Annotated in this window: 154 protein-coding genes and 2 pseudogenes; 57 read left to right on the forward strand and 99 right to left on the reverse strand. The window is 42.6% G+C overall.

Annotation, left to right across the window (positions count from 1 at the left end):
* Positions 1 to 117: 117 nt before the first annotated feature.
* Positions 118 to 2,535, reverse strand: a complete 2,418-nt coding sequence (locus J2X69_RS15165) for an ABC transporter permease (protein ID WP_310104965.1) — start codon at positions 2,533 to 2,535, stop codon at positions 118 to 120.
* Between the two features lie 137 nt (positions 2,536 to 2,672).
* A complete protein-coding gene (locus J2X69_RS15170) occupies positions 2,673 to 5,117 on the reverse strand; it encodes an ABC transporter permease (protein WP_310104968.1) in 2,445 nt (814 codons plus the stop codon).
* Positions 5,118 to 5,453: 336 nt separating this feature from the next.
* On the opposite strand from J2X69_RS15170, the gene J2X69_RS15175 reads away from it, so the two are divergent.
* From J2X69_RS15175 to J2X69_RS15215, 9 genes are all read left to right on the forward strand, one after another.
* On the forward strand, positions 5,454 to 6,116 hold the full coding sequence (locus J2X69_RS15175) for a DNA alkylation repair protein (RefSeq protein ID WP_310104970.1): 663 nt from the start codon (positions 5,454 to 5,456) through the stop codon (positions 6,114 to 6,116).
* 49 nt (positions 6,117 to 6,165) lie between these two features.
* Positions 6,166 to 7,431, forward strand: coding sequence for a sulfite oxidase (locus tag J2X69_RS15180; RefSeq protein ID WP_310104974.1), 1,266 nt, complete (start codon positions 6,166 to 6,168; stop codon positions 7,429 to 7,431).
* A 4-nt stretch (positions 7,432 to 7,435) separates the two neighbouring features.
* Positions 7,436 to 7,951, forward strand: a complete 516-nt coding sequence (locus tag J2X69_RS15185; RefSeq protein ID WP_310104976.1) for a cytochrome C — start codon at positions 7,436 to 7,438, stop codon at positions 7,949 to 7,951.
* Between the two features lie 161 nt (positions 7,952 to 8,112).
* Positions 8,113 to 8,799 carry a response regulator transcription factor gene (locus J2X69_RS15190; RefSeq protein WP_310104979.1) on the forward strand — a complete coding sequence of 229 codons (687 nt, stop codon included), beginning with the start codon at positions 8,113 to 8,115 and terminating at the stop codon, positions 8,797 to 8,799.
* Between the two features lie 16 nt (positions 8,800 to 8,815).
* Positions 8,816 to 10,213: a HAMP domain-containing sensor histidine kinase gene (locus J2X69_RS15195; protein ID WP_310104982.1), complete on the forward strand. Its 1,398-nt coding sequence runs from the start codon at positions 8,816 to 8,818 to the stop codon at positions 10,211 to 10,213.
* A 216-nt stretch (positions 10,214 to 10,429) separates the two neighbouring features.
* Positions 10,430 to 11,734, forward strand: coding sequence for a TolC family protein (locus J2X69_RS15200; protein ID WP_310104983.1), 1,305 nt, complete (start codon positions 10,430 to 10,432; stop codon positions 11,732 to 11,734).
* A gap of 16 nt (positions 11,735 to 11,750) precedes the next feature.
* Positions 11,751 to 12,863, forward strand: coding sequence for an efflux RND transporter periplasmic adaptor subunit (locus tag J2X69_RS15205; protein WP_310104986.1), 1,113 nt, complete (start codon positions 11,751 to 11,753; stop codon positions 12,861 to 12,863).
* Positions 12,864 to 12,868: 5 nt separating this feature from the next.
* Positions 12,869 to 15,967 carry a CusA/CzcA family heavy metal efflux RND transporter gene (locus J2X69_RS15210; protein ID WP_310104989.1) on the forward strand — a complete coding sequence of 1,033 codons (3,099 nt, stop codon included), beginning with the start codon at positions 12,869 to 12,871 and terminating at the stop codon, positions 15,965 to 15,967.
* Positions 15,964 to 16,194 (forward strand): bile acid:sodium symporter, encoded by a 231-nt coding sequence (locus tag J2X69_RS15215; protein WP_310104992.1) that lies wholly within the window; start codon positions 15,964 to 15,966, stop codon positions 16,192 to 16,194. The genes J2X69_RS15210 and J2X69_RS15215 overlap by 4 nt, the downstream gene beginning before the upstream one ends.
* Before the next feature lie 204 nt (positions 16,195 to 16,398).
* Here J2X69_RS15215 and J2X69_RS15220 read toward each other — a convergent pair whose 3' ends face one another.
* The 5 genes from J2X69_RS15220 to J2X69_RS15240 all read right to left on the reverse strand — a co-directional run bounded on the left by J2X69_RS15220 (position 16,399) and on the right by J2X69_RS15240 (position 18,828).
* Positions 16,399 to 16,851: a DUF1569 domain-containing protein gene (locus J2X69_RS15220; RefSeq protein ID WP_310104994.1), complete on the reverse strand. Its 453-nt coding sequence runs from the start codon at positions 16,849 to 16,851 to the stop codon at positions 16,399 to 16,401.
* Positions 16,835 to 17,269: a VOC family protein gene (locus tag J2X69_RS15225; RefSeq protein WP_310104996.1), complete on the reverse strand. Its 435-nt coding sequence runs from the start codon at positions 17,267 to 17,269 to the stop codon at positions 16,835 to 16,837. The genes J2X69_RS15220 and J2X69_RS15225 overlap by 17 nt, the downstream gene beginning before the upstream one ends.
* A gap of 52 nt (positions 17,270 to 17,321) precedes the next feature.
* Positions 17,322 to 17,774 (reverse strand): AraC family transcriptional regulator, encoded by a 453-nt coding sequence (locus J2X69_RS15230; protein ID WP_310104999.1) that lies wholly within the window; start codon positions 17,772 to 17,774, stop codon positions 17,322 to 17,324.
* Between the two features lie 416 nt (positions 17,775 to 18,190).
* Positions 18,191 to 18,589 carry a type II toxin-antitoxin system VapC family toxin gene (locus J2X69_RS15235; protein ID WP_310105000.1) on the reverse strand — a complete coding sequence of 133 codons (399 nt, stop codon included), beginning with the start codon at positions 18,587 to 18,589 and terminating at the stop codon, positions 18,191 to 18,193.
* The gene (locus tag J2X69_RS15240) at positions 18,586 to 18,828 is read right to left on the reverse strand and encodes a hypothetical protein (RefSeq protein WP_310105003.1); all 243 of its coding nucleotides are present in this window, start codon (positions 18,826 to 18,828) and stop codon (positions 18,586 to 18,588) included. The genes J2X69_RS15235 and J2X69_RS15240 overlap by 4 nt, the downstream gene beginning before the upstream one ends.
* A 401-nt stretch (positions 18,829 to 19,229) precedes the next feature.
* Here J2X69_RS15240 and J2X69_RS15245 point away from each other — a divergent pair, with 401 nt between their 5' ends.
* Positions 19,230 to 19,601, forward strand: coding sequence for a single-stranded DNA-binding protein (locus tag J2X69_RS15245; protein WP_310105005.1), 372 nt, complete (start codon positions 19,230 to 19,232; stop codon positions 19,599 to 19,601).
* A 235-nt stretch (positions 19,602 to 19,836) separates the two neighbouring features.
* On the opposite strand, the gene J2X69_RS15250 is transcribed toward J2X69_RS15245, so the two are convergent.
* Positions 19,837 to 20,628, reverse strand: coding sequence for a nucleotidyl transferase AbiEii/AbiGii toxin family protein (locus J2X69_RS15250; protein WP_310105009.1), 792 nt, complete (start codon positions 20,626 to 20,628; stop codon positions 19,837 to 19,839).
* Positions 20,625 to 21,413, reverse strand: coding sequence for a type IV toxin-antitoxin system AbiEi family antitoxin (locus J2X69_RS15255; RefSeq protein WP_310105012.1), 789 nt, complete (start codon positions 21,411 to 21,413; stop codon positions 20,625 to 20,627). The genes J2X69_RS15250 and J2X69_RS15255 overlap by 4 nt, the downstream gene beginning before the upstream one ends.
* 318 nt (positions 21,414 to 21,731) lie before the next feature.
* On the opposite strand from J2X69_RS15255, the pseudogene J2X69_RS15260 reads away from it, so the two are divergent.
* A pseudogene (locus J2X69_RS15260) lies at positions 21,732 to 22,076 on the forward strand (single-stranded DNA-binding protein); the annotation flags it as partial.
* Between the two features lie 465 nt (positions 22,077 to 22,541).
* On the opposite strand, the gene J2X69_RS15265 reads toward J2X69_RS15260, so the two are convergent.
* Positions 22,542 to 22,892: a transcriptional regulator gene (locus J2X69_RS15265; protein ID WP_310105014.1), complete on the reverse strand. Its 351-nt coding sequence runs from the start codon at positions 22,890 to 22,892 to the stop codon at positions 22,542 to 22,544.
* Positions 22,893 to 22,894: 2 nt separating this feature from the next.
* On the reverse strand, positions 22,895 to 23,194 hold the full coding sequence (locus J2X69_RS15270) for a type II toxin-antitoxin system HigB family toxin (RefSeq protein ID WP_310105016.1): 300 nt from the start codon (positions 23,192 to 23,194) through the stop codon (positions 22,895 to 22,897).
* Positions 23,195 to 23,511: 317 nt separating this feature from the next.
* Between J2X69_RS15270 and J2X69_RS15275 the strand changes: the two genes are divergently transcribed.
* Positions 23,512 to 23,883 carry a single-stranded DNA-binding protein gene (locus tag J2X69_RS15275; RefSeq protein ID WP_310105019.1) on the forward strand — a complete coding sequence of 124 codons (372 nt, stop codon included), beginning with the start codon at positions 23,512 to 23,514 and terminating at the stop codon, positions 23,881 to 23,883.
* Between the two features lie 363 nt (positions 23,884 to 24,246).
* Here the strand turns inward: J2X69_RS15275 and J2X69_RS15280 are convergent, their stop codons facing one another.
* The 4 genes from J2X69_RS15280 to J2X69_RS15295 all read right to left on the reverse strand — a co-directional run bounded on the left by J2X69_RS15280 (position 24,247) and on the right by J2X69_RS15295 (position 30,008).
* Complete coding sequence (locus tag J2X69_RS15280; RefSeq protein ID WP_310105022.1) at positions 24,247 to 26,232, reverse strand: M1 family metallopeptidase; 1,986 nt, start codon at positions 26,230 to 26,232, stop codon at positions 24,247 to 24,249.
* A 362-nt stretch (positions 26,233 to 26,594) separates the two neighbouring features.
* Complete coding sequence (locus J2X69_RS15285; RefSeq protein ID WP_310105027.1) at positions 26,595 to 28,781, reverse strand: acylase; 2,187 nt, start codon at positions 28,779 to 28,781, stop codon at positions 26,595 to 26,597.
* 109 nt (positions 28,782 to 28,890) lie between these two features.
* Complete coding sequence (locus tag J2X69_RS15290; RefSeq protein WP_310105029.1) at positions 28,891 to 29,040, reverse strand: hypothetical protein; 150 nt, start codon at positions 29,038 to 29,040, stop codon at positions 28,891 to 28,893.
* A gap of 77 nt (positions 29,041 to 29,117) precedes the next feature.
* Entirely contained in the window at positions 29,118 to 30,008 is an 891-nt protein-coding gene (locus J2X69_RS15295) for an aldo/keto reductase (protein WP_310105032.1), read from the reverse strand.
* Between the two features lie 252 nt (positions 30,009 to 30,260).
* Here J2X69_RS15295 and pfkA point away from each other — a divergent pair, with 252 nt between their 5' ends.
* Complete coding sequence (gene pfkA, locus J2X69_RS15300; RefSeq protein ID WP_310105035.1) at positions 30,261 to 31,235, forward strand: 6-phosphofructokinase; 975 nt, start codon at positions 30,261 to 30,263, stop codon at positions 31,233 to 31,235.
* Between the two features lies 1 nt (position 31,236).
* Positions 31,237 to 31,572, forward strand: a complete 336-nt coding sequence (locus J2X69_RS15305; protein WP_310105038.1) for a hypothetical protein — start codon at positions 31,237 to 31,239, stop codon at positions 31,570 to 31,572.
* Here J2X69_RS15305 and miaA read toward each other — a convergent pair.
* Positions 31,560 to 32,468, reverse strand: coding sequence for a tRNA (adenosine(37)-N6)-dimethylallyltransferase MiaA (gene miaA, locus J2X69_RS15310; RefSeq protein ID WP_310105039.1), 909 nt, complete (start codon positions 32,466 to 32,468; stop codon positions 31,560 to 31,562). The two genes, J2X69_RS15305 and miaA, sit on opposite strands and share 13 nt — an antisense overlap.
* Before the next feature lie 43 nt (positions 32,469 to 32,511).
* Between miaA and J2X69_RS15315 the strand changes: the two genes are divergently transcribed.
* From J2X69_RS15315 to J2X69_RS15340, 6 genes are all read left to right on the forward strand, one after another.
* Positions 32,512 to 33,261, forward strand: coding sequence for a response regulator (locus J2X69_RS15315; protein ID WP_310105041.1), 750 nt, complete (start codon positions 32,512 to 32,514; stop codon positions 33,259 to 33,261).
* Entirely contained in the window at positions 33,258 to 33,635 is a 378-nt protein-coding gene (locus J2X69_RS15320; RefSeq protein ID WP_310105043.1) for a response regulator, read from the forward strand. Before J2X69_RS15315 ends, J2X69_RS15320 begins: the two co-directional genes overlap by 4 nt.
* A 1-nt stretch (position 33,636) precedes the next feature.
* Positions 33,637 to 33,915, forward strand: a complete 279-nt coding sequence (locus tag J2X69_RS15325; RefSeq protein ID WP_310105045.1) for a hypothetical protein — start codon at positions 33,637 to 33,639, stop codon at positions 33,913 to 33,915.
* Positions 33,912 to 34,676: an MBL fold metallo-hydrolase gene (locus J2X69_RS15330; protein ID WP_310105048.1), complete on the forward strand. Its 765-nt coding sequence runs from the start codon at positions 33,912 to 33,914 to the stop codon at positions 34,674 to 34,676. Before J2X69_RS15325 ends, J2X69_RS15330 begins: the two co-directional genes overlap by 4 nt.
* Positions 34,676 to 36,256 carry an NFACT RNA binding domain-containing protein gene (locus J2X69_RS15335; protein WP_310105051.1) on the forward strand — a complete coding sequence of 527 codons (1,581 nt, stop codon included), beginning with the start codon at positions 34,676 to 34,678 and terminating at the stop codon, positions 36,254 to 36,256. Before J2X69_RS15330 ends, J2X69_RS15335 begins: the two co-directional genes overlap by 1 nt.
* A 144-nt stretch (positions 36,257 to 36,400) precedes the next feature.
* Positions 36,401 to 38,548 carry a family 10 glycosylhydrolase gene (locus J2X69_RS15340; protein WP_310105053.1) on the forward strand — a complete coding sequence of 716 codons (2,148 nt, stop codon included), beginning with the start codon at positions 36,401 to 36,403 and terminating at the stop codon, positions 38,546 to 38,548.
* Between the two features lie 378 nt (positions 38,549 to 38,926).
* On the opposite strand, the gene J2X69_RS15345 is transcribed toward J2X69_RS15340, so the two are convergent.
* From J2X69_RS15345 to J2X69_RS15355, 3 genes are read right to left on the reverse strand one after another with little or no spacing between them, the layout of a single operon-like run.
* On the reverse strand, positions 38,927 to 39,361 hold the full coding sequence (locus tag J2X69_RS15345; protein WP_310105056.1) for a DUF3299 domain-containing protein: 435 nt from the start codon (positions 39,359 to 39,361) through the stop codon (positions 38,927 to 38,929).
* Positions 39,354 to 40,679: an ABC transporter permease gene (locus J2X69_RS15350; RefSeq protein WP_310105059.1), complete on the reverse strand. Its 1,326-nt coding sequence runs from the start codon at positions 40,677 to 40,679 to the stop codon at positions 39,354 to 39,356. Before J2X69_RS15350 ends, J2X69_RS15345 begins: the two co-directional genes overlap by 8 nt.
* On the reverse strand, positions 40,676 to 41,341 hold the full coding sequence (locus J2X69_RS15355) for an ATP-binding cassette domain-containing protein (protein ID WP_310105062.1): 666 nt from the start codon (positions 41,339 to 41,341) through the stop codon (positions 40,676 to 40,678). The genes J2X69_RS15350 and J2X69_RS15355 overlap by 4 nt, the downstream gene beginning before the upstream one ends.
* A 110-nt stretch (positions 41,342 to 41,451) precedes the next feature.
* On the opposite strand from J2X69_RS15355, the gene J2X69_RS15360 reads away from it, so the two are divergent.
* The 3 genes from J2X69_RS15360 to J2X69_RS15370 all read left to right on the forward strand — a co-directional run bounded on the left by J2X69_RS15360 (position 41,452) and on the right by J2X69_RS15370 (position 44,100).
* Positions 41,452 to 41,865, forward strand: a complete 414-nt coding sequence (locus tag J2X69_RS15360) for a MerC domain-containing protein (protein ID WP_310105066.1) — start codon at positions 41,452 to 41,454, stop codon at positions 41,863 to 41,865.
* Between the two features lie 3 nt (positions 41,866 to 41,868).
* Positions 41,869 to 43,062 (forward strand): GTP-binding protein, encoded by a 1,194-nt coding sequence (locus tag J2X69_RS15365; RefSeq protein WP_310105069.1) that lies wholly within the window; start codon positions 41,869 to 41,871, stop codon positions 43,060 to 43,062.
* A 63-nt stretch (positions 43,063 to 43,125) separates the two neighbouring features.
* Entirely contained in the window at positions 43,126 to 44,100 is a 975-nt protein-coding gene (locus J2X69_RS15370) for a GTP-binding protein (RefSeq protein WP_310105072.1), read from the forward strand.
* Between the two features lie 143 nt (positions 44,101 to 44,243).
* On the opposite strand, the gene J2X69_RS15375 is transcribed toward J2X69_RS15370, so the two are convergent.
* The gene (locus J2X69_RS15375) at positions 44,244 to 45,656 is read right to left on the reverse strand and encodes an alkaline phosphatase (RefSeq protein ID WP_310105075.1); all 1,413 of its coding nucleotides are present in this window, start codon (positions 45,654 to 45,656) and stop codon (positions 44,244 to 44,246) included.
* Between the two features lie 2,053 nt (positions 45,657 to 47,709).
* On the reverse strand, positions 47,710 to 48,405 hold the full coding sequence (locus J2X69_RS15380) for a hypothetical protein (RefSeq protein WP_310105077.1): 696 nt from the start codon (positions 48,403 to 48,405) through the stop codon (positions 47,710 to 47,712).
* A gap of 752 nt (positions 48,406 to 49,157) precedes the next feature.
* Between J2X69_RS15380 and J2X69_RS15385 the strand changes: the two genes are divergently transcribed.
* Entirely contained in the window at positions 49,158 to 51,461 is a 2,304-nt protein-coding gene (locus J2X69_RS15385; RefSeq protein WP_310105079.1) for a DNA topoisomerase 3, read from the forward strand.
* A 158-nt stretch (positions 51,462 to 51,619) separates the two neighbouring features.
* On the opposite strand, the gene J2X69_RS15390 is transcribed toward J2X69_RS15385, so the two are convergent.
* From J2X69_RS15390 to J2X69_RS15410, 5 genes are all read right to left on the reverse strand, one after another.
* Complete coding sequence (locus tag J2X69_RS15390; protein ID WP_310105081.1) at positions 51,620 to 52,516, reverse strand: helix-turn-helix domain-containing protein; 897 nt, start codon at positions 52,514 to 52,516, stop codon at positions 51,620 to 51,622.
* 36 nt (positions 52,517 to 52,552) lie between these two features.
* Positions 52,553 to 53,686, reverse strand: coding sequence for an NADH-dependent flavin oxidoreductase (locus tag J2X69_RS15395; RefSeq protein ID WP_310105083.1), 1,134 nt, complete (start codon positions 53,684 to 53,686; stop codon positions 52,553 to 52,555).
* Between the two features lie 593 nt (positions 53,687 to 54,279).
* Positions 54,280 to 54,861 (reverse strand): hypothetical protein, encoded by a 582-nt coding sequence (locus tag J2X69_RS15400; protein ID WP_310105086.1) that lies wholly within the window; start codon positions 54,859 to 54,861, stop codon positions 54,280 to 54,282.
* A gap of 2 nt (positions 54,862 to 54,863) precedes the next feature.
* Positions 54,864 to 55,706 carry an SDR family oxidoreductase gene (locus J2X69_RS15405; RefSeq protein WP_310105088.1) on the reverse strand — a complete coding sequence of 281 codons (843 nt, stop codon included), beginning with the start codon at positions 55,704 to 55,706 and terminating at the stop codon, positions 54,864 to 54,866.
* A 194-nt stretch (positions 55,707 to 55,900) separates the two neighbouring features.
* Positions 55,901 to 56,314: a hypothetical protein gene (locus tag J2X69_RS15410; protein WP_310105090.1), complete on the reverse strand. Its 414-nt coding sequence runs from the start codon at positions 56,312 to 56,314 to the stop codon at positions 55,901 to 55,903.
* A gap of 583 nt (positions 56,315 to 56,897) precedes the next feature.
* Between J2X69_RS15410 and J2X69_RS15415 the strand changes: the two genes are divergently transcribed.
* The 3 genes from J2X69_RS15415 to J2X69_RS15425 are packed head-to-tail and all read left to right on the forward strand — an operon-like array spanning position 56,898 to position 58,541.
* Entirely contained in the window at positions 56,898 to 57,494 is a 597-nt protein-coding gene (locus J2X69_RS15415; RefSeq protein ID WP_310105091.1) for a sigma-70 family RNA polymerase sigma factor, read from the forward strand.
* A complete protein-coding gene (locus J2X69_RS15420; RefSeq protein WP_310105093.1) occupies positions 57,491 to 57,724 on the forward strand; it encodes a hypothetical protein in 234 nt (77 codons plus the stop codon). The genes J2X69_RS15415 and J2X69_RS15420 overlap by 4 nt, the downstream gene beginning before the upstream one ends.
* A complete protein-coding gene (locus J2X69_RS15425; protein WP_310105094.1) occupies positions 57,717 to 58,541 on the forward strand; it encodes a mechanosensitive ion channel family protein in 825 nt (274 codons plus the stop codon). Before J2X69_RS15420 ends, J2X69_RS15425 begins: the two co-directional genes overlap by 8 nt.
* Position 58,542: 1 nt before the next feature.
* On the opposite strand, the gene J2X69_RS15430 is transcribed toward J2X69_RS15425, so the two are convergent.
* Entirely contained in the window at positions 58,543 to 59,652 is a 1,110-nt protein-coding gene (locus J2X69_RS15430) for a response regulator (protein ID WP_310105096.1), read from the reverse strand.
* Positions 59,653 to 60,824: 1,172 nt separating this feature from the next.
* Between J2X69_RS15430 and J2X69_RS15435 the strand changes: the two genes are divergently transcribed.
* On the forward strand, positions 60,825 to 61,544 hold the full coding sequence (locus J2X69_RS15435) for a CPBP family intramembrane glutamic endopeptidase (RefSeq protein ID WP_310105097.1): 720 nt from the start codon (positions 60,825 to 60,827) through the stop codon (positions 61,542 to 61,544).
* Between the two features lie 110 nt (positions 61,545 to 61,654).
* Here the strand turns inward: J2X69_RS15435 and J2X69_RS15440 are convergent, their stop codons facing one another.
* A complete protein-coding gene (locus J2X69_RS15440; RefSeq protein ID WP_310105099.1) occupies positions 61,655 to 61,996 on the reverse strand; it encodes a helix-turn-helix domain-containing protein in 342 nt (113 codons plus the stop codon).
* Positions 61,997 to 62,025: 29 nt separating this feature from the next.
* On the reverse strand, positions 62,026 to 62,343 hold the full coding sequence (locus J2X69_RS15445) for a type II toxin-antitoxin system HigB family toxin (protein ID WP_310105101.1): 318 nt from the start codon (positions 62,341 to 62,343) through the stop codon (positions 62,026 to 62,028).
* 111 nt (positions 62,344 to 62,454) lie between these two features.
* Here J2X69_RS15445 and J2X69_RS24865 point away from each other — a divergent pair, with 111 nt between their 5' ends.
* Positions 62,455 to 62,598 carry a type II CAAX prenyl endopeptidase Rce1 family protein gene (locus J2X69_RS24865; RefSeq protein WP_409014428.1) on the forward strand — a complete coding sequence of 48 codons (144 nt, stop codon included), beginning with the start codon at positions 62,455 to 62,457 and terminating at the stop codon, positions 62,596 to 62,598.
* Positions 62,599 to 63,166: 568 nt separating this feature from the next.
* On the opposite strand, the gene folE is transcribed toward J2X69_RS24865, so the two are convergent.
* Both folE and J2X69_RS15455 read right to left on the reverse strand, forming a co-directional pair.
* The gene (gene folE, locus J2X69_RS15450; RefSeq protein WP_310105103.1) at positions 63,167 to 63,871 is read right to left on the reverse strand and encodes a GTP cyclohydrolase I FolE; all 705 of its coding nucleotides are present in this window, start codon (positions 63,869 to 63,871) and stop codon (positions 63,167 to 63,169) included.
* Positions 63,831 to 64,241 carry a 6-carboxytetrahydropterin synthase gene (locus tag J2X69_RS15455; protein ID WP_310105105.1) on the reverse strand — a complete coding sequence of 137 codons (411 nt, stop codon included), beginning with the start codon at positions 64,239 to 64,241 and terminating at the stop codon, positions 63,831 to 63,833. The genes folE and J2X69_RS15455 overlap by 41 nt, the downstream gene beginning before the upstream one ends.
* A gap of 296 nt (positions 64,242 to 64,537) precedes the next feature.
* Between J2X69_RS15455 and J2X69_RS15460 the strand changes: the two genes are divergently transcribed.
* Complete coding sequence (locus tag J2X69_RS15460) at positions 64,538 to 65,227, forward strand: murein L,D-transpeptidase catalytic domain family protein (RefSeq protein ID WP_310105107.1); 690 nt, start codon at positions 64,538 to 64,540, stop codon at positions 65,225 to 65,227.
* On the opposite strand, the gene J2X69_RS15465 is transcribed toward J2X69_RS15460, so the two are convergent.
* The 5 genes from J2X69_RS15465 to J2X69_RS15485 all read right to left on the reverse strand — a co-directional run bounded on the left by J2X69_RS15465 (position 65,207) and on the right by J2X69_RS15485 (position 71,660).
* Positions 65,207 to 66,871 (reverse strand): L,D-transpeptidase family protein, encoded by a 1,665-nt coding sequence (locus J2X69_RS15465; RefSeq protein ID WP_310105109.1) that lies wholly within the window; start codon positions 66,869 to 66,871, stop codon positions 65,207 to 65,209. The genes J2X69_RS15460 and J2X69_RS15465 overlap by 21 nt on opposite strands.
* A gap of 195 nt (positions 66,872 to 67,066) precedes the next feature.
* Complete coding sequence (locus tag J2X69_RS15470) at positions 67,067 to 68,707, reverse strand: L,D-transpeptidase family protein (RefSeq protein ID WP_310105111.1); 1,641 nt, start codon at positions 68,705 to 68,707, stop codon at positions 67,067 to 67,069.
* A gap of 10 nt (positions 68,708 to 68,717) precedes the next feature.
* Positions 68,718 to 69,566 (reverse strand): 3-deoxy-8-phosphooctulonate synthase, encoded by an 849-nt coding sequence (gene kdsA, locus J2X69_RS15475; RefSeq protein WP_310105114.1) that lies wholly within the window; start codon positions 69,564 to 69,566, stop codon positions 68,718 to 68,720.
* Positions 69,550 to 70,137, reverse strand: coding sequence for an HAD-IIIA family hydrolase (locus tag J2X69_RS15480; RefSeq protein WP_310105115.1), 588 nt, complete (start codon positions 70,135 to 70,137; stop codon positions 69,550 to 69,552). Before J2X69_RS15480 ends, kdsA begins: the two co-directional genes overlap by 17 nt.
* The gene (locus J2X69_RS15485) at positions 70,119 to 71,660 is read right to left on the reverse strand and encodes a bifunctional GNAT family N-acetyltransferase/carbon-nitrogen hydrolase family protein (RefSeq protein ID WP_310105117.1); all 1,542 of its coding nucleotides are present in this window, start codon (positions 71,658 to 71,660) and stop codon (positions 70,119 to 70,121) included. Before J2X69_RS15485 ends, J2X69_RS15480 begins: the two co-directional genes overlap by 19 nt.
* A 166-nt stretch (positions 71,661 to 71,826) precedes the next feature.
* On the opposite strand from J2X69_RS15485, the gene J2X69_RS15490 reads away from it, so the two are divergent.
* The 5 genes from J2X69_RS15490 to J2X69_RS15510 all read left to right on the forward strand — a co-directional run bounded on the left by J2X69_RS15490 (position 71,827) and on the right by J2X69_RS15510 (position 76,105).
* On the forward strand, positions 71,827 to 72,729 hold the full coding sequence (locus tag J2X69_RS15490) for a mechanosensitive ion channel domain-containing protein (RefSeq protein ID WP_310105119.1): 903 nt from the start codon (positions 71,827 to 71,829) through the stop codon (positions 72,727 to 72,729).
* 51 nt (positions 72,730 to 72,780) lie between these two features.
* Complete coding sequence (locus tag J2X69_RS15495) at positions 72,781 to 73,704, forward strand: DUF6089 family protein (RefSeq protein WP_310105120.1); 924 nt, start codon at positions 72,781 to 72,783, stop codon at positions 73,702 to 73,704.
* Between the two features lie 170 nt (positions 73,705 to 73,874).
* On the forward strand, positions 73,875 to 74,381 hold the full coding sequence (locus J2X69_RS15500) for a RidA family protein (protein WP_310105121.1): 507 nt from the start codon (positions 73,875 to 73,877) through the stop codon (positions 74,379 to 74,381).
* 421 nt (positions 74,382 to 74,802) lie between these two features.
* A complete protein-coding gene (locus J2X69_RS15505) occupies positions 74,803 to 75,417 on the forward strand; it encodes an HPP family protein (RefSeq protein WP_310105123.1) in 615 nt (204 codons plus the stop codon).
* A 154-nt stretch (positions 75,418 to 75,571) separates the two neighbouring features.
* A complete protein-coding gene (locus J2X69_RS15510) occupies positions 75,572 to 76,105 on the forward strand; it encodes a GNAT family N-acetyltransferase (RefSeq protein WP_310105125.1) in 534 nt (177 codons plus the stop codon).
* Positions 76,106 to 76,441: 336 nt separating this feature from the next.
* Here the strand turns inward: J2X69_RS15510 and J2X69_RS15515 are convergent, their stop codons facing one another.
* On the reverse strand, positions 76,442 to 77,260 hold the full coding sequence (locus J2X69_RS15515; protein ID WP_310105128.1) for a ferritin-like domain-containing protein: 819 nt from the start codon (positions 77,258 to 77,260) through the stop codon (positions 76,442 to 76,444).
* Positions 77,261 to 77,285: 25 nt separating this feature from the next.
* A complete protein-coding gene (locus tag J2X69_RS15520; RefSeq protein WP_310105131.1) occupies positions 77,286 to 77,990 on the reverse strand; it encodes a ferritin-like domain-containing protein in 705 nt (234 codons plus the stop codon).
* Positions 77,991 to 78,250: 260 nt separating this feature from the next.
* Between J2X69_RS15520 and J2X69_RS15525 the strand changes: the two genes are divergently transcribed.
* From J2X69_RS15525 to J2X69_RS15570, 10 genes are all read left to right on the forward strand, one after another.
* Positions 78,251 to 78,385, forward strand: a complete 135-nt coding sequence (locus J2X69_RS15525; protein WP_310105354.1) for a hypothetical protein — start codon at positions 78,251 to 78,253, stop codon at positions 78,383 to 78,385.
* 50 nt (positions 78,386 to 78,435) lie between these two features.
* Positions 78,436 to 81,291, forward strand: coding sequence for a PVC-type heme-binding CxxCH protein (locus J2X69_RS15530; RefSeq protein ID WP_310105134.1), 2,856 nt, complete (start codon positions 78,436 to 78,438; stop codon positions 81,289 to 81,291).
* Between the two features lie 75 nt (positions 81,292 to 81,366).
* Positions 81,367 to 82,500, forward strand: coding sequence for a VCBS repeat-containing protein (locus tag J2X69_RS15535; protein WP_310105351.1), 1,134 nt, complete (start codon positions 81,367 to 81,369; stop codon positions 82,498 to 82,500).
* A 400-nt stretch (positions 82,501 to 82,900) separates the two neighbouring features.
* Complete coding sequence (locus J2X69_RS15540; protein ID WP_310105137.1) at positions 82,901 to 85,558, forward strand: c-type cytochrome; 2,658 nt, start codon at positions 82,901 to 82,903, stop codon at positions 85,556 to 85,558.
* A gap of 1,228 nt (positions 85,559 to 86,786) precedes the next feature.
* Positions 86,787 to 87,569, forward strand: coding sequence for a glycerophosphodiester phosphodiesterase family protein (locus J2X69_RS15545; protein ID WP_310105139.1), 783 nt, complete (start codon positions 86,787 to 86,789; stop codon positions 87,567 to 87,569).
* A gap of 151 nt (positions 87,570 to 87,720) precedes the next feature.
* Positions 87,721 to 88,113 carry a DUF1801 domain-containing protein gene (locus tag J2X69_RS15550; protein ID WP_310105141.1) on the forward strand — a complete coding sequence of 131 codons (393 nt, stop codon included), beginning with the start codon at positions 87,721 to 87,723 and terminating at the stop codon, positions 88,111 to 88,113.
* A gap of 385 nt (positions 88,114 to 88,498) precedes the next feature.
* Positions 88,499 to 90,379, forward strand: a complete 1,881-nt coding sequence (locus J2X69_RS15555; protein ID WP_310105143.1) for a 7TM diverse intracellular signaling domain-containing protein — start codon at positions 88,499 to 88,501, stop codon at positions 90,377 to 90,379.
* Between the two features lie 258 nt (positions 90,380 to 90,637).
* The gene (locus tag J2X69_RS15560; protein WP_310105145.1) at positions 90,638 to 93,652 is read left to right on the forward strand and encodes a TonB-dependent receptor; all 3,015 of its coding nucleotides are present in this window, start codon (positions 90,638 to 90,640) and stop codon (positions 93,650 to 93,652) included.
* A gap of 14 nt (positions 93,653 to 93,666) precedes the next feature.
* The gene (locus J2X69_RS15565; protein ID WP_310105148.1) at positions 93,667 to 95,151 is read left to right on the forward strand and encodes a RagB/SusD family nutrient uptake outer membrane protein; all 1,485 of its coding nucleotides are present in this window, start codon (positions 93,667 to 93,669) and stop codon (positions 95,149 to 95,151) included.
* Positions 95,152 to 95,438: 287 nt separating this feature from the next.
* Complete coding sequence (locus J2X69_RS15570) at positions 95,439 to 97,022, forward strand: glucoamylase family protein (protein ID WP_310105150.1); 1,584 nt, start codon at positions 95,439 to 95,441, stop codon at positions 97,020 to 97,022.
* 225 nt (positions 97,023 to 97,247) lie between these two features.
* Here J2X69_RS15570 and J2X69_RS15575 read toward each other — a convergent pair whose 3' ends face one another.
* The 11 genes from J2X69_RS15575 to J2X69_RS15625 form a co-directional block, all read right to left on the reverse strand.
* Entirely contained in the window at positions 97,248 to 98,258 is a 1,011-nt protein-coding gene (locus tag J2X69_RS15575; protein ID WP_310105153.1) for a cytochrome d ubiquinol oxidase subunit II, read from the reverse strand.
* Between the two features lie 9 nt (positions 98,259 to 98,267).
* On the reverse strand, positions 98,268 to 99,599 hold the full coding sequence (locus J2X69_RS15580) for a cytochrome ubiquinol oxidase subunit I (protein ID WP_310105155.1): 1,332 nt from the start codon (positions 99,597 to 99,599) through the stop codon (positions 98,268 to 98,270).
* 269 nt (positions 99,600 to 99,868) lie between these two features.
* Positions 99,869 to 101,533, reverse strand: coding sequence for a ribulokinase (locus J2X69_RS15585; RefSeq protein WP_310105158.1), 1,665 nt, complete (start codon positions 101,531 to 101,533; stop codon positions 99,869 to 99,871).
* Positions 101,530 to 103,032, reverse strand: coding sequence for a sodium:solute symporter (locus J2X69_RS15590; RefSeq protein ID WP_310105160.1), 1,503 nt, complete (start codon positions 103,030 to 103,032; stop codon positions 101,530 to 101,532). The genes J2X69_RS15585 and J2X69_RS15590 overlap by 4 nt, the downstream gene beginning before the upstream one ends.
* A gap of 232 nt (positions 103,033 to 103,264) precedes the next feature.
* Positions 103,265 to 104,206, reverse strand: a complete 942-nt coding sequence (locus J2X69_RS15595; protein ID WP_310105163.1) for a dihydrodipicolinate synthase family protein — start codon at positions 104,204 to 104,206, stop codon at positions 103,265 to 103,267.
* Entirely contained in the window at positions 104,203 to 105,567 is a 1,365-nt protein-coding gene (locus tag J2X69_RS15600) for a DUF3748 domain-containing protein (RefSeq protein WP_310105165.1), read from the reverse strand. The genes J2X69_RS15595 and J2X69_RS15600 overlap by 4 nt, the downstream gene beginning before the upstream one ends.
* Before the next feature lie 345 nt (positions 105,568 to 105,912).
* Positions 105,913 to 107,076 (reverse strand): sialidase family protein, encoded by a 1,164-nt coding sequence (locus J2X69_RS15605; RefSeq protein ID WP_310105167.1) that lies wholly within the window; start codon positions 107,074 to 107,076, stop codon positions 105,913 to 105,915.
* Positions 107,077 to 107,098: 22 nt separating this feature from the next.
* Positions 107,099 to 108,238: a sialidase family protein gene (locus J2X69_RS15610; RefSeq protein WP_310105170.1), complete on the reverse strand. Its 1,140-nt coding sequence runs from the start codon at positions 108,236 to 108,238 to the stop codon at positions 107,099 to 107,101.
* Positions 108,239 to 108,269: 31 nt separating this feature from the next.
* Positions 108,270 to 109,898: a RagB/SusD family nutrient uptake outer membrane protein gene (locus tag J2X69_RS15615; RefSeq protein ID WP_310105173.1), complete on the reverse strand. Its 1,629-nt coding sequence runs from the start codon at positions 109,896 to 109,898 to the stop codon at positions 108,270 to 108,272.
* 32 nt (positions 109,899 to 109,930) lie between these two features.
* Positions 109,931 to 112,936 carry a TonB-dependent receptor gene (locus tag J2X69_RS15620; protein WP_310105176.1) on the reverse strand — a complete coding sequence of 1,002 codons (3,006 nt, stop codon included), beginning with the start codon at positions 112,934 to 112,936 and terminating at the stop codon, positions 109,931 to 109,933.
* Positions 112,937 to 112,964: 28 nt separating this feature from the next.
* Positions 112,965 to 114,578 carry a fucose isomerase gene (locus tag J2X69_RS15625; protein ID WP_310105179.1) on the reverse strand — a complete coding sequence of 538 codons (1,614 nt, stop codon included), beginning with the start codon at positions 114,576 to 114,578 and terminating at the stop codon, positions 112,965 to 112,967.
* Between the two features lie 217 nt (positions 114,579 to 114,795).
* On the opposite strand from J2X69_RS15625, the gene J2X69_RS15630 reads away from it, so the two are divergent.
* On the forward strand, positions 114,796 to 115,665 hold the full coding sequence (locus J2X69_RS15630) for an AraC family transcriptional regulator (RefSeq protein WP_310105182.1): 870 nt from the start codon (positions 114,796 to 114,798) through the stop codon (positions 115,663 to 115,665).
* On the opposite strand, the gene J2X69_RS15635 is transcribed toward J2X69_RS15630, so the two are convergent.
* From J2X69_RS15635 to J2X69_RS15650, 4 genes are all read right to left on the reverse strand, one after another.
* Complete coding sequence (locus J2X69_RS15635) at positions 115,662 to 116,750, reverse strand: DinB family protein (protein ID WP_310105184.1); 1,089 nt, start codon at positions 116,748 to 116,750, stop codon at positions 115,662 to 115,664. The two genes, J2X69_RS15630 and J2X69_RS15635, sit on opposite strands and share 4 nt — an antisense overlap.
* Positions 116,751 to 117,034: 284 nt before the next feature.
* Positions 117,035 to 117,478 carry a DinB family protein gene (locus tag J2X69_RS15640; protein ID WP_310105187.1) on the reverse strand — a complete coding sequence of 148 codons (444 nt, stop codon included), beginning with the start codon at positions 117,476 to 117,478 and terminating at the stop codon, positions 117,035 to 117,037.
* Positions 117,479 to 117,856: 378 nt separating this feature from the next.
* A complete protein-coding gene (locus tag J2X69_RS15645; protein WP_310105190.1) occupies positions 117,857 to 118,600 on the reverse strand; it encodes an SDR family oxidoreductase in 744 nt (247 codons plus the stop codon).
* An 8-nt stretch (positions 118,601 to 118,608) separates the two neighbouring features.
* Positions 118,609 to 119,670: a branched-chain amino acid aminotransferase gene (locus J2X69_RS15650; RefSeq protein WP_310105193.1), complete on the reverse strand. Its 1,062-nt coding sequence runs from the start codon at positions 119,668 to 119,670 to the stop codon at positions 118,609 to 118,611.
* Positions 119,671 to 119,772: 102 nt separating this feature from the next.
* On the opposite strand from J2X69_RS15650, the gene J2X69_RS15655 reads away from it, so the two are divergent.
* Positions 119,773 to 121,221 carry a PLP-dependent aminotransferase family protein gene (locus J2X69_RS15655; RefSeq protein WP_310105197.1) on the forward strand — a complete coding sequence of 483 codons (1,449 nt, stop codon included), beginning with the start codon at positions 119,773 to 119,775 and terminating at the stop codon, positions 121,219 to 121,221.
* 341 nt (positions 121,222 to 121,562) lie between these two features.
* Here J2X69_RS15655 and J2X69_RS15660 read toward each other — a convergent pair whose 3' ends face one another.
* From J2X69_RS15660 to J2X69_RS15725, 14 genes are all read right to left on the reverse strand, one after another.
* Complete coding sequence (locus tag J2X69_RS15660) at positions 121,563 to 122,063, reverse strand: N-acetyltransferase family protein (RefSeq protein WP_310105199.1); 501 nt, start codon at positions 122,061 to 122,063, stop codon at positions 121,563 to 121,565.
* Positions 122,064 to 122,323: 260 nt separating this feature from the next.
* Positions 122,324 to 123,298 (reverse strand): permease, encoded by a 975-nt coding sequence (locus J2X69_RS15665; RefSeq protein ID WP_310105202.1) that lies wholly within the window; start codon positions 123,296 to 123,298, stop codon positions 122,324 to 122,326.
* 9 nt (positions 123,299 to 123,307) lie between these two features.
* A complete protein-coding gene (locus J2X69_RS15670) occupies positions 123,308 to 123,556 on the reverse strand; it encodes a thioredoxin family protein (protein ID WP_310105204.1) in 249 nt (82 codons plus the stop codon).
* A 91-nt stretch (positions 123,557 to 123,647) separates the two neighbouring features.
* On the reverse strand, positions 123,648 to 124,235 hold the full coding sequence (locus J2X69_RS15675; RefSeq protein ID WP_310105207.1) for a sigma-70 family RNA polymerase sigma factor: 588 nt from the start codon (positions 124,233 to 124,235) through the stop codon (positions 123,648 to 123,650).
* Positions 124,236 to 124,258: 23 nt separating this feature from the next.
* Positions 124,259 to 124,981, reverse strand: coding sequence for a metallophosphoesterase family protein (locus tag J2X69_RS15680; protein WP_310105209.1), 723 nt, complete (start codon positions 124,979 to 124,981; stop codon positions 124,259 to 124,261).
* Complete coding sequence (locus J2X69_RS15685) at positions 124,978 to 126,042, reverse strand: ArsO family NAD(P)H-dependent flavin-containing monooxygenase (RefSeq protein ID WP_310105212.1); 1,065 nt, start codon at positions 126,040 to 126,042, stop codon at positions 124,978 to 124,980. Before J2X69_RS15685 ends, J2X69_RS15680 begins: the two co-directional genes overlap by 4 nt.
* The gene (arsB, locus tag J2X69_RS15690; protein ID WP_310105215.1) at positions 126,039 to 127,100 is read right to left on the reverse strand and encodes an ACR3 family arsenite efflux transporter; all 1,062 of its coding nucleotides are present in this window, start codon (positions 127,098 to 127,100) and stop codon (positions 126,039 to 126,041) included. Before arsB ends, J2X69_RS15685 begins: the two co-directional genes overlap by 4 nt.
* Positions 127,101 to 127,102: 2 nt before the next feature.
* The gene (locus tag J2X69_RS15695; RefSeq protein WP_310105218.1) at positions 127,103 to 127,732 is read right to left on the reverse strand and encodes a protein-tyrosine-phosphatase; all 630 of its coding nucleotides are present in this window, start codon (positions 127,730 to 127,732) and stop codon (positions 127,103 to 127,105) included.
* Positions 127,733 to 127,751: 19 nt separating this feature from the next.
* Positions 127,752 to 128,222 (reverse strand): DUF6428 family protein, encoded by a 471-nt coding sequence (locus J2X69_RS15700; RefSeq protein ID WP_310105221.1) that lies wholly within the window; start codon positions 128,220 to 128,222, stop codon positions 127,752 to 127,754.
* A gap of 277 nt (positions 128,223 to 128,499) precedes the next feature.
* A complete protein-coding gene (locus J2X69_RS15705) occupies positions 128,500 to 128,832 on the reverse strand; it encodes a metalloregulator ArsR/SmtB family transcription factor (protein WP_310105224.1) in 333 nt (110 codons plus the stop codon).
* A gap of 452 nt (positions 128,833 to 129,284) precedes the next feature.
* Positions 129,285 to 130,412, reverse strand: a complete 1,128-nt coding sequence (locus tag J2X69_RS15710; RefSeq protein WP_310105227.1) for a PepSY-associated TM helix domain-containing protein — start codon at positions 130,410 to 130,412, stop codon at positions 129,285 to 129,287.
* A 68-nt stretch (positions 130,413 to 130,480) separates the two neighbouring features.
* Entirely contained in the window at positions 130,481 to 131,686 is a 1,206-nt protein-coding gene (locus J2X69_RS15715) for a DUF4374 domain-containing protein (RefSeq protein WP_310105229.1), read from the reverse strand.
* Positions 131,687 to 131,697: 11 nt separating this feature from the next.
* Positions 131,698 to 134,094 (reverse strand): TonB-dependent receptor, encoded by a 2,397-nt coding sequence (locus J2X69_RS15720; RefSeq protein WP_310105233.1) that lies wholly within the window; start codon positions 134,092 to 134,094, stop codon positions 131,698 to 131,700.
* An 11-nt stretch (positions 134,095 to 134,105) separates the two neighbouring features.
* Entirely contained in the window at positions 134,106 to 134,774 is a 669-nt protein-coding gene (locus tag J2X69_RS15725; RefSeq protein ID WP_310105236.1) for a hypothetical protein, read from the reverse strand.
* A gap of 217 nt (positions 134,775 to 134,991) precedes the next feature.
* On the opposite strand from J2X69_RS15725, the gene J2X69_RS15730 reads away from it, so the two are divergent.
* The gene (locus tag J2X69_RS15730; RefSeq protein ID WP_310105240.1) at positions 134,992 to 135,153 is read left to right on the forward strand and encodes a hypothetical protein; all 162 of its coding nucleotides are present in this window, start codon (positions 134,992 to 134,994) and stop codon (positions 135,151 to 135,153) included.
* Between the two features lie 123 nt (positions 135,154 to 135,276).
* Here J2X69_RS15730 and J2X69_RS15735 read toward each other — a convergent pair whose 3' ends face one another.
* From J2X69_RS15735 to J2X69_RS15780, 10 genes are all read right to left on the reverse strand, one after another.
* Complete coding sequence (locus tag J2X69_RS15735) at positions 135,277 to 135,804, reverse strand: RNA polymerase sigma-70 factor (protein WP_310105244.1); 528 nt, start codon at positions 135,802 to 135,804, stop codon at positions 135,277 to 135,279.
* A gap of 254 nt (positions 135,805 to 136,058) precedes the next feature.
* Positions 136,059 to 137,591 carry a SulP family inorganic anion transporter gene (locus J2X69_RS15740; RefSeq protein ID WP_310105247.1) on the reverse strand — a complete coding sequence of 511 codons (1,533 nt, stop codon included), beginning with the start codon at positions 137,589 to 137,591 and terminating at the stop codon, positions 136,059 to 136,061.
* A 336-nt stretch (positions 137,592 to 137,927) separates the two neighbouring features.
* Positions 137,928 to 138,674, reverse strand: coding sequence for a GntR family transcriptional regulator (locus J2X69_RS15745; protein WP_310105250.1), 747 nt, complete (start codon positions 138,672 to 138,674; stop codon positions 137,928 to 137,930).
* A 346-nt stretch (positions 138,675 to 139,020) separates the two neighbouring features.
* Positions 139,021 to 140,196 (reverse strand): MFS transporter, encoded by a 1,176-nt coding sequence (locus J2X69_RS15750; RefSeq protein ID WP_310105253.1) that lies wholly within the window; start codon positions 140,194 to 140,196, stop codon positions 139,021 to 139,023.
* The gene (locus J2X69_RS15755; protein WP_310105255.1) at positions 140,196 to 141,167 is read right to left on the reverse strand and encodes an ROK family protein; all 972 of its coding nucleotides are present in this window, start codon (positions 141,165 to 141,167) and stop codon (positions 140,196 to 140,198) included. Before J2X69_RS15755 ends, J2X69_RS15750 begins: the two co-directional genes overlap by 1 nt.
* On the reverse strand, positions 141,154 to 142,449 hold the full coding sequence (locus J2X69_RS15760; protein WP_310105256.1) for a GH36-type glycosyl hydrolase domain-containing protein: 1,296 nt from the start codon (positions 142,447 to 142,449) through the stop codon (positions 141,154 to 141,156). Before J2X69_RS15760 ends, J2X69_RS15755 begins: the two co-directional genes overlap by 14 nt.
* Positions 142,450 to 142,638: 189 nt before the next feature.
* A complete protein-coding gene (locus tag J2X69_RS15765) occupies positions 142,639 to 145,815 on the reverse strand; it encodes a GH92 family glycosyl hydrolase (RefSeq protein ID WP_310105258.1) in 3,177 nt (1,058 codons plus the stop codon).
* 28 nt (positions 145,816 to 145,843) lie between these two features.
* Entirely contained in the window at positions 145,844 to 147,610 is a 1,767-nt protein-coding gene (locus J2X69_RS15770; RefSeq protein WP_310105261.1) for a class I mannose-6-phosphate isomerase, read from the reverse strand.
* Positions 147,611 to 147,716: 106 nt separating this feature from the next.
* Positions 147,717 to 149,306, reverse strand: a complete 1,590-nt coding sequence (locus tag J2X69_RS15775; protein ID WP_310105264.1) for a RagB/SusD family nutrient uptake outer membrane protein — start codon at positions 149,304 to 149,306, stop codon at positions 147,717 to 147,719.
* Between the two features lie 12 nt (positions 149,307 to 149,318).
* Positions 149,319 to 152,411, reverse strand: coding sequence for a TonB-dependent receptor (locus J2X69_RS15780; protein ID WP_310105265.1), 3,093 nt, complete (start codon positions 152,409 to 152,411; stop codon positions 149,319 to 149,321).
* A gap of 256 nt (positions 152,412 to 152,667) precedes the next feature.
* Here J2X69_RS15780 and J2X69_RS15785 point away from each other — a divergent pair, with 256 nt between their 5' ends.
* The gene (locus J2X69_RS15785; RefSeq protein WP_310105267.1) at positions 152,668 to 152,814 is read left to right on the forward strand and encodes a hypothetical protein; all 147 of its coding nucleotides are present in this window, start codon (positions 152,668 to 152,670) and stop codon (positions 152,812 to 152,814) included.
* Positions 152,815 to 153,024: 210 nt separating this feature from the next.
* Here J2X69_RS15785 and J2X69_RS15790 read toward each other — a convergent pair whose 3' ends face one another.
* The 6 genes from J2X69_RS15790 to J2X69_RS15815 all read right to left on the reverse strand — a co-directional run bounded on the left by J2X69_RS15790 (position 153,025) and on the right by J2X69_RS15815 (position 157,974).
* Positions 153,025 to 153,453, reverse strand: a complete 429-nt coding sequence (locus J2X69_RS15790; RefSeq protein ID WP_310105269.1) for a DUF1801 domain-containing protein — start codon at positions 153,451 to 153,453, stop codon at positions 153,025 to 153,027.
* A gap of 3 nt (positions 153,454 to 153,456) precedes the next feature.
* On the reverse strand, positions 153,457 to 153,918 hold the full coding sequence (locus tag J2X69_RS15795) for an effector binding domain-containing protein (protein WP_310105272.1): 462 nt from the start codon (positions 153,916 to 153,918) through the stop codon (positions 153,457 to 153,459).
* Positions 153,919 to 153,930: 12 nt separating this feature from the next.
* Entirely contained in the window at positions 153,931 to 154,680 is a 750-nt protein-coding gene (locus tag J2X69_RS15800; RefSeq protein WP_310105274.1) for a WYL domain-containing protein, read from the reverse strand.
* Positions 154,681 to 154,778: 98 nt separating this feature from the next.
* Positions 154,779 to 155,642 carry a TIM barrel protein gene (locus tag J2X69_RS15805; protein ID WP_310105278.1) on the reverse strand — a complete coding sequence of 288 codons (864 nt, stop codon included), beginning with the start codon at positions 155,640 to 155,642 and terminating at the stop codon, positions 154,779 to 154,781.
* Between the two features lie 74 nt (positions 155,643 to 155,716).
* Complete coding sequence (locus J2X69_RS15810) at positions 155,717 to 157,411, reverse strand: GMC family oxidoreductase (RefSeq protein WP_310105280.1); 1,695 nt, start codon at positions 157,409 to 157,411, stop codon at positions 155,717 to 155,719.
* A gap of 5 nt (positions 157,412 to 157,416) precedes the next feature.
* A complete protein-coding gene (locus J2X69_RS15815) occupies positions 157,417 to 157,974 on the reverse strand; it encodes a gluconate 2-dehydrogenase subunit 3 family protein (RefSeq protein WP_310105283.1) in 558 nt (185 codons plus the stop codon).
* Positions 157,975 to 158,173: 199 nt separating this feature from the next.
* Between J2X69_RS15815 and J2X69_RS15820 the strand changes: the two genes are divergently transcribed.
* Positions 158,174 to 159,274, forward strand: a complete 1,101-nt coding sequence (locus tag J2X69_RS15820) for a glycoside hydrolase family 43 protein (RefSeq protein ID WP_310105286.1) — start codon at positions 158,174 to 158,176, stop codon at positions 159,272 to 159,274.
* Between the two features lie 102 nt (positions 159,275 to 159,376).
* Here J2X69_RS15820 and J2X69_RS15825 read toward each other — a convergent pair whose 3' ends face one another.
* Positions 159,377 to 160,285 carry a class I SAM-dependent methyltransferase gene (locus tag J2X69_RS15825; protein ID WP_310105288.1) on the reverse strand — a complete coding sequence of 303 codons (909 nt, stop codon included), beginning with the start codon at positions 160,283 to 160,285 and terminating at the stop codon, positions 159,377 to 159,379.
* Between the two features lie 30 nt (positions 160,286 to 160,315).
* Between J2X69_RS15825 and J2X69_RS15830 the strand changes: the two genes are divergently transcribed.
* Complete coding sequence (locus tag J2X69_RS15830; protein ID WP_310105290.1) at positions 160,316 to 160,438, forward strand: hypothetical protein; 123 nt, start codon at positions 160,316 to 160,318, stop codon at positions 160,436 to 160,438.
* A 131-nt stretch (positions 160,439 to 160,569) separates the two neighbouring features.
* On the opposite strand, the gene J2X69_RS15835 is transcribed toward J2X69_RS15830, so the two are convergent.
* From J2X69_RS15835 to J2X69_RS15890, 12 genes and pseudogenes are all read right to left on the reverse strand, one after another.
* A complete protein-coding gene (locus tag J2X69_RS15835; protein WP_310105292.1) occupies positions 160,570 to 161,205 on the reverse strand; it encodes a hypothetical protein in 636 nt (211 codons plus the stop codon).
* 476 nt (positions 161,206 to 161,681) lie between these two features.
* Entirely contained in the window at positions 161,682 to 162,488 is an 807-nt protein-coding gene (locus J2X69_RS15840; RefSeq protein WP_310105294.1) for a hypothetical protein, read from the reverse strand.
* A gap of 795 nt (positions 162,489 to 163,283) precedes the next feature.
* A complete protein-coding gene (locus J2X69_RS15845; RefSeq protein WP_310105296.1) occupies positions 163,284 to 163,712 on the reverse strand; it encodes a hypothetical protein in 429 nt (142 codons plus the stop codon).
* A 657-nt stretch (positions 163,713 to 164,369) separates the two neighbouring features.
* On the reverse strand, positions 164,370 to 164,774 hold the full coding sequence (locus tag J2X69_RS15850; RefSeq protein WP_310105299.1) for a hypothetical protein: 405 nt from the start codon (positions 164,772 to 164,774) through the stop codon (positions 164,370 to 164,372).
* A 754-nt stretch (positions 164,775 to 165,528) separates the two neighbouring features.
* Positions 165,529 to 166,095, reverse strand: a complete 567-nt coding sequence (locus J2X69_RS15855) for a hypothetical protein (protein ID WP_310105304.1) — start codon at positions 166,093 to 166,095, stop codon at positions 165,529 to 165,531.
* A complete protein-coding gene (locus J2X69_RS15860; protein ID WP_310105307.1) occupies positions 166,083 to 166,598 on the reverse strand; it encodes a polymorphic toxin type 44 domain-containing protein in 516 nt (171 codons plus the stop codon). The genes J2X69_RS15855 and J2X69_RS15860 overlap by 13 nt, the downstream gene beginning before the upstream one ends.
* Positions 166,599 to 166,600: 2 nt before the next feature.
* A pseudogene (locus tag J2X69_RS15865) lies at positions 166,601 to 166,894 on the reverse strand (RHS repeat-associated core domain-containing protein); the annotation flags it as partial.
* Between the two features lie 56 nt (positions 166,895 to 166,950).
* On the reverse strand, positions 166,951 to 167,634 hold the full coding sequence (locus tag J2X69_RS15870) for a hypothetical protein (RefSeq protein ID WP_310105311.1): 684 nt from the start codon (positions 167,632 to 167,634) through the stop codon (positions 166,951 to 166,953).
* A gap of 157 nt (positions 167,635 to 167,791) precedes the next feature.
* Positions 167,792 to 168,295 carry a hypothetical protein gene (locus J2X69_RS15875; protein ID WP_310105312.1) on the reverse strand — a complete coding sequence of 168 codons (504 nt, stop codon included), beginning with the start codon at positions 168,293 to 168,295 and terminating at the stop codon, positions 167,792 to 167,794.
* Complete coding sequence (locus J2X69_RS15880; RefSeq protein ID WP_310105317.1) at positions 168,271 to 172,797, reverse strand: DUF6443 domain-containing protein; 4,527 nt, start codon at positions 172,795 to 172,797, stop codon at positions 168,271 to 168,273. Before J2X69_RS15880 ends, J2X69_RS15875 begins: the two co-directional genes overlap by 25 nt.
* Positions 172,794 to 173,276 carry a hypothetical protein gene (locus J2X69_RS15885; RefSeq protein WP_310105319.1) on the reverse strand — a complete coding sequence of 161 codons (483 nt, stop codon included), beginning with the start codon at positions 173,274 to 173,276 and terminating at the stop codon, positions 172,794 to 172,796. The genes J2X69_RS15880 and J2X69_RS15885 overlap by 4 nt, the downstream gene beginning before the upstream one ends.
* Positions 173,254 to 176,481, reverse strand: a complete 3,228-nt coding sequence (locus J2X69_RS15890; protein WP_310105322.1) for a hypothetical protein — start codon at positions 176,479 to 176,481, stop codon at positions 173,254 to 173,256. Before J2X69_RS15890 ends, J2X69_RS15885 begins: the two co-directional genes overlap by 23 nt.
* A 1,161-nt stretch (positions 176,482 to 177,642) precedes the next feature.
* Between J2X69_RS15890 and J2X69_RS15895 the strand changes: the two genes are divergently transcribed.
* The 3 genes from J2X69_RS15895 (at position 177,643) to J2X69_RS15905 (ending at position 179,005) form a co-directional block, all read left to right on the forward strand.
* A complete protein-coding gene (locus J2X69_RS15895) occupies positions 177,643 to 177,957 on the forward strand; it encodes a thermonuclease family protein (protein ID WP_310105326.1) in 315 nt (104 codons plus the stop codon).
* A gap of 171 nt (positions 177,958 to 178,128) precedes the next feature.
* On the forward strand, positions 178,129 to 178,341 hold the full coding sequence (locus J2X69_RS15900) for a hypothetical protein (RefSeq protein WP_310105328.1): 213 nt from the start codon (positions 178,129 to 178,131) through the stop codon (positions 178,339 to 178,341).
* A 13-nt stretch (positions 178,342 to 178,354) separates the two neighbouring features.
* Positions 178,355 to 179,005 (forward strand): hypothetical protein, encoded by a 651-nt coding sequence (locus tag J2X69_RS15905; RefSeq protein WP_310105331.1) that lies wholly within the window; start codon positions 178,355 to 178,357, stop codon positions 179,003 to 179,005.
* 917 nt (positions 179,006 to 179,922) lie between these two features.
* Here the strand turns inward: J2X69_RS15905 and J2X69_RS15910 are convergent.
* The 3 genes from J2X69_RS15910 to J2X69_RS15920 all read right to left on the reverse strand — a co-directional run bounded on the left by J2X69_RS15910 (position 179,923) and on the right by J2X69_RS15920 (position 184,313).
* Complete coding sequence (locus tag J2X69_RS15910) at positions 179,923 to 180,351, reverse strand: hypothetical protein (RefSeq protein ID WP_310105333.1); 429 nt, start codon at positions 180,349 to 180,351, stop codon at positions 179,923 to 179,925.
* Between the two features lie 83 nt (positions 180,352 to 180,434).
* Positions 180,435 to 182,777, reverse strand: coding sequence for a patatin-like phospholipase family protein (locus tag J2X69_RS15915; RefSeq protein WP_310105336.1), 2,343 nt, complete (start codon positions 182,775 to 182,777; stop codon positions 180,435 to 180,437).
* A 114-nt stretch (positions 182,778 to 182,891) separates the two neighbouring features.
* On the reverse strand, positions 182,892 to 184,313 hold the full coding sequence (locus J2X69_RS15920; RefSeq protein WP_310105339.1) for an amidohydrolase: 1,422 nt from the start codon (positions 184,311 to 184,313) through the stop codon (positions 182,892 to 182,894).
* 341 nt (positions 184,314 to 184,654) lie between these two features.
* On the opposite strand from J2X69_RS15920, the gene J2X69_RS15925 reads away from it, so the two are divergent.
* From J2X69_RS15925 to J2X69_RS15935, 3 genes are all read left to right on the forward strand, one after another.
* Positions 184,655 to 185,038: an HYC_CC_PP family protein gene (locus J2X69_RS15925; RefSeq protein ID WP_409014427.1), complete on the forward strand. Its 384-nt coding sequence runs from the start codon at positions 184,655 to 184,657 to the stop codon at positions 185,036 to 185,038.
* A 190-nt stretch (positions 185,039 to 185,228) separates the two neighbouring features.
* Positions 185,229 to 187,442: a TonB-dependent receptor domain-containing protein gene (locus J2X69_RS15930; RefSeq protein WP_310105345.1), complete on the forward strand. Its 2,214-nt coding sequence runs from the start codon at positions 185,229 to 185,231 to the stop codon at positions 187,440 to 187,442.
* A 1-nt stretch (position 187,443) separates the two neighbouring features.
* On the forward strand, positions 187,444 to 187,608 hold the full coding sequence (locus J2X69_RS15935) for a hypothetical protein (protein ID WP_310105348.1): 165 nt from the start codon (positions 187,444 to 187,446) through the stop codon (positions 187,606 to 187,608).
* The last annotated feature ends 153 nt before the right edge of the window (positions 187,609 to 187,761 follow it).

A 187,761-nucleotide genomic window follows, 5' to 3' on the forward strand; every position in this document is an offset into this window, starting at 1 on the left:
CGTACACTTGTAAACCAATAAAAGGACTAGCAGAAACAGTCAATCAGTACCTGGATTTAAACGATAACCTGTAAACTATTTTTAGGACGAGTCAATTTCACAAATATCAAATCTACTCTACTCACTCTTCAGCACCTTGGCTGGATTTGTCTGCGAAGCCACATAAGAATGAATCCCGACTATAAGCAGACATATTGCCATCACTCCCAGACCCGCTGCTGCAAATATCAAATACGGCATATCCACCCGGGTATTGAAGCCATTTAGCCAGTCGTTGAGGAAATAATATGCAGGAACTATTGCAATCAGAAAAGAAACTCCCACCAGCACCATGTATTCTTTGGATATTAGAAAAAGAATCTGTTGCAGCGTGGCTCCCAAGACTTTTCTGATGCTGATCTCTTTGGTTCGCTGGGCAATAGTAAAGCTGGAAAGGCCAAACAAACCCAGGCAGGAAATCAAAATTGCCAGGCCACAGGCAAATCCCAACACATTTTTGATTTTCACATCTTCCTGATAAAATTTCTCAATCTGAGTATCCAAAAAATCAAAAGAAGCCGATTCATGCGGATAGACGCTTAGGTAAATCTTCTCCAATTTCTCCTTTGCAGCAGCCAGATTTTGATCTGAGCTCAGCTTTACATTCACTGTCTGAAAATATTGGGGATTATAGGTGAAGAGAAGTGGACGAATACCCTCTCTGAGTGTACGGGAATGAAAATCCGCAACCACCCCGATAATTTTTCTTTGCTCACCACTAAATCCTATCTCTATTCCTATCGCATCTTCTGCACTTGCGAAACCCGCTTCCTTGACAAATTGGGCATTGACTAATATCTCTTGCTCTCTATCTATCCCAGCCGAACCTGCCAACAGCGGAATCCCGTTTACCTGCACAAAGGCAGAATCCACATTCATCACCTGAATATAAATCTGCTTCTCCGTAGTGTCCACAGGTACGCTGGCATCCGATGTCCAAAGACTGGTAGACGACACCAAACTACCGCTCAAACTGGCACTTTGCACCATAGTCTCTTGGTTAAAGCGATCCTGAAGCTGAAGCATTTTTTCAGGATTCGACATGAATGGCAGATACGCGTACATTACTGCTTCCTTTTCAAACCCCAGCGGCTGGCTGGTCACATACTTCAGTTGATAGTTCAGTACCAACACCAAAATAATAAAAGCAATGGAGGATGACAATTGAATGACAGTGAGGTTTTTTCTCAGAAATACTCCTACAGAAAATCTGCCGTTCTTGATCAATTCTCCCTTCAAAGCCCGCTGAGGGTCATAGTTGGAAAGAATCAGTGCCGGATAGATCCCTGTAATCATGGAGACCAAAACAGGAAAACCTGCATAGAAAAGGATGTTGTAAACAGAGAAGTATTCAATGCTGAAATTCTTCGGAAGATATCCTGCAAAAAGCACTTTGATCCCTTCTACAAATGCCATTGCCAAGATAGTACTGAACAAGACGATCAAAAATGTCTCTGCAAGAAACTGGGTGATCAACTGAATTCGCGTTCCCCCGATTGTTTTTCTGATCCCTACTTCCTTGGCTCGACCTATGGCTTGGGCAGTTTCAAGGTTTACAAAGTTCAGCACTGCAAGTACCAGAATAATCAAACCCATAAAAATCAACCCGCTTAGGAAAACCTTTGAAACGCTGTCATTGGCATAATTCTCTCCAAAATGCATTTCGGATAGTGGTTCTGTAAAAAAACTTGTGCCATAGCCGCTAGCCTCTTTGGCTTCCATATTTTTTGCGATGAGCAGTTCAAATGCCTCGTCCACCGACTCCCTGACTACTCCCGCTGCCAGCTTGACGAAAAGCTGACTGCTGGAATTCACGGATGTCCAGTCGTGTAGGCCATACCATTTAATCTGCTCCTCTGTCCGAATTGTGCTGTAGGAGATAAAATCAGTAAAAATAAAGTCCGTATTATCCTTATAGTCAGCAACTACGCCCGTCACTTTAGTATAGATGGAATCAGAATCCGTAAACATCAACTCCTGCCCAAGTACATCAGACGCTTCAGAACCGGGAAAATACTTATGCAAGCTTTCTTCTGTAATCACCAGAGATTCTGGCTGCTGCAAGGCGGTTTCAGGATTCCCTGCCAGCCATTCTCTAGGAAAAATCTTAAAAAAACCATCATCCGCAAAAGTCACCTTATCAGATCTTCCAAACACTTTACCGGAGGAAGGCAAGGCAACCAAGGTCTGACCCATCGTATAAAGCCTGCCTTTTTCTTCTATCCCCGACACATCTTCCTGAATCACCTCTCCAAGGGGACCAGGTGTACCGGAATTAGGAAAACTTCCCTCATTACCCCAATCCGTCAGGGTATTGATTCGGTATATTCTCTCCTTATCCGGATGGAATTGGTCAAAGCTATAAGAATGTGTCACCACATTGAAGATCAGAAAGCAAATCGCTATGCCTATAGACAAACCCAAAACATGGATACCCGTCCTTAGCTTATTTCTTCTTAAGTTCCTGTAGGCTATTTTAAAGTAGTTTTTCAGCATTTTATTCGAATTGGAAGATTGAAAGATTCGTTTTATCCGCCATTGCGATCCGCCACAGGCGGAAAAGCAATCTGTTCTGTGAAAAAGATTGCTTTGTCGTCGTTCCTCCTCCGCGCAATGACGAAACCCCAGTTACTCTACTCAACTTTAAGTGTCTTCACAGGATTCATCCGGGTAGCTCTGAAAGACTGGGCAGAAACCACCGCAATAGTAAATGCAATCCCACCGATTCCCAATAGTATGAAATTGAGCCAGGAAGGCCATCCTTTCACCGCAAACTGCTCAATCCAGCCCTGCATAAAATACAGGCTCAAGGGTAGAGCCACCAACACTCCGACAAAAGTAATGACTAGAAATTCCTTGTTGAACATCCAGGAAATACTCCAACTCGAAGCTCCCAACACCTTTCGGATACCTATTTCTTTGGTACGCCCGGCTATGCTAAGAGCTGCCATGGCGAATAGTCCCATCGCTGCAATCAGTATGGCAATACACGCAGCCAAGAAGACCATTTTCCCCAATCGCTCATCAGCTGCATATTGCTTTTGAACTGTCTCATCCAAGAAACCAAAGCTAAAAGCCTCCATGGGAAATACCTGCTCCCACTCATTCTCCAACAATGTCCGGAAAGCTTCGAAATCAGTTCCACTGCCTTTTACCATCACTTTTGGATTGGTGGCAGAATGAATCATCAGCATGTTAATGCCACTAAATATGGTTTCCGGACTTTTTGCCAGAATTACCGGCTCAATTTCCTTATACAATGAATTATGATTGAAATCCTTCACTACACCCACAATTTCATGATTGCCGATTCTCTTGCTCGGCAACAATTCCCCAAGGGGATCAACCCAGTTCATCGCTTTGGCAAAAGTCTCATTGATCAACACCGCACTGCTGTCAGATCCTGGCTGGGCATTGAGATCACGCCCTTTCACCAGCTCCAGTCCAAGGGTTTTCACATAATCCCCTCCCACAAAATTCAACCGGAAATTGAATTGCTTGCCATTCTCCATAGGAAATCCCCCATCCCAAAATGAGTCGTCCCCATAGGTCGCAATGGTAATCCCTGCGGATTGAACTTCTGATCTACCTTCCAAAGCTTGACGGTATTTTTCTGCTTGCGCAAAGCTCTCGTTTATCGATTTCACAAAACTGGTGCTCGGAACATCCGGAATATCCACCAGCACGATCATATTTTGGTCAAAACCCAAGTCATAATCCCGAATTACCTCCATCTGATTTACCATAATCAAGGTCGATGCAATCAACACAAAGGAGATAAAAAACTGAAATGCCACCAAACCCTTTCGCAGTGCCTGCTTTCCAAAGCGTATCGAGAGACTTCCTTTCAACACTTTAATAGGCTGTAGACTGGACATAAAAAAGGCCGGATATGCGCCTGCCATTGCGGTAATTAAGACCACCAAACCAACTAATATCAGGAGTTGGGTAGGTCCATAAACCAGATCAAGCTGTTTGTCAAACAACTTATTAAAGGTAGGAAGCAGAGTTTCTGCCAAGATCAACCCAAAAACCAATGCTGCGATGGTGGTCAGAAATGCTTCTGTCAGAAACTGAAAAACCAATTGGCCGAAATCCGCTCCCATAGTCTTGCGAACCCCCACCTCTTTAGCACGGGTGGTAGATCTGCCTATTGCCATGGTGGTAAAATTGATGCAGGCGATCAACAGAATCAAGAATGCAATCCCTGCCAATATCCAAAGCAGTGATGGTCGGGTGGCCTCTATCATGCCCCAATCCGGACCCTCCGTAAGATGCATTTCTGCTATTGGCTGTAGGGTGAATAGATACTTTCCTTTTTTATATTCCTCACCAAGCACTTTTTGCATCATTGCTTCCACACCTGCCTCTACCGATGATTTGGACTGTGCGTCATTGAGCTTCACATAGGTATCACCATAGACATTAAACCAAGAATTCCGGTTTTCCTCTGCGACGTTAAAATCCAAGTTCTTGTCATTTATCAGCATCTCAAACTTAATACTGGAATTTGAGGGAAGATCTTTCAGGAGACCCGTCACCTGATATTCCTCATAGTTATCCCCCATCCGCATCCGCATGGATTTCCCTACGGGGTCGGCCTCGCCAAAGTATTTTTTGGCGGTTTCCTCAGTGATCACTACGCTGAATTTATCCTTCAAAACCTGGTTTTTATTTCCTTGCAGTAACTCAAAACTGAAAATCTCCAAGAAATCAGGACTTACCATTAGGTATTGTTGATTTTGGGTAGTCTCTTCATCCAGATATGCTTGAGCAGCACCGCCGATCACACATGTAGTATGTGTCACTTGAGAAAACTCATTTGCAAAAGTAGGAGCAGTAATAATCGGCGTGGAAAATGAAGAATTACGCTCTCCTTCCTCAACCTGATGACGTTCGACCCTGAAAATCTGGCCGCTGTCTGCGTGAAACTCATCAAAACCACTCTCGAACTGCACAAAAAAGAAAATCAGCGTGCTCACCCCCAGACCGAGCGTAAGACCGATTAAATTTATCCCTGTGTGTAATTTGTTTTTGAACAGATTACGAATTGCGATTTTCAGATAGTTTTTCCACATTGGAATAGTGTCAGAGCTAAGTACATATAAATTATAAACCAAAATTAGGCATTGGAGCCCGTGCACACTACTATCAAATTTCTATGCCATTAATAACAGTGGAAAAACATCCCTATTCAGCATATTACGCATAATGCCTTCCAAATCAAACGGACATTTTTGTCCGCTGGTGGGCAAAGTTCTTTAAGGACTTGAGTTCATAATCCATCGCTAGCCCCGATTTCAGGATTATAAAATTTCAAATTTTGCTTAACTTTTCAGAAACAGAAGGTATTTAACATAAAGCATGCCTCAAGACTTAATCCTCTAAGGATATAATTACAATTTTCAGCAAGAATGACAGTCCAGGAAGTACTCTCTCAACTCGAATCACTTGGCAATGAAAAGATGATTGCCCTACATAGAAAAAACGGAGCTACTCAAGCTCTATTCGGTGTCAAAATGGGTGATCTCAGAACAGTGGCAAAAAAGATCAAAACAAACCACGAATTGGGATTGGCTCTTTGGAAAACCCGGAATATTGATGCGCAATTGTTAGCTATATTAATTATCAAACCCACTTCTCTCTCCAATGAAGAGCTGGACAAAATGGTCACTTCACTGGATTTCCCCCAGTTGGCAGATTGGTTCAATGCTTATATTCTCAAAGATCATCCTGAAAAAGAAACACTTAGGAAAAAATGGCTTGAATCAGGCAATAAATGGGCTCTCCGTGCTGTCTGGAGCTTGACTGCGGGCAGGGTTACCAGAAGCCCGGAAGGTCTAAATCTTGGAGAAATTTTGGACTATCTTGAATCGCATATGCCAATTGCCGCCCCTGAAGTACAATGGACAATGAATACAGCCTTGGCACAGATCGGAATCAACCATCCAAACTTCAGAGCCAGAGCCATTGAAATCGGTGAAAAGCTGGGGGTCTACAGGGATTATCCTGTTTCCAAAGGATGCACCTCACCCTTTGCTCCCCTATGGATTAAAGAAATGGTCAGCCGTCAATAGGTCAATAATCCCCAAGATCTTTAATTTCACTTCCCAATCCTCTCCAGAAATGCCTAAAACTGACCTGAACAGCTTAAAAATAAAAACCGGTAACATCCAAGACAGAAGAACTTTCCTGCAGAAAAGCACACTGGCAGCCATGTCTACTCTACTTGGTGCTGATATAGTGCATGCGGTCACCATGCCCAAAGACTATATCCCTATTATGTTGCAGGCAGATTTTGACCCGATGAAAGGTAAAAGCGAAGGAATGATCATCCGCAATGATAAGCCTTGGAACGTAGAACCCGCACCACATTTATTAAATGATCCGATTACCCCTTTCGCCAGCATTTTTATCCGAAACAATGGGCTAATTCCTGAGGATGTGGACGCTGCCAGCTGGACGCTGACTATCGCCGGGGAATCTGTGGTAAAGGAGAAAACTTACACCCTGGACGAGCTAAAGAAGAAATTCAAATCCTACACCTATCAACTGCAGCTGGAATGTGGTGGGAATGGCCGTGCCGGCTTCTATCCGCCTACCTCCGGAAATCAATGGGAAGAGGGAGCTATTTACTGTTCAGAATGGACTGGAGTGAGATTAAAAGATGTTTTGGAAGATGTGGGGATCAAATCTAATGCAGTGTATGTTGGCTATTACGGAAAAGACAAGCACCTCAATGGAGACCCGAATAAAGTGGTGATCTCCCGGGGAGTCCCTATTGCAAAAGCCATGCAGGATGAGACTCTGCTGGCCTGGGCACTGAATGGAAAAGATATTCCGCTAGCTCATGGCTTCCCACTACGCTTGGTTTGTGGGGGATGGCCCGCTTCAGTTTCCGGTAAGTGGCTACACAAACTAGTCGTAAGAAACAAGGTGCATGATGGGGAGAAAATGATGGGCGATTCTTACAGAGTACCCAAATATCCCATAGCCCCTGGAGACAACGTGCCGGACGAGCATATGGAAATCATAGAATCCATGCCTGTCAGATCTATCATTACTTATCCTAAAACGGGAGCAATGCTTGGCAACTCCAAGAAGCTTACCGTACAGGGACATGCTTGGGCGGGAGAGCATGAAGTGACGGAGATGCAGGTAACTACAGATTTTGGAGCCACTTGGCAAAAATGCATGCTGAAAAAACCTGTAAATCGGCTGGCTTGGCAGCAATGGTCTGTGGAACTGAATTTTCCTCTGCCGGGCTATTATGAGATCTGGGCAAAAGCCACTGATGCCCAGGGGATCTCCCAGCCTATGGTGATGCCGGCATGGAATCCCAAAGGATATCTGAACAATGCCTGTCATAGAATCGCGGTGAAAGTAAGCTGAGTCTATGAGAAATATCCCAAATCCTAAAGAGCAATCCGCCCAGACAGAAAAGAAAAGGCTTTTTGACGGTCTTGTTAAATCTGTGCTCGGAATAGTAGTAATCCTGTTTCTATTGCTCGGGTTGATTGTTTTTTTGATTTTCCAACCCGATCTCTCAGCTCTTCGAAGCTCGGATTCGGCGGAACTTTCTGCCAGTCTCTCAGCAAACCAACCTGATCCCACCGAAGAGATAATAGACGGAAAAGATGTGGAAACAGGACTGGTCGCCGGGGAAGGATTGGAAATGGTCAAGGCAAATTGCACCAATTGTCACTCCAGTGCGCTGATTCTGCAAAATAGATTTACCCGTGAAGGATGGCATGAAAAAATAGAGTGGATGCAGGAAACTCAAGGATTGTGGGACTTGGGCAGTGCAGAATCAATCATTTTGGACTATCTCGCAGCACATTACGCTCCTGAAGCTCCTCAGGGAAGAAGAATTCCACTTAGTGGAATAGAGTGGTATGAATTGAAGGATTAAAAATGTGGTTATCGGTAATGATACCAGTCACTTATTCTTCGCTTATCAGGCTTGAATACCCCGCCATGACAGGAAGGAGATAAGGTATAAAAGGATTTACCCAGCCCAGCGGGTCATGTATGTGTAGAAGTTAAAATTATATAATCAGTAGTTTTGCATTCATGAGAGTTCTGTTAATAGAAGACGATCCTACATTAAGTAAAAATATAAATGAGGCACTGCTTGCCGAAAGTTATACTACCGAATACGTTTATGATGGATTGCTGGCAGAGCGGATGCTGAAAAAAAAGAAATTCGACTGCATAGTAATGGACATCAATCTGCCCGGAAAAAACGGATTTGATCTATGCAAGGACTTCAGACTACACAACACTTCCACTCCAGTAATAATGCTCACGGCCTTTGGGGAGTTGGAAGATAAAGTTCAGGGTTTTGATTGCGGTGCAGACGACTACCTGACGAAGCCATTTTATATGAGAGAACTCATTTTAAGAGTTAACTCACTTATTAAGCGCCACAAACAGAATAATTCCACAACTACCGAGGACCATATTATGGTTGCGGAGGACATCACGCTGAATGATGCTCAAAAGAAAGTCTGCCGGCAGAATATAGAAATCAACCTGACCCCAAGGGAGTACCAAATTCTACGGAGACTAATGGAAAAAAATGGGGAAATCGTCTCCAAGGCTGATTTGATCAAAGAAATATGGGGAACTTCATTCGGTGCCAACACCAACACCATCGAAGTTTATGTTAATTTTTTGCGGAATAAGTTGGATAAGCCCTTTCATAAAACCACTATAAAAACCAAAGTGGGTTATGGATATTATCTTGACATAAAATGAAATTGAGCCTGCCTGCATGAAAATAAGGGATAAAATACTTATTCATTTCTCCTCCACCGTGATTGCCCTCACCGCAATTTCATTGACTATTATTTATATTTTATTTTCAGAATATAGGGAAGAAGAGTTTCAGCAGCAGCAAAATGGAAAAATCCACACCACTATCAAGCTGATAGAGAAATTCAAACAAGAAAGCGCAACCATTTCTTATCTGATTGACCAGCAGGATATCAATGATTTTTATGATGAAAAACTGCTTGTCTACGATTCCAACAAGGATCTGATTTTCGCCAGTTTGGACAGCTTGGACATTCTCAAGGCAGAAAGCATACTCAACAAGCTTTCTCCCTCTCAACGATGGATAGAAACCAAAGAAGAAAATTATGATCTGATAGGGATTTATGCAGAAACCAACGGGCATAATTACTATGCCGTCAGCAAGGCTTATGATGCTTTTGGGTACACCAAGTTGTACTTCTTAAGGAATGTGCTGGTCATCATATTTCTGTTCATCACCATAGTGGTCATTCTCATTTCCAGATTTCTCTCCAACAAAATTTCCCGACCGATCACCGCTCTTGCAGAAAACCTAAACAACTACGACCCCAGTACAGAGAAAGTAGAGGAACTGGAAATAGAAACCTCTTCTTATGAATTAAGCCAGTTAACTCAGGGATTTAACGAACTATTGAGAAGAACAAACGAAGCATTTGTATTTCAAAAGCATACCATTCATCATATTTCGCACCAGTTAAAAACCCCAATTTCGGTACTGGTCTCAGAACTGGAAAGGATTAAGAATTTTTCCAGTATTGTGGACATCAAGCCTGAAATAGAAAATCAGATTATCAAAGCAAAATCACTGGGAGGTATTATCAATGTATTGCTGGAAATTTCCAAAATCGAATCCGGTCAGCAAACCCAAAAACAACCGCTTCGTATCGATGAGCTATTTTTTGATGTGATCGATGAGCTGAATGCCATTTATCCCGATTTTCACTTTGAAGTAAATTATGTTCCTGATGAAATTGATGAAAATAGTCTTATAATCAACCTCAATCCACTTCTTATCCGTCAGGCTGTACACAATTTACTCTCCAACTGTGTATCATACAGCAGCGATCACAAAGCCGAAATATCAATTGACTGTACAGAAAGCGATTACCTTAAAATCCAAATCATCAATGCCGGAAAACCCATTTCCACAGAAGAAGAAAGTTTCCTTTTCAACCATTTCTTCAGAGGAAAAAACAGTCAGGGCATAATAGGTTTTGGACTTGGATTGGTATTGACAAAAAAGATTGTGGAGCTTAATTCGGCCAGCATCACCTATTCTAATCCCAGCGACAACAGCAATGTATTTGAAGTGCGTTTTTCTCTCACAGCTAGGACAGAAATCACCGGAAGCAATTAATCCATCGCTTAAAATCATTCATTAAGTGGTAGAATGTGCCATAGTAGATGTCAAGTAAGCTTTGACCGGGATAATCCACTGAACTTTTTACACAGTACGGCATAACCATTCCTCGTATTGCGGATGGGTTCCTTAAGCTTAATTTTATTTGCTTTAAGGTCTTTTTAAGGTCACAGTACTGATTTTTGCGCCTCATCATCCAGAAGGTGCAGCATAATGAATAGTATCAAAGTAGGAAAACTAATTCTCGTTTTTCTTTTATTTTCTCTTACCATAAAGGCACAGGACACACTGAAGTTTAGCCGTGAAGATGCTGAAGCAGTTTTCTTGCAAAAGAACCTATTGCTGATTGCGGAAAAGTTAAATATTTCCCAGGCTGAGGCTATGGTATTGCAAGCCAAGCTTTGGCCTAACCCAACTCTAGAAGTCGAAGAAGTAAACCTGTGGGCGACTCCAAAGCAACTTGGAGTTTTTGGAGAAGAACTTCAGGGATTTGGAGGAGGAAATTTTGGCAAGAACCAACAATTCGGCCTTTCCATCGAGCAACTGATCATTACGGCAGGTAAACGCAAAAAACTGATCGAAATAGAAAAGGTCTCAGTGGATAAATCCGCACAGTATTTTGAGGATTTACTCAGAAATCTGAAAATAGAGTTCCGAAGCCAACTCACCAACCTGCAGTACCTGCAGTTCAGTAGGAACATCTATAGGAATCAACTCATTTCCATTCAGAAACTCACTTCCGCATACCAAAAGCAAGTGGAACAAGGAAATGCCACCCAGGGTGAATACATCCGGCTAAAAGCGCTTGAATTGGAAATATCCAAAATCATCAACGAGAAGAATGAGGAATTAAATGAAGCCCAAAAAGAATTGACACTGCTGATGCAACTCCCTTCGACTACAGAGGTGGAATTAACAGAAGACGGCTTCTTAAAAAGCAGCGAACAAATAAGACAACTTGCCTTGATTGAGGTGATCGAAACGGCAAAAATAAACAGGCCGGATTATAAAATCACGCAATTGGAGGAAACGTATTTCACTAAGCTACATGCCTACGAAAAGTCCCAAAGGACACCTGATCTGACTCTGAAAGCAGGATATGACCGGGGAGGTAACTTTATGTATAATTTCATCGGATTCGGCTTTTCAATGGACCTCCCTTTCTTTAACAGAAATCAGGGCAATATCAAACATGCCCAAATTGGTTTGGAACAATCGAGGATATTGAATCAACAAATGGAGTTCAACATCGGAAGCGAGGCAGTCCTTTCTTATAAGAATTTAATCAATGCACTTGATTTTTTTGAAAGCATTGAGCCGGACTATGAAAGTAAGCTAGACACGCTGCTGGCAAGCTACACAAAGAGCTTTACTGAAAGGCAGATCAGTATGCTTGAATACCTTGATTTTTTGGATGCTTATCTGGAAAACAAGCAAATCATTCTTGAAACAGGCAAAGAGGTAAATGAGAAAGCAGAAGAACTTAATTATTCTGTAGGAACGGATTTGATTAACTAAAAACTCTGAAGTTAAAATGAACAGAATTACAACAAAAACGATACTGACAAGCTGCCTGATAGGGGTACTATTTTTCAGTAGCTGCAGCAACGCTGATGAAAAACAACACATCGCCGAAAATAGAAATTACTGCCTTGACGATAACTTCAAATCAAAAATTGAATTGGAGCTACCTACAAAGCAACTAGTCACACAGGGAATACCGCTTACCGGGATAGTGGAATCCAATCCCGACAACGTCATTCATTTTGTAAGCTTGGTAGGCGGGATAATCTCCAACACCTATTTTTCATTAGGTGACAAAGTCGCCAAGGGACAGGTATTGGCAGAGTTGAGGAGCACGGAGTTATCCGAACTACAATCCCAATCCAGAACCATAGTATCTCAGATACAGGTAGCGGAAAATAATCTACGCTCAATCCAATCCATGTATGATGATGGGATAGCTTCTCAAAAAGATCTGATGGAATCACAAAGCGATCTGGAAGTGATGAAAGCAGAAAAGGAAAGAATAGACGCTAACCTAAGCCTCTTCAGTGCAAGTACCGAGAAGGGAGTGTTTCAGATCAAATCACCTTCATCAGGGATAGTGACTTCCAAATCTATTTCGGGAGGAACGCAAATTTCCGCTGAGGGAGAGCCGCTGTTTACTATTTCGGATCTGAGCGAAGTTTGGGTGCTGGTCAATGTGTATGCTACCAATGTGACCAATATTGACACCGGAATGGATGTAAGCATCAAAACACTATCCTACCCTGATCAAATGTTTGAAGGCAAGATTACAGCTATCTCACAGGTATTGGATGCAGAAGCTAAGGTACTGAAAGCAAGGGTTGTTCTACCAAATAAGGATCTAAAACTGAAACCAGGGATGATAGTAGATGTAACGGCTTTGAAGGAACTCCAGACAGAAGCGCTTAGCATTCCTACTTCCGCAATGGTCTTTGACAGCGATCAAAATTATGTGGTGGTACATAATGGAGCTTGTGAGATTGAGATAAGACAGGTAGAAATTCTCACCAAAAGCAATGGCGTTACTTCCATTTCCGGCGGGATAAATGAAAATGAACATATCATCTCCAAAAATCACCTGCTTATCTACGAACAACTCAAAAACTTTCAAAACTAATTGAGATGCAAAAATTTGTTCAGGGTCTAGTAGCTTTTTCTTTAAAAAATTCAATCGTTGTTTTCTTCCTCACAGCCTTACTGGTGGTGGCGGGGATCATCAGTTATATCAATACACCCATTGAGGCTTTTCCTGATGTGACCAATACCCGTGTAAGGGTAATTACACAATTGCCCGGCAGAAGTGCCGAAGAAGTGGAGAAATTCATCACACTTCCGATCATGAAGGAAATGAACACCATTCCAAAAAAATCGGAGGTACGTTCTATTTCCCTGTTTGGCTTATCGGTGGTCACCGTGATTTTCGATGATGATGTGGACGATTTTTACGCACAGCAATATGCGTCCAACCGGCTACAGGGAGTAGACCTCCCACATGGAGCGGAAGCAGAAATAGAACCGCCTTCAGGAGCAACGGGAGAAATCTTCCGATATGTATTGAAAAGTGACCGGCCTATCAAAGAACTTACCGCTATTCAGGATTGGGTAGTTGTCAGGGAATTGGTCTCAGTTCCCGGCGTGGCAGATGTGGTTACTTTTGGGGGTGAAGAGAAAATCTACGAAATCAAAATCAATCCTACCGAATTGGCTAATTATGATTTGTCACCCTTGGAAGTATTTGAAGCGGTATCGAAGACGAACATCAATGTAGGCGGTGATGTCATAGAAAGAGGTTCACAGGCTTATGTAGTCCGTGGAGTGGGATTGTTGGAAAGTGCCGAGGACATCGAGAACATATTGATAGAGGTAAAGGGCACCACGCCCATCTTGGTAAAACATGTAGCTGAGGTAATGGTGTCTGCCAAGCCAAGATTGGGACAGGTAGGCTTGCAAGATGATGATGACTTGGTACAGGGAATTGTCCTGATGCTGAGAGGAGAAAATCCCAGTGATGTCAGCGAAAGGCTAAAAGAAAGAATAGCAGACCTCAATGACAGGATACTCCCCAAAGATGTAAAAATTGAAGCCTTTGTAGATAGGACGGAGTTGGTGGATGTCACGGTGAGCACTGTTACAAAAAACCTGATTGAAGGGATTGTACTCGTCTCCCTGATTGTATTCATCTTCCTGTATAACTGGCGCGTGACGGTAATCGTGGCATCTGTGATTCCTTTGGCTTTTCTGTTTGCCATTGTAATGTTGCGTATCATGGGAATGCCTGCCAACCTGATTTCTATGGGTTCCCTGGATTTTGGTTTGTTGCTGGAAGGGGCGTTGGTCGTGACCGAGAGGATTTTCGTGGGCTTGGAACATAAGGCAAAGGAACTGGGTATGGTACGTTTCAATAAAATGTCCAAATCAGGGATCATCAAACAAAGTGTGCGGAATGTAGCAACCTATATCTTCTTTGCATTGTTTATTCTGATTATCGCCCTGTTGCCGATTTTTGCATTCCAGAAAGTAGAGGGCAAAATGTTTTCCCCACTGGGTTACACGTTGGGCTTCGCCTTATTGGGTTCTCTCCTACTGAGCCTTACCTACGTACCGGCTATGTGTAAGGTACTATTGAGGAAAAATATTGTAGAAAAGGACAATCTGATAACAAGAAGCTTCAGAAACGGCCTTTATAAAATGTATCAATGGACCACCCGAAACAGAAAGGCCACTATAGCTTCCTTTGTAGTACTGTTTCTAACCTGTCTGGTAGGTTTTTACAATCATGGAACTGAATTTCTCCCTAAGCTTAATGAAGGAGCGGTATATGTCAGAGCTACCTTGCCAAACAGTGTAAATCTGGACGAATCCGTAAGGCTTGCAAAGGAAATGAAGGAGAAAATCAGGGAATTTGAAGAGGTAGAGTTTGTGCTGACACAGACAGGAAGACCGAATGACGGGACAGATCCCACCGGGTTTTTCAACATTGAATTCCATATACAGCTCCATCCCGAAAAAGAATGGAAACGTAGCATAAAGAAGGATGAGTTTGTTGATGAATTGCGTCAAACACTTCAAACCTACCCCGGAATAGTCTTCGGATTCAGCCAACCTATTCAGGACAATGTGGAAGAATATGTCGCGGGTGTAAAAAGTGCCTTAGTGATCAAAATATTCGGTGATGATCTCTTCGAGTTGGAAAAGTATGCGGACAGTGTGGCTGACAACATTAGAGATGTGGAAGGAATCACGGATTTGAATGTATACAGAAACATCGGATTGCCCGAACTCAGAATCAAACTGAACGAAACACGGATGGGTAAGTATGGGGTGGCAATGGCCGATGCCCAAGCGGTAATCGAAATGGCCATTGGGGGTAGCGCTGCTACTACGTTCTATGAAAATGAACGGATGTTTGATGTGAGGATTCGATTCCAAAAGGAATATCGTGACGACCAAAACAAAATCAGCGAGATTCTTATCCCAACCATGAATGGCAAAAAAATTCCTTTGCGTGAAATTGCTGACATAGGATTTATTACGGGGCCTACCTTTATTTACCGTGAAGGCAGCAGCCGCTACATAGCTGTAGGGTTCAGCATCGAAGGCAGAGACTTGGGCAGTACTATCGCAGAGGCGAGGGAAAAAGTCGAAAACAACGTCAAATTGCCAAAAGCGAATAAAATGGTATGGGCCGGAGAATTCGAATCAAAAGAAAGAGCGAGCAAGCGTTTACTGATGATCGTGCCCGTATCTCTACTGCTGATTATGTTTTTGCTCTGGATGAATTTTGAAGGTAATATTAAAGACACACTAATTTCGTTTATTGTTATTCCGTTTGCATTTATAGGAGGTTATCTTTCGCTCTGGGCTACAGGAACAATTTTCGGTATCTCAGCCGGCATAGGATTTATCATTCTATTTGGAGTCGCTACCATAGATGGTATCGTCCTAATCGGAACCATTAGGCAGAATCTTAACATGAGGCAACCCCTGCAAGACGCAATCAACAATGGAGTTTATAATAGGATCAGACCAATCTTGATGATTGCTCTAATGGGCTCCATGGGTTTACTCCCGGCTGCATTGTCGACCGGAATGGGATCTGAAATCCAAAAACCATTGGCCATAATGATTGTAGGCGGATTGCTGATCTGTATGATTCTATCCCTGACCGTATTGCCTCAGCTATACTACTGGGTGTACCGTAAAACGGAACAAGAAAAATGAAATCAAAAATAGAACTTCAGTCCGGAAGACCGTATTACAGCACAATTTTGTGGCACAAAAAATCATTGATTCATGGGACGGTATTCTCCAAAGTCTTGTTTCCTGTAGGATACCCCATCGGTATAATCCTGTTGCCATTGATGTTATTCCATGCATTTCAACTATTTGTTGCCAGCATAATGGCCTCCAATTTTGCAAAAAGGGAAAATCAGCCGGCTCAATCCTGACTAGGGCTTGCTGAAAAACCGTTCGCATGAAAAATGGGTTAATCATTCAATATGATAGCTTTTGATCTATTACCGGCGTTTTTCAGCAGACCCTAACTATACATCAGAAAATCTACTGCATCATACACAGTTGATAGAGTAGCAAAAAATAGCGGTTTAATGATTAATGCTTAAACCGCTTTTTTTTACGTTGTGACCAATTCTTCATACTCCGAATTGCCTTAAATGGTGATCAGCATGTTTATAGGCAAAAATCCCGATTTGCTCTTTTGTCATTTTCCCAAAAAAATCGTGAATAAACCCATCGTTTGAAAACTGCCCATACTCGGCAATCAACTTGGCCCAAAGTCCTTTTTGTGAAGTTAGATCTCCTTCTTTCTCCTTCACTGAAAAAGCACTTCCGCCAGGCATATTCTTGGGCAAAGGCCTATCGTCTTTGGTGTTGCTCTTCAAGGCCATTTTCCCGAATATTTTCCCCAAAAATTCCTGCTTGTAAACGGGACTGTTTTTACCCAAAACCCATTCATCCCAAATGGTACAATGCTTCGTCATTTGGTAGACATTCATTTTCCCCCAGTGTGCGGTATTGTCATTTTTGAGCGAATGAATCCTCTGTATCAATTCATCCCGTGTTACTTTTTCAAACACCGTCTTCATTGCCAAAATTGCTTATGGGTTGCAATGAAAAATAGTTTCCCGAATCATCTTTGAAGAGTGCTTCTGTTCCATAGAACTCCTTTTTCGGAGGTTTTATAAATTCCACTCCTTTGGCTTTCAGCTCCTCATAGGTAGCATAGATGTCGGTACAGGTGAGAACACCACAGCCGAATATGCCTTTTTTGATAAGATCTATTAAGGTTTCTGCGGTCTCTTTCGGAAACATTTTACTCACTTTCACAGGGAAAAGCACTAGTTGCAAATCGGGTTGATCCGGCGGAGACACCGTCAACCACCTTGTATCAGGGCCCATAGGGATGTCATCTACTACTTTGAAGCCTAATTTATTCACATAGAAGTCGTAGGCACTGTCTTGGTCAATCACGTGAATATTCGTGACGGTCATTTTTGTAATCATGATAGCATATATTTTAAACTGTTAAACTAACAAGACAAATATCTGCAATGGTTTAGCTGTCAGCTTCTTCAAAATTGCTATTCTCAAGCCAGCCATGCTGGTAAGCATAGCAGCTTGGCACAAAGGCAAGCGGTTCTTTCTTGATTTTTTCTTTGGTTCTCTTCTGCTCAGCAGAAAATACGGATGGTGATACACCCACTGTCTTGGAAAAAAGGCCACTAAATGAGGAAACACTGTCAAACCCAACGGAATAGCATACTTCTGTAACGGGCACCCCGGCTTTCAAAAGCTCCTTTGCCTTTTCCAGTCTTACATATTTCAAGTACTGGTGGGGCGTCTTGCCGTAAGTGGACTTGAACAGGCGTATAAAGTGGAATTTGGAAAAGTAAGCCTCATCAGAAATGTTTCCCAAGTCAATTTTGTCCGCGTAGTTTTTGTCGATGAAAAGTTTCGCATGAACTATCCGTCTGTACAAATAAACTTTGGGGTATTGATCTGTTGCCATTTTGTCGTTGATTTTAGGACGGAGAAGTCTGACTAGCTTCTGTCTACACAGGCTACCGGCGCATTCATATTTTATTGCTTTGAGTCACTTAATCCAAAATCAATTCTCTAATTATTAGCTACAATGTGAACACTGATTCCAGAAGGCCAAACTAACAACTCTCAATTTGACACCTACCTGATGTATTTTGCCTTTACCTAAATCAACCATGCGGCAAATACACAACTTATTCACCGCAAGAAATGAGTTTTGACGGATAGTCCTACCATTGGCTATAACGTGATTCAGCTTGGAGACACGGAGCTCTTCGAAGCGATTACCTTTTCGCCAGAGACGAAGGAAGCCTTTATGAATAAACCTTGGATATGCGAATCCCCTCCCCATATTTTCACAGGTGCTGTTAGTGAAGGTCTCTATTATCTTTTTACCCAGTTTTCAATTACAATACCGGAAATTCTTTCAAATTCCTTCAGGTTTTCTGTTACCATGATCAGGTCTTTTTCAACTGATGTACAGCCAATCAAAAGGTCAAAGTCGCTTATCATCAAACCCTTTGATCTTAATCTAGCTTTCTCTTTTGCATAAAGATAAATAGCATTGAATATCGGAAGGATCACAACTTGATTGGTGAAAACCTCAATTAATTCAAGGTTCTTTTTGGGGTTAGTACTGTTTTCTGCACCAAAAACTAATTCTGCTAATGTGATTTCGGAAATAGAACAGTTTTCAGTTCCGATCTCCTGAAGCATTTTTATAAGTCCAAACTTTCCTCTTAAAAAATGGATACAGATATTGGTGTCTAAAAGATACTTCATTCGAAATCAGGATTTTCTGTTTTCTCAACTCTTGCTTCTCTGATTTCTTTAATGATTTCATCCGAATCCCTGTTGTCTTCCCATGCTCCAAAAAGAGTATTAAGATCCACCTTCTCTTCTTTCACTTCAAGAGATTCTGTCAATTTAATAATTAACTTTTTCTTAGAAAGATTATCAAGACCTTTCAATAGACCAAAATACTTTTCCAAAGCCTTATTGTTTAAAGTAAGATTTGCCATACTTTTTTTACTCAATTTACGGATTTACTCATTTTGTGGTTAAGAGATTTGGATAATTAAATCCCTAACTCTCTTTCCTCTTTCTGAATTGGATCCCCATATCGCTCAAGTCTTTAATCAATCCTGCTATTTTAGTGAATTTGCTTTCCATGGCCTTTCTTAAATTTTCGATGACAAATCAACACCCCCAGCTCACTCTCCCTCTAAACCTACTAAACATTTTTAAAACTTCAATCATTCCAAAAAGCGAATAAACCCACCTTATCCGACAACAAACGAATACTATCGAATACAAACGATTAGCTACCGACTAAGTGCAGACCGATCCTGCAACTTTGGATCATAAGTTTTTCCTCTGGCGAAAACGACATACAAATTTTCAAACCAAAACAACAAACATCATGAATGCGCTACGAAACAAAGTACAGCTAATCGGTCACCTGGGAGCCAAAGTAGAATTGAAAACCCTGGAAAGCGGCAAAGTCTTAGGACACGCAAGTATCGCGACTAACGAATCCTACAGAAATCAAAAAGGCGAGCGTGTCACAGAGACTACCTGGCACAGACTGGTGATCTGGGGCAAGAATGCAGAGCTGCTCGAAAAGTACACCGACAAGGGATCTGAAATCGCCGTAGAAGGAAAAATCTCCACCCGTGACTACAGTGATAAGGATGGCGTCAAGCGATACATCACCGAGGTGGTGGTAAGTGACTTCCTATTCTTGGGCGAAAAAACCGCTAAAATGAAGGAAGAAGCTGATCTTCCTTTTTAATACAACTGACTTCCTTTTGAAAAGGCCGGAATCCACAAAGTTCCGGCTTTTTCTATATTCTAAACTTTTGAAACGTACTTCAATCCTTTATCTTCTGGATAGATTAAGCTGTTGCTTTTTGAAATCAATTTTTAAAAGGACATCAATCTCCCTGAATTCCTTCATGGAAGTATCATCAGAATCTACAAAACCAAGCTTTGTCAAAACCGATTTGAAATTATCTTTTAGTTATTATCTAAATTCTTGTTATTATCTCATCTTTCAGCCATTCAAAGGCTTCTTGTTGATTATATTCTATTTCCGACCGTAATAAAGCTTCCATATCTCCTGTAAAGTTCGGATCATTTTCTTTTGCTTCTATGTTTTGTAAAAACTCCTTTTGACTCGGCGTTTTTTTCTCCGTGGCAAATGCAATGTACTGCCGAAAACACTCAAGAATTTCATCAATGTTAATGTCTCTATTGCGTCTGGCATAATCCAAATCAAACAAGTCTCGCCCTTTACTTCTTTGGTACAAGGCCCGAAGTTTCGTCCCGAGCAACTCATTGATGCTGTAAGTGCGTATTTTACAGTTCCCTTCAAACCATTCGCTTTGCATAGTATAAGGGAAGTCTACCCAATCCAATACATTGAAATGTTCCCGACAATTGATCTCAAGTTTTAATCGCATCCGAATTTCTTCATACTCAGAAGTAAACCAGTATAATGCTTTGATGCCATGACCTCTATTTTGCGTTGTTCTGTCTTCCTCAAAGAAAGTGATTGTCTCACTCAGACGTTCCATGATTGGTTTAATTGGCCCAGTTTTAATTTGAACAAGATCTATATCTTCTGAATACCTGGGAGCAGGATTCAAATAAAGTTTATGTAAAGCTGTTCCTCCCCGGAACGCCAGATTTTCGCGAAGGAAATCATCTGAGAAAATCTCAACTAAAGCCCGGCTAATTACTAAATCCTGCTCTACTTGATAGAACTGTTTCCATGGTGCAGATTCCTGCCATTGTGCTATGTATGGTTTTGGAATCACAAATCACTTTCCAGTTTAATATTCACATCTACTTTCCATCTATTGTCGACTGATCCCGGCTTTTGTTTCCCTTTTGGAGAAAGTAGTACAGGAAAAAAATTACCTGAAATTAAATAGTCAAATAGAGGGTCTAATTCTATCCCCAATTGCAATTCTTCCATAATAAATCCAAACCTCTGTAAAGTACTTCTATGTGGGTACCAAGACAATAGATCCTTAAGGTCATTATCGGTTATCTCTTCAGACAATTCTTCCAATATGGACAGCATTCTGTTAAGCCCTCCTAATTTAGTTTGGTGATGTATTAAATCTACTGCTGTCAGTGCAGGGCTGGATATTTTAAAAATTCCAGCATCTGACTTTCTTTCTACAATATTCTTAGTAGGCCATTTTGAAGAGGTCATGAATTTGATATCAAGCTTACCTTTCTTAATATAGTTTAGTTTGGGACGCTCTGTTATAACGTATTCCCTTTGACTCTGCTGATGGCTAGCTCCGTGAAATTTGGCTGCGGAGTAAAAAGCCAGATAATAGTTACGATTCAAACTTTTAAACAGTTTATCAATGTAAAGCTGGATAGGCAAATTCCCTTGTTTCGAATACCTGGGAGGTATTATCAGATAAAATCCTTTTCTAAGGCTTACTATTTCTTTCTTTTCAACTTGTCGGGCAAGTTCAAACTTCAGTGAAGCCCGTACAGAATTTGTGTTACCAATGATTTCTTCTAGTGAGAATGAATAATTCTCTATCGATAGTAGATGCTTGATATAGTCCTTTACTCTCATTTTAGTAACTTTTCTCTAAAAGTAGCAAAAAAAACTACTTATATAGAATTAATACTATAAATACTACTCCTTATCCGACAACAAACGAATACAAACGATTAGCTACCGACTAAGTGCAGACCGATCCTGCAATTTTGGATCATAAGTTTTTCCTCTGGCGAAAACGACATACAAATTTTCAAACCAAAACAACAAACATCATGAATGCGCTAAGAAATCGAGCATGATACAAATGCTACACACTGGGATGATTCTAAGTCAAGCGAGATTCCATATGACCGCTGAAAAACAGTTATAAACAGATGAAACAAAGTACAGCTAATCGGTCACCTGGGAGCCAAAGTAGAATTGAAAACCCTGGAAAGCGGCAAAGTCTTGGGACACGCAAGTATCGCTACTAACGAATCCTACAGAAATCAAAAAGGCGAGCGTGTCACAGAGACTACCTGGCACAGACTAGTGATCTGGGGCAAGAATGCAGAGCTACTCGAAAAGTATACCGACAAGGGATCTGAAATCGCCGTAGAAGGAAAAATCTCCACCCGTGACTACAGCGATAAGGATGGCGTCAAACGTTACATCACCGAGGTGGTGGTAAGTGACTTCCTATTCTTGGGCGAAAAAACCACTAAAATGAAGGAAGAAGCTGATCTTCCTTTCTAAGGAGTCAATGTATATATTAATCAGGCATAAGGGCTGGAGATTACAACCTCCGGCCCTTTGGTGTTTATTTAAAACTGTCGCGACCAAGGAAGCATACACATGAGCTGAACTTAGAAATGAGTAGATCCCCAAAGTTTTATTTTTCACCACAAAAGCCATAAAGTCTGCAAAGAAGTAGCAAGTACCTCAGTATCATTTTCAGATACCGGCGCTTGTGTAGACCTTTGCAATAGGCAAGCACTAATATGGAGCTTCAGGAAGCTTTCATCCGTGAGCGAGGCACTCACAGCGGCTTAAATTCGCCTGTTCTATTGGGTTCGATGAGATAACAGGAAAGTTCAATTTTCTTATTCGCTTTACTACTCCGTCTGGATCGAACCTTGGTATTTCAGCAGTAAAAGAGCGTTTTTACCCCTCTATTACTAAGATTTTGGATTTCCACTGTTTTGTCTTTCCCTCCGTAAATCAAGCCAACAAAATCTCGGCTGGGATCTTCAATCCCTTATAAAGAGATTTTATCATGCCAAGGGAAAGTCCTCTCTTTCTGTTTAGAACTTCACTTACCCGACTTTGACTACCAAGGTATTTTACCATGTCCGCACTAGTCATTCCCATCTGCTCCATACGGAATTTAATTGCGTCGATCGGATCAGGAGGGGCTATAGGATAATGGCTCATCTCGTATGACTCAACCAAGGTTACCAATAAGTCTAATTCATCCCCTTCCTGTGTATCCCTTTGCGCTCCCCATAGCTCTTCAATCCTTTCTATGGTAGTACTATAATCCTGTTCTGTTTTAATTGGCCGTATCTCCATAATCAAATCGTCTTAGCATCAATTTTATCATACTGTTTATGTGTTCCGATAAATCGTATGAATATCACCTGAAAATCATAATCAATAGCAACTACTAACCTGTAATCATTGCCTTTGATGTTGAACACCACTCTTCCTTCTCCGACAATACTTGCGTTTTTATATTGTATTTTTAGTTCATTGGAGTTTTTCCAATCAGCTGCTTTCGCCTCATGGTACCATGCTCTCAGAGAAATTTCGGAATCCAAGTATTCTCTTCTTTCAAAGAACTCTCTCAACGTTCTAAAAGCAATAACTCTCATAACACAAGTTTGATTAAAAATATTCAATATATCCCAATTTGGGATATAAAAATTTATCCGGAGATTAGATTGCTCTTACTAAATTATAACTATTCATGAGCTATTTCTATCGCGCTACCCTTACGGAAGGAATAATTTTTTGATTAAAAATCACCCTTCATATCAAGAAAACCCACTTTATCCGACAACAAACGAATACTATCGAATACAAACGACTAGCTACCGACTAAGCGCAGACCGATCCTGCAACTTTGGATCATAAGTTTTTCCTCTGGCGAAAACGACAAACAAATTTTCAAACCAAAACCACAAACATCATGAATGCGCTAAGAAACAAAGTACAGCTAATCGGTTACCTGGGAGCCAAAGTAGAATTGAAAACCCTGGAAAGCGGTAAAGTCTTAGGACACGCAAGCATCGCGACTAACGAATCTTACAGAAATCAAAAAGGTGAGCGTGTCACAGAAACTACCTGGCACAGACTGGTGATCTGGGGCAAGAATGCAGAGCTGCTCGAAAAGTATACCGACAAGGGATCCGAAATCGCAGTAGAAGGAAAAATCTCCACCCGTGACTACAGCGATAAGGATGGTATCAAACGCTACATCACCGAGGTGGTGGTAAATGACTTCCTATTCTTGGGCGAAAAAACAGCCAAAATGAAGGAAGAAGCTGATCTTCCTTTCTAAGGGAAAAAGGGTAAAAGAAAATGGCTGGGTGTTCAGATGGACTTCCGGCCTTTCTCTTACCTCTTTACCAAAAGGAAAATATTCCGCCAATTAGACCTTCTCTATGATTTAATAAATCAGATCCCCCTTCTGGAGAAGCAGGATACCCAAATATCACTTAATTAAGCGCATGATAACCTATATTGTGCCCTCTGCGCCAAACTCTGTGGTCTCAGTGGTTAGAATCAGATCCAGCTTCGGGAGAAGCAGGATAACACAAAGCATATAAGCGCAGAACAAACTAACCTGCGTCCTCTGTGGAAATCTCCGCGACCTAAGTAGTTAAAAAAATGAGGCTCCTTCAAGCCCCATTTCATGATCAATTTACCTTGGCCATACATTGTCAGCCGCATCCTTGTCGGGAAAACGTCGATGTGGATCCAAAGTAATCTTGGTGATTTTTATATCCCCGAAATCCAAAACTGCATCAAACGTACGGCTCCCGTCAAACCAAACCGTCACCGGCCAGGTCACCTCAGCAGTAGTAGCATTTAGTATTTTGGCATTCGGCATGTTTCCGATCTTAGCACCCTCTGTTTCAAATTCCACTTGCAACACAACCGGCGAAGGCATTTGTCCTGCCTGATGTACAGTGACTGTTGTTTTGTCATTTGACGTACTTACATTCTGAATAGACCCCTCCACAGATTCTGTGGTAAACAACCAGTAATACCAGAACCACTCCAAGTTTTGTCCCAATTCATTATTCATAAAGAACATATAATCCCAAGGCGAAGGATGTTTGAACGTCCATGCATCCGCATATTTTTTCATGGCATTGATCACTGCTTCATCCCCTACTATTCCTCCTAGCATGGAAAGCATCAGCGGTGTTTTGGCATACGTCTGAAATCCATACATCATACCCGCATCGTTGGCACTCCACATCATCGGTGCTTCATCTTCCAATCCACTGATTCGCCCATAGCTTTGCCCAAGTCCGTCCAGATCATAAGCTACTCCTCTGCTATCTGCGGCAGAAAGAATATTCATGTATTGGTTAAATCCTTCATCCATCCAGCCATAGCGGGTTTCATTGGTTCCTACCATCATGGGCCACCACTGGTGCGCTGTCTCATGATCGGCCGCGCCTTGGTTGGAATTGATTACCATAGGGTATTCCATACCGGCACTTGGGCCATCCTGAAGGGTGAGCTGGGGAAAAGGATAGGGTGCCCAGAGTTTGGAATAAAATTCCAACGCATGTCTGGTATTTTCCACCGCTTTCTCAAAATACTTGGCCCGCTCAGGAATAAAAACCATGTAAATTGGCACAGGTCCTTTGCCCGGAATAGTGGCTCTGCTTGCTTTCCAGATAAATCTATCCGAAGTAGCCCATGCAAAATCGTTTACTTTATCCGCCACAAAACGCCAAGTAAGCTTATCTCCTGCCTTAGTCGCTTTGCCCGGGCCATTTTCATCTTCACTCACCAGTGTCACTTCTGCATCAGAGTCAAGCACGGTAGAAAGTCTTTGGATGACTGTAGGAGTCAAAACCTCAGTTGGGTTCTGCAATACACCCGTACCGCTTACAATCCAACCGGCCGGCACAGTAAGGGAAACATCAAAGCGGCCAAAGTTATTGAAGAATTCCGCCGGGCCTAAGTAAAGGCTTGTCTCCCATCCCCTCAGATCATCATACTTCGCCAATCTGGGGAACCACTGTGTAGGCTGAAATAAAGTGCTGTCAAAACGCTGTGTCATTCTATGCCCTCTGCCGTTCTCACCACCCGGCAATTTGGTATGCCAGTCGATCTCTACTTCCGCAGTTGTACCCGCTTTGATCGAGTTCACAAGCGTGATGGTCGCCACAGTACTCTGCAACCCCCGTACCCGTAGTGCAGGCGGATTATTTTGGCTAGATGGTGCCGCATTCAGATCCACCGATTCTCCGCCTACTTTGATGGCGGTCACGACCATTCCTTCAGTATTTTCTGCAGGCACGGAAGTACCGCGAGGCACATCTCCACGGAAAATGTTGTGGTCCAGTCGAAGGACAATAGCATCCAGATCGTCCTTGCTATTGTTATGCACGAGGATTTTCTCTGATCCTGTGATCGTCTGCGTACTTGGATCCAGGCTGGCTTTGATGGTAAAGTCAGTTTCCAGCTGCCAGTAATTTTCACCCGGCTTGCCTGAGAAGTTTCTTGATCCTTCTTCAAACGCTTTGCGGATAGAATTCGTCATCGGTACATCCTGACGAATCACGCGGGTATCTGTTTCTACCGAAGTTCGCAGGGACTTTGTGTTTTCTTGCTGCGCAAAAGCAGCTGATGTGCTAAGGAGCACTAAAAAGAGTATTTTTCTCATCAGTTTTGTTGGGTTGTATTCAAGTGAAAGTTTAGCAAAAAAACCCATTTATCCTGTCAAATAATGAGCGAATAGGGCTAATGGAATTGATGCGTAGGTCATTTTAATCTACAGTTTACTTTTTGCCTAATTTACTTCTAGCTAATAGCGCTATCATTTGGCTCAAGCCTCTAGCCTTCATGTACACCTCTCTTCGTTCCATCATAGACGGCAAAAAGCACTTGCCGATTTCGGTTTGTTAGCCACAAGCCGAGGCTTTTTTTCAAGAAGGTTTCGACTTTCATGCCTTCGGCAGACTGACTGCCCAACCTGACAAAGGTCTCTGTCAACTGAAAACTGAGACTGATGACTGCCTACTAAAATCACTCCCTCTTCCCCGGCACATAATGCTCTTCTGCCCTAGCCTCCACATCCTCCCGGTAGAACGCTACATCCTTAAACTTACCATCCACATAATCCTGCACTTGGTCATAGAAATGTGGAGAATCCGGATCTGAGCTTTGCCCTCCCGCAAGTATTGACTTGGCTTTTACTTTCTCTCCAAATTCTACCACTGCCACAAAACTATTTCCCCTGTAGCCGTACAATCGTTTGGTACCGGGATAGGTTTTGGCTCCGAAAGCGGCCAAAGCTCCCCAAGTACCGGAAGCCATACCCACAGGAGTATATTCCTTAGAATCGTCGAAGGGCGGATCGATCTCTCCGGTCAAGCGCTGGAATCTATTGATCTCTGACCAAGGCGTTTTCCAGGTACCAAAGTCTGCATTCATCTGATCCAGGGTCTTGCTGAAAGTTGAAAGCAATTCTGTAGGAGAAGGATTTGGGGCTATACTACCCCTCTCATTATTAAAACTGATCAGGTTATTGATATTCCCATGATCTTTCATAAAATTCATCCCAAAAAAATGCGCAAGCGACATAGCCACAGACTCTTTGGAAGTTCGATAATCCCATGATTCCAGCACTTTTATCGGCTCGGTAAATTGAGGATCAGCCACACCCCGCTTCTCATAGGCTTTCAGCAGCATAGGGATCAATTTCCCAAAAGCAGGTAAATAGGAATCGTGGGCCAGTTTCACCAAACTATCCAACGTCAATCCGGAAGTCTCATTTAGCACCTTCACCGCATGAATCCCCCGATAATTCTCCTGATCGGGAGCCATGTAAAACGGATAATCTTCCCGCTTCGGGCTAAACTCACCCGCAGCAGTAAATGGCGTGGAATTACAGTTCTGAATCCAACCTGTGCCGGGATTTAAAATCATTATACTTTCCTCCACCGTATGCAGTCCTTGCCAATCGGATTTGGGATCCGAGCCATCTACCGGATTGGAGAAGTCAAATCCTTCGTTTCTCTTTGGAATAAAATTGCCGTGGAAATAGGCAATGTTTCCTTCCGCATCAGCAAAAACCGTATTGTTGGATGAATTTGTACGGATATCCATCATTTTCTTAAACTCAGCATGATTGCTCAGTTTTGTCCGCGTAAAACTCTGAATAAGGGCGTTTACCGGATCCCAATTGATTTTGGTTGCCACCCATTTATCTCCGGTTTTATGTGTGACCGGGCCATGATGGGTTCTGTAAAAAGTAAATGGCTTCTCCTTCAATTCATTCCCGGACTTATATTTCAATGAAACCTGAAACTCTTCCACCGCCCGGCTTTCGTCACCGTATTGATATTTATATTTTCCGTCTTTCTCAGACACATCTTCCACAAACTCATCTATGAAATCCACCTGGGTAGAGGTATGCATCCAGCCCGTTTTTTCATTAAATCCCTGATAGACAAAAAACTGCCCCCAGGTCACTGCACCGTAAGCATTCAAACCCTCTTCGCTCACCACATGAACTTCTGGTCTGAAATAGAATGAAGTATGCGGATTGATAAGCAGCATGGCATTGCCGGAGTCTGTCATCTTACCATTCAAAGCGATTCCGTTAGAACCCTTTGGCTCATCCAAAAGAGACTGACGGTCAAACCCATCTTCATAAAAAGCCATAACATCAGATTCCTTTTCTGCATAGAAGGCCTGGATCTTTCGAATTGGAATCTGCTCTATATCCCCTCCGATAGACCCTTCACTGAAAAACATCGGCATCCAAGGCTCATAACGTGTAATCACCTGAGGCTTTACTTCCGGATGCTTCGCCAGATAGTAATTCACCCCATCGGCAAAGGCCATACAAAGTTCCTTCAGCCAATCAGGAGCTGACTCGTAAGCAGCTTTTGCTTCAGTTTCGGTCATGTAAAGATTAGCACGGAGGTCACTGTAAATCGCCTCATGTCCTTCCAGCTCGGCCAGTCTTCCCGTGGCCCAGATATAATTACGCTCCACTCTTCTGAAATCATCCTCACACTGGGCATACAGCAGTCCGAATACGGCATCCGCATCGCTTTTTCCATAGATATGGGGGATTCCAAAATCATCCCTTATAATCTCCACCCGACTGGCAGTATCTTCCCAGCGCTCAGTCTCGGTAAGTTCCTTGGGCTCGCAGGACCAGATCAGAACCGGTATAACAAAAAGTAACAGTCTAAATTTCATCTGTTTATATTTTGATTTTTAATGGTCAGATGGAATCTCGCACGGTGAATAATCATCTCTCTGTGTGTCGTCTTCGACATGCTCGATTTCATGTGTTTATAATTGTTTTTCAATGGTCATAACCTGTCCCGTGACGAAGGAAACGGGATAGCCTGTCCCGATTCTCGGGAGAATCTCGCCAGATGGATAATAATCCCTCCGTGTGTTCCCGTAGGTAAGGGATCATGCCTGTCTGTGCCTCAGGTAGGCTCGATTTCATATTTGGGTGTTTTATAAGGCAAAATAAAATAAACTCTTCCAAAATAGACTATTTGTGGAGTTTAGGCAATGGGAATTTTATCTGTGCTGTGTGTAGCGGTTCAGTGGTATTTTCGCTGATATTTCCTTGACTGACTCATCCGATATACTCGCTTGCTGCTCATAAGCAAAAACCAATCTTTCTACCTGCTCCACCGAGCTTGCCCCTACCACCAGAGAGCCAACAGCCGGCTGCATCAATCCAAAGCGGATCAAGAACGCTTCAGGCAAAAGTCCCGAATCCCCAATCAAGTCACGTATCTCTTTAACTTCCGGTGCAGTATATTCCAAAAATGCTTCTTCAGGCTTATTGATCAAAAGCCCTCTTGCAAAAGTACCACGAACCAAAACTCTTGTCTCAGATTCAGCGATCATAGGAAACGCTATTTCCTCAGGCCTTCGATCCAGAGGACTGTATTGCATCATAATAGTGGCAGGAGAACTCATTTCCAGTACCTTTCGAATCACATTTGGACGGATAGAAGAAATGCCAAAAGCCCGGATTTTCCCATGGCTTTTCAGAAGTTCAAATGCTTCCAGTGTTTCCTCCCAAGGATCTTCCACGGTCCCACCGTGCAATTGGTAAATATCTATATAATCGGTCTGCAGCCGCTGCAGGCTTTCTTCCACAGCTTTTAGAATGTAAGACTTCCTAGGATTCCAATCCCATCCACTGCCATCTTCTCTCCACTGATTTCCGACCTTGGTAGCCAGTACGATATCTTTTCGCCTATCCTTGATGGCAGCACCTACAATTTTCTCATTCAAGCCCTTTTGGTACAAATCTGCCGTATCCAAAAAGCTGATTCCTCCCGAAATCGCAGCATCTATAGTCTCCTGATCTTCTTTCAAGTTGCCCTTCAGTGACATGCAGCCCAATCCAATTGGGCTTATCGCGAAGTCCAGTGCAGGTAAGTTTCTTTTATCCATCCACCCAAATTCAGATTTTTAGCACTGGAATTCAAGCTCTTTTCCATAGCTGCATTTATTAAAAGTTTAATAATTTAAGAAACTAAGAGCATTCCTTCTTAAATCCTTATTTTTGAGCATTAAACCTATGAACATGAAATCACGCATGACTCCAATCTCACTCTGTGAAATGGTTATTTGTCATGCGAGATTCCATCCCGTTTCCTTCGTCACGGGACAGGTTATGACCATTGAAAGACAAATTATAATCAGATGAAAAAAATTGCAGTTTTTACTTCCGGAGGAGATAGTCCCGGCATGAACGCCTGTGTGAGAGCGGTCGTTCGTACAGCTATTTTCAAAGGATTGGAAGTATATGGAATCTATCGCGGATATGAGGGCATGATCGACGGTGATATCAAGCGCATGCAGTCTCATTCAGTAAGTAATATAGTACAGCGGGGCGGAACAATCCTGAAATCTGCCAGATCCATGGAATTTAAAACCCCTGGAGGAAGAAAAAAAGCCTACGATAATCTCATCGCTCATGGCATCGAAGGGTTGGTAGCGATAGGGGGAGACGGGACATTTACGGGAGCCAAATTATTTTTTGAGGAATATGGAATCCCTACCATCGGCTGCCCGGGAACTATCGATAATGACCTATATGGCACGGATTACACCATTGGATTTGACACTGCAGTGAATACTGCCTTGGAGGCCATCGACAAAATCCGGGACACTGCCGCTGCCCACGACAGAATTTTCTTTATCGAAGTGATGGGAAGGGATGCAGGATTTATTGCTGTAGAATCAGGAATAGGCGGGGGAGCTGAATTTGTAATGGTTCCTGAGACCAAAACAAACTTGGACGATGTCGTAAAATCCCTGAAAAACCTGCGTAAAAGCAAATCCTCAAGCATCATTGTGGTAGCTGAAGGAGATGAGGCGGGCAATGCCCAGACCATCATGGAAAAAGTGAAAACGAAACTGAATGATCCCGCAAAGGACTTTAAAGTCACTACACTTGGTCATATTCAGCGGGGAGGAAACCCAACTGCACGTGACCGTGTATTAGCGAGCCGATGTGGAATGTCTGCCGTGGAAGGTCTACTTGCCGGTCATCAATATCATATGGCAGGAATCATCAACCAAGAAGTGGTATTCACCCCATTCGCTGACTGTATAGGTAAGACAAAGCATCTGATCGAAGATCATCTTAAACTAATGAAAATTTGTAGCATATAAGATGGGCTTTATACCACTATTTATCATGTTGGGAGGCGGATGCCTCCTATTTTTTCTCACTGTGAAAAATGCCTTGCAGCGCAAAATCAACTATCAGAAAGAGTTGCTGTTTAAGTTGAATTCCTTAAATCCTGCTCTGGGAATTTTGGTGGAAGACTCTTCTGATCCGGACTTGCTGATAGCTGCCCTCAAAGAAAACCAGACAGACAAGAATATCACCGAAAAAGCACTTAAAATCATACGGGAACTTAAAGTCAACCGTATCCAATACAATGCACTGCTGAAAAAAGCCCCTTACAACTGGGTAGGAAAAATTGCAAGTTTTCAGAAAATCTGAGCTTGTATATATGCTAGAATTTCATTCTGCTTCTCCGGAGAAAACCAGCTTATACCCTCATCTTTCTTAAACCAGGTCATCTGTCGCTTGGCATAGCGGCGGGAATTCCTTTTCAGCAACCGGACAGCTTCCTCCTTTTCATATTTTCCCTCAAGATATCCGAAGATCTCTGAGTAGCCGACCGTCTGAAGCGCATTTAGATGTCTTTTGCCAAAGAGCGCATCTGCCTCGTCAAACAATCCCGCCGCTATCATCTGATCCATTCTTAGATCTATCCGGGCATACAATTCTTCCCTGTCCCTCTCCAAGCCGATTTTGATGACTTCAAACGGACGTGGCTTTTTTGATTTCACGCGAAAAGAGCTGAATTTCTTCCCTGTCCCTCTGAATATTTCCAAGGCCCGCATCAATCGTTGAGGGTTCTTTTGATCCACCACTTCGAAGTATTCGGGATCATTCCGGGCTATTTCATCTTGTAGAAAAACAAGTCCTTTTTCCCCGTATTCCTTAATTATTCCGGCACGGATTTCCGGTGCTACCTGTGGCATTTCATCCATTCCATTTACTATGGCATCGGCAAACAATCCGGAGCCTCCCGTCATAATCACCGTTTGATGCTTTTCAAACAATCCCTGAAGTAAAGCCAACGCATCCTGCTCAAACTTGCGGACATCATATTCCTGCTCTATTGACAGACTGTTTATAAAATGGTGCGGAACCTGACTTAATTCCCCTGCATCGGGTTTTGCCGTTCCCAGATTCATTTCACGGTAAAACTGTCTGCTATCGCAGGACACAATTTCAGTTTTGAATTTTTTGGCTAGATTTAAGCATAATTCGGTCTTGCCGACTGCGGTGGGTCCCACCACTAAGATCAAGTAGGATTGATTTGACAAAATTAAATGTGATTAGCTGCAAGCAAAAATCCGAAGTTAAGTCATGAAAAACAAAAAGGTGTTGATTGTAGACAACAATGACTTGAACCGAAAGCTACTTGAAAGTCTTATCGGACAAATATATACCTTCGAGGCGGTTAATACAGGAGTGAAAGCAGTGGAAAAAGCTTATAAAGAAAAGTTTGATCTGATCCTGATGGATATACAAATGCCGGATATGGACGGCGTCACTGCATCAAAAATAATCCGACGCAAGTCTGAATATCAGTGCCCCATAATCGCAATTACTGCTTATTCGGCCGAATCTGCCAAAAAGAATTTTTTGGAATTGGGATTTAGTGATTTGATTACAAAACCCATCCGTCCAAAGGAATTTATGGAGGTGATCTCATCCCATATCACTTCAACCAATGATGACTATCTGCAAGGAAAGGAAGGGGAAGAAAAATTGGTTTTGGATAAAAAAGTAATTCTTCAACTGCAGAAATTCAACTCAATAACCGGCATTAAGGCATTATACACTGAATTCTTGGAAGAATTTGATCAATTAATCGGACATATAGACCTCGCTTTTCAAGAAAAAAACAAGAATACCCTGATTGAATGCCTGCATACAGTAAAAGGCAACTCAGGCACGCTTGGAGCGAATACTATCTATGTGTTATCCAGCGATGCCGATGTGAAAGCGCAGTCTCAAGACTGGACAGCTTTGGAAACAGTACTAAGAAATCTAAAAAATGAGCGTATTATTTTTGAGAAATATCTCGAAGAAGAAACTACTTTTAGCACATGAACAACCCAAAAAAAATTCTTGTAGGGGAAGATAGTTCCGTTATCATCAACTTGACTAAAAGCATTCTCTCATTTGAAAACTATCAAATGAAAGCCGCCAAAAACGGAAAACAAGTTTTAGAGATGTTGGAGAAAGAGGAGTTCGATCTTATTCTTATGGATCTCAACATGCCTGTGTTGGATGGGACCAGCTGCACCAAAATGATTCGTGAGATGAATGATCCCTCCAAATCAAAACTTCCGATCATTGCTATTTCCGGAAATATGCACAACTACACCATGGATGAATTCAGAAGATTGGGTTTTGATGACTTCATCCAGAAACCCCTGGATTACGATAAATTACTCGCTACTGTAAAAAAATTCCTGAGCTGACATGGCTATAAAACACACCAAGCATTTTTTGGACAAACTCGAAAATCTATTCGCTTCATCAGAATACATGCTGCGCTACGAAAAGGGTAACTTCAAATCCGGCTACTGTGTGTTGAATGATGCGAAAATTGTCATCGTGAATAAATATTTCCCCTTGGAAGGCAAAATCAATGCACTTGTAGACATTCTGATCGAATTGAATCTCGATCCTGCAGACTTCAAGGATAAAGCAAACCATGACTTCCTCACCGAGCTGAGACAAACCCAGTTGAAATTTTGAAAATAACTTTTTTAGGAACCGGTACTTCCCAAGGCGTTCCCGTGATCGGTTGCGACTGTCCGGTATGCAACTCATTGGATTTCCGGGACAAGAGATTCAGAGCCTCAGTTTATATCCAAATCGGCAAATTGAGTGTCGTAATTGATACAGGCCCTGACTTCAGAAGTCAAATCCTCAGAGCAGGAATCACCGAGCTCGATGCGGTAATTTACACCCATGAGCACAAGGATCACACTGCCGGTCTGGATGATATCAGACCGTTTAACTTTAAGCAACAAAAGGACATGCCCATCTTTGGAAGGCTTCAGGTACTGGAACAAATCAAACGTGAGTTCGCTTATATTTTCTCAGGAAAAAGGTATCCCGGCGTACCTCAAGTAGAGACTGTTGAAATCGATGAAAACCCTTTTACAATTGAAGGGGTCACCATCACCCCTATTCCTGTTTTGCATTACAAACTTCCCGTTTTAGGCTTTAGAATCGGAGATTTCACCTACATCACTGATGCCAATTATATACCGGAAGACTCATTCAAACTTATAGAAGGCACTGAAATATTGGTCATCAACGCCCTGCAGAAAGAATCCCATATTTCACATTTCACCTTGGGAGAAGCTGTAGAAGTTGCACGGAAAATCGGCGCAAAACAGACCTATTTCACGCACATTTCCCACAAACTCGGCCTCCATGATTCCGTGGATCAGGAATTACCTGAAGGATTAGCCTTGGCCTATGACGGGCTTCAGCTAACTTTGGACTAATGCATCTCAATTATCATTTCCTGAAATACCTGTGCCCTGAACTGGAAAAAGCATTCTCGGGCAAAAAAATCAGTGCCTGTTTTTCCCAAAATAAGGATGAGCTGATCATAGAAACTGAAGACGAAAATGAATCCCGGTACATTCGGGCGCATTTTCTTCCACCTCAAATCTATCTTTCTTTCCCCGAAAATTTCCAGCGGGCAAAACGAAACAGCATAGACCTGTTTAAGGAATTAGTGGGAGAAACTATCGTGGGATGTCAGGTATTAAACTTTGAGCGGGCTTTTTATTTGAAACTAAGTTCAGGCAAGATTCTCCTGTTCAAATTGCATGCAAACAGAAGTAATGTGCTGCTGTACGAAGAAGGAGGAACAGCTCCGGTCAAGATGTTCCGAAATGGCATTGCTGAAGACAGGGACTTGGACTGGAATTCATTGAATAAAAGCTATGATCTGAGTTATGAAAGCTTTGAATCCCAGGAGGGGAATGCTTCCAAATTTCTTCCTACTCTGGGTGCAATTCCGAGAAATTGGCTAAAAGAAAGGGGCTATCCTGATGCTGAAATATCAGCTAAATGGGAGCTTATGCAGGAGCTGCTGGATATGCTCGACACACCGCTTTTTTCGTTGGTAGAAAAGAACGGGGAAATCCATCTGAGCCTTTTACCTGAAGAAAATCCGGTAAAACGTTTCTCCAATCCTATCCAAGCGATCAATGAACTGTTCTATTTAGCTCTGGTTCGGGGCAATTTCGAAAAGGATAAAAACACGTTGCTCAAAAAATACCAAGAGCAACTGAAGCGAACCAATTCATATATCCTAAAATCCACCCAAAAACTGGAAGAGCTGCGCAATAGCCCATCCCCTTCCCAACTTGCGGATGTGATCATGGCAAATCTACATGAATTCCAAGGAGGGAAATTGGAGGCAGAGCTGATGGATTTTTATACAGGGGAACCTGTATCTGTCAAACTCAAGCCAAATCAAAAGCCGCAGGATCACGCAGCTTCCTTGTACAGAAAAAGTAAAAACAGGAAACTGGAATGGGAGCAACTGGAAAAGACAATTGAAGCAAAAATCAAGCAAGCAGCCGAACTCGAATCCAATCTGGAAGAGCTGAATGTCCTTGATGACTTCAGGGCGCTGAAAAACTACAAGAAATCTCATGGAGAGGATAAAGTTCTCCAAAAAGATGCAGTGGTTTTACCTTTCAAGACATTTGAATTTGAGGGCTTCCCTATCTGGGTAGGCAAGTCTGCCCAAGCAAATGATGACATGCTTCGCGGCTATACAAAGAAAGACGATATCTGGCTACACGCAAGGATGGTTCCGGGCTCCCATGTACTCATCAAAACATCAGGGCTTAAAAGCATCCCTATGACCGTACTGGAGACTGCCGCATCCCTGGCAGCCTTTTACTCCAAAAATAAGAATGAGTCACTGGCTCCTGTGATCCATACAGAAGCCAAGTATGTGAGGAAAGTAAAAGGCTCCCCGGCGGGTTCTGTAATGGTAGAAAAAGAAAAAGTTATGATGGTCACTCCCAAGGGGCCGGAGGAGATTTTCGGGAAGGGTGATTAATTGTACCGCTAAGCCATTCCCGCAACTTTTTATATTTCGAACCCTTGAAGGGGTTTTTAGAGTAAAAGCGATTTCTCTATACCAAACGGTAGATTTAATCCATAGCAAACTATATTGTACTATTAAACCTACAATTAACCTTGCATGAAACGATTTTCTCTTTTCCCTATACAGCCTGTCCGTTTGAACATGGTTTACGGGCTGATTTTTTTACTGATTCCCCTTTCCACCTTGGCACAATCCCCGTCATGGCCGGATAGCATATCTTGGTGGAAAGCAAATAATCTAAGGGTAATTCAGACCAATCTCCCTGCATATGAGGCAGAAACCCTGGAAGTGGATTCCCTGATAGCTGATCTGAAAAGCCTCTCTGCCAATACACTTATTATCAATGCCGGGGGAATTATGGCTTTCTATCCTACCCAACTGGAATATCAGTATACCAATCCCTACATGAAGGATACCATGCTGGAGGATGTCATCACCAAATGTCATGAAAATGGAATTAGGGTGATCGTAAGATTTGATTTTAGCCGGGCACATAAAAGCATCTTTGACAAGCAACCCGACTGGTTTTACTTATCTCCCGAAGGCAAACGGATCGTGAACGACGATATGTATGTGATCTCCATCAATGCTCCTTATGAACAAGAGCAACTTTTCAATATCATAGAAGAAGTAATCGACCGCTATCCTATTGACGGCATTTTTATCAATATGCCGGGATACGCTACCAAAAATGCCTACACAGGCGAATACCATGGCATTGATCAGAACCCATATGATGCCAGGCGATTTGCTGAATATAGCGATGGAATGAAGTTGCCGCTGACGGAAGACTACAGCGATCCTGTTTTTGGCAAATATCAAGAATTCAAACAGTATACCTCTGATGACCTGATCCGCCGTGTGCATCAGCTCGTCAAATCAAAAAATGAACAAATTGCCATATGTACCTACTCTGAAAAATATGTGGATATCATCCGCCATGAGTCCCAGACCAATTCCCTGCCTTATTGGCCATATAATGCTTCGGACAATGTGAGCAATACGATCCATTCCTATCCGGATCATATCGTCAGCAATGCCAGTATTCAGCAGATTTCTTTTCAGTCACGGTACAATGCCGTAGAGCCGGAGGAAGTAGCTATTCGGCTCTATGAAAACATCGCCAATGGCTCAGGATTGGATATGAGCATTATGGGGGATTTCCGGGATTATGAGGATGAGCGAAATTTTGATGTGTACAGAGAGGTCTATGCGCTGCATAAGAAATATGAGCCCTATTTTGGAAACTACACTTCTCCCGCAAAGGTAGCGGTGATCGCTCCCGGATCCTGGCCATCCGGTGATGCCGCCCATGAATACAGGGGAGTTCAGCTCATGCTCAAAGAGTCACACATTCAATTTGATATTGTGGAGAAAAGCCAGATTGCGCATTTGGAAGACAAACTCAAAACGTATAAAGTGCTTATCCTGCCAGAAATCACCGCTCTGGATGAAGAATCCCTGGAAGCGCTGGGTAGGATCAGCGAATCGGGCACCAACCTAATAGCCACTAACCGCTCTTTGTCAGACCATCCGGAAATGCTTGAAACCCTCTTTGGAGCCAAAATCAAGCAACTTGATCATGAGGGCAGCGGTTTTTACCTCAATCCGGCGGATAAAAAGCTCTTCACCAGATTTGAGCAACAGAAACTGCTTTTCTGGAAATTCAATCTGGGATTGTACGACTTCCCCTCCGCGGATGAAACAAAACTATCCATATACACTCCCGGCAGGCCCGGGCCTCCGGAGAAAATCGGCGGACATGAGCCCTCAGGCTATTATGCAGTCGGCATAAAAAAACACTCCAAAAGCAACGCCATTCTTTTACCTATCAATCTGGGTAAGCTATACTACCTGCATGGGTACGAGCAGCATAAAAATATCCTGTTGGACTTGATCGAGTATAGCTACCCGGAGGTAAATAAGCTGATCGTCACCGATGCGCATCCACGGGTAGAGGCAATACTGCAAGAATATGCTCTGAATACGCCCGAAAACTATGGGACCAAAAACCGGGAAGGAATGCTGCTGCACCTGGTCAATCTCACAGGATTCAGCGGCAACACCTATTTCAGCCCTCTTCCCGGCTATCAAACCAAATTCAGAATCAAAACAGATTTTGAGCCCGGCAGGATATGGAGTATGATTGCCGGGGAGGAAATCACTTTCAGTTATAAGGACGGCTACACCTCATTTGAATTGCCAAAGCTGGGAGATTATGAAGGAATCGTGCTGGAGCGTTAGCGCCGGAAAATATGTCCCTGTCGGCCTAATTCATACGGTGCAGGAACTGCGGATAGGTATATCTGGTCTTCTAAGAGTAAAGAGAATCTAAAGCTTACTTTATCATTTAGTCCACTAGGTATCCCTCTAAGCAAAGTAATCTTGGCTAAACAAGTCAAATTAGGTCATACCGTAGTGAAATTGGAGACTATCCACGAATGTCTACTTGCTACCATAGGGGATCCTATGCCTAGGATTTTATTTCTTATGAGTTTTGCATCTGCAAAAAAACTCCCAATGCTGAAACAAACGCCTTAAATAATAGCCTTAAGCATTTTTGCTTAGCAACTTTACGGGGCTAGACTTTTCTTATCAATAGCTTACCAATACCCTACCCGGTCAACGGTAAATGGTCGCATTCTCCAGTATATAATTGCATTGGTATATATCCACCGCATTTAGCTTGAGAAGCCCCTTGAATGTCACTACCTGATCCATAGTCAACCTGGGATGATTCTTGTCCAGTTTGAGCTCTACAATGGATTCTGGCCCTGCTCCTCCGCAAAAAAAACAGGCAGCAAATGGATTGGCGGAGAGTATATACACGTCATTGCCCCGGTCTATTTCCAGCACATAGCCTTTAATGATTACTTCTTTATTATTTAAAGCCAGAACTGATGGACCAAAAGTCGGGAAATAGTAATACGCCTCCACTTCCTCGCTGTATTTGTCCGTAAAGGTTACATCAGAGAGGATGTCCCAGTTGATCTTCGTCTGTGCGAAACTACAAGTGGAAATTAAACAGCATACTAAAAGGAATGAAATTCTACGCATCGGATAGGCTTTTGGATAAATCTATTTTAAATACAGTAATGGCAGGGATCAGGGCTGAAAAGAAGCCTATGCATAAGGTAATCAGTAGCAAATACCCCTCACCCTTAATCAATCCCATATCGGCAAACTCGTAGCGATAGTCAGATTTTAGTAAAACGGAGATTATACCCAATCCAATCCTACTAAAAAGTATCCCAAGCGCAAATCCCGCAAAAGCCACGAGCAACCCTTCCTGAAATACCATGCTGAGTAGTTGCATTCTCGAAGCACCGTACGTGCGGAGAAGAGCCATCTCGTAGGTACGTCCCTTCAGGCTTAGGTACAAACTGATAAATACACTGATTCCCGAAACCAGTATAACTATGAAGGCAACCATATTGAGTGTAGTAGTAGCTATCCCCATGAGACTGAAAAGCTTCAACAATTCATAGTTTGGTAAAGCAGCCTGCATGTTGGTTTTTTCATTGATCATTCTGGGCAACTGCACCATTCCCATAGGATTGCGGAATTTCACCAGCATGGCCGTAATCTCACGCTCCTCCTCATGGGCATCATGTGAATGCCCTTCATGATCTTCATGATCATCACTGTGAGCAGATTCAGAATTCACCTCCCCTGCATGATGGGCATGATCCCCGTCCGTTGGTTCCCCATCATCCGGATGCTTTTCCCCATGACTTTCCTCCGAAGGATGATCGGAATGATTGTCATGGATATCCCAGACGCTCTCAAGGCCTGTCAAAATCAGCTGATCAATGACAGATCCCGAAGGATGGAATATGCCTTTCACTACATAGAACTGATCCTCATGCACATGCCCACCTTCGCTTAAGCCGTGTGAGCCCAGAAAGGAATCTCCCACTTTTAATCCGGTTTTTTCGGCTACAGTTGCCCCTATAGCTACTTCCAGGGAGCTATCCCATATTCTACCATCGGCAATCTCCATGGAGTAGATTTCAGGGTATTTATCCGTAGTTCCCACGATACGGAAACTTTCATAACTGTCTCCGTAAGAAAGCGGAATTCCATACTCCACCAGCCTGTTTTTCTGAAGGATTTGGGCTTCTGAGAGCTTGATATTTCCGGTGGGAACATCGACTTGAAATACAGCTGAAAGAATAAGCTGAAGAGGACTTCCCTTGGCTCCCACCACCATATCTATACCCCGGATATTGTTGCTCATCTGAGTTTGCAAATGCCTGTCAATATGAAGCATCAATGAGATAAGCCCTACTCCCAGAGCCAATAAAATCAAGCTTAGACCTGTTGAAAGCGGCTTCGATGCAATATTTTTAATACTTAGGAGGAAAATATTCATTCTTTGATAGTTGAAGTCCGGGTATTCTGCTTTGCAGAAAGCAGTATGGATTGACTGAACTCGGATTTAAGACGTTGATCGTGTGTAATAATAATCAGGCTCGCATCATTTCGCTTGGTTTGTTTTTTCAGCAGCTCAATGACTTTGATACAGTTTTTATCATCCAACGCCGATGTAGGTTCATCAGCCAAAATCAATTTGGGCTCGTTGATTACTGCCATCGCAATGCCGGCACGCTGCTGCTCACCCTGGGAGAGAAGATGTGGACGGACGTTGATTTTGGACAGTAGACCGAGTCCCTCCAATACATCTTTTATTCTCTTGGGATCCGGGTACCTTTTTCCCACACATCTGATCATCGAGAGATTTTCACCCAAGGTAAGTGAGTGAATAAAATGCGGGCGTTGAAAGACAATTCCTATGGTACTCCCCCTAAAGGCATCCAGTCTCCTGCCACTCAGACGGGTGATATCTGTATCATCAATTAGAATCTTTCCCGTTTTAGGCTTCAAAAGACCCGCGATCAGGTGTAAAAAAGTGGTTTTTCCGATTCCTGATTCCCCCAAAACCAGCAGATCTCTCCCCTCACTCACCTGGAAATCAGGGAATTCAAAGCGATTGTACAGGTCATATTCGAATGAAAGTGATTGTATAGTAAGCATACGAGTGTGTATTGGATGGTCAAACCTATATACTTCAACGCTTATTTGCAATACTGTTGCATTTAAGTTTGTTAATTTTTATACTTGCAACATAATTGCAATTACAAGATATGAAAAACACATTCGCAGGAACCCATCTGGATTTTATCGGCTTTTCCACCTCTATAGCCTGTGCTATCCATTGCGCGCTATTGCCTTTTTTAATAAGTGCACTCCCTTTTTTAGGATTGGGATTTTTGGACAATCCATGGATAGAATACAGCATTATTCTGCTCAGTCTTTTTCTGGCGATATATGCACTGTCGCACGGATATCTACGCCATCACAGAAAAAAGCTGCCCATACTTATTGTCAGTTTGGGCTTTCTGATTATAGCCTTTGGGCTAATCTGGGGACCTGAAGAGCTTGAGTTTATCATTACACCCATCGGAGCAGTGCTGGTGGGGATCGCTCACTATATCAATTGGAGCTCTATAAGAAAATCACAAATCGAATTCCCAGACTGTAAAAACCATTCCCATTAAACTATGCAAAACAGAATTCCAGTGACCGTGCTAAGCGGTTTCCTTGGTGCCGGAAAAACCACCCTACTCAATCACGTACTCAATAACCGCGAAGGCTACAAAGTCGCTGTCATAGTCAATGACATGAGTGAAGTCAATGTGGATTCCAAACAGATTCAGAACGAAGTTAAATTCTCCCGGACAGAAGAAAAACTGATCGAGATGTCAAATGGCTGCATTTGCTGTACGCTTCGGGAAGACCTGATCCAGGAGGTACAGAAGCTGGCCCGTCAGAATAAATTTGACTATTTACTGATCGAAAGTACGGGGATTTCCGAGCCTATTCCCGTAGCACAGACCTTTTCCTTCGAGACCGGGGACAGCCTTTTGGATCTGCATGAGATCAGCAGACTAGACACCATGGTCACCGTGGTGGATGCTTTCAATTTCTTCAAGGATTTCGGTTCCCATGAAACCATCTTGGACAGAAATATGACCGATGATCCTGAAGATGCCAGATCGATTGTAAATCTGCTGACTGATCAGATTGAATTCGCCAATGTGATCGTGTTGAACAAAAGCGATTTGGTATCTGAAGAAAATCTAAAACTACTGGAAGGAATGCTGATCAAGCTGAATCCCGAGGCGAAGATTATCCGGACTTCTTATGGACAGGTATCTCCAAAAGAAGTTCTCAACACACATTTGTTTGATTACGACAAAGCTGAACAAGCTGCCGGCTGGCTGAAGGAACTGAACAAAGAACATGTCCCCGAAACAGAGGAATACGGCATCAGCAGTTTTGTATTCAGAGACCACAGACCTTTCCATCCCGGCAGGTTCTGGAAATTCATCAACCATTCCTGGCCATCAAATATCCTGCGAAGCAAAGGGCTGTTTTGGCTGGCTACGCGTCCTCATCATGCCCTGCTCTGGAGCCAGGCAGGCGGCTCATTGAAAGCCGATCTCTTTGGCACCTGGTGGGCAGCCTATTCTGAAAAAGAAAGACAACGAAACCCCGGATATGTAGAGAACAGGGATTTGATCATGGAAAAGTGGGACGGTCAATTCGGAGATCGAATGAATGAATTGGTTCTGATCGGGCAAGATCTGGAAAAAGAATTGCTAATAGAAGAGTTGACTGCGTGCCTGGTCACCGAAAAAGAATCGAAACATTTCTCTATGACCACTCAGTTTAAAGATGAGTGGCCTATTTAGGGCATGCTGAAAAACGCCCGTAAAAGATCAAAAGCTATCATTTTGAATGATTAACCCTTTCAAATGGAGAAAGCATCCCGTATTAATGTGTACTTACTTACCGGCTTTTTGGGGGCGGGAAAAACGACTGTTTTAAACCGCCTCCTTGAAGCAAGGAAAAATGAGAAAAACATTATTATCGAGAATGAATTCGGAAAAGTATCCATTGATTCACATCTGGTTGCAGCCCGCTATGACTCCCTTTTTGAGCTGAATAATGGCTGCATCTGTTGCTCATTGGATGAGGAGCTGGTAGACGTACTGGCCTCTATTATCAGGACTGACCCCAAACCAGACAATCTATTTATTGAAGCGTCCGGAGTGGCTGATCCGGGCAGTATTGCAGCACTTTTTACCCAGAAGGAAGTAGCCCTGTACTTTGACCTGAAGTCAGTGATCTGTATAGTGGATGCTTCCTGTCTGGAAGACTGGATCGAAGAAATCCCGGAAGTAGGCCGTCAAATCGCCGCAGCAGATGTTATTGTGCTGAACAAGAAATCCCTCGTGACTCCAAAATACCTTATAAATCTGGTAGAGCTGCTACTGAATATCAATACGCTCGCGAGAATAATCCCCACCGACGAAGGTCAACTTCCGTTGGATATTTTCACCCAAGAAAGAAGTGGGTGGAACCCAGGCAACACACCGGAATGGAGAGAAAAGACTTCCGAACATCCATTGAAAAGCCTCCTCCTAGAGGTAAACCAACCGTTTGACAGGGAAATGCTTCTTAATCAGCTTACCATGGTTCTTTTCATAAGTTATCATCAGATCTACCGCATCAAAGGACTCGTATGGTTCCAAAATGAGAAAACTCCCTCTATAGTCCAGACTCATGGAAAACAGGTGGAGATTTCCCATTCCGAAAATAACTCCGGGGTGGAGTATCCGAAATCACAACTTGTAGTCATCGGCAAAGGGCTACAGCGTACTGCTCTGGAAAAACTGTTCAAGCGGGCGCTTTCCTCGAATCATACATCGGGAATCCAAGCCCCATAAGCTAGTGTTATGTTAAGTGTAAAAAGTATCGGATAAACCTATCAGGTTTGGCTAGTAGAGCCGTAAAAGCTTACTTATTTATCAAAAATCAATGATGTAAACCTGACAGGTTTTGGTTAACACTACACTAACTATAATCCGGATTAAAATTTATTCTCGACTCCCGCAGCTTCCAGCATAAGGTAATGCAGATCTGTGTTCTTGATAAAAGGAGTTAGCAATTCACTCCCCGTCCCAAACATGGCCAATTCCACATAATCCGCAGAATGATCCATACTGATCCAACCTACTGAGTTTCTTTTCTGCTGGATTTCGCTTAGCAGCCTGAAAGGCAAATGCTTGGGATTATACACTCCCTCTTCAATAGCAAGAGATGAATAGTAAGCGAGAAGTTCCTGGCCTTCCTCCTTGGACAACTGATAGCCGGTTGCATATTCTATCCTGTCATTCACCTGGGATACTGAAGTTTCCCTGCCTATCCCGTTCAGAATCCAATCGTTGGTATGCTTATAGGTATTCAAAGAATCAAAATTATCATTGACACCGGAGCCATAGATCAATCCCGGGTTTGCATTGCCGTGATCGGTGGTTACGATTACTAAGGTATTACCATCTTCTTTCGCAAAATCAATCGCTACTTTCACTGCTTCATCGTGAGCCACCTGATCGTATATCAAACCTCCTATATCATTGGCATGGGCCGCCCAGTCCACTTTGCCTGCCTCCACCTGAAGTACAAACCCCTGAGGATGATTTTTCATTTTATCAATCGCCTTCAGCGTCATCTCCGCAAGTGTGGGCACAGCTTCTTTCAGTTCCAGATTATTCTCCCTATCCAGAGAATATGGAAGTGCTTCGTGTTGAAACAAACCCAAGACGGGCTTATCCAGCTTGGATAAATTCAATTCATCACGGGTAAGCAGCACTTCATAGCCCGCATCCCGGTAAGCCTTCAATATATCTTTTTTGTCCGCTCTGGATTCGGGAGAGAAATAGCCTTTGCCTCCTCCCATCATTACATCAAAACGTTGATCCAGGTATTTTTCGGCAATCTCTTCCTGACTGTTTCTGGATTTGCTGGAAACACAGAACCCGGCGGGTGTGGCATGGGTGATAGGGACCGTAGTCACACAGCCAGCCATCTTTCCCTTTATCTTAAATTTCTGCCAGATAGGAAGCAATTCTTCCCCTTTTGAGCTGATATTCAGAGAACCGTTTCGAATCCTTACACCACTGCCCCAGGAGGAGCTTGCCGCTGCGGAATCCGTCACAACCGAGCTGGCAGAAGCCATATCCATCAATCCACGGGTCACCAAATTTTCCTGATACAGTTGGATCCAATTACTGTTTTTTCCTGTCTTTCTGCTCAAGTGAATATCAGCCATATTGAGCGTCCCGATACTCATTCCATCACTGACTACGACTATTATATTTTTAGCGGTTTTCTGTCCAAATGCTGATGGTGCAGTAGTCTTTGCACTTGCTCCAAATGGATTAAGAAGAGATGATCCCACTGCCAGCAAGGATCCTCTTTGGAAAAATTTTCTACGGTTCATTATTCGTGATAAAGGGTGAGGTTACTTTAACCCAGACTATGCGTCTGTTTTCTATTCTATTGAGGTTCAAAGCTAAAGTGATCAAACCTCAAATGCAACAATATTGCATAATTTCACATTAAATTAATCTTCCAAAACGGGGTCTATGCCTCAGGGAATCTATATCCGTCTAAACCAAGGCGCTAAATCCAGATTGTCTTGTGTAGATGGTAAGACGGAACATTTGGTTGGCACTGTGCCGTCGTTCTCACGGACGGCAAAACTGGCTGGATCTGAAGAAAAAATGATCCTGAAGGGATCAAACTTCTCAATAACCATGGGTGAGCCAGAGGCGTAACCCATGGTTAGCGCAATGACAAATCCCCTGGCCTCCTGCCTAGGAATATCGTCTGGAAATGGGGAATGGTGCAGGAGGTGGAAAAGTGTGTTGGTTATTTTTTATCTATCCTCAATTTCTTTATTGATCCATATCGATAAAGTTAAGTCTTTTCTCTTCTGTCCTTTTGGCTTGGCCCAAAAGGACCAAAAAGCCAAGTCGCAGCAAAGCTTCCCCCCGCGGACCAGCCGTCTGGCCCGCTGCTGCGACCACCTCCCCGCATTCACACTAAATCAAGGTGCTAAATACGATCTCTCTAGTGTAGGTAGTAAGGCAGAAGGTCAGGTAGACACGTGCTGACCTTCATCCAGTCTATTAACACCATGCTGCCGTAAATACGAAGCAATGCCGCAGGCATGAACTATAAACCCCAAGTAAATAAAGTTCAAAGGCCATTGTCTTCCTCCTGCGACCAAGACAGGCCTGCCACGGATCATTGTATGGAAATGAAGGTAAGTGCAGGAGGTGGAAACAAAAATTCATTAAAATGAAAGATTCCTGTGCTGCAGACCGTGTCGCCACAAATCCGTGCCGCAGCCGTGTCATCACGGACGGCTACAACCGGAAATCTTACCATTCGTGGCACCACAAACGGTGGCTAAATATTAATTAGAAACAGCAGTCAGGAAACTGCAATGTATTTACTCCAAATCAGGAGACTTGAACCGGCAGAAATCTGCCGTGGGACAAAACTATGTGGCTATTGTGTCTAGAATGGTTAAAAATTAAAAACCTCCAAGACCCACCACCGTCGGCAATTTCCCTAATCGCCCTATTCTTCATCTGTGAGCACAAACTCAAATCCACATTTTTTATCGGGACATAGATGAAGTTGGGCTTTTCCTGAAGTATGGCTTAGATCAGCAATGATATCTGTCCTGAGTCCGCAGTGTGGACAGATGGCGGGCTGGTCAGAGAAGAGGAATTGGTGATTATAATTAGCCGGGTTCATGGAAGCCGAAAATATGAATTTCAACTTTCCTCCATACTAGAAATTAGAGATCTCCAGACAATTGATGTCTGTCGTAATTAGTTAAGATAAACTATAAAAATGCCGATGTGGTCTCTCAATCTGGTGGAAATCCCATGTATCTTTTACTGATATCCTGTCAAAGGAGCTATACACAGAACCTTCATGAATTATTTAGGTTGTGCAGTCTAAGATAGAATAAGTAATGGGCAATTTGACTTAAAATTCAATTTTAAAAACTCCATTTAAGCACTATGGAAATTTGGCTAAAGCCCGAACAGGATTATTATTCCTTTGCGGAACGGGCTAAAGCCACGCTCCTATTAATGAAAATGAATTTAAAATGGATTTCCAATAGAGGAATGAGCTATTTTTGGTAGGAATAAAGCTTAATCCAATTCTTGTTTCCATTAATTCCCTCCTGCTTTAGCTGGTGGTGGATAAAAAGCGGCAAAAGTTATCCGGCTTTAGCCAAATCATTTATCCCGGAATTTTTCGAATCATGTCGCTTCATTGTCGGAAGAATTGTGCTAAAGCCCCTGCGGTATTTTAATTTCTGAAGGAATGGGCTTAAGCCGCCTTCCTATCGATGGACATGGATTCCCGTCGGTATGTTCACTTTCACGCTCAGCCCTACCGGGCATTTTCTTAACAGTCGATCCTTCTGCTTTCCCCAAATTGACTTGTTCGACTAAATCAGCTCTATCTTATAACATTCCTGCAATTTTCACAATAGCATTTTGCCAGAAAGTGGTCTGAGGTATAGCCACAATCAGTACTATTTCCAATATCCAAAACAGTAAAAAAAAGAAATACGGACTTCTCAAAACGGGTCTTTTAAATTTTATCTTTTCGATAATTATAATTGTACCGGGTACAATAAAAGGTACAATGACGACCGCTAACCCGAGTTCCGGATTGAAGAGGTTTATCAATCTGGCCAAGCCGGGATTGAAAGCCACTAAGGTAGCCCCGATAATAAATGCTACGTGCCAGCGGATATTGTTTTTGTTGAGAACAGCTATAAGGTAATAAACTGTGAAGGAAGTAAAATCCAAGAAGCTTATAAAAGCACCGGTGGCTGCATCTTCTGCCGAAACAGCTATTTCGCGGAGCAGTTTCTCTTTTGCAAGCAGTACTATTGTAATTACAAGTAGAGGAGCCAGGAAATAGGAGATCCGGCCCAACTTACGGTGCAAGGCATGCTTCTTCTGCATAATCAATACGGGCTGCACTATGACTAGGGCAAACCAACAGATAAAAGCCGCAAAATGGATATGTATCACCTTAGGGAACTGAGCAAAATCAGGAAAATGGCTCCAATAGGACTTATAAAAACCGGCTACAGATACCACCGTTATAACCGCAAATAGAATAATTAATGATTTGTACTTTTTCTCCATAATCACTCAAATTAGTTCTGCTTATACATCGAAGTATATTCCAGGTATCACCCTTCAGAAATACTTCTATACGGCCTGTAACACGTTATTATTACACTGACAATAGCACATGACCTATGCTAGGTTTCCGGATTTAAGCCCGGAAGAATGTGATAAAGGTTGGCTGGTTGTTTCCTACTAAAAGACTATTGCAAGAAAAGGGAAAAAATCGGAAGTTTATACCTCCTAATACGGGGTATATATGACTGATTGGCAGAGAATTATTTGCATTTTTTACTAAAAAAGGCTGAATATCGGCGCTTTATCGACAAGAACAGTGAAGTACTCGCACTTAGGAAAGTTGGAGATTGCCAGCAGAGTGCACAGTTGGATCCGCTTTGGTCAAGGTGCAAGCTCGGACCATATAGAGTGGATTTCACCTTATCCCATATCGCTGCGTCCCCGAATGGTAAGTGTATGGGATAAAATTATTGTGGCAGGATTCCCGAATCGCTTGGCTTTCGGGCCAGGCTCTTCTGATACTTTACCAGCGCGCAGGCAGGCCCCTCCTTCTCCCCGCAATCTGGCTCTTCGCTAGATTAACATGCCACGGCTACCTAGGCTAGGAATATTTAATGAGTATTTTCAATCGATATCATCGGTTTGGATGAGTAATCTTTAACAGTTTGGTTGATAGGGTTTACGTCATTTCCCAGCGCTTTACTACGCCATAAGTCCCCTGAGCTTATTCTATTTTAACTATTTTTGCTTAGATGATAGTTTGTATTGCTGAAAAGCCAAGTGTCGCCCGTGAAATCGCCTCTGTCCTTGGAGCTAATACTAGGCATGATGGGTATTATGAAGGGAATGGATATAGCGTAACCTATACTTTCGGACACTTTTGCACCTTATTTGAACCGAACGATTATGACCCCCATTGGAAGAGTTGGAGCCTCAGCCACCTTCCTATGCTTCCCGAAAAGTTCAAAACCAAAGTCGTTACTAATTCAGGGATCAGGAAGCAATTTGACATTGTAAAAAAGCTATTTGAAACAGCCACTCTTGTGATCAACTGTGGTGATGCCGGCCAAGAGGGGGAGCTGATCCAACGATGGGTAATCGAACAGGCGGAGTATAAAGGAGAAGTCAAACGGTTATGGATTTCATCTTTGACCACAGAGGCCATCAAAGAAGGCTTCGAAAAATTGCAACCTTCCGCCAAGTATGATAATTTGTATTATGCCGGATATTCCAGGGCAATCGGGGATTGGTTGTTGGGAATAAACGCCACGCGCTTATATACGGTGAAATATGGTGGATACAAGCAAGTACTGTCCATCGGTAGAGTCCAAACGCCTACACTGGCTATGATTGTTAACCGGTTTAAAGAAATTCAAAATTTTCAGCCACAGCCTTACTGGGAATTACAAACGCTGTATAGAGAAACTGTATTTAACTGTGAAGAAGGAAAATTTTTAAAGAAAGAGGATGGAGAGGCTTTTGCCAACGTAGTAAAAGAACATGACTTTGAAGTCGTCTCCATTGAGAAGAAAAAAGGGAAGGAATACGCACCTAAGCTTTTTGACTTGACAGGATTACAGGTTTATTGCAATAATAAGTTTGGTCTTTCTGCCGATGAAACACTTAAAATAGCGCAAAACCTATACGAACAAAAAGTAATCACCTACCCAAGAGTAGACACCACTTTTTTACCGAACGATATTTACCCCAAAGCAGCGGGAATATTAGAGAAGCTAACGAATTATAAGCCGTTGACTCAACCGATTTTGGGCAAAAAATTAAAAAAGTCTACCAAGGTTTTCAATGATAAAAAAGTAACCGATCACCATGCCATGATTCCTACAGGAATGCAGGATAGTTTGCACGGGAATCACCTAAAAGTATATGACATTATTACCAAGCGATTCATCGCAGTGTTTTATGATGACTGTGTGGTGGACAATACCACAGTATTGGGAAAAGTGGATACAGTTCCGTTTAAAACAACCGGAAAAGTAATTTTAGAAAAAGGCTGGAGGGTTGTTTTTGAAACTGCTGACGGCAAAGATAAAAAGGAGAAAGATGAGCTCCCGCTCTTTAAAAAAGGGGAAAAAGGGCCGCATGAACCTTCTTTCCTGGAGAAAGAAACCAAAGCTCCTAAACACTATACAGAAGCGACTTTGCTGAGAGGCATGGAAACTGCCGGTAAACAAGTGGACGATGAAGAGATGCGGGAGTTAATGAAAGAGAATGGCATTGGTCGTCCTTCTACCCGGGCAAATATTATTGAAACACTATTCAGGCGACAATACATTGAACGGAATAAAAAGCAGATTTTGCCCACCGAAACAGGCGTGCAATTGATCAATATCATTAAGAATAACCTGCTGACCTCTGCAGAGCTGACAGGGCAGTGGGAAAAACAATTGAAAGAAATAGAAAAAGGGAATTTTCACGCAGGTTCTTTTGTGAAGAACATGAAGCATATGGTGGAGCAATTGGTGATCGAAGTTCTGAGGGAGCAAAGCCATGCTAAACTATCCCACCCCACTGAAACCAAGGTTCCTGAAAAAGAAAAATCAACCACTGCCATCGTGGGACACTCTTGTCCAAAATGCAAGGAAGGGTCACTGCTAAAAGGAAAATCGAGTTACGGATGCAGCACCTATAAAAATGGATGCGACTTTTTACTTCCATTTTCCTTCGAAGGAAAGAATATATCAGAGAATCAGTATTTACGTTTGCTCCAGAAAGGATCTACTGTCAACTTGAAAGGATTTAAAACCCCGACAGGAGATAAAGAAGGATTGATACGTTTCAATGATAAATTTCAACCCGTCTTGGAAGAAAAGAAACTAACCGACTCTACGGCTTCTAAAAAAACTCCTCCGGTCATTTCCTGCCCATTGTGCAATAAAGGAACAATAATAAGAGGTAAAACAGCTTATGGATGCAGTGCCTACAAAGAAGGATGTGACTTTAGATACTCTTTTGATACCCTCCGGGAAAAAGCGGACAAGAAACCATTAACCGTTGAGCTAGTGACATCTTTATTGAAGGAAAGTGTGGGTGTTTAAGCTGTTGAATAAATGGTATAGCGGCTTTGCCTTGAGCATCAGTAGCAATTCGGGAGGGTCCCGCCCATGCATCATTTTCAATTGGCATCCCTACCCCATCTGCATTAGAACGCACATACTTGGTGCCACCAATATGATTTCAGGATCACATTCTACCCCTAATTCAAAAACTGTTCTCTATATTCTGTTGGGGTAACGCCTACTTCTTTCTTGAAAAGTCTTGAAAAATAAGGTGGATTTTCAAAACCTAATTGATAGGCTGTTTCAGCTACGGTTTTGTCGGTACTCATCAGAATATTTTTTGCTTCGATAACTAATGCAATGTGAATATGTTCCAGTGCTGTTTTGCCTGTTTCTTGTTTTAATAAATCGCTTAAATATTTTGGTGACAAGGCTAACTTTGTAGCCATATATTGTACAGACGGTAAGCCATTTTTTTGGAGACCTCCGTTTTCAAAATATTGATTCAAAATGTCCGTAAATTTTGTGATTACGGTGCCAGATAAAACTGACCTATTCAAGAATTGCCGTTTGTAAAATCGTTGAGCATATTTCAAGATAGAATCTATATGAGTAAGTATTATATCTTTGCTGTATTCATCTTGATTATTGTAATATTCCAACTTTATCTTGTTGAATAAGTCCCATACAATGTCTTCTTCTTTTGGTGACAGATGCAAAGCTTCGTTCACTTCGTAATCAAAATATCCATATTTACTTATTTCTGAATGGAGGTTATGGTTCATTAAAAAATCTTCGTGGATATATAATAGAAATCCTTTTTCACTTGTTTCTACATTATTCATCAATATTTTCTGATGTGGCTTTAGAAATGCCAAAGACCCATTTTCGTGGTCGTACTTTGTTCTGCCATATTGAAATGTCCCTGATTTTAATTTTGTTAAGGCAATCGTATAAAAGGCCATCGTAAATTCTCTCTCGATAAAAGTACATTTTTCTGACTCCTCAAATGTTAGTATGCCCATCAGCGGATTTTCAGGCGGTGGAAATCCGTTTGATTTATAGAGTTCACTTATCGTTTTGTAATGTTTCATAAGCAATGTTTATTTATAATATTTAAAATTTAAAGGCTAGTCCGTTACCTGAAAAAAGCCCTTTGCTACATGGATAAATTCCTGTAGTTTTTTAGGTATCGCAAGTTCATCGGCTTTAGACATGCTCAAAACTTCCTCTGCTTTTTCTTCATTAGATGCAAGCCCCACCCAATTTGGATTGATGATAAGCCCGTGTCCAACGGCCACCAATGACAATCCTGTTTTTAGAGCCTCTAAAGCATCGTCAAACTGTTTTATACCTCCTGCAGCAATCACTGGAACTCTGTGATGAACGTGATCGAGGATTAATTTTAAAATAGTATCATCTTCATTTTCAGCATCTATAGGCTTTTGTGCAAGCAGATCAGCAAGTGAAACGTGCAGATAATCAATTCCACAGTCGATTAGTTTATCAATCAATGGAAAGGTATCTTTCACTCTATAACTTTCAGGCTCTTCCGGTGAGATTCTGAAACCTATCAAAAATGGTCTGTCTGCATACTTTTTAATTACATGCTGAATTTCTTTGATCACTTCTACAGCGAAGTTCATTCGTTTTTCGGCAGATCCGCCCCAGTGGTCGGTTCGTTGGTTGTAATATGGAGAAAAGAAATTTTGCAATAGAAATCCGTGAGCTCCATGCAACTCTATTCCGTCAAAACCTGCCTTTATTGCTCTGTGAGTAGTTTCACCAAAAGCCTTTATCATTTCCAGAATTTCTTCTTGCGTAAGTTCACGTGATACTACTCCTCCTGCATAAAACGCCGACGGTGCTAATGCTATAGGACTTGCACTCACAGGAATACCATAAGGAATAAGATCCAAAACCGCTTTATTCCCGGCGTGATAGATTTGAAGTATTGCAGGTGCGCCACCTTTTTTTGCAGCTGCGGTCAGTTTTTTAAGGCTCGGCAAAAAAGAATCATCGTAAGAGGCATATTCATTGTTAAAGCCAATTCCGTTTGCCATTACTCTGGTGCAGCCTGTTATTACCAACCCAACGTTTCCACTTCGAGCTTCATAATGCTTTATTTCATCGTCCGATACTGTATAATCATCATTGCTTGCCCAGGTTGTCATTGGTGCCATTGCAATCCTGTTTTTTGTTTCTATCCCATTTTTAAATGTAAAAGTTTGGAATAATTGTTTTATATCTGTTGCCTTGCTCATTATTTAATTTTTATGTCGTTAAATGATGAGACAAAGGTGAGGCATTAGATTATCCTGTTGGTTATACAAAAGTCGGAAGATGTGACACAAATTGCGGAAAGGGGCTTTTTGTAAACTTTTTTCATCTGTTTATATTTTGTTTTAAGAGGTCAGATGGAATCTCGCCAGGCGAATAATCATCCCTCTCCCGAAGCAAGTTCGGGACAAGTTGTATGTCGTCTTCGACATGCTCGATTTCATGTGTTTATAATTGATTTTTAATGGTCATTACCTGTCCCGTGACGAAGGAAACGGGATGGAATCTCGCTTCACAGATAATCATTCCTCCGTGTGACTCTTGAGTCATGCTCGATTTCATGATACAATTTTAAGACGTTTTTTTTATTTAAAACTGCGGTAGATCCTTGAGTCTGACGGTAGCGTGTGGTTAATCTATGCGTGATGAACCGCTCCCGAACGTGCGGGAAGACCCGTACTGCCTGTCCCGTGAATCGGGATACAATGGTGTGAGATCTGTGCGCCGTGGAGTTGGCGCAGCTCCTCAGAGAGATCTGGCGGGGCCGTCTACTCGATTAACGGTTCGTTGTTTATTGCTAAATTTTTAGTTTTCCTACTACTATCTTTCCTAATGGTGAAAGTTCGTAACCTACATTATGGCTTATAGTTAAGCCTAGGTTTTTCAGTTTTCGGATATTCAGCTTTAACCACTCTTTTTCAAAGCCTGTCAACTTTGCGATGCCTATGGCGTGTAAATTGGGATTGTCATTTATTGCCAATAAAATTTTCCTTGTCCAAAAACCCTGCTTACTGTGGTTGTCCAGCCTTTCCAATTTCTTTTTCAACTCGGTGAATTGCGGTTCTGACAGTTCCGTTTGTTCTCTTAATTTAATTCGTGGGTCTTCGGAATGATAGCTAACGGATATTTTAAAAATCATCCCTTTGCTATTGTACGTAAATGAATTTAGTAACTGCTTTTTGTCGGTAAATCCTGCATTTAAAGCGTCTTTATCGGTTATATCGTTTTCACTTACGGTTTCAACTCTACGAATTTCAACCAAGCCGATAGAAGTATGCAAAAGGCTTCCACTTTTTACAGAAGCTTTTTTCCACTTGCGGAAAGCCAACGTTATTTTGCCCGATTTTATTCCGCTTAAATGCATCTCTTTAAACAACATAATTACAGGTTCTTTACATACTCACTTAATCCTGACGGTGTTCTGCCAAGCAATTTTCCAAGTGTGTTGTCCACGAATGAAAATTCGCCTGCTTTTATTCCATTGGCCATACTTACCAATAAATCCACTACTTCCATAGGCATTTGACAGCCAATCAATTCTTCTTTAAAGATGGTGTCCGCAATATCAATGTGTTTCATGTCGGCACGTATCAGCTTTGCCAATTCGTCAAATGTATAGGCCCTGTGTCCTGTAATTTCATAGGTTTGGTTTTCGTGTGTGTTTTCAGTCAGTACATTTGCAATGGCTTCCGCTATGTCTTCCCTTGAAACAAAACTTACCTTTCCGCTTCCAGATGGATAGCGGATTTCATTTGTCTGTAAAGCATTTCCAATCAGTTCGGGGATAGCTTCCATATACATACTGTTTCTGAAAAACATGTAGGGGATTTTTGTTTTCTTTATCAGTTCTTCCGTATGGTATTGCGTTTCCGTTCCCTGAAAAATGGGGTTTGGCCAGGCTTGAACCATACTTGTATAAACGATGTGCTTTACATTGTTTTCTGCCATTGCATTTACCACATTTTTTTCCTGCTGTTTGGCTTTCTCCATATCCACCCCGACAGTAGATATTTGCAACACTTTTTCTACGTCTTCAAAGGCTTGTTTAAGCGTATTGTAATCATTGTAATCTGCCTGCCTGACAATAACGCCCTGTTCCTTAAAACTGCTTACCGTTTCAGGATTTCTGACAATGGCAACAATGTTTGTCGGTGTGACTTTCTGCAATAAAAATTGAATGGTCGCTTTTCCTAAATTTCCGTTTGCTCCCGTAATGGCTATCATAACTTTACTTTTTTTAGTGAAAAATCCAAACTATCATCTTCCAACACCCAAAAGTATCGAACGTACTTTCGTAATGGTTCTGTCGGGTATATTTGCTGATAGTTCATTTTCTTTGTCCTGTTTAGAGGGATATTCGCAAAATTACAGCTAAAGATGAGGTCAGGCAGATAAATTCCACTCCTCCTTTTGCTACTCTACCATGAACCCTTGATATAGACTGAATAGATGGAAATATTACTTTCTCTCTGCATTTTGTTGGAATACCTGAAGTAAACCACATCGGCACCCGCAGTATACTGCTCCGAGAAATGAAACCTTCTCAACATCTCGGGCTTGATATGCTGATACCGGGGCAGTAAATGATGCTCCTCCAGAACCACTACCCTGTCAATCCAATAGGTCTTTAGGTGGATTTCATTCTCAGGATCCAGCATGGGATATAGGTAATCGTATAACGGCTGTTCCCATCGATCGGGTAGCGCCCTCTGGCCTATCATCCATTTATATAGAGACTTCCCGCTTATACCCAGCTCATCCTCTATCGCCGATATCCGTAAAAAATGCCTGTGCATTACCAAAAACTGTCTGGCCAGTGAGTCTGCTATCATATAATTGGATCAATCTTCCAAAGAAAGGCATAGTGAAGGGAAAATAAAACATCTCTCCAAAAGTCTATCCTCTCCCCGAGAAACATACCAAAATCCCCTCTCCCGAAGTAGTAAGATCACGGTGTTAGTCAACCCTCCTCTCTCGGCTTATTGAATTTATCGTGATGACTGAGTGGGATTTGTAATTCCATCCTCATTATCCTTACCAATTTGCAATTGGCTTTCCCCACCCCTCCACAAGCTCGTCCAACCCTGCATGCTTCGTTATCGGAACAGGTTAGCCACGAATCCTAATGCAAAGTCTGGGTTAAATTCATTAATTTATGGGCAGCCAACAGCCAATATGTTCGGATAGTTTGAAAATCCATTTATGAACTTGTACTTTCTACGCTTAAAATAGGCAGACCTACCTGACAATTATTTCTAAACTGTAGCCTCTGTGAAAACTTCCGTGCCCAGCGTGTTTAAAAATGACTTTCGGAAAAAAAAATACACTATGTTGTGACTTTTCTCTTAAACCCGTGTCAAACACAGGAAGAAAACCCGAACTCGTCTTAAAATCAATCAAGGATTATAGTATCGAATGAAAGCCTCACCAGAACATGATAAACAAGAGCTACAGCGGGTCTCTTCTTTATCGGACGAAGCGCTTGTGAGGCTAATTGTGGAGACAAGAGAGTCTTCGTATTATGGTATTTTATATGACAGATATGCCGACAAAATCTATAACAGATGCCTAAGGTTCATACCGATGAAGGCGGAAGCGCAGGATTTGACTCATGACTTATTTATTAAGCTTTACTACAAGCTGAAATCTTATGAAGGCCGATCTTCATTTTCTACCTGGCTGTATAGTTTCACCTACAACTTCTGTCTGAACCATATTAACAGAAAGCATAAAGTAAAGCAGGAAAAAGAACAGGCACTCCATGAGCAGATGGAGATAGAAGAGAAGGAAATCGATGATAGTGAGATTTTAGCGCTGAAAGCTGAAAAGTTGAAAGTTGCACTTGATTTGATTGATCCTAATGAAAAACTGATACTGCTGATGAAGTATCAGGATGAATTCTCAGTTAAAGAAATAGCTGAATCCCTCCAACTTGGAGAATCGGCTGTCAAAATGAGAATAAACCGTGCTAAAAAGAAAGTATTGGAAAAATACAATAATTTGGGCAAGTGAAAAATCCGTTTAAAGAAATACTGGAACACGACCAATTGCCCGAAATTATCAAAAACAGGGTAATGAAGGATGTTAATCTGATCAATCTGACGATCGATCTGGCGGATCTATTTTTGGTCAAAAACCCCGGGATATTCAAGACGGTATTTGATAATGAGTCCGACTCTAAACAGGAAGAGAGCAAAAGCGCTGAACACAAAAAAGATTTAAACAACACAAAAGATGAATGATCTAGTGGAAAATATGCAAGCCAGCTACGGAGTATTTGAAAATTTGTTCTACCAAATGCAGGCATTCTTACCTAGCCTGATTGGCTTTATTGTATTTCTTCTTTTTGCATGGCTGCTGTACAAACTCAGTATATGGCTCATAACCAGAATATTAAAATCCATTAAACTGGATCAGTTTTTCCAAAAAAACTTTCCGGGAATTGAATCTTGGAGATTCAAGGTCAATCCCTCCGCTATAATCCTTGCATTTATTAAAATAACCCTGTTGCTGATTTTTGTGGTACTGGGCTCTGAGATACTGGGTTTGCCGGTGCTTTCACAGGAATTAGGAAAACTCCTTAATTTTCTCCCTAGATTGTTGGTAGCAGTAGCGCTGCTTTTCATAGGTTTTAATATTTCAGGAGCAGCAAGAAATCTGATCTTCAATGTGTTCAGCTCTTTTGGATTGGCCGGAGCCAAATTGACATCGACTATTGCCGGCTATTTAATCCTCTTTATCATCACACTGATTGCCATTGAGCTGGTCGGTATAGATACAAGTATTATCACCGACAATCTGTCCCTCCTTCTGGGAGCCATTCTTCTGTGTATCACTCTGGCTGTGGGATTAGGCTCTGTGGAGCTTGTAAAGAGAATACTTTTTGGTTTTTACTTCAAGAAAAATTTCCAGATTGGACAGATCATCGAGTTCGACAACATCCATGGAAAAATCATAAAAATGGACAATATCAACATTGTCTTACAGCGTACCGAAGGTAAGCTGGTGGTCCCTATCAAAGACCTGATCGATGCGCGGGTAAGTATTGTAGAAAACTAGCTTAGCTATATTCTCTACACAACTCAAAATTCAAAGCTTCCCTGAGTTCATGAAGTGTAAATGGTTTGGGTAATACAGTGAAGATCCCCAGTCTAGTCAGCTCCCTGTCTGAATCTCTCAGCTCTTCTCCGGTTACCAATATTATTTTCATGTAGGGATACTCCTTCTTGAGATTTCTACTTAGAGAAATCCCATCCAGATCAGGAAGATTCACATCCATTAGGACGATTGGATAGTTGTTGGTTTTTAGCAGGCCAATTGCACGCTCAGAGTTCTCAGCTGTATCACAGAATATCCCCAGTTTGTCCAACTGCTTACGTACGACTATCCTATTGATGACATAATCATCGACTACAAGAACCTTCCTCCCAGGGACGTTGACTTGGCTGATTTCAGCTTTTGGCCGGACACCGGATTCCAGTTCAAACTCCAAACTAAAGGAAAAGACAGACCCTAGCCCATTTTTACTTTTTAGGTAGATTTCGCTATCCATACTGTGGAGAAGTTTTCTGGTAATGACCAGACCAAGTCCTGAGCCAGCCTGCTTCTCAGCTTTAGGGCTGGGAATTTGAACAAAATCCTTAAACAGTTTATCCTGATCATCGCTGCTTATTCCACAGCCGGAATCTTTGACCACAAAGTGAACCTTCACTTTCCCTTCAACTGATTTTTGCAAATAGACAGACAGTTTCACAAACCCAAACTCTGTGAATTTCACCGCATTGGTAATCAGGTTAGTTAGAATTTGAGTCAGTTTAGTAGCTGATCCCACCACCATAGCCGGCACATGAGAGTCAACTTCCAAAATAAAAGAAAGACCATTTTTTTTGCAAAGAAGAGAATACTGGGCAGTGAGATCTTTCAGCAAATCATGGATATCAAAAAGCGCATTCCTTTCCAAAGATCCATATTCTTCTTTCCTTTCAAGCAGATAATTGTTCAGGAGATTTTTTAGATGCGTAGCAGAATTATGAATGATGTTTACCAAGTCTTGCTGCTCGTCAGTCTCGCTGTCTTTAAGCAATTCAGAACTACCGATGACTATATTCAGAGAATTTCTGATCTCGTGCGACAACTCATCATACAGCCTATAGCTTTCTGTTTTTATCATAATGGGTTAAAATCTAGTCGGTCAATATAGGTTTGCTAAGAATTTCTAAAAGGTTGGGATCATTTTTACAAACAACTTGAAATGAATTTGCGTTAGCTCTTCATCAACACTTTACTCTTTTAGTCCCAGTTTTTTGACCAGGGGATATGGATAAAATCCCTGCCAAAAAAAAAGAAAAAGGGGCTCCATTTGTTACTTGTCATTTTAGCTTCGGAACAAAAACTAGCTGACTTCATCGATTAGAAACCGGAATTCAGAGAAAGTCACACGCTCAGTCTTTTTTTTTGCGATAATTAAAGTAGGGATTTGAAGCATCATAGGCCCTTTTAACCGTATTTTAAATAAACATTTATCCGTACAGGGCAGTCATTCCAGGCTGAAATCACCCAAGAAGCTTCTTGGAAGTCCCTCCTTGTCATTTGCAAACATTTCCCTCCAGTCCAGTTACAACCTTCTGGTGTACCATGTTGAAAACGACTTCATTAAATCGAATTATAGGCATGAATTTCCCCATTGTGTAGGTAAAGAAGCGAGTTTAAGCTGAAACCCATATTTTTCGTTGCCCAGATTCTTCAGAAGCTGGGCAATGAAGCTCCACTATTCTTTGTGCCTCTTGTGGTTCAAAAAAAACACCACCTACATTCAAGCCTCCTGACTTGGACCTGTTGAATATGGGCAACTCTATGTTTGCTATGCTTCTATGTGGTTCAAAAAAATGATCAATTTTCAAACTCAATGGTCAAAGAAAAGCCAGCCTTGGTGGACTTTGTGGTTAAAAAAAATCTTAATCCAATGGTACAGCTCCCACAAAAGCCTGTTTCTTTGCCATAAAATCAGTCCAGATTCCGGAGAAGCAGGACAACTAGAATCTCCTACTCTTTGCGCTTTTCTTGGTGCCCTTTGTGGTTAAAAAAACCTAAATCCAATAGGATGGCTCCCATAAAACCTTATTCCCTCCCTGCTGTTCAAGCCATTCAGGCTTACATAAACCTTAAAAATCTTCATTCTTCCACGGGTTTTACCAGAGGCTATTGATGGTTTGACCGCGTTGCGGTCTTTGTCATGAAAATCAAAAATATTTTCCTCATCCCAAATCCTCTTGAGGGAAATATTAATTTGGCACTGGCAGAATCCCTTGAGCTTAAACATATGGCGAAACTATTACAAGAGTGATGATAAGAGTTATAGCAGAAAACTTACTTCAATTGGCAATTGTGTTTCCAATTATTATCCTCATGTTGAAAGACAGAAATTTGGAAACACTGAAAATTTTATCAGCATTTGCCATCTTCTATCTTTTGAATGCAGTCTTGTTAAATCTGCCATTTGTATACTCTGAAACAAGAATCATCAATGGACATTGGAATTGGTCAGGTAAACTTTATGCCATTTTAGGTTCCTTAGTTTTCTTATCGCTTTACAGAAAATTCCCATTGTCGGATTACTTTTTAACGCTTCGACAGAATAAGAAATTCTTCATTAGAGGCGTTTTCATCCTAAGCTCGATTTTGCTGATCAATAGTATAGCGGCTTTCTCTTCTGCTACTGAAGCATTAAATATAGAAACCCTCTTATTTCAATTTTCAATGCCGGGAATCGATGAGGAAATTGCATACCGTGGGATAATGCTAGGGCTATTGCTTAAGGTTTTGAAAAGTAATTCCTTGATTTTAAATCCATCTGTTTGGATCACTGCACTATTATTTGGAATGGCACATGGGCTTTTTCTATCAAAAGATTTTGATGTGATATTTAAATTTCAACCATTTTTTTTGTCATTTCTTTATGGCTTGGTTTGGGGTTGGATTACAATTAAAAGTGGCAGCATTCTACTTGCTTTGATTTCCCATAATTTGGCAAATGGGGTAGGAAATCTAATTAGAATGAGATAAAAGATCGCATAAAATGTATAGGGGACCGTCCAGCTTCTGGAGAAGCAGGAAAACGAAGCAGCTTTTGCGCTCTCCGCGTAACCCTCTGTGCCCTCTGTGGTTAAAAAAAATCAGGAACTGTGGAGAAAAACTTCAGCAGGAATACTGAAGAATTTTTTAAGTTTTTGGGCCATTTTCAGCGTGATATCACGCTTTCCGGACAACACGGCCGATACATGGCCTTTGCTACCAATAATTGGCTCTAGGTCTTTTGCCTTGATTCCCATTTCTTGCATTTTGTACTTGATGACTTCTAGCGGATCGAGTTCCGGAAGCTTATAATGTTTATCATCATAATCTTTAACCAACACTAATAAAAGTTCAAGCTCATCACTTTCAAGCGTATTTGGCTCAGCATGGAATATTTCCATCAATCTTTTCGAAGCTTTATTATAGTCTTTTTCGCTTTTCAAAACTTTCCAATTCATATCCATAATTTGAGTTAATTTAAGATTGTCGGGTCAAAATCAATTTTGCTTACCTCTATTTTATCATATTCTTTGTGAGTTCCAAACCACAAAACATAACACGCTTTCTGCAAAAAATTCAGTGAAACTACCAGCCGAAAATCATTGCCTTTAATATTGAAAACCACTCTATTATTACTAACGATGCTTGCATTTCCATAAACCTGTTTTAGTTCATTGAAATTTGAAAATTCTCTTTTTGAAAATTCATTATACCAAATCAAAAGTTGAGTCGAAGCCATCGGATACTTTTGAGTATAATATAAGATGGTCTTCTTTATAAGAATTCTCATTGATCAAAGGTATTAAAAAGTTGTCAAATTGCAAACTTTATTAATAAACTCTCCACACCCTCTACAATCTTGCTGGCTTCTTTGATTTAGCGATTGATAACCTTTTAGCAGATATTTAAATTTCAGCCATTTTTCTGGTCATTTCTTTATGGCTTGATTTGGGGTTGGATTACAATTAAAAGTGGTAGCATTCTACTTGCTTTGATTTCCCATAATTTGTCAAATGGGATAGGGAATCTAATTAGAATGAGATAAAAGATCGCATAAAATGTATAGGGGACCGTCCAGCTTCTGGAGAAGCAGGACAACGAAGCAAAAGTCGTGCGTGACACTCACTACGGCAAAGAACTAGGTTTTTCCGTGCTCTTTGCGCATTTCATTGTGTCCTTTTGTGGTTCAAAAAAATACACCACCTAATTCAAGCCTCCCTGACTTGGACCTGTTGAAATACGGGCAACTCTATGTTTGCTATGTTTCTATGTGGTTCAAAAAAATGATCAATTTTCAGATTCAATGGTCAAGGAAAAGCCAACTCTAACCTTTGTGCTCCTGGGTGGACTCTTTGTGGTTAAAAAAAATCTTAATCCAATGGTACAGCTCCCACAAAAGCCTGTTTCTTTGCCATAAATTAGTCCAGCTTCTGGAGAAGCAGAACAACGAAGCATAAGTCGTGCGTGGGACACTCACGACGGCAAAGAGCTAGGTTTTTCCGTGCTCTTTGCGTATTTCTTTGTGACTCTTTGCGGTTAAAAATGTGCCCTTTGTGGTTAAAAAAAAGCCGGACTTTTCAGACCGGCTTTAGTATTGGTTTTAGTTTTCAGGATTACTTATCCATGCTGATGTACTGCATGAATTCATTTCGTGATTGCTCGTCTTTCTCAAATTTCCCCGAGTAAAAAGAGGTTACCGTAGAACTCTGCGTATCCTTCACTCCTCTGGAACTTACACACATATGATAAGCATCAATAATTACTGCCACATCATCTGTTCCCAGAGCCTCCTTCAGCTCATTTCCGATCTGCATAGTCAACCTCTCCTGCACCTGAGGGCGCTGGGAGAAATACTGGACAATTCTGTTGATTTTTGAAAGACCGATTACGTGTCCATTGGAAATATAAGCCACATGGGCTTTGCCATAAATCGGCACAAAATGGTGCTCACAGTGGGAATGCACGGTGATATCTTTCTCCACCAGCATCTCATTATATTTGTATTTATTTTCGAACAGCTTTGCTACCGGCTTATTCTTTGGATTCAATCCACTGAACACTTCCTTCACATACATCTTTGCTACACGATGCGGTGTACCTTTGAGACTGTCATCTGTGAGATCCAAACCCATAATGTGCATGATCTCTCTGAAGTGCTTCTCGATCAACTCGACCTTGAGGTCATCGTCCATCTCAAAAGCATCTTCTCTAAGAGGTGTCTCCAAGGAAGTCCCGACGTGCTCCTCACCGATTTCCTCGAATGAAGCGCGGGCAATTTTAATTCCCATCGTATTCAACAAAGTTTCTTTCTGTTTCATAAAGTCGAATTGTTAACTCGAATTTTCGATCAATTTTTTCCCTTAAAATATTCCAAATAACCACTGCAATGTTCTCAGCGGTTGGGTTAAGTTCTTTGAATTCATCGGTATCCAGGTTTAAATTTTTGTGATCTAATTTTCTTAACACATGCTCCTTGATCAGCTCACTGAGCACTTTCATATCATATACATAGCCGGTTTTCGGATCCATGTCTCCTCTCAGCTTCACTACCAATTCATAGTTGTGACCATGAAAATGAGGGTTATTACACTTTCCAAAAACAGCTTGATTCTCTTCATCCGACCATTCAGAATTATGAAGGCGATGCGCTGCGTTGAAATGTTCTTTTCTGTAAACTGATACTTTCATGGATTGCTGAAACAGCGGTTTTTCTGTTTTTGTTTGAATTATTTTCCCATTTGTCTGTTAACCTACTTGAAGTAGCCTGACCTACAGTGGAATAATTTTGGGAACGCAAAATTACAGAATAATAATTGGTTCCAAAATCAAAGTCCTAACTCATCATGCCAAGAACCGAGAAAGCCGGTGAGAAGGTTCCCTGAAAAATTTCACTACTTTTATGAGCAAAATCATAAGAGTCTGACTTCAAGTTCGTTTGAACTCACAGGATATACTCCTAAATTTGCAAAACCACCCAACTGCTTATGCTTTCACAAACCATTGCGATTACCTTTCTATTGTTTATAGGAATTTTCCCACATCCCGATTTCAAAAAGAACACCTCCAATCTCACCGCTTCCATCGATCCGGTCTCCGGCATATATGAAGGTTTGCATAGTCCAAACGGAGTCCTTCCTTCCAAAGAAGTTTTTACTTTAGCCATTCAGGGATGGAATAAGATGAAAGGCAATCTTAAATCAAAAGTGCTGACTGTAATTGATTTTAGCCTCCCCTCCACAGCCAAAAGAATGTGGGTCATAGACCCTGAAAAGGGTGAAATCCTTTTAAATTCAGTAGTCTCTCATGGGCGTAATTCGGGAGACTTGATGGCAAGTGCTTTCTCCAATCAACCGGAGTCTTTCAAGAGCAGCTTGGGCTTTTATACAACTGCAGAAACCTACTCCGGAAAACACGGTTACTCCCTTCGATTGGATGGTCTTGAAAAAGGCTTCAACGACCAGGCAAGAAACCGCGCGATAGTAATTCATGGAGCAGATTATGCGAAAGAGGAATTTGCCAAAACAGTGGGAAGATTGGGAAGAAGCTTAGGCTGTCCCGCACTTCCAAGTGAACTTTCTGCCGAAGCTATCGACTTGATCAAAGACGGTTCTTTGCTTTTCATCTTTGGAAATGACGACGATTACCTCACTAAATCAAGTCTGATCAAGGCTTGATTTAGTAGTTCTCAGCGCTTCTAGAAGAGCCTGATCTCTTTCGTATACATCAGATCTAAAATTGGCCTTGCCGCTCTTATCTGCCCAGAAAGTCATGTAAATCAAGACCACAGGTATTTTTCTATCCAGTTCCACCACTTTTTCTTTGTCCTGATGCATGGCTTCCTGAATCTTCTCCTCGTCCCAAGACTTATCATTCAGTAAGATTTTGGCAAATTGATCCGGGTTTTGGATTCTTATACATCCATGGCTAAGTGCTCTGGATTCCCGGTCAAAAAGACCTCTTGCCGGCGTATCGTGGATGTAAATATTGTATTCGTTCGGAAACATGAATTTCACCAAACCTAAGGAATTATCCCCTCCGGGTTTCTGTCTCACACGATATGGAAAATCATCTCCATTTTTACTCCAGTCCACATTTTTCGCATTGACAGGCTCTCCGGCATTCGTAACTACCTCCATGTTTTTTTCTGCCAAATAACCTTTATTCTTCCTGATTGCAGGAATAATTTCACTTGTGGTGATAGAAGGCGGGATATTCCAATATGGGCTAAATACAATATAACTCATCGGTGCTGTGAAAGTCGGTGATTCATTGTATTCCTTTCCCACAATCACTTTTGCTGAAAACACTGTATCCGACTTATCCATATAATCCAGCTGATAGTTGGCAATATTGACAAGCACCATCTCCTGATCCCAATCTATTTTCGGCATCCAGCGAAGACGTTCCATATTGACGGAAGCTATATCTATCAGATTTTGGGGAGATTTATTAAGTGACTCAGCGACCAAGGAACCGATTACTCCGTCAGGATTCATCCCGTTTGCCTCTTGGTATTTTCGAAGTCCCTCAATCATAGTGGAATCAAAAAGATTGGGATCCTCCGGTTCATACGTTTTCAGAAAACCCCAAAAGATTAGGCGCTTTCGTAAAGCGGGAATTGCGGCATGCTTCTCTCCAACTTCGATGGCTCCTTCCACTGACTCAAGGTCCCAAGTAAGCGTGTCATTTTCTAGTATTTCATACAGTTCTCTGATCGCATCTCTTCCCTGAGCATACAATTCTGAACTTGGATATAAATTTGCAAAGGTCTTGCCCACGGAAGCTCCATTTGCCACCTCTTCCAGCAGTGAAGCGTAATCTACATCTGTTTCTTTCTCTTCAAACTTCCAGCTGGAATCCAAAGTCGAGGGATTCACTTTTCCCTTTTCCAAATCATGGGCAAGCATGAAAAAACTATCGGTAAGCAACAGCTCCAACGTGACTTTTTGATCAGACGAGAGGTTTCTGAACTTCTTGTCCTCTTTTTCCGGATTAGAAGAAAGTTTGTAAATCCGGGAGAGATTATAATCCCCGGGCTGCAATCCATCGTATTTGGAATCCTCTATCTGAGCGAGCAATTGCTTTCCAGAATTGGAAAGTGCGTCGTTAAATAGCCAGGTTTCCAAATAATCTCTGCCTGCATAAAATTGTCGGATTTCCTTTATATGGTCTGAATTGGCTAAAACACCACTTGTCTCTCCTTCTAGATTTCGGCGCAGTTCATCAGTCAAATCTGATCTCCGCTGATTGAAAAACCAGATCAATCCCAATGCTATAACTAAAACTACGGCAATGGGGATAATTATTTTCTTGTTCATAAAAGGCGTTTTGTATCAGCCTATATTAGTCAAAATCCGTACGCACTAAACGCTTCAAACAGAAAACTGATTATATGCAACACAAGATGTTTACAGTCATAGACTTAAGGAATGATCATGCAACAGATTTATAAACACACTTCCGGACAACGGGTCAACCTTTGCCCGATCCGGGGATTCAGTTGATTTGATTGTCTATCGGCGAAGCGCTTCCAGTACTTCCTTATCTCTGTCATAGATATCCTGTCTGAAATGACCTTGCCCCTTTGTGTCTGCCCAGAAAGTCAGGTAAAGCAACACAACAGGAATTTTACGGTTAAGTGTCACGATCTGTTCTCTGCTCTGATGCATAGCCTGATTGATTTTTTCAGTAGTCCACTTCCCGTCATCCTTGAGAAGTAATGCGGCAAAATCCGCAGGATTCTGGATACGGATACAGCCATGACTTAGGGCCCGGTCTTCTCTGGTAAAAAGACTTCTGCTGGGCGTATCGTGAATGTAAACACTGTACTCGTTAGGAAACATAAATTTCACCAAACCCAAAGAATTATGAGCTCCCGGTTTCTGGCGGATCATATACGGGATAGACTTCCCGCTCCAATTCACAGAGCCGGGATCCACAGGTTTGCCGGAGAAAGTCACTACCTCCATATTTTTTTGGTCAAGGTAATTTGGGTTTTTCCGAACTGCCGGCATCACTTCATTTCGTACAATGGAAGTAGGCAAATTCCAGTAAGGACTAAACACGATGTAACTCATCGCTGAAGAAAAAATCGGGGATGCATGATATTTCGTACCCACTATTACCCGCGTCGAGAACAGCGTGTCCCTGTTGCTGAGGTAATCCAATTGATAGTTGGCAATATTGACCACAATCATCTCAGCGCCCCGTAAGGTGTCTGGCAACCAGCGGAGGCGTTCCATATTCACAGCCGCTCTATCTATCAGGTCAGCAGGAGATTGATTCAGTGCATTGATAGTATTTTTGCCTAAAGCTCCGTCAGGTTCCATCCCATTTCTCTGCTGGAAATTTTGAACCGCTGCAAACATGGTCGAGTCATATTCCTTCTCGTCTGTATAGGCATAAGGTTGGAGGTATTTCCAAAATGCCAGGCGCTCCCGCAGATTGGGTATGCCCCCATTTGTCTCACCGACTTTGATGGTTTTCGAGATTTTGACTGCCTTCCAGTTGAGTGTATCCTGCTTTTGGATTTCATCCATTGCGCGGATCACCTCACGCCCTTTTTTGTAGATAGATATCGTCGGATAAAGCGTCTCAAGAGACTGTCTGATCTGCTGTCTGTCCAGTGCTGCTTCTAGTAGCTCATTGTAAGAAACCTTGGACGTTTTCGCAATGATATGCCAATTCCCGGTGAGATTATCAGGGTTCACCTTGCCTAATTCAAGATGTGCTGCCAGATGGAAAAACGCGTCGGACAACAACAGATCCACGTCTGCCTGATCATCCAATGCATTTGGAATAGACTGCTTCTTATTTGACTCGAATTGTGTGAAAAACTCATCAATCAGATCCAAGTGGTAATCTTGGGGATTGAGCCCATCAAACTTGCTTTGAATTATTTCAAAACGAAGCTCGTATGCCAGTTCAGTTAGCACACCATGTTGGATCCATGCCGGTTTAAATATACGGTTGGTGTAAAACTGATGAATTTCACCCTTCGCAAAAAGTTCATGCCTTCGCACGTTTAGAGGAACATCAGGCTGGTCTAGCTCTAGTCTTAATCTAATATTATCAGATAGGCCGCTGCTTTGGGCAAAACAAAAAAGCCCCGGAGCAAGACTCAGGAGCATTAATAGTAACAATCGCTTATACATTATAAAATAGTTATTCAACTTCAAAATCCTGATATTTTCTCCCCAGCACCCAGGCTTCTTTTAGCATCTCTAAGAACTGTCCCATCTTATGAAGTGGAATCAGATTTGGCCCATCGCTAAGTGCTTTGGAAGGATCAGGATGTGTTTCTATAAAGAAACCGTCAATACCGGTAGCGGCTGCCGCCCGTGCCAAAATCGGGGCGAATTCCCGCTGACCTCCACTGCTTCCTCCCTGTCCTCCGGGCTGTTGGACAGAGTGGGTAATATCAAACACGACCGGTGCAAACTGACGCATAATAGGAAGTCCTCTCATATCCACCACCAAGTTGTGATATCCTAAAGAAAAACCTCTCTCTGTAAGACACACATTCTCGTTACCTGTTGATCTCACTTTGCTCACTGCATACTGCATGTCTTCGGGTGCCATAAATTGGCCGCGTTTGATTTTGACAGCTTTTCCGCTCTCGCCTGCAGCTAAAAGCAAATCCGTCTGCCTACTAAGAAATGCAGGAATCTGCAAGACATCCACCACTTCTGCCACATCCTTCACCTGATAGCTTTCGTGAATATCAGTCACCAAAGGCACGTTGAGTACATTGCCTACGCGCTGCAAAACTTCCAGAGATTTGTCCATTCCTATGCTTCGAAATGATCCTGATGAGGTACGGTTGGCTTTGTCAAAGGAAGCTTTGAACACATAAGAAAATCCATGCTGCTCCGCCCATTCTTTGACTTTGGTGCCTATCTCCAAACAAATATCATAGCTCTCTACGGCACAGGGTCCGGCAAATAAAACAGGCTTTTCTTCTCCCAAAATCACCGAATCCGTGATACGCATGGGTTTATTGTTTTTTATCATCTTCTTTCTGGGATAATGTTTCAATTAATGGGACAAGTTGGGCATTGGAATGTAAAAGCAAATCTCCTACTTCTCTGAAAACTCCTTCCCCACCCTTAAACCGTGAAACATAGTGTGCTATAGGCTTCACATACTCCAAAGCATCGTTTGATACCACAGCCAGTCCGACCCGGGCTAAGATAGGAAGATCAATCAGGTCATCACCGATGTAAGCGACTTCTTCAGCTTGAAGTTCCAGCGTTTCCAAGACTTCATTGAACTTTTTGCCCTTATTTTTCACACCATGATAATGAAAATCAAACTTGAGTTCCTCGCATCGGTTCTGTACCACATAGGACTCCCTCCCGGTAATTGCTCCGACCATCAAGCCGCTCTTTCGTAAGTGATAGACGATCAATCCGTCTTTTACACTGAACTTCTTAAATTCCAGTTTATTATCGTCGTAGATAATACCTCCATCCGTCATCACTCCATCTATGTCAGTGATGATCAGTTTTATTTTGGCTGCTCTTTCCCACACATCTTCTGTGATATGCGCGAAGTAGTCAGCGACTATTTTTTCTGTTTCCATTGAATTGAATAAAGATCGAGCCTTCTCTGCTCTAGATTTCGTACACTTCCGGCTTTTCGCTGCTTAGTCAAAAGATCCAGATCCACATCGGCTACGATGATTGTTTCTTCATTTTCTGAAGCCATCGCCACTACGGCGTCATGGGGAAAAGAGAAATCTGATGGAGAATAAATCGCTGCCTGAGAATATTGAATATCCATATTCTCCACTTTGGGAAGGTTACCTACCGAACCGGTAATCGCCACATAACATTCATTTTCTATTGCACGGGACTTCGCACAGGTATTTACCCGAAGGAAAGCATTCTTGGTATCCGTCCAAAACGGCACAAACAAAATGTCCATTTCCTGCTCAGCCAGAATTCTGCCAAGTTCAGGGAATTCTATGTCGTAACAGATCAAAATGCCTATCCGTCCTGCATCCGTATCGAAAACATTGATCCCATTCCCTCCCTGAAGACCCCAATAGGAAGCCTCATCGGGCGTGATGTGGAGTTTATACTGCTTATCCTGGGTACCGTCTCTTCTACAGAGGTAACTCACATTTCTGAGCTTTTTCCCATCATACTCGGGCATGGAACCTGCCACTATATTCAGGTTGTAGGAAACTGCCAGATCACTCATGCGGCTCACAATCTCATCAGTATAATCTGCCAGGTTACGGATTGCTTCCGAAGCATCCATATCATTGAATTCTGCCAAGAGAGGTGCATTGAAGAATTCCGGAAGAAGGCAGAAATCTGATTTGTAACCTGAAACTGTATCCACAAAGAACTCCACCTGTTGCATAAGATCATCCACATTGGAGAATCTACGCATCTTCCATTGCACCAAGCCCAAGCGGACAATAGACTTTTTATTACCTATTAGTTTTTCGTCCTTTTCATAGTAGATATTGATCCATTCCAGAAGTGTGGCATAAGCCCTGGAGTCCGTATCAGATGGCAAATACTTGGTGATCACCTTCCTTACATGAAATTCATTGGCAAGCTGAAAGGATAGCACCGAGTCAAATATCTCTTTGTTTTTAACCAAATCGATGTATTTCCGGGGTGTCATTTCATCCGCATAATTGGTGTAACCCGGGATCCTACCTCCGGCGATGATGGAGCGGAGGTTAAGATTTTCGCAAAGTTCCTTTCGCACATCATACAACCTTCGTCCCAAGCGCATTCCTCTGTAGTCGATATGTACAAAGACATCTGTACCATACAGCGTGTCTCCATTTATGTCGTGGGTGTCGAATTTGCCAAAGCCCGTGATCTGATCGTAGGTGTGATTATCCCCAAACTTATTGTAATCCACCACCAAACTCAACGCAGCCGCTACGACCTTACCGTTGTCCTCGATGGCGATTTGTCCTTCAGGAAAGGCTTTAAGCTGATTTTTCAGCTCTTCTTTGGTCCAGGCTCCACCTTGGTTTTTGTAAATGGAAACCATGATTTCCCGGATATCATCGTAGTCCGAAAGTTTTATATTTCTAAGCTTTAGCCTATGCTCCAGCTCTTCTTTTTGCTTGCTCATGGTTCAAAATTAGCCAAAATCAATTAATTATTTCTATTGACTCCTTTCTTAAGAAAAGAAAGAGAACAATGGATAAAATAGCATGTTACCGAAGAATTATATTACTTTAAAAAAGCTATTCAGAATAGTTTGAGGATAGAAAAACAGAAATGAACGCACTAACCAAATGCAGCAGGACATAAAAGAGGTAGCTGAACAAAAGGCTCAAAGTTTTATTGAATGGATACAGGAAATATTCAGTTTTAGCCTGATCAGTTTAGGCGATTCAAAGCTGACTGTGGGCATAATCCTTACGTTGATTATCTCATTTGTAATTCTGTTTATTGTCACTGAGTGGATACGTAGATTACTGGTTTACAAGATATTAATCAGATATCAGATCGACTCCGGAACACGGGCATCTATCGGCATGATCGTGAAGTACGTCCTGATTTTGGCCGGCGTGTTTTCCATCTTACAGACCAACGGAGTTGACTTAAGTGCATTTGGTATTCTGGCAGGAGCATTGGGTGTAGGTATAGGCTTTGGTCTGCAAAACATTACCAACAACTTTATCTCCGGACTTATTATTCTTTTTGAGCAGCCGATCAAAATAGGAGACCGTATCGAAGTGGGTGATGTCACAGGGGATGTGATCAGGATTTCAGCCCGATCTACTACCATTGTCACCAATGACAATATCACTATAATCGTCCCAAACAGTCAGTTTATAGACAGTCCTGTAATCAACTGGTCGCATAATGACAGAAATATCCGGTTCAATTTCTCCGTGGGAGTAGCCTATAAAGAAAATCCCGAGAAGGTCAAAAGCATACTTATTGAAGTTGCAAATGAAAATAAAGGGGTGCTTCAGACTCCTGCACCCGATGTGCTTTTCGATAGCTATGGTGACGATAGAATCAATTTCATTCTGCGTGTGTGGTCATCTGAATACATCAACCGCCCAAAAGTGCTGAAAAGTCAACTATACTACGCCATTTTTAAAAAATTCGAGGAGCACAATATTGAAATTCCCTTTCCGCAACGGGATCTGCACATTAAATCAGGATTTGAAAAATTAAAAAATTAGGTTAACTTACACTGGGAGGTTGGATCCGGAAAAATCATGCGAAGGCAAACTATGAAAAAGATATTCTTCACTTTTCTTTTCCTTGCCTCTTTGCCGGTCTATTCTCAGAGCTTTGATCGCTTTCAGTATGAAGAAGCTTGGTCTTTTTCTGTAAGTGCAGGAGCGACTCAGTATTTCGGTGAATTGTATTCTTTTTGGAAATATAATGAGGGAATACAGCCTGAATGGAACGCCAACATCGCTGCGCATTACACATTTGGGACACATCTAAGAGCCCGCGCGGATTTCTCATACATTAAAATGTCCGGACAGGATCCTCCTTCAGATCCACGGGCCAACAGAATCCCAAGAAACCTTCATTTCAGAGCTAAGAACTGGGAAGTGACTGCTATGCTTGAGTACTATTGGTCTCCGGTAAAAGTTCCCAACATTCATCGATCTTCATGGAACCCTTATATTTTTGCCGGAGTGGGAATGTCCACAAACAACCCCAAGGCTCAGCTGGATGGCCGGTGGGTGGATCTAAGACCTCTTAAGCTGGAAAACAATCCGTACAATCGAAATGTCGTGGTTTTCCCAATGGGCTTGGGCTTAAAGTATAAGCTGAATGTGTATATGGATTTGACATTGGAGGGGAATTATCGCTTTACTATGACAGATTACTTGGACGATATTTCCGCCTATAATATCAGTGAATTCTACCTTGATCTGGTAGATGATTATGTCACTGGCAATAATCCCGACCGCCTAAGATTAGCTGTCAGAAACCCCAATTTCTTAGATGACAATGGCTTGCCCGATGTGGACAAAATCCTGAGAAATGGCGGAAGAATACGCCGCGGCTCAGGTCTCAAGCACCGGTACGATGGCTACATGACCGTAAATCTGGGCGTGGAAATTTATCTTGCTCCGGACATTTGGGACAATTTCTTCTTCCGAAACCGGGTAAATGAGAAGGCTTTCCGATTCTGGTAATTGAAGTGGATTTGAAATCTCAAATCTGAAAATTCAAATCCCCAGATTCAATTCCATTTTAATATCACATCTGCAATATTTCTATCTTGTCCATAAGAACAACTTTGAAGTTCGAGCCTAAAAGTAAAAAGAATGCCTTAGCTTAGAACTACAAAAAACCACACTTTCTTATGAAACTTATAAAACTCCTTCCTGTACTGGCACTTTTTTGTTTCCCTTTTTTGGCACACTCGCAAACTCCTGAACAACAATTGGAAAAACTTGGAGTGACTCTTCCTGAGGTCGGAATACCTATAGCCAATTATGTAAAATGGAGACAAGTCGGTAACCTGCTGTATTTATCAGGAACAGGACCGAAAGTATTTGGAAAGATCGGCGATGATTTGACTGAAGAAGAAGGTTATCATGCTGCAAGGGAGACCGGTATAGAAATCATTGCAGTGCTGAAAGCGGCCACGGGCGATTTAAGCAAGATCAAACAATTTGTGAAAGTATTGGGAATGGTTAATTCCGTTCCGGATTTCACCAAGCAACCTGCCGTAATCAATGGATTTTCGGATCTGATGGTAGAAGTGTTCGGTGACAAAGGCAAACATGCCCGCTCGGCTGTAGGTGTAGCTGCATTGCCCAATAATATGGCTGTGGAGATTGAGGTAATTGTGGAGCTGGTAGATTGATATGGAGGTAAAATACTGCTGAAATAAACCTTTAAACCCACTCCACCATTTCTCCACAAACCTGCAATCCGTTCATTTATAGCAACTTGCTATATCAATATATGCTAAGCTTGTAATCCGTTAAAATGACCCAATCTAAGCGCTATGAAAACACAGCAGATGAAGGTGGCGATGCCAATACACCATGGCATACGTTCAGCCTGATGGTTAAAAAATAAAAGAACTGGAAAAGGAGTAAAACCGGAACAATCCCATCTAACCCAAAAACCAACAATTGGCTGATATTTATCAGATTTTTATCAAATTCGTAGAATATTTCTGATAATTTTGCCTGAAACCACATCAAAACATCCTGATTTTGGAATTTTTGAGGTGGTTTTTTCAATTTTAATCAAAAATCAATTTTTCGATTTTCATCCGGATGAAGAAGCAAATCCGACGGGGGATCCGCGTTTCCCGTTACGTCTTTTACAAGGAAACACTCATTGATGCCAAAGAGCACTTTTGGTCCTTTCTGGGAGCCTTTGTGGGGATCGGACTAATCACCTATTTCCACAGCAATACCTTAAATGGATACGAAAACCTGTTTTTGATTGGCTCTTTCGGCGCTTCCAGTGTGTTGGTGTATGGACTTATAGGAAGCCCTTTGGCTCAGCCGAGAAATCTCGTGGGTGGACATGTGGTCTCTGCGCTAGTCGGAGTTACTATAAATCTAATCTTCCCAGATACCCTGTGGATTGCAGCGCCGCTGGCCGTCGCATTCTCTATAGTATTGATGCAGATGACACGAACACTTCATCCTCCAGGCGGTGCTACAGCTCTGATAGCCGTGATAGGATCTGAAAAAGTGAAAGAGTTGGGCTATATGTATGTTGTTTCACCTGTATTGACAGGTTCCTTGATTTTACTGGTGGTTGCGCTGGTATTCAATAACATTACCTCACACAGGAAATACCCGTCACATCGTCCTTTCAAGAGAACTTTAAAATCACTGGGGAAGAAGAGGTTTATAAGGAAAAGGCTCGGTGGAATTTAGCGTGAGAAAAACCTAGTATGGTATCTTCAAGTAATCGGGTAGCTATTTATACTACAACTTTTCGGAAAAGCATTATTTCACTTTATTATCTCAGAGCAAAAAGAGATTCTGAACAAAATCAGTGTTTTTTTTCTCCAAACCCATAAATTCAGCCATGAATTCACCTTACCTATTCCAGAGTCAGCGGCTTGGGTTCCGTACTTGGCTCCCCTCTGATTTACCGGCTTTTTCCGAAATGAATGCGGATGAAGAGACCATGACTTTCTTTCAGCATCCATTGTCGGAAAGGGAGTCGCAAACTATGCTGGAAAGAATGAATAAACTCTTTGAAGAGCGTGGTCATTGTTATTTCGCCGTTGACTTATTGGAGAGCCAAGAGTTCTTGGGTATGATAGGTTTGGGCACAAAATCATTCAAAGCCAGCTTCACGCCCTGTGTAGATATAGGATGGAGAATCAGAAAGGAATTTTGGAATCAAGGCTATGCCAGTGAAGGAGCTAAGAAATGCCTTGATTTTGCCACAGAACTCGGCATTAAAGAAGTCTATTCGCTGGCATCTTCAGAGAATCTAGCTTCAATCCGTGTGATGCAAAAAATAGGAATGGAATACGAATATGATTTCGAGCATCCAGATCTATTGGAACACCCTAGATTACAGCCTTGTAGCTTATATAAAATTGAGCTTTGACTTCAAAATCGACGGTTAACTTTTCCAAAGTTTAGAACTTTGGAAAAGTTTGTATTTCAAATGTAGATCAAACTTTGGGCTAAGAAATTATTGAAATTTAAAAGAAAAACAATCGAAGTCCAGCTTCCGGAGAAGCAGGACAACAAGCGCCAAAGACCGGCTGTACCAATTCACATTCTTTATTTTACAAGAGACCTGTGTCTTCTGCGTAAAGCTCAGCGTCCTCCTATGTTAGCAAAAGATTAAAAAATCTCTGCGGTTATCTTTATACAAAAAAAGATGCCATCCCTAAACAGAGATGACATCTAACCACTCAACCCCAACTACTAACCCTCACTAGGCAAGGAAAAGAGAAGCAATTCCCAACACTTGTTCTTTGCTAAGCGGCTCATCCCATCCTTCGGCTACTGCACCCGCATCTATTCCGGTCAAATTAACGACATTAACACCCCCATGCGTGACGTTGTCTTCTCCCGCATAAATAGGCTGCGTTGCAGCAGGAAGAGTTCCGATTGAGGCATTGGTAATCCAACCCTTCACATCATCCTGTCCTTTCTTAGTTCTTAATCTTCTTACCATGGAAGCATGTCTTGCCTCCACAGAATGTATGGCAAGCGCTGCAGTCAAGACCACGCCATTTTCCATTACATTTCCTGCTTGTCCTTTATATGCCCTTACTCCCGTATCTTCAAATGCTTGGGAAAGTGCCAAAAACGTAGGATAATCACTGAATGGCATAAAGTTGCCGCCTGCAGTAAAATCAAAATCAGGCTCCGGTACAGGAGTACCCATCAATACGTTTGCTATCACTTCTTTCAGAAAATCCACATGTGCCAATTCGTGATCTCTGATTTTGGTGAAGATTGCCAAATCTGCATTATCAATCACGCCTGCTTCTATACCCATCTGATAATACCTATACTCCAGATGCTCCAAGGTTAAGGCAAAATTCAATACCCCGATTAAACTTGCAGTATCTGCCTTCGCCACTTTAGGTAAAGCTGACAGAATTCCAAGTGGTACAGCCGCCATAGCTACTTTCTTACTCATGTCTCCAAACTGGCGAAAAGCCTCTCTTCTGGAAAAAAATAGATCTTTCTCTTCCGGGCTATTGGTATCCGGGCACATTTTATCTAGCAATTTCAATAAGTTCATGTCTTTGTTGTTTAAAAGTGATGGATTATGATGGCAACTGACTGAAGTCAATCGGTGTGGTTACAAATGAGCTGGCAGCTGTCAATACCTCTGTGAAGTTCAGTGTACGCTCAAGTCCATTTGCATCTATTAAATCGTCTCCTGCAAAATCAGCAGTGCCCGGATTGATCAAATCCCTTATAGCAGCAGCATGTCTGGCTTCCACAGAGACAATTTTCCCTGCAATAAGCAAGTAATCAACACTTTCAATAAACTGACCCGCGCCATTATAGGCAGCAACTCCCAGATCCTCAAAGGTCTTCGCAGCCATCAAAACTGATGTTCTGCTGCTAAAATCAATAGAGCTAAAATCAACTTCCAAATCAGCGATTGCAGCATTTCCCAGAGCCGCTTTGAAAAACTCCCTGTGCGCTCTCTCGTGCTTCTCCAAATCTCCCATGATGGTCTTCTCTTCCGCACTCGCATTGGCAAAGTAGCTTCCCTGCATTACGGTAGCATAGAAGGCTGCCTCCAGTTGCTCCAAAGCATAGGCATAATTCAAAATTCCTATATCTCCTGAACCCAGCATTACACCTTCTCCGCCTGGCTTTGGCCCCCTATCTTCTATATCGTCATTACAGCCCACCATGATTAATCCCGCGGCAGCTACCGAGAGTGATCCCATCTTGAGGAACTGTCTGCGATTAGCATTTTTCACCAATCCCTTTGGCTTAATTAGTTCATTTTTCATTTTCTGAGTGTTTAGGTTAATAATCCGGTTATGGTTTTGTTAAAATGGTAATATCCGGTACCGTAGTTGATCGATCAGGCACTTTGCATTCAATTACGAAGGCGTACTCCAAACCGGATTTAGCAAACCCCAAAGTATTTTGGGATAAATCAAAAATGGATTAGTATTTTGAACTTGAGGATGTTGCGCCTCCGGAGAAAAGCAGTGAGATTTGCCCCCTTTTCTATTCCTGACTTCTCTTCAACAAAAAATCTAAATTCATGAAATCACTTCTTACGGAAAAAGACTCTTCCATCCCGCAGTCAGGCTTGATAGGACTGCAAATTCACGGAGGAGGAAAAGCTCTGGTAGCATTTAAGGATATTTTTATTGAAGAACTGCTTCAAAAAGAATAGCTTATAGGTTGATTTTAGAATTATTTCATTTACCAGTAAACCCAAATGCCATGATCAAAAACTGGATGATACTAGTATCCTGTGTGATTCTATGCTCAAATTCTTTCTATTCATTCGCCTCTGCCAGTCTCCCTCCCGACCCGGTAGAGGACATAGAGTTCAAATTACAGGCTACCATGCTTGGGTATTTTGCCCCTGATGGCACCAGAAATCCTACACTGCAGGCAAGAAAGGGGGATCGGGTGACCATCACCATCACAAACGGTGAGATCATGACACATGATATCGCCATGGAAAAGCTCGGTATCAAAAGTGAAACCATCTTGGAAAAAGGATCCACGACAAGTATCACATTCATTGCGGTGGATGATGACACTTATTTCTGCTCCATTCCCGGACATAGAGCCGCAGGAATGGTAGGGGAATTTGAACTTATAAAAGAAGATGAAACCAAAACCAAGCTAGTAGGGATCATCCCGGAGAAAGATGGGAAGCCATTGAACTTAAACTTCGAAACAGGCACACTTCAAGACTGGACTGCTTCAGGAGATGCATTTGCAAACCCCATCTTCAATTCAGATCCCTCTCCCGTTCACAGTAAAGAAGATAAGATAAACTTTACAGGCGAGAATTTCCTAAGCAGTGGAGGCACAGAAAACTACAAACTAACGGGGACACTTACTTCTGTACCTTTTAAGGTAACTCAGCCCTTTGCGAGTTTTTTGGTTTCGGGAGGAGCTCTGGCCGATACCCGGGTTGAATTGGTTTTGGAAGAAACAGGAGAAGTAATCTACAAATCTACTGGCCAAGGTAGAGCTACACTGCAGCCGGTGGTGGTGGATTTGAGTTCGTATGTAGCGCAATCCGTTTTTATACGAATCATTGACAAAGAAACCGGAATCTCCGAAATTCCTTACGTAGCACATGACCGATGGGCACACATCAATTTTGATGATTTCATGTTTTATGCAAGCCGCCCGTCCTTTCCCAATGAATTAAAACAGGAAGACATCATCATTCTGCCCCCACTGGATCCTGTGCTAAATTCCGGCCTTTCAGGAATTGAAGCAGCCAAAGCTATGACACTGCCTGAAGGGTTTACCATTACGCTCGCCGCAGCCGAACCCGATATTATCAGACCGATCAGTTTCACGCTTGATTCACGGGGAAGACTCTGGGTGGTGGAGGGTCACACCTACCCCACTCCGGCACCTGAAGGTGAAGGAAAAGATAGAATTTTGATTTTCGAAGATACGGACGGTGATGGTTCGTTGGATTCCAGAAAAGTATTTACCGAAGGGCTTAATCTTGTAAGTGGAATCGAAGTCGGAATGGGTGGAGTGTGGCTGGGAGCGGCCCCTTATCTTTTGTTTATTCCTGCCGACTTTGAAAAGGACAAGCCTACAGGCCCACCTGTAAAATTATTGGATGGCTGGGGAACGCACGATACGCATGAAGTACTCAACAATCTGAGATGGGGTCCTGATGGATGGCTGTATGGCACACATGGTATTTTCACTCATTCCAATGTGGGCAAACCCGGCGCTTCCGATACGGAGCGGACCAAAATTAATGCAGGCGTTTGGAGGTATCATCCTACAAGGCATGAATTTGAAGTGTTTGCCGAAGGAAGCAGTAACCCCTGGGGCATTGATTTCAATAACTATGGACATCCGTTTATCACGGTGTGCGTGATCCCACACATGTACCATGTCATCCAAGGTGCCCGCTACCAAAGGCAGGATGGAGATCACTTTAATCCATATACCTACGATGACATCAAGACCATCGCGGATCATGTGCACTGGGTGGGAGATCGGGGACCTCATGCCGGCAACTTCCGCTCAGCATCTGCGGGAGGAGGACATGCGCATGCAGGCGCTATGATTTACCTAGGAGGAGACACCTGGCCGGAGATGTACAGCGGCAATATTTTCATGAATAATATCAACGGCTCTAGATTAAATATTGATCAACTCAACAGGGAAGGTTCAGGCTATGTGGCTACACATCAGGATGACTTCATGGCAATGAACGATTCTTGGTCCCAATGGCTCAACTTTAAATACGGACCTGACGGTTCTGTATTCGCCATCGACTGGTATGATCAGAATCAGTGTCATAGCCCAAACCCGGACGTGCATGACAAATCTTTAGGCAGGATTTTTAAAATTTCCCATGAAAATGATCAATGGGTCAAGGTTGATTTATCCAATGCAAGCAGCATAGCGCTTGCCAACTACCAAACTCATAAAAACGAATGGTATGCCCGGAACGCACGAACCCTCCTGCAAGAGCGGGGCATGCCACAGCAAGCCAAAGCAGTTTTGGAAGATATCCTGACGAATAATCCTGAGACTACAAACAGGTTGCGCGCTTTATGGACTCTTCATGTGACAAATACACTTTCAAAAGAAGTCTTGAATAACTTAATGAGGGATTCCGATGAATACATCAGAAGCTGGGCTATACAGCTTGAAGTAGAAGACAGAATCGTGTCAGAAGAGACATTGGCACAATTCACTTCCATGGCAAAAAATGATACTTCTGCTCTAGTAAGACTGTATCTTACCTCTGCCATGCTTCGATTAGAACCGGAAAAACGCTGGGAAGTAATGGATGCTTTGGTTCAACGACAAGAGGATCTGGATGATCACAATATGCCGCTGATGCTCTGGTATGCCGTGGAGCCTTTGGTCAGTATTGATGCTGACCGCGCTTTGGCCTTGGCAGAAAAAGCTGCAAATCCCTTGATTTTGAAATATACGGTGCAGAAACTCAGTGAGCTCTCTACTCCGGAAGGGACTTCGGCCTTGAGGAAACTCAAGAACTCCCTAGACGATTCTGATTCACACCACAATCATGAATTGAAAATGCAACTGTTCAAAATCACGTTGCCCTTTTAAAAAGCCATCTTTCTAAAAACAAGAACTATGAATTTCAAATTTCTTAAGCTTTCCGGATTAGGTTTGGCTGCAATCATGGCAATTAGTGTCTATGGGAATACAGCTTTCGGCCAACAGAAAGCCGCTCCCGATTTCAAAAAAACAGTCATCTCCAGAGATTTTCTTTCCGAAGGAGTTGCTGTGGCAGACATCAACAAAGATGGCAAACTCGATATAATCGCGGGATATTATTGGTTTGAAGCACCCGATTGGACTCAGCATGAACTCTCTCCATCACAGGTTTTTGACCCCAGAAAAGAATACAGCAATTCTTTTCTCAATCTTGGCATGGATGTCAATCTGGATGGCTGGGACGATGTGGTGATTATCGACTATCCGGGGACTCCCGCCTATTGGTTTGAAAATCCAAAAACAGAAAGTAGTAACTGGCAAAAACACATCATAGCCGACTCAGTTGGGATAGCTAATGAGTCTCCGGGTTTTATTGATATTGACGGGGACGGGAGACTGGATATTCTGTGTGGAGACCCGGAAAAAAAGCAAATCATCTGGCTCCAAGCCCCCACCATACCGGGTGAAACGGAATGGAAACGCTTTGCTCTTTCTGAAGAAAATGTACCGGGAACTGACCGCTTTTCACATGGACTTGGCTATGGCGATATCAATGGGGATGGTATCAACGATGTGGTGATAGCTGAAGGTTGGTTTGAAGGCAAAGCAGATCAGAAATCGGGAGATTGGAAATTTCATCCACTGCCGATAAGCGAGCCTGTGTCCCACCTATATGTGCTTGATGTAAACGGAAACGGAATAAATGATGTGGTCGGGGCATCTGCCCACGCACTCGGAATCTGGTGGCACGAGCAGCTGGCCGACGGGACTTTTCAAACACATTTGATCAGCAATACGACAGCTCAAACACATGCGAGTATTTTGGCCGACCTGAACGGGAACGGCTCCGCAGAATGGATCACCGGTAAAAGATATCTTGCCCACAATGGGAATGACGAAGGAGATGCAGATACGCCCTACTTACTTTATTTCGAACTTACCCCTGATCAGCCTCCCTATTTCAAAGAACATATCATTGATAATGATTCCGGAGCGGGATTAAATATTACTGTGGAGGATATTAATTCCGATGGAAAACCGGATATCATTATTGCCAATAAAAACGGGGTTTTCCTTTTTGAAAATCAAATGAAATAGAAACCTTTCTCTTCCGATAGCTAAGTATAGTACTTATCAATACTTCTCTTACTCCAAAGCTCTTACTATAGTTATGGGTAGTTTTATATAGTTTTCATTTTCCCATAGCCCCTGGGTTACATTCCTTATCTCAATGAATTTAGCCGGTATAACAAATGGAATCCCTCAGATAAAGCGGCGATTTAATTGGGTAAACGAGGAGCCGTTTTAACCTCTAAGCATCACTAGTTCTGGATTCACTCAAACTGAGGCTCTATTGACCATTCCTCACCATTTATCAATAAATAGTTCCCATAAGCAAAGGAAACATGAAAAACACCTCTCTAAAAAATGGGAATACAATATATTTGGGATCGCATTAGCGACCTCAAAATATTAAATCTCAAATTTCATTTTTAGCATGTCTAAAATTTCGTTTCCGGTACTAGCTTTAGCCGGCAGTCTATTGGCTTTTGGATGCTCCGGTCCAGACACAAGAAAAGCCGATTTAGAAGAGCTTTCCAATTTCTATCCTCAGTTCACAGGTGACACTACGGGTGCTGACAGCACCGAACTTATAATTACCAATTTCGCCGGACCTGACATCGTCCCCAGCCCGGCTGCATTGGCGGTATCCCCCAATGGAAATGTATTTGTGGGTGTAGATATGATGGGTTCCTTGGGCAAAGAGCCCGGCAAAGGGGCTATTGTCCGGTTGGTCGATAGCAATAACGACGGAGAATTGGATTCGCACACTGAGTTTGTGAAAGTGGATAATCCCAGAGGGATCATTGCGGTAAGGGATCAGGTTTTCGTGCTTCATACGCAGTTTTCGGAAGAAACCGGAGTGGCCGAAGGAATGAATCTGGTAGTTTATGAAGACAAAGACAATGATGGTGTGGCAGATGGGCCTTCCAAAATCCTGATTGAAGGGATTTCTTCCCCGGAATCTATCCGTTCAAGGGGGACCGATCACTCTACCAACGGGATTAGAATGGGTATCGACGGGTGGATTTATATTGCAGTGGGTGATTTTGGGTTTCACAATGCCACGGATAGAGATGGAAAGAAAATGACCATGCTGGGTGGAGGCATCGTACGTGTGCGTCCTGACGGCACCGAAATGGAAGAGTACATACACGGAACTAGAAATATCTACGATGTGGCTATAGATCCGTTTATGAACATCTATACCCGTGGCAACACCAATGACGGTGGTGGCTGGAACATCCGCTTCATTCACTACACCCAATCGGGAGAGTATGGTTATCCCAACTTTTTCCAGAATTTCACAGAAGAGATTATCCCTGCCCTGGCTGATCTGGGCGGAGGCTCCGGCACCGGCAGTTACTTTATGGATGATGCCCGCTGGCCGGCTAAATACAACCACGTGCCTATGATGGCCGACTGGGGCAGAAGCCAATTGTACATTCATCGGGTGACAATGGACGGACCGGGATTTACCCAGCAGGATGAGGAATTTATCAAACTTGCCCAGATTACCGACATCGATGTGGATGCATCAGGGAGGATGTTCCTTGCTGCCTGGGATGGAGCAGGATACTTTGGCAGCGAAGAGAAAGGCTATGTAGTTCGCGTAGTTCCGAAAGACTGGACTTACGAAGCTTTTCCCGACTTGACCACTGCCACACTTGAACAATTGACAGCATTGCTGAAAGCAAACAATTCCGTTTCACGCTTCCATGCTCAGCGCGAGCTGCTTGCACGTTTTCCCGACGAAGCAGGGGCAGCGGCACTTGCTGTGGCTACGGATAAAAGCTTACCGTTACAGGTAAGAGTGGCCGGCATATATACATACGCTCAGGCTACTTGCGAAAGCGGCAATGGTGAGTTGGTGAAATTAAGCCAAGAAGAAAAAGTCAGAGAATTTGCCTTGCGTGCTTTGGCAGACCGAAAAACCTGTCTTCAGGGCGTTCCTCTTGATCCGTTTATCGGAGGAGTAACCGATCCAAATGACCGGGTGAAATCAGCATCCATTGTAGCCTTGGGAAGGATTGGCAATCCGCAAGCGGCAGAGGAATTGCTCAAAGTAAAGGTGCCTGCATCATTTAAGCAACCGGACAAAGGAACTGAAGGACCTCACGCTACGCCAAATTCCGCCATTATTCTACCGCACGTAGCGGTGAAAGCACTAGTGGAGCTCGATGCAGTAGATGCGACACTAGCTGCAATTGGTACAGAAAATTCAAAAATTGCACTTTGGGCGTTACGCTACATGCATGACCCCAAAGCTGTGGATGGATTGATCAAAGCTTATGGCAACACAGAGGATATGGAGTTGAAAGCGGAAATTCTGGGTACACTTTCCAGATTGTATAAGAAAGAAGCTCCATACGACGGTTCTTGGTGGTGGGGAACCCGTCCTGATACACATGGCCCATATTACAAAGGGATCACATGGGAGTCCTCAGACAAGATCAAGGATTTCTTGATCGGCGAGCGCAACAGTTTTGAAGATCCTACAAAAAAACAATTCTTCGCCGACCTCAATGAGCGAAATAGAATGGACATAGAGGAATTTGGCTCGGATAAATCAAACTTGGTTATTCAGGAAACAGAAGTTGATCTGGAAGAAATAAAGAGCAAAAAAGGTCAGGTTGGAGACTCTTCCATCGAGGATGTAATGATTGCTGTAGAAAATCTTGAAGGTGATCCGGTGAAAGGAAAAGCATTATTCACCAGCCAAGGATGTATAGCCTGTCATAGCATAGAAAAAGGGGAACCTCTGAAAGGCCCATTTATGGGTCAAATCGGCTCGATCATGAACAGGTCGCAGATCACCGAATCTATCCTGAAGCCGGATGCTTCCATTTCCCAAGGTTTTGCTTCTGTATTGATCAACACAAATGACGATAAGAGCTATATGGGATTTGTGACTGCGGAGACAGCTGACGAAGTTGTACTTCAGGATATCACCGGCACCGCTACCAAATTGGATAAAAGCACCATCAAAACCCGTAAGGTGATGGAGACTTCCATGATGCCTCCCGGCTTGGCCAACTCACTTTCTTATGAGGAATTGGCTTCATTGATTACTTATTTGCAGCAGCAGAAGTAAGATAAAAAGTTAAAGCCATTATTCTAATATGAATTCTCAAATCATAGCCCTGGTTTAAATCCGGGGCTTTGTTATTTAAAAAAATGATCAATTTCCAATTCCCAAACTCAATGGTCAAGGAAAAGCCAGCCTTTGTGTTCCTTGGTGGACTTTGCGGTTCAAAAAAACACCAACTAATTCAAGCCTCCTGACTTGGACTTGTTTAAATAGGAGCTCCCCTATGTTTGCTATGTTCCTATATGGCTCAAAAAAATGATCATTTTCCAATTTTCAAATTCAATGCTCAAGGAAAAGCCACCCTTTGTGCTCCTTGGTGGACTTTGCGGTTCAAAAAAATACCGGCCAGTCAAGGCCTCCTGACCTGACTGCCAGTAGGCAGGCTTAGACTTATTGAAAGACAAATCCCTATGGACCCCTATGGGGTAAAGCTATTCAAACCACATAGAATCATAGAACTCATAGTTTTTGCCAGAAATATAGACTCGCACACAAGGTAGACCGGTCGCTTTATGGCTTTCCAGTTATCATTACTCACCACAAAAGAAACAAAGTACATAAAGTGTAAGACTAAAGACCAACTGTCTTTCTGACCTGATCATCGTCATGGCCCCCGTTCGCACCTGCCCTCCGGTAGGCGGGTCATCATGAATGACCTTCAACAACCATCTTTCCGTGAGTGAGCCCACAGAGACCAAGAAATTAATCTCTCTTCTAGTCAGCTCAGCCCTATGCTTTCTATGTGTTCTCCTATGTGGTTCAAAAAATGATCAATTTTCAATTTTCAAACTCAATGGTCAAGGAATAGCAAACTATAGCCTTTGTGCTCCTTGGTGGACTCCTATGTTTGCTATGCTTCTATGTGGCTCAAAAAAATGATCAATTTTCAATTTTCAAACTCAATGGTCAAGGAAAAACCAACTTTAACCTTTATGTTCCTTGGTGGACTACTATGTTTGCTATGCTTCTATGTGGTTCAAAAAAATGATCAATTTCCAATTTTCAAATTCAATGCTCAAGGAAAAGCCAACTATAACCTTTGCGCTTTCTTGGCGGACTTTGTGGTTTAAGGAAAAAAGCTATCACTAGGTTATGCTCTCTGGATAATCCCTCTCTGTACGCTGTGGTCAAACCAATCATTAAGTTTCCGTGAATTCTGACAAGCGGGATAATTCATCTCATTTGATTTTTTACTTTTGGATAGCCGGTAAAAACCCTGAAATCAAACATCATGAAATCTATCCTATTCACTTTCCTTACTTTTCTAATAGCTAGTTCTGTCTCTTTTGCGCAGAAATCTTTTCACAAGAATAAAGTAATCGCCCACCGTGGTGCTTGGAAAGCCCAATCCCATCCGCAGAATTCTATTGCTTCGCTCAAAGAAGCCGTGAAATTAGGCTGCGAAGGTTCTGAATTCGACGTTTGGATGAGTGCTGACGGAATTTTGGTTGTGAATCATGATGCGGATTTCCAAGGGATGGAAATTGAAACTTCTACCTATAAGGAGCTTCTTTCCAAAAAACATGAAAACGGAGAGAAGCTCCCCACAGTGGAAGAATACCTGAAAGCAGGCAAAAAACAGAAAGGCACCAAGTTGATTTTTGAGATAAAGCCATCCAAAATCTCAGTGGAGCGAAGCAAAGAAGTGGCAGAAAAATCTGTGCTGGCTGTGAAGAAAATGAAAGCGGAAAAATGGGTGGATTACATCACCTTCAGCTATGAAGGTGGACTGAAAGTCATTGAACTGGCTCCTGAGGCTAATGTAGCTTATTTGACAGGGGACAAAACGCCCGCTGAATTGAAAGAAGCGGGATTCTTTGGATTTGACTATAATATCAATTTGCTCAAAAAGAATCCGCAATGGATCCAAGAAGCCAAGGATCTGGGACTCACAGTAAATGCCTGGACGGTAAACAGTCCGGAAGACTTGAATTGGTTGTTGGATCAAAATCCTGATTTCATCACTACCGACGAACCGGAATTATTGCTTCAACTTATTGAAGAACGGAAGTAAGGAGTACTGAAAATTCTTAATAATCACCTCGGTTATCTTCACCCGTCATTTTGGTTAGAAAACTCAACTTGAGTGAAGAACCTTCATTTTTTAATTATATTTTGCTTTGTAAAATTGTTCCATTCCTTAGTCACTGCAATTTCTCAGGAAAATGAAGGAAGAAATCCAAGCATATAACCAACGCCAAGATTCGGAAAGCAGGGAAATATGTGACCTGCTTGCCTTGTCCATTGATAAAGTCCTGACCGAAGCAGAATGTAAGATCTGGCACAGTCATCCTGTGTGGTTTTTGGAAGGAAATCCTATAGTGGGCTACAGCAAGCAAAAACCGGGAATACGGCTTATGTTTTGGAGTGGGGCTGATTTTGAAGAAGAAGATCTGAACAAGAAGGGGGAGAAATTTAAAGATGCTTCTATTTTTTACACATCCATTCTAGAAATCGACAAAACCAAACTGGAACGCTGGCTTGAGAAATCCAAAAATATCCAATGGGACTACAAAAACATAGTCAAGAAAAAAGGGCAGCTTGATCGGTTGAAATAAAAATATATGATTATCCACAATGATGTCAGGCTCCTTAGTGCCTTGGCTTATTTAGCAGGAAGACAGGAGACCGAAGACAGAAGTATCACCTCAATGTCCCGATGGCTATCGGGATTAGCAAATCCTATATTGCTTTTGCTTCCTTACTGGCAGAAAAGCAGGTATACATTAAAAGTAAAGTTTAGTACTGGCTGACACTTTATAAATGCATCACTATCATCCATAATTTCTTTAAACTTTTCAGATTTGTCTTTTTACTCGAAATACCCAATTCGGAACTCGATGCTTATTTGTCAGAAAGCTAGATGATCTGACCTTCAAAAAACAAACAGGTATTACTTGGGCCTTGTTTTTGACCTTTTGTGAGAAATAAACCCAAGACTATATGTCCGCTTTTTATCCTAAAGTTCTCACAGGACTGTGCCTACTTCTGCTCTCATTTTCTTTCGCAGGCTACAGTCAGACAATCGGCCATACCTTCCAGATCAATGATCAACTGGATGAGCGAATTTATGCAATCGACCGTCTGACGTTTTACGAAGATGAAAGCAATGAACAGGAGCTGAGTGATATACTTTCAGAACCGATATCGGGAAAACTCAAGATCAACTCTGACTTCTCCAAGAATCAATTTTCTACCAAAAATACCTACTGGGTAAAGGTATCCATTCAGAAAACCCCTCTTAGCAACAAGCAGTGGATTTTGGAATTTTATGATCAGACCATTGATTATATAACGGCATATGTCCCATCAGAAGCAGGATTCAGAGAAATTCAGCTTGGAGATAAAATTCCTTTTGGCGATAGATTGATTTCACACAAGAATTTCCAAATCCCTGTCGAAAACAAAACTCCGGGAACCGACATATATTATTTCAAGATCAAATCATCCCAAAAAGCAGATGTTAGAATCGCCTTCAGATCCTATAATCGCTTCATTTACTATGCGCTGAACGAGTACTTTCTGTATGGTATTTTCTATGGGATGATCCTTATTATTTCTCTCTATAATGGCCTGATTTATCTAGCCATAAAGGAGGTCAAATACCTCTACTATGTCTTCTACCTCCTGAGCGTGGGTATTTTTGCGGCTTGCGTAGATGGTATAGCTTTTCAGTATTTATGGCCCGACCATCCCGAATGGAACCAACCTATTTCGGGTCTTTCCAGCTATTTAATCGTGGTATTTGCGTTGCTTTTTTCCACTCACTTCCTCAATCTGAAGAGGAGATTCCCCGGTATGCATCGCTGCTTTCAGCTAATCTTGGCCGCCAAAACACTAATTTTCATAATTGGGATAATTTTTCTTCCTGAACTTCTGGAAATCCAGATCTATGACATCATTCCATTTTTCCTTATCCTCTTTTCCAGCATATACGTCTGGATAAAGGGCTATAGTGTGGCAAGACTATTTGTGGTCGCTTATGGAATTTTATTTTTGGGAGTTGGACTTAAAGCAATGGTCCATGCTGCCATACTGCCTCACAGTACAGTGTTATATTACAGTTTACACCTTGCCTTCTTGATAGAAATGCTGCTTCTCACCTTGGCTTTGGGTGATCGAGTGAAAATCCTCAAGGACAACAAGGACAGAGCCTTACTGAGGTCTCTACGCCAAGCAGAAGCAAATGCCAAACTAAAGGAAAAAGTAAATAGAGAACTGGAGCAGCGTGTGGAAGAAAGAACGAAGGAGCTAGCCACGAAAAACCGGTTGCTATTGGAATACAATCAGCAGATTCTCGCTAAGGATGAGGAAATAAAGCGTATAAATTCAATTTTGGATAAAGACATTTGGAAGCTAAAATCCCAAATAAAAGAGAGTCTTCAGGCACGAATTACCAATAAGCGGATGAGTTATGTTGATTTCAAAAAGATCTTTCCCGACTCTAGCGCATGTCTACGATACCTAGAGCAGGTAAAATGGGAAAATGGCTTTTCCTGTAAGGCTTGCGGACACTGTAAATACTCGAAGAGTTCAAAGATTTTTCACCGTAGGTGCTCCCGCTGCGGACATATAGAATCCGCTACAGCGGGAACGATTTTCCATGGTATCCGTCTCCCTATTGAGAAAGCATTTTACCTTTCCTACACCGTCATCGCCGAGCATGACAAACTCACACTTGAAGAACTTTCCCGGCTCTTGGATCTGCGGGTAAATGCCATCAGTAGCTTCCGTGTTAAGGTCAAACTGCAGTTGGAAATGAAAGATATACATCATCCGGAATGGGAAGACATTGTGCTGGAGCGGTCACATGAACTCAACTGATCCGGTCTTAAATACCGTCAAAATGCCATTCTGATAATAAAGCGTGAATGAGCTCAGCAAAAACCGCTCTATCTTCAAATAAAGGCGTTTTTGGGTGAAAATAAAGCAGGAATTGCCCGGCAAAGTTCAAGTGTTTTAACGTTTTTTTTCAGTTGATTTCATTGTATTTAATTCCTGTATGCTATGGGGATAGTTAGTTTCATTTGTTGTCAAGGATGATATGCATCCTTGCAATGTAAACCAAACCCAGTTAGCCCGATGGAAAAATTGCTACCTGAGAGGGAAAATGCTTGGCTGCTCGACAAGTATTTGATTTTATTCCTTCTCCTATTCTCATTGTTTATTGTCCATGATTCGTTTGGACAAACCAATGTTCCCGTTCAGGGAACTGTACTCGACTCTTCCGGACAGCCACTTCCCGGAGTAAATGTGGTCATCAAAGGTACCTCCACGGGAACCATCACTGATCTGGATGGGAAGTATTCCCTGGATCTGCCGGAAGATGCAATCTTGGTCTTCACTTTTGTAGGTTTCAACGCACAGGAAATTCCAATAGGAGGAAGATCAACTATTGATGTCACTCTTGAAGAAGATTTGAGTGATTTGGAGGAATTTGTGGTGGTAGGATATGGTATCCAGCGTAAAAGTGACCTGACAGGAGCCATCTCCAGCGTAAAATCAGAGGATATCAGCAGGCTCCCAGTCTCTGATGTGACACAATCTCTACAAGGGCGAGTGAGTGGTGTTCAAATCACACAGAATTCCGGAGCTCCGGGAGCAGGATCCACCGTCCGTATCCGTGGTGTAGGTACGCTGAATAATTCTTCACCTCTTTATGTCGTGGATGGAATGCTGCTCGACGAGATCGATTTCCTCAATCCAAATGACGTGGAATCCATGGAAGTGCTGAAAGATGCCTCCGCCACTGCAATTTATGGTTCCAGAGGCGCAAATGGGGTAATTATTGTCACTACTAAACAAGGCTCATTCGATACTGACACTAAAATAACCGTGGATGCTTATACAGGTGTGCAGCAGGTAGCAAGCAAAATCAATTTGGTCAACGCGCGTGAATTCGCCCAGCTGGCCAACGAACTGGAGCAAAATGTAGGAAACCAACCACTATATAATGTGGATGATTATGGTGTAGGAACCGATTGGCAAGACTATATTTTCAGAAATGCTCCTATCAATAATGTGAACTTGGGCGCGACAGGCGGTTCTGCCAAGACAAATTTCAACCTAAGTGTAAACTACTTCAATCAACAAGGTGTAGTCAAAGAATCGGAATTTGAGCGGCTAACCTTCCGCCTGAATAATCAATACAAATTCAGCGATGCGGTAACCTTCGGGCATAATCTTTCATTTATCTACTACAACCAACAAAATGAACCCGGTGTCATAGGAAATGCATATAGAGCCTATCCGATTTATGGTCCTACGCAGGCAGATGGCAGCTTTACAGACACCAGTCCAGTAGGCAACCCAGCCGCACAGTTTGAATACAACTCAAACAACCGAACCAATAATTATAGAGGGGTGGGTAACTTCTTTATGGATGTGAAATTCCTGAAGGACTTCACCTTCCGAAGTAACCTTGGTTTGGATTTGGCTTTTCAGGATGCTAAAAGCTTTACCCCTGTTTTCTTTGTATCCCCTACACAGCAAAGTATTGAGAATTCTGTGAATGTAGAGAATGTAAGAAACAGAAATATTCTGTGGGAAAACACGGTGAACTACAGCAAAGATTGGGGTGACCATCGATTGAATCTACTGGGAGGTATAACCACACAGGATTTCTACACAGAGACACTTGGAGGAATGAGAAGAAACCTTCCGGGTGAGGATCCTTCACTTTGGTATCTGGATGCGGGTGAACTCACTTCGCAAACCAATGAAAATTACGCCGGAGATTGGGCTATGCTGTCCTATCTATTTCGGGCTAATTATTCTTATAAAAACAAGTTCCTCTTCACCGGTACATTCAGAAGAGATGGTTCCAGTCGATTTGGCAGGGAAAATAGATTCGGAAATTTCCCATCAGTTGCACTTGGTTATAACATCATCGAGGAGGCATTCCTTCAGAATCAAAGCTTTCTGTCGAATCTAAAAATCCGCGGTAGCTGGGGTAAAATAGGAAATGATAAAATCGATTTCTACGAAGGAAGACCGGTGGTGACGGGCAATGAAAATGCTGTCTTTGGACCAGATGAAGAGCTAATTTATGGAGCTACATTGACAAGGCTTGCCAATCCATTTATCAAATGGGAAGAAACAGAGACATCCAACATAGGATTTGAGTTCGGTTTCTTTGATGAGAAATTAACGGGTGAACTTGATTATTACCAGAGAACCACCAATGACATTTTGGTAGCAGTGCCAATACCTGCTTATGTAGGATCTGCCAATAACCCGATCGTCAATGCAGCAAGAGTCAAAAACTCAGGCATTGATCTGACTTTGAACTGGAGAGACCGGAAAGGTGATTTTTCTTATAATTTCGGAATTGTAGCTTCTACTGTAAATAACGAGGTGCTGGATATTGGAGACGGCAATGAAGCTATTTTCGGGGGAGATGTTGGCATTAGCGGCTACCTTGGTTCCAGAACGACAGTCAGCCAGTCCATAGGCCATTATTATGGATACAAAACCGTGGGAGTATTTCAAAATGAAGAAGACTTGTCTTCCATCCCTAAGCGGGGTCCTGAAGTAGTCGGTGATTTGATCTTTCAGGATACCAACGGAGATGGAGTAGTGGACAACAATGACCGGGTGATTTTGGGAAGCCCCATTCCCGATCTGATCTTCGGATTTAATTTGGGTTTTGATTACAAAGGTTTTGATCTACGAGCGGATTTCAACGGTACCTATGGCAATCAAATCTACAATGCCAAAAAACAAACCCGCTTTAACACCTACAATTTCGAAACCGGCTTTTTGGACAGATGGACAGGAGAAGGAACCAGTACCACTGAGCCAAGAGTGACCAATGGTGGTCATAACTATGAAGTCTCTGACAGATTTATAGAAGACGGCTCTTTTCTCCGCTTGAGAAACATCCAGATAGGCTACAGTTTCCCTGAAGTAGCATTGAATAAAATCAAGGTGCAAAACTTCAGAGTTTACCTATCAGGCACAAATGTATTTACCTGGACAAAGTACACCGGGTATACGCCTGAAATAGGCGGTGGATCCGTAATCGGAACAGGATATGACAGCGGTCTTTACCCGTTGGCAAGAACCTTCAATGTCGGTATTTCAGCTAGCTTCTAAACCCAATGAAAACCATGAACAATAAGATAAACTATAAAATAGCAGCAGTTGGGCTCAGCATTTTGATGAGTGTGGGCCTGATATCCTGTGAGGATTATTTGGAAAAAGTACCGCTAGCCGAGCTTACTTCTGAAAACTTCTTCCAAGACGAACTGCAGGCAACACATGCCGTGAATGCAATCTACGCCCACCTCAGAAGTTTCAATGTACATGTATTTTCCTATATAGGAATTACCGACATCGCATCTGACGATGCAGATAAGGGTTCTGTACCGGGTGATTCAGGTTTCTTGCAGGACATCAATGATTTTACTTTTGATGCAAACAATACTGCAGTCAATGGGATTTGGTCAGGATATTTTCAGGGAGTTTTCCGAGCCAACCAGGTAATAGTAAATGTTCCTGAAATTGACATGGATGAGGAATTGAAAAGCAGACTTATCGGCGAAGCAAGGTTTTTGAGAGCGTATTTTTATTTCTTTCTGGTGAGGACTTATGGAGATCTTCCTCTGATAGACCGTCCACTAAATGCGGATGAATACACCCAATCCAGAGTTTCCAAAGAGCTTATTTATGAGTTTATCGAAGAAGACTTAACCTTTGCTGCCGCAAATCTGCCTGAAAAATCCGAGTACCCGAACTCAGAACTCGGAAGAGCTACAGCGGGTGCAGCCAAGTCATTTTTGGCAAAAGTGCATCTGTTCCAAAATGAATATCAGGAGGCTTTTGATTTGGCTCAAGAAGTAATTTCCAGTGGAGAATATGGGCTTTACGCTGATTACGAAGCCATATTCCAGCGAGAGGGAGAGCATTCCTCAGAGAGTATTTTCGAAGTGTCCACGGTAGCTCTGGAAGCAGGCGGAGGAAGTTCCCAGTTCAGCGAAGTCCAAGGAATTCGTGGCAACCCGAACAATGGATGGGGATTTAATAGCCCGTCAGATGACTTGATGGCAGCTTATGAGGAAAATGACCCGAGAATGTCTGCTACCATTATTAACGATGGAGACACGTTGCCTACCGGTCAGGTAGTGCAAGCTGATCCGAATATGGGAGAAAATGCACGTTTCAGCAGAAAAGCGTGGGTTCCGGAGGTTCCGCCATCCGGATTTGGAAACAGTGGTGCAAATATCCGCTTGTTCAGATATGCTGACCTGCTGCTGATTGCAGCCGAGGCTGCAAATGAAATCGGCAATCAAACTCAAGCCTTAACATATGTCAATATGGTCCGTGAGCGGGCGCGACAGGGTGATGACTCGGTATTGCCGGATATCACCGCAACGGACCAAGCTACCCTCCGTACCGCAATTTGGCATGAGCGAAGAGTAGAGCTGGCCATGGAGCAGCACCGCTACTTTGACTTGGTGAGACAAAGCCAGGCGCAGGAAGTCTTTGCGGCATTGGGAATCAACTGGATTCCCGGTAAGCATGAAGTCTATCCTATTCCACAGGCAGAGGTCGACATCAGTGGCGGATTGATCGCGCAAAACCCGGGCTATTAAGCTTGTCAAATCCTGCCCGCATTTAGTGGGCGGGATTTTCCCTAACTTGAGTAATATGTCAGGTAAGCGATTATTAATTTTATCATCAGTCTTTTTTCTAAAGCCATGAAATCGAGCCTGCACCAACTATTCGGGCTGACCGCTAAAAAAACAAATTATAAACACATGAAATCGAGCATGATCCCGTACCTACAGGATCATACACTGGGATGATTATCCCATATGCGACCTGCCTGCCGCCTTTAGGCAGGGATTCCATGTGACAATAGAAAAACAATTATAAACACATGAAATCATATCCTTTTCTTTCGGTCTTAACGCTCTCTGCCCTGTCTTTTGGTTGCTCCAACGAAGTAAAACTCAAAGACACCATCACAGCCACCCCTTACGATATTCATGTGGAACTGGCGTGGAACCAATCACCGGATGTGGAATCCTATGGAGTATGGGTAAGTATGGATGACAAGACCTATACCAGACGTGCAGTAGTACAGGACACCCTATACCTAGATTTTGTAAATGATCTGGGTATGGAACTTGATCTGGATTATGAAATCAGAGCCTATTCTGGAGAGGATTCTACCATAGTCGGAAGAGCAGCCACCAAAACCCATAAAATGACGGATGAGGAACTTTTGGATATGGTTGAGTTCTACACCTTTCGTTACTTCTGGGACGGCGCAGAGCCCAATTCGGGAATGGCTCCTGAGCGAATTCACATTGACGGTAAATACCCACAGAATGATGCTCATATCGTGACTACCGGAGGATCCGGAATGGGGATTTTTGGACTTATCGCGGGGATGGAAAGAGGCTGGATCACCAAGGAACAGGGAGTTGAACGCTTTGAAAAAATCGTCGGTTTTTTGGAAAAAGCAGACAGGTTCAAAGGAGTGTGGCCCCATTGGCTGGATGGTCAAACCGGAAAAGTCCAGCCTTTTGGACAGAAAGATAACGGCGGTGATTTGGTAGAATCAGCATTCTTGATTCAAAGTCTTATCGCTGTGCGGGAATACTTCAAAGATGGCGATGAGCGCCAAAAGGCAGTTGCTGCCGGAATAGATCAGCTGTGGAAAGAAATGGACTGGACTTGGTACACCCGAGACGGCCAGGATGTGCTCTACTGGCATTGGTCTCCGGAGTATGCTTGGGACATGAATTTTGCACTGGAAGGATACAATGAGTGCCTGATTACCTATGTGCTGGCAGCAGCCTCTCCTACACACTCGATAGATCCGGCTGTGTATCATAAAGGATGGGCAAGAAACGGGGCTATCAAAGCCAAGAATGAAGCTTTTGGCTATGAGCTACAGCTCAAGCATAACGGTGCTGAAAAGATGGGCGGGCCACTTTTCTGGGCACACTACTCTTACCTGGGTTTAAACCCTATGGGACTTAAGGATCAATATGCCGATTATCAAAAAGAAAATACCAACCACACGCTGATCAACCGGGCTTGGTGTATAGAGAACTCGGGGGAATTTGCAGGTTATGGGGAAGACTTGTGGGGACTCACTGCCTCCTACTCCATCAATTTCTATAATGCCCATTTTCCCGGAAATGACACCGGCGTAATTTCTCCTACGGCTGCCATTTCTTCCATCGTCTATACCCCTGAGGAATCCATGAAAGTAATTAAAAACCTCTATTACAATTATGGAGAAAAAGTATTGGGAAGATATGGATTCTACGATGCAATGAGCCCTGAACATGATTTCTATCCAAACCGCTACCTTGCTATAGACCAAGGCCCCATGGTCACCATGATAGAAAATCACAGAACAGGGCTAGGCTGGAAATTATTTATGGGAGCACCGGAAATACAGGAGGGGTTGAAAAAACTAGGGTTTGAAAGTCCGGATTTGAAATAATGCTTCCTCCCTCAACCAGCCGCACCCTCGCTATTGCGCCCTGCCCAAGCTCCCTATAAACGGAATCATATCTTAATTGATAGCGTACTATTTTTACAATTCGTTCTAGTGATATAATCCAAGTCTAAACTTGAATTAGAAATACTATACTCATCCGAAATGACTGCAAACTCCGCGAAAATCTCTGCGTCCATTGCGGTAAATAAAAAAACATCATCCATTAGCTTAATTAGTCTCTTTATCCCCCTGAAAACTATATAGCAGATAAAATAGCGAAGGCAAAATAAACACACTGCCTATCAGCAGTGCCCAAGCTAAATTAGCGATAGGTTTGTCTGTTGCCGAAGAATTAAAAACGGATAGATTTTCGCCTGATTTGGTAATAATCATATCTGGAAAATAATGGTAACCAAAGGCCAATAGAATCGCAGTAACTACAAAACCGCATAGAAAACGTACCAATAGGTTACTGCCACTTCGTAGTTGTATCCAGAGAACAATCATAGCCATGGTGGCCAGAACCAGTGTCCCGATTGTAATCCATTCAGTAAGCAGCAACTCTACAAGAGGAACCTCATCTATAATCGAGGAAGCGAACACAAAACCACCTGCCAACACTGTAAATACTATAAACAGCTTAGCTTTTCCTACCACGACCAGTCTCACATCAGCACTTTTGGCCTCACCAACCAAAAAAACCGATGCCAAAAAACCACAGATAGCCACGGTGAAAACACCAACGGAAATACTGAACAGGTTGAACCACGGAAGAATATATGCCTCATAAAACCCGGTAGCTTCCGGATCAATTTGACCACCGACTGATGCTCCGAAGATCAGGCCCAGGAAAAATGGGGTAATAAAGCTCGAATAGGTAAAAATAAAATTATAGACTTTCTGCATATCGTCCTGATACGCATCATAATGTCGAAAAATGAAAGCAGTCCCCCTTCCAATAATCCCGATAAGCATCAATGCCAAGGGAATATGAAGATGTATGGAAAGCATGGTGTATATCGGGGGAAAGCCCACAAACAAAATCACGATTGCTATAATCAGCCACATGTGATTTGCTTCCCAGATCGGGCCGATCGTCTTGTAGGTAGTATCACGAAGCTGATTCCTCATAGAGGATGGCGTGAATAGCTCAAGAATCCCCGCGCCAAAATCTGCACCGCCGAGAAGAACATACATCAGCAGCGACAGACAAAGGAAAATGATAACTACATAGAGCATAATTTCAGTTTAAGAGTCAGCCGATGCTTCCCGTTTTTGATTTAATGTCTCAGGTACAGCTTTGATCTGCCTATAAAGCAAAAATGTCACTATGACTGTAAGCGAGAGATAAATCGCGGTAAATATGAAGAATGAATATTGGATTCCCGGAATAGGCGTTACGGCATCTTTGGTAAGCATAATCTCATAGATAATCCACGGCTGCCTTCCCACTTCGGTGACCGTCCATCCGGCTTCCAGGGCGATAAATCCCAGCGGTGTCGCCAAAACAAAAAGCCATAGAAACCACCGTTTGAGCTGCCAGCTTTTCTTTTTCCATAGAGCAATGAAATACAATAAGCTCAGCCCAACCATGATCATCCCCAATCCCACCATAATCTGAAAAGCAAAATGCGTCACCATCACCGGTGGATGGTGTTCCTCGGGAAACTGATCCAATCCCATGACTTCCGCCTCAAAATCTCCATGGGCAAGGAAACTCAAAGCTCCCGGAATTCTAATGGCATAATTGACCTCCTTAGTTTCTACATCGGGAATACCTCCTATGATCAAACTAGCTTTTTCCTCTGTATGAAAATGAGCTTCCATTGCGGCAAGTTTTGCAGGCTGTCTCACTGCTATATCCTTGGCGGAAATATCCCCGGAAATAGGTTGAAGTAGCGCAGCGATTGCTCCAAATACAATGGCAATGGTAAATGCTTTGCGGTGAAAATCTCCATTTTTTCCTTTCAGCATCATAAATGCATGGATTCCTGCCACCGCAAATCCGGTAGCTGCAAAAGCCGCCAGCGTCATATGCAGTGCCTGGGTAAACCAAGCGTCATTGAACATTGCTACCACAGGATCTATATTGAGGAATTTCCCATCCACGTAATCAAAGCCACTTGGACTGTTCATCCAGCCATTTGCAGCTACTACCAATATCCCTGAAGCCAAGCCACTAATTCCCACCACTACTCCTGTAAACCAGTGGAACCAAGGCTTAAACTTTCCCCAACCGTAAAGAAAGAATCCCAAAGCAATCGCCTCAATGAAAAATGCCGTTCCTTCCAAAGAAAATGGCATTCCAAAAATAGGCCCTGCATGCAGCATAAACTCAGGCCAGAGCAACCCCAACTCGAATGACAATACCGTCCCGGATACCGCTCCTGTCACAAAAAAAATTGCCACCCCCCTACTCCAGGCTTTAGTAAGCTCCTTGTAGATAGGATTGTTTGTTTTTAGGTATTTGTAGTGGGAGGTCGCCATGAAAAATGGCATCACCATTCCAATGCATGCGAAAATGATATGAAATCCCAGCGAAAGAGCCATCTGAGATCTAGCGGCAAAAAGGTCATCCATTGGATTACAAGCAGTTAGTTTTTTAAACCCGGATTAGGCGTTAAAATCTCTAATAGAAATTCTCATGCACAGTGCAAGTTAAGGGAATAACTCCATCAAAAACGATTAAACGTCTCTACTCATTGACGCAGTTACTCCCGGATTAGTTCGCCGAACCACGGGTTAATTTTATAACATATGATTATCCGAAATGATGCCAGTAACTATATTTTCTTTGTTTTATCGGACGGGAGACCTAAGACGGATTTGACCTTACCTGATTTTGGTTGTCACATTTTGTTGTGCTCCTCCGCCGTTTTCCCCAGCCTGATATAACTCCTGTATTTTTTGGCGTAAAATTCTTTTTTCTCCATATCTGGCTTATAAATCTGACTGAAATCAGGCCCCATCATCTTAATCGCGCTGTCCATAGAAGAATAAATTCCACATGCCACAGCAGCATAAATAGCCGAACCCAAGGCAGGAGTTTGGGGGGATGCTGTGATTTTGATAGTTCTCCCCAGCACATCCGCCATAATCTGCATCACCAGTTTTGACTTATTGGCAACGCCTCCTACTGCGATCACCTCATCTATCCGCAGACCTTCTTCTTCAAACTGGTCTATGATCCTCTTTGAGCCAAAACATAAGGACTCAACAAGACTTCTGAATAGATGAGCAGCAGAAGTGCCCATATCCAATCCCAACAAAGCTCCCTGAAGCGATTCATCCGCATCGGGAGAACGACGTCCGTTAATCCAATCCAGCGCTACGATATTGCTATCCCCTTGGGGCAATTTCAATGCTTCTTCAGACAAGTGAATCAGCATTTCCTCTTCCATTTCAGCAAGTAATTTCTCTTTATTAAGGCTATCAATATGCTTACTCTTGCTGATCAACTGAATAGACGGAGCCAAAAGTAGTCGACTAAACCAAGCCAATACATCACCGAAACCGGCTTGTCCCGCTTCCAGTCCGATCAATCCTGCAAGTACAGATCCATCTACCTGACCGCATATTCCTTTGATCAGTTTCTTGTCCATTTCCTGAGGAGAGGCCACCAAAATATCACAGGTAGAGGTTCCCACGACTTTGACCAAGGCATGCTCCCGAATCCCCGCACCCACTGCACCGGCATGCGCGTCAATCGTCCCCACGGCAATAACGGTATCTTCTGACAACCCAAGTTTGGCAGCCCATTTTCCACTGATTTTACCCGCAGATTCATTGGAGGTATAAGTTTGAGAGTACAGGTTCTCTCTGAGGTCGGCTAATGAATGATCGAGTGACGACAAAAACTTCCCGGCGGGCAGTCCACCCCAGTCCCGGTGCCAAAGAGCCTTATGACCCGCAGCACATCTACTTCTCTTCACATGTATTGGAGACTGCCCTGTAAGCGCACCCGTGATGTAATCACAATGCTCCATCCAGGAAAAAGCTGCTTTGGCGACATTTGAATCTTTGCGGTGAATGGACAGTATTTTGGACCAGAACCACTCAGAAGAATAGATTCCCCCGGAGTATTTGGTAAAATCCTCTCCTCCCCAGCTCCTCGCCAGTTCAGTGATTTCATTCGCTTCTTTAATGGAGGAATGATCTTTCCAGAGCACCATCATGGCATTCGGATTATTTTCAAACCCGGGAGTCATGGCCAAAGACTCGCCTTTTTCATCCACAGCCATGGGCGATGACCCTGTGGTGTCCACACAAATGCCCTTGATCAGGTTCTTATTCACTCCGGATTTTCTGACCACCTCAGAAACAGTTTTCTCCAAACCTTCCAAATGATCCAGAGGATGCTGTCTAAATTGACTTTTGGCAGGATCGCAGTAAAGTCCCTGTGCCCATCTTGGAAATGAGAAAACAGAACTTTCCATAGTTTCTCCATCTTCGGTATTGACCAGTAGCGCACGGACTGAGTCTGTGCCATAGTCCAATCCTATTACATATGTCATTTTACTGTGCTGTGTTTAGTGTTGGAAAAAAGACCGGTAAGTAGAAAGCCAACAATAAAAATGGTCAGCGTTCCCATTACGATTGTAAGATTGGTGTGCAGTGTGTTTTTAAACCCTTCCAGAGAAGTGTCTGCAAAAAGCACAGGTGAAAGACTCATCCAACCAATCACAAGAACGCCACAAAAAACACCGATGGCAGCCGCTTTGCTGCGAGCTTTTCTCACCACAAATCCAAGTAAGAAAAGACCGAGAATTCCCCCACTGAATATAGACGATAAAGCCCACCAGGCATCCAAAGCGCTGGTGACTCCATTGAATGCCAAGCCAACCACTATACTCAGTCCCCCCATCACAAAGGAAGCAATCAACAATACCCGCATGGATTGCTTTTCTGTGGTGTTTTTATGAATATACCTCCGGTAATGATCCGATAGAAAAACCGTGGCGGAACTATTGATGCTGGTGGAAACCGTACTCATGCCGGCAGCAAATATGGACGCAATCAATAATCCGGTCAGTCCCGTAGGCAGCCCCGATACGATGAAATGGGGAAAGACTTTATCGGCATTTTCTGCCATTTTCAGATTTTCGGGAAGCAGCTCCGGAAATACCTGATAATAGGAAAACAGTGCCGTACCTATAAAGAAAAACAAGAGGGATACTGGCACATACAAGAGACTACCAAACCAAGTGGAGCGCTTAGCTTCCTTTTCAGTCCGGGCGGTAATGTACCGCTGGATGTAACTCTGATCAATTCCGAAATTCTGGAGATTGATAAACAGTCCATAGACCAAAATCATCCAAAAGGTAGATTCCACAAAATTAAACTCGAAACTTCCCAAGCTGAATTTGTCAGCTTCCGCTGCGATGGCAAAGACTTCTCCGGGTCCGTTCGGCATGGAAAACATGATTACCAAGAGGCAAAGTATTGCTCCCCCTATCAACACAATCCCCTGAATCGCATCCGTCCAGATCACCGCTTCAATTCCTCCAAGCATGGCATAGACTATCACACTTATTCCCGTGCAGATGATTATCAATGGAATACTCCAGCCAAACAGCGCATTCATAGGCAAAGCCAGCAAATACATGATGGCTCCCATCCTAGCTAGCTGCGTCAGTAGATAGCACACAGAAGCATAAGTTCGCGCCCAAGTACCAAACCGTGTTTCCAGGTAGTAATAGGCGGATTCACTCTGTAGCTTCCTATAGAGCGGGACAAAATAGCGTACCGCAATCCATGCCGCCAGCGGAATAGACAGACTGAATACAAATCCGTTCCAATTGGATAAATAGGCATTTCCGGGAAGAGCAAGAAAACTGATGCTACTGACAAACGTCGCAAAGATGGACATCCCTATGGCCCAGCTAGGAAGCCGCCCTCCCCCGGTAGTATATTCCAGTGCGGTTCTTTTTCGGAAAGAAAAGGAAATCCCAAACAGCACAATTGCCGCCATATAAACCAGAAAAACTACTAAATCTATTATCGGTAAATCCATTACTAAGAGATATTTTGGGTAAGCAGGAAGCTTGTGGCACTATGAAAATTACAGATTTTGTTTAACCCGCATTATGCATTAGCATTTCTATTGCGGCCAATAATTGCTTCAAAATCAGTCACTGCGTTGCAGTTTTCGACTTCACCATAGCGGTGCTATAACTCAGTCTCCAAACAGCCTGATTTTATTGCAATTAATGGTCTCTTAACGAAACCTAATGCAAAATCCGGGTTTAAGAGGATTGAAACATAAATGATGATGTTATCTTCTCGAATCGGGATCGCAGTTCTTTTACTTCAGCTTCGGAAAAAGGATATAAAGGCGCTGCAAACTGAGGCTGGCATAACCCAAGAAAAGACATGGCCGTTTTCAAACCCTTCATGTAACTGGATTTATAGTATCCGACCTGATAGATATTTCTGCTGATCTCCATAACGGCATGCTGACAGGATTTTATCTTCTCAAAATCCCTATCAACAGCAGCTTCATACAGTTCCACATACAGTTTGGGAAAAAGATTGGCTCCACCACAAACACCTCCAAAACTCCCCATCAACACTGTTTCAGCCATCATTTCTTCCGGGCCGACCATCAGCACAAAATCCTCCTGATCTGCAAATACGTGACATAAGGACTGAAAATAAACCCCATTGGCAGAACTGTCTTTCAAACCTATAATTCTTTCATGGACAGCTAGCCTGACCACCGTATCCACTTCTATGGTGAGCTTGGTATGGGACGGCATATTGTAAAGAAACATCGGTAAGGAAATAGCATCAGCCAATTGCTTAAAGTAGCTGTAGATTTCCTGCTGGTCAATATTCGCATAGAAAGGTGGAGCGGCTACTACGGCATAGGCTCCGGACGAAGCAGCGACTTCTGCCAGATCAATACTTTCTTCCTTGGAAACGTCGGTTATTCCCACCAACACAGGCACTCTATCCTTTACCAGACTACAGGTCTGTCTGATCAGTTCTTTACGGGTATGGTAGCTCAATCCTGAGAATTCACCCGTAGTCCCAAGTATAAAAATGCCGTGAACTCCTCCTGCAATCAAATGTTCGATTAGTTTTTCCACACTTTCTGAATCCAGGGATCCATCTGCATTCAGCGGCGTTACCATAGGTGGAACTATGCCTCTTAAAGGCTCTTTTGTTTTAGAAAATTGTGTCATAAGTAGTGATCAACCAAGGTTGAAAGGTTTAATGTAAAAATTTGAAAAAAAGCCTGATCTCCCTGACCGACTTTTCTGTTGTATGCCAATCTGTATCCTGAGTTGGACCAGTTAATATTACTAAGTGAGGTTGTTTGGCCGGTGGGAGCGGCCAAGACCTGCATGGTCATTCCATCCGCAACCCGTGTCACATACATGGCTTCTGCTGCTCCATAGGCCAAGTACTTCCCGTCTGAACTCAATGAAAAGGAAGTGTCTGCAGAAAAATCATTAGTAGTGATGGGAAGTATCTCTCCTCCATTCGGAGAGACAGAAAAGATCTGAACAATGCCCGCATCGTCCTTTTGATAGAAATAAATGAAATTTCCATCCGGAGAACTTCTCAGCCACTGCCTTGGCCCCTGCACACCGGGATATTTATTTGTGGTGGTGAAAGTCAATCTGCGTTGCTCTACCCCCCCTGGGACGGAAGGTAATTCAGTGGTACTTCCTGCATTTACAGTATCCAAAAAGCCAAGAATATTCTCAGGAATATCCGCTATAAATACCTCCGTTACTTTCTCTCCGGATGATGAAACAACATCACCCAAGAAGGCCAAAGCTACTTTTTTCTCCTTTCCGTTTGGCTTAGCAGACCCCGTAGTTCCCACCCAGCATTCTTCGTAGGCTTTAGCTATTTCATCCGATCCGGGTTGTGGATTGGCTTTTACTTTGGCCAGTAAAATAGCATAGGCATTCCCGTCGAAATTCTCCTCATTTTTCTCCCCTTCAATGAAAACTGGCTTCCCTAGCACAAATACTCCCACAGTCCGAAGATCCTGTACCTGATGGTTTTGTTTAGACTCACCTTCCAAAATCGCATCGTTATAGGTGAAGCTTACAAACGGCCCGTCTGCGCTGTACGAATACGCATGTGTCCCACCTCTCATGGCACCTTTGGTGAACGGCACAGTCACATCCCGGGCATCCATAGGCTGGGCACTGTTGGCATTATTCAGGTCAACCTGCATGGCAAAGCGACGGGTAACTCCATAGGGTATTTCGGCTGAGGCATTCTTTAGCCCATGGATAAACACCACTTCGTTTCTTTCCGGATGAAAGCTTGCTGCTCCTACACCCGGGCCATAGTTGGTCTGATTCTCCAGTTTATAAATAGTTTGAATTTCCCCAGAACCAACATTTACAAGCTGGATAGTCCCATTTTCCCCTATTTTGGAATCATCATTTCTGTTGTCAAACACCAAATACTTATCATCAGGTGAAAACGCCTGTCGCTGATTTAGGAAATGACCTTTGTGACCAAAGGTCATCTGTATTTCCTTTGCCTTAAGAGTATCTGACCCCTCTATTTCTTTGTCCACTTTTGAATAGTTTAAATTGCAGCCTAGCGCAGATCCCTGCATCAGAATCAGTCCCAGAAAACAAATTTCCCGTAACACCAAACCAAAATATTTTCCTGAATGTATCACGAGAAAGGGTTTCTTGGTTTTAATAGCTGTTTGAATGATTAATGATTATCCTCAATGATTCCAGTAGCCATATCTTCTTTGGTTTAATGGCAGGAAGACCGATGACCGAAGCAGCTCAATTTCAAGTGTTATCTGAATCATTGCTCTCAAAAAACCATGGTATTGCTACTTGGTATTTAGCAACGTCGTAGGGTGAGATCCTCAACTTTCACTGAGATTCCGGAAGCTGTCCCCCGACTATTTCCACTCTTCCGGATCAAATACAGTAGCTGCTATGTATCGGTATGGTTTGGCATCGGATTGATTGGTATTATTCCAATAGTATATCATCACCAGCTTTCCATCGGCTCTTTGTATCATTTTGGGATATCCTACATCCCTATTCGCTCCATCGCCACTCCGCAATATGATTTCATCTCCCCAGGATGTTCCATTATTTTCGCTAAAACGTGCATGCACCCGGGATCCGAATTCGCTTCTATGAATATACCCAAGTGCCAATCTCCCATCTTTCAGTTGGACCAATGCAGGTGGCGATCCTCCTCTTCCAGTATCGGGAGCAGGATCGACTAATTTATTCCAAGTATTTCCATTGTCTTTGGATATATAGCTTGAAATCAAATTTTGACCATTCTCCAGCCTCGTTCTGATCGTAGTCAGCCATACATTTTCTGATAATCGCACCGATGAAGGCATGATATCAAAACCTCCATGCTCGGCAGTAATCCAGGAAACCAAGTTCCAATTCAACCCTCCATCTTGAGTTCTTACGAATGCCACCCGTCCTTCTTTTGAATTGGCTTTGGCGGTGGTCACAAAAGCACTCAAAACTTGTTTCCCCTCCACATGGTAGTCTGTTCTGTTTGCTATTCCGGAAGTTCCCATACTTGGAAATACATACGGCCCTTCCCAATGTGTCCCCTTATCCCGGGAATAGTAGAAATGACTGGGACCATCATGATTATTATGCCTCAAAAAGGTCAACAGAAAGCCCTCAGAGGTAAAATCCGGCATAGGTTCTTTCAGAACAACAGGTTTTTCGGCTTTATCCGGAATGATGTTGTTGTCATGTCCCCAACCTGTCTGTCCCAAAGAATAAGCATCTTGGATATCCCAAGTCTCACCACCATCCAAACTTCTGGCGTACTGATTCTCTGCGGACTTGGGATCATAGGTATGCAATCCCGGCTCTGACTGTTTGAATGAAGCTTTGACAAATCCTACTAAAATTTCGTCTCCCCAACCCCAAATACCATGATTTGCAGGCCATCCGCCATACTGACCATCTTCTTGAAACACCACCTTATGTTCAATAAATTTTTCTTTTTGCTGGGCAATTGCCATGGGAATTCCTTCATATACTAGAAAAGCAAGTACTATCCCTTCCTTTAAAAATCTCATTTTATATATATTGACTACTCGGTTACAACTTATTGGGATCAATCACTGCGTATTTTATAGACCTCCTATTATAGGTATAAGTGATATGGACAAGCCCATCCGAAGCCTGAATTATGGATGGATATGCATACCCGTCTTCAATTGGCTCATTTTCAAAGGTCATCACCGGTTTCCAGTCTTGCCCATTCTCTGATATGGCAAGATTTAGAATATTCCTTCCGTTAGGTTGCTTTCCTTCCTTGGTAGAGTGATTATAGATCAGCAGTTGTCTGCCATCCGCAAGAGTGACAGCATCAGTACCCGAATTGGGATTAGGTAAAGTCAAGGCAGTCATTTCTCCCCAAGTTTCTCCCTCCTCCTCTGACCATATCTGAGAAAGCACTCCTTGTTTGGTTCTGGAAATTGCCTGGATTCTTCCATCAGCATACGTCAGAATGCTAGGCTGAATGGCATCAAATTCAACTCCGTCATGCACAGGGCCTATAATTTCCCAAGTGTCACCTCCATCATCACTAACCTCAAAATACACCATCCAGTCTTGTTCATTCCCATTGATAATGTATTCCAGACTTGTGGGATTAATTATCCTTCCGGACTTCAACTGTACCGGTTTGTTTTTCACCGGGCCTATAATATGGCCGATTTTAGGATCCTCCCCCAATTTGATAGGAGTACTCCAGGTTTTGCCGTTATCTGTCGAAGTAGTCAGCATTCCCCACCAGGTGGTCGGGCTGGGGCCAACTTTGTAAAACAACATCAGGGGCTTTCCTTCAGGTTGAAATAGCACAGGATTCCAGCATGGATATCGGAGCGTATCATTTTGTACGCCATTGACAATTTCCTCAGGCCATGTCCATTCCCCTTCTACAAGGCGGGATATTCTGATTCCCACATCCGGGTTATTTTCATGGGTTCCCCCAAAAAAAGCCGATACTATACCTTCAGGAGTTTCAATTAAGGTGGAAGCATGAACCTCGGGAGTTGGTCTATTGTCCAGTTCATAAATCAACTCTGACTTCAGTAAGCCTCCTTCTCCGGGTTTGGAAACCGGCGGCAAGTAATAGTTGCCTGTAATATCATTTGGAGCTTGTTGTGCTGATGCCATAAGAGGAAAAAGCAATGTTGCAAAACCAATTAAAGTAGTACGCATGTTTATCTTCATTTATATAACTATTTATATCCTGTTGTGACACTCAATATCCTGGATTTTGTTCTAATTCCGCTCCAAAATTTGCATCAATGACAACCTGGGGAATAGGCCATAATCCATTGTGATCTTGAATTGTATTGCGGGAGCTTTCCAATAATCCATATTGCTTCACCCGTTCTACCAATTTACCCATGCGTATCAATGTCCGTCTTCTAGGTTCTTCAAAAAGAAGTTCCCGCGCTCTTTCATCAAGAATAAGATCCAGAGAGACATTGCCTACGTTAATTAAACCTGCATTGGCACGTGCCCGTAACGCATTTATATCTTCCGCTGCCTTATCGGTATTTCCATTTCTAAGGTATGCTTCAGCCCGGAGCAGATAAGTTTCAGCCAGTCTATAGACATACACATCCTTGGAAGTCCTTCCTGATGTGTTATTCAAATTCCAAGGTTCTCCTTCTATTTTTCTGGGATAGGAATACATGCTTCGAAGAGTATCTTCTGCCGAAGTTTTTGGCGGAACCAATTGCCCAAAATATTGCGAGTTGGGGTTATTGTAATAAAAATCCCTACGCATGTTGAAATCTGAATTTCGAATATCATTTGCATCATTCCAAATTTCATAAAGCGAATAAACAGTTCCTCTCACTCTACCTACCCCTCTGCCCATCTCATCGGTCGGGACATTTGGAACACCATTAGGATCTAGAATTCTCACAAAGAACGGCCCAAAATTCCTTACTGCTTGATTACCGTCTCTTGTTCCACCACCACCGACAGTAAAACTCTCAAACTGCCAAACATAAATTGACTCCATATTGCCGGAGCTTCTATTGAAATTCCCGTCTTTAAACAGATCCGAAAACACATCACCTTCCTCACCCTGACTGCTGCCAAATCTTGAAGTCATAAGCTTGTAATCACCTGATTCGATTACTCTTGAAGCACTTTCTATAGCCTTCTCATACTGACCCAAACTAATGTACAATTCAGTCAGTAGATGATCAGCCGCTCCTTTACTGATTCTGCCCGGCATAGTTTGGTTAGCGGAAGGCAGCCATTGGGAGGCAAATTCCAAATCATTTTTGGCAAACTCATACACTTCCTCTCGCTCAGCTCTCACATAATCGTATTTTGGCACATTGAGAATAGTGTCGACTATAGGAACACCTCCATAAAGATTGGCAAGAAAGTTATGGGCATAGGCCCTGTAAAACCTTGCTTCTGCTATCACGGCATTTTTCTGAGCATCACTCTCCCAAATCCCCTTATTCCCCTCTTTATTAGCATAGACTATTACTGTATTGGCCTGAGGAAGCATGGTTCCATATGCCCAATTCCAATTTCTGCCTACCTCAGGAGTCACAGAGGTCAAGTAAGAAATCCAATTCCTATAGGTAAAATATTCCGCTCCCGCATCCTCTCCTACATCTGTACCGGGGAAATTGGTTATAAAAAAGGTATTGTCATCCTGGGAATATTCTTCTCTGGCCGCCCATGACAACCCGGTCAGGTAAGTTTCAAATCCTGCAACCGAAACCAGGGTATTGTCAGCGCTTAAAGAAGAAAGTGGTTCTTCGTACAAGAAGTCGTCATTACAAGAAACTAATACTGACATGAAACACATCCCTATAGCCGCCAGTCCTGATTTTTTTATTTTTAAGATCTTCATTTGTCTAATCTTTAAAGGTGAATTGGTAAGAATCAGAATGAGACATTCAGCCCAACCAAAAATGTTTTCGGCATAGGATAAAGATTATCACTACCCTGCTCGCTCGTGTAGGAACCGCCATTCTCAGGGTCTGTACCCAGCCAATCTGTGATCGTGGCCAGATTTTTTCCCGTAACGTAGACCTTCAATCCACTCAGTTTGAGTTTATCCAGCATTGTCCGATTGAACTCGTAAGAGAAGGTCACATCCCTAAGCCGGACAAAATCCCTACTCATATACCAATTAGTCTGAAGTGGATTGGAATATGTCAAGGAAGGCCTATCAGTAGATTGATTCTCAGGCGTCCACCAACCTGCATCCAGCTGGTTCAGACTCCTTCCCGGCACTAGCGGGTTGATCAGATTGAAGGGTGCAATCCATCCCTGCATTGCATTAATAAAAATTGACAGGGAGAAATTATTGTATGTGAAATTGTTTCTAAGCCCAAATTGATACTTGGGAATGTTGCCGGAACCAACCACAGTCCTATCATCCGGGGTAATCACTCCATCACCATTCAGATCCTTCACCCTTACAAAACCTGCCTGAGATCCGGCGGGAATATCTTCATCTCCCTCTTGATATATACCATCAAAAGCATAGTCATAGTAGGAATTAATAGGCTTCCCGATAAACCAGCTATTGGCAATATTATCATCTTCCCTACCATCCCCATTCAAATCTGTTTTGAACAAGTGAACAATTTCATTTTTGTTATGGGAAAACGTAAAATCAGTACTCCAATTAAACTGCTCTTTCCTGATATTGTCTGTTGAAAGAGATAGCTCTATACCCCTGTTATTCACTTCACCCACATTGGTCAGAATACTTGTGTACCCGTTCATGATGGGAATATTCCTTCTTACCAGTAAGTTTTCTGTATTACTGTTATAGTATTCAATTGTACCTGCGATTCTTCTTTGGAATAATTCAAAATCGACTGCAAAATTTGCTGTTTTGGTGGTTTCCCATGTCAGATCATCATTTCCCAAAGTAGAGGTGACCACCCCTAAACTGCTGCCGCCTCCATCGCCAAACACATACCTTTGGGTGGATGACAAGGTCAACGATTGATACGGTTCGATAGCCTGATTCCCCACTGCTCCATAGGAAGCTCTTAATTTCAGCATATCCAAGAAATTAACATTGCCCATAAAACCTTCATCTGTTACGATCCAGGCAAGAGAACCTGATGGGAAGGTTGCGTATTTATTGTTTACTGAGAAAACGGAACTTCCATCCTTTCTCGCTGTCAGCGTCAACAGATAGCGATTTTTGAATTGGTAATTTAGCCTTGCCATATAGGAAACCATATCTACAGCATAGGCAGAAGAATTTATACGCTGAATTTCACCAAGCCCCAGATTATTAAAGCCAAGAACATCAACATTAAACTGCTCGCCGGCGGCAAGAGTAGTCTCAGCTTCCATGTGATTTCTTCCCAGAAGTAACGTCAGGTCAAAATTATGGTCCTTCCCAATACTCTTGGTATAGGTCAAAATATTCTCCAGAACCCAATTGTATTGCCTCTCATTCAGTTTACTTGCCGAAGTATTGTTGAATGATACATTTTTGTCCTGATGTACAAAGTTGTATTCATGGCTCCATTGATAACTAGGGGAGAAATTCACTCTATAGGACAGTCCTTCCAAAAACGGAGCATCGATTTTGGCGAAAAAATTACTAAACAGGTTTTCGCTTATCTCCTCGTTGTCCGAGAGAAGAGTGGTTCTCATAGGATTGCCTGCTGCCTGCTCGTCGGGTACGGGGAACTGCGTCGGCGAACCATCATCATAATACATGGTTCCCAGCGGACTCATCCTATAAGCATCCCGTACACTCGCACTTACACCCGACAAATCTCTATGAGAGAACATGGTATTTGTTCCGATCTGTAGCCAAGGCTTGATGGTACTGGTGATATTTACCCGAAATGTGTTTCTCTTTTGATTATCGTTATGAATCAAACCTTTATCATCACTTACAGATGCCGACAGGAAGTAGTTTGTGGCTTTGGTCCTACCCGAAATATTAAGATCGATAGCACTTGATCTACCCTGCTGGGAAATTTCTTTCCAAGGATTAATCGAGTTACCGTTTCGATAATTTTCAGCCTCTGTGGATGAGATATAATTTTCTATGGAATTTGGATCAGCCTCCAGCCCAGACTGCCTTCTCCAATCCAATCTTCTTTGCAAATACCTATCGGGGCTTAAGAGCTTAAGTTCTGATGCCCATTCAGAAACCCCGGTATATGTATTAAGGCTAATCGATGGAGTCTCGGTAGTACCACTTTTAGAGGTGATTAATATTACCCCATTCGCAGCTCTGGATCCATAGATAGCAGTAGAACTTGCATCCTTTAATATTTCCATAGCTTGGACATCCCTAGGATTAATGTCATTTAGGTTACCTCCGAAAATAATTCCATCCAGTACGATCAGAGGGCTATTGGATCCACTCAGCGAGTTTTGTCCACGGATCAAAATATTTCCTACTTGACCGGGTCTCCCTGTTTCATTGAACTGAACTCCGGGAATACCTACCATAGCTTCGGTCACGGTGACATCATCATTGCTTCCGGATAAATCCGCCGAGGAAATTGATCCGGTAATATTCCTTCTTACTTGTGTGCCGTAACCCACCACTACCACTTCTTCGAGACCGGCTATATCCTCCCTCATCACCAGATTGATTTCAGATCTATTTCCGATTTCTTCTTCTATTGATTCAAATCCTATCATCGAAAAGACCAAAACACCTCCATCATCCGGGACATTAATTGAATAATTGCCATCAATATCTGTCACTGCACCGATGGCCGTTCCTTTCAACAACACGTTTACACCGGGTAGTCCCATTGGATCATCTCCTGTTGTCACTTTCCCTTTTACGGCATGTTGCTGTGCATAGGAAGCATTCGAAAATGCACATGCCCCAAGGAGCAAAAGCATCATCAAAATTGAATGCCTCCTGAAATAAGGTAGTCTTACATTCATTATATTAAGGTTTTTGGGTTAGTATTAGTTAATTGAGCTCTCCACAGACGAAGGTTTCAATCCCGAAGGAATTAAAAACCACTGCTTTTGACTTTGCTGCTTCAATTGCCCATTTCTTAGACTCGGCATAGACAACCTGTATATGATTGGCTTTGTGACGTCCCATCATTTGATCTTTGGAAATCCCCGGAAGCACCGCATGCATAATCGGCCATGCCGGAGTGGTATTTTCCCATCTTCTTTGGGTTTCTTCTTCGGGAAGCGTGACCACCTCTCCTACACCCAAGTCACACTTCAGGCTGTCATCCTCGATATATATTCTGCTCCATACGATATGGCCCGGTCTGCTGATTCCTTTAAGACTACCACCCCCTTTCTTGAAATACATGGGAGGCTGTCTTTCACTACTCGCTCCGGAATACCCCCCTATGAAATGGGCCGGAGGAGCCGCACCCGAAATCAAAAAGACCCAAACGAATTCCATACGCCCATTGATCATATATTCTTCTCCCCAGCGGATATCGTGCAGGGTAGTTTCAGGAGGAAGTCCCAGTCTATCCCAAAGTTTGGTAGTGATCAGCGCATCAATCCCCGCACATTCATCCACTTCATTAAAATGGGGAATCAGTGATTTGGCATACAGCTCTCTTCCTTTTCTGTCGAAAACAGGAGGTCTGTCCGTATTATTCAGAAGTCCCTCTGCGAGATCACTGGCTGCGACCAGATCCTTCAATCCCTGCTGGTATTGTATGCCGATCGTATCACATCCGTATTGATCTGCGATTCTTACTGCAGCGATATACATTTTACATTGCTCCAGCGTCTGCTCTACAGTCAGGTCAACTTCGGGATCAGTCCCCCAGTTGAATCCCATCCCTCTTCCAAGCAACCAATCCAGGACTTGCTGCGCCTCCGATTGGTCCACATCCATCATCTCCGCATAGAGAGCAGATTGGCTTAGCCGCTCCTTAAATATTCCAAGCCGGTGGAGTAGCCTGTCCGGTACTATTGCATTGAACATCCCCATACATCCTTCATCAAACACCCCCATAATTGCCTTATTCTTGACAAAGTCCAGTGCGAAGGCTTCTGCCGATTTTCTTGCAGCATCCGAAATATCCAAAGAATCGAAAGTGCTGACATGGGAGTCGTCCTTTTGGATAGTTCCCGTGGACAACCATTCCTTTAGTTTCTCCTTAAAAAAGTCATCTTGAAAATCCTTACTCCAAAGTGTGCTATAGTCAACCTCAGCTTTAGTCAAAGATCCGTTTAGATTTAACATCCCTACTAGACCTGAAGACATTCCTTCCCAGTTTGCAAGTGTTAAAATTGGCCCTTTGTGAGTCATCAATCCCGGAAGAACATGATGCGTGTATTGCCAGACACTTTCTGCCACTATGATCGGAAGGTTAGGATCGATTTTTTTGAAGACTTCTATTCCCATCTTCTGGGAGTCTATAAATCCATGCTGTTTGAGGGGATCATACCCGTGTCCCCGCTCAATCTCATAGCCAAATTCCGCCAAAGTTATGGCCAGTTGTTGCTCCATTTTTTCCTGATATCCCCAACCGACGCGGTTAGCATCCAGCCTTAGATCACCACTCGCTACTACCGGTATTTTTTTTGTCTCGTACATCATCATTCTCTCGGGTTTACTGCATGAACCTTACAAATATGAGAGAAAACAGAAGTGGCTAATTATCACATTTTGCCAAAAAATTATACTATTCTATCATTATTGACTCCTGATTATGTTTATTATATCGATTGCATTCAGAATTTAATTTCAAATCCTATAATATTGGACATCAGTCAAAGTAAATTACCTTTCAGACAGGATAAAGAATAAGCTATCATCCATGAAGCCACATTTTCATAAAGTCCCGAGTACATCTGAAAGCTCTTTCAGTGTCAGACACGATAAAAAACCAAATTTTGGAACCCTTTGGCATTTTCATCCGGAGTTGGAATTGCATTACATCATCAAGGGTGAAGGAACACAATACATCGGAGACACGGTAAGTAGTTTCTCGGGTGGGGATCTAATTCTGCTTGGAGAAAATCTACCCCATACCTGGCGTTGTTCTGAGAAGTATTTTCGGGGAGATCCCAAGGAAGAAGTGGAAGCTTTTGTGCTTCAGTTTTTACCTACCTGCTTTGGAAAAGATTTTCTTGAATTGCCGGAAACCCAAGCTATTTCTGCTCTCTATGAAACGGCCAAAAAGGGAATGATCATCCATGGCAAAACCAAGGAGAAACTTGCCCAGACCTTACATGAAATAGTAAATGCATCCAGTTTGGAGCGTATAATTCATTTATTGAAAATTCTTCAGATATTAGGAGCTACCTCAGAATTTGAAACCATTTCCCCCGGCTATGCGAATAGTCACCTTGCCAATGTCTCAGAAATGCACCGACTGGAAAAAATTTACACCTATGTCTTGGCTCACTACCGCGAGGAAATCAGTTTGGAGCTAATTTCATCTATAGCAAATCTGAGTGTATCCAGCTTTTCCAGATACTTTAAAAAAATGACCAATAAGACCTTCTTCGAATTTCTGATTGAAATACGGATTTCCAATGTGTGCAGGGCTTTGGTAGATGACAAATTGCCCATAGAGGTGATTTGTTATGATTGCGGGTTCAACAATGTCTCAAATTTTTACAGGCATTTCAGGAAAGTAACAGGAATGACCCCGTTTGCCTATAAAAAGCAATACTTACCTTAGTTTTTGGGAAATGCCTGATTAGATTTTATCTCTTCTATTTGTTTGGTATGGCGTGCAGTATGTGCCGCCACAAACAAGAAATTCTGATAGCCATCGGATTTTCCTGTTGGGTATTCACTGATGTGATTACGGAGGTTTTCTAGATTGGCACTTTTGATATAGCTAAGAATGGGTTGTCTGCCTGCAGTGAAATCTGTTAATGCTAGCTGCGCATTGGAATATTTATCCGAAGGCTGCAATTCTTGAGGAGCCTGATACTTTTCTGAGCGGTCTGTAGTCATTTTTATCAGCTCGGCATCGGTTGTTTCTATTTCAGCTTTCCGTTCGGGCTGAGCGGGTTTTTCCATTTCCTTTTTTCCCATTTCAAAAAGCATTTGTTCGGAAGCGATAATATGCTCCAGACATTGTGCCACAGACCATTGGTCTGCCGATGGCTTAAAGTTGAGTTGTGCTTCGCTAAGCCCGGAAATGACATTTTTCAACTTACTTTCTGTGCTGTTATAATAATTTTCAAGAAAAGAAATACTACCATCGGGTGTGGATGGTTGGCTTTCCAATACCGTTTTTAATTTGTCCAATCCGGTTTGCAAGTCATCTCCAATCATTTGTTCAAAATCCATAAACAGCATCATGATATTCATTGGATAATTCATGTGCCCGCTGAAACCCCATTTTACTTTGGTTTGGTCTTCAGCTACAGTTTCGGTTGTCATAAATGCGGGTTCCGTAGCTTCAAAGGGTTTAAAAAAACGCAATTCAAAATCAATTCTTTCGCCTTCTGTAATTTTCTTGATTTCCTGTTCGCCTACGCCCACTTCTTTGTTGTCGCTTTCCCAACGGGAAACAAAACCGACCGTGCCGTCCGTTCCTTCGTATGATTTTTTCATGTCGGGATCCATATTGCTCCACTTGCTGTAATTGTCCTGGTTTTTGAGGTATTTTATGTATTCAAAGACTTCGGATTTTGATTTGTCGATTGCAATTTCTTTTTCAACTGCATATTCCTTTTTTACAAATAATGCCACAACCAGTGGAATTGCTATCAATACTCCAATTACGATTAATATCCTTATTAAAGTTTTCATCTGTTTATATTTTGTTTTAAGAGGTCAGATAGCCTGTCCCGTCCGCCGCGGCGGATCGGGAGAATCTCGCCAGGCGAATAATCATCCCCCTCCCGAAGCAAGTTCGGGACAAGTTGTGTGTCGTCTTCGACATGCTCGATTTCATAATATTTTTTCTAAAGTTTTCACAAAATCCTCCAGTAATCCCTCAAATTAACATTCTTTTTCGGAAAACTCAGTCTCTTTATTCCTTATAATGAGATGTTTATGTAAACAACTCCTATCCGGCAAAACCGTATTCCCTGTCAGCTTTTAAAATGAATATAATCAGAACTAATAGGCTCCATTCCCATTTTCCGCATCTGCATGGCAATCTGTCCACGGTGATAGGTGGAATGGTTTACCAGATGCATCAGAACATCCAAGATTCTGCTTTCAAACCTGACTCCGGAGAAATTTCTATATGAAATAATTTCCTCTACCTCCTTACTGTCCAGTACCTTTTTGACTTCTTGATTGAGCAGCTCATTTCTTCCGGAAAAGGATTCAATCGGGAAATCATCCCAAGGTTTTATCTTCGGTTTGTTTTGATTGATCCTGTCTATCCAGACTTGCTGGGCATTCAGGATATGGTTGGCAAGTCTGCAAATCTCAGCGTCCAGTTCATAATCATACGACTTAAACCGCTTGTCCAATTCCTTATTTATCTGATAATTGTACTCGAAAAACTTCTTTAAAAATTCCTTCATTTGTTTATAATTTGTCTTTAATGGTCATACCCGTCTGTCAGGCAGGACTAATATAGGTTCACATCCACGCAATAATAATAGATTGAATCTCTGAAATAAAAATCATATGGTGCTGATTTAATATCGTCCGTCCCTACGGGACTTTGCCGGATGATTTTGTTATCAAATTGTCCAGAGGTTGAAACCTCTGGCAAGAAGATAGGTCGTCCCTATGGGACTGTTAAAGAATAGTACAGGCATTAATACCGTTAGGCATGTACGATAACTTAGTCAGTCATTTGAATAAGCGGTAAAAATAAATAAGGATTTCCGTTCTTGTAAATGCCGTAGGACTTGCCTGTCTGTCTCAGGCAGGCTTGATTTAATAACTGCATTCAATTATAATCCTCCACTTACATCAATAAAGCTTCCCGTAGTAAATGATGCTTTGCTTGAAAGCAGCCACAGGATAGCTTCCGCTACTTCATTCGCTTCCCCGCCTCTTTTGAGCGGAATCTTTGATTTCAAACGTTCTACCCGATCAGTCTCTCCACCAGAGGCATGGATATCAGTATAAACCAAACCGGGACGGACAGCATTCACCCTAATACCTTCTGCCGCAACCTCTTTGGCCAATCCAACAGTAAAAGTATCAATAGCTCCCTTGGAAGCGGCATAATCAACATATTCAAAAGGGGAGCCGGTCTTAGCCGCAATTGAAGATACATTGACGATTGCTCCTCCCATACCTCCATGTTTTATAGACATACGGGTTACCGCTTCTTTTGCACATAATATCGTTCCGATGACATTGGTTTGCATTACCCGCAAAAGACGTTCACTATCCATTCTGTCAACGTTCGTTTGTGGCTCAAGTACTCCGGCGTTGTTTACCAATCCATAAATGGGGCCGCATTCCCGGTCGATCCTACTAAACATATGAAATATCTCATCCGGTTTGGAAATATCTGCCTGCACCACGAATGCTTTTGACCCCAGACGTTCAATCTCATTTGCGACTATCTCAGTTCCCTCCTTATACTTAAGGTAATTCACAACCACCGTATAGCCGGATTTAGCAGCCAGTAAGGCGGTTGCCGCTCCGATTCCACGACTGGCTCCTGTTATTATTATTGTCTTCATCGTATCCACTATATAATTTCATTCCAACCGTAGCGATCCGGAGCAAGTCCTGTTCTGATGTCCTGCAGTTGTTTTTTCAAGGTAATAAAAAGACTGTTATCCTGAACTGAAGGGAAATAATCCCGGCCATTAATCCCTATCCTTTCTATGGGAGAAATTACTGCCGCTGTCCCTACTCCAAATGCTTCGATTTTCTTTCCCTCTTCAAAAGCAGCGACCAACTCCCTGTAGCTGATTTTCCGCTCTTCTACAGGAATCCCCAAATCCCGTGCTATCGTCAGGATGGAATCCCGGGTAATCCCTTCCAGAATACTTCCCGACAAAGGGGGCGTGACCAGCCGTTCATCAATTACAAACATAAGGTTCATCGTGCCGGATTCCTCCATGTATTCATGATGAATTCCATCTGTCCAGATCAATTGATCATATCCCTGTTGATTTGCAAGCTGGGTAGGAAGGATCGCCGCGGCATAATTCCCTCCGCATTTGGCATCTCCTGTTCCTCCTTCTACCGCCCGCACAAATCCAGTCTCTACTTTGACGCTGACATTTCCCTCATAGTATTTGCCCATAGGCATACATACTACCATAAAGCGGTATTCTTTGGCTCCCTTTACTCCCAGTCTGGGTTCAGAAGCAAATACAAAGGGACGGATATAGAGTGAAGTATCATTGCCCGATGGAATCCAGTCTTTTTCCAAATCAACAAGTTGCCGGATACCCTGCATAAAAAGGGGTTCGGGAAGCTCAGGCATTCCCATACGGCTCAATGAGCGGTTGATCCGCTGATAATGCTTATCCATTCTGAATACACTGATGCCCCCATCTGGCTGACGATAGGCTTTGAATCCTTCAAAAACCGTCTGTCCATAATGCAGGCAGAGGGCCAAGGGACTTAGGGAAATCGTAGAAAAGGGCACAATTTCAGCGTCGGTCCATTCCGAATTGCTATAAATCGCCTGAAGCATATGGTCAGTGGGATTCTGACCAAACACGATGTGGTCAAAGTCAACTGTGCCAAGTCCTGAGTTAGGATTTTCGGTTACCGGTAAAGAAGTAAAATCAATCATTGTTCAATAGGTTTTGATGTAGAACAAATCTGAAAAAAGATAAGGAATGAATACAGATACAATTTCACTATTTTTGATAGGTACAGTTTAAATTTCGATCGTATGTCACAGCAGTTTATCTATCAGAGCATAGCGCAGACCATAGAGCATCAGATCAAAAAACAGGTCTTTAAGATCGGAGACAAACTCCCTTCTGTCCGTGAAATCTGTAGAGAACAGGGAGTGAGCATGAATACGGCTCTGAGCGCCTATTATCAGTTGGAATCAAAAGGCCTGATAGCCTCACGTCCCCAGAGCGGATATTATGTTGTTTATTCCCATCATAAGTTTCCCGAAATACCCGAAATCACCCAGCCCGTTCAAGACGAAGGGGCGGACAAAACAGAGCAATTGATTGCCGATGTTTTCTCTGTTTTGGGAACGGAAACGAATGTGAACTTTTCGCTTGGAGTTCCTGATCCAAAACTTCTTCCGATTGCAAAGATCAACAAGTCACTGACCCGGGCTATGCGGGAAATGCCTCATAGCGGAATAATGTACGATAGCATCCAAGGAAATCAAAAATTAAGGAATCAGATAGCCAAAGGTTCTATCTCCTGGGAAGGAACCTTGACTGAGGACGACCTGATCACCACTCCGGGATGTATGGGGGCATTATCCTACAGCCTGATGTCCATCACAAAGAAAGGAGATGTACTTCTGACAGAAAGTCCGGTATATTTTGGTGTTTTGCAGCTGGCGCAAAGTCTTGGCCTGCAAGTGGTGGAACTCCCAACTCATCCGGATACAGGAATTGATATTGACATACTGGAAGAAACACTGAAAAAGCAACAGGTAGCAGCCTGCCTGCTGGTCAGCAACTTTAACAATCCCACAGGAAGTTGTATGCCTGATTCACATAAGGAAGCAGTGGTAAGACTATTGGAAAATCATCACGTTCCCTTGATAGAAGATGATTTGTACGGAGATGTGTATTTTGGAAACAAGCGGCCGAAATCCTGTAAAAGCTTTGACAAGAGTGGGAATGTGCTTTGGTGCGGGTCTGTATCCAAAACGCTGGTACCGGGCTATAGAGTTGGCTGGATAGCTCCTGGAAGATTCAAAGAAAAAATAATCAGCACCAAACTCTACCAGTCGGTCTCATCTACTACCGTTGTTCAGGAGGCCGTAGGGAACTTCCTCGAAACCGGCAGGTATGAAAACCATTTACGGAAATTGCGGCATACCCTACATGCCAATTCCATTCAATACCTCAAAGCAATAGGAAACTATTTTCCGGAGGGAACCAAAGTTAGCAGGCCTACGGGAGGTTTTCTGATCTGGATTCAGCTAGATCCCAAAGTGGATACAGCAATCCTATTTCAGCAGGCCCTCAAATTCAACATCTCCATCGCACCCGGCAGGATGTTTACCCTACAAAATCAATACAGCAACTGCATCCGTCTAAGCTATGGAATGGCTTGGGACGAGCGGATTGATGAATCTTTGAAAGTCTTGGGTATGCTTGCCAAGCAAATGATACTGGGATTTCAAACCAACACTATAAAATGATCCTGAAGGGATCCAACCATGAATAGCCATGGGTGCAACCCATGGATGCATGAATCCATTTATCCCCCACGACCCCAAAGGGTGTCGAACCTTTAATCCTAACGATTTTCTATCCCCCGGTCGCACCAGGGGCTATTCGCAGTCAGACCACTTTGTGGTCAGTTTGGTTGGATACCAATTCTAAGGCTTTCGAAAAGTAACGTAGAGTGGCTAACTGCAGGAGATGTAAGATGGAAAACAGGGTTCCATTCCGCTAAAGCAATTTATCCCTCACAAAGACAACTCCTATGGCTGTGGTAGTCTCAGCTGTGATTCGCTACTGTAATTGGAACTTCTAAGTTTCACTCCATTCCAATTTTGTTACTCCTGCGCTCCATTAGAACTGTATCTCTCCAAACACCTTTCATTTGCCCTATTCTCTCCCTAAATCCTACTTTTCTAAACCCTGCCCTCCCGTGAATTAAAATACTCGCTTTATTTTCAGGAAAGATTCCTGCCTGCAACGTCCAGAATCCTTTTTGCTCACTTTCAGCCACCAATTTTTCCAGTAGTTTGGTTCCTATATGCTGTCCTTTGAATTTATTGGAAATGTAAATGCTTACTTCCGCTACTCCTCCGTAGACACAGCGTGATGACACAGGGGACAATGCAGCCCATCCTACTACAGTTGCATTGATTTCAGCGACTAATCTACACGCTTGCAAGTGCCCTTTGTCCCACTCATTCCAGCTAGGCACCTCCGATGCAAATGTGGCATTTCCCGTATCAAGCCCCTGCCGGTAAATCTCAGAGACCTGATCCCAATCTTCTTCCATTAGGTTTCGAAATAGTATGTTTTCCATTTCAGGTTTGCTTGTGAAAATTTAGTTAGCGAAGGTAATTAACTCCTTGCAATCTTAGCTCATGCTTATTTTTGTAATTTCTATAGAAGTAATTTCAGACATGTAATATAAATCCGGATTCAATTCCCCAGTTCCAATTTCAATATAAAATGACAAACTAACCCTACCGGGAATCTAGAGTTTGGTATTCAACTACCCTCTATTAAAAAAACGGTATCCCAATATTAAATCTGGGATACCGGATTATTCTTCAGTTTTAGTCAGAAAAGCAAATTAAACAGCCATCCTGAAAGAATCATTCCTGTCGCAATTGTAGCGAAAAAGGCTATGATCAACCGCTTTTGCATCACTTTTTTCAGCAACATGGCTTCAGGTAGGGATAAGCCTATAGAACCCATCATAAATGCCATACCTGTACCCAAAGGAACCCCTTTGCCCACCAGCGATTCCAGTACAGGAAGAATACCTACCGCATCTATATACAGTGGAATCGACAGAACTACGGCCAGCGGCACAGCCAGTGGATTTGACTTTGAAATATATTCTTCAAAGAAAGATTCGGGAACGTAGCCATGTACCAATGCGCCAATCACTATTCCGAAAAACACATAGGGCGCCAACTTTCTAATCGTCTGTGATGCGTCCGCATGGATCTTAGGCAGCCTCTCACCAAAGGTTTTATTTCGTGTCTGGCTTTCTCCTACAGGCTTACCCAGATTCTTCAGCCAGACTGCGATGTGGTGTTCCATCCCAAGCTTTTCGAGGATAATCCCTCCAAGAACACCCAAAACGATCCCTGACACAACATACACCAATGTAACTTTCCACCCGTAAGTAGCCCAGAATAGTGCGATTGCAATTTCATTGACCAGTGGAGAAGTGATCAGAAAGGACAGCGCTATCCCCAACGGCATCCTTGCCTGCATCATCCCCACAAACAATGGGATGGATGAGCAGGAGCAAAATGGAGTGACCGCCCCCAGAATTGAGGCGGCAATATTCCCAAAACCTGAATGCTTGTGTTTTTCCAGGTAATTTTTCACCTTCTCCATTGGCAGGTAGCTGACAATGGTTCCCATCAGGTAGGTAACCAAAATGACGAGGAGAATAAGTACCGTGAAGGTGACTAGAAAGTAATGAACCGTCACTCCGAATGAACTTTCCAAACTGATCCCCAGCAAGTCATACAGCAGATAATCAGCCCATTTCGATAGAACTCTTTCTAATGTTTCCATGACTGATTATCAGAGAATGCTTACTAATTTTTCATCTTCGGAATATTCAGCATAGCTGTAGACTTTCCCATGGACGACCAGAGATGGAAAGCTCAACGCGCCATAGACCATGGTGTCTTTCATTTCGGAGAATTCCTCTACCTCTACCTGAAGATCGTTTTGTAGGGCTACCCGCTCTACCTGCTCACGGATTGGAGGAAATATAGAGCAGCAAGAAGAATGGAGAATTTTTACAGTAGTTTTTGATAGCGTACTCATAGCTTAGTTTTTTTTGGTTAAACTTTACTATGTAGTCTTCAACGACAGGGAAAAAGACACATTTTCCTTAAAAAAATATTCTTCCCGGCTATCAGCAAATGCTTTTTTGGAAAGAACTCAAATGGTTTTGGAGAGGTGTACAGGTGATTTTCACACTACAACTGACAAAATTCCCCTGTTGATCGTAGTCAATATCGCAGCAGTCATCAAACAACTCTTTCAGTTTCACTCTTCCTCTCTGAATCCGCATTTTGGTAGCGGAAATACTCAATCCAACCTCCCGGGCAATCTGCGCCTGTGGTATTCTATCGATGTCGGCCAGCAGCAAAGGTTCCGCATACTTTTCAGGCAAAAATCCAATCATCGGAATGAGGTAATCATAAGCAGTAAGCTCACAAGGATCGTCCGAAGGCAAATCGAATACCTTTACTTCTTCCTTATACTCATGATTATTGCGTTTATAAAAATCTGAAATAGTGTTTCGGCTTACCTGAAAAAGCCAGGCTTTTATGTTAGCTATCTCTGTCCCTTTTCGATAGCTCTCCGTCAGTTTCAGCATCACTTCTTGGACAATGTCCTCGGCATCCTGCTCGTTTTTACACTTTCTGAGTACATACGCCTTTAGAAAAACGTAAAATTCTGTGACGATGGATCCGATGAGTAGGTTCTTGTCAGTCATATCAGGTTGTTTACAATCGCTGTTTATTTTCCCTGAGCCAATGCATCAGCATACTGCCCCGGAAATTCACTCTCCCTCAATGCCCGAACAGATGACTCAACATCGTATTGCAGTCTACGGAATTCCGGTTGCCAACTAAGTGAATTCCCGGCAGAGATCAATTTTTGAAGATCTGCTATTACATAGCCCGCCCGGAGATCCCCGTCTTTAGGTTTGCCTACAGAACCCAAGTTAATGACATGTCTCAACTTATTCCCATCCTGTATAATCCGATGGAAGGGCTTGTGGGTATGCCCACAAAGCAAAATATCAGCATTCCGCTCACGCATCATGGACAGTACTTCCTGCTCCGGATAATCTTCGGTCATGTAATCATCGATCGCCTTTGGGCTGCCGTGGACCATCCATAGATTTAAGGATTTTCCTTCAAATTCATAGGAAGTTGTTATTTCCCCCGGCAACCCGAGAAGATAATTTTTGGTCTCAGAGCTGATAAGGCTTTGGGTGATGGCGCTGTTGGTTCCTGATGCTGCCTGAGATAGTTGCAATGCTTCCTCATGATTCCCCATTAACGTCGGGATATGATCTTTCCTGATGAGGCTAACCACCTCTTCCGGCCAGATATGATAGCCCACCAAATCTCCAAGACAGAATATCCTATCCGGTTTCTCCCGCTTTATATCCGCCAAAACAACCTCAAGTGCGGGGAGATTGGCATGTACATCAGAAAAAAAAGCAACCCTCATTTGATCTCTTTTATATAATCCACAACTTCCTTAACTGTCTGACGGGCAGAGCGGCCTACTCCTATCAAGGTAGCCGAAGCAAACCCGGTCCATCCGCCATAACCAACCGTCCAGAGTCCAGGAACATCTTTGCAGCGGGTTTCTTCAGTAGAAATCCTGCCCCTGACATCTACCGAAACCAAATCGGAGAGATGCCCGGTAGCAAAACCGAAACCTGTACACCAAAGGATAGCATCAATCTCATCTCTTTCTCCATTCTCCCAAACCACAGCAGTTTCTTCCAAAACTGAAATTCTCCCCTTCGAACTAAGCACAGCCCGGCCCCGAGCTTCCTTGACAGAAGGCGTCATCACGATATTTCCCAAATGATACCGGGAAGAGTCAAAAGGTTTGCCCAGTTTTTCAGCTTCATATTTGGCCGTCGCCAGATCAAATAATACCCTACCGTCCACATCGTCAGGTAAAAACTCCGGCTGCTTATGTGTTGCCCAGACGGTTTGAGCCACTTTACTTACCTCAGCGAGCAGCTGTGCCCCGGTATTTCCCTCCCCCACGATCAGCACTCTTTTTCCTTCAAATGCTTTGGAATTTTGATACTCCTTTGAGTGCATCTGCAGTCCTTGAAATCGCTCCCTTCCCGACACTTCAGGAATGAAAGGATTCTGCCATGTTCCGGTGGCTGAGATCACTGCCTTGGTTTTTACCTGCTGTCCCTCTTCTGTATGAATTATAAAAACCCCATCTTCCCGGGTCACCTGCGTGACGCGGACACCCCGCTCAATCGGAAAATCATACCGCCGTTCATAGGCACATAGGTAAGAAATGACCTCTTCCCGGGAAGGGTATTCTCCTACTGAAGCTGGCATCATAAATCCGGGAAGAGAGCTGAATTTAGCAGGAGAAAACAAGGTCAGCGATTCCCAAGTCTGTGGCCAGCTCCCTCCGCAGGTTTCCTTATCGTCCAAAATAAGGTAATCCAGCCCCGTTCGCCGTAGAAAATATCCACACGCAAGAGCGCTTTGTCCCCCTCCTATAACTATCAGCTCAACTTCCTTTTTCACAAATTCGATAGTTTGGGTGTGCCATAATACTTATCTCTCAGCCAAAACGAAACCCTAACCAAAAGTATCAGGGCGGGTACTTCTACTAAGGGACCAATCACTCCGGCAAAAGCCTGTCCCGAGTCAAGTCCAAACACTGCGATAGCCACCGCAATGGCCAGCTCAAAGTTATTTCCGGCGGCGGTAAAGGAGATAGCCGCATTTTTATCGTAGCTGGCCCCCATGGCTTTGCTGAAGAAAAACCCTATAATAAACATCAGCGTGAAGTAAACCAGGAGAGGTATCGCAATCCGCACCACATCCATAGGTATTTCTACAATCAGTTCACCTTTCAGCGAGAACATTACCACAATGGTAAAGAGCAACGCTATCAACGTAATCGGTGAAATGGAAGGAATAAACACCGTGGTATACCATTCTTCACCTTTGGCACTGACCAAAATCAAGCGGCTTAGCAGCCCCGCCAGAAAAGGAATTCCCAAATAAATGGCTACACTTTCGGCAATGGTCCCGATGGAAATATCAACAATGGCCCCTTCAAAGCCGAAATAAGGTGGAAGCACCGTTATAAACAACCATGCATAAAAGCTGTACATAAACACCTGGAAAATACTGTTAAGCGCCACCAACCCGGCACCATATTCACTGCTGCCTTCTGCCAGATCATTCCACACCAACACCATCGCGATACAGCGGGCCAATCCGATCAGGATCAGACCCACCATGTATTCCGGGTAGTCCTGAAGGAAAATCAGCGCCAAAGCAAACATCAACCCCGGGCCTATGATCCAGTTGAGAATTAAGGAAATACTGAGAATCCGTACATTTTTGAAAACCTTTGGCAAAAGCTTATAGTCAACCTTTGCCAGAGGGGGGTACATCATCAGTATCAAGCCAATCGCTATTGGAATATTGGTACTCCCCGAGCTAAAGGAATTGATTACCTCTGAACTGGAAGGGAATAAATACCCTATCCCCACCCCAACGGCCATGGCCAGAAAAATCCACCAGGTCAGATTCTTATCCAGAAACCCTAGCTTTTTTTGAGACGTGGTCATACTTATTGGTTATTGACTTGTCCAAAAACATAGAACATCTCCGAGGCAATCTGCAAGGATCTTTCGTCATAGCGGCTTGCTTCTTCGGGAGTTCCGTCATACTTTTTGGGATCTTCATATCTTACAGGAATCCTGTTTTCGGTTCCGGGGATAAATGGACAGTTTTCATCCGCATGTGAGCAAGTCATCACTGCCGCAAATCTCTGGGCCTTGTTGATCGGATCATCGAAGAGTTTGGAAAAGGCGGAAATCGGTTCTGCCTCATCGGAATGAAAGATGAAATACACCGGATTTTCGCTTCCTTTTTTGGCAACTCTAAATCCGCTTCGCTTGATGGATTCCACCGCACGCCCGTTGAATTCCGTCACTTCGACTCCTCCCGAGTAGCAGTCGGCAGGAATCCCGAAATAATCTGCCGCAGTCTGTGCCCAAATCTGGGAGAACTGGCTCCTCCGGGAATTGTGGGTACAGATAAAGTTGAGATTAAGCTCTTCACCTGCCTTTACTTTCTCCTGTATATAATCAATCAAAACCTGAAGAACTTCCTTTCTTTCATCCGATATAGGGAAGGATCGGGCTTTCTCTACAGTTTCTGAAAGCCGGGGCAATAAAATAGCGTTAGTATTATTCATTTTTGAGTGATAGGTTAACTTAACAACATCCTGATCCTGGCGCACAGGCATTGGCACCTGCGGCCAGCACTGCCATGCTTAATTTTTCTTTTTCCTGCGGAACCCCACATTTGTCCTTGGCCAGGCAATCGGTCTGCTTGCTTGTGAGCAAAAAATTCTTCCCGTCAAACTCCAGCCCGAATTTGCCTATGGTGTCCGCCTGATATTCTACCTCCACTTCCAAATCTTCAAGTCCCAATACTTTTTCAGACAGTTCGATAATACTGTGCAGCTTTTCAGGATTTAGGCGGTGGTTGTAATCATCCGCATTCCAAAGTTGGAAATTGGCCACATTTTCTGTTCTCACCGTTCCCCCGCAGTCAATAAAATGCTTGGAGATTTTACCTACTTCGGTGACATGAAAGTGGGTTGGAACCAATGATCCGTCAGGCAATTGAAAGGCGATGTGATCCAATTTGCCAAGAGCTGTCTTAACTTCTGATACGTTCATAACTAAGTTTATTTATTGCGATAATACGATTAATGGGTGTAAATTTTTTTATATTTATCCGTAATGATGCCAGTCACTTCAGTTGCTTTGTTTATCTGGCCAGTAGACCGATACTTCGACTACGCTCAGCACGAGTGACGGGAGACCGAAGACAGAATGACCTTACCTGATTTTGGTTATCACATTCTTGTCTTCTGGACGGTTAAATTAATTGATCGTTTTAGTATTCTCTTTATTGGTAGATAAGCGGATATACATAATTTTTTTAGCCCCCAAGCTAGCAGCAGGTGCTATCGGGAGCTTGAAATTGATCAAATACCTCATTGAAAAGCTGTTGGATGTGCACCCACCTTGCTGGATTAATGCAATAGCTAACCGAAACTCCTTCTATGGTTCCCTGGATAATCCCCACTTGCTTGAGTTCCCTCAGATGTTGGCTGATGGTAGCTTGTGCCAGCCCCAGCTCCTGTACCAGGTCCCCGTTGATACAAGTATTGGATCTCAGCAGGTACTGGATAATTGCTACCCGTGCAGGATGTGCAAATACTTTAGCAATCTGCGCCAGCTCATTCTGTTCTAGGGTAAATAAATCTGTCTTGGTAACTCCCATAGCTTTTTAATTCATTGCAATATTACAATGAATATTTGTAATCTAAAATTTCTTAGATGATTTTCTGAAAAATCTGTATGACCATCTATGTGATTATCCGCAATGATATCAGTGATATTATTCTCATTGCTTAGGTGACCGGAAGACTCCGCCACGTGGGACAGGCGATACTGGGAGACCTCAATTCTTAAGTTTACCGTGTCTTATGATGCTTCTGGGTACCTACTGACAGAAAGGCTGAGGTACGTAAACAGCTATGCCTTGTTTGGAAAAAAACAACAATATCCGAAGGAATATTTCCGAAGCATTTATTGAAGGCCGTCAGCCTGATGTATTGCAACGCCGCGCGATCCTCACATTCACTTGCGCCCTGCGGAACTTTACCAAAGTCAGCTCCATGAAGGTCTTTAATAAGTAATCCTTTCTTAAGAAATTGCCTTTTGCTATAGCCCTTACTTTTTCCGACCGTACCAGATCAACGGTCCAGTCACGGACAAACCGGCAATAATCAGACTTGCCAGAAAAGCAATAATCTGGCCCGGCATCCCGAGAATGGTACCTACATGCAGATCATAGTTTAGTGCAGCCAGCTTTTCTCCGGAATTCTTCTCCCAAAACGTTTCCACTCCCAAGCGCTGACCGGTTTTCTTGTCATAATAATACACTTCCCGCTTGAAGTTAGCTTCACTTCCAATGTAGGCACGGACGATGATCGGCGCGGCCGGCGAGGGCACAAAACGGATCATGGCAACGGAAGTATTGGGAGCAGCTTCCAACGTACTGGCTAAAGCAAGATCCAATGTATTCTGAGAAGATGCAGGAAGTGAGTCCGCCACCGCCAATTGGAGCCCTGAAAGGGCTTTGCCCCCATTTGCAAGCCACTGTGCTCCATGATTAAACTTTTCAGAAGCCCAAAAAAGTCCGGTGAGCGCCGAAAGCAGTGCCAAAACCAGCACATAAAAACCCAATATTTGATGGAGATCGTAGTTTATCCTTCTCCATCTGGTGGTACTTTTCCACTGGAAAGTCAGACTTTTTTTCAGATTTTTTCTTTTGGGCCACCATAGAACAAGTCCTGTAAGCATCATCACCACAAATAGAATCACCACCCAAGTGACAATCACATTCCCGTAGGCGTAGCCGAGAAACAGGGTAGTATGCATCCAAAATATGACGTTGAAGAACTCCCACTTTGTATCTTCAATAAAAACAGGAATACCCGTGTAAGGATTCATATACACGGTCTTGTAAAACTTCATGTAGTCCGCATAAAAAAAAGCATCTCCATCTAATTCCTGAAAGATAAAAGCTACCGTTTCATCCGGGTCAAGAGGAATCAAGGTACGCATACAAGGAACTTTGTAATCGATTGCTTTGGAAGCATTTTCGAGCAGAGTACTTATGGGAAGCCGGGCAGAATCTGCGGGGACCTCGACAAACATCCTATCCTGATAGACCAAAGGCTGGATTTCGTAATAGAAGGAATAGAGACAGCCTGTGATAGAGATGACAAACACCAGGGCTCCAGTGATCAGTCCTATCCAGCGGTGAATAAAGCGGAGGGTCTTTTTGAATTTCAAATCTAAAGAGGGAAAGAAAAATCAACGTCTCCCCCCAAAAGGAAGAGACGTTTAGAAATTAAGACTGCTTAGTCTGTTATAGGGAAGAAGGCAGACATAAATTCAGCACCTTCATACGTTAAGCCTTTACTTGTGGAATTGGAAGCAGGATCATAGATATGAAACGCGTTTCCATCCGTCTGGGTATTGGCCATGATGACAGCTTTTCCGCCTGCTGTAAGCGCCATTGCTCTTCGTGGATATCTGCTGAGTGGAATATCCAGTTTTGATGTGGATTTGGTGAGAAGGTCCACTAGGTGATATTCGATCACGAATCCACCCTGATAGTCGCCATAAGCAGTAATCAGATCACTACGGAACACCTGCACAATTGCTTTATTATTTCCTACGTATAGCATACCTCCTGTATGGTTGCCGTCCAGTGCCTCGGTCAGATTGAAGAAGTAACTGTCGTCAAAATCAGAAGAACCCGCATTTATTCGGACGATTCCTGAAGGAAGGGATTCGTTTGCACCCCAGTAATCAGAATTGCACGATGTAATGTAGAGATCTCCATTTTCAGAAAATCCGTGAGAAGAAACAACACTATAGGCCAAGCTTGCAGTTTTGTCAGTATAGATGGTTTTCTCATAGGTCAGATCAGACGCATTGAATATTGCCACAGGAGCCTCATTATAGGCCACATATTTTTCATCCGAATGGATATAAGGCACATATATTTTACCCTCTTTTAAAATATACGCTGAAGGAATGGATTTAGAATTCGAGTCAGTAGGCAGCGTAATGCTTCCTGTGGACACTTGGGTCATCGATTCTGTATTGATGATCTGGTATTGAAAAACCCCATCCGAAGTTGCCCTCGGTCCGCTGGATATCAACATACGGCTGTCTGAAATAAATTCGTACACTGGGCCTCCACTGATTCCAAGATTTGGCAAAGAACCTCTGTCGATAAGAATCCCATTTTCTCCTACTTCGTATTTGGAAAGTTTATCGTCTGAGTTGAGAAAGACATATCCATCATGGGAAGTGATAGGCACATTGTACGGAATACCCGGAATCTCCTGAGCTCCTGTGATACTGGCAGATCCGGTTTCTACTCCTTTCAAGAGATGAAAGGGATAAGAATCAATCCCCGGAAGGCTTAGCGCCACAAAGAAATTGTATTCATCATCAGAAGGGATGGGATTACTGTCTTCATTATCATCACATGCCGTAAAAGTGAGCAAGGAGATAAATGCAAACGTAAGGAATAGAAAACTATGTTTTTTCATAAGTGAAATAGTTAATTGATTAGCGAATTTTTACTGAAATAATACCTGATTTTAAGGAAGAAGGCTCTTCCGGGTTTCTGCTGGTTGAAATTGTCATAGGCTGCCTTGTCAAAGATGTTTCTGGCCTCCAAACTGACATTATAGGTACGGTTGATGTCCGAGAGAGTCACCCCTACATTATTGAGCAATTGCACTGGCACTATGTTTTTGGTGCTCGTGATAGCCACGCTCGGATAATTGAGAAAATACTCGTGGACATAATTAATAGAATGATATAGAGATAAGTCCGCGCCTGTAAACAGGCCCGCAAAAAGATAGGTCAGCTGCGTGTTGGCGAATAAGAAGGGGGTATTGGGCATTCGATCTCGGTATACCAAGCTTGGATTCCTAGTTCCTGCTACATATTTTTCATTATTGAGCACATTCTGATAGGTGAGGTTTGCCTGCAAAGTCAATTTTTGGGCATATTGGTAATGTCCTTCCCACTCAAATCCCCTAATAAGCACGCCCAGCACATTGGTATACCTGCTAAACACACCTTCCTGACGCAGGAAGACAAAATTATCCACGTCCCGCATGAAAAAATTGGCATCAGACCGTAATACATGACGGTTGATCTTGATCCGATAAGCCATACCAAGATTGACATTCAGACTGCTTTCAGGTTGGAGTTGTGGATTGGCAATGATCTGCAGTCCATCGCCAAAAATCTCTCTGGGCTGTGGCAGTCGGTAGCCTTTTTCAAATGATCCTTTCACACTCCAGTCAGGACGAAGAAAATATCTACCCGCGGCAGCATAACCCCATCGGTTTTGGTCAGTTTCGATGTCTTCTATTTCAAACTGTCCTGCCTGATATTGAATCGCATTTCTGGCCAGCAGGTAGAGATTATAGTTCTTAAGTGCGAAGGTGGCCCGGAGCTTTTGATCCATTGCATTTATTTCATATTCTAATCCTGACACCACCTGGCGTATATCATTGGGGGAACGAAAAGGCTGGTTATTGTTTGTACTGAGCCGATTTTCACCCTGTCGGGAAATACTGGAAAACAATTGGTTAAAACTCAGGGTATGATGCTCATTGAAGCGATAATCCAAAAAGATCCGGTTTAAAAAATGGCTTTGTTCATATTCGAAAATTGTTTTTTCCCGAACCATTTCACCGAGATTGTTACGCTCTGTTCGGACTATTTGTCCAGACCAGTCATAGCGATTTGAGGAAGTATCTATGCTGGTGCTGTTGATTTCATTGTATAATGCAAATACGTTCAAGCCTAACTTAGGAGAGAAAAATTCCCTCTTGGAATATTTGAGCGTATAGTTTCTGTTCCGCTCGCTCTCCTCGGCCTCTCCCACTGGTTTGCTGTTAATACCTTGAATATCCTGATCAATAGTTGCTACAGAAACTCCCGCCAACAACTGATCTGCCCACTTAGTTTGGGTAAAGCCTGCCTCTACATTACCCATGTAGGCTTGGTATTGATCATGAAATCTTCGGATGTCCACAAACGTTTCTTTTCCTTCGCGGAATACCGACATGCTTTTCATCCGATAGTCATTGTCACTATAGTTATAATAGCCGGAAGCTTTAAAGGTGAATCCTCCTCCATTTCTGTACTGCCCATTTAAGACAGCCTGATGAGTATTGAAGGAACCGGTGCTGTAGGAGGCATCTAGAAAAGTATCCACATCCTGCCGGGTCACGATATTGATGGAGCCCCCTAAAGCATCCGCTCCGAGTTTTACTGGAACGACGCCTTTGTACACATCAATTCGTTCAATCATATTGACAGGCAGATTGTTGAGATTAAACCCGCTCCCTAGCTGATCCACAGGTACCTCGTCTACAAAAATCCTTACCTGACGGTCAGATAGCCCATTAAGAGAAAGGTTATAGGCAGATCCCATTCCTCCGGATTCCTTGATTCTGATTCCTGCGGCATTCCTCAATACCTGATTCAGATCCACACTGAGATTTTCAAACTGCCCAGTTTCAATCGACGAAACATTAAAACCTGCCTCTCTGATTATTTCCGAATCGGATTTGATTTGTCGCTCCGTCACCTGCACCATTTCCAGCGTGTTTTCGGAGGCTACAAGAATAAAATCGGTCTGCGTATTCTTCTCAACATCGATGAGATATGTCTTAGACCTATAGCCAATACTACTTATGGTAATAGAATAAGACTTGGCAGAGAGTCCGGAAATACTAAAAGTGCCATCCAGATTGGCCAAAGTTCCCTGCGAACTATCCAGAACCTTGAGGTTGGCAAATGGCACAGGTGAGCCTGTTTGATCCAGCACCTTTCCTGTGATGGTGAACGTGGACGTCTGAGCTTTAGCCACTCCTCCCAAAACCAGAAGAATGACCCATAGCATCGATATTCTAAAGGATATTAATAGCTTCAATCTACCCGGAGTTAACTTTGTGACTTATTATTTTCCAACTGATCCAATGCTTCGTGCCAGAGACGCAAAGGCAGCTCGTGAAGGATGCGGGTATTGACCACATGGATTTCCTCCCGCTTGTATTTACTGGTAAAGAACAGGTACTTCTCTCCATTTCGAAGGTTAAACTCAGCCGCTTGAGTTATCCCGATAGCACAGTTTGATTTTACCTCTACCAGAATATCCCGTCCGGTAAAATTGTCCAGCTCTACAAAACCGCAAAAATCAAGTTCCCCCCTGCCATTTGCCGAAGAAGTCATTCCGGAAATCCGGCTTTCGGGCTTGAGCAGAAGTTCCATTCCATTTATGGATTCTTTCAGCTCTGTCTCCTCTGAAAAGTTTGTAAAAGACATCAATATTGGCACTGAGGTGACCAATAGCCGAAAAGCCAAAGCGGAAACTACTGATATGGCCACCACACCCGCAGCATAGCGATAGATAGAGTTTGGGATTTTGGCAAATCCCAAGCCCCGTGGGCCCACAGTGGCCCATACTTCCTGCTTCATCTGCTTCAGGTCCCTCTCCTGTAAGTTTGACTCCTCCCAGTTTGCGGAGTCAAGCCATGTCTGTAAAAACTGCCGCTCCTCCCCTGTGCACTTGCCTTTGGCATATCGGTCTAAAAGTTCAGGTGTGATTTTCATGATCAGTACATTGAGTTACTTACCTGAATAGCCGCATAACTCGGCCATTACCCTGAGTCATATTGAAAAAAAATACAAAAGAGGGTCGGGAACATATCAATTTCATGAACCGACCAAGCCTGACACAGAAGTTAGGGTATCAGGATGTTTCCTGCATTGGGGGTTTACGGGCTTTAGATCGGTATCACGACTTTCAGAAAATATTATTTAGGGCTTGTTGAAAAAGCCTCAGGTATGCCAGCTTCAAGGCGGCCGAGTGAAGATGTATGCTTATACCTCGAATGAGGCCAACGCAGAAGATGGTATGACTGAGGCTAGCTTGAAAATCCCGATTTTGGGATTTTCTGATGCATGGATAAAGACCTATTGTGGCCACTAAGCTTGCACCTGCTGAAAAACCGTTCGCATTAAAAATGGGGTACTCATTCAATATGAAAGCTTTTGATCTATTACCGGCGTTTTTCAGCATGCCCTATTTACTTTCTGACAATTGATCTGATCCTTAGCTCAAGTTATCCGCAGAAATTTCTTTTTTAATAAACTTGAGAGCTTTCGTCAGGTGTGACTCCACTGTTTTCTCAGAAATCAATAGCGTAGATGCAATTGCTTTGGCACTGAGACCTTTTTCCCTGCTTAGTTTATAGACCTCTCTGCATTGACAGGGAAGACGGTCCACGAGATAATCTAACCGTGAAGTGAGCTCGTTGAAAGCTATTTGCTCCTCCGTATCTCTGTTGCTGTTGCAATAGTTTTCCAAAGCACAGTGCATATGCTTTTCCACCCGGGCTTTCTTTCTGTAATAGTCTATGGACTCAAGCTTAACAGCCCGGATCAGGTAATGGGAGACAGAACCGGTAAATTTAAGTTTGTCCTTTCTTTCCCAGATGGATTTAAACACCTCCTGCACGATCTCTTGGGCCGTTTCCCGCTCATTAACCAAGGTATAAGCCAGGGAAAGCATTTTTGTGGCATATAAATGATAAAGCCTTTCAAAATCCTCTTTGGATTTGATGCTTGTCAATTCCTCCACTTGACTTAAATGAATTTTTTTTGGCTTACTGAAAAACAAAGGCTTAGGCGATAAAGCCCCAAAGTTATATCATGATTTACATGAAGGCAATTTTTATTTAAATTAAATCTAAATAATGGAATTTCCGTGCGATATCTCCTTTGCTTTAATGGCTTCCTTCCTGTCCGGTAGACAGGGATAAAAAAAAATGCGTCCGGTCTGACAGGTTAATCAGAGCCGGACGCCTACAACAGGTTTGGGTTGTATCTTACTACTTAGGTCAATTTATCCGTCATCACTTTGTAAGTAGGATCTTCGAGAATGTTGATTTCGAGGATTTCGTCCGCTCTCGCCAGCAATCTTCTACAATCCGGACTGAGATGTCTTAGATGAACTTTTTTACCCACTTTATGATAGCGTTCTGTGATTTTGTTGAGTGCTTCGATTGCTGACATATCCACTACCCTGCTTTCCTCAAAATCGATTATCACTTCGTTCGGATCGTTCAGCACATCAAATTTCTCATTGAAGGCTGTGACAGAACCGAAAAACAAAGGACCAAAAATCTCATAATGTTTGACCCCGTTTTCATCCACATGTTTGCGCGCACGGATTCGCTTTGCATTGTCCCATGCAAAAAAGAGTGCGGCTAAAGTCACCCCAATTAAAACAGCAAGGGCTAGGTCCCGTAAAATAGCCGTCACCAGCGTGACCAAGAACATCAGAAAAACATCTTTTTTGGGCATACGGGTAATTGTCTTGAAACTAGCCCACTCAAATGTCCCGATAGCTACCATAATCATCAACCCTGTCAATGCCGCCATGGGGACTTGCTCTATTATCCCGGAACCAAAAACTATAAATATCAATAGCATCACTGCGGCTACAATCCCCGAAAGCCGGGCACGTGCCCCCGAGGAAATATTGATCAAACTTTGTCCAATCATGGCACAGCCGCCCATTCCTGAGAAAAAACCCGAGGTGATATTAGCCACTCCCTGCGCAACAGCCTCTTTATTACTTCTACCGCGAGTTTCAGTTATTTCATCGATAATATTGAGCGTAAGTAGCGACTCTATCAGACCCACTCCCGCCATAATCAGTGCATAGGGAAAAATAATCTTAAGGGTTTCAAAAGCAAAGGGAACCTTTGGAATATGGAATGGAGGAAAACCTCCTTTGATACTGGCAATATCTCCCACGGTCTTTGTGTCAATTTTCAGAATGGCCACCAACCCAAATACCACTAAGATCGCCACAAGGGAAGCAGGTACCACCTTTGTGAATTTGGGAAGGCCCCAGATAATCAGCATAGTCAACAATACAAGCCCCAAGAGTACATACAGAGTCGTGCCGGAAAGCCAAAAGCCTTCCTCCGTTTTGAACTGGTCCAACTGGGACATAAAAATGATAATTGCGAGCCCATTGACAAAGCCAAATATTACCGGATGGGGAACCAACCGGATAAACTTTCCCAGCTTTAACGCACCGGCAACAACCTGAATAATTCCGGATAGCACGACAGCTGCGAATACATATTCCACTCCTTCGGTTTTTGATAGGGTTACGATCACGGCGGCAATCGCCCCTGTTGCTCCCGAGATCATCCCCGGACGACCTCCAAAAACGGCAGTCACCAGTCCCATCACAAAAGCAGCGTATAGACCGGTCAGAGGAGATAAATCGGCCATAAAAGCGAAAGCAACCGCTTCGGGAATCAGTGCAAGGGCTACAGTAAGCCCCGACAGCACTTCGGTTTTATAGTCAACCCGCTGACTGAAATCAAATAAATTGAAGTATTTCTTCATATAAAGAATAGTGATTGGGAAAGGATAATTCGGAAAGGATATGGGGGAAATAGAAACAATGCTAACCCTGATGCCAAAAGCTCAGGAAATCCGGAAGCCCGGAAAAAAAATTTAATCTGGAGTAACTGCTGTAGTTTCTAATTTCATTGCCTTGCAAAGGTAGTCAAAAAACATAGACAAAATAGGCGTTTAAAAAATGGCAGCTTCACCAAAACTCACCAAAATGACCAAAATCAACGAAAATGCACAATTCAATCGATTACGTAGAAAGATGAAAAAAATTGTAAAAAATATATTCTATATAATAAACACTCTCTAAAACAGCACTCTTATAGATTAAAATTCACGTTTTAAATCAATATCATACGAGAAATAGTCTGTAGCATAATACACCACATTATACTCCACGGGCCTGTCCCCCTGATCAAGTACGATACGCTCTCTCTTCAAAACGGGATCACCTTTTTTGATATCAAGAGCTTTGGCAATCGTACTAGAAGCCGCCACTGCTTTTAGCTTTTCTTTTGATATTGCCACCACTACATGAAACTCCCGCTCTAGCATCTCATACAACGGTTGGTAGAAATTCTCCTTCCCCGTCAAGCCTATTCTCGGATGAAAAAATGAGATGCTGTAAAGATATTTGGCATCTTTTGCCCCCCTTACTCTCTCCATACAGCATAATTCTGTCTCAGCAGTAACATTCAGTGCTTTTAACGTTCTTTCATCCGGCAACTCAAACCCTACCTTGACCGAATATTCCACCACCTCAATTCCTTTGTCCTTCATTTCCTTTGTAAAGGAAATCCATTGATCCAGCCGGGTTGAAATATTTTGGCTAATGACTTTGGAACCAACCCCCCTCTTCCTTTCTACCAGTCCTTCCTGTACCAACTTATCAATAGCTTGTCGCACTGTATTTCTGGAAATCCCAAACCTCTTTGCCAAACTTTCCTCCTTAGGCAAAAAAGATTCCCCGGACGCATATTCTTTTATCCGTATAAGTTCCCTAAGGTATTGTTCCACCTGTACGTGATAAGGAATAGAACTTTTAAGATCTAATCTAAAATCTTTAACCTGCATGGTTCACTTTTAATTATTCAAATTTGAAATGGGTTCATTTTTACCCGGAAATCCCTCAACACTACTTAAGATATCCATTATCACCATTCAATTTTACTATATTTTTCCGATCCAAAAATCATTAAACATTTAATTAATTTATAATCGACATTGAACCATATCATTATCCACAAGTCCATCGGTTCAATCCAAATCAATGTCCCGGCATAAAGGACAGAGTCACCTACCTAGCTCCGTTACCATGAAAATATTCCGGTAAATACACCGGCCGGTTCTACAGTAGACAATCAACGTTGGATAAGTATCGAAAATGGAGGCTTATCTGATTTTCAGGTAAACTGTTAAACTATAAAGGCAGATCGGCATCATACTTTTTCAACGCAGAATGGGAAAAGGAAATTATGATTGCCGAAACAATTAACACGATAAACCCTTCATTTACGGTAAAGTTTTTTTGAACCATTCCCATAATCAACGGAATAATCGCTCCACCAATAATCGCCATGGTCATCAAACCTGAAATTTCATTACTTCTTTCCGGTCTTTTATTAATTGTCAAGGCAAAGATCAATGGAAACAGATTGGCAGATGCCAATCCAATCAAAACAATAGAAATCAGCGTGGCAGTCAAGCTCGAAGAGAAAGTCAAGCTCAAGAAAAACAACACAGTGAGGAGGCTGGACCATTTCAAAAACTTAAGGTGGCTCACCTTATTAAGGAGTATTGCTCCCAAAAAGCGGCTCACCATCAAGGAGAAAAAATACAGACTAATCCCCAACGAAGAATTCTCCAGACTTATATCATAATTAGAAACCAATAAACCCTGAATATTGGTATTCATGCCTACATCTATACCTACAATGAGGAAAATAGAAAGTACCATAACAGCAATCAAAGGATCTCCAAGCAAGGCAAAACATTTCCTGAAACTTGTTGAATTTGCTTTATACTTTTCCACCACCACAGTCTTGCTTAGCCATCCGGCGGTCAAAACCGAGATGAAACCATAAACCAGAAAGACATTCTTCCAGTCTCCTGTAAAGGACACCATAAAGGCTACAATAAGCGGCCCAAGCAAGGAACTGATTGCCTTCACAAATTGGGATATACTCAAAAGACTCGGGTATTTCCCTTCCGACACCACTTCCCTCAGCAGAGGATTTGATGATACCTGAATGAACGTGTTTCCTATTCCCAGCATCACAAATGACAGTAGAAAAACAGGATAGGAATAGCTTACAAATGGAGTAAACATTCCTATCGCCGTTGCACCGATTCCTATAAGCAGTACATTTTTTTTACCAATCCTATTCTGAAGCAGGCTCACAGGAATAGAAAGAATAAAAAACCATACAAATACCATAGACGGAATCAGCTGGGCCATAGTGGGAGTCAGGTCGAAATCCTGCTGTGCAAAGCCTGTGGACACTCCTACGATATCCACAAAACCCATTACGATATAACTTAAGAGTATAGGAGCAATCTTCTTGTATATTATGCCATCAGTAGTTGTCTCCTGCATCACATTTCCTTGATTAGATCCGACAACTCTCCGTAATATTCATCATCAACCAACAACGCTCCACCGATCAAGGCCGCATGATCCATTAATCCTGACAGGTAAACATGCTCAATCGGCAATTCTTCTATCAGCGGCTCTTTAAATAATTCAAATGCATTGGAAATATTACCGCCCAACACCAATACTTCTGCATTGAATTTTCCCATAAAAGGAGCCAGAAATCTTCCCAGCTCTTGTCCGAAGAGCTGAAAGGCTTGCCTTGCTTTGGGATCACTCTTGGCCAATTGGTAGATTTCCAACGCATTGGTTGCCCGCTGCCCACTCACTATATGATAAAGATGCAATAATCCCCGGGTAGAAAACAGCTCATCAGCCATCACTCCATCCACCGGCTGATTGTATAAAAACCCTCCTTCAGGAACCCGTGAATCTGAAAACACAGGCTTTCGATTGACTATAAATGAGGCCCCCAGTCCTGTGCCCAGCGTAATTGCCAAACATCTATCAAATGTTTTCGCCTTTCCTATCGTAGAAACTGCAATGGCAAAGGCTGAGGCATCGTTTATAAATCTTACTTGGGAATCAGCCAGTCCCAATCGTGTCGCCAGTTCATTCTTGATGTTCAAGCCGTAGATGCTTTCATATTTATTGACACCCGTAATCCGGCTAATCCCTTCATAATAGTCAAAAGGGCCGGGGATAGCTATTCCCACCCCGGCAATCTTACTTTGTGAACAGGAGATCGTAGTACTGATTGCTGCACTCCAAGTATCCAGTATCTTGGTTGGCTCCCAATTTGGATCAACATGATAAGTGCTTCCGGAATCCAAAATCAACCGCTTCTCTATACTGTCATAGAGGCATGCAGCAATATGACTTCCACCTATATCTACACCGACCTGTATCATAGCAAGCCTATTATTGGTAGCTGCTCCTGATGTTTGCTCATGCTTGTTGTCATTTTGGATCAACAGTTTGTTCCAATGCCTCAATTGCGTCAACCAGCACTCCTGCGCTTCCTTTGAAGGTACCCGATCCTCTGGGTTCATTGTCTATAGAATACCATTCATAGAAACCTTTGTTCTTCACCACCCTTTCTGTCATGGGCTGAATCTGCTCATATGCTTCTTTTACAAAACCGTTTTTCACCAATTCCAACACCATTCTTCCACCAAACCAAGTCCAGTCTCCGCCATTTTGATAGCTGTAGACCGGGTTCATGATCTTATTGGCAAAGAATCCCTCAGGATACGGGGGATAAATAGTCAGTCCAATGGAAGGTGCCCCCGCTTGCTTCACTCTGGAAACCATTTCGTCCAGCGATACTTTGATCTCTTTTTTTGATAAAAGCCCCGCTTCTATGGCTATTGCTGTTCCTCCGAAGTAGTAAATTTCTTCCTCATCAAAATCCTCCGGAAAAGGCGAGCCTTCCAAATAAATATGCGGGATGAATTTCTGTTTCTTTTTGTCCCAAAGGTGTTTTCTGACATTTTCAGCCAATTGCTGTTTTACGGGCATCCATCTTTTCCGGACTTGCGGCATGATTTCCATCAGATTATCCAAGGCAATGATCATCATGGCATTGTCGTACACATCAATCGCCCGGTGTGTATTTTCATCCAGATCAACTCCCCAGCCATGCTCAGGCTGCACATCCCCCCAATCTGCCGTGGTAGCGCCCCAGAGCAATCCATATTCTTCACTGAATCTTTCATTCATCAGGAAATCCATAGACCACTCCATCCGCTCAGCAATTGTTTTGTCACCTACAACTTCCTCCAAAATAGAGCTGTCACCGGTGACCTTTATGTATTTAAAGACCGTCTGGACCAGAGACGTTTCCTGATCTGTCTCCACCGTATTCTTATGGCCAGCATACCTGGGTTCAAGCTCTGAATAACTGAAGTCCGTCTCTCCTTCACCTATACTTTCGGCAGGGGTAAATCCGTCGATAATATTGCCGTCTTCCCCCTGCATCCTAAAAAAGACCAGCAGGTTTTCCTTCAATTCCTCCTTGGGATAAACTTTGGCTGCAAGGTTGATAAAGGTATTGTAATCCCTGATCCACACCTCACGGTATCCGTCTCCTGCGTTGAATCCCTCTGCTATTACTTCAAGGGCTTTTTCTTTGACGAATTTGAAGTTTTCATCACTTATAATCTGTTGGCTGAGCGCTTCATTCGTCTTTGGTTTATCCTGCGCCTTTGCATTAAAAACCAATGCAAGTGCAGCTATTACGAGATATTTTTTCATTTGATATTTTAGGATTGTTGTTAAATATGTGTATTCGAATTATGTCCGGTGCTAGCCTGAAAAAATCCCCCTTGCCCCCTTTTAGAAAGGGGGAATTGCCAAATTTGAACTTCTAGGATTAATTCAAAGTACATACGTGCAGTTAAGTGGATAATCATAATTATTAATTACTAGTTTTTAAGTTTCAGCTTAATATGGCAACTTTCCCGTGCCCCAGTTTTCATTTGGATTCGGCCCCATTTCCAATATCAACTCTCCTCCCTGTAGGAGTTCATTGACTCCGAACCAGAATTGATGAAGGGGTTTTCCATTGAGTGTTGCCGATTGTACATACTTATTTTTTCGACTGGCATTTTTTGCGGTAATGATGAATTTCTCTCCCCTGCCGTATTGGTTGTCAAGCTTGATCTCCACCTGCTCAAACAGCGGACTAGCGATCTCGTAAATAGGTTCTGACCGGGTTCCTCCATCTACCTGAAACAAACCCAGAGATGCCATGACAAACCACGCGCTCATCTGCCCCTGATCTTCATCACCTAGGTAAGCATTGGTCACATCGTAGCCATAATACCTGTCCAAAATAGCCCGGCTCCACTTCTGGGTAAGCCAAGGTTTTCCTGCATAGTTGAACAAGAAGGCAAAATGCATGGACTGCTGGTTTCCCTGAACTACCGGATAGTCCCAATATTGGTCGTTGGGCCCGTTGAATCGCCAGCGGTCACTTTCCTCAAATCCCCATTCCAGCCGTTCCAAAAACTTCTCCTTACCTATCTCCTTCATCAAACCGGGCACATCCTGAGGCACAAAAAATGAAAGTTGCCATGCATTTCCTTCTACGTAGTGATGGTTTGCGCCGGAAGTAAACGGATCAAAATCCTCCAACCACTTACCTTCGGAGTCCTTCATTCTGGCATAGCCTGTGGATGGATCTATCACATTTTTCCACCAGCTACCCCGTTCATTGAATTGTTCGTACTCAGCAGTTTTTCCCAGCGATTTGGCAAACTGCCCCACTGTCCAATCGTCAAAACTGTATTCCAGGGAATTGGAAAAACGTCCCTGATCATAAGGCACGTAGTGATGTTCCAAATACGTCAGCAAGTCTCTATTACCCGCAAATCCCCCACCTACTTCAGTTGCTTCGGTGGTCTGCATTTTCACCACCGCTTCAAAGGCTTTCTCCACATCAAAATCCCGGATCCCCATCTGGTATGCTCCTACGATCAATGCGATCTCATGCTCGGCCACCATCACAGGAATATACTCCATACCCGCAGGGCCTTTAGCGAGCCAGCCGGCATTGTCATACATGGCAAGCTGGGATCTCACCCATTTATTGGACCATTCGGGTGTCACCAGATTCCAAAACTGGTTCAGGTTCCAAAACGTATTCCAGAAGGCATCACATCCCAAGGCCAGGTCATTGGGATCTTCAAATTGCTGTATGTTTTCGTCAGCATCCCTCCACCTTCCGTCTACATCCGAAAACGTATTTCTGCTGGCAAGCGCACGGTACATATTCGTATAGAAACGCTCCTTTTCCCTTGCATCATTGCTCGAAACTTTCACCCTGTCAAGCAGCCCGTTCCATACCGTTTGTTGATTGGCTACCACCGCATCAAAGTCCCAGCCGAAGGGATTGGAGATTTCTACCGAAAGATTCTCTGCGGCATTTTCTATGCTCACATAAGAAATCCCGGTACGCATCTGTACGGTTTTGTTTTGGAGGATATCAAACTCCACAAATGCCCCCGCACTCTTTGGATCAGTAGCAAATAAATTTTCACCCTTAACTATCCGCCCATCTACCCAATGGCCAAACTCAGCAATAGGCTGATCAAACTCAATCACAAAATGAACAATGTAATCCTGCCCGACTCCTTTGGACCAGGCATTGGGAGTCAATTGGTGGCTTTTCCCTTCGATCCTGGTAGGTGATACCCTGGTGATCTCACAGGATTCTATCTGATAACCATATTCTGTGGGAATCGACAGGTCGACCATTATTCTCCCCCTTTCTCCCTGTCCGAACTCATACTTTTGAAAACTTGCCCTGTCAGTGGCAGTCAAAGAAGCCCAAATATCCGTGTCTGTCAAATGCACTTTGTAAAGCCCTATACCTGCATATTCAGAGCTCTTGTCGATTGTAGAACGATAGCCTGAATCCACGTCACTTTGATCTCCTACAGTAGTCCAAACCAGCTCCCCTGCGGTAGGGAATGTGCCCAGTCCGGTCATCGTCCACTCATGAATATGGCTGAATGTCCCTATGGATTCAAAATTAGGATCATAACCTGCCTGCCATCCCGAATTCTGATTATCAGGACTCAATTTTACCATTCCAAAAGGCATCCATGGTCCGGGAGCAATCATCCATCTGGAATGTGCAGTACCCAAAAGCGTATTTACATAACCGCTCAGCCCGTGCATGGGCTGGGGGGATCTGGTGATTTCTCCATGTTTTACCGATTTTCCGTCAAGCAGAATCTCATAAGTGCTGTTTGTAGGCTGGGACACCCCCGGCATTCCCGCTTCCAACAGGTACTTTCCCTCTTCCAGTTTTTGGGTTAGAATCTCTTTCCCATCGAGCTTTACCGTCAATTCGGGATTCTCATCCAAGTGAAAGATTTCTACCAATAAGGGCTGAACAATAGTTCCTGAATCTTCCAATTGATAAGTGGCAGCAGTGACCTCACCTAAGACAGCGTCTTGAGGCTTTATCAGATCAGGAGAAAGAGTGGTTGCCAAAGAGATGCGGTCAAATGCGATCCAACCTCCATCCAAAATGGTAATGGAAATGCGGTTTAGTCCATTTTTAAGAATTCCTTCAGCCAGGGGGATTTCGATGAGCTGTCCGGAATCCGGAGTTCCTTCACCTTTTTCCAATACCAATCCGGAACCTTTCTTCAGGTTAAACTGAAAATCCTCCCCGTTCACCAAGACTTTCAAGTGTGGCGCATGCAATGAATCTGTATCCACAAGATCTATCTTCAGCTTACCACTAGCTCCTGTCGCTTTATCCAAAACAAAACCCAAATTCAGGAAATGCGAACGTATGCCTGCCGTATGGCCGGTGCCTCCCCAGCCATTTTTTGGTCCCGGAAGCACATAGGGGAAGTCAGCTTGGATATCGTCTCTACCAATCCAAAACATTCTATCCTCAAAACCAAAATCATGTGCTATAAACTCTGTGTACTTATCAGGATACAGGGAGAAACCCTCTCCTGAGTCGGTTTCGGCTCCGAGACTAAACAGCTCGGAGTCCTGTGCCGATGCAGTTGGAAATACTGCCGTCAAGAGCAGAAAAACCAAAAGCAAGGTTCTTGATTTGAGGCTTTTCAGTATATAATTAATTCTATTCTTCATAGTAGTAAGTTCTTTTATGACTTTGACGTTAGCAGGCTGAATCTTTGACATGGGAAATCACAACTTTTGCCCGTGTGGATCCCAGATTTTTCAGCGTGTAACTACCGGTAGCTGCCGGAATGGCAAAAGTTTCTGCAAAATGAAATTTGAGATCCCTGGCAGAAGAAGTATTCAGAGCCAAGCTTTCTCCCTCCACCAGCATCAATAGATGACACTGCCCATCGGTAGTTATGGTGATTTCAGAATCAAATTCATAGCGCATCACCTCGTAAAAATGATCCGGGTGCGTTGGAAGGATGATTTTCTCCCAGTCCTCTCCTGTCTCAAGCACCTCAGGCTTTGAGATCAAGGTATTTTGCACCACCTGTCCTTTTCTGGAAAAATCAAGATTCTCAAACGCACGGTCTACGTTAAGCGGTCTGGGTTCTCCGTTCAGATCCAATCGTTGCCAATCGTAGATTTTAAAGGTATAGATGTAGGGAGTAGCACTGATTTCCAACACCAGATTATCTGTTCCGCTACAATGGATAGTCCCATTTGGAATCAAATACAATCCATGCTTTTCTGAAGGAAGCTTTTGGACAAATTTTTCCACATCGATTGTTGATTTGGCAGCAATCGATTTTTCCAACTCCTCCCTAAACTCTTCAGGGTCGATATCTTCCTGAAATCCCAGATAAACATGGGATTCAGGAGTGGTATCCATAATGTAGTACGTTTCATCCTGGGTGAATTTCTCTCCAAAATGCTCTCTTGCATATGCAGGAGTAGGGTGGCACTGCACGGATAGATTATCCCCGTCAAAGGTGTCAAGAAAATCAAATCTGATCGGGAAATCATCCCCAAACCGATTGTATGCTTTGCCCAGCACTTTCTCTCCAGCCTTATACATCAGCCAATCAAAAGAAACTTCCAACAAGGTTCCTTCGGAAGAAAAAATCAGCCCGTTTTCCGGGACTATCATTTCAAAAGACCATGCATAATTTGGCTCGTTTTGAGGCAAATCCGGGATATTCTTCGACAACCACTGCCCTCCCCAGATGCCGGGTTCAAACCAAGGTCTCACGCGAAAATAAGATTCAGACATCGCATCCAATCCCGCCCTGAATACATCTCCACTCATCCAAGTAGGACTATTTGATCTTTGCTGATCTACGATGAAATCCACTTGGGACAATAACCTCTTCTTCTCTTTGTTGCAGATCACCCAATCCACAAAGAAAAAATGCTTGTAGGTTTGTTTGGAGCCTTTGACTTCTTCAGTGGCCAGATTAGTCACCGATCCTGCCCGCATTCTGTACTGAAGTTCATTCTTTGGCAAATCAAAATACACCAAAACCCCATTTATTCCGCTTAAAGATGCACCGCAACCATATACGATGATGGTCAGATCCTCAGGCTGATCAATTGCAGTAGAAAAAGAAGAAATGAAATATCCGCTTAGTTCAAGATCAGTTTTCTTCCCAAAGACCGGATCATCACCTCCAAGATAAGGAGCGGTGAGCTCTTGGATTTCAGTAGGGGATTTGTAATAATCGGCACAATTGATCAAAACGAACGCTCTATTTCTTTTTTCGAAATAGGAGGAAATTTCCGTTGAAATCTCGCTCCAGTCAACGCCCACATATCCGTCTAAAATAATTTTGTCTGCGGATTCAAGTTTTTCAAATAGACTTTCATAACTGTTGTGGATTTTTGCCGGTCCCAATTCGAAAGCAGGAAATATATCATAGGAGTCTGAATCCTGTTTGCTCTTTTCTATTGGAACTTGAGGCTGATTACTTAATCTGTTCATAATTTTTGGTAATACAAAGTGCAAAACAGTAGCCTGCACTTCTCTTTTAAGGGAACTGCCTGAAAATAGGGACGGGTACAAATCCCGTCCCTAGGTAATAATTAAATTAATTTGCGTAACCTGGATTTTGAGTCAGAGATGGATTTCTCTGTAACTCCTGCTCAGGAATTGGAAATAGCATGTTTTGTTGTTTAATTGAGCCGTTGAAGAAATTGGTAGCGCCCACAGCATCTACAAAATCAATATCTCCTGTGCCGTTGTTAAGCGGTTTTGGAAATTTCCCGGTCCTCATTACGTCAAACCAGATGGGAAATTCAAAAACCAATTCCCGTACCCGTTCTTTCCAAACCTCTTGCACAAACTGTTCGGCAGAAAGACCTGACAGCTCATTTCTGATCTCCGCCGGGGATTTTTTCCACAGCGCTCTCTCCCGTATTTGCGCCAGATAATCTACAGCTTCAGCAGTTACCCCTTCAGACTTGGCAATTGACTCGGCTCCTATCAGTAAAACATTGGCGTAGGTGTACATCGGCATATCTTTATCCGAAAGAGCTGTCTCATAGGCAGCTTCCTGATCCTCCCACATAAACGGTGCACGCTGAAATTGTATGATTTCCCCATTCAGTTCAATAGAGGAGTGGAAATATTGCTTTTCTTGGATCCTCAGATCCTCATCGGGGTGGTAAGAAGCTATTAACGGCTGAGTAGGTGCATATGCATTATTGGCAATGGCGTAAGCAAGCAATGGAGACACAATGGAAGGATAACTCCAACTAGGGTAAATATTATTGACAATCCCGATTTCATATTCATAATAATAAATGAATTCACCCGGCACCTGATCCCTGTCTTTGATTTTGTTATAAGCCGAACCGTTTTCAATAATCTCTCCCGCACCATTCCTTGTATGCTGCACTAGGGCATAATTGCCGGAGTTGACAATCTCACGAACTGCCTGGGCAGACTTTGCATAATTATCCTCTCCTATTGCTGCACCACTCATAGTCAGATACGCTTCGGCCAAGACAGTCTGGGCAACGGTTTTCGTTATTCTGCTGCTGTTATTGACCATACTCATATCGGACAGTCCACCACTGGCTATTGCGGATTCGAGATCTTCAATTATAAGCGCATATACTTGGCTTGCCGGAGTTCTTTCCAGGAATAGATTTTCCAAGCTTTCGTAGGGCTCAGTGATCAGAGGCACTGCTCCGAACATTCTTACCAGATAATAATAGTTGAAAGCTCGAAAAAACTTCGCCTCAGCCATATACTGAGTCGTCTGCGTCTCACTTATCCCTGTGGTTTCCGGAATGTATTTGATTGCATTGTTGGCTCTGGAAATCCCTCTATACATGTCCGACCACATCGAATTAAAATAGTCAGAAAGGTTAAGCCCATCATGGGTCATATTCTGTCCCCTTTGTACATGGACTTCCTGGCCTTTGTATTCATTGTCCACAAAGCCCGAAAGGTAAGGACCAAACATTATCCTTGCTCCCGAGTAGGATCCATTTGCTTGGAAAAATTGCATAGCACCGGTTCTATAAAGTGCATTCACAGCATCGCGTGCATGCTCAGGACGGGTAAAATATTGGGTTGAAGCAACTTCATCTTTTGGCTTTTCTTCCAAAAACCCATCACAGGCTGAGGCCAACAACAAGACCCCTATGTATAATATAGTTAACTTTTTCATTTGAGTTGAGGATTAAAATTGCAGACTAAGTCCTACAGTGAATGTTCTGGGACGGGGATATTGGAAGAAGAAAATATTCTGCCCCCATTGGTTTCCTTCCCAAGAAGAAGCTTCCGGGTCATATCCTTTGAAATCATCAGAGTGGATCAAAAAGGCATTTTGAACACTGGCATATATTCTCATTTTGTTCAATCCTGTCCTATCAAGTAGTGTTTGGTTGAACGAATACCCAAGAGAAATCAAATTGCCTCTGATGTAGGATCCATCAGCTACCCAATGGCTGTCCACTTCACTGTTTTGGCCTGAGTAAGGACCGTTTCTGATCTGCTGCACCATCGTATTTTGGTTGGTTTCAGTCCATGCATCATAAAGCACATCTTTTAACCCACTGGAATATCCTGTTCTATCCTGCGTGGAGTGGAAATATTGTTGCAATATGTCTACACCTGCAACAAATTGGATGTCCAGAATCAAGTCGAAGTTTTTGTAGTAGAAGTTATTGATAAAACTTCCCGTCCAGTCAGGCAATCCATTTCCGATAATCTTACGCTCAGCACTTCTTTTGGCTTCGCCGGGTATAGCTCCTACTTCAGCTGCCGCAGCAGCTTCGTCAGTGCCCCATGTCCCCAATCTTTCATAGCCCCAAAAGGAACTCAAAGATTCTCCTACACGTAGAATTGTCTGGCTGCCTGATACCCAATTTGGACCAGGGAAGATATCCTCATTATTCTCACCCAATTTTTCAATTTTATTTTGGTTGTAAGAGAAATTCAGATTGGTCTCCCAACTGAAATCCGAGGTGGTAATGGGATGCGCCTTCACCAAAAATTCTATTCCCTGATTGGAAACCGAACCTATATTGTCCCTCACTGCGGAAAATCCTGTAGAAGACGGCACAGGTCTATCCAGAAGTAAGTCTGTGGTTAGTTTGTGATAATAGTCAAAGCTAAAAACCAATGCTCTATCCAATAAAGCCAAGTCAAATCCCACATCAAATTGTCGCGTTTTCTCCCATTCCAAATCCGGATTTGGAAGACGGTTCACATAGCTAATAGGTGCTCTGGTTCCATTGATCAGTGTAGTACCCGTGGATATTGTCCCCAAAGACTGGTAAGTAGGTATCTCGGTATTTCCTGTAACACCAAAACTGGATCGGATCTTCAATTCATTGATACTGGCCATATTCTGCATAAAAGGCTCATTGGACAGCACATAACCGACTCCCACTGAAGGGAACATACCGTACTTATTATTGTCCCCAAATCGTGACGACCCATCAACTCTCCCCGTGAAAGTCACGAGATATTTGCTTTTGTAATTATAATTTCCACGGACGAAATAGGAATTCATACTCCACTCGTCATAGCCTGAATTGGGTGTGCCCGGCTGACTTGCAGACTGCATTCTGTTAAACCTAAATGTATCATCAGAAAATCCTGTAGCACTTATATTGAAAAACTCAGATGTTCTTTTCTGCCAGCTGAGACCCGCCATGGCATTAATAGAGTGGTCACCAAATTCCTTATTGTAAGTCAGGTAATTTTCCTGCTGCCAATACAAAGTCCTACTGTTTCCCAAATAAGCAGATCCATTGGGTGAAGAAATATTGATCAGATCGGTAGGACTGTATATTTGTTCGTTGTAGTCGTTTTTGTCAAAGCCCAGTTGCGTACGGAGATCCAGTCCCGGGAGAATATGAAATGTAGTATAGACATTGCCGAACAGCTTCGTTCTTTTTCTCAACCGGTCTTGGGTAGTCAACACATGAACAGGATTTGGAATTGCCTCAAGTCCATAAGGATCCGACACCATTCCTGAATTGCTCCAGGTTCCGTCAGGAAATTTGACGGGAAAAATTGCCGGCATTTCGATCATGGATCTTCTTGGCATCTGATGCCCTCCGCTTTCTTCAAAGACATTTTCGGTGGTATTGTTTGCCAATAAATTTAGCCCTACTGAGAACCACTTTTTAGGATTTGCGTCAAAAGCGAACTTTCCGTTTACCCGCTTCAGGTAATTGTTCAGCATGATCCCCTGCAGATCCGAATAATTCACAAAAGCACCAAAAGAGGATTTTTCCGCTTTTGACTGGAATGATAACTGATGGTTTTGGGACAAGGCTGTTCTTGTCGCTTCCTCCTGCCAATCAGTATCATAAAGCGGATTTCCATTTGCATCAAACAAATTGGGATCGTTCCTGGTGAACGCAGGAATTGGGGAATCGGGACGGTATTTACTATGATTTGCAAAACCCGTCTCCAGTACTTCCATAAATTCATCGGCATTCAACACATCAAGCTTTTTCGGAAGTACACCTACACTAAAAAAACCGTCATAACCTACCGTCACCCCCGTGTTCTGAGCCCCCCGTTTGGTGCTCACCATTACGACACCATTTGCTCCCCTGGCACCATATATTGCTGTGGAAGATGCGTCTTTCAACACTTCCATGCTTTGAATATCGTTTGGATTTAGAAATTCGATATTCTCCATCACTACACCATCAACTACATACAAAGGCTGGGAAGAAGAGTTGATCGTGCCCAATCCCCTAATCAACACTCTTGGGCTGGATGAGGGAGATCCTGAATTCAAAAACACGTTTACACCGGCTACTTTCCCCTTCAAACCCTGCAATGCATTTACAATAGGCGCGTTTAACAGTTCATCACCGCTTACCATACCCACAGAACCGGTAAGGTCAGATTTTTTCTGTGTACCATACCCTACCACTACCACTTCTTCAAGACTATCCGCAGTAGGATCCAGATTAATCTCCAGTTCTGTCTGTGCTCCCAAAGGATATTCTAACGATTTCATACCAATAAAACTGAATACCAATACCGGATCCGGTGTAGTGACAGCAATCGTAAACCTCCCATCAATATCAGTAACCACACCCTGTGTAGTCCCTTTGACAAGAATATTGACTCCCGGCAGTGTTTCTTTTGTCGAATTGTCATAGACAACCCCAGAATAGGTTTTGCTCTGTGATTGGGCAAAACCCACAATCTGAACCAATAAAAAAAGCATGAGTGTGAGGTGCAGAATTTTGGGCTGCAGCCGTAACTCATGCTTTTTGCTAATAAATAAAGATTTTTTCATGGATTTTGATTTAGGTTAAATGTTCATATGTTTAAACATTTAAACTTAAACGTTTAACGCTTATTAACAAAGGATTAAGGTTTTTTATTTCCAAAAAATTACTCCCCCTAACTACAGAACTTATTAGTTTTGACGACAGAATTCCACGTAGTCTTATAAGCTGATAATCCCGAATTACGCATTAGAAAATCTACTGCGAATCTTAATCCCTGCTTCTGGTTAAATAATACGATAGGGATTTATAACCTTGCGTAGCATGGAAGCGATCATCATCCGAATCTCACTTTCCCATACTCTTATACTAAAAATCAATTCAGGTAAACTTCCGAAATTTGGATTCCACAATGACGTAGTAGCTTTATCAGCTACTGAAAAGGCTGTTGTGGAGTCAGGCTCACCATGATTCCGATACACGTCATCCAGAAATCAATAGCCGTCACACGGGAAACGAAGGGCAGCCTTAAGCCTTAAAAACTATGCATATTACATTGAACAATCCCCCCTCTATACTCAAGAGCCCCCAGTCTAAAAAACTCTGGCCAGTGGAGACTGAAATGCACGCATTCTATTTAGTCTCTCCTCAATACCCGCAAAAAGTAAACTACCCAGTAGATCAAATCCCCAAGGTGATCAGGTGCTTTACCTTGTGGTAACTCAACGATGCTTTTATGCATTCTTTCAATTCCATGACCGGGATTTTTTGGTTTAGCTGAAACACAATTGCCCTATTTCCTTCAAAGTGGAATTTGCGGTCGAAAACCAATCTAAACGTATGGACTAGTCTACTTGTACATTGGAAGTACATCGCATACTGATCGGGTGATCTTTCTTTCCAATCCATTCTCAATGTACTTCCGTTTTTAGTCACAAAACTGGGCTCGCCCCATTTCAATGTAACTTCCATCTCACTAATACCTTCTGTTTCCTCCGCTGTCTCTATCACCAGCTCTTTTAAGAATTGCATTTTATCCCGAACTGAATCAGGATAGTTCGCAAATACCTCATTGACTTTAGGATTTGTTTTCAGTACTAGCTTCCCCATAATCTATTCTTCTACAGCCACAAAAAAATCCACTTCTGCATCAGACGGATCTTGGGCCTTCTCTCCGTAGGCTTCAAAATCTGCCGTGTAAAGCCTGCTTAAATCCATTTCCCAGATTTTGGTCCAATGAGTTACAATTAGTCCTTTCATCAAATCTCCTTTCGCAGAAGTTTTTATGTAGGTCCCTCCATCAAAAGATTTTCCCACCATCCCTTCGGGGATTTCATCGAGGCTTCCCACTTTACAGCCGAGCATAGCAGTATACGGTTTCGTATGGTCTCCTTCGTAGTCGGTGTACAGGGAATAGATGGTATAATCTACCTTGTTGGGAATTTTCTCCAAAATGCCCTCTCCCATAAAGCGCTGCCACAATCCGGCAATTTCCCTATCGGCTTTCTGCCCTTCATTTGTAGTCCTAATGGCAATACCGATCAACTTAAACGGTTCAATCTTCACTTTTTGCATAATTTCAACTATCTAATTTGATGCAAAGCTAGACTCCCCTTGTGACATAGGTATGTCAGGCCTACTTGACTTTTTTCGGCATTCTTCCAAATATTGCTCCAAGGTCATTTTGTGAGGTTCGAAATGCACCTGTGTCTGCGAAAGTCGCTGAATACAATCCAATCGGAATGCCCTAAAGTCATTGCGTTTGCGGCAAAAGGCAATCAAAACCCAATTGTCTTGGGTCGTGTATAAGGCAAAGGGTTCTATCTCCCTTTTTGTATGTTGCTTGTCCAAAGAAAGATAGTCCACATGAATTACCCGAAAGTTTGCAATGCAGGACTGAAGTTCAATTAGGTAATTGCTGGTTTTCTCGTTGCTTTGATTGCTCCTTACCTGGATTCGTTGGGCAAGGATTTCCGTTTTGGCTTTTTGGGTAAGCTGAAGTACAGATTTGATTTTTGTAATGGCATTTTGATAGTGTTCAGCCAATGATCGGTCCTTGTTCTTCAAAATCAAATGTTCCGCTGTGATGAGGGCACTGGCTTCTTCTTCGGTAAACATTACCGGTGGAAGTTTATACCCTTCCATTATCGAATATCCTTTTCCTTCCTCAGTCACAATGGGAATTCCCGACTGCTCCAATGTTCTAATGTCCCGATAAACCGTTCGGATACTTACCCTGTGTTTTACAGCAATATCCTTTGCCGATACGATTTGCTTTGATTGCAATTGGGTGATGATTGCTGTCAATCGTGTAAGTCTTGGTTTATCTTTTGCCATAGTGAAAATAAAAGAATAGCACCTAAAAGCTTGGGATCAAATATCGACAAAACCAATTGAATTGATTTAGAATTACAGGAATTAAATGCAATTCTGCATCAATACGTCAAACTTTTCAGGTAGGCTATGCTTTTAGGGAGATTCACCAGCTCTTCCTCGCTTTCATCTTCGATAAACATGTGCTTAATACCGATCTTATTGGCCTCACGCAGAATACCCGGAATATCCAGTTCGCCTGTTCCCAACACCACATCGTTTTCAGGACCGGTATGTCCTGTCATGTTCTTTGGAGCACCTTTTCGGAAGTCCTTCAGATGCAATGAAACCCATCTTTTACCATATTTTTTCAATAGGCCAACAGGATCCGCTCCACCGAAATGCGTCCACATCACATCCATCTGGAAGGAAACATACTTGGGGTCTGTATTCATTACGATATAGTCAAATAAAGTTCCTTTTTCGTAGGGTTGAAATTCATAGCCATGCACATGATACATAAATGTGATCCCGTTTTCCGCCAACACTTTTCCGCTTTCGTTGAATGCTTTAATCGCCCGATCTGCGTTCTCCTTGGTAAAGTCACCATCATGGGGAAGCCAGGCCACCATCAGGTACTTTGCCCCCAATGCTTTCACCTGATCTGCTACCTTTTGAGGGTCAGCTTCCAGCTGCTCAAAACCTGTCCCCGTAGATGGGACACTGATTCCCCTATCCGAACAGAGTTTAATAAATTCTTCTGCACTCATACCTCTGGGTGCTCCGCCTTCCAACTCTTCAAACCCCATTTCCTGAATAATATCAAGCGTGGATTCCACACCGTTTGCCCAGTGATTTCGGAATGAGTAGGACTGAACCCCAAGAGGAGCTTGCATCAGAGGATCACCTTTTTTCTGCGCAAAAGTTGTGACAGGAAGCATACCGATCACAAAAGCGGCAAGTATTAGAATATTTAATTTCTTCATTTCAAAAGGATTAGAAAATTTTAAGATTGGAAAATTTGACTTTCACTGGGGGTTGTCTACTGTAGTAATTGGACTTATAGATTCTGCCGGTTAAGTTCCTCCACGGCATGATTTGCTGCCCGTGCGGTCAAAGCCATAAAGGTCAGCGTAGGATTCTGGGTACTGGTACTGGTCATACAGGCACCATCCGTGACGAAGACATTTTTGCATGCATGAAGTTGGTTATACTTATTCAAAAGTGAGGTTTTGGGATCATGTCCCATCCGCACGCCGCCCATTTCATGAATATCCGATCCTGGATCAGCATGCGAATCTTCCACTTTGATATTGGTAAAACCTGCTTTCTCATACATCAGCGTCTGCTGCTCCACAAAATCAGCCGTCATCTTGTCATCGTTTTCCTTCCACTCTACAGAAAGAATAATTTGGGGAATTCCATATTTATCCACCTGATCGGTACTAAGGCGAATATGATTCTCCTCCACGGGAACTGTTTCCCCCTGCATCCAGGCAGCCATGTGCCAGACCCCATATTTTTGATTGAGCAGATTATCACGAAGCTGATCACCGATCATACTAGTATCTGATCCCAAGGCTCTTCCTCCGGACATCCCTATGGAATAGCCCCGAAGAAAATCAGTGTCTTGCTTGAATACATTTCGAAATCTCGGCACATAGGCATGACCGGGATTTCTTCCGTCATTGAATTTATCCGCGAATCCTTCAAAACTCGCGCTGCCCTTGCCACGGTAATTATGGCAGGCCAGGAATTTGCCCATCAAGCCATTTTCATTTCCTATTCCTTCGGAAAAAGTAGAAGATTTGGAATTGAGCAAAATGGCATTTGAAGCAATCGTAGAAGCATTTACAAAAATGATTTTGGCATAAAACTCTATGGCTTCTTTTGTATTTCTATCGATAATTCTCACTCCTATGGCTTTGCCTTTGGCGTCATCATACAGAATGGATTCTACCACAGCGTCAGGACGTACAGTAAGATTCCCCGTCTTCTCCGCCCAGGGCAAAGTGGAAGCATTTGAAGAGAAATACCCTCCATAGACACAGCCTCGGTTGCACATGGCCTGATGTTGGCATTTATTTCTTCCCTGTTGCCGATGAATCTCCTGGGGATCTGTCAGATGCGCACAGCGACCTTGAATCAAATATCGGTTGTCAAAATTAGACGCCAGTTGTTCTTTATAATAGTTCTCAATGCAACTCAATTCAAATCCTGGCATCACGTCCGAATCGGGCAGCTCTGCCAGTCCGTCCCTGTTACCGGCAATTCCGGCGAATTTCTCCACATAGGCATACCAAGGTTCTATATCTTTGTAGCGAATCGGCCAATCCACTGCAAAACCGTCCCGAACCGGGCCTTCGTAATCAAAATCACTCCATCGCTGGGTGGCCCGTGCCCAAAGTAAAGACTTGCCTCCCACATGATATCCACGAAACCAGCGAAATGGTTTTTCCTGAATTACAGGTTGCTCGTCATCAGCCAGGGTCCAATGGGCAGTCTCTTCCCTCAGCCATCGTCCTCCGCCCATTCCTGATCTTTTCTCCAAGGGGATTGCACCGCGAAATTCAAATTCCCAGGGAGCCTTGGAAGCTGTAGGGTAATCTTCAACATGCTTGACCATCCGTCCGCGCTCAAGCACCAGTGTTTTCAGCCCTTTTTCCGTCAGTTCTTTGGCAGCCCAGCCACCGCTGGCTCCTGATCCTATGACGATCGCGTCATATGTTCTTTTCTCTTTTGAATCTTGCAACATCGTAATTAGGTTTGGGCGGGAATATCAGCGCAACCATGGTAGTATCCCGGAGCTACTTTGTAGTTTCTATAATCAACCATGACTTCTTTCACTGTGGTGAAACCTGCGATGGTTTCCGACTTCATTACCTCAAAAAACTCACGCTCATCCTTATTTTCTGAAGTTGCCAATTCTAGGAGGAACTGTTCCCTTTCTTTATGAGGGAGCTTATAAAAGCTTTTACCTAGTTCATTTCCTGTATGAGCATCCAAAGCAGCCAGTTGGGATTTGATTTTATCCTGATCTTCTTTAGCATAGCAATGCTCAAAAATTTTGATCAGGTAGACATCTGTGCCTGTGCTGAGGGCACCTATCGGTTTGGCATCCGGAGTGGGTGTTTTGGGCGGTAGTCCTGCAGGGATGATCGTATCCGCAATGGCAGAAATAAGTTTTTCTTCTTTGGAAGTGAAAAAGCCCTGATGGTCAATGCCACCAAGAAGTTGCCACTTCCACTCCGCAAGTGCCAGACCTGCAATTCCCACGGCAGCACCGCCCAGGATTTTCAGGGAATTTCTTCTGTTCATAGATTAGATTGGGTTATCGGAGGTCTAATATAGAACTTTAGACCACATCCCGCCAATCAAATCCACCAAAGGCAAATCATTGGCATAAATGGGTATTTCTAAAATAAAAACCATATAACCGGCAACAAAACCACACTTTATTACCCAAAACCCAGCTATTCAAACTATATTTATTTCAATTAACCTAACTAACCTATTTATGAAAAACCTATTGACGTATTTGCCGGCATGCTGTGCCCTTTTAATGCTCGCTTCATGCGGCAATTCTACAGAAACAACAGAGAGCACCGCTACAGTCCCAGCAACTGACAGCACGGCAAAGTATCTTTCCCAGCCACTGATTTCAGATCATTATACCGCAGATCCTTCGGCACATGTTTTTGAGGGAAAAATCTACATCTATCCCTCCCATGATGTAGAATCGGATGTTCCCCAGGACGACTTGGGAGCGCATTTCAATATGATGGATTACCATGTTTACTCCATGGATTCTCCAGACGGAGAGATTACAGATCACGGCAAAGTACTTGGCGCAGAAGACATTCCTTGGGCAAAAAGACAACTTTGGGCACCTGATGCAGCGGAAAAAGACGGGAAATATTACCTCTATTTCCCTGCCAAGGATGAAAAGGATATTTTCAAAATCGGTGTGGCAGTCGGCGATTCCCCTATCGGTCCATTTACCGCTCAGCCACAACCTATTAAAGGAAGTTACAGCATTGACCCCTCTGTTTTCGGGGATAGTGACGGAACGTATTACATGTACTTCGGAGGAATTTGGGGCGGGCAACTGCAGAAATACCGCAACAATAAATTTGAAGACAAAGGAAGTGCTCCAACGGATGGGCTTCCGGCAGACGATCAGCCAGCCTTGGGTCCTATCATTGCCAAAATGAGCGATGATATGTTACAGTTTGCTGAGAGTCCGAAGGAAATTAAGATTCTGGATGAAAATGGCAGCCCTATTTTAAATGGCGATAATGCCCGCAGGTTTTTTGAAGCTGCCTGGATACATAAATATAAGGGCACTTATTATTTGTCATATTCCACAGGCGACACACACTTCATTGCTTACGCTACCGGGGACAATCCCTATGGTCCATTTACTTACCAAGGCGTAGTCCTGAATCCGGTAGAGGGATGGACAAATCACCATTCTATCGTGGAAGTGAAGGGGAAATGGTTTATCTATTACCATGACACGCAGCTTTCAGGAAAAACCCATCTGAGAAATATTAAAGTTGCGGAATTAACGCATCTGGAAGATGGCAGTATCCAACCTATAACTCCTGTCGAATAAGGGGAAATCAAAACATCATTCAATAAAAAAAAAGTAGTCTGAACCCCGATATCGCGTACTTATCGGGGTTCAGACTACTGTCATATTACGGATAAACATCTTTTAAATTTTCCTGAACCAAAAAGATCCGCCATGTTTCTCTACCTCGGCAAAGTATCCATCATCCCAGATCGGATTTAGCGTAGCTGCAATCTCTTTTGTTTGACTTACATAAAAACAGGGTAATAAAATCTCTATTTTATCCAGACCATACAAAAGCAAATTGGCAAGCATGTATTGTTCGGAATAAAATCTATTTGACCAATTCTGGGGATAATCAAAGGGCAATAAAATATCATGGATCTGAACAATAACTCCTTTTTTAAGATTTGGGATAACATCCAAAAAAACCGTGGTTACGTCAGAATTCATAAATACCCTATGGGAATTGTCAATAAATAAGATGTCCCCCTCTTCCAAATCATCAAAAACAGACAAGTCAACTTCCTCTAAGGGCTTTCTGATTACTTGATCACAAATCTCATTAATTTCAGCACGTGGTGCAGGATCAATTGAAATGATTTTTGTGGCGAGCCCAAAATCATCAATTGCCCTTTTGGCTATTTTGGTAGAGTTGCCTGAGCCAACTTCCATATACAGTTTGGGGTTAAATTTTAGCACATAACCATACAGGGAGATAAGGTCCAATCCTGGAATGTATTCATTGATCCAAGTAGGCTCTTTAGAAGATTTTCTCAATGATTCATTCAATGGAATATTACGGAATCTATCCTTAAAGCTTAAAAAACCTTCTAAGTCAGATATATATTCTTTGTCCCGGGTCTCAAGTATTTTCATTAACCCCAAGTGGGGTTTTTCCAACGTATATCTTTGATTAAGATTTACAGGGTATTCAAGAAAAACACTTTTGCTTGGTTCAATTTCTTGAATCAGTTCCTTCACCTTTTGGAGATATAGAGGGTTGGATAGAAAAAGTTTTCTAAGGATTTTTTTAATGGTTTTGTGAATCATAGTTTGTAAAATTTGTCATGGCTTTCAAAAATGCTTCACTACATCCCTCCTCCCAATACGCATCGCTATGGGGAAACCCATGATACTGCGGAGCAGGGATTGAAGAGAAGGCACTTGATCCCGCTCCATAATGGGCTAAAGGAAAAGAAGTAGGTTCATCATTCTCAAAAATAAAAAGGCTAGCGTAAGAAAGTGAATAAAATGATAGAATCCCAGCACTCAGACTAACGCCATCGTTAAAAAAACCATCCGGCAGGCTGTTTCATTACTAAATCTAACGTAGATTATTTTTTCGTAAAAAGCTTACTCATACAAAATAATTGAATCAGTAAAATCAAACCAATTAGAACCGTCAATAGAATGCTCGTATTTGTCATTTTCAATAGTCGTTCTTCGATGGATGAAAGCTTTACAGATAGAGTAGAAACCTGTTCATTAAATTTGTAATTCCGTAAGCTTAATATTTCAAAATACATCTCATTACTTGCTTTATCTTTCAAAATCTGCTCTAACAACACAAGGTCATTCGGTGAAGAGAACATCGTCTTAGAAAGAGGAATTAAGGTATTGACATCATTGTACCCATGGGGAAACTCAAAACTCTTAGAGCCACTACAAGGCCCTACTGCGATTTTGTCACCCTCAATAGTTGATGCGTAAAATAACCATGTTGTCCATTTTTTTGGTCTCAACAGTTCATTATTGACTACTCCTAATAATGTGTCTTGAATACTTCCTTTAAATACCTCGATGACTTTAACTTCAAATTCAGACTCACTCGATTCAGTAACCACACCAATAAAAACCAGATCAGCTTGTTCAAAAGCTTCTAATTTTGAGATTTTTGAGCAATCACTGGCATATAGAATTTCACAACAGAAAATTAAAAATAGCAAAATGGTCAATTTTATTGTTTTCATACAAAATATTAGTTCATCCAAGTATTATTAATACTGATAACCCAAACCCGATAACTCCACACCCCAATGAGGTTCCGATCATTTCGCCGTTGCCTCCATAATAACCGGGACAGGTCTATAATTTCAGTTTAATTAAAATTTTTCTATTCTTTAGATTTATCCGAACACCTTTTCATAAATTCCTTAACGTGCTTCTTCTTTGCTTTCTCATAGCCGCCGTTCGTGTCACGAACGGCTCATACAAGTCCAAAACAGCAGAATGAAGACCACTCCATTTCTGCGGAGCAAAACTATGTGGCTACTGTTTTCTATGTGGTTAAAAAAACCAAAATCATCGAAGTCCCCTTAACCATTAGCAGGAGAAGAGGGGTCTGCGAGGGGCACACTTCAAAAACCTAGAATTTTGAAATATTAAAAACTTCAAACACTATAAATCAATTATATTTGCAATATTAAATAGATTCAATAAGTTAATCCTAAATTATTGAACCTAAATTATTGAATCTATCTTTTGCAATTTTTATTATTTGATCTCTTTCCGTGCCAACTGACATAAACAACATCTCATCGATTAATTGCTTTTCTGATTTCATTTTAGGGGTGAAAAATACTTTCAATTCCTTTTCCTTGATTTTTCCCAGAAAGTTAATTTCCCCACTTGTATTTGTCACCAGAAATTCGTTATCATTAAGCCATTTTCCTTTTTCTACAATTTGCGAAATAAATATCTTGTTTGGATGCGTTTTTATTAAGGGAAACACTAAAAAATCATCAATTTCGTTTTTCTGGAATACCATCGAAATCTGAGCACCTGATTCTATAATTTCAACTCTTACACCTGCTTTGAATATTTTACTCTTGGAGTACTTCAAAGAAATCTTATAGTAAACATGGCTAAATTTAGAGTCAATTATTGAATCATATATTCCCTCAAAGACTTCCAAACCCCATCCTAATTTCAATCCCAGCCCGGTTAAGCACTCTTTGATAAACTTTAATATCTCCAGATAAAAATCTTCATCGTTTAAAGTTGATACTTTATTAAAATCATATGTTTTCCTTACGGTTGCTACAGGATCAAGTCCTTTGATTGGCCCTGATAAAAACGCAATTCCAGGCACATCCGTGAGAGAAATTGAAATTTTACGAACACCGCTGAAACTAATTTTTTTATCCCTCAACCACTTATTAAAGTGGTCTGTTATCACATTGGACTTCCTTTGAAAGATCAATGCCAGTTCAGTATTTACTGTTTCAGGTTCTATATTAATTGCTATCCACATACATGCTTTTTACCATGGTTTGGGCTTATGTCGCCTATTAGGGAGCTACGGAGCTTCAGTGCTAAACTAGTTAAAGTTAAGCCAATCCAGAACAGCAGGCACCAGATATTTCTTTGCCTTCCTATATGACTTGAGGCTATTTTCCCTGATACTTTTGAGGCCAAAAGTATCCAAAAGCCATTGCCCGAGGCTATACTTCAAATCGGACTAGCGATCAGGAATATCAAAAGATTGAGGACCGATTTGATTTTTGAGACTTGTCTGCGCCTAAAAATCGGCGGATCTCGCTCCATAGTCGCGAGCTAGCCGATTTTTTTCACGGCTGCGACCGCATCCCAAAAACCGCATATCCTCCATGGCGCCCTCCTTACACTAAACTTAGCTACTAATTCTGAAATATGTAGTGTAAGTGATAAATACAGAAGGTCAAGTAAATACTAATGGAGAGAATTTATTTTGATTCACATCTAAATCTCGTAGAAACGAAACAATGTCGTTGGCATGGCAGATTTGTAACTTATCTTCCATGGCGGAGCCTAGGCTTTCACCCCTACAACCGAAAATCCAAGAGTGATAATACGCTCTTTTGCCCGAAGATAAGCGCAACTCCCCCTTCTGCACATACATTACTATGCAAAATCGTCCTTGTCAAAGGGGGCTAGGGGCATTTTCATAGCCGCCGTTTGTATCACGAACAGCTCATACAAACTCCAAAACAGCTGAATGAGACAACTCCATTTCTGTGGAGTAAACTATGTGGCTATTGTTTTCTATGGGGTTAAAAAAAGAGGAATTTCATATACTTTCCTTCAATTTATTTAAAATCCGTTTTTCAAATTTTTTCTTCTCTTCCTTATTTTCTGAACGGTTAAAGTCTTTATTAATTCTCTTCCATCCCCCTAATTCTGCTCCTTCACCAATCGATACGAAAGCAAGTTTATTCCCTCTAATCCATGTATAAATGATTTTATTTTCTTCCTTATAATAAAACCAAATGTGATACCATAGATCTGTTTTATCCTGGCTTCTACCATCAAATAGTCCAACGTTCTCCGGCACAATATAATCAGGATTATTAACCTTAAACTCGCTTGCAGTTTCAATTAACTTATTTTCAGACACTTCAAATTCATAAATTTCGGCATACGGGTAGCTTCCAGCAGCAAAATCACAAGAATAAAGAAATGAAAACCAAGTTATTAGGAAATAAGACAATCCCTTCATATTAATTATCAGGTCAATTAGAAACACCTTTATTACTTCTATCGTACCACATAATCATTTCAGCATAGCCGTTCGGCTTGGTCAATTTGAAAATTGATTTTGGAATTCCCTCCCAACGTACAATCCAACCTCTCCCTAAAACATCAATTTATATTTCTTTTAGGGTGAGTCACCTTGATATTAATATTTTTCGAACCCTGTTATGCTTTTATTGCTTTCCTGGCATTATTGCGGATATGCCTGAACCGCATGGCAGTACTTCATATCCGCAGAATCATATTTCTCCAACTTTTCATAAATAAAGCCTTGAGAAGACAAGCCCTCAGCATAATTCTCCTTTTTGTGCACGATGGTCTTTAGAACCAGTAATGTCGAATCTCGTTTATTTTGCTTTATAAGGACCTTGGTCAAATTCCCATAAACTAAATAGTAATTTCTATCCAGTTCATTTCCGATCAACTTACCAAAATATCCGTTAATTATGACCTTGGGCCTGAAGAATATGAAATTTAAATTCGGTCAACCAATCAAAAAGACCCAAATAATTCTTTTGAACATAACATCTCAGATAGTTGGCTTATAAATCACACCTCTAGATCAGTCCCCTTCTTTCCTTTAGATGTAATTCAGTTCCCCCAAATTCAAGAATTACCTTAGTTACTCTACAACCACTTTCCAATTCTCATTATTCAGATACTTTTCAGATAATATGTACCTATCATAAATTCCCAAAGAGATCAAGGAATCAACACCATACATTTTTAATGAATCAATTTGAAACACAAATAGGTTCAAGCGATTGTTATTAGTTTTTTTAATACGGAAAGACCATTCTCTTGTACTTCCCATTTCGATCAGCCTTTTACTTTCATCAGGCTTAATACTATTTTGTATATAATATTCTGTTTTGTTTAGTTCAGACAATGTTGGTACGCTATCTAAAAACGTTTCCACTGCTACCTCATGGGGACTTTTATTTTCCACCTCCAGTCTCCCATCATAATAATCACATCCAGATAAAATGATAGTGAAAATTAAACCATACAGTATCTTCAATTTCATAGTCAAAATAGGTTAGATTTAAAACACACCTTTTCAAATTTTATCTCACTTATCATTTAAATTAATAGACTTAGGTGGATATGCTAACATACTAGAATGTTGATTAGGAAATATGGGATAATTTTTCATATCCCAGTTATTTGGCCTTCCAAAATATCCCCCTCTGGGTGTAACCTGATTGCTTGTGGCGACTGGGTGGAATTTGTAATTCCATCCTGGTGTCCAACTCAATTTGCAATTGGCTTTCCTTCCTCCTCCCATCCTCCTCCTGTGAGAGGAGTCTATTGTGAGATTGTGTTCTCTCAGCTAGTGCTTCCACTAGCTGAGAGATTCTCCGGATTTATGCCCGGAAGGATGATAAAAGTTGGCTGTTCTACCTCGCCCCATCCCTCTCCTGAATAGAGAGGGCGCTAGTCAGCGGTAGAATTTTAGCTTTCAGTAACTCAAAGGCTTGAGCAAGAAACGGAAAAAAATGATAGGAAAACATACTATGTATAGGGTATTTTTTGGAGAAATGGGAGAAAAAGTGAAAGAAATGCGGTGTTTCCACAGAGTTTAGAATCGAGTGTAGAAAAACCGGATAGAGTGGTAAGTAAAAACCGATTATTCTATGATCGATATGGCAGGACTCTGGCATATAAAAAAAGAACCTTTTTAACTTTTAACTAGGATGCAAATGCATTACGGATAATTTATATCTTCTACATCAACACATGCTTCTCAGGAAAGACGACGGCTTCCTATTCATTTTTATTTATCTAATTTCTGCCTTTTTTGGAGCAAAAAGCACAAGGTTGAATTCCTGATCCAAAATTTGGAAAGTCTCTTTAAAATAAAGACTCGAAGTATCATGAGGGTTTTCCACAATCATAATTTCTCGCATGTCATTAAATCTATTTTCCTCAGTTCTTCTGTAATTGAAGAGATACCTTCCCATAGGTTTTTCCAGATTTGCTGCATCAATTTTATTTTTGAGAAGATAGGCCATCAGATAAAAGAATTGATTTATCTCATCATCTGTGAAATTCTCAAAAAATATATTCTCACGAACCTTTGGATTGTTAATTGCTCCTTTCAATGGAGCAATCTTCTCAGCACCTAAATAAAGATAACCTTCTCTATCCATAAAGTAGTTGACCATTGTAGTATGAGTAGGAAACTTCTGAAGTAATTGATCCATCTTGGCCAATGAATCAGCTACTGATTTGATGTTATCCTCAAATACTATTTCATTTCGCACGGAATTGCCTTGAAACTGAGTATAGAGCCATACACCACCAAAACATATTACTACTAAAACTCCAAATCCTATCTTTCCCATCTTGGTATAAAATTGTAGCCAAACTTAATATTTCGAGTGTCCTTAGTAGCATCAAAGAACCCTTCCATATTTCTATAATCCGGATTCCCCTGGAACAAAGTTTGATAAATTCCTGCAGCCTTCACAGCATCCCCTAAGGATATTCCAAATACTTTTGCAGCATATCCAAAATTGATGTTTCCAAAATCATCAAAGTCGTATTGTTTTCCTTCAAAGATTGCTTGGCGGCCTATTTCTTCTGCACTGAAACCTTTGCCAGGTTGTTTAATATCAAATGGTGCATTTGTTTTTACCATTTTAGCAAAAAACTTTAATTTTTCAGCCTTCTTATTTCCAGGCACTATAAAATCGGTGTTGTCAAATTTTTCTTTAGCGCTTGTAAAGAATTTTTCAGTCTTACTTAGTTGTTTGTAAAATTTATCTGTTACATCCATGAGCTCTTGGTCCCCCTCATTTCCTAGTTCATTCGCCCCCCTTTTTTGCAGTCCTAAATTCCCCGGCATAATCAACCCCCCATAGTCAACATGCCAGAACTGACCGTTCCATAGCCTACATCAACCAGAACATCCTCTCTTTCCGGTCCCACTTGCCCCTTCGCCACTTCATTTTGCGTAGGCTCCTCACTGTCGCTACGCGTAGGACTGCCCTGAACAGTACTTACGGATCTCGGTGCCATGCCATCCGGATCAATAAACCGCATCGGATTATTGAAGGCATAGTTATATGGTGAATGCCTTCTCATATCTTCGGACAACGGATCAAGTACAAACCATCTTCCTATGGCATGATCATAGAGTCTGGCTACGTAATTGTTGAATTTTTAAAGCCATTTAGCAAAATGACTGCATTGTTCTGTTATACAGTGAGTACTGAACTCTGCAACTTCGCTATTTTCTTATCTTGCTTGTTTACCTCTATTTGTTGTAAAAAACTATATCTATTTGTTATCACTTCCTGCAAACTTTGGAACCATTGACTTACTTCAACACCGCAGGCTTTAAAATGGTTTGTCTCCCAGCTTTTCCTACTTATTTGGTCCAATAAATTTTGTGCCTCAGGGGCACCTATATATAAAGAAATTTTCAGCTTTGCTTCTTCAAGCAATGCTTGCAAATAAGAGTTAGGTGCAGCATTCAATGGCGGGGATTTTGAATAATCATCCAAAACAGACATTAGTTTCGTGAAGGAAACACTTCCATCTAGAGCTAAGGGTATTTGCAACTTCACACATTCTATCACATCCTTAAAGAAAGCACTATGATTTTCAAAGGATATATCCAGTTGAAAACCCTTTTCATTTTTAAAGTCTTTTAAGAGAATGGGATATTCAAGGTTTGCTTTCACATCCTTTTTCCAAAGAGGATATATCACAAAATATGGGCTGTAAGTCTCTGTAAATGGAGATTTTATCAACTCTATCCCAACAAGACAAGGTTCAATAACTTTGTATAACTTATTTTGGTGGAATTCGGAAAATTGACAAAATACATTTAACCATTCTTCAGTGACTTTCTTTTTTACTGTCTTATCTATTGTCATTACTACAAAGGTCTGACTATTTGTATTGAATATCCTGGAAAGCTGTTTGAATATTTTATAAGTCGACTGTTGCTCATTATTGCATCTCCAAACTTAAAATCATTAATCGTTTTAGTCGTAACGTAGATCTCCACTAGATTTTCCCATAATCAGTAACTCATATTAAATCAAACTCCTTATCCGGATCACCAATCCATTTCAGCCCTCCAACTATTTTCTTTTTCTTTGGTTTTTTAGTAAAAACTCCAACTCTATCAGCTTCATTAAACCCCTCTAATTCTTTCATTTTAAATCTTACCTTTCCGTAAATTTGTTCATCATCACCCCCATATCCTAACTCTATTACATAGTTCCCTTGTAAAATTTCACTTAATAGAAATTTTACAATAGTTGATTCATACTCAGGGTACACATATATATCAAAATACTTTGAATTAATATAAAGTCTATCTTCAGTAAGGGAAATATATAAAACAAAATCATTATCTTTTTTTTTTAAAAAAACATCTATACCGAACGTCTGCCCTACTGAACTTTCATTGGATAATTCATTATATATTAACTTACTGAGCAAAAAAGACATGACCCCCCATACCTTTCGTTCAAAAGGCGATAAATATTCTTTAGTAATTTTTTTTAAGGAATCTTGTAATATTTCCATTTTAAGGGATTCAAAGGGATGTGATAATTAAACTTTCCAGGAATTTGAATATTGATATGCGTATTAAATCCATTGTAAGCCTTACCAAGGTAATTTGATGTTGTATTTCGAAAAGGAGCTCGAAATCCCCTATCTAATCTTAGATTAAGATTAAGTTTAGGAAATCGTGCTTGTAAATTAAACACTCTATTACCAGCAGGACTTCTTCCAACTTTTGAGCTAAGTCGAACAATGGTATTATTAAATTTAGGGACTGCAGCAGCAACATCATCTACATAACCAGCTCCCTCTAAAGGCAAAAGCAACAAGGTGTTAATATATCCATACCCAACTCCTACAGCAGTTCTAAAGTCCTGATACCAAATTGAAGAGGTTGGAGGACCAGTATCATAATTCCTTCCAAAAGTGCTATAATTCTGCCCAGAGGCATACCAGTTCTCTGCCGCTCTACCCAATACTCCGCCAAAATCCCTAGGGGCTGATACCGTAAACGTCGGCAATGTCCCTCCTTCAACAACTTGATCCCCTTTACAACAATCTTGATCCGGCCCCACTTGCCCCGTCGCCACTTCATTTTGCGTAGGCTCCTCACTGCCACTGTGCTCAGGACTGCCCTGCACGGTACGTACGGATCTTGGGGCCATCCCATCCGGATCAATAAACCGCATAGGATTGTTGAAGGCATAGTTATATGGTGAATGCCTTCTCATATCTTCGGCCATCGGATCCAGCACAAACCATCTTCCGATAGCAGGGTCATAGAGTCTGGCTCCGTAATCGTAGAGATTTACCCCCAGGTGGCCGTTTGCCTCCATTCCGTTATAAAGATAAGGATTCACCTTGATTCCCCCATACTGGTAGCCGAGACCTGAAAGCTCCACGCCCCAGGGATCATAGTGCGTTTCCTGCACAATTAGCGGCCCAGTGCTCATGATACTGAATTGGTCAAACCATACATCGTCAGAAGTCTCATTGACAAGGTATGTCTCGATATAGCCATCCTTGGTTACAGCGATCTTTTTGATCAGTTCCTCGTGCCTGTTTCTGGCTTTTTTGGATAAAACCACTTTCCCTTGCTCATACAGAGTAGAGTCCGAATCATACAATGCATACCCCATGTAGGCTTCCGGCACGGGCTTCTGCTGCAGGTTGGTAATCACCAAGGCGATCACATTGGCTATGGCGATTTCATTAGGCCCCGCCGCACTGAGGTTTTCTCCGAATTCTGTCAGTTGACTGATCAGCTTCTTATCCATACCTGTACGCGCAAAACTTGCAGGAGACAGTCTTATTTTCTTCGGATCCACATATTTCCCAAAAACCCCCAGCTCCACACTGTCGCCTTTTTGTATTTCCTGTGATCTGGATGGACCGAGAATACGGTTTCTCTCTGCATTCAGCCAAGCTGTGGCATAGCCGCCGGGAGTTTTGTTATGCTCACCTGCACCCTGTCGGGATTCACTGATATTTTGGAAGTACTCTTCCTCTTCGGCTGCATTCTCAGGTTCCATGGTGGCTATTCTGCCTCCGGATATAGGAGCACGGATTACCTGGCGCACATTCCCCAAGTGATCTTTTACAAAGAATTCATACATAAAGGCCGAGTTTTCGTAACTGGCTCTTCCTTCCTCATGGATAAGATAGGCTATTGAATTGTTTTCGAAGACAAGTTCACCGATGTAGTCTATGGTCTTGACAGTGCTTCCATCCGTATTGACCTGCCGAAGCTTCATTCCCTCCGTATCGTACCAATACTCTATTTTCTTGTTTGTACCACTGAATGTAATAGTAGCGGGAAGATTTAAATGGTTGTAAGTAATGGAAGTGATCTCCTTGTCAAGATTTTTGGTCAGGTTGCCGTTTCGGTCGTATTCGTAAACAGCCGAGCTTCTCTCCTTAAAATCCTTTGCCAGGTAGGCAGTCGAAGGTTCGCTATCCGTTACCTGTCCTAGCCTATTGCCGTTTGATATATAACTATAGGATAAATTATCCACCACACCCCATGTGGAGGTGGTCCGCTGATTGGACCGTTGCATGGTGGTAATATTCCCATTCGCATCGTAGTTGATGTTACCCAGATTGTATCTGCCATTTTCCGATGTGGCAGTCGGTACCGTGTATGTGGCGGTTTTGATTCTATTGGCGAGATCATAGGTGTAATTGTACACCCGCTTGACATCATCCTGACCTCTCCATTCTGCCTTTCCGATATTCCCGTTCCAATAACCTGCGGTTCCTCCCGATTCATAGAAAAGCTCCTGCGCAAATACCTTCGAGGTGGCATTGCTGGACTGAGGATCATTGATTTTCTTCAGCCATCCCCTGATATTATAGGTATAGTCGGTCACTGCATCGGCTGCTTCGGGATAGACTTTGGAAGTGAGTTCTCCCAACTGATTATAGCTGTGGGCGGCCAAGGTGACTGTTGGTCCGGAGTTTATTTTATGGGAAATATGGCTCAAGGCTCCCGCTGCATTGTACACATATCCTTCGGTGATGGTATAGGTACTAGGGGAAGTATATTCGGTGATGGTCTCTACCGGTTTGTTTTCAAAATCATTTTTGACGGAGCTTCTGACCGTTCCTCCCAGATGATGTTCTGACAGGGTCTGGTTTACCCTCCCCGACCAATCGTAGAAGATGGCCGTTTCATACCGGGTGTTATCCCCTAGATTTTTTACCAAGGTACCTGTCAGCAAGCCTTTGGTTTTATGGCTGTTGTTGTAATATCCGTCAGGTTTGACATAGGTAAGCGTGGATTTTTTAAACGCATAGTTATCGTAGTAATTTACGGTCAGCACATCGCCTTCCCCATTGCCGTCAGAGGCTCTCGGAAACCCGCCTGCATTGGTGGTTCCCGTTTTACCCGAAGTGGCATTGATTACCGCGTTGTTGGAACCCAATGTGTTAACCAGGGACTGTAACGTAGTCCTGTTTCCCGAGTACGTCACCAAGCCTGTCATTACCTGACGACCCAATGCATCGTATTTTGCAAAAAGCCATTTCCCCTGGGCCATCAACAGGCTGTCTCTGGAGGCCACCAGTCTGTCCTGAAGATCATAGACCATTTCCTCGGGGGCTTTGCCCGGCAGCTTTTTGGTAATCTGCCTTCCCCTGGCATCGTAGGAATACAGGTAATAAAGCCCGTATCGTCTGGTATCAAAGGTAGAACCTGCCCAGTTGTTTATAGATCTTAGCGAACTGATGGCTTTTGGAGGCATGACTACCCGGAGTCTCCCCATCAGATCATACACATAATAGGTACAGAGCCATCCGTCGTGGTGTGTAGAGGGAGTGTTGCCTATTTGTACTTTTTTGAGGATAAGTCTGCCCAGTTTATCTTTATACTCGATTACCCTATGATCATCTTCGTCTTGGGTCTCCATCTTAGACAGGGTCCCCGCGGCAAACAATCCCGAGTTTACCGGCAATCCCGATGAATTCACTGTCCAGATTCTCACCGAATCATTTGCCGCATTTACTTTTTCAAGCAATTCTATCTCATGCCCTACCCAGGGAGTGCCGGGAACGCCCTGCTTTCTCACCCTGTTGAGCGGTGAAGCTTCAAAAGTCTTGTCCGCATATCCCCTGCTATCCGCAAATCGGCCTGTATAATAGGTATTGTGCATAGATTCAGCTGTGGAGCGGAAAAGTCCAAGGCTTGTAGAATTGTCCGGAAATGGGAGGTAATCCCTGTATTGTCTTCCCAAGGCATCGTAGCTTACAGAAGCTATTATATCAGAACCGTCCGCTGATGCTTTGATTGCCACCTGTTGATTGGGTCTTCCCAAGCCATCATAATAGGAAGTGAATTTATAGGAAGCTTTCTGTGAAGTGCTTCTTATGTCAGCGTTTTGGGTAAGTGTATCCCTTCCACTGTATTCCCGAACCCAGTTGAGATTTTCTGCATACAGATTGACCCTTACCGGCATTTTGGAGGTGATGCAGCCCGTAGCTGTATAGCGATAGGCCACATAATAGGTTTTACTTGAAGTTATAACCGGTGTGGGAAAATCTTGCGTACTCTTCAATAAAGTAGTTTGATCGCTGTCATACCATTGGTAAGTAAACCCGGCCGGTGCGGGATTTGCCATTAGGGTTACCTGGCCGCTGGCCAAAAGTGTAACTCCGGGAGCAGACGGTATTACCGAGGGACAGGGATCCCCTACGCTTCCGGTCACCGTGACAAACAGGTAATCATAAAACTCCCCGGTTAAATCCGAATACTCATAGTTAATGACATAGGTACCCGGTGATGGCCAGGTAAAGTAATTAACATTCACAGTTTCTCCCGTAGAGGTTGCGGTGGTGGCCTCCCAGTAATAACTCCCTGCTCCCGGAGCCACCTGACTGGAATTGTTGAAAAATTTCACCTGGAATTGGGCTTGCTCCCCTGCGGGGACAGAAGTGGGGCCGTCAATTTGTACATGGGTAATCACCTGGGAACATACAGGGGATGCCCAACCAAGAAACAGTATCAAAAACAAAAAACAGCTTCTCATAGCTCCATCCTTTTAAGATGAAGTGACTGGGGACCCGTAATTTCAGGAGTCAGCACGAGCCTGTTTTTATTCTGACTGATAGAATAGGCCAGTGATGTCTTGTTGTCCTCCGTTGTAAGCTGAAGGATTCCATCCTTACTGATTTCCCATATCCCCGAGACAATATTCGTCCCGCCCCTCGACACCCAGGATGCCTCAAAATTGCCGTTTTCATGAAAAACATACACCCTAGACTTTATGCTTTCCAACCGGTATCCCTCCTGTTTTTCATTTAGCGGTTTTTTACTGTTCCGCGTTGCCATGACGGACTTTTGCATCTGCACATCCGCATCCATCAACCATACACCGTATAGCATTGCCGGATCAGACCTGTCCTCTGTCTGGGCCAAAAGAACGGAAGGGGTCAGCCAACAAAGAAGCCCGACAATGAAAAGTGATCTAAAAAGCACCATTTCCCTATTTGATGTAGTTGTATTCATAATGCGAAAGAATATGTTTGTCGTTGTTCAGTATGGTTTCCAGTCTGCCCAGTCTGTCGTATTTATAGAACACCCCAAAACTTTTGGTATCCAGCTGTGACCATTGCCCCACACCCGGCAAATAGGTATAGGTAGTCATTTCTGCTGCCAGAGGCTGGATTCTGATTTCATCGATCAGAATATCCGATCCGGAAATGGAAAGTGAGGGAGAGGTGACTTCACGCTCTATAAGCTGCCATGCGGTGGTGAGGTATTCCCAGCCGCCCAGATGGACCCAGGTCTGGGTTCCCGATGGTACCTTGGCCCAAAAGCTCAGCTTAAACTTATTGGATGCCGATGCGCCGGTGACTGTTCTGGTAATGGCACCGTCTGACAGATTGTAGGCATTCCTACCTGTCCTGGCCTCCTCCCAGCGGAGCACTGTTTCCGGTCCGCTATAATTCCAGCCGCCTTTCTCGGAGGTTTCGAATGAGGTATAGGCGATCTGTCCGGCAGTGGCATTTGTAGCTTCGGCTATAGGGTATGCTCCGTCATACCCCCAGATAAATGAAGTCGGAGCCGAATTTGACTTCGTAACCGATGTGATATTGCCGTGGGAATCATAAGTGGAAAAAGTCAGACGCAGCTTATAGCGTGTATCCCTGGTAAGTGCAGAAGTACCGGAAAGCGAAATGGGGGTAAAAGATGCTGCTGCGAGCGGAGAGGCAAGTTCCATAAAATACATAGTACCGGGAACATGGTAGCTTCCCGAGGTTTTGTAGTAAGTCAACTGCCCTTCCACTACATTGGCATTTGCACCGTTTATATCCTGTATTAGGGTATATTGTTCTATAGGCTTCAGGATATTCTTCAGCGTGAGCTGTTTAAGAATATTGGGGTCCCCTGTGTAGGTGGTGGCCGTATCTGTCAACTGAAAAGGATACCGGTAGCGGGTTACCACAACCTCGGGATTTGAACTGGCATGGACCTCCTTTTGTGTAAGTTGGAGGTATGCCGTGTCATAGGTATTAAGCGTGGTGGTAGTATGGGTACCTTCCGGATAAATCAGCGACTCGGTACGGGAGCTTTCCAGATAAATCCCTGTTTGCTGTTCCAAATTTCTAATCTGATAGGTATTTCCGTCTACAGGCAATCCGGCGTCATCTATGCAGGCTGAGGTAAACGGTAGATCATACCCATTGTCTATGAACTTATACGTAGCTTGGCTTACCGCTTCATTTGCGGCTTTTAATATTGTGTATCCTATACTAGTCTCCGAAACATTCTGGCCTGCTGAATTTTGCACCGTTTTTTTGGTAAGCCTTCCCCTGGTCCATGCATTGGAATTTCTATGGGTTTTGTTGGAAAAAGGCACAATCATAAGCATATCAGGATTATAATAATTATTGTCAAACTCATACAGGGTTTTGCCATTGCTTCCATTCACATTTTCATATTCACTTACCTTCTGATATACTACCGGGCTCTCATCATAGCCCACGCCAATGGCAGAATTGGAATAAAACATCCTTACCCGCTCTCTTCGACTACAGGGGCTAGTTCCGCACGAGCTCCGGGATTGTGATTCAGAGTAAAAAAAGAAGAGTCCTTGGGTAAAATTCTTAATCCCCACACCTGATTCATTTTCACCGTACTTGTACTCCTTGGTGTAGTTGGCTGATCCCGTTGTACCGGTAATCCGCTTAATCCGCAAACCGCCTCCGTATTTCACCTCCGAGTCATCCAAATAGCTATGCGGCTCATAATCAAACTCCGTAAATCCCTGTGTGGGGTGGGTGATGCGTTTGAGCATTCCTTCTTTCAGATAGGTGGTATCGCTTTCCCGGATGGCACCGCCAATGTCCATATAGGATAGCCCGGCGGCAGAATTGGGATAGAATTGGATTGTCTGCTTGGGAATCAAACTGCTGTTATTTCCTTTCCCGTTGTAGAAACCAAACCAGTCCCTCCCCGTACTATTAACGGGTTTATCCCATGAAAACGAATTGGTATGATAGCTAAAGGATTGTTTGTTGATCACAGTATTTGCCCCGTCTTTTTCGATAAGTTCATCGAGCTTCAACCGGGAACCTCCCGTAAAATAGCTGTGGACAAAACTGTAGGATTTCAGCAGGGTATAACCATCGCCTGTCTTATCGCCCGTCTTCACGTATATTTCAATGCGTTCAAGCCCATTGAGCTCAGTAAGGTCTTGTCTTTTTTCGTCGCTTGCTACAAATTTTACCTTCCCTGTTTTGTATCTGATTTCATCAATCCCATAACTGCCGGTAGATGAGTACATGTTAATATTCTGCTGGATATATGCCTGACTCCTGCAGGGGAGAGCACTGGGATTGTCGGTATTACATTGATCAATCACTGTAACATTATGCTCTATATCCACCAAATTCTGCGATCCTAAAGGCTTATAGGTGATTTCCACCTTGTCATCGGAGTTGGGAGCAAAAATTTCAGTCAGATGCCATGCCGTTCTGCCACTCACATAAACTCCCCCTGCCCCATTAAAACTTGTGTTTTCGGTGTAATTCGATCCGGATGAATTTTGTCCGAACCGGTATCTTATCCCATCGTCGTCCGTAATATCAAAATAGTTCAAGCCTGTGGTAAATCCTATATTTACAGGATTTTGGGGAAAAAGATAGGGAGCCTCGCCTTTCTGCCTGAGGTAAAATTTGCCACTTTTCCCGGGAAAGGTATAAGAGAATATATCCGCTTCACGGTCACTGCCGGACAAACTTAACTTTTTATATGCCCAGTTCGCCTTATCTTTAACTACATCCCCCGTACAATAATTTCCAACATCGTAATTATTCTCTCCTGAATAAAAAGATGTCTCATCAGTTATATTTTTAATTTGTCTTGTCACCTGTCCTCCCGCCAAAACCGACCAGCCTAACCCCGCCCAGCTGGCCTGATCCGTATATTTAATGCCGGAAGCGTGGTAACTGAGTGATATTGGAATTTTAATCGGACCTGCCTCTACCGTATAAATGGGTATTGAGATATTCGGCAATCCCGTATATAAGTTGACATCATAGTTTCCATAGCGTTCAATTGCCGCAACATTGGGGGATTTTTGAATTGGTCTTGGGAAATTTTCACTTACCTGACTCTGAACAGGTGTCTGAGCTTGGGTCGTTGTAAAAAAACCAATGAAAAAGCAATGAAAAATAAGGAGCGATCTGAGTAAAAGTTTTGTATCCATGGCAGACGGTTTAATTGGGATTAACCCAAAAGAACAAAAATCAGAAGTTCCAAAAAATACCCTATATATGGTATTTTTTATTTGAAAAAAATAGATATACGGAATTTTATTCTGTTATAAAATCATTTTAAAGAATATTGAAAAACATTTTCATGTATTTATCAAGAAAATGAACTACTTAAAAATAAAGGAATTCCCTCTGTTTTATCAATTGTTAGTTTTATCCTGTTTCTTTGATTTATACCAAAAATAAATAGGATGATGTAAATTTAATCCTATGCTGAATCAAATAATTTATGTAAAAATTTTTAGTATTTTTTACTAAAAATAAATTTTTGCTAAAAAAGACAATAAAAAAGGTTTTTTTAAAGTATCACTGACTTTCATAGCCGCCGTTCGTGTCATCACAAACAGTTATAGCTAATTCGGAACTGCAAAATAAAGACCACTCCATTTCTGGGGAGCAAAACTATGTGGCTACTGTTTTCTATGCGGTTAAAAAAACAAAAATCTCGGAGGTCTCTCAGAACTTAACCATTAGCAGGAGAGAGCGGTCTGTGATGACACAGACCACAGCGGCAAACGGTCTTTCAAAAATTTCTTTACTAGCTTCTTTGCTTTCTTTATGACTTTGCGGTGAAGACCATCGCTACACCCACTCCGCCGTTCGTGTCACCAACGGCCCACACAAGTCCAAAACAGCTGAATAAGACTTCTCCATTTCTGGGGAGCAAAACTATGTGGCTACTGTTTTCTATGCGGTTAAAAAATCCAACATCTTCGAAGTCTCTCAGATCTTAACCATTAGCAGGAGAAGAGGGGGCTGTGATAAAGTAGACCACGGCGGCAAACGGTCTTTCAAAAATTCCTTTACGCGCTTCTTTGCTTTCTTTATGGCTTTTGTGGTGAAGATCATGGCTTCACCCGCTCCGCCGTTTGTGTCATCACCAACGGCTATAGCTAATTTGGAACTGCAGTCAGAAGACTGGCACTAGATAAGGCAGATGATCATAACCAACCTCTTTGCAGTAGATGTTTTTCTGAAAAGTTACCCTGAAGGAGTAAAACTTTAATAACCCCGCCTCTGCGGATAAGCACAGGTGGGCAAGCGACACGAAGTAAAAGGTCTTCCCATCGTATTATCTACAATATAAGCTTGTCATGGGGAAATTTCTTCTAGTTTTCATTTTCTTATTCTCAACCTCCTTACTCTTAGCACAGGAGCGACATGGCCCATATAAGATTCATAAGTTCGTGGATGGAGATACTTTTTGGGTGAAGATGGGTGTAGGAAGGACTGAGGATACCCGTCTAATTGGAGTTGATACCCCTGAAGTGAGATGGGAAGGGTTGACGGAAGAGCAGCCCGGTGTGAAAGAAGCCTCTGAATATGTGAAGAATCTGCTGAAGGGCAAGAAGGTACTGCCGGAATATGATGTTCAGGAATATGATCGCTATGGTCGGACTCTCGCTTAAGTGTATCTGGAGGATAGTGCTTTTCTAAATGCACATCTGCTGGGACTGGCAAGATTGGCGACCTATCCTCCGAATGTGAGGTATGTGGAATACTATACCAAGAACGGGAAGAGGGTGGTTTGAAAAAATCTGCAGGAAATGAAAAAATGAACCAGTTTTTGTTAAATTCGATTGATAAAGAAAAAGGAGGATGCTATGAGTGACAAGGATTTTGCGAAATTGATGGAGATTGCCAAAGAAAGTGTTGAAGCGGCAAAGACCATGACCAAAAAAGAAGCTATTGCTTCTTTGAACCGCGCAGGTATTGTGACTAAAAAGGGCGAATTCAACAGACATTACAAAGTACTCAAAGACTTTTCAAAAGGAAAAAAACAACAAGATTGACTAACTTTTCTAGATGTATGATGTAAGACCTAATTTTATCATTGGATTTCATGGGTGCGAGAAGTCTGATAGAGACAAATTGATTAATCATCCGAATGAAATACTCATTTCGAAAAACCCATACGACTGGCTAGGGAATGGAATGTATTTTTGGGAGAATAATTACGCACGAGCCTTGCTTTGGGCAAAAGAAAAAAAGAAAAATGGCAAGATAAAAAACCCATCTGTTCTTGGGGCAGTAATTCATTTGGGTTATTGTTGTGATTTTTTAGATTCCAAATACATTCACTTAATTCAATATTACTATACTTCCTTTAAGGATCTTTCTGAAATTCTAGGGGACGAACTGCCCAAAAACAAAGACGTCCCCAGTGACCCCAATAGAGATATGCTTTTGAGAAACCTTGATTGCGCTGTAATTGAACATATGCATCAAAGGATTTTAGAAAACTGGAAAAAGGAAATTGAAAAGAATGGGAATAGCAGCATTCGAAACTTTGACACAACCAGGGGTGTCTTTACAGAAGGAGGACCTGCTTTTGAAGGAGCAGGGCTTTTTGAAAAAAGCCACATTCAAGTCTGTGTCAGGAACTCAAACTGTATCAAAGGATTTTTTATTCCTAGGGATGAAGTGTTTTTTCCACAGGTGAACTCGACCTCTTAACTATATTTGAGGACTTCCCAAGGAACTCACCAACGGCTCACACAAGTCCAAAACAGCAGAATCAAGACAACTCCATTTCTGGGGAGCAAAACTATGTAGCTACTGTTTTCTATGCGGTTAAAAAACCAAAAATCATCGAAGTCAATCAGAACTTAACCATTAGCAGGAGAAGAGGGGGCTGTGAGGACACAGACCACGGCGGCAAACGGTCTTTCGAAAATTCCTTTACGCGCTTCTTTGCTTTCTTTATGACTTTGTGGTGAAGACCATCGCTACACCCGCTCTCATACAAGTCCAAAACAGCAGAATGAAGACGACTCCATTTCTGCGGAGCAAAACTATGTGGCTATTGTTTCCTATGTGGTTCAAAAAACAAAAATCTCGGAGGTCTTCAGATCTTAACTATCAGCAAGAGAGAGGGATCTGTGATGACACACACCACGACGGCAGACGATCCTTTCAAAAATCCCTTTAAGTGCTTCTTTGCTTTCTTTATGACTTTGTGGTGAAGATCATGGCTGCACCCGTACCACCGTTCGTGTCACCAACGACCCTCACAAGTCCAAAACAGCAGCATAAAGACTTCTCCATTTCTGCGGAGCAAAACTATGTGGCTATTGTTTCCTATGCGGTTAAAAAATCAAAAATCCCTTTACGTGCTTCTTCTTTGTTTTCTTTATGACTTTGTGGTGAAGGCCACCGCTACACCCGCTCCGCCGTCCGTGTCACCAACGGCCCTCACAAGTCCAAAACAGCTGAATGAAGACCTCTCCATTTCTGCGGAGCAAAACTATGTGGCTACTGTTTTCTATGCGGTAAAAAAACAAAATCTTCGAGGTCCCTAAGAACTTAACCATTAGCAGGACAAGAGGGGGCTGTGATTACACAGTCCACGGCGGCAAAAACATGGTATGACTTTAAAAGGTTACATCTATATAATTTCTCTGTTTTCTAGGCATATGCAAATACCTTCTGATAAATTCTTCTTGAAAATTCTCAAAGGCTAAGCTATCATTCCATGATTCAAAAATTGATTCCTTAAGAGACAATTTATACAATATAAATTTTTCCTCTTGGTTACTTAACACCAAACTAGTATCAGTTGCTTCTACAGCCCACTTTTTCTCCCCAATACAAATTGAATCAGAATAGAGAGTATATTTATATGGAAATGGCCCATAATCCTCATGATTAACTACCCATTCATGCTCATTAACATATAGCTCAAAGTAGATTGAATCATCTTCAATTGACCACCAATTTCCAATAACTTGATTTGAAGATATTTTCTTCGAACATCCAAGTAAAATCAAAACACATAAAGCAAAATACATTTTACTTATCATAGTCCCATGATATATAAATGTCGTAGTATCCCAATAATACTTTTCTTTCATCAAAGCAGCCTCTAGTCCTTAAGCAATATAGATTACCGATCTGAATAGTTAAAAGAAAATCCTATGGAGATATAGCCTCTCAGCACCCGATCCTTGTTATTCCCGCCAAATCCCGCGGTAATGGGCCCCACTATCGACTGATAGGATATATCCATTCCATACCCCAAGTAACTTGCCTGTTGATTGATCTCTGTAAAAAAGTCCGGATCGGTAAATGGAATCTGCCCGCTATAGCCCAAAAAATTCCCTCCTGCTCTTACATATATTTTCTTGAATGGGATGTATTGTAATTCAGCACCAAATTTTACGAAATTGGGAGTCTGAACTTCCGCATAGTTTAATCCCCAAAACCGGGTGTCATTGAACCGGACGTTCTGATAGCCGCCGACCAAGAATTCATTGAAAACCTTGGAATCATCTTCTGAAGAAAGTGTCAAACCTGCCACCACATCCGGATGAAACTGGAGTTTGGAGTTAAACCTTAAAAATTTAGAATACTTCGCGTAGACCGAGAAGTACGAATTCGGGACTAACTCCTTCACGTAGGAATTAAATACACTCACAGGCAAAGACAGACTCTCCCCTCCTATGTTAAAAGATACGGTATCCACACCTGATTGAAGATTAATTGCCAACCAGTTTTTAACATGCAGTGTTCCCTCCAATAAAGCTTCTGCTCCTGTTGTAGGATAATTCCGGTCGTTTTGTGAGTTTCGGTAATATTTAAACCGGCTCCCAAAATACGCCTGACGGCCATTTTTGATATCATCAAAGGAACCGGAAAATGATTTGAATTTTGAAGTAGATGCATCAAAAATCCCTCCAATAGAGAATGACTCCTTCAGCGAATTGGTGGAAATCATCTGGGCTTCAATACGGGAATTTCGACCAATCTGAATATCGGCTTCTCTTCCCCCTATATAATTTGGAAGCTCCTGCTTTAGAAAATTCATCCGGAAATTGAACGCAAATTTCTTTTTCGTACCCGTGTATTTGTAATAGTCCACCCTGAACTTCGGGTTGTCGGAAATATCTGCAAGAAGGATGGTTCGTGAGTTCCGTCCGATCACCTCCCTTGCCGTCAAATTCAACAAGATCCCTGCTGAAAACTGATCATCGTAATGTATAGAAGTACTCAATAAAGTACTGGGCTTTTCCTTGATCCTAACGAGTAGTGCATACCTATTGATTGCAATTTCCGTAAGCCGGTAATCCACTTTGTAAAAACCGTTCATGCCGTATATACTATGCACAGCAGTCTCCAGCTCATCACGGTTTACATAGTCTCCCTCATTAATATTCAGTTTTGAACGGACCAAATCAGTAGAAAAAAGGTGATTACCCAAAATCTCAATTTTATCGATCCGGATGGAATCAGTATGGAATGTTATACCTGCGACAATATCATTTCTGCCTAGGCTATCAGCCAGCTGCCTGAACCGGTCAACGTACTTTTCTCCCGCTTTAGTCCCAAGCTCCAAAATCTCATTAAATGAGCTAAAACTACCGGTAGTATAATCTCCAAGATCCGGCTTGATGTAGATATCTGTTGCCTCAATATTATCCCTGGTAATGCTCAGCGACGGTGCCATAGCAAGCTGCATCAGAATACCGCCAAAGCCACCCAATTGGTCTACTTCCTTGAAGTCCTCAAAGCTTACGTTTACTCCAATCACAACATCAGCTCCCATCTGTCTCACTATATCCACCGGGAAATTATTGACCACTCCCCCATCTACCACAGAGGTGCTGTCCAACTCAAATGCGGTAAAAACTGTAGGAATGGCAATACTGGACCGCAGAGCATCCTGCAGATATCCCCGATCAAAAATCACAGGTTGTCCAGTGCGGATATCCGTAGCTACGCAGCGAAAGGGAATCGGAAAATCATCGAAAGTCCGGTAGGAATTAGCAGGCCAGGTGAAATAATGTAGAATATCTGAAAGCACCTGTCCTTGGATCAAACCCGATGGAAAAGCTACTTTCCCTTCTACTATTGGGAATTCGAGCAAATAGCGGTTGTAATACTCCTTTTCCTCAAATGCGATTTTCTTGAAATTCACTCTATTGGAAATCAACAGTCCCCAATCGATCCCACCTATGATTTCCTCAAGTTCCGCTGCACTGTATCCCAAAGAGTAAAGTCCTCCCACTACAGCCCCCATGCTTGTCCCCACGATGTAATCCGGCTTCAGACCGGCCTTTTCCATAGCCTTAAGTATGCCTACATGCGCTATTCCCTTGGCTCCTCCTCCACTGAGTACCAATCCTATTTTTGCCTGCTCAGCCGGAGGCTTGGGAGTGAAGCTGGTCTGTGAAAAGGCTTGCTGACAAACCCAGAAAACAAAACATAGGAAAGTGAGGTTTCTAAGCATTTTAATAGAAATAACTACTGCTTAAAACTGGCTATATTTTTTCAATTGTTCCCACTTTTTACTAAAAACCGAAGAAAACTAAAAAGGACAGCCAAAGAGCTATCCTTTTTAGTTTTAATTCTTCCTATAGTCCAATGGCGGTTCCCTATCACCCGTCAGTGCTTCATAGCTAAAGTCCTCTCCCCTTCGTTCATTCAATTCAGCCAATGCTTTTCCAGTAACCTCCGGATCATTAAATATATCAATCGCAGTCAAAGTCAAGGTTTTTGCCGCTACCATCATTCCTTTCTGACCTATGCCGGTCCCTCCGGCAGCCACTGCCTGCCAAGTATGTGCAGATGTACCCGGTACCCATGTGGCCGAACTCATGCCGGCTGTAGGCACGAGCCAGCTTACATCCCCCACGTCTGTAGAGCCTCCTGTTCCTTTTTCCACCACTTTAAAGGGATTGATTTTGGCAGCATCTTCTACTGAAGCTTTCACAGAATAGGTTTTCATGATCTCCTCCGCAAACTTTCTTTCCTCAGAATCATATTCTACCCCGCCCACTTTCTCCAGATTCTTATACATGATTTTTCCCAAGGTTTCATTTGGCAATAAATTATAAAGCCCGTGTATTACTTCATATTTCATTTCCGTATTGGTCCCCATGGCTGCACCTTCAGCAGCTTTCACTACTCTTTCGAAAATTGATTTCACGTTGGCCACATCCGGGTTTCTCACATAATAAAACACTTCAGCAAAAGCCGGAACTACGTTTGGAGCTTCTCCTCCACTGGTAATCACATAATGAATTCTCGTCTCCTGTGGCACATGCTCTCTCATCATATTCACCATATAATTCATAGATTCCACTCCGTCCAGAGCAGATCTTCCCCGCTCCGGAGACATGGCTGCATGAGATGCTTCCCCATAAAATCTAAACTTTGCTGACTTGTTTGCCAACGAGGAAGTTGCACTTGCATCATTTTGACTGGACGGATGCCAATGCAATACAGCGTCTACATCGTCAAGCAATCCCGCTTTGGCCATGTAGACTTTACCCGCTCCGCCCTCTTCGGCCGGTGTTCCATACACTCTGATAGTTCCTTGTGTCCCGGAAGACTCCAGCCATTCCTTAGTGGTAATTCCTGCGGCCACTGATGCCGCTCCAAACAAGTGGTGTCCACACGCATGTCCGGGCCCTCCTTCTACGACAGGATCTTTGAACGGTACTGCTTTTTGGGAAACTCCCGGTAATGCATCAAATTCAGCAAGGATCGCAATAATGGGTTTGCCGGATCCATACTCTGCCACAAATGCCGTTGGAATATCAGCTACACCTGCCTTGACTGTGAAACCGGCATCTGTCAGTGTCTTTTGAAGCAGCGCGGAACTTTCAATTTCAAGATAGCCTAGCTCGGGGTTTGACCAGATTTGCATGGCGATGCTTCCATAAAAATCTGCTTTGCTGTCAAGTGCTGAGAGAATTTCCTGCTCTTGAGCATGGACTCCAACAGTGATAAATAGACAAATCAATAAATAAAGATTCTTCATAAAGTAACAATAGGTTGATGGCGACTTTTAAATTACATAATGTGAAACAACTTCCAATTAAATTTTAAGAAAATGAAACAGGGATCCTTATATTTTAATAAAACCGCAATTTTCAGAAACAATCCAAGAAATTATTGAAGCAAAAAATTGACGTATATCCCCCTGTCTGGGCAAAACACATAACCTTTCTTCGTCTTGTTTGAAATCAAATGGTGGAACCTTCACGCCCTAAGCCCTTCGAATAATCAGACATTCTGAAATTCAGTAAACCTACCGTCCCACTTCCCGTAAAGAATGTAGGTTTTTCTATTTCAAATGAATTTCCGACCTTTACCGATACAATGAAATCAATCATCTCATCCTTAATGCTCCTATTTTTCCTGACAGGTCAGGTAAATTTGACCTTGGCGGCGCATTATTGTGGAGATGAATTGAAAAGCACAGAGGTCAGCGTAGCTCCCGGGAAAACGGATTGCTGCGGGACAAACGCAAGTAAAACTTCTGATCCGGACTGCTGTTCGGACGAGTACACCTCCTCTGAGTCAGATGATTATTTTGGAAAAGCTCAATTCCAAGTCCAGCTTTCCCCGGAATTTGTGTTGGCTTACGTACTTACGTTTCCGGGCATTCAACTTGAAGCTGTTCAGATTTCCAATCCCGAATATCTTTTCCCCGATCGGCCAATTCCCGATCTGAACATACTCCACCAAACCTTCCTCATTTAAGAATTGCTTGATCTTTTACCCGTCTTAGACGGGCTGTAATCTATTTTACACACAAGTTTACACACAAGCAATTATTTATGAAATCGAGCATGACTCAGAACATCTCACACTGGGATGATTATTTGCCTTGCGAGATTCCATAGCCTGCCCCGATCTATCGGGGTGGCTCTAAAAAAGAAATCACAAACACATGAAATCAATAATCCTATTAATAGGATGCCTGATAGCACCGGCGATTCTATTTGCCCAAAAACCAATAAAAGGGCAGGTGAAATCAGCATCCAATGAGCCTCTAATCGGCGCTAGCATTAAACTTCTGGACAAGCCGCAAGGAACTGTCACCGATACAGAGGGTCACTTCTTACTGGAAAATGTACTGCAAGCAGACCGTTTAATCATTTCCTATCTTGGCTATGAAGCGGATACATTAACTCCTGTTTTTGATCAGGCGATGGTAATCACACTTCAGGAAAGTGGTGAATCACTGGAGCAAGTCACTATCCGGGCTAGATCAGAGTCCGTGGTAGACGAAGCTCCTTTTCTCAGTATTCTTATTACCGAAAGCGAACTTCAAAAAGCCGCCTGCTGCAATCTTTCCGAGAGTTTTGAGACGAATGCTTCGGTTGATGTCTCCTATGCAGATGCTGTCACGGGCACCAAAATGATCCAAATGATGGGGCTGGATGGCCGCTATGTACTGATCAGCAGAGAAGGAATCCCCAATATCCGGGGCTTGAATTCCCGACTCGGTCTTACCTATGTCCCTGGAACCTGGATTCAATCCATTGATGTAGGCAAAGGCGCCGGGACTGTCATCAATGGCTACGAGTCCATGACAGGCCAGATCAATGTGGAGCTTTTCAAACCGGAAACCATGGACAAATGGTATCTCAATGCCTACCTCAATTCCTTTGGCAGGCTGGAAATCAACGCAAATCACCAGATTCCCATCAATGAAAAATGGAGCTCTGGGGTGTTGTTTCACGCCAGCCAAATGGGTACGGAAATCGACGGAAATGACGATGGTTTTATGGATTTGCCGAAAGCAAGACAGCTGAACTTCCTGAATCGCTACAAGTATGAGGGAGATCGGCTGATGGCTCAGATAGGCGTAAATCTATTTATGTCTGACAATGCAGGAGGGCAAAAAGGATTTGGCTTCAACAGCGATCTGTACACAAGTAGCATGTATGGCTATCAAATGGATACCCGAAAAGCAGAAGTATTTGGCAAACTGGGGATGATCTATCCCGATAAGCCTACCCAAAGTTGGGGCTTCCAGTATTCTCTTTCCTATCAAGACTTCAATGGAGGAGCAGGAAGAAGAATTTATAGCGGTATTGAAAAAACAGCGTATGGGAATTTCATTTACCAGAATATCTTAGGTTCAAGCTTTCACCAATACAAAACCGGAGCTAGCTTTCTTTATGATGATTTTGAGGAAACTTTCAATTCCAACAGTGCTACCGGTCTGGATACAGCTATGTATAGGACGGAAAAAGTGCCCGGTGTTTTCTTCGAGTATAATTTCATCCCAAACGACCAAATTACAGTAGTAGCGGGAGCAAGAACGGATTTTCACAATCTTTTCGGCACCTATTTCACTCCCAGAGTCCATGCTCGGTGGGAATTTGTCCCTAACTGGACGGTAAGGGGTTCTGTAGGGAAAGGCTATCGCACGCCAAATGCCTTAATGGAAAACAGTATGATCTGGGTTTCTTCCAGGGATATTATTTTCAATGCTGTACTTCAACCGGAAGTGAGCTGGAACACAGGAGTCAGTCTCGCTGCAAATTTGTCGATTAAGGATAAACCACTTAGTCTGGTAACGGATTATTTCTACACCACTTTCGAAAATCAACTTGTATATGATCAAGATGTAAGTTCATCATTACTGGTGATCAATAATCTGCAAAACGGCTCATTTGCCCGCAGCTTTCAGGTAGAAGCCAGCTATCTATTGACTGAAAAACTGGATATTAAAGCAGCCTATAAGCATTATGAAAATCTCATGACGACCAACGGTATCTTACAGCAAGTTCCTTATCAAAGTCAAGACCGCTTCTTCATGAATTTGGCCTATGCTACCAATTACGATAAGTGGAAGGCAGACCTGACTGTAAACTGGAATGGCCCTATGCGTCTGCCGGACACCGGTGACAGTCCTATGGAATATCAGTTAGCAGAAAAATCACCGGATTTCTTTATGGTGAATGCACAGGTCAGCCGGGGATTTCGCTGGGGCAGCATCTACTTGGGTGGAGAGAACATTCTGAACTTCAAACAATCCAATCCTATCATAGACTCCCAAAATCCTTTCGGCCAAAATTTCGACGCTTCCATGACTTGGGGGCCAATAGCAGGAAGAGTAATGTACACAGGAATCAGGTATAAAATCAACTAGTATGATTATCCGCAATGATGCCAGTAGCGTTATTTCTTTGGTTCGCTTGCTGGAAGACCGAAGACGGGTGACCGATGTACCCTCAATGCTAAAGTTTACCAAATCCTATGATGCTTTTATTGCTTTAATGGCAGAAAAGCGGATATACATATATAAAATCAACTAACAAACAGATGAAATCGAGCATGACTCAAGAGTCACACGGAGGAATGATTATCTGTGAAGCGAGATTCCATCTGACCTCTTAAAACAAAATATAAACAGATGAAATATCCATGACGGGAGCGCGACACACAGGGGCATGATTATAAATCCCGGC

It is taken from the genome of Algoriphagus sp. 4150 (assembly GCF_031457395.1).
In the GTDB taxonomy this organism is placed as follows: domain Bacteria; phylum Bacteroidota; class Bacteroidia; order Cytophagales; family Cyclobacteriaceae; genus Algoriphagus.

What these genes read in the sequence shown, in the direction of transcription:
- J2X69_RS15165 (WP_310104965.1), bottom strand. Translation starts at nt 2,535, where the DNA reads ATGCTGAAAAACTACTTTAAAATAGCCTACAGGAACTTAAGAAGAAAT.
- J2X69_RS15170 (WP_310104968.1), bottom strand. Translation starts at nt 5,117, where the DNA reads ATGTGGAAAAACTATCTGAAAATCGCAATTCGTAATCTGTTCAAAAAC.
- J2X69_RS15175 (WP_310104970.1), top strand. Translation starts at nt 5,454, where the DNA reads ATGACAGTCCAGGAAGTACTCTCTCAACTCGAATCACTTGGCAATGAA.
- J2X69_RS15180 (WP_310104974.1), top strand. Translation starts at nt 6,166, where the DNA reads ATGCCTAAAACTGACCTGAACAGCTTAAAAATAAAAACCGGTAACATC.
- J2X69_RS15185 (WP_310104976.1), top strand. Translation starts at nt 7,436, where the DNA reads ATGAGAAATATCCCAAATCCTAAAGAGCAATCCGCCCAGACAGAAAAG.
- J2X69_RS15190 (WP_310104979.1), top strand. Translation starts at nt 8,113, where the DNA reads ATGAGAGTTCTGTTAATAGAAGACGATCCTACATTAAGTAAAAATATA.
- J2X69_RS15195 (WP_310104982.1), top strand. Translation starts at nt 8,816, where the DNA reads ATGAAAATAAGGGATAAAATACTTATTCATTTCTCCTCCACCGTGATT.
- J2X69_RS15200 (WP_310104983.1), top strand. Translation starts at nt 10,430, where the DNA reads ATGAATAGTATCAAAGTAGGAAAACTAATTCTCGTTTTTCTTTTATTT.
- J2X69_RS15205 (WP_310104986.1), top strand. Translation starts at nt 11,751, where the DNA reads ATGAACAGAATTACAACAAAAACGATACTGACAAGCTGCCTGATAGGG.
- J2X69_RS15210 (WP_310104989.1), top strand. Translation starts at nt 12,869, where the DNA reads ATGCAAAAATTTGTTCAGGGTCTAGTAGCTTTTTCTTTAAAAAATTCA.
- J2X69_RS15215 (WP_310104992.1), top strand. Translation starts at nt 15,964, where the DNA reads ATGAAATCAAAAATAGAACTTCAGTCCGGAAGACCGTATTACAGCACA.
- J2X69_RS15220 (WP_310104994.1), bottom strand. Translation starts at nt 16,851, where the DNA reads ATGAAGACGGTGTTTGAAAAAGTAACACGGGATGAATTGATACAGAGG.
- J2X69_RS15225 (WP_310104996.1), bottom strand. Translation starts at nt 17,269, where the DNA reads ATGATTACAAAAATGACCGTCACGAATATTCACGTGATTGACCAAGAC.
- J2X69_RS15230 (WP_310104999.1), bottom strand. Translation starts at nt 17,774, where the DNA reads ATGGCAACAGATCAATACCCCAAAGTTTATTTGTACAGACGGATAGTT.
- J2X69_RS15235 (WP_310105000.1), bottom strand. Translation starts at nt 18,589, where the DNA reads ATGAAGTATCTTTTAGACACCAATATCTGTATCCATTTTTTAAGAGGA.
- J2X69_RS15240 (WP_310105003.1), bottom strand. Translation starts at nt 18,828, where the DNA reads ATGGCAAATCTTACTTTAAACAATAAGGCTTTGGAAAAGTATTTTGGT.
- J2X69_RS15245 (WP_310105005.1), top strand. Translation starts at nt 19,230, where the DNA reads ATGAATGCGCTACGAAACAAAGTACAGCTAATCGGTCACCTGGGAGCC.
- J2X69_RS15255 (WP_310105012.1), bottom strand. Translation starts at nt 21,413, where the DNA reads ATGAGAGTAAAGGACTATATCAAGCATCTACTATCGATAGAGAATTAT.
- J2X69_RS15265 (WP_310105014.1), bottom strand. Translation starts at nt 22,892, where the DNA reads ATGGAGATACGGCCAATTAAAACAGAACAGGATTATAGTACTACCATA.
- J2X69_RS15270 (WP_310105016.1), bottom strand. Translation starts at nt 23,194, where the DNA reads ATGAGAGTTATTGCTTTTAGAACGTTGAGAGAGTTCTTTGAAAGAAGA.
- J2X69_RS15275 (WP_310105019.1), top strand. Translation starts at nt 23,512, where the DNA reads ATGAATGCGCTAAGAAACAAAGTACAGCTAATCGGTTACCTGGGAGCC.
- J2X69_RS15280 (WP_310105022.1), bottom strand. Translation starts at nt 26,232, where the DNA reads ATGAGAAAAATACTCTTTTTAGTGCTCCTTAGCACATCAGCTGCTTTT.
- J2X69_RS15285 (WP_310105027.1), bottom strand. Translation starts at nt 28,781, where the DNA reads ATGAAATTTAGACTGTTACTTTTTGTTATACCGGTTCTGATCTGGTCC.
- J2X69_RS15290 (WP_310105029.1), bottom strand. Translation starts at nt 29,040, where the DNA reads ATGAAATCGAGCCTACCTGAGGCACAGACAGGCATGATCCCTTACCTA.
- J2X69_RS15295 (WP_310105032.1), bottom strand. Translation starts at nt 30,008, where the DNA reads ATGGATAAAAGAAACTTACCTGCACTGGACTTCGCGATAAGCCCAATT.
- pfkA (WP_310105035.1), top strand. Translation starts at nt 30,261, where the DNA reads ATGAAAAAAATTGCAGTTTTTACTTCCGGAGGAGATAGTCCCGGCATG.
- J2X69_RS15305 (WP_310105038.1), top strand. Translation starts at nt 31,237, where the DNA reads ATGGGCTTTATACCACTATTTATCATGTTGGGAGGCGGATGCCTCCTA.
- J2X69_RS15315 (WP_310105041.1), top strand. Translation starts at nt 32,512, where the DNA reads ATGAAAAACAAAAAGGTGTTGATTGTAGACAACAATGACTTGAACCGA.
- J2X69_RS15320 (WP_310105043.1), top strand. Translation starts at nt 33,258, where the DNA reads ATGAACAACCCAAAAAAAATTCTTGTAGGGGAAGATAGTTCCGTTATC.
- J2X69_RS15325 (WP_310105045.1), top strand. Translation starts at nt 33,637, where the DNA reads ATGGCTATAAAACACACCAAGCATTTTTTGGACAAACTCGAAAATCTA.
- J2X69_RS15335 (WP_310105051.1), top strand. Translation starts at nt 34,676, where the DNA reads ATGCATCTCAATTATCATTTCCTGAAATACCTGTGCCCTGAACTGGAA.
- J2X69_RS15340 (WP_310105053.1), top strand. Translation starts at nt 36,401, where the DNA reads ATGAAACGATTTTCTCTTTTCCCTATACAGCCTGTCCGTTTGAACATG.
- J2X69_RS15345 (WP_310105056.1), bottom strand. Translation starts at nt 39,361, where the DNA reads ATGCGTAGAATTTCATTCCTTTTAGTATGCTGTTTAATTTCCACTTGT.
- J2X69_RS15350 (WP_310105059.1), bottom strand. Translation starts at nt 40,679, where the DNA reads ATGAATATTTTCCTCCTAAGTATTAAAAATATTGCATCGAAGCCGCTT.
- J2X69_RS15355 (WP_310105062.1), bottom strand. Translation starts at nt 41,341, where the DNA reads ATGCTTACTATACAATCACTTTCATTCGAATATGACCTGTACAATCGC.
- J2X69_RS15360 (WP_310105066.1), top strand. Translation starts at nt 41,452, where the DNA reads ATGAAAAACACATTCGCAGGAACCCATCTGGATTTTATCGGCTTTTCC.
- J2X69_RS15365 (WP_310105069.1), top strand. Translation starts at nt 41,869, where the DNA reads ATGCAAAACAGAATTCCAGTGACCGTGCTAAGCGGTTTCCTTGGTGCC.
- J2X69_RS15370 (WP_310105072.1), top strand. Translation starts at nt 43,126, where the DNA reads ATGGAGAAAGCATCCCGTATTAATGTGTACTTACTTACCGGCTTTTTG.
- J2X69_RS15375 (WP_310105075.1), bottom strand. Translation starts at nt 45,656, where the DNA reads ATGAACCGTAGAAAATTTTTCCAAAGAGGATCCTTGCTGGCAGTGGGA.
- J2X69_RS15380 (WP_310105077.1), bottom strand. Translation starts at nt 48,405, where the DNA reads ATGGAGAAAAAGTACAAATCATTAATTATTCTATTTGCGGTTATAACG.
- J2X69_RS15385 (WP_310105079.1), top strand. Translation starts at nt 49,158, where the DNA reads ATGATAGTTTGTATTGCTGAAAAGCCAAGTGTCGCCCGTGAAATCGCC.
- J2X69_RS15390 (WP_310105081.1), bottom strand. Translation starts at nt 52,516, where the DNA reads ATGAAACATTACAAAACGATAAGTGAACTCTATAAATCAAACGGATTT.
- J2X69_RS15395 (WP_310105083.1), bottom strand. Translation starts at nt 53,686, where the DNA reads ATGAGCAAGGCAACAGATATAAAACAATTATTCCAAACTTTTACATTT.
- J2X69_RS15400 (WP_310105086.1), bottom strand. Translation starts at nt 54,861, where the DNA reads ATGTTGTTTAAAGAGATGCATTTAAGCGGAATAAAATCGGGCAAAATA.
- J2X69_RS15405 (WP_310105088.1), bottom strand. Translation starts at nt 55,706, where the DNA reads ATGATAGCCATTACGGGAGCAAACGGAAATTTAGGAAAAGCGACCATT.
- J2X69_RS15410 (WP_310105090.1), bottom strand. Translation starts at nt 56,314, where the DNA reads ATGATAGCAGACTCACTGGCCAGACAGTTTTTGGTAATGCACAGGCAT.
- J2X69_RS15415 (WP_310105091.1), top strand. Translation starts at nt 56,898, where the DNA reads ATGAAAGCCTCACCAGAACATGATAAACAAGAGCTACAGCGGGTCTCT.
- J2X69_RS15425 (WP_310105094.1), top strand. Translation starts at nt 57,717, where the DNA reads ATGAATGATCTAGTGGAAAATATGCAAGCCAGCTACGGAGTATTTGAA.
- J2X69_RS15430 (WP_310105096.1), bottom strand. Translation starts at nt 59,652, where the DNA reads ATGATAAAAACAGAAAGCTATAGGCTGTATGATGAGTTGTCGCACGAG.
- J2X69_RS15435 (WP_310105097.1), top strand. Translation starts at nt 60,825, where the DNA reads ATGATAAGAGTTATAGCAGAAAACTTACTTCAATTGGCAATTGTGTTT.
- J2X69_RS15445 (WP_310105101.1), bottom strand. Translation starts at nt 62,343, where the DNA reads ATGAGAATTCTTATAAAGAAGACCATCTTATATTATACTCAAAAGTAT.
- folE (WP_310105103.1), bottom strand. Translation starts at nt 63,871, where the DNA reads ATGAAACAGAAAGAAACTTTGTTGAATACGATGGGAATTAAAATTGCC.
- J2X69_RS15455 (WP_310105105.1), bottom strand. Translation starts at nt 64,241, where the DNA reads ATGAAAGTATCAGTTTACAGAAAAGAACATTTCAACGCAGCGCATCGC.
- J2X69_RS15460 (WP_310105107.1), top strand. Translation starts at nt 64,538, where the DNA reads ATGCTTTCACAAACCATTGCGATTACCTTTCTATTGTTTATAGGAATT.
- J2X69_RS15465 (WP_310105109.1), bottom strand. Translation starts at nt 66,871, where the DNA reads ATGAACAAGAAAATAATTATCCCCATTGCCGTAGTTTTAGTTATAGCA.
- J2X69_RS15470 (WP_310105111.1), bottom strand. Translation starts at nt 68,707, where the DNA reads ATGTATAAGCGATTGTTACTATTAATGCTCCTGAGTCTTGCTCCGGGG.
- kdsA (WP_310105114.1), bottom strand. Translation starts at nt 69,566, where the DNA reads ATGATAAAAAACAATAAACCCATGCGTATCACGGATTCGGTGATTTTG.
- J2X69_RS15480 (WP_310105115.1), bottom strand. Translation starts at nt 70,137, where the DNA reads ATGGAAACAGAAAAAATAGTCGCTGACTACTTCGCGCATATCACAGAA.
- J2X69_RS15485 (WP_310105117.1), bottom strand. Translation starts at nt 71,660, where the DNA reads ATGAGCAAGCAAAAAGAAGAGCTGGAGCATAGGCTAAAGCTTAGAAAT.
- J2X69_RS15490 (WP_310105119.1), top strand. Translation starts at nt 71,827, where the DNA reads ATGCAGCAGGACATAAAAGAGGTAGCTGAACAAAAGGCTCAAAGTTTT.
- J2X69_RS15495 (WP_310105120.1), top strand. Translation starts at nt 72,781, where the DNA reads ATGAAAAAGATATTCTTCACTTTTCTTTTCCTTGCCTCTTTGCCGGTC.
- J2X69_RS15500 (WP_310105121.1), top strand. Translation starts at nt 73,875, where the DNA reads ATGAAACTTATAAAACTCCTTCCTGTACTGGCACTTTTTTGTTTCCCT.
- J2X69_RS15505 (WP_310105123.1), top strand. Translation starts at nt 74,803, where the DNA reads ATGAAGAAGCAAATCCGACGGGGGATCCGCGTTTCCCGTTACGTCTTT.
- J2X69_RS15510 (WP_310105125.1), top strand. Translation starts at nt 75,572, where the DNA reads ATGAATTCACCTTACCTATTCCAGAGTCAGCGGCTTGGGTTCCGTACT.
- J2X69_RS15515 (WP_310105128.1), bottom strand. Translation starts at nt 77,260, where the DNA reads ATGAACTTATTGAAATTGCTAGATAAAATGTGCCCGGATACCAATAGC.
- J2X69_RS15520 (WP_310105131.1), bottom strand. Translation starts at nt 77,990, where the DNA reads ATGAAAAATGAACTAATTAAGCCAAAGGGATTGGTGAAAAATGCTAAT.
- J2X69_RS15525 (WP_310105354.1), top strand. Translation starts at nt 78,251, where the DNA reads ATGAAATCACTTCTTACGGAAAAAGACTCTTCCATCCCGCAGTCAGGC.
- J2X69_RS15530 (WP_310105134.1), top strand. Translation starts at nt 78,436, where the DNA reads ATGATCAAAAACTGGATGATACTAGTATCCTGTGTGATTCTATGCTCA.
- J2X69_RS15535 (WP_310105351.1), top strand. Translation starts at nt 81,367, where the DNA reads ATGGCAATTAGTGTCTATGGGAATACAGCTTTCGGCCAACAGAAAGCC.
- J2X69_RS15540 (WP_310105137.1), top strand. Translation starts at nt 82,901, where the DNA reads ATGTCTAAAATTTCGTTTCCGGTACTAGCTTTAGCCGGCAGTCTATTG.
- J2X69_RS15545 (WP_310105139.1), top strand. Translation starts at nt 86,787, where the DNA reads ATGAAATCTATCCTATTCACTTTCCTTACTTTTCTAATAGCTAGTTCT.
- J2X69_RS15550 (WP_310105141.1), top strand. Translation starts at nt 87,721, where the DNA reads ATGAAGGAAGAAATCCAAGCATATAACCAACGCCAAGATTCGGAAAGC.
- J2X69_RS15555 (WP_310105143.1), top strand. Translation starts at nt 88,499, where the DNA reads ATGTCCGCTTTTTATCCTAAAGTTCTCACAGGACTGTGCCTACTTCTG.
- J2X69_RS15560 (WP_310105145.1), top strand. Translation starts at nt 90,638, where the DNA reads ATGGAAAAATTGCTACCTGAGAGGGAAAATGCTTGGCTGCTCGACAAG.
- J2X69_RS15565 (WP_310105148.1), top strand. Translation starts at nt 93,667, where the DNA reads ATGAACAATAAGATAAACTATAAAATAGCAGCAGTTGGGCTCAGCATT.
- J2X69_RS15570 (WP_310105150.1), top strand. Translation starts at nt 95,439, where the DNA reads ATGAAATCATATCCTTTTCTTTCGGTCTTAACGCTCTCTGCCCTGTCT.
- J2X69_RS15575 (WP_310105153.1), bottom strand. Translation starts at nt 98,258, where the DNA reads ATGCTCTATGTAGTTATCATTTTCCTTTGTCTGTCGCTGCTGATGTAT.
- J2X69_RS15580 (WP_310105155.1), bottom strand. Translation starts at nt 99,599, where the DNA reads ATGGATGACCTTTTTGCCGCTAGATCTCAGATGGCTCTTTCGCTGGGA.
- J2X69_RS15585 (WP_310105158.1), bottom strand. Translation starts at nt 101,533, where the DNA reads ATGACATATGTAATAGGATTGGACTATGGCACAGACTCAGTCCGTGCG.
- J2X69_RS15590 (WP_310105160.1), bottom strand. Translation starts at nt 103,032, where the DNA reads ATGGATTTACCGATAATAGATTTAGTAGTTTTTCTGGTTTATATGGCG.
- J2X69_RS15595 (WP_310105163.1), bottom strand. Translation starts at nt 104,206, where the DNA reads ATGACACAATTTTCTAAAACAAAAGAGCCTTTAAGAGGCATAGTTCCA.
- J2X69_RS15605 (WP_310105167.1), bottom strand. Translation starts at nt 107,076, where the DNA reads ATGAGATTTTTAAAGGAAGGGATAGTACTTGCTTTTCTAGTATATGAA.
- J2X69_RS15610 (WP_310105170.1), bottom strand. Translation starts at nt 108,238, where the DNA reads ATGAAGATAAACATGCGTACTACTTTAATTGGTTTTGCAACATTGCTT.
- J2X69_RS15615 (WP_310105173.1), bottom strand. Translation starts at nt 109,898, where the DNA reads ATGAAGATCTTAAAAATAAAAAAATCAGGACTGGCGGCTATAGGGATG.
- J2X69_RS15620 (WP_310105176.1), bottom strand. Translation starts at nt 112,936, where the DNA reads ATGAATGTAAGACTACCTTATTTCAGGAGGCATTCAATTTTGATGATG.
- J2X69_RS15625 (WP_310105179.1), bottom strand. Translation starts at nt 114,578, where the DNA reads ATGATGATGTACGAGACAAAAAAAATACCGGTAGTAGCGAGTGGTGAT.
- J2X69_RS15630 (WP_310105182.1), top strand. Translation starts at nt 114,796, where the DNA reads ATGAAGCCACATTTTCATAAAGTCCCGAGTACATCTGAAAGCTCTTTC.
- J2X69_RS15635 (WP_310105184.1), bottom strand. Translation starts at nt 116,750, where the DNA reads ATGAAAACTTTAATAAGGATATTAATCGTAATTGGAGTATTGATAGCA.
- J2X69_RS15640 (WP_310105187.1), bottom strand. Translation starts at nt 117,478, where the DNA reads ATGAAGGAATTTTTAAAGAAGTTTTTCGAGTACAATTATCAGATAAAT.
- J2X69_RS15645 (WP_310105190.1), bottom strand. Translation starts at nt 118,600, where the DNA reads ATGAAGACAATAATAATAACAGGAGCCAGTCGTGGAATCGGAGCGGCA.
- J2X69_RS15650 (WP_310105193.1), bottom strand. Translation starts at nt 119,670, where the DNA reads ATGATTGATTTTACTTCTTTACCGGTAACCGAAAATCCTAACTCAGGA.
- J2X69_RS15655 (WP_310105197.1), top strand. Translation starts at nt 119,773, where the DNA reads ATGTCACAGCAGTTTATCTATCAGAGCATAGCGCAGACCATAGAGCAT.
- J2X69_RS15660 (WP_310105199.1), bottom strand. Translation starts at nt 122,063, where the DNA reads ATGGAAAACATACTATTTCGAAACCTAATGGAAGAAGATTGGGATCAG.
- J2X69_RS15665 (WP_310105202.1), bottom strand. Translation starts at nt 123,298, where the DNA reads ATGGAAACATTAGAAAGAGTTCTATCGAAATGGGCTGATTATCTGCTG.
- J2X69_RS15670 (WP_310105204.1), bottom strand. Translation starts at nt 123,556, where the DNA reads ATGAGTACGCTATCAAAAACTACTGTAAAAATTCTCCATTCTTCTTGC.
- J2X69_RS15675 (WP_310105207.1), bottom strand. Translation starts at nt 124,235, where the DNA reads ATGACTGACAAGAACCTACTCATCGGATCCATCGTCACAGAATTTTAC.
- J2X69_RS15680 (WP_310105209.1), bottom strand. Translation starts at nt 124,981, where the DNA reads ATGAGGGTTGCTTTTTTTTCTGATGTACATGCCAATCTCCCCGCACTT.
- arsB (WP_310105215.1), bottom strand. Translation starts at nt 127,100, where the DNA reads ATGACCACGTCTCAAAAAAAGCTAGGGTTTCTGGATAAGAATCTGACC.
- J2X69_RS15695 (WP_310105218.1), bottom strand. Translation starts at nt 127,732, where the DNA reads ATGAATAATACTAACGCTATTTTATTGCCCCGGCTTTCAGAAACTGTA.
- J2X69_RS15700 (WP_310105221.1), bottom strand. Translation starts at nt 128,222, where the DNA reads ATGAACGTATCAGAAGTTAAGACAGCTCTTGGCAAATTGGATCACATC.
- J2X69_RS15705 (WP_310105224.1), bottom strand. Translation starts at nt 128,832, where the DNA reads ATGGGAGTTACCAAGACAGATTTATTTACCCTAGAACAGAATGAGCTG.
- J2X69_RS15715 (WP_310105229.1), bottom strand. Translation starts at nt 131,686, where the DNA reads ATGAAAAAACATAGTTTTCTATTCCTTACGTTTGCATTTATCTCCTTG.
- J2X69_RS15725 (WP_310105236.1), bottom strand. Translation starts at nt 134,774, where the DNA reads ATGAAAATCACACCTGAACTTTTAGACCGATATGCCAAAGGCAAGTGC.
- J2X69_RS15740 (WP_310105247.1), bottom strand. Translation starts at nt 137,591, where the DNA reads ATGAAGAAATACTTCAATTTATTTGATTTCAGTCAGCGGGTTGACTAT.
- J2X69_RS15745 (WP_310105250.1), bottom strand. Translation starts at nt 138,674, where the DNA reads ATGCAGGTTAAAGATTTTAGATTAGATCTTAAAAGTTCTATTCCTTAT.
- J2X69_RS15750 (WP_310105253.1), bottom strand. Translation starts at nt 140,196, where the DNA reads ATGCAGGAGACAACTACTGATGGCATAATATACAAGAAGATTGCTCCT.
- J2X69_RS15760 (WP_310105256.1), bottom strand. Translation starts at nt 142,449, where the DNA reads ATGAAAAAATATCTCGTAATAGCTGCACTTGCATTGGTTTTTAATGCA.
- J2X69_RS15765 (WP_310105258.1), bottom strand. Translation starts at nt 145,815, where the DNA reads ATGAAGAATAGAATTAATTATATACTGAAAAGCCTCAAATCAAGAACC.
- J2X69_RS15770 (WP_310105261.1), bottom strand. Translation starts at nt 147,610, where the DNA reads ATGAACAGATTAAGTAATCAGCCTCAAGTTCCAATAGAAAAGAGCAAA.
- J2X69_RS15775 (WP_310105264.1), bottom strand. Translation starts at nt 149,306, where the DNA reads ATGAAAAAGTTAACTATATTATACATAGGGGTCTTGTTGTTGGCCTCA.
- J2X69_RS15780 (WP_310105265.1), bottom strand. Translation starts at nt 152,411, where the DNA reads ATGAAAAAATCTTTATTTATTAGCAAAAAGCATGAGTTACGGCTGCAG.
- J2X69_RS15785 (WP_310105267.1), top strand. Translation starts at nt 152,668, where the DNA reads ATGGAAGCGATCATCATCCGAATCTCACTTTCCCATACTCTTATACTA.
- J2X69_RS15790 (WP_310105269.1), bottom strand. Translation starts at nt 153,453, where the DNA reads ATGGGGAAGCTAGTACTGAAAACAAATCCTAAAGTCAATGAGGTATTT.
- J2X69_RS15795 (WP_310105272.1), bottom strand. Translation starts at nt 153,918, where the DNA reads ATGCAAAAAGTGAAGATTGAACCGTTTAAGTTGATCGGTATTGCCATT.
- J2X69_RS15800 (WP_310105274.1), bottom strand. Translation starts at nt 154,680, where the DNA reads ATGGCAAAAGATAAACCAAGACTTACACGATTGACAGCAATCATCACC.
- J2X69_RS15805 (WP_310105278.1), bottom strand. Translation starts at nt 155,642, where the DNA reads ATGAAGAAATTAAATATTCTAATACTTGCCGCTTTTGTGATCGGTATG.
- J2X69_RS15810 (WP_310105280.1), bottom strand. Translation starts at nt 157,411, where the DNA reads ATGTTGCAAGATTCAAAAGAGAAAAGAACATATGACGCGATCGTCATA.
- J2X69_RS15815 (WP_310105283.1), bottom strand. Translation starts at nt 157,974, where the DNA reads ATGAACAGAAGAAATTCCCTGAAAATCCTGGGCGGTGCTGCCGTGGGA.
- J2X69_RS15820 (WP_310105286.1), top strand. Translation starts at nt 158,174, where the DNA reads ATGAAAAACCTATTGACGTATTTGCCGGCATGCTGTGCCCTTTTAATG.
- J2X69_RS15825 (WP_310105288.1), bottom strand. Translation starts at nt 160,285, where the DNA reads ATGATTCACAAAACCATTAAAAAAATCCTTAGAAAACTTTTTCTATCC.
- J2X69_RS15830 (WP_310105290.1), top strand. Translation starts at nt 160,316, where the DNA reads ATGCTTCACTACATCCCTCCTCCCAATACGCATCGCTATGGGGAAACC.
- J2X69_RS15835 (WP_310105292.1), bottom strand. Translation starts at nt 161,205, where the DNA reads ATGAAAACAATAAAATTGACCATTTTGCTATTTTTAATTTTCTGTTGT.
- J2X69_RS15840 (WP_310105294.1), bottom strand. Translation starts at nt 162,488, where the DNA reads ATGTGGATAGCAATTAATATAGAACCTGAAACAGTAAATACTGAACTG.
- J2X69_RS15845 (WP_310105296.1), bottom strand. Translation starts at nt 163,712, where the DNA reads ATGAAGGGATTGTCTTATTTCCTAATAACTTGGTTTTCATTTCTTTAT.
- J2X69_RS15850 (WP_310105299.1), bottom strand. Translation starts at nt 164,774, where the DNA reads ATGAAATTGAAGATACTGTATGGTTTAATTTTCACTATCATTTTATCT.
- J2X69_RS15855 (WP_310105304.1), bottom strand. Translation starts at nt 166,095, where the DNA reads ATGGGAAAGATAGGATTTGGAGTTTTAGTAGTAATATGTTTTGGTGGT.
- J2X69_RS15860 (WP_310105307.1), bottom strand. Translation starts at nt 166,598, where the DNA reads ATGCCGGGGAATTTAGGACTGCAAAAAAGGGGGGCGAATGAACTAGGA.
- J2X69_RS15870 (WP_310105311.1), bottom strand. Translation starts at nt 167,634, where the DNA reads ATGACAATAGATAAGACAGTAAAAAAGAAAGTCACTGAAGAATGGTTA.
- J2X69_RS15875 (WP_310105312.1), bottom strand. Translation starts at nt 168,295, where the DNA reads ATGGAAATATTACAAGATTCCTTAAAAAAAATTACTAAAGAATATTTA.
- J2X69_RS15880 (WP_310105317.1), bottom strand. Translation starts at nt 172,797, where the DNA reads ATGAGAAGCTGTTTTTTGTTTTTGATACTGTTTCTTGGTTGGGCATCC.
- J2X69_RS15885 (WP_310105319.1), bottom strand. Translation starts at nt 173,276, where the DNA reads ATGAATACAACTACATCAAATAGGGAAATGGTGCTTTTTAGATCACTT.
- J2X69_RS15890 (WP_310105322.1), bottom strand. Translation starts at nt 176,481, where the DNA reads ATGGATACAAAACTTTTACTCAGATCGCTCCTTATTTTTCATTGCTTT.
- J2X69_RS15895 (WP_310105326.1), top strand. Translation starts at nt 177,643, where the DNA reads ATGGGGAAATTTCTTCTAGTTTTCATTTTCTTATTCTCAACCTCCTTA.
- J2X69_RS15905 (WP_310105331.1), top strand. Translation starts at nt 178,355, where the DNA reads ATGTATGATGTAAGACCTAATTTTATCATTGGATTTCATGGGTGCGAG.
- J2X69_RS15910 (WP_310105333.1), bottom strand. Translation starts at nt 180,351, where the DNA reads ATGATAAGTAAAATGTATTTTGCTTTATGTGTTTTGATTTTACTTGGA.
- J2X69_RS15915 (WP_310105336.1), bottom strand. Translation starts at nt 182,777, where the DNA reads ATGCTTAGAAACCTCACTTTCCTATGTTTTGTTTTCTGGGTTTGTCAG.
- J2X69_RS15920 (WP_310105339.1), bottom strand. Translation starts at nt 184,313, where the DNA reads ATGAAGAATCTTTATTTATTGATTTGTCTATTTATCACTGTTGGAGTC.
- J2X69_RS15925 (WP_409014427.1), top strand. Translation starts at nt 184,655, where the DNA reads ATGAAATCAATCATCTCATCCTTAATGCTCCTATTTTTCCTGACAGGT.
- J2X69_RS15930 (WP_310105345.1), top strand. Translation starts at nt 185,229, where the DNA reads ATGAAATCAATAATCCTATTAATAGGATGCCTGATAGCACCGGCGATT.
- J2X69_RS15935 (WP_310105348.1), top strand. Translation starts at nt 187,444, where the DNA reads ATGATTATCCGCAATGATGCCAGTAGCGTTATTTCTTTGGTTCGCTTG.